The 189847-nt window shown below is 48.5% G+C and carries 159 protein-coding genes, 5 tRNA genes and 1 pseudogene; 53 read left to right on the forward strand and 112 right to left on the reverse strand.

Going from position 1 to position 189847, the window contains the following annotated elements; translation table 11 throughout:
- Positions 1-221 precede the first annotated feature (221 nt).
- Positions 222-1055: an MBL fold metallo-hydrolase gene (locus OEY58_06795; protein MDH5325153.1), complete on the forward strand. Its 834-nt coding sequence runs from the start codon at positions 222-224 to the stop codon at positions 1053-1055.
- A gap of 52 nt (positions 1056-1107) precedes the next feature.
- Here OEY58_06795 and OEY58_06800 read toward each other — a convergent pair whose 3' ends face one another.
- Complete coding sequence (locus tag OEY58_06800; protein MDH5325154.1) at positions 1108-1803, reverse strand: response regulator transcription factor; 696 nt, start codon at positions 1801-1803, stop codon at positions 1108-1110.
- Between the two features lie 364 nt (positions 1804-2167).
- Complete coding sequence (locus OEY58_06805) at positions 2168-2848, reverse strand: rhomboid family intramembrane serine protease (protein MDH5325155.1); 681 nt, start codon at positions 2846-2848, stop codon at positions 2168-2170.
- Between the two features lie 140 nt (positions 2849-2988).
- Here OEY58_06805 and OEY58_06810 point away from each other — a divergent pair, with 140 nt between their 5' ends.
- Positions 2989-4089: a squalene/phytoene synthase family protein gene (locus OEY58_06810; protein ID MDH5325156.1), complete on the forward strand. Its 1101-nt coding sequence runs from the start codon at positions 2989-2991 to the stop codon at positions 4087-4089.
- A 97-nt stretch (positions 4090-4186) separates the two neighbouring features.
- Complete coding sequence (locus OEY58_06815; GenBank protein ID MDH5325157.1) at positions 4187-5962, forward strand: PAS domain S-box protein; 1776 nt, start codon at positions 4187-4189, stop codon at positions 5960-5962.
- A gap of 6 nt (positions 5963-5968) precedes the next feature.
- Here OEY58_06815 and cls read toward each other — a convergent pair whose 3' ends face one another.
- Positions 5969-7387, reverse strand: coding sequence for a cardiolipin synthase (cls, locus tag OEY58_06820; protein MDH5325158.1), 1419 nt, complete (start codon positions 7385-7387; stop codon positions 5969-5971).
- 226 nt (positions 7388-7613) lie between these two features.
- On the opposite strand from cls, the gene OEY58_06825 reads away from it, so the two are divergent.
- Complete coding sequence (locus OEY58_06825) at positions 7614-11444, forward strand: PAS domain S-box protein (protein MDH5325159.1); 3831 nt, start codon at positions 7614-7616, stop codon at positions 11442-11444.
- Positions 11445-11526: 82 nt separating this feature from the next.
- Here the strand turns inward: OEY58_06825 and OEY58_06830 are convergent, their stop codons facing one another.
- Together OEY58_06830 and OEY58_06835 are read right to left on the reverse strand one after the other, a co-directional pair.
- A complete protein-coding gene (locus OEY58_06830) occupies positions 11527-13914 on the reverse strand; it encodes an AAA family ATPase (protein ID MDH5325160.1) in 2388 nt (795 codons plus the stop codon).
- 193 nt (positions 13915-14107) lie between these two features.
- Positions 14108-14926 (reverse strand): YhcB family protein, encoded by an 819-nt coding sequence (locus tag OEY58_06835; protein MDH5325161.1) that lies wholly within the window; start codon positions 14924-14926, stop codon positions 14108-14110.
- Positions 14927-15679: 753 nt separating this feature from the next.
- Here OEY58_06835 and OEY58_06840 point away from each other — a divergent pair.
- Together OEY58_06840 and OEY58_06845 are read left to right on the forward strand one after the other, a co-directional pair.
- Positions 15680-15934 carry a hypothetical protein gene (locus tag OEY58_06840; protein MDH5325162.1) on the forward strand — a complete coding sequence of 85 codons (255 nt, stop codon included), beginning with the start codon at positions 15680-15682 and terminating at the stop codon, positions 15932-15934.
- 42 nt (positions 15935-15976) lie between these two features.
- Positions 15977-16906 carry a hypothetical protein gene (locus OEY58_06845; protein MDH5325163.1) on the forward strand — a complete coding sequence of 310 codons (930 nt, stop codon included), beginning with the start codon at positions 15977-15979 and terminating at the stop codon, positions 16904-16906.
- A 12-nt stretch (positions 16907-16918) separates the two neighbouring features.
- On the opposite strand, the gene OEY58_06850 is transcribed toward OEY58_06845, so the two are convergent.
- The 20 genes from OEY58_06850 to OEY58_06945 all read right to left on the reverse strand — a co-directional run bounded on the left by OEY58_06850 (position 16919) and on the right by OEY58_06945 (position 31904).
- The gene (locus tag OEY58_06850) at positions 16919-17323 is read right to left on the reverse strand and encodes a CBS domain-containing protein (GenBank protein MDH5325164.1); all 405 of its coding nucleotides are present in this window, start codon (positions 17321-17323) and stop codon (positions 16919-16921) included.
- The gene (locus OEY58_06855) at positions 17320-17670 is read right to left on the reverse strand and encodes a P-II family nitrogen regulator (GenBank protein MDH5325165.1); all 351 of its coding nucleotides are present in this window, start codon (positions 17668-17670) and stop codon (positions 17320-17322) included. The genes OEY58_06850 and OEY58_06855 overlap by 4 nt, the downstream gene beginning before the upstream one ends.
- Before the next feature lie 2 nt (positions 17671-17672).
- Positions 17673-18479 (reverse strand): DUF1538 domain-containing protein, encoded by an 807-nt coding sequence (locus OEY58_06860; GenBank protein MDH5325166.1) that lies wholly within the window; start codon positions 18477-18479, stop codon positions 17673-17675.
- Complete coding sequence (locus tag OEY58_06865) at positions 18479-19213, reverse strand: DUF1538 domain-containing protein (protein MDH5325167.1); 735 nt, start codon at positions 19211-19213, stop codon at positions 18479-18481. Before OEY58_06865 ends, OEY58_06860 begins: the two co-directional genes overlap by 1 nt.
- A gap of 169 nt (positions 19214-19382) precedes the next feature.
- Complete coding sequence (locus OEY58_06870; GenBank protein ID MDH5325168.1) at positions 19383-19700, reverse strand: hypothetical protein; 318 nt, start codon at positions 19698-19700, stop codon at positions 19383-19385.
- Positions 19701-20375: 675 nt separating this feature from the next.
- Positions 20376-21308, reverse strand: coding sequence for a cation diffusion facilitator family transporter (locus OEY58_06875; GenBank protein MDH5325169.1), 933 nt, complete (start codon positions 21306-21308; stop codon positions 20376-20378).
- 40 nt (positions 21309-21348) lie between these two features.
- Positions 21349-22062, reverse strand: a complete 714-nt coding sequence (locus tag OEY58_06880; GenBank protein ID MDH5325170.1) for an SDR family oxidoreductase — start codon at positions 22060-22062, stop codon at positions 21349-21351.
- 29 nt (positions 22063-22091) lie between these two features.
- Positions 22092-23096, reverse strand: coding sequence for a DNA photolyase (locus OEY58_06885; protein ID MDH5325171.1), 1005 nt, complete (start codon positions 23094-23096; stop codon positions 22092-22094).
- Entirely contained in the window at positions 23096-23908 is an 813-nt protein-coding gene (locus tag OEY58_06890; GenBank protein MDH5325172.1) for a hypothetical protein, read from the reverse strand. Before OEY58_06890 ends, OEY58_06885 begins: the two co-directional genes overlap by 1 nt.
- A gap of 66 nt (positions 23909-23974) precedes the next feature.
- Positions 23975-24814, reverse strand: a complete 840-nt coding sequence (locus OEY58_06895; protein MDH5325173.1) for a glycosyltransferase family 2 protein — start codon at positions 24812-24814, stop codon at positions 23975-23977.
- Between the two features lie 53 nt (positions 24815-24867).
- A complete protein-coding gene (locus tag OEY58_06900; GenBank protein ID MDH5325174.1) occupies positions 24868-25122 on the reverse strand; it encodes a glutaredoxin in 255 nt (84 codons plus the stop codon).
- A gap of 173 nt (positions 25123-25295) precedes the next feature.
- The gene (locus tag OEY58_06905; GenBank protein ID MDH5325175.1) at positions 25296-26036 is read right to left on the reverse strand and encodes a DsbC family protein; all 741 of its coding nucleotides are present in this window, start codon (positions 26034-26036) and stop codon (positions 25296-25298) included.
- 11 nt (positions 26037-26047) lie between these two features.
- Positions 26048-26530, reverse strand: coding sequence for a YajQ family cyclic di-GMP-binding protein (locus OEY58_06910; protein MDH5325176.1), 483 nt, complete (start codon positions 26528-26530; stop codon positions 26048-26050).
- Between the two features lie 26 nt (positions 26531-26556).
- Entirely contained in the window at positions 26557-27465 is a 909-nt protein-coding gene (gene xerD, locus OEY58_06915) for a site-specific tyrosine recombinase XerD (protein MDH5325177.1), read from the reverse strand.
- Positions 27466-27547: 82 nt separating this feature from the next.
- Positions 27548-27898: a 50S ribosomal protein L19 gene (gene rplS, locus OEY58_06920; protein MDH5325178.1), complete on the reverse strand. Its 351-nt coding sequence runs from the start codon at positions 27896-27898 to the stop codon at positions 27548-27550.
- Positions 27899-27925: 27 nt separating this feature from the next.
- Positions 27926-28687, reverse strand: a complete 762-nt coding sequence (gene trmD, locus OEY58_06925) for a tRNA (guanosine(37)-N1)-methyltransferase TrmD (GenBank protein ID MDH5325179.1) — start codon at positions 28685-28687, stop codon at positions 27926-27928.
- Positions 28688-28725: 38 nt separating this feature from the next.
- Entirely contained in the window at positions 28726-29277 is a 552-nt protein-coding gene (gene rimM, locus OEY58_06930; protein MDH5325180.1) for a ribosome maturation factor RimM, read from the reverse strand.
- A gap of 28 nt (positions 29278-29305) precedes the next feature.
- Complete coding sequence (gene rpsP, locus OEY58_06935; protein ID MDH5325181.1) at positions 29306-29554, reverse strand: 30S ribosomal protein S16; 249 nt, start codon at positions 29552-29554, stop codon at positions 29306-29308.
- A gap of 146 nt (positions 29555-29700) precedes the next feature.
- Positions 29701-31059 carry a signal recognition particle protein gene (gene ffh / locus OEY58_06940; protein ID MDH5325182.1) on the reverse strand — a complete coding sequence of 453 codons (1359 nt, stop codon included), beginning with the start codon at positions 31057-31059 and terminating at the stop codon, positions 29701-29703.
- A gap of 80 nt (positions 31060-31139) precedes the next feature.
- A complete protein-coding gene (locus OEY58_06945; protein ID MDH5325183.1) occupies positions 31140-31904 on the reverse strand; it encodes a 3',5'-cyclic-nucleotide phosphodiesterase in 765 nt (254 codons plus the stop codon).
- Between the two features lie 458 nt (positions 31905-32362).
- Here OEY58_06945 and ccsA point away from each other — a divergent pair, with 458 nt between their 5' ends.
- From ccsA to OEY58_06965, 4 genes are read left to right on the forward strand one after another with little or no spacing between them, the layout of a single operon-like run.
- Complete coding sequence (gene ccsA / locus OEY58_06950; GenBank protein ID MDH5325184.1) at positions 32363-33172, forward strand: cytochrome c biogenesis protein CcsA; 810 nt, start codon at positions 32363-32365, stop codon at positions 33170-33172.
- A gap of 16 nt (positions 33173-33188) precedes the next feature.
- Positions 33189-34481: an HlyC/CorC family transporter gene (locus tag OEY58_06955; protein MDH5325185.1), complete on the forward strand. Its 1293-nt coding sequence runs from the start codon at positions 33189-33191 to the stop codon at positions 34479-34481.
- Positions 34482-34509: 28 nt separating this feature from the next.
- Entirely contained in the window at positions 34510-35568 is a 1059-nt protein-coding gene (locus OEY58_06960; protein ID MDH5325186.1) for an agmatine deiminase family protein, read from the forward strand.
- Positions 35569-35585: 17 nt separating this feature from the next.
- Complete coding sequence (locus tag OEY58_06965) at positions 35586-36476, forward strand: carbon-nitrogen hydrolase (protein ID MDH5325187.1); 891 nt, start codon at positions 35586-35588, stop codon at positions 36474-36476.
- A gap of 28 nt (positions 36477-36504) precedes the next feature.
- On the opposite strand, the gene OEY58_06970 is transcribed toward OEY58_06965, so the two are convergent.
- A complete protein-coding gene (locus OEY58_06970; protein MDH5325188.1) occupies positions 36505-36771 on the reverse strand; it encodes a cold-shock protein in 267 nt (88 codons plus the stop codon).
- A 498-nt stretch (positions 36772-37269) separates the two neighbouring features.
- Between OEY58_06970 and OEY58_06975 the strand changes: the two genes are divergently transcribed.
- A complete protein-coding gene (locus tag OEY58_06975; protein MDH5325189.1) occupies positions 37270-38376 on the forward strand; it encodes a 3-deoxy-7-phosphoheptulonate synthase in 1107 nt (368 codons plus the stop codon).
- A 70-nt stretch (positions 38377-38446) separates the two neighbouring features.
- Here the strand turns inward: OEY58_06975 and OEY58_06980 are convergent, their stop codons facing one another.
- On the reverse strand, positions 38447-38638 hold the full coding sequence (locus tag OEY58_06980; protein ID MDH5325190.1) for a DUF2892 domain-containing protein: 192 nt from the start codon (positions 38636-38638) through the stop codon (positions 38447-38449).
- A gap of 106 nt (positions 38639-38744) precedes the next feature.
- Positions 38745-38969 (reverse strand): RND transporter, encoded by a 225-nt coding sequence (locus OEY58_06985; protein MDH5325191.1) that lies wholly within the window; start codon positions 38967-38969, stop codon positions 38745-38747.
- A gap of 296 nt (positions 38970-39265) precedes the next feature.
- Between OEY58_06985 and ppc the strand changes: the two genes are divergently transcribed.
- Positions 39266-42064: a phosphoenolpyruvate carboxylase gene (ppc, locus tag OEY58_06990; protein MDH5325192.1), complete on the forward strand. Its 2799-nt coding sequence runs from the start codon at positions 39266-39268 to the stop codon at positions 42062-42064.
- A gap of 65 nt (positions 42065-42129) precedes the next feature.
- Here the strand turns inward: ppc and panC are convergent, their stop codons facing one another.
- The 5 genes from panC to pcnB form a co-directional block, all read right to left on the reverse strand.
- Positions 42130-42981, reverse strand: coding sequence for a pantoate--beta-alanine ligase (panC, locus tag OEY58_06995; GenBank protein MDH5325193.1), 852 nt, complete (start codon positions 42979-42981; stop codon positions 42130-42132).
- A gap of 62 nt (positions 42982-43043) precedes the next feature.
- Positions 43044-43868 (reverse strand): 3-methyl-2-oxobutanoate hydroxymethyltransferase, encoded by an 825-nt coding sequence (gene panB, locus OEY58_07000; GenBank protein ID MDH5325194.1) that lies wholly within the window; start codon positions 43866-43868, stop codon positions 43044-43046.
- Positions 43869-43973: 105 nt separating this feature from the next.
- Positions 43974-44627, reverse strand: a complete 654-nt coding sequence (locus tag OEY58_07005) for a deoxynucleoside kinase (GenBank protein MDH5325195.1) — start codon at positions 44625-44627, stop codon at positions 43974-43976.
- Positions 44628-44677: 50 nt separating this feature from the next.
- A complete protein-coding gene (folK, locus tag OEY58_07010; GenBank protein MDH5325196.1) occupies positions 44678-45187 on the reverse strand; it encodes a 2-amino-4-hydroxy-6-hydroxymethyldihydropteridine diphosphokinase in 510 nt (169 codons plus the stop codon).
- A 20-nt stretch (positions 45188-45207) separates the two neighbouring features.
- Positions 45208-46539, reverse strand: a complete 1332-nt coding sequence (gene pcnB, locus OEY58_07015) for a polynucleotide adenylyltransferase PcnB (protein MDH5325197.1) — start codon at positions 46537-46539, stop codon at positions 45208-45210.
- A gap of 375 nt (positions 46540-46914) precedes the next feature.
- On the opposite strand from pcnB, the gene OEY58_07020 reads away from it, so the two are divergent.
- The gene (locus tag OEY58_07020) at positions 46915-47208 is read left to right on the forward strand and encodes a PilZ domain-containing protein (protein MDH5325198.1); all 294 of its coding nucleotides are present in this window, start codon (positions 46915-46917) and stop codon (positions 47206-47208) included.
- Positions 47209-47220: 12 nt separating this feature from the next.
- On the opposite strand, the gene OEY58_07025 is transcribed toward OEY58_07020, so the two are convergent.
- Positions 47221-48534, reverse strand: coding sequence for a flagellar assembly protein T N-terminal domain-containing protein (locus tag OEY58_07025; protein MDH5325199.1), 1314 nt, complete (start codon positions 48532-48534; stop codon positions 47221-47223).
- 21 nt (positions 48535-48555) lie between these two features.
- A complete protein-coding gene (locus OEY58_07030) occupies positions 48556-49461 on the reverse strand; it encodes a hypothetical protein (protein ID MDH5325200.1) in 906 nt (301 codons plus the stop codon).
- Positions 49462-49546: 85 nt separating this feature from the next.
- Here OEY58_07030 and OEY58_07035 point away from each other — a divergent pair, with 85 nt between their 5' ends.
- On the forward strand, positions 49547-50440 hold the full coding sequence (locus tag OEY58_07035; GenBank protein MDH5325201.1) for a hypothetical protein: 894 nt from the start codon (positions 49547-49549) through the stop codon (positions 50438-50440).
- Positions 50441-50624: 184 nt separating this feature from the next.
- Entirely contained in the window at positions 50625-51455 is an 831-nt protein-coding gene (locus OEY58_07040) for a hypothetical protein (GenBank protein ID MDH5325202.1), read from the forward strand.
- Between the two features lie 52 nt (positions 51456-51507).
- On the opposite strand, the gene OEY58_07045 is transcribed toward OEY58_07040, so the two are convergent.
- From OEY58_07045 to OEY58_07055, 3 genes are all read right to left on the reverse strand, one after another.
- Positions 51508-51960 carry a hypothetical protein gene (locus OEY58_07045; GenBank protein MDH5325203.1) on the reverse strand — a complete coding sequence of 151 codons (453 nt, stop codon included), beginning with the start codon at positions 51958-51960 and terminating at the stop codon, positions 51508-51510.
- 145 nt (positions 51961-52105) lie between these two features.
- Positions 52106-52588 carry a single-stranded DNA-binding protein gene (gene ssb / locus OEY58_07050; protein MDH5325204.1) on the reverse strand — a complete coding sequence of 161 codons (483 nt, stop codon included), beginning with the start codon at positions 52586-52588 and terminating at the stop codon, positions 52106-52108.
- Positions 52589-52622: 34 nt separating this feature from the next.
- Positions 52623-54011, reverse strand: coding sequence for an MFS transporter (locus tag OEY58_07055; protein ID MDH5325205.1), 1389 nt, complete (start codon positions 54009-54011; stop codon positions 52623-52625).
- A gap of 112 nt (positions 54012-54123) precedes the next feature.
- Here OEY58_07055 and uvrA point away from each other — a divergent pair, with 112 nt between their 5' ends.
- From uvrA to OEY58_07095, 8 genes are all read left to right on the forward strand, one after another.
- Positions 54124-56949, forward strand: a complete 2826-nt coding sequence (uvrA, locus tag OEY58_07060; GenBank protein ID MDH5325206.1) for an excinuclease ABC subunit UvrA — start codon at positions 54124-54126, stop codon at positions 56947-56949.
- A 46-nt stretch (positions 56950-56995) separates the two neighbouring features.
- On the forward strand, positions 56996-57793 hold the full coding sequence (locus OEY58_07065; GenBank protein MDH5325207.1) for a CPBP family intramembrane metalloprotease: 798 nt from the start codon (positions 56996-56998) through the stop codon (positions 57791-57793).
- Positions 57794-57831: 38 nt separating this feature from the next.
- Entirely contained in the window at positions 57832-58722 is an 891-nt protein-coding gene (locus OEY58_07070; GenBank protein ID MDH5325208.1) for a mechanosensitive ion channel family protein, read from the forward strand.
- Positions 58723-58874: 152 nt separating this feature from the next.
- On the forward strand, positions 58875-59687 hold the full coding sequence (locus tag OEY58_07075; protein ID MDH5325209.1) for a CbbQ/NirQ/NorQ/GpvN family protein: 813 nt from the start codon (positions 58875-58877) through the stop codon (positions 59685-59687).
- 6 nt (positions 59688-59693) lie between these two features.
- Positions 59694-61841: a nitric oxide reductase activation protein gene (locus tag OEY58_07080; protein ID MDH5325210.1), complete on the forward strand. Its 2148-nt coding sequence runs from the start codon at positions 59694-59696 to the stop codon at positions 61839-61841.
- Between the two features lie 69 nt (positions 61842-61910).
- Complete coding sequence (locus OEY58_07085) at positions 61911-62435, forward strand: L,D-transpeptidase family protein (GenBank protein MDH5325211.1); 525 nt, start codon at positions 61911-61913, stop codon at positions 62433-62435.
- A gap of 102 nt (positions 62436-62537) precedes the next feature.
- The gene (locus OEY58_07090) at positions 62538-63344 is read left to right on the forward strand and encodes a rhodanese-like domain-containing protein (protein MDH5325212.1); all 807 of its coding nucleotides are present in this window, start codon (positions 62538-62540) and stop codon (positions 63342-63344) included.
- A gap of 130 nt (positions 63345-63474) precedes the next feature.
- The gene (locus OEY58_07095; protein ID MDH5325213.1) at positions 63475-64026 is read left to right on the forward strand and encodes a DUF924 domain-containing protein; all 552 of its coding nucleotides are present in this window, start codon (positions 63475-63477) and stop codon (positions 64024-64026) included.
- Here OEY58_07095 and OEY58_07100 read toward each other — a convergent pair.
- Complete coding sequence (locus tag OEY58_07100) at positions 64016-65794, reverse strand: DEAD/DEAH box helicase (GenBank protein ID MDH5325214.1); 1779 nt, start codon at positions 65792-65794, stop codon at positions 64016-64018. The two genes, OEY58_07095 and OEY58_07100, sit on opposite strands and share 11 nt — an antisense overlap.
- A 246-nt stretch (positions 65795-66040) precedes the next feature.
- On the opposite strand from OEY58_07100, the gene OEY58_07105 reads away from it, so the two are divergent.
- Positions 66041-67012: a 2Fe-2S iron-sulfur cluster binding domain-containing protein gene (locus tag OEY58_07105; protein MDH5325215.1), complete on the forward strand. Its 972-nt coding sequence runs from the start codon at positions 66041-66043 to the stop codon at positions 67010-67012.
- A 5-nt stretch (positions 67013-67017) separates the two neighbouring features.
- Here the strand turns inward: OEY58_07105 and OEY58_07110 are convergent, their stop codons facing one another.
- Positions 67018-68010 (reverse strand): zinc-dependent alcohol dehydrogenase family protein, encoded by a 993-nt coding sequence (locus OEY58_07110; GenBank protein ID MDH5325216.1) that lies wholly within the window; start codon positions 68008-68010, stop codon positions 67018-67020.
- 211 nt (positions 68011-68221) lie between these two features.
- Between OEY58_07110 and OEY58_07115 the strand changes: the two genes are divergently transcribed.
- Complete coding sequence (locus tag OEY58_07115; protein ID MDH5325217.1) at positions 68222-69439, forward strand: HDOD domain-containing protein; 1218 nt, start codon at positions 68222-68224, stop codon at positions 69437-69439.
- A 60-nt stretch (positions 69440-69499) separates the two neighbouring features.
- On the opposite strand, the gene OEY58_07120 is transcribed toward OEY58_07115, so the two are convergent.
- On the reverse strand, positions 69500-70240 hold the full coding sequence (locus OEY58_07120; protein MDH5325218.1) for a phosphate/phosphite/phosphonate ABC transporter substrate-binding protein: 741 nt from the start codon (positions 70238-70240) through the stop codon (positions 69500-69502).
- A 741-nt stretch (positions 70241-70981) separates the two neighbouring features.
- Between OEY58_07120 and OEY58_07125 the strand changes: the two genes are divergently transcribed.
- Together OEY58_07125 and OEY58_07130 are read left to right on the forward strand one after the other, a co-directional pair.
- Positions 70982-73288 (forward strand): sel1 repeat family protein, encoded by a 2307-nt coding sequence (locus OEY58_07125; protein MDH5325219.1) that lies wholly within the window; start codon positions 70982-70984, stop codon positions 73286-73288.
- 79 nt (positions 73289-73367) lie between these two features.
- Positions 73368-74468, forward strand: a complete 1101-nt coding sequence (locus tag OEY58_07130) for a hypothetical protein (GenBank protein ID MDH5325220.1) — start codon at positions 73368-73370, stop codon at positions 74466-74468.
- A gap of 111 nt (positions 74469-74579) precedes the next feature.
- Here the strand turns inward: OEY58_07130 and OEY58_07135 are convergent, their stop codons facing one another.
- Positions 74580-75371, reverse strand: coding sequence for a DUF1223 domain-containing protein (locus tag OEY58_07135; protein ID MDH5325221.1), 792 nt, complete (start codon positions 75369-75371; stop codon positions 74580-74582).
- 159 nt (positions 75372-75530) lie between these two features.
- Here OEY58_07135 and OEY58_07140 point away from each other — a divergent pair, with 159 nt between their 5' ends.
- A complete protein-coding gene (locus tag OEY58_07140) occupies positions 75531-76847 on the forward strand; it encodes a DUF423 domain-containing protein (GenBank protein ID MDH5325222.1) in 1317 nt (438 codons plus the stop codon).
- Between the two features lie 22 nt (positions 76848-76869).
- Here the strand turns inward: OEY58_07140 and OEY58_07145 are convergent, their stop codons facing one another.
- The 10 genes from OEY58_07145 to OEY58_07190 all read right to left on the reverse strand — a co-directional run bounded on the left by OEY58_07145 (position 76870) and on the right by OEY58_07190 (position 84535).
- A complete protein-coding gene (locus tag OEY58_07145) occupies positions 76870-77100 on the reverse strand; it encodes a hypothetical protein (protein MDH5325223.1) in 231 nt (76 codons plus the stop codon).
- A gap of 97 nt (positions 77101-77197) precedes the next feature.
- On the reverse strand, positions 77198-78151 hold the full coding sequence (locus OEY58_07150) for a ribonuclease Z (protein ID MDH5325224.1): 954 nt from the start codon (positions 78149-78151) through the stop codon (positions 77198-77200).
- Between the two features lie 42 nt (positions 78152-78193).
- Positions 78194-78466: an acylphosphatase gene (locus tag OEY58_07155; GenBank protein ID MDH5325225.1), complete on the reverse strand. Its 273-nt coding sequence runs from the start codon at positions 78464-78466 to the stop codon at positions 78194-78196.
- Positions 78467-78507: 41 nt separating this feature from the next.
- Complete coding sequence (locus OEY58_07160) at positions 78508-79284, reverse strand: efflux RND transporter periplasmic adaptor subunit (protein ID MDH5325226.1); 777 nt, start codon at positions 79282-79284, stop codon at positions 78508-78510.
- The gene (locus OEY58_07165) at positions 79271-80626 is read right to left on the reverse strand and encodes a TolC family protein (GenBank protein ID MDH5325227.1); all 1356 of its coding nucleotides are present in this window, start codon (positions 80624-80626) and stop codon (positions 79271-79273) included. The genes OEY58_07160 and OEY58_07165 overlap by 14 nt, the downstream gene beginning before the upstream one ends.
- A 47-nt stretch (positions 80627-80673) precedes the next feature.
- On the reverse strand, positions 80674-81219 hold the full coding sequence (locus OEY58_07170; protein MDH5325228.1) for a thioredoxin family protein: 546 nt from the start codon (positions 81217-81219) through the stop codon (positions 80674-80676).
- Positions 81220-81274: 55 nt separating this feature from the next.
- Positions 81275-81865, reverse strand: a complete 591-nt coding sequence (locus OEY58_07175; GenBank protein ID MDH5325229.1) for a TlpA family protein disulfide reductase — start codon at positions 81863-81865, stop codon at positions 81275-81277.
- Positions 81866-82024: 159 nt separating this feature from the next.
- Positions 82025-82681: a UvrY/SirA/GacA family response regulator transcription factor gene (gene uvrY / locus OEY58_07180; GenBank protein ID MDH5325230.1), complete on the reverse strand. Its 657-nt coding sequence runs from the start codon at positions 82679-82681 to the stop codon at positions 82025-82027.
- Between the two features lie 194 nt (positions 82682-82875).
- Positions 82876-83559 carry a nucleotidyltransferase family protein gene (locus OEY58_07185; GenBank protein MDH5325231.1) on the reverse strand — a complete coding sequence of 228 codons (684 nt, stop codon included), beginning with the start codon at positions 83557-83559 and terminating at the stop codon, positions 82876-82878.
- A 4-nt stretch (positions 83560-83563) separates the two neighbouring features.
- On the reverse strand, positions 83564-84535 hold the full coding sequence (locus OEY58_07190) for a phosphotransferase (protein MDH5325232.1): 972 nt from the start codon (positions 84533-84535) through the stop codon (positions 83564-83566).
- Between the two features lie 179 nt (positions 84536-84714).
- Here OEY58_07190 and OEY58_07195 point away from each other — a divergent pair, with 179 nt between their 5' ends.
- A complete protein-coding gene (locus OEY58_07195; protein ID MDH5325233.1) occupies positions 84715-85563 on the forward strand; it encodes an SDR family oxidoreductase in 849 nt (282 codons plus the stop codon).
- A gap of 35 nt (positions 85564-85598) precedes the next feature.
- On the opposite strand, the gene OEY58_07200 is transcribed toward OEY58_07195, so the two are convergent.
- The 3 genes from OEY58_07200 to OEY58_07210 are packed head-to-tail and all read right to left on the reverse strand — an operon-like array spanning position 85599 to position 88830.
- A complete protein-coding gene (locus OEY58_07200) occupies positions 85599-86729 on the reverse strand; it encodes a response regulator (GenBank protein ID MDH5325234.1) in 1131 nt (376 codons plus the stop codon).
- On the reverse strand, positions 86726-87904 hold the full coding sequence (locus OEY58_07205) for a hybrid sensor histidine kinase/response regulator (protein MDH5325235.1): 1179 nt from the start codon (positions 87902-87904) through the stop codon (positions 86726-86728). Before OEY58_07205 ends, OEY58_07200 begins: the two co-directional genes overlap by 4 nt.
- Complete coding sequence (locus tag OEY58_07210; protein MDH5325236.1) at positions 87901-88830, reverse strand: response regulator; 930 nt, start codon at positions 88828-88830, stop codon at positions 87901-87903. The genes OEY58_07205 and OEY58_07210 overlap by 4 nt, the downstream gene beginning before the upstream one ends.
- A 187-nt stretch (positions 88831-89017) precedes the next feature.
- Here OEY58_07210 and OEY58_07215 point away from each other — a divergent pair, with 187 nt between their 5' ends.
- A complete protein-coding gene (locus OEY58_07215) occupies positions 89018-89152 on the forward strand; it encodes a hypothetical protein (GenBank protein ID MDH5325237.1) in 135 nt (44 codons plus the stop codon).
- Between the two features lie 37 nt (positions 89153-89189).
- On the opposite strand, the gene OEY58_07220 is transcribed toward OEY58_07215, so the two are convergent.
- The gene (locus OEY58_07220) at positions 89190-90230 is read right to left on the reverse strand and encodes a formylglycine-generating enzyme family protein (protein MDH5325238.1); all 1041 of its coding nucleotides are present in this window, start codon (positions 90228-90230) and stop codon (positions 89190-89192) included.
- Positions 90231-90479: 249 nt separating this feature from the next.
- On the opposite strand from OEY58_07220, the gene glgP reads away from it, so the two are divergent.
- The 3 genes from glgP (at position 90480) to OEY58_07235 (ending at position 95476) form a co-directional block, all read left to right on the forward strand.
- Positions 90480-93026 (forward strand): alpha-glucan family phosphorylase, encoded by a 2547-nt coding sequence (gene glgP, locus OEY58_07225; GenBank protein ID MDH5325239.1) that lies wholly within the window; start codon positions 90480-90482, stop codon positions 93024-93026.
- A gap of 250 nt (positions 93027-93276) precedes the next feature.
- A complete protein-coding gene (locus tag OEY58_07230) occupies positions 93277-94017 on the forward strand; it encodes a transporter substrate-binding domain-containing protein (protein MDH5325240.1) in 741 nt (246 codons plus the stop codon).
- Between the two features lie 13 nt (positions 94018-94030).
- Positions 94031-95476, forward strand: a complete 1446-nt coding sequence (locus tag OEY58_07235) for an ATP-binding protein (GenBank protein MDH5325241.1) — start codon at positions 94031-94033, stop codon at positions 95474-95476.
- A gap of 30 nt (positions 95477-95506) precedes the next feature.
- Here OEY58_07235 and malQ read toward each other — a convergent pair whose 3' ends face one another.
- Genes malQ through glgC form a run of 3 tightly spaced genes read right to left on the reverse strand, consistent with a single transcriptional unit; the run spans position 95507 to position 99975 of the window.
- Positions 95507-97018: a 4-alpha-glucanotransferase gene (gene malQ, locus OEY58_07240; GenBank protein ID MDH5325242.1), complete on the reverse strand. Its 1512-nt coding sequence runs from the start codon at positions 97016-97018 to the stop codon at positions 95507-95509.
- A 7-nt stretch (positions 97019-97025) separates the two neighbouring features.
- Positions 97026-98738 (reverse strand): glycoside hydrolase family 57 protein, encoded by a 1713-nt coding sequence (locus OEY58_07245; protein ID MDH5325243.1) that lies wholly within the window; start codon positions 98736-98738, stop codon positions 97026-97028.
- Positions 98710-99975 carry a glucose-1-phosphate adenylyltransferase gene (glgC, locus tag OEY58_07250; protein MDH5325244.1) on the reverse strand — a complete coding sequence of 422 codons (1266 nt, stop codon included), beginning with the start codon at positions 99973-99975 and terminating at the stop codon, positions 98710-98712. The genes OEY58_07245 and glgC overlap by 29 nt, the downstream gene beginning before the upstream one ends.
- 222 nt (positions 99976-100197) lie before the next feature.
- Between glgC and glgB (OEY58_07255) the strand changes: the two genes are divergently transcribed.
- Both glgB (OEY58_07255) and glgA read left to right on the forward strand, forming a co-directional pair.
- Positions 100198-102561 carry a 1,4-alpha-glucan branching protein GlgB gene (gene glgB / locus OEY58_07255; GenBank protein MDH5325245.1) on the forward strand — a complete coding sequence of 788 codons (2364 nt, stop codon included), beginning with the start codon at positions 100198-100200 and terminating at the stop codon, positions 102559-102561.
- Complete coding sequence (glgA, locus tag OEY58_07260; protein ID MDH5325246.1) at positions 102558-104054, forward strand: glycogen synthase GlgA; 1497 nt, start codon at positions 102558-102560, stop codon at positions 104052-104054. The genes glgB (OEY58_07255) and glgA overlap by 4 nt, the downstream gene beginning before the upstream one ends.
- Before the next feature lie 23 nt (positions 104055-104077).
- On the opposite strand, the gene glk is transcribed toward glgA, so the two are convergent.
- From glk to OEY58_07275, 3 genes are read right to left on the reverse strand one after another with little or no spacing between them, the layout of a single operon-like run.
- Positions 104078-105019 (reverse strand): glucokinase, encoded by a 942-nt coding sequence (gene glk / locus OEY58_07265; GenBank protein ID MDH5325247.1) that lies wholly within the window; start codon positions 105017-105019, stop codon positions 104078-104080.
- Complete coding sequence (gene pgl / locus OEY58_07270; GenBank protein MDH5325248.1) at positions 105016-105777, reverse strand: 6-phosphogluconolactonase; 762 nt, start codon at positions 105775-105777, stop codon at positions 105016-105018. The genes glk and pgl overlap by 4 nt, the downstream gene beginning before the upstream one ends.
- A 55-nt stretch (positions 105778-105832) precedes the next feature.
- Positions 105833-106528, reverse strand: a complete 696-nt coding sequence (locus OEY58_07275; GenBank protein ID MDH5325249.1) for a sel1 repeat family protein — start codon at positions 106526-106528, stop codon at positions 105833-105835.
- Between the two features lie 226 nt (positions 106529-106754).
- On the opposite strand from OEY58_07275, the gene OEY58_07280 reads away from it, so the two are divergent.
- Positions 106755-107423: a hypothetical protein gene (locus OEY58_07280; protein ID MDH5325250.1), complete on the forward strand. Its 669-nt coding sequence runs from the start codon at positions 106755-106757 to the stop codon at positions 107421-107423.
- A 21-nt stretch (positions 107424-107444) separates the two neighbouring features.
- On the opposite strand, the gene OEY58_07285 is transcribed toward OEY58_07280, so the two are convergent.
- The 3 genes from OEY58_07285 to OEY58_07295 all read right to left on the reverse strand — a co-directional run bounded on the left by OEY58_07285 (position 107445) and on the right by OEY58_07295 (position 109416).
- On the reverse strand, positions 107445-108146 hold the full coding sequence (locus OEY58_07285; GenBank protein MDH5325251.1) for a hypothetical protein: 702 nt from the start codon (positions 108144-108146) through the stop codon (positions 107445-107447).
- Between the two features lie 269 nt (positions 108147-108415).
- Positions 108416-108748: an SET domain-containing protein-lysine N-methyltransferase gene (locus tag OEY58_07290; GenBank protein MDH5325252.1), complete on the reverse strand. Its 333-nt coding sequence runs from the start codon at positions 108746-108748 to the stop codon at positions 108416-108418.
- Positions 108749-108882: 134 nt separating this feature from the next.
- A complete protein-coding gene (locus tag OEY58_07295) occupies positions 108883-109416 on the reverse strand; it encodes a porin family protein (GenBank protein ID MDH5325253.1) in 534 nt (177 codons plus the stop codon).
- A 227-nt stretch (positions 109417-109643) separates the two neighbouring features.
- Here OEY58_07295 and OEY58_07300 point away from each other — a divergent pair, with 227 nt between their 5' ends.
- Positions 109644-109940, forward strand: coding sequence for a carboxymuconolactone decarboxylase family protein (locus OEY58_07300; GenBank protein ID MDH5325254.1), 297 nt, complete (start codon positions 109644-109646; stop codon positions 109938-109940).
- A 136-nt stretch (positions 109941-110076) separates the two neighbouring features.
- On the opposite strand, the gene glgX is transcribed toward OEY58_07300, so the two are convergent.
- From glgX to OEY58_07340, 8 genes are all read right to left on the reverse strand, one after another.
- Positions 110077-112233 (reverse strand): glycogen debranching protein GlgX, encoded by a 2157-nt coding sequence (glgX, locus tag OEY58_07305; protein ID MDH5325255.1) that lies wholly within the window; start codon positions 112231-112233, stop codon positions 110077-110079.
- Positions 112234-112248: 15 nt separating this feature from the next.
- On the reverse strand, positions 112249-114423 hold the full coding sequence (glgB, locus tag OEY58_07310) for a 1,4-alpha-glucan branching protein GlgB (protein MDH5325256.1): 2175 nt from the start codon (positions 114421-114423) through the stop codon (positions 112249-112251).
- A gap of 540 nt (positions 114424-114963) precedes the next feature.
- Positions 114964-116109 (reverse strand): glycerate kinase, encoded by a 1146-nt coding sequence (locus OEY58_07315; GenBank protein MDH5325257.1) that lies wholly within the window; start codon positions 116107-116109, stop codon positions 114964-114966.
- 93 nt (positions 116110-116202) lie between these two features.
- Complete coding sequence (locus OEY58_07320) at positions 116203-117540, reverse strand: hypothetical protein (GenBank protein MDH5325258.1); 1338 nt, start codon at positions 117538-117540, stop codon at positions 116203-116205.
- Positions 117541-117802: 262 nt separating this feature from the next.
- The gene (locus OEY58_07325) at positions 117803-118894 is read right to left on the reverse strand and encodes a hypothetical protein (GenBank protein ID MDH5325259.1); all 1092 of its coding nucleotides are present in this window, start codon (positions 118892-118894) and stop codon (positions 117803-117805) included.
- Between the two features lie 9 nt (positions 118895-118903).
- Positions 118904-120274 (reverse strand): B12-binding domain-containing radical SAM protein, encoded by a 1371-nt coding sequence (locus OEY58_07330; GenBank protein MDH5325260.1) that lies wholly within the window; start codon positions 120272-120274, stop codon positions 118904-118906.
- A 1-nt stretch (position 120275) separates the two neighbouring features.
- Positions 120276-121649: a B12-binding domain-containing radical SAM protein gene (locus OEY58_07335; GenBank protein ID MDH5325261.1), complete on the reverse strand. Its 1374-nt coding sequence runs from the start codon at positions 121647-121649 to the stop codon at positions 120276-120278.
- Positions 121646-123274, reverse strand: coding sequence for a GH3 auxin-responsive promoter family protein (locus OEY58_07340; protein ID MDH5325262.1), 1629 nt, complete (start codon positions 123272-123274; stop codon positions 121646-121648). The genes OEY58_07335 and OEY58_07340 overlap by 4 nt, the downstream gene beginning before the upstream one ends.
- 102 nt (positions 123275-123376) lie before the next feature.
- Between OEY58_07340 and OEY58_07345 the strand changes: the two genes are divergently transcribed.
- Positions 123377-124036 (forward strand): nuclear transport factor 2 family protein, encoded by a 660-nt coding sequence (locus tag OEY58_07345; GenBank protein MDH5325263.1) that lies wholly within the window; start codon positions 123377-123379, stop codon positions 124034-124036.
- Here OEY58_07345 and OEY58_07350 read toward each other — a convergent pair.
- Complete coding sequence (locus OEY58_07350; protein MDH5325264.1) at positions 124033-124686, reverse strand: hypothetical protein; 654 nt, start codon at positions 124684-124686, stop codon at positions 124033-124035. The genes OEY58_07345 and OEY58_07350 overlap by 4 nt on opposite strands.
- 190 nt (positions 124687-124876) lie before the next feature.
- On the opposite strand from OEY58_07350, the gene OEY58_07355 reads away from it, so the two are divergent.
- On the forward strand, positions 124877-126199 hold the full coding sequence (locus OEY58_07355; GenBank protein ID MDH5325265.1) for a hypothetical protein: 1323 nt from the start codon (positions 124877-124879) through the stop codon (positions 126197-126199).
- Between the two features lie 43 nt (positions 126200-126242).
- Here OEY58_07355 and OEY58_07360 read toward each other — a convergent pair whose 3' ends face one another.
- Positions 126243-126947 (reverse strand): GNAT family N-acetyltransferase, encoded by a 705-nt coding sequence (locus OEY58_07360; protein MDH5325266.1) that lies wholly within the window; start codon positions 126945-126947, stop codon positions 126243-126245.
- A gap of 195 nt (positions 126948-127142) precedes the next feature.
- Positions 127143-127568 (reverse strand): hypothetical protein, encoded by a 426-nt coding sequence (locus OEY58_07365; GenBank protein MDH5325267.1) that lies wholly within the window; start codon positions 127566-127568, stop codon positions 127143-127145.
- 207 nt (positions 127569-127775) lie between these two features.
- Here OEY58_07365 and OEY58_07370 point away from each other — a divergent pair, with 207 nt between their 5' ends.
- The 6 genes from OEY58_07370 to OEY58_07395 all read left to right on the forward strand — a co-directional run bounded on the left by OEY58_07370 (position 127776) and on the right by OEY58_07395 (position 131309).
- On the forward strand, positions 127776-128519 hold the full coding sequence (locus tag OEY58_07370) for a LuxR C-terminal-related transcriptional regulator (protein ID MDH5325268.1): 744 nt from the start codon (positions 127776-127778) through the stop codon (positions 128517-128519).
- Positions 128520-128603: 84 nt separating this feature from the next.
- The gene (locus OEY58_07375; GenBank protein ID MDH5325269.1) at positions 128604-128999 is read left to right on the forward strand and encodes a heavy metal-responsive transcriptional regulator; all 396 of its coding nucleotides are present in this window, start codon (positions 128604-128606) and stop codon (positions 128997-128999) included.
- Positions 129000-129011: 12 nt separating this feature from the next.
- Positions 129012-129281, forward strand: a complete 270-nt coding sequence (locus OEY58_07380; protein ID MDH5325270.1) for a thioredoxin family protein — start codon at positions 129012-129014, stop codon at positions 129279-129281.
- Positions 129282-129370: 89 nt separating this feature from the next.
- Complete coding sequence (locus OEY58_07385) at positions 129371-129766, forward strand: hypothetical protein (protein MDH5325271.1); 396 nt, start codon at positions 129371-129373, stop codon at positions 129764-129766.
- 24 nt (positions 129767-129790) lie between these two features.
- Positions 129791-130654, forward strand: a complete 864-nt coding sequence (locus tag OEY58_07390; protein ID MDH5325272.1) for a sterol desaturase family protein — start codon at positions 129791-129793, stop codon at positions 130652-130654.
- Positions 130605-131309: a TVP38/TMEM64 family protein gene (locus OEY58_07395; GenBank protein ID MDH5325273.1), complete on the forward strand. Its 705-nt coding sequence runs from the start codon at positions 130605-130607 to the stop codon at positions 131307-131309. Before OEY58_07390 ends, OEY58_07395 begins: the two co-directional genes overlap by 50 nt.
- 12 nt (positions 131310-131321) lie before the next feature.
- Here OEY58_07395 and OEY58_07400 read toward each other — a convergent pair whose 3' ends face one another.
- The gene (locus tag OEY58_07400) at positions 131322-132683 is read right to left on the reverse strand and encodes a dicarboxylate/amino acid:cation symporter (protein ID MDH5325274.1); all 1362 of its coding nucleotides are present in this window, start codon (positions 132681-132683) and stop codon (positions 131322-131324) included.
- A 316-nt stretch (positions 132684-132999) separates the two neighbouring features.
- Positions 133000-133581 (reverse strand): hypothetical protein, encoded by a 582-nt coding sequence (locus OEY58_07405; GenBank protein MDH5325275.1) that lies wholly within the window; start codon positions 133579-133581, stop codon positions 133000-133002.
- A gap of 258 nt (positions 133582-133839) precedes the next feature.
- Here OEY58_07405 and OEY58_07410 point away from each other — a divergent pair, with 258 nt between their 5' ends.
- Positions 133840-134247, forward strand: a complete 408-nt coding sequence (locus OEY58_07410; protein ID MDH5325276.1) for a bacteriohemerythrin — start codon at positions 133840-133842, stop codon at positions 134245-134247.
- 25 nt (positions 134248-134272) lie between these two features.
- Here the strand turns inward: OEY58_07410 and OEY58_07415 are convergent, their stop codons facing one another.
- The 10 genes from OEY58_07415 to OEY58_07460 form a co-directional block, all read right to left on the reverse strand.
- Positions 134273-135625: a cytochrome P450 gene (locus OEY58_07415; protein ID MDH5325277.1), complete on the reverse strand. Its 1353-nt coding sequence runs from the start codon at positions 135623-135625 to the stop codon at positions 134273-134275.
- Positions 135618-138569, reverse strand: a complete 2952-nt coding sequence (locus OEY58_07420) for an AMP-binding protein (protein ID MDH5325278.1) — start codon at positions 138567-138569, stop codon at positions 135618-135620. The genes OEY58_07415 and OEY58_07420 overlap by 8 nt, the downstream gene beginning before the upstream one ends.
- An 11-nt stretch (positions 138570-138580) precedes the next feature.
- A complete protein-coding gene (asnB, locus tag OEY58_07425) occupies positions 138581-140470 on the reverse strand; it encodes an asparagine synthase (glutamine-hydrolyzing) (GenBank protein MDH5325279.1) in 1890 nt (629 codons plus the stop codon).
- 4 nt (positions 140471-140474) lie between these two features.
- Complete coding sequence (locus OEY58_07430; protein ID MDH5325280.1) at positions 140475-141725, reverse strand: peptidogalycan biosysnthesis protein; 1251 nt, start codon at positions 141723-141725, stop codon at positions 140475-140477.
- A complete protein-coding gene (locus OEY58_07435; protein ID MDH5325281.1) occupies positions 141722-142711 on the reverse strand; it encodes a sterol desaturase family protein in 990 nt (329 codons plus the stop codon). The genes OEY58_07430 and OEY58_07435 overlap by 4 nt, the downstream gene beginning before the upstream one ends.
- A gap of 4 nt (positions 142712-142715) precedes the next feature.
- Positions 142716-143681: a sterol desaturase family protein gene (locus tag OEY58_07440; protein ID MDH5325282.1), complete on the reverse strand. Its 966-nt coding sequence runs from the start codon at positions 143679-143681 to the stop codon at positions 142716-142718.
- 264 nt (positions 143682-143945) lie between these two features.
- Positions 143946-144293: an MTH938/NDUFAF3 family protein gene (locus OEY58_07445; protein ID MDH5325283.1), complete on the reverse strand. Its 348-nt coding sequence runs from the start codon at positions 144291-144293 to the stop codon at positions 143946-143948.
- 132 nt (positions 144294-144425) lie between these two features.
- On the reverse strand, positions 144426-145448 hold the full coding sequence (locus tag OEY58_07450; protein MDH5325284.1) for a DnaJ domain-containing protein: 1023 nt from the start codon (positions 145446-145448) through the stop codon (positions 144426-144428).
- A 345-nt stretch (positions 145449-145793) separates the two neighbouring features.
- Positions 145794-146804 carry an RNA 3'-terminal phosphate cyclase gene (gene rtcA / locus OEY58_07455; GenBank protein ID MDH5325285.1) on the reverse strand — a complete coding sequence of 337 codons (1011 nt, stop codon included), beginning with the start codon at positions 146802-146804 and terminating at the stop codon, positions 145794-145796.
- 156 nt (positions 146805-146960) lie between these two features.
- Complete coding sequence (locus OEY58_07460; protein MDH5325286.1) at positions 146961-148196, reverse strand: RtcB family protein; 1236 nt, start codon at positions 148194-148196, stop codon at positions 146961-146963.
- A 201-nt stretch (positions 148197-148397) separates the two neighbouring features.
- Between OEY58_07460 and rtcR the strand changes: the two genes are divergently transcribed.
- From rtcR to OEY58_07475, 3 genes are all read left to right on the forward strand, one after another.
- Positions 148398-149996, forward strand: a complete 1599-nt coding sequence (gene rtcR / locus OEY58_07465; GenBank protein ID MDH5325287.1) for an RNA repair transcriptional activator RtcR — start codon at positions 148398-148400, stop codon at positions 149994-149996.
- 123 nt (positions 149997-150119) lie between these two features.
- Positions 150120-151079, forward strand: coding sequence for an NAD(P)-dependent alcohol dehydrogenase (locus tag OEY58_07470; GenBank protein MDH5325288.1), 960 nt, complete (start codon positions 150120-150122; stop codon positions 151077-151079).
- Positions 151080-151387: 308 nt separating this feature from the next.
- The gene (locus OEY58_07475) at positions 151388-152620 is read left to right on the forward strand and encodes a DUF5666 domain-containing protein (protein MDH5325289.1); all 1233 of its coding nucleotides are present in this window, start codon (positions 151388-151390) and stop codon (positions 152618-152620) included.
- A gap of 201 nt (positions 152621-152821) precedes the next feature.
- Here the strand turns inward: OEY58_07475 and OEY58_07480 are convergent, their stop codons facing one another.
- The 10 genes from OEY58_07480 to OEY58_07525 all read right to left on the reverse strand — a co-directional run bounded on the left by OEY58_07480 (position 152822) and on the right by OEY58_07525 (position 172541).
- The gene (locus tag OEY58_07480; GenBank protein ID MDH5325290.1) at positions 152822-154288 is read right to left on the reverse strand and encodes a hypothetical protein; all 1467 of its coding nucleotides are present in this window, start codon (positions 154286-154288) and stop codon (positions 152822-152824) included.
- A 74-nt stretch (positions 154289-154362) separates the two neighbouring features.
- Positions 154363-163281, reverse strand: coding sequence for a hypothetical protein (locus OEY58_07485; protein MDH5325291.1), 8919 nt, complete (start codon positions 163279-163281; stop codon positions 154363-154365).
- 321 nt (positions 163282-163602) lie between these two features.
- Positions 163603-163893, reverse strand: a complete 291-nt coding sequence (locus OEY58_07490; protein ID MDH5325292.1) for a hypothetical protein — start codon at positions 163891-163893, stop codon at positions 163603-163605.
- A gap of 225 nt (positions 163894-164118) precedes the next feature.
- Complete coding sequence (locus tag OEY58_07495; protein ID MDH5325293.1) at positions 164119-164964, reverse strand: STM4011 family radical SAM protein; 846 nt, start codon at positions 164962-164964, stop codon at positions 164119-164121.
- Positions 164961-166301, reverse strand: a complete 1341-nt coding sequence (locus OEY58_07500; GenBank protein MDH5325294.1) for an STM4012 family radical SAM protein — start codon at positions 166299-166301, stop codon at positions 164961-164963. The genes OEY58_07495 and OEY58_07500 overlap by 4 nt, the downstream gene beginning before the upstream one ends.
- A gap of 16 nt (positions 166302-166317) precedes the next feature.
- On the reverse strand, positions 166318-167130 hold the full coding sequence (locus OEY58_07505; GenBank protein MDH5325295.1) for an STM4013/SEN3800 family hydrolase: 813 nt from the start codon (positions 167128-167130) through the stop codon (positions 166318-166320).
- A gap of 30 nt (positions 167131-167160) precedes the next feature.
- On the reverse strand, positions 167161-168354 hold the full coding sequence (locus tag OEY58_07510) for an STM4014 family protein (protein MDH5325296.1): 1194 nt from the start codon (positions 168352-168354) through the stop codon (positions 167161-167163).
- Between the two features lie 9 nt (positions 168355-168363).
- The gene (locus tag OEY58_07515) at positions 168364-169296 is read right to left on the reverse strand and encodes an STM4015 family protein (GenBank protein ID MDH5325297.1); all 933 of its coding nucleotides are present in this window, start codon (positions 169294-169296) and stop codon (positions 168364-168366) included.
- Positions 169297-169425: 129 nt separating this feature from the next.
- The gene (locus tag OEY58_07520) at positions 169426-170175 is read right to left on the reverse strand and encodes a hypothetical protein (protein ID MDH5325298.1); all 750 of its coding nucleotides are present in this window, start codon (positions 170173-170175) and stop codon (positions 169426-169428) included.
- Positions 170176-170396: 221 nt separating this feature from the next.
- Complete coding sequence (locus tag OEY58_07525; GenBank protein ID MDH5325299.1) at positions 170397-172541, reverse strand: multicopper oxidase domain-containing protein; 2145 nt, start codon at positions 172539-172541, stop codon at positions 170397-170399.
- A 363-nt stretch (positions 172542-172904) separates the two neighbouring features.
- Between OEY58_07525 and OEY58_07530 the strand changes: the two genes are divergently transcribed.
- From OEY58_07530 to OEY58_07540, 3 genes are all read left to right on the forward strand, one after another.
- Complete coding sequence (locus OEY58_07530) at positions 172905-173366, forward strand: response regulator (GenBank protein MDH5325300.1); 462 nt, start codon at positions 172905-172907, stop codon at positions 173364-173366.
- 191 nt (positions 173367-173557) lie between these two features.
- The gene (locus OEY58_07535) at positions 173558-174937 is read left to right on the forward strand and encodes a hypothetical protein (GenBank protein MDH5325301.1); all 1380 of its coding nucleotides are present in this window, start codon (positions 173558-173560) and stop codon (positions 174935-174937) included.
- A gap of 245 nt (positions 174938-175182) precedes the next feature.
- Entirely contained in the window at positions 175183-175821 is a 639-nt protein-coding gene (locus tag OEY58_07540; protein MDH5325302.1) for a hypothetical protein, read from the forward strand.
- Positions 175822-175827: 6 nt separating this feature from the next.
- On the opposite strand, the gene OEY58_07545 is transcribed toward OEY58_07540, so the two are convergent.
- From OEY58_07545 to OEY58_07585, 9 genes are all read right to left on the reverse strand, one after another.
- Entirely contained in the window at positions 175828-176520 is a 693-nt protein-coding gene (locus tag OEY58_07545) for a VTT domain-containing protein (GenBank protein ID MDH5325303.1), read from the reverse strand.
- Between the two features lie 310 nt (positions 176521-176830).
- A complete protein-coding gene (locus tag OEY58_07550) occupies positions 176831-177178 on the reverse strand; it encodes a cytochrome c (protein ID MDH5325304.1) in 348 nt (115 codons plus the stop codon).
- 175 nt (positions 177179-177353) lie between these two features.
- A complete protein-coding gene (locus OEY58_07555) occupies positions 177354-178187 on the reverse strand; it encodes a sulfurtransferase (GenBank protein MDH5325305.1) in 834 nt (277 codons plus the stop codon).
- 117 nt (positions 178188-178304) lie between these two features.
- A complete protein-coding gene (locus tag OEY58_07560; GenBank protein ID MDH5325306.1) occupies positions 178305-178868 on the reverse strand; it encodes an HNH endonuclease in 564 nt (187 codons plus the stop codon).
- 48 nt (positions 178869-178916) lie between these two features.
- Positions 178917-178991: transfer RNA gene (locus OEY58_07565), tRNA-Cys, on the reverse strand.
- A gap of 9 nt (positions 178992-179000) precedes the next feature.
- Positions 179001-179077, reverse strand: a tRNA-Arg gene (locus OEY58_07570).
- Positions 179078-179569: 492 nt separating this feature from the next.
- A tRNA-His gene (locus tag OEY58_07575) sits at positions 179570-179644 on the reverse strand.
- Positions 179645-179647: 3 nt separating this feature from the next.
- Positions 179648-179721 (reverse strand) — tRNA-Gln (locus OEY58_07580).
- A 4-nt stretch (positions 179722-179725) separates the two neighbouring features.
- Positions 179726-179798: transfer RNA gene (locus OEY58_07585), tRNA-Asp, on the reverse strand.
- Positions 179799-180717: 919 nt separating this feature from the next.
- Between OEY58_07585 and OEY58_07590 the strand changes: the two genes are divergently transcribed.
- On the forward strand, positions 180718-181335 hold the full coding sequence (locus OEY58_07590) for a helix-turn-helix domain-containing protein (protein MDH5325307.1): 618 nt from the start codon (positions 180718-180720) through the stop codon (positions 181333-181335).
- Between the two features lie 129 nt (positions 181336-181464).
- Here OEY58_07590 and OEY58_07595 read toward each other — a convergent pair.
- From OEY58_07595 to OEY58_07615, 5 genes and pseudogenes are all read right to left on the reverse strand, one after another.
- Positions 181465-182151, reverse strand: a pseudogene (locus OEY58_07595) (IS3 family transposase).
- Positions 182152-182605: 454 nt separating this feature from the next.
- Positions 182606-183352 carry a hypothetical protein gene (locus OEY58_07600; protein MDH5325308.1) on the reverse strand — a complete coding sequence of 249 codons (747 nt, stop codon included), beginning with the start codon at positions 183350-183352 and terminating at the stop codon, positions 182606-182608.
- A 38-nt stretch (positions 183353-183390) separates the two neighbouring features.
- On the reverse strand, positions 183391-183762 hold the full coding sequence (locus OEY58_07605) for a 2OG-Fe(II) oxygenase (GenBank protein ID MDH5325309.1): 372 nt from the start codon (positions 183760-183762) through the stop codon (positions 183391-183393).
- Positions 183763-184059: 297 nt separating this feature from the next.
- Positions 184060-184908, reverse strand: a complete 849-nt coding sequence (locus OEY58_07610) for a hypothetical protein (GenBank protein ID MDH5325310.1) — start codon at positions 184906-184908, stop codon at positions 184060-184062.
- Between the two features lie 14 nt (positions 184909-184922).
- On the reverse strand, positions 184923-189626 hold the full coding sequence (locus OEY58_07615; protein MDH5325311.1) for a YwqJ-related putative deaminase: 4704 nt from the start codon (positions 189624-189626) through the stop codon (positions 184923-184925).
- Positions 189627-189847: the final 221 nt, after the last annotated feature.

A 189847-nucleotide genomic window follows, 5' to 3' on the forward strand; every position in this document is an offset into this window, starting at 1 on the left:
AATATTCAAATCCAAAAATCCGACGGAACCTCATACGAGGTTCCCGGTTTTTTATCAAGCAGCAAACAATGGCAACACCCAAGAAAACCCGTATTATCACAGCAACGAATCCTGTATTCAGCCAGAACCTCCACCGCTTTTTCCGGCGCCTCACAGTCACCCTTTGCCTAACACTCAGCCTGCTCCAAACCGCGCAAGCATCAAGCTTAAATGCGGTAAAAGTGCTGGATAACGTCTACGCCATCATCGGCCCCTTGGAAAATCGCACGCCGCAAAATTTGGGCAACAATGCCACCTTTGGATTTATTGTCGGTAAAACAGACGTCCTGCTCATTGACCCAGGCGGCACCTACCAAGGAGCAAAAGCCGTTCATGATGCCATCAAGAAAATAACCGGCAACCCCATAAGCATTGTCATCAACACCGGAACACAAGATCATCGTTGGCTGGGCAATTCATATTTCAAGAAATTAGGCGCTAAAATTATCGCCAGCGCAGCAGCGGTTGCCGACCAAAAACACCGGGCAAGAGATCAATTCATACTGTTAGGCAATCTGGTTGGAGACAAAGGCTTGGCGGGTACCGATGCCAGTTACGCCGACCAAACGTTTGAGTCCCAACTGCGCCTCCAATACAATGGCCTGGAGGTGGAAATACACGCCGCACCGGCCCACAGCCCGGGCGATAGTTTTGTATGGATCCCGTCTAAAAAACTGGTGTTCTCCGGAGATATTATCTATGTCGACAGGCTTTTGTCGTTAATGTCTTTCTCTAACCTGAAAAACTGGATACTCGCTTTTCAAGCCATAGAAAAATTTAAACCGAATATTATCATTCCCGGTCACGGCAAGGTCACCGATTTGACTACCGCCAGACAACAAACGCAAGACTATCTGATGTTTCTACGCGATACCGTATCAACCTTCATGGAATCCGGCGGACAAATTGAGGACGTAGGGAAACTCGACCAATCGCGATTTCGTCACCTGAGTAATTTCGACGATTTAAAAGGGAGAAATATTCAGAAAGTTTATGAAGAATTGGAGTTTGAGTAGAAAACCCTAATGAAACATACCGGGTCAAACCGTGTGACCCGGTAAAACCAGGCTAGTGTACGTTTTCCAATTTTTCCAAACGATATCCGTAATTGTATATGGAAGTTAGACGCCATCCGAATTCAGGTGCAAACTGCAGTTTCTTTCTAACCCGGCTGACATGGGTATCCACAGTACGGGTATTGATTTCAGAATTATAACCCCAGATGGTTTTCATTAACTCCTCTCGGGAAATCAATTTACCCACATTTTTCAGCAACAACTCCGTAACTTCAAATTCCTTTTTGGTAAGAACCACTTCGTTACCGTCCATAGTGATACGGTGACTATTGGAATCCAATACGTATTTGCCGATTTCCAATCTCTGGTCATTGTTTAACAACAGCGATTTGCGTCGAAGCTGACCGTTGATCCTGGCTAACCATTCCGCGCGATCCACAGGCTTAACCATGTAGTCATCCGCGCCATGCTCCAATGCTTTTACAACATCTTCCTTGGACTCATGTCCTGTTGCAAATATCACCGGGATATCCCAACCCAAGTGCTCGCGAACCCAAACGATAACCTCGTCTCCATTGGTATCAGGCAACTTCCAATCAAGAACCAACAAATCTGCTGAGTCGCCCTCCACGCCGGATTTAAATTCGGCACCGGTCCCATAGACCTTACTGGTATGTCCAGCATTCTCCAGCCAGATACCCATCATTGCGCTCAAACTCTCATCATCCTCTAATACGACTATATGCACGATTGTCCCCTTTTCTTCCACTAAATCCGGTAACTAAACGTAAATTGTTATTCGCGTCATAACCCAATTGTGACAAACGCGGAATAAACTGTCTCTTGATTGTTATACAGCAAAATTTAAGCCGTACTAATCGCCAATACTGTGAATTATTATGACACAGTCAACATTGGTGAAAATGTTAAATTATAAGACACACTTGCGATTGTTTGGCTACTGCTAATTATAGAAAAGTATTTTACAGTTAACAAAAAAGCCAAGAATTTTATTTCAATAACCCTGACAATACTCCTGAAAATTGAGATATTCTCAACTTTTTCCACATATTCTGTTTAGTAATTAAAATCAGCCTGCGGACAGCTGAGCGCTAGTGTTTCGGGGTAAACAAACGGTGGGATGAATCCTTAAAGAACGGGATCAAAATCATTCCGGCCACGAACCCTCCTATATGCGCCCCCCAAGCCACGCCCGAGTCCGGGCTGCCATTGGCCAATACGGAATTGAAAATTTGCAACACAAACCAAAAAGCCAACACTATCCCTGCGGGTAATCGTAAAGTAATAATGATGACAATGGGCACGGCCACCAGGACTCGCGCGTGCGGGTACAACAACAGATAAGCGCCCAATACCCCGGATATGGCGCCGCTGGCCCCCACCATGGGAACAGTGGACCCCGTATCACCAACCATATGCGCCAGTAACGCAATCAATCCGCAGGTGATATAAAAAACCAAAAACTTCGTGTGCCCCATGGAATCTTCAACGTTGTTGCCAAAAATCCATAAATACAGCATATTTCCAATCAAATGCATCCAACCGCCATGCATGAACATGGACGTTACCACGGTCATCCAGGATGGAACCAAATAGAACTCCGGTGCCAGCTGTTTTTCACCGGTAATCACTGCGGGGATCGCGCCGAGTGAAAGCACCGATGTTTGCAATTGCCCCATAGTCGCCAGCCAAACGAGGATACAGATCACTATGAGAACTATAGTGACAATGGGTTTTATTGTGGTTGGATTATCATCGTGAAGTGGAAACATATTTTTTCTTTAGACTTCATTGTTATCGTTCTACTGCAAGTGTGCAGGTTTTTCCGACAAAAGTCGAATAATGCCATATTATTTTAATGGTTAATATAACGCATTGCCATCACTGAATAAAATGTTGCATCATGGGGCCTATGACCGCAGCCCCTGCTGACAAAGCTTACCTCCTGAGCGAACTACTGAAACAAGTCTCCCGCAGCTTCTATCTCACTTTGCGCGCACTACCCATCGGCCTGCGAGAGCCTGTCTCCGTCGCTTACCTGTTGGCCCGCGCCGCGGATACCGTGGCTGACACTGATTTACTACCCCACCACAAGCGCCTGCGCTACATCGAGCGAATTCAACAAGGCCTGGACCAACCTAAGGATCCGGAATTCTCCAATTCATTGCAGGAGCTAATTAGGGATACGACCGCAGCAGACACGGATCAATCACCGCACAATAATGGCAACTCTGAGGGAGAAACCCAGCTACTGGCCCACCTACAGCAGGTGTACACGCTGTTTGACTCCCTACCGGAGGCAGACCGACAAAAAGTCGCCACCGTGGTACAAACCCTTACCTCAGGAATGGTTTTAGACTTAAATACATTCCAAATCCAAGCACATAACATCAGCTGCTTACAGACCGCTAAAGACCTGGATCGATATACCTATCTGGTTGCTGGCTGCGTGGGCGATTTCTGGACCCGGATCTCCATAGCCCACTATTCCGCACTCAACCGGTGGTCGGAACAACACTACGTTCGTCTGGGAGTTAACTACGGCAAAGCCTTGCAACTCACCAATATATTGCGAGACGTCCCGGAGGATTTGCGTTTAGGTCGCTGTTATTTGCCGCAAGACCAACTAAACACCTACGGCCTGAGTTCGCAACAACTTTTACATACGGAAAATTCAAATTCGGCACAACCTCTTTTGCGGCACTGGTTGAGCATCGCCCTATCCTGGTACCGCGATGGCCAAACCTACTGCCTGGATATACCCAAATCCTGTTTTCGCCTGCGTCTGGCCTCCGTCTTACCCCTATCCATAGGTCTGGCCACCTTGGAAAAACTGGCGCTCAAACAAAACTGGTTGGACTCCACAAGCCCCGTAAAGGTATCGCGTAGGTGGGTTTATATGTTGTTACTATTTGCTCCGTTCTTGGTGAGCTCAAACCGCCTGTTACACTGGTGGTTTACGCTGCTATACCAAAAAGCCGACGCTGCTTGCCGCTGTAAATCAGAAACTTAAACCAATACTTAAGCAATATGGAATCGTACAAACGCATACCCTTTAAACCGGAAGGGGTGTCGGCTATCATACGAGCCTAGCGAAAGAGGTTATAGAGATGCACACGGGAGAAAAGCTAAAATTGCCATCCGACAAATGGCTGTTGGTCGCACAATTTGCCATTATAATTGGCTTGTTCGGCTATACCCGCTCCCATGTGATTAATGAGGTAGTGACCCTAGGGCTTGGGCTGCTTTGGGTGGGCACGGGTATTTTATTACTGCGGCGATTACGTGAGTCAGACCACAATTCCTTACCCGCCTCCACGATTTCCCATGAAACCTTACTGCAAAACATTGTAGATCAATCTCCGGTTTTTATTTACACCGTCGACGCTGATGGACGTTATGTCCTGGTCAACGATAAATTTCAACATTGGGCCGGCAGCGGCGACCGGGAACTAACCGGGAAAGAGCACCGGGAAATTTTTTCTCAACCTATCGCAACGGAATTTGAAAACATTGATCGTGACGTTTTACGATCCTGCGAACCTCTGGAAACCGAACATACCTTCGCCCATAATGGTCGAGAAACCACCTTACTCGGCAGTCGTTTTTGCATCATCGATGAGAACGGCAACGCCAGTGGTGTCTGTTTTATTGCCACCGACATCAGCGTCAGAAAAATGACGGAAACACGATTACAGGAAAGCGAGCAAAATTTTCGTTTGCTCACCGAAAACGCCAATGACGGTATTCTGGTGAATTTGAATGGCCGGCATGTGTTTGCCAACAAACGCATTATCGAAATGCTTGAATACGACAGCATCGAAGATTTTATAGGCACGGGCATCAAAGATGTGGTCCCGCCACGTTTGTATCAAGAAATTGCAACCCGAGCCAAGAACCGGATTTACCATCACCAGCAACCCGATCACTATGAGACCGCATTTATTACCAAGAAAGGAAAGGAAATCCCCTTCGACATGACCGTAGCTGTCACCAGTTGGCAAGGACAGCCGGCCGGTTTCGCCATACTACGAGACATTAGGGAACGGAAGAAAAACGAAGAGGAAATCCGACGGCATAAAGAACATTTGGAGGACCTGGTATCCGAACGCACCGCACGTCTACAAGCTGCCAACAAGGAACTGGAGGCATTCAGTTATTCCGTATCCCATGACTTACGTTCCCCGCTGCGTAGCATAGACGGCTTTAGCCAAATTCTCCTGGAAGACTATAGTGACTCATTGGACGACAATGGTAAGGATTGTTTAAACCGTATTCGCGGTGGCGCCCAACGCATGTCGCGTCTTATTGACGATATTTTGTCACTATCACGCCTGTCCAGTGAAAAACTTCATATCCGCAGCGTGGATCTGTCCGCACTGGCCTCCAGTGTCATTAATGAACTCAAACAAAACTATCCGGACAAACCCTTCCATGCAGTTGTTTCACCAGGAATTCCAGCACAGGGAGATCCGAGACTGCTGCACATTGTGCTGCAAAACCTGATCGATAATGCCTTCAAATACAGTAGTGATAAGCAACAACCCTATATCGAATTCGGTTGTCACCATAACAATGATGAACGTCAGTACTACGTACGCGACAACGGAATTGGATTCGACATGCGTTATGTGAAGAAATTATTCTCTGCATTTGAAAGACTTCACAATTCAAAGGAATACCCCGGTTCCGGGATCGGCCTGGCCTCTGTTGCCCGAATCGTACATCGCCACGGCGGTAAGGTATGGGCCCAAGCGGAACCCAACTGCGGTGCCACTTTCTATTTCACCACGGCACCGGCTTCTGCCCCGGACCTGGTTGCTACAGAATCTGTAGATACAGAATCTGTAGTCTCAGAACAGAGCGTAGATTCCACGGTGCATTAGTGAAGGTCACAAAACCGGCGCCATCAGCCGTGCCGCTTTGGATAAAAATTTAATCAGCGAACTTCGACGTTCCCAATCCTGCTCCTGTTGCAATCGACAATGCTTCAGGTCATCTTGAATCATGTTTTCCACCCGGATTGCAAAGTCTTCTTCAACAACAACAACGTTCAATTCAAAGTTTAAACGAAAAGAACGATTATCCAAATTCGCCGTTCCCACCACCGCCATTTCCTGGTCCACCAATAAGACTTTTTGATGTAAAAAACCCTTGTGGTATCGATAGAACTCAACCCCCGAACGCATAAGTTCCTCCATGTAACTCATGGCGGCAAGATCAACCAGTGGATTATCGGACTTTTCAGGTAACATTATACGCACGTCCACACCCCGCAAGGCGGCGACCTGCAAGGCACCTGTGACTTGTTGGTCCGGGACAAAATACGGACTAATAATCCATAAAGTTTTACGTGCACAGTTAATCACATGTACAAAAAACAACCCGCAAGTATCCAACAGATCTGCGGGTCCGGTAGGCATAATCAAAGCCCGATGATGTTGTCGAGTGGATTCCGCCTGCCAGTTGAACTCAGGTACCGACCCATCGGCCCAATACCAATCTTCCAAAAAGGCCAGTTGCACGCATTGCACGGAAGGACCTTGCAGCATAACCTCCGTATCCCGCCACTGCCCCAGAGTTTTGGATTGTCCCAGGTACTCATCACCTAGATTAAAACCGCCCACAAATGCGACTTTTCCATCCACAATGACCACTTTGCGATGATTTCGGAAATTGATCTGAAACCGCTTACTGGGTCCTTTCAAGGTTTTGAAGGGACGAATTTGCACACCGTGCTGTGTCAGTTGCGACACAAATGCAGAAGATAATCCGTAACTGCCCACGCCATCGAATAAAAAATAAATACGCACACCCGCAGCCGCTTTGCTGATGAGCTTTTGTTTTAAACGCTCTCCCAGTTTGCCGTCCTGAACAATATAAAACTGCAACACGATGTAATCCTTAGCTTTATCCATAGCTGCGAAAATAGCATTAAAGGATTGCTCACCGTCGATCAGTAATTCAACCGAGTTCATGGTGGTGAAAGGCATGGATGCGAGTTTTTCCAATACCTGATATTTGGCGCTTCGGTCCGGTAATGTTGCCTTTCTATTTAAATACTTGAGGGAAAGATCTGCTGCAATTTGATTGATTTTAAGATCGCCGGCGCGACGTGAATACACATAACCGTAGAACTTCCTTTGCCCAAAAATCCAATACAATGGCAAAGAAATAATGGGTAAGGTCACCAAAGATACAGCCCAGGCAATAGCCCCTTGGGCCGTACGTGCTGTCATGATGGCGTTGACGCTGTACCCCAGCCCCAACAGCCAGACGACCACCAACACAGTTGCAAAAAGACTGTTCATAGAAAACTAATAAATAGACCAAGCCGATTGATTATATGATGTTTTTCCTGGCGGTACTAACTTCCTGCATACAGAATAGCTGATTTCATCCAAAATTTTTTTCACCTAATAAGAGCCGTTTATAATAGCGTAGCAATTCCAAAATAGCGCGCTATGCATTTTTGTAATATAGTTAGTCAAGACGTCTATGCAGTCAGCGTATACCGCCATGCTCCGGTAAATCGACATGAGCGCAGCTGAGCAGGAGAAACATAAAGTTCAAGGATGTGGAACGGCGTCCTCACTGTTATCACCGTTTGTTCTTCGTAATCATCCACCTGACCGACAATATCATATGGGCACGATAACGAAAGCACCCGGAAAAAAGAAAACGCGACGAGGAATTGAGCAGGACGGTAATTTGAATTCTTCTGAAAACTATTTCCGGGCCATCTTCAATGCGTCCAATGATGCCATTTTGGTCCACGAAAGTGAAACCGGTGCCGTTTTGGACTGTAACGCACGTTTTAGCGAAATGTTTGGTTACAGCGGCGAAAACCTGGAACAACTCTCATTACGCAAACTGTGCAGCAACCCTCCCTATACTGAAGAGCAGCTACTGCAAAAAATCTTGCTGGCATTTCAATACGGAGCCCAGATATTCGAGTGGTGCTCCAAAACCCAATCCGGCAAAGTCCTCTGGGTTGAAATCAATCTCAAACGTGCAAAACTCGACGGTGAAGATCGTATCCTGGCATTTATTCAGGACATCAGCGACAGGAAGCTGATAGACCGATCATTGCGCGAATCCGAAAAAAAATGGCGTTCATTGGCGGAAAATGTCCCGGACACCATCACTATGCTGGACCGTACAGGCACCATTACATTTACTAACCGGGAACCCGACGGTAACCATGGTGCCATAGGCAGCAGTATCTTTTCCCAATACGACGAGCACTTCCACGCCCCCATTCAACGGGCAATAGACCATACATTTGAGGGTTCCACAAGCTCATTCGAGGCAGATCTCACCCATACTGATCAAACCCGCAGCCATGTTTTACGCTTTACACCCGTTCGGGAAGCCCAAGGCATCACTGCCGCCTTGTTGGTGGGGACCGATATTACAGAACAAAAAACAGCTAAAAGTAAATTATTGCTGTCGCAATCGGATTTGGAACAAAAAAACCGCTCCCTGGCAACAATTATCGACATCGCCGACCATGTATACCGTTGTCTGGACACACAAACAGTTGCCAAAGAAGCCGTGGAAGCCATTTGTGACTACAAGTTTTGCTCTTCCATCGCGTTCTTTATTGTGGACGAACTATCGGAATCCATGGAATTGATATTCTCCAAAGGCATGGGAGAGTTTAACTACAAACCCGGACACCACTTACCCTTACAAGGCAGTATCAGCGGTATTACAGCGATTAATAAAACCATCACCAATATTAGAGATCTGAGCGCTGAAACACGGTTGGACCAGGAGATCAAAAATCATTTGAGCGCGGCCGGATTTCAATCCTGTTATTCGGTTCCCCTGTTGTTTCAGTCCCATATCATTGGCACTATGACCTTGTTGTTCAAAAACAAACAAAGCATTACCGAGCAGGAAAATGTCACCCTGACCCACATTGGCAAGACCGTCGGTCTGGCTTTGGCCAATGCTCGTTACGTTAACCAGATACAACTGGAGATACGCGAACGCCAATACGCCGAAGAATCCTTACGCAATATCGCCGTTGGCATATCATCAGCCACAGGGGACGCTTTCTTTCGTGGCATCGTCGCCAATATTGTGAAAACTTTTGACATAGAATACGCCTTCATCGGCAAGCTCAAGAATGATATGGACGTGGTAAGCATCGCCGCCTATTCCAAAAGCGGGGTACTTCCCAATTTTGAATACCAGTTACCCGGCACACCTTGCGCACAAGTAATGGAAGGAGAGCTCTGTGCATACCATTCCGGAGTTCAGCAACTGTTTCCGCAAGATCTGATCCTGCAACAATGGGGAGTAGATAGCTACGTAGGCATTCCCCTGAGTGATTCCAGCGGAGCCTTATTTGGCATATTTGTGCTCATGGACACCAAGCCCTTGCAGCATGTGGAATTATTGGGTTCAATCTTACGCATCGTCGCTAATCGTGCCGGCTCTGAAATCGAGCGGCTTAAAGCCGAACAGGCCTTAGTATTCAGCGAAGAACATTTGCGTCTGGCATTGAAAGCATCAAACGTAGGCACCTGGGAATGGCAAGCGGCCAGTGACACCATGAAGTGGTCCGGTAACTCTGCGGCATTGTTTGGTGTATCCAGCTTTGACTCTCTAAAATCCTTCGAGGAATATGCGGCACACATCCATGAGGATGATGTACCGGACGTACGCCGAGCCTTTGAAAAATCTTTAAACCTGGGCACCACATTCTCGGTACAACACCGCTTGAAGTCTTCACAAGCTCGACATCGCTGGCTGGCCGGCCAGGGTGAAGTTTATTTCCATGACGATGGTTCACCCAGTCATATGCGAGGCACAGTATCGGATATTACCGAACGCAAACAATTTGAGGTGGAGTTGCAAGAGTCCAGAAATATGCTGCAACTGGTTTTGGACACCATTCCTACGAGGGTATATTGGAAAGACCAAAGTTCGCGTTACCTGGGTTGTAATAAAATTTTTGCTTTGGATACCGGCCTGAAATCGGCAGAGGATATCTTTGGCAAAAACGATTACGACCTGGTCTCTAAAAATGTAGCCAAAAATCTGCAAAAAGAAGATCAGGATGTGATGCAATCCAAACAACCCCGACTGAACGTGGAACATTCCATAAACAATAGGGGCAAAACCATTTGGTTGGACACCAGCAAAATCCCTCTCACGGATATAGACGGCAATATTATTGGGGTATTGGGCACCTATAATGATATCACCGAGCACAAACAGGCGATCGAAGCAAAAAACCAGTCACAACAAAAACTGCAATTACATGTCGCACAAACGCCGTTGGCCGTAATCGAGTGGGATACAAACTTTAGAGTGCTGGATTGGAATCCGGCTGCTGAAAAAATCTTTGGCTATAACAAACAAGAAGCTGTCGGTCGGCACGCAAACAGTCTGATTCTGGATGCGGCCACTATTCCTGCCATTGACGCGGTCTGGCAGGATTTGCTGTCCAGTAGAGGCGGAGAACGCAGCACTAACCGCAATATCACCAAATCCGGTGCTTACATTACTTGCGAATGGTATAACACCCCGCTGGTGGCCGATAACGGCCAAATCATAGGGGTTACCTCCATAGCGCAAGACATCACCGAGCGAATTAACAACGAACAGGAATTGAAAGTTTATCGCCAACACCTGGAGGAACTGGTAGCCAAACGCACCGATGCCCTAACGCATCTGAATAAAGAACTGGAGGCATTTTCCTATTCAGTATCCCACGACTTGCGAGCCCCATTACGCTCCATTGATGGTTTCAGCCAAGCCCTTTTGGAGGACTACAGCCACAGTTTTGATGACACGGCGTCGGACTACCTCAACCGCGTGCGCGCCGCAGCACAACGCATGTCTGCGCTCATAGATGATCTGCTGCAGCTGTCGCGCTTAACACGCAGCAATATGAAAAACACCAGTGTAAACCTGAGTAGAATAGGTGAGGAAATTTGCGCCAAACTCACAGCAGAAGCACCACAACGTCAGGCCGAGGTAAACATCGCGCCAAATATGCTAACCCAGGGCGATGAAGGTTTATTGCGTGTTGTTTTGGACAATCTGCTTAATAATGCTTGGAAATACACCAGCCGCGAACCGATTACCCACATTGAGTTTAACCAGAGCCGGCTGAACGGAGACACAGTATATTTTATCCGCGACAATGGAGCCGGATTTAATATGCAATACGTGGACAAACTGTTTTCAGCATTCCAAAGATTGCACCGCTCCGATGACTTTGAAGGCAATGGAATCGGACTGGCAACGGTAGCCCGCATTGTACATCGACATGGCGGCAAAGTTTGGGCGGAAGGGGAAGTGAACAAGGGCGCGACTTTTTATTTTACCATTCCCGGAAATAATTAGATCCTATCCCAAGTTCCCAGGCACGTATGTATCTCGCGTTCCCATTCGTACGACCTGATAAATAAGGTGCCGCTGATTCGAATTACTTTGAAAGATCCTGCTTTAAACGAGAAAATTCATTGAGCTTATCCTGGATCTTACGATTGGCCGAACCTTTGGTAAACATACCATCTTTCCCCATGACGCCGGCTTTTTGCCCGGATAACAGCGTCAAAGCCTCATCAACGCTCTCCACCGCATACACATGAAACTGCCCGGCTTTGACCGCTGCGATGACGTCTTGCCTTAACATCAAATGGCTTACATTACTTTTGGGTATCAGCACGCCCTGATCACCGGACAATCCGCCCAGTTGGCAAACATCAAAGAATCCTTCAATTTTTTCATTAACACCACCAATGGCCTGCACCTCGCCCTGCTGATTCACCGAGCCGGTAACCGCAAGACTATGTTTCAAAGGTAACTCCGCAATAGCCGACAGCAGGGCACACAATTCCGCCACCGAGGCGCTGTCTCCATCCACCATTCCATAAGATTGTTCGAACGCAATACTGGCAGATAGTGCCAGGGGTTGAGTTCTGGCATAACGCCCGGAAATATACGCACTGAGGATGAGCACCCCTTTGGAGTGGATTGCGCCGCCCAACTCCACTTCGCGTTCAATATCAATGATGTGGCCGTCTCCCATATGTACCGAAGCTGAAATCAGTGCGGGTTGCCCAAATACAAAATCGCCTAAATGGATCACGGACAATCCATTGACGCAACCAATCCTTTCACCTTGCGTTTTAATTTTGATAGTGCCGGATTGGATTTCATCCCAGATGGCTTTTCGATAGCGGTCGGAACGGCGAGTCTTTTGATCGAGCGCCTTTTGTACGTGTACGTCCGAAACCACTTTGGCCTCCTCCTTTCTGGCATAGTAATCCGCTTCGCATAACAAATCGGACATACTTCCCATATGGGTAGACAACTTAGTGGAATCCTCGATATTTCTCGATGCCTGCTCGATCAAACGAGCCACGGCTTTTTTATTAAAGGCCTTGAGCTGCTGTTTCCTAGCTAAATTAGCGATTAATTGTGCGTAGGAAGACAGATTCTCCTCAGTACGCTGAATGCTCACATCAAAATCCACCGCCACTTTAAACAGCTCGTCAAAGTCCGGATCGTAACTTTGCAGCAGGTAGTAATACATCCGATCCCCCAGCAACACCACTTTCACATCCAAGGGTATGGTTTGCGGTTCTACGGATACGGTATTGAGAATGCCGTACATTTCTCCCAGAGCCTGAATTCGAATCTCCTTGGCGCGCAAGGCTCGCTTGAGTCCTTCCCAGGCAAAAGGCTCACTTAATACCTTACGGGCCTCCAAAATCAAATAGCCGCCATTGGCTTTGTGCAATGCACCGGGCTTTATCTGCATAAAATCCGACATTAAGGTGCCAAACTGTGCGTAGTGCTCCACTCGACCAATGAGATTCTGGTATGTCGGATTATCCTCATAAATAATGGGCGCCCCTTCGCCCCCTTGGTTATCCACCAATACATTGATGGCATAACGACGATAGGGTGAAAACATTTCCGTTTGCGGTCGCAACGGATTACGCTCATCATCCTGGCGACTGAAATCTGCCACATTTTCTATTATGTCCTGCTGAACCTGAGTCAGGTATTGAACCACTTGCGGTAACTGGACATATCGTTGAATCAATTCATCAATTAAATGGCTGATGACCGGAGTCACGGTCTTTTTATTCAGTTCACCCAACTCTGCCCGCAATTCCCGTTGTAATCTGGGATCCTGCGCCACCAAATAGGAAATTTTCTCTTGCAGTGTACTGACGCCTTTCTCATATTGCGCCTTCTCCGAATCCGGTAAGAGCTGAAATTCCTCAGGTGAAATAACTTTCTCCCCTTTCACCGGTGCCAACGTAAAACCGGTACGAGTACGCACCAGTTTGATTTTCAAGCGAGTGGCTTCTTTTTCCAAAGAGGAAATGGCACGTTCGCGTTTGCTAATGAATTTCTCTTCGGTCAATTGAACTTGAGAATGATATTCCTCAGTTTCAAATACATTGGGTATGGCATGTTGCAGCTCTTTAACCAGATCGAGCATGTCGCTCTTTAGTTGTATTGCTTGCCCCGCCGGCAAACTAAGGCACGAAGGTTTGTTGGTTTGAGAAAAATTATTGACGTAACACCAATCGGGTGAAGCCGATTGCGATGGGCCATATTGTGCCAAAAACTGATTAACCAGTGTGGCTTTGCCCACCCCGGAAGGCCCATGAACAAACAAATTATAACCATCCTTGTTGATCTCAACCCCAAACTGCATGGCTTCCAAGGCACGACTCTGCCCCAATAAAGCTTCATCCGCGCACAACAACTGGTCCGTGTTGGAAAACTTCAACTGTTTAAGATCACAAGAGGTATACAATAAGCGCGCAGGTAATTCTTTAACTACAGCCATGGCCTTCCTTTATTGATTCTGATTGTCGCTTTAGACCTGTTTTTCACAAGAACCATCATTGCATAAGAACCGGCGATTCATCCTCATGAGCACGGAATCCGCCTCTCTCTTAAAGGATAGTGCAACCGAGACTCGAGGTCAGCATCCTATAGTGACCCCGAACCAGGGGGACCGGTTCGGGGTTGGATTGGGGTTAGTGCACAGTTCGAGTGGGAGGCTCATCGTCCTCCAGGGAAAGGGCTTCAGGTGTAGAAGGCGGCTCCACTATATCCTGAAGTGAGGATGGAGTTTCACCTGAAGGGACTCCTGCAGTACCCTCTGCCTCGGTCAATAAATCCGCTACGGTTTCCTGTGGTTTGACTCCGGTCGGCTCGGGAACCACATCCGGAGGTACAGGAATCTGGTGTAAGCTTGCTTTTTCCACAGCAGGGCTACGCCCATTGTCCACAGAAGCTACTTTGGACTGGGTGGTACGATGGGTCGGCTTCCTGGGAGATTCCTCGCCGGTCCGTTTGGGTTGTTCGCTGACAGAGTCGCCGGTTTCAGGCCCAGAAGTGGTCGTGGCTACATTTTGCACAGCTTCGCTATCCAATTCCGTGTCGCCCGCCCCCCGATTCGCAGAACTGTCCACGGATTGAGCAATTAACGGTTCCGCGTCTTCTGTGACCCGCTGTGCCGTTCTTTCCACCTGCAGTTCGTCCAATTGCCGTTTTGAAGTCACGTTCAGGCGATTCACATTGACCGTACTGTCGCATAAGCGATTCGCACCTTTCGCCAAATGTTCATGAACTGCCTGGTAGCTTTCCGTCATGGAATTTACCAGCGAGGCAGTCACCAAAAAGTGCTCAGTCACTTCCATCTTATAGCGGGACAATTCATTTTCAGCGTTTTCCAGGCGCGCCTTGAGCTCTTCCCGTTGTCGGCGCCTGAATATGTCCATTTGTCCAAAGTAAACACCCGCGGCCATACCCACCAACAAACCCAGACTTAAAAATACCACCCACGTTACCATTACTAAATCTCCCACAGATTTTAACAGTGGAACCGGAAGATCCCGCTTCCGAGTTCCGGTTTACCCTCATGCTTCCCTATTGTGGCACATTCCCCCCCCATTGCGAAACAAGCCACCAAAGTTTATATACTTTTTACATATAATCCATAAGGACCTACATTATATTTACAAACACTATCCTTTCGAACAGTTACGATAGTCTGCCTACAGCGGTTAGACTGCCTTCACAGTGACTCGCCACTTAGATGGATTGATAGCCATTAGTTAGTATCTAAGAAAAAAGGATGAACGAAGAGACGCAAGTGGATTTTTGGATTGCTGCCTCGTGGGGTTCTGCACCGCAACACCTCATTGAGGAAATCCATCACAGAGTGTAGCCCCGCACATTTAACCTACTAATGATCTCAACATATAAAAACCCTAAACTCACAAAACTAGTGTAGGGCCAATAACCCCATAAAAACGATTTCTGTCTGTAGTAAGCCCAGCCCGGAACCACTTTAACTCCGGGCTTTTTTTTGTGGTGCATTTTACTCGAATTCTTTGGCCTCCAATATCCCTTGTTTTCCTACGTCTTTCCCTGTAACAATGGTTGATCCGAACCCAGGTTTTAGCAATAATAGTACATACGGTTATTACGGTATGTCTGTACTTAATTCTGCAACAACTCGTAATAACGAAACAGCAATAACAAAATTGTAAAACAAAGAAACCTAGGGGAACAACGGTCCCCCCCATTCCACAGGGCGACTCATGGCGATATCTGACGGGAAAAAAGTAAAACCGGCTGCGGATAAATTGGTGCGTGAAACATTCTCCATGCCGGTTTCCGATTGCCGTCTGATTGAAAAAATCCGTGACCGCGACCCGGCATTGACTGCACGCAGCACCAAGAGTGAAATTGTCAGGGCAGGCATCCATGTCCTCAGCAGCATGAGTGACCGTGATCTGGAGCAAACCTTAACCCAAATAGAACGCCTGAAAACCGGCCGACGTCGTAAATCCTAAAGTGAGATTTTTCTAATGAACTACAGTGCCACATACCCACACATGTCTACTGTCCGCACACAGGTGACACAAACGGCTGTGTTTCTGGTGGGATTTTGTGCGATGGCCGTGTCCGGGTGGTACCTCATTGAAGGCATGCTGCATTTCGCCGGAGACGACACCTCCAAACGGGTCTTCATCGCCGCCGGTATTATTTTTCAAATCACAGAATCCATCTGCTTTATCGCAGCAGCTGCGCTGAGTTCAAAAAAACTGTACTGGCGCTCCATGTTATTTGCTATGGGTTGCATTTTGTTCCTGTTCAGCATCGGCGTCATGACCCTGGCACAAAAGGCTGCATTACAATCGGGCAACAATCAAGCCACCGCATTGGATACACAAATTGAGTCCATCAAGGCGCAAATCGCCAGTCTGGATAACGTCATTGCCGGTTACCGATTCAACGCCGAAAAACAAAGCAAATCTGTTTACGCCAACAGCCGTGAACTGGGACAGGACTCTCTCAATCGTGCCACGGATTTGGAAATCAAAAAAATTAGCCTAAACGAAAAACTATTCCAACTACAGAACCAACGCAAACAGAGTTCCTCGGATTTTTTCACCCAGTTGGAAAAAGTAACGGGATGGCCCGCACTGCAATCGGAGTTTTATTTTCTGATTACACGCTCCATTCTTTTGGAACTCTGCGGCATTATGTTAATGGCCTTTGCCGCCCATTTACGGGCACCCGGCACACACGCACCGACACGGGAACCCAGCCGTGTTATGGACTCGATTCAACCCAAACTGGAAAATCTCAGTGCCGCTCCTAAAAAAGCGTCAACAAAGAAGGCTCCGAACAAATCGGCTCCTCCCACCGCAGTTCCCGCAGCACCTTCCGCTCCGGCATCGCCTGAAGAAACCGGCGAACATTGGGCCCGATCACATATCCGCCTTCTGAAACAATTGCAAAGCACCAAAGGGGATTCATAAGGTAAATAGCCTTCACATATCTCGGCAAAATCCTTTTAAGATTAAATCGGTAAAACTGACAATTCCGATCACCTTATTGGCCTCGATAACCGGCGCCCGCGACAGCTCAAACCGATCTAAAAATCGAGCGCAGTATTTTATGTCCATATCCGGACAAACAAAGGCAACGGGCTTAGCCATAATCTCATAGACATTAACGCGGTCCGGAGATAAATTGCATGCCAGCACCCTGCGGGCAATATCCGACAATAACAACATTCCATATTCATCATTATCGTGACGCCGGTTAACCATTAAACATTTGGTATCCACGTGCTGCATCTTCTTCAAAGCTTGAGAAATGGTATCCATGCCATCAACCAGATCGAACTGGGTTTTCATAACATCCCGAACACGAATAACTTCTTTTGTGCTCATAGCTCATCCTCCACCGTCTTGCTCAAACTTTGAACCTGATGGGAGACACCAACTGCATCCTCCACATTAATCTGAAAAGCAATCCCGGCACCGGACTGCTCATCAAACCCTCCGACTTTTGCTATATCCTCCAAAATCCGTCGGCTGAGATGCTCCTCCACCAAAAACAACAACATATCCCGCTGAGTCTCCAGTGATAAACCAAAAAACGTCTTTGCCGGAGACAAACCTTCGCCTCGGGCATGGTTGACTATAGTGGCTCCTGTCGCCCCACCCTTTCGGGCTGCCTGCATAACAGCATCCGACTTATCGTCATCAACCAAAGCGATCAACAATTTGAAATGCATGGTCATCCTCCATCAATATCAGTCTTATGAGCATTCTTGGCGGCACTACGCCCACTCCGCCACTCGGAGATCTGCGCATACCCCATCACGGTAATCATGGGAAATAAACTGGCGAACGCAATCAAACCAAATCCATCCAATAAAGGACTTCGCCCCGGAACGGTAGCTGCCAGACCCAGGCCCAATGCGGTTACAATGGGTACAGTCACCGTCGATGTGGTCACACCGCCGGAATCGTAGGCCAGAGCAATAATCAAGCGCGGTGCATAAATTGTTTGTATCAACACAATCACGTAACCCGCGATAATGAAATAATGCAAAGGGGTTCCCGTGACAATCCGGTACGACCCCAATGCAATGCCAATGGCGACGCCGAACCCTACCGCCACCCGCAATCCCCAGACATCAATAGCCCCCCCGGACACCTGGTTAGCTTTGATTGCCACGGCGATCAAGGAAGGTTCGGCAATGGTTGTAGAAAACCCGATAGCGAAAGCAAAAATGTACACCCAAATATAATCCCAGGTGAGCAAATCCTTTGCCTGAGCAGCTAATTTACCGGTGATAAACACCGGATCGGTAAGCTGCTGCGCCATGATTTTACCAATGGGGAACAAGGCCAGCTCCAAGCCCACTAAAAACAACGCCAACCCTATCAACACATAGACAAATCCCAGCAACACCCGGCGCCAGTGGGGGATGGGTTTGCGAATCACGGCAAGCTGCATTCCTAATATGATGAGTGCAATCGGCAGCACATCTTTGACGGTCTGCAACACGGTAGTGACAATGGTGTTTAGTAGATCCACTAAACGACCATCCCATATCCCATCACAAATACCATCGGTAATAGCGATGCGAAGGCAATGAGCCCAAATCCATCCACCATGGGATTTCGGCCTTTAATGCTTGATGCCAAGCCCACGCCTAAAGCGGTAACCAACGGCACCGTGATAGTGGATGTGGTGACGCCACCGGAGTCATAGGCAATGCCGATAATCTCCGGTGGCGCAAACATGGTCATAATGACCACGGCTATATATCCACCAACAATGAGATAATGAATCGGCCAACCCTTGAGAATTCGCAACACACCCAACAAGATCGCCAGACCCACCGATATAGCAACCGTCAAGCGCAAGCCAAAGGCGTAGCTGTTTCGGGATGGCTCATCGTTGTTAATCACTGCCGCTTCTGCGGCAACACTTGCCGCTTCCTTGGCTACAGCAATCAGCGCCGGTTCCGCAACGGTGGTACCAAATCCCAGGGAGAACGCAAACACCAGCAACCAGAACACACTGCCTTTTCGAGCCAGTGCAAACGCCATAGATTCACCAATGGGAAACAAACCCAATTCCAAGCCCTTAATAAACAAGGCCAGCCCCATCGCCACGAGTAGTGTTCCCAGCAATATTTCCGACATATTGGGAATCGGTTGACGCAATACCACTAACTGAAAAAAGCCCACCACCAAAATAATTGGTGCCAGATCCCGAAAACTTCCCAGCAGGGGCACGACAACAGCGGTTAGAATGGATTTCATGTGCCCCGTTAATTGAGAATGGCTGAGGCTTGGCAGAAGTTATCGTTTCCAAGACAAACAATATTCACTGGAGTTTTTGTCCTTATCGCCATTGTATGGCGTGCATTATATACAGAAACCCCAGCGCTGAAAAATGCTCTGGATTCAGTGGATACAATGCAGCGAAGTGTTAGTGCGAATTTCTCGAGAAATGAACCAATTTCTCAACATTGCAGGAGTGACAATTATCAAAGCGTTGAAATCGCAAACCGGCCTGGCATCCATGTACTTCATCCACCACTACGTTCTCCTGACAACGACGGCGGATTCCGGCAATGCTCAGATAAAACACAACTGTGAGTGTAGTGCCTGGAATAAGATTCTGTTCCCCGGCTTCCACCAGCAAGCCTTCCAGGGTCATGGCATTTAACAAGCACTGCTGTGAATGCAACTCGCTATCAAATAGCCAAGCCGGTATCGACAATGGAATCTTCGGCAACTGCTGCACAACCAAGCCCTCAAACTCAACCGGAGTGACGACTGAATTGACGTAACAAAATTATTATAACTCCGGTGGTTTAACCATAGCCCCCGCCAATGAATCAGACATTGAGCCAAGTCAATTTTTGTTACACAAGCTTATCTATCAATTGCGATGGCAAAAATGGGCGCAAAAGCATTGACAATTGTCATAGCAATAATTCCTTAGTCTTAATAAGATAATACGGCATATTACTGTTTTTATTGTATTTATATAGATCGTCGCCACACTAAATAAAGAGTTCTTAAGAATTCATTAAACTTTTATTCAGTTTATAATGATATACTTATGTTGTTAAATTTTTTTCTGGAGTAATTTTTATGAAACACCGTGTTTGTACCTCCTGCGGTTTCGTGGGAGAACCCATCAACCAGTGCGCAGTCAGTTTTATGGTCGACCTTCTGTTTTGGTTATGTACCGCCAGCGTAACGTTTTTTACCGGCTTCTTACCACTTCTATTACTGCCTCTGGCTTGGACCATTTTCCATATCGCCAAATATCGAACCACAAAATGTCCCCAGTGTGAAAACCTGGACATGGTTTCTTTGAACAGCCACAAGGGAAAATCAGCTCTTAAACACTCACACTGATTGCCCTTGACCCTCCTTGGCAACAGGGATGTTGCTTTCGTCTTCCCCTCCCCTAACTACTGCTCACTGATTTATTTGCCGGCTTTTTCTCGGCCTCCACAAATACCCGCTTCACGGTGGGAAAAGCGGTTTTGATCTGCCTATCCAATTCGGCGATCGCTTTTTCCACTTCGTTCGCCCCGGCGGTACCGGTAAAATCCATACTTAAATTCACTAATATGTAATCCGGCCCCATATGCATAGTCAGAACTTCATTGACATGTTTCTGTAAATGACATTTTTCAGCAATGTCCCGTATTCCCTGAACCACATGAACATTGGCACTTTCTCCTATGAGTAAACTCTTGGTTTCGTGTGCCAGCCAAATTGCAGTGGCGGCTAACACCACACCGATGAGAATGGAGGCGATCCCATCAAACACCGGCATCCCCAAATGATTGCCCAGAAAAATCCCCACCAAGGCAATTATTAATCCCAGCATGGCTGCAGAATCTTCAAACAAAACTACAAACATGGTTGGATCCTTACCCTTGCGCACTGCATCAAAATATCCCAAACCGCCTTTGGCTTTTTTAAACTCATTGAGTGCAAAATACCAAGCCCACCCTTCAAACAAAATAGCCAGACCCAAGACAATATAATTGATCATTGGATTTTTCATCGGCTCTGGATGCAACACATGATGCACACCCTCATAAATGGAAATACCGGCTCCCAAGGCAAATATGAGAATGGCCACCACAAAGGACCAAAAATATATTTCTTTACCATGTCCAAAGGGAAACTGTGCATCCGCCGGCTTTTGCGCCTGTTTCATACCATACAACAACAAACCCTGATTACCCGTATCCACTAAGGAATGAATACCTTCAGATACCATCGCAGAGCTGCCGGTGTAGGCAGCAGCAATAAATTTGGTTATCGCTATGAGCGTATTTCCCGCCAAAGCGGCAAATATGACTTTTTTGGATGCTGATGCTGACATGTTGGTTTTTTCCTCGTAATTATCGGTTCTTATTGCTGCATTAAGACTTTTTCTTAACGACTTTTTTAAGGGGACTCATATTAATTTCGTCGACTACCGTATGCTGCCGCATCGATAACACCATAGCAACAGTGTGAGCCACATCCTCAGGTAATATGTAGTTATCCGGGTGATCACCCGGCTCAAAAGCCAGGTTTTCAAAAAACGGGGAACGTACCATTCCCGGATTAATCAAAGTCACGTTGACATTAGCAGCAGAACACTCTGCCCGCAGAGACTGCACCAAGCCCCGTAAGGCGAACTTGCTGGCGCAATAAAGCGCTCCGTTTTTACCGCCGTTTAAGGCGGATTCCGAACCAATCACAACCAAATGCCCTTGTTGACGTCGCTTTAGCACAGGTAACAGATGCTTTAGCAACACGGCGTGCGCCATAAAATTCACGTGCATTATTTCCTGCATTTGCTTTAATGAAAACTCCTCCAACCCTCCAAATCGGCCCACACCGGCACAGCACACCAGAGCACATATTTGCCCGGCACTTTCTGATCGGGCAATGTCCAAAGCACCTTGTTCTACAGCCTCAAGGCGAGAAAAATCCACTGCTACGGCATCAAAGTGCTCCCGGCTTTCGCAATGTCGCCCCAGCCCGATAACGCTATAGCCTTCCTGAATCTGGCGTTGCGCTACCGCCGCACCAATGCCTGAACTGGCTCCGGTTATGACTAATGTTTGTCGCTGTGTTGACGTTTCCATTTCAAGTCCTGATAAATTCGGCTTAGCGGTTAAGAATCCTGCCCCATTGAACAATGATAGAACTTGTCGGCACTCACATAATTCAATAAGCCACTTTTCAGTTGTGACACCATTTGCGTTTCCAGCTCCGGCGGATAGGATATCAAGCCGTTAGTCTGTAAAAAATCCAGAGCAAACAGTTTTTCCTGTGGATACAGCCGTTGCATGTTCTTGAAATAGTCCCGAGGAACGCGAAACATGCCAATACTGACGGAATGGAGTTTGGCAGCATCAATAACACTGAAAATACGTTCATACAACTGCGTATAGACTGCTTGGAGGTTTTCCTGATAAATCACCGGTTCAAACCGCAAGGCCACACGCCAACCCTGCTGCTGCAAACGCAACAAGGCATCAATGCGCTTGTTCAATGCAGGAACTTTATGCTCCAGGGCGTTCCAGATATCTTCCGGTGTAAAACTGTACGCCAGAACACAATTCGCTGAAACCTTTTGAGATAGAATATTTCTTATTTGAGTGCTTTTGGTTCGCACTTCAAACCATGCCTGAGGTCGCTGCGCAAACCAGGGAATAAACTCCGCCGCAAAACCGCTAACCGGCTCCAACGCCAAACTGTCGCAATCATAACCGGAATAGAAATACCGTTGCTCAGACCCCGGTTGTCTCAAAATAGTTTCGATAGCCTCCTGGTAGTCCTCAAAATTGACAAATAACACATAATGAGCAGAGCGATACATACCTTGCAAAAAACAATAACGGCAATCATAGATGCAATTAAGCATATGCGAGAAATAATAACTGTCGCCCTCTCCAAATCCATAACCGGGCGGTGCGGGCAACACAAAGCGCTCATGTTTGCGTGCAAGAATCAACGCGGGTTTATTTTTTTGCAAGCGAAAATTCTGTGCTTTACGGTTAAACACCTCGCCGTAGCGTTGTACGACGACGTGAGGTATGGCCTCAAACCGTTGCAGAATACCCTGTGTCAAGGGATGGTTGGCAAGAGATTGTTCCACATAAATACAAGAGAACATCAGTAAGCACAACCGTAGCGGTGCAAATTATCACGCAAAGCAGAGAAGATCTGTTTGGCACTACGCGTCTCAATTAAAGCCTCTGCGCGGCAACAATCGTCCAAACCCAAAGCATGGCACCGCCGCAGCAAACCCCTTAATTGTGCTTTTTGTGTCACGGTAAAATGAATCCCGGCAGTAACAATACGCGTGTAATCCTGTTGTACCTGAACCGGTTCGCCCACATGCGCCAACATCTCACTCAAATGCCGGATCAACTCATCGACAATACCGAGATGGCCTTGGACCAATGCTTTCACCGTTTGCTTATCCAGAGTTTCGGTACCTGTAGCCGAATTATCGGATACCACCTTATAGCAGTGTACCAACTCAGTACTGCTAAAACGCGAGGCAATTGCGTAAAACCCCGCCGCTTCCATCTCATAAAGGACATCTTGTTCAAAATCGCACTCGGCCCGATCCACACTCAACACCGCTGCCGTTTGCCCGGAAAAATCAAAACTCAATCCTGGAAAAAAACTTGCACCGTCACTGTCGCTGACTTTATGAGCCAGAAAACCTCGACCCACTTCGTATTCGCGGTGACCGGCAATACCCATATTAATCCAAGCGTGTTGCGTATCTGCCCCGCAATAGGCCTGCAAATACGCGGTAGCGGCAGCCGCATGCAACCGACCCACGCCGCTCACCAGCACACTCACCGCTTCACTGGTATATAAGCGAAACGGCCCCGATAGAGAAACGTTGTGCAATCCCAGGTGTTCAACCAAAGGCTGTGCCTCACAGGGCAATGCCACCACGATATTAATCATGAAAAACCCGAATACTCATTGTTTAAAGAGATTAAAGCGACGGAACGCACGCTCGCTTGGCCCTAATTACAGTGCCGGCTCGTAGTCGTAGCTGGACAGAATGGCTTCGTATTTACCAATGTCTTCGATATTTTTATGTTTACGGGCACCTTTGATGAAAATTCGGCATTTTTTCCGTAACATCTCCACGGTCAGCTTAGTGTTTTCAGCATCCAGCCATCCGCTATCCAACATTTTTATCAGCGCAGTAATACGGTAGCGATCCATTCCCCAATACTTTCGGGACAACTGATCCGCATGACCACCGTATTTAAGCAGCAAGGGTTCCTCCAAAAAAGCCACCGGAAACCGGCTGCAGATGCGCAACCATAAGTCATAGTCCTCACAAGCAGGAAGCGTCTCATCGAATCCGCCCACCTGTTCCAATAGAACTCGACGAATTATAACCGATGAGGGAGAGATAACACACAAAGGCAGACAGTGGGAATAAATAAGACCACCGCTTTTACGGTGTTTGTTCATGGGATTCACCCTAACCCCATTACGTATCCAGATTTCCTCAGTGTGACTAAAAACGCAGTCCGGATGATCCTGCATCCATGCCACTTGCCGCTGCAGCTTGTGTGGCAACCAGGCATCGTCCGAATCCAGAAACGCAATGAATTCTGTATCCGCAGCCGCGATTCCCGCGTTTCTGGCGGCACTGACCCCCCGGTTGCTTTGGCTTATCAGCCTGACTTGCGGATACTTATGCCGGATCAACGCTTGAGTACGGTCAGTGGACCCATCATCCACCACAATCACCTGTTGGGGCAAACTGTTCTGCTCAAACACGGAGCACAAAGCCCGCTCTATGCAATGAGCCCGATTATAGCTTGGGATGATGACGCTGACGTCAGCCCGCATGGTTTCCAATTCCGCTGCCGGTTCTGGACGTTTTTCGAAACGTTGGGTAGCGATTAGCCCATCAACGGATCCAAATCACCGTCCATGTGCATTTCGGTCAGTTCGCTGAATCCGCCAATCCAGTTTCCGTCTATGGTGATTTGAGGTACCGTTCGCGCTCCTTTGGTAATCACAGCCATTTCCTTCAAACTGCCGTGATCCTGGTCGATGCGAACCTCTTCGTAGCTGATTTTCCATTTGGAAAGCAGCTGTTTGGTTTTATCACAGATGGGACATATTCCCGTACTGTAAATTTTGACTCTATTCATAACTGTCCCCCGATAATGCTCGGACCTAATTGTATCTTCCAGTCCGGGAAAAACTTTAGCCTCTCTTGGCTCAGCAAAAGCCTATTCTGCAACAGAGATTGGCCATTGCCTTAGTTATCAAATAATTAAACAGTGGTAAAAAGTGTGCAATAGTCTTTAGACTACAAATACTGTCAGCTTTTTCGCAGTTTTCTCAGCTCCTGTAACAGTCGCGCCGGGGGTACATAGCCAGGTAATACGCTACCGTCTTCCATGACAATAGTAGGTGTTCCAGTGACACCCACTTCTCGCGCCACACTCATGTGCTGCTCTATGGATTTTTTACAGGTATCCCCTTCCACCTGGGTCATTTGTTGCAATTGGGCTAACTTGGCGCCGCCTTTAGCGAAATTCATAGCCTTAAGTTTGTCCACCGCACACCAAACGGCCACCGCTTTAAAATAGGATTCTGTTTGCAAACCGGAACGAGGGTAGGCAGCATAGCGGATCTCGATACCCAGATCGTTGTACTCTGCCATTTGATTGTGCAATTTACGGCAATAACCACAATCGATATCAGTAAATACGGTGATGCTGTATTTTTTCTCCTTAGGAGCAAAAATCAACAGGGATTTTTCATCCAAAGCGGAAACGGCTTTAACACGTCCGGTATTCCGTTTTTCTTCGGTAAGATTGACCCGACGTTTAAGATCCCACACATCCCCTTCAATCATATACTTAGCATCAGCGGTGATATAAAACACCTGAGCCCCATACACGACTTCATAGAAACCGGGTACTTTGCTTTTAGTCACGCTATCCGGTTGGGACTTGATATTCAAGCTTTGGAGGCTTTTCCGCACTTTGTCTAATTCGGCATCGGCAAAAACCGGCCCTGTAATTAACAATAAAACAAGCAATAAGGTTTTTTTCATGTACGCCTCAACTAATCTCGAAAATTTGTGGTTTGAATGGGCAGTCCCAGCTTGGACTCTTTAATCATACCAATGATTTGTTGTAAATCGTCTCTCTTCTTGCCGGTGACCCGAACCTGCTCTCCCTGGATCGCCGACTGTACTTTCAGCTTGGAATCCTTAATCAACTTAACGATTTTTCTGGCCAAATCTTTATCGATTCCCTGCCGCACTAAAACCACCTGTTTGGCCCGTTTACCGGTAATCTGAGGGTCTTTCTCCTCCAGACTACCAATATCCAATCCCCGTTGGACCATTTTTTTGTGAAATATATCCATCATTTGCTGAAGTTGAAACTCTGAACCAGACTCCAGCACCACTTCACTTTCAGTCACATGGAATTTGGAATCCGTGCCTTTGAAGTCAAAACGAGTATTCACTTCACGATTGGCCTGATCCACTGCGTTATTCAGTTCGTGCAGGTCCACTTCGGATACAAAGTCAAATGACGGCATACTCACCTCCCCCTCGGTTCAAAGCATCAGCCACGCGGATGATGTTGCGCGTGCAGACTTTTTAAACGCTCTCTGGCCACATGAGTGTAAATCTGAGTTGTGGACAAATCGCTGTGTCCCAATAACATTTGTACGGCTCGTAAATCGGCGCCATGATTGAGCAAATGAGTTGCAAAACAATGCCTTAATGTGTGTGGTGATAATGGTTTGCGAATACCCACGCGCAAGGCATAACGCTTAATCAAGTACCAGAAAGCCTGCCGACTCATCCCCTGACCACGTTTGGTTAAATATAGGGTTTCCGACAACAGACCTTTAGCCAAACCGGGACGAATTTGCTCATAGTAACGGTTTAACCAGGTCATCGCATCCTCTCCCATAGGCACCAAACGCTCTTTGGAACCCTTGCCCAAGGTCCTTACTACACCCTGGTTCATATTCACCGAACTTACGCTCAAGTTAACCAACTCAGAAACCCGTAGCCCGGTAGCATAAAGCAGCTCCAACATGGAACGATCCCTCACTCCCAAGGGCTCACGTAAATCCGGTGCCAAGAGCAAGGATTCCACCTCAGCTTCAGATAATGACTGGGGCAAATCCCGTCCCAGTTTGGGCGGATCAATATGGTCACTGGGATCCTGTTGTAATTGTTTTTCCCGTACCCAATACTGGAAATAGCGTTTCATACTGGAAACCAAACGGGCGGTAGTCCTGGGCTTGGCACCTTGCTGTACCTTTAACGCGAGGAACTCCAACAATTCGCTCTGCTGTGCCTGCAGCAAGGTTTTTTGGTACTTCTCGTCCAGCCAGCGGCTTAAGGCCAGCAGATCCGAACGATATGCGCCCAGAGTATTTTCACTCAAGCCGCGTTCCATCCACAGGGCATCCAGGAACGCATCCACACTGGCATCGCTGTTGCTAACAACATCAGTCATTGAGCAGCCTCAATTACGGAACGCAAAACAAAAACGGAAGCTAGAAGCTTCCGTTTCAGGAATTGCGAACCCACTGAAAAACTTATCTTTTCAGTTTTTCTTTAATTCTTGCGGACTTACCGCTACGATCGCGCAAATAGTACAATTTTGCCCGGCGAACGTCACCGCGACGCTTCACTTTGATTTCATGAACACTGGGGCTATAGGTTTGGAACACACGCTCCACGCCTTCACCGTGAGAAATTTTGCGTACGGTGAACGCAGAATTTAGACCGCGATTGCGCTTGGCGATAACAACGCCTTCAAAAGCCTGCAGTCGTTCCCGGGTGCCTTCTATTACTTTAACTTGCACCACGACAGTGTCGCCCGGGCTGAATTCGGGAATTTCCCGGTTCATTTGCTCGGCTTCCAATTGATCGATGATATTGCTCATGTCTTGCTCCGTTAAATTTGGTGGATATTATAACCCAATTTTTTTACTTTGTTCATATTCTGCTTTGAACTCTTCCAGCAACTGTTGCTGCTCATCGGTCAAATTCAAATCTTGCAATAATTCCGGACGTTTTATCCAGGTATTACCCAGCGCCTGTTTTTGTCGCCAGCGCTCAATCTGTTCATGATTACCGCTAAGCAACACCGGTGGTACTGCCATACCGTCAACGACTTCAGGCCGGGTGTAGTGTGGATAATCCAGCAGACCGTTCATAAACGAATCCTGTTGCGCAGACCCCGCATCCCCCAACACCCCGGGCAACAAGCGAGCCACCCCGTCAATTAACACCATGGCCGCTAACTCACCTCCGCTGAGAACATAGTCGCCGATGGACCATTCCTCGTCGATGTAGGCGGTCAATCGCTCATCCATGCCCTCGTAGCGGCTGCACACCAGCACCAAGTTTGGCGACCGGGCCAGATGTCGTAAACCGTTCTGATCCAGGCGGCGTCCCTGCGGACTCAAGTGAATCACTCGGGGCACCTGCTGTAGCACTTCAGTGGATTGCTCCACTGCCGCCTGTATGGCTGCGCGCATAGGCTCCAACAGCATCACCATGCCCGGCCCGCCACCATATGGGCGATCATCCACAGTCCGATGGCGATCTTGGGTGAAATCGCGAGGATTCCACGTATTCAAATCTAAAATGCGCTTATCGAAGGCCCGGTTAATCACCCCGCCTTCGCCGGCAAACATATTCGGAAACAGCGTAACTACATCAAAACGCATGGTCTAAAACACATGGTCGAACGCATGAGCGTTTCCTATTAAAAATCCGTATCCCAATCTACCCGGATATAACCCTGCTCCAGGTTTACATCTTTTACGACCACTTCGGGTACGTAGGGAATCAGTCGCTCCTGATGGCTCGACTCCTGGCTCGTTTGGCTGCCTGGATCCGTATTTTTGGCGTACACCACCAACACATCATTGGCACCGGTTTCCAGTAAGCGCCGCACCACGCCCAGGGAAACATCATCCAAATTTCGCACTTCCAGGCCGATTAAATCCACCCAATAGTACTCTCCGTCTTCAGGCGGAGGCAGTTGCTCGCGGGTAACACCAATCTCGCTACCTTTCAGTAACTGAGCCTGGTCGCGATCCATGACACCCTCAATGTGTGCCACCACCCATTTGCCCTGCAATTTGGCAGCTTCGAGTTTCAGTTGCTGCCATTGGCCTTCCCGCTTAATCCACCATGGTGAGTAATCGAGAATGCCGTCGGTGAATTCCGTGTAAGAATGCACTTTCACCCAACCCTTGACACCAAAGGGGGCGGAAATTTTTCCGACAACAATGAAGTGATCGTTTTCAGCCATCCAATCGGCTTTAACGGAGAACCTCGAATCAGGCGGCAGAAGCGTTTTGCTTGATCAGGCTGCGAACACGATCAGTTGCTTTGGCGCCCTGGGACAACCAATAATTCACTCTGTCTTGATCCAGTCTCAGGGTTTCTTCCGCACCTTGCGCCACAGGATTGAAAAAACCGAGGCGCTCAATAAAGCGGCCGTCGCGTTTTTTGCGGCTGTCGGCAACCACGATGCTATAAAATGGTCGTTTCTTTGCGCCACCTCGAGATAAACGAATGGTTACCATGTACTATCTTTCCTAATTAAATGAATAAGTTATTCCCAGACACAGAAAAACACTGCAGCCGGGCTGAAAGGGGGGCTATTTTAAGCAAAAGCCGGACAAAATGCCAACAAAAACTGCCGAACACCCCCAAAAATCTATAGGTCGCCCTAAAACGGCATACCGGGTGGCATTTTACCCTTCAAACCCCGCATCATTTTACTCATGCCACCCTTGGACATTTTTTTCATCATTTTCTGCATTTGGGTAAATTGCTTCAGCAAGCGATTCACATCCTGCACCTGGGTGCCCGACCCCGTGGCAATACGACGTTTGCGTGAACCTTTTATCAACTGGGGGAAACGCCTTTCCTGCACAGTCATGGAATTGATGATGGCCTCCAGACGCTTCATTTGCTTATCATTCATCTGGTTTTTAACGGCCTGCGGTACTTGCCCCATACCGGGTAACTTATCCATCAGGGAAGCAATCCCGCCCATATTCTGCATCTGTTGTAATTGGGAACGAAAATCTTCCAGATCAAAAGCCTTGCCGCTTTTGACTTTCTTCGCCAGTCTTTCCGCTTGTTTATGGTCAACGGTTTGCTGGACTTGCTCGATCAGACTGAGGATGTCCCCCATGTCCAATATACGCGAAGCCACGCGATCGGGGTAAAACGGCTCCAGCGCTTCAGTTTTCTCACCAACCCCCAGAAACTTAATCGGCTTACCCGTTATGTGGCGAATGGAAAGCGCCGCTCCCCCACGAGCATCACCGTCCGTTTTGGTTAAAATGACACCCGTCAAAGGCAAGGCATCATCAAAAGCCTTGGCAGTATTTGCCGCATCTTGGCCGGTCATACTGTCCACTACAAACAGGGTTTCTACCGGCTGCAGCTGCTGGTGCAGGCTTTTTATCTCCTGCATCATTTCGTTGTCCACATGCAAGCGTCCAGCCGTGTCCACAATCACCACGTCGGCAGATTGGATCTGCGCCTGCTTCATTACTCCCTGAGCAATTTGTAAGGGCGTCTGGGAAACATCGCTGGGGAAGAAGTCCACCCCCACTTCAGCGGCCAGCGTTTTCAGCTGCTCGATAGCCGCGGGACGATAGATGTCGGCACTGGCGACCAAAACGGATTTCTTCTTTTGTTCTTTGAGCCAGCGCGACAATTTGGCCACGCTGGTGGTCTTACCTGCACCTTGCAAGCCGGCCATGAGAATCACCACCGGCGGACTGGCTTTGAGATTAAGCTCCTCACAGGCTTCACCCATCAAAGTGATCAATTCTGAGTGCACCAATTTGATCAATGTTTGACCAGGCGTCAGGCTTTGCTTTACCTCTTGCCCAACGGCTTTCTCACGAACCTGTTCGACAAACGCTTTAACGACCGGTAGCGCCACATCGGCTTCCAACAATGCCATGCGCACTTCACGCAACGTATCCTTAATATTGTCATCTGACAGACGTGCCTGCCCACGCAGGGTTTTGATGGTTTTGGAAAGTCTTTCGCTTAAACTGTCGAACATAAAACGGTTCCCGGAATCCTGTAGCTATGGGTGACCGATTTCGCTCAGCGAATGTCCCCACCAACTGGAAAAAAGATGGATTATAGCTTAAATCGTTCGCCGCCGTATAAGCGATTCACAGACCTGCCCTGAATCGCTTCCTGGCACTGATTCACGATCAGGTCTTCCTGACCGGGTTTGGTATGAGTAATGTAGATTTCAGGTTGGTGTTTCAATTTGGCCAGATCGGCGGCCAGCAACTTGGGGGTATAATGCCCGGCCTTAATACTCAACTCCTCTTCATGGTTGGCAAATGCCGCCTCTACCACCAATACATCCAGACGCGGACGTTCGTTGAGTTTGAGCCAGAAGTTATCGTGACACGTGGAGTCGCCACTAAACGCAAAAACGCCGTTATCGCAGGCAATCCGGTAACCCACACCCGGTACAATATGATTCACCGCAATCATTTCCAGGGTTCGGTCCCCAAGAGTGTAAGTACTGTCCGGCGTCATGACCTCATAACTCATGACCGGGTTTTCCACCGTGGGCAGTTTGGCAAAATCAGGCCAAATAACCCAATTGAAGATATGTTTTTGCAAGGCTTCCAAAGTGGCGGCTTGGCCGTGGATAATGATGGGTTGTTTGGTTGTGTCAAAAATACTGTCTACCAACAACGGCAGAAAGGCGAAATGGTCCATATGAGAGTGGGTCAGGAAAATATGGCGAATTTTTCTCATTTCATCCAGGGTGAGGTCTCCCACACCACTGCCGGCATCAATGAGCACGTCATCATCTAATAGGAAAGAAGTGGTACGCAATCCTTCGCCGATCCCGCCACTACAGCCCAAGACCCTTATTTCCATAATTCACCAATGTTTTTATAATTTATGAATTTATTATCAACTAAGAATCCACAAGATGATAGACTATTTACGCGGCGTGTACAGAAACTGGACGAAATCAGCATCAGAACCGGGGCACAAAGGCCATAGGCTTTGGGACTAAACCGAAATATTGTAGAAAATAATTTAACCATTGACACGTTATTAAATCGTCGGTAGAAACCTTACTGTATCCGGATCCGCTCACTGAACCCACGGCGCAAAACCATGACAGCTAAATGGCGTAAATGCAAGCCACAAAAACAGTGCAAGTGCAGCAAAAATGTCGAAAAATTGAACCGGGACGTCATATGAAATGCTCCTGTCATACTAACGGCCCACAAACCATAGCAACTAAGGTAAAATTTGACAAATCCAGTCACAAAACGACCAATTGCCAAGACAAATCCTCGAATATTAACTTAAAAAAAACCTAAAATATGCAAAACTCCTTTCTTAGCTTTAGCGCTATTACCCTTTATGTTATCTCGGGCACTTTACTGGCCTGGCGTTTTTTTGGTCAAAAACAGGATTTGCCCGTTTTCGCCAAGCCGGGCTTAATCATTACCGGTCTAGTGGCCACTCTGCTTCATGGCGCCATCCTATACGACACCATGTTGACAGATCAGGGCTTAAACATTGGTATTTTTTATGCCGCATCATTAATCACTTGGCTCATGGCGCTGACCATATTACTGGCCTCACTCACTAATCCGGTGGAAAACCTAGGGGTATTTTTGCTCCCTGCGGCAGCCTTGGCTATTCTACTCAACCAACTGTTCCCCGTTGACCATGTATTGGTGCTAAACCAAGCGAGAGATTTACGCTTACACATTGTACTTTCGGTACTGGCTTACAGTCTCATTAGTATTGCGGCGGTACATGCCATACTGCTGGCAATACAAGAAAGGCACTTGCGTAACCGTCACCCTGGCGGATTCATCCGCGCATTACCACCGTTACAAACCATGGAAACCCTATTGTTCCAAATGATCGGCTTGGGATTTTTTCTTCACAGCCTGTCCTTGATCACCGGCATTATCAATTTGGAAGATATGTTTGCTCAACATGTCGCCCACCATACCGTATTATCCATTGTTGCCTGGTTTGTGTTCGCCATATTACTGTGGGGACGATGGCGCTTTGGCTGGCGTGGCATGACCGCTATCCGTTGGACCCTGGGTGGTTTTGTTACTCTGGGCCTGGCTTATATCGGCAGCAAGTGGGTTTTGGAAGTTTTGTTGAAATAACAGGAGCAAGCACTTTTTGGACGATATTCCTATAGGTCTGTTGACCGGTATTTTGATTTTCCTCATTATTCTCTCGGGGTTTTTTTCCGGATCCGAAACAGGCCTTGTTAGTCTGAACCGCTACCGATTGCGTCATCTGGCCAAAACCGGCCACAAAGGCGCGATACGAGCCAGCCGTTTACTGGAAAGACCGGACCGATTGATAGGCCTTATTTTATTGGGCAACAATTTCGTCAATCTTTTGGCTTCTTCTATTGCTACGATAGTTGCGCTGCGCTTGATGGGTGAAAAAGGCATCCTTGTTTCCACCATTATTTTGACCTTTGTTATTTTAGTGTTTGCGGAAGTAACCCCCAAAACCATGGCCGTGTTGCGCCCGGAGCGGATCGCCTTTCCCGCCACCTATGTCTTGTCACCACTGCTGAAAATCTTCTACCCCATCGTGTGGTTGGTTGGTATTATTGCCAACGGCACCTTGAAATTGTTTGGTGTCTCCCCCGAAAGGGATGAAGCTAACCAACTCACCAAGGAAGAACTTCGCATTGTACTCAACGAAGCCGATGCCTTAATTCCACAGCGTCACCAATCCATGTTGACCAACATCCTGGACCTGGAAAAAGTCACTGTGGATGACATTATGATCCCACGCAATGAAGTGACAGGACTGGACCTGGATGAAAACTGGAGCGACCTGGTAAAACAGCTCACCAACACCCAACATACCCGCCTGCCGGTATATCACTCTGATATAAACAACACGATCGGCTTAATTCACGTGCGCGACACCCTGCACCTGTTGAACGACCAAAACGCCGATAAAAAAGATCTGGAACCCTTAATCAATGATGCCTACTTTATTCCGGAATCTACATCGCTACACACACAATTGTTGCAATTCCAACGACAAAAACGCCGCATTGGCCTGGTGGTTGATGAGTACGGCGATATTCAAGGTTTGGTGACGCTGGAAGATATTCTGGAAGAGATTGTGGGTGAATTCACCTCTGAAGCAATCACCAGTATTAAGGATATTCACCCTCAAGAAGACGGCACTTATTTGGTGGATGGCAGTGCCACCATACGCGAGTTGAACCGCTCTATGGACTGGGATTTACCTACGGACGGCCCCAAAACCTTCAACGGTCTCTTGTTTGAACAATTGGAAACCATACCCGAACCCGGCACCAGCCTGCTGATCAGTGGATTTCCGGTAGAGATTGTGCAAATCAAAGACAATATGGTCAAAACCGCCCGTGTCACTCCTCAACAAATTACCCCACCGGGTGACGTCGATACGGACAAAGACTAAACTCCATCTGTAACCCGGAACATCCACAATGCACTCGTCTAATCACAAACTGGTTTTACCGGCGGAATGGCAGCCCCAATCTGCAGTCATGCTCACTTGGCCCCATGACAGGGGTGCCTGGAGCAAACAACTGGATCTGGTGGATCGAACCTTCTCCCAAATTGCTCATGAGGTTTGCTTACGCCAGAAGCTACTGCTTGTCTGCCGCGATAAAGTGCATCAGGCTCATGTGCAACGCTGTTTAACGCAAGCCAACATTCCAATGCAGCAGGTTATTTTTCATTGCTGCGACAGCAATGATTCCTGGGCCCGAGACCACGGTCCTATTACCGTGCTGCAGGATGAAGAAGCCAAGCTCCTGGATTTTGTCTTCAATGGTTGGGGTAATAAATTTCCCGCGCAACTGGATAATAAGATTAACCGTTGTTTGAACAAGGCAGGGCTGTTTCAGTCCATGCATAGCGTGGAGTTTGTACTGGAAGGGGGTGCTATAGAAACGGACGGTGCGGGCACACTACTGGCAACTGAGTTTAGCGTACTCAACAGTAACCGTAATGCGTGCAGTCGCCAACAGGCGGAACAGACACTGCAACAAGAACTGGGGATACAACGTTTCCTCTGGTTACAGCACGGCCATTTATGCGGTGATGACACGGATGCTCACATAGATACTCTGGCCCGTTTCTGTAATCCGGGTCTCATTGTCTATCAGGGTTGTCAGCGCAAGGACGATGAACACTTCGAATCCTTGAAGCAAATGGCAGAGGAGTTGAGTGGCTTCACTCAGGAAAACGGTGAACCCTACAAGCTGGCGGCACTACCCTTACCAGAACCGGTATTTGATACATCGGGTCAGCGCTTACCGGCAAGTTATGCCAATTTTCTGATCATCAACGGGGCGGTACTGGCGCCCACCTATAATGATCCTAATGACGCAGCGGCACTGCAAGTTTTGCAGCAGTGTTTTCCCCGGCACGACGTAGTCGGCATTGACTGCTGCAGCTTGATATTGCAATACGGCAGTTTGCACTGCGTCACGATGCAATTGCCGCAACAAGTTCAACTGACTTCAACCCATATAGATTAACTATCGGAAATAAACTCATGACCCAAGAGCTGAATGTCGCCTTGATTCAACAAGCCTGCTTAACACCGCAGGACGCCAATATGAAACAAATCGTCACTGCCATACGCGAGGCGGCAGCGGCAAAAGCTCAGTTGGTGGTTTTGCAGGAACTGCACAATACACCGTATTTCTGCCAAACGGAGAACCCGGATTTTTTTGATTTGGCGGAAAGCGTTCCCGGTCCCAGCACCCGGTTACTGGGAGACTTAGCCAAAGAACTGAAACTCGTCATCGTCGCATCCTTATTCGAAAAACGCGCTGCGGGCCTGTATCACAACACCGCTGTCGTTATAGAAACCAACGGAGAAATCGCCGGACGCTATCGCAAAATGCATATACCGGATGACCCCGGCTACTACGAGAAGTACTATTTCACACCCGGCGACTTAGGGTTTGAACCCATACAAACCTCCGTCGCCAAACTGGGAATCTTAGTCTGCTGGGATCAATGGTATCCTGAGGCCGCCCGACTGATGGCGCTGGCCGGCGCGGAACTATTAATCTATCCCACCGCCATTGGTTGGGACAGTGCCGATTCAGAAGAAGAACAGCAAAGACAAAAAGAGGCTTGGATGACAATACAACGCGGTCACGCCATTGCCAATGGTTTACACGTTATTGCGGTTAACCGCACAGGACATGAACCCGACCCATCAAAACAAAGTGACGGCATACAATTCTGGGGTTCCAGTTTTGTTGCCGGACCGCAAGGTGAGCTATTAACACGGTGTTCCGAAGATAAGAGTTGCGTACAGACTTGCACGCTGAATTTAGCGCGAACAGAAACAGTGCGCAGATCCTGGCCATATTTCCGGGACCGGCGCACAGATAGTTATCACGACATCATAAAACGATATCGTGATACGTGATTACAAACCTACAAAATTGGACGTGACGTCAGGAAGCCGGTTCGCCTGCCAATTCCGCAGCGGCTGGTACTTGTTGCTTTGCCGCATCCAGCGGTTCACCGATCACGCGTGTCGTTTGTACTCCACGCGGACTTTCAGATGCTTCGTACTGCACCGTCTGTCCTTCCTTGAGAGTCTTGAAACCCGACCCATCAATTGTTGAGTAGTGAACAAAAACATCTTCACCACCACTTTCTGGTACGATAAAACCATAACCCTTGGCGTTATTGAACCATTTCACTGTGCCTGACTGCATAATCATAAACCCCTATCCTTAGAACAATATCTGCAAAAACAAAAAACACACTCAATGATGTCACTCTTAGATTACACCCCGTAAAAGAACAAACCGCGACTTGTTTTGGCAAATCCCCCTTGGCTACTTTCACGCACGACGGTATAGCTCTAATTAGTGATCAACAAAACTCTAGTCAATAGTTTTGACGTTTGCAAATATTTTACGTCCCTGAACGTAATTTTTATTTTTATAAACAAAGCATCTCAGCTTTCATTTGCTATATATGAAATACACGATAACACCAATACGCCGATACATTGCTTGCAGTAAGGTTAAATAGATTTAGACTGAGACTTAATATTTATAGCAAGCAGTTATGTACTAAAGACTTATTGAAACTTACTTCTATAATTTTAGTTATTCTCAACCGTAAAGACTTTAACAAAATTAAGCCGCCGCTATGCTTTGTGGGTGTTGCTTCGTATACTCAATGGTAACTTTAAACTGGAACGCAAAATGATCGTCATTCTAAAACCTAACACGAAAAAATCTTCGGAAGAATATCAAAATCTTTTGAAAATACTATCGGAGTTTCCCAACATCGAAACTCGCGTTCATGATGTGCAGGGTGCACAACAAACCTTAACGGAAATTTATCTCATCGGCCAAACCGCAACCATCGCTTTGGAGACATTAGAAGAGTTACCCGGTGTCGACCGGGTAATACGCATATCAGAGGAATACCGTATTCTAGGTCGGCATCAGGATGACGCCCGCATGAGTTCATTTGAATACAACGGAATCACATTCAGCCAGGACAATTTAAATATTTTCGCCGGTCTATGCGCAGTTGACACACGCGAACACGTGGAACAGATGTTAAAAGCCTGCCGGGAAAACGGACTACAATGCACCCGCATGGGTGCTTACAAACCTCGCACCAACCCCTACTCCTTCCAGGGACACGGTGCTAAATGTTTACCCTATGTTTTCGAACTCGCTGGCAAATACGGTATCAAAGTAATCGCCATGGAAATCACCCATGAAGGGCATGTGGATGAAATTCGTAATGCACTGGAGCAATCCGGCCATGCGACAGGTGTCATGTTGCAAATTGGCACCCGTAACACACAAAACTTTGAGCTGTTAAAAACCGTAGGACGACAGAAAATGTTTCCCGTGCTGTTAAAACGCGGCTTTGGCATTACTCTGGAGGAATCATTAAACGCCGCGGAATACCTGGCCAGCGAAGGCAATACCAAAATCGTATTTGGTTTACGCGGAATGAAAAACAATGCCGGGGACCCGCACAGAAATCTTGTAGATTTTGCTCATGTGCCGGTGGTAAAACGACTCACGCGCATGCCGGTTTGTATTGACCCATCGCACTCAGCCGGTACCCGGGCGCGAGCACCGGACGGCTTATTGGATATATTTCACATCACCGCCCAAGGGGTGATTGCCGGAGCCAATATGATTTTAGTGGACTTCCACCCCGATCCCGGTAGCGCCCTGGTTGACGGGGCTCAGGCCTTACTGTTGGAAGAACTACCCCACTACGTGGCAGATATCCATATTGCCAGAGAGGCTTACGAAAAACGTTGCACTCGCGCCAAGGTCTGAGAATAGCCTGCGGGAAAAACGCCGGTGGTTGAAAAACCACCGACCAAGCAATTCGGCAATCCAAGAACGGCTATACCGTTTTCTTACGTGAACTGAATCCCACCACTCGATATAGGGGGCAGAAATCAATCAATGCTGTAGCCACCAGAACCACGCCAATCCAACCCCAGGCGGTCTGCGGCCCCACAAACACCAGGCTGATCAGAATTGCACCGACCACGATGCGAAATACTTTATCCAACGTACCAATATTTTTATTCATCTGTTTCACTCCTCATTGATAGCCAAGGCAATCCCGACCCATTCTGGTGTACCCCAATCTAACCGGAGGGATTGTACCGCAAGCCGCCATTGTGGCAACCGGAAATTCAGCCTCTCTTGTTTTGGAATAGGCGTAACAACTTTAAAAATAGTAACACCAACAAACTGCCATGTAGACATAAATCAAATATATCAATGGGTTTTGTCAATGTACCCTGAATTAAAAACTGCAGTTTTTCCCACAAATGGGGCTGGGGTTTTAACGGAGCCAGGCCCAGCAAAACCGCCGCAATCGTTAGCGGTAATAAAGGAATCTTGTCAAGCCAACGCATGAAGCCACCTCTTTTTCATTAATAAACAAAGGATTACAAAATACTCCGCCGCTCTTCACTGATACGGTGAAAATTATCTGAAACAAGGTATAATGGGCGGTTTTCCAATGCTGGGAATGCGAACAATAAAAAAATATAACGTGATGCTCGATTGGCGATTACCGTCATTGACGCACCGCTGTTGTAATAGAAGCATGAATAGCATTACGCATTCTACATCATATTATTAACGCTATTATGACCCCGCGCCGAAATCGGTAGCGAAGGGATCATTATGGGGACAGGATTCTAGTTTCATGATTGATAGTGCACAAGATAAATTTCTTAGAAGCCGCGTTAAATTGTTGGGAACCCTGGTGGGTGACGTGGTTCGCAGCCAGGAAGGCGAAGAAGTCTTTAATGCCATTGAGTCCTTACGTACCGGGTTTATTCAATTACGGTCCGAAGACAACCCTGCGGAACGCAAGCGCTTAAATGAGATCATAGAGAAACTATCACCGCAGCAGCTGAGCCATGTCGTCCGCGCCTTCAGCAGCTACTTCAACCTGTTGAATATTGCCGAAGAAGCCCATTTACACAGCGCCCGCAAAGCCGAATCTATGGAAAGCGGACCCAATTGGGTAGGATCCTATACCCACACCTTACGTCAATTACATCAAGATAATGTCAGTGCCGAACAATTGCAGCTGATCCTGAACAAACTGGCATATATTCCGGTTATGACTGCCCATCCTACCGAATCCAAACGCCGCACCATTCGTGATGCACTGCGCCGGATTTCTGTCGCTAACAACTGCCTGGATGAAAACGCACAGAGTAAAATCGATTATGAAAACTGCTTGAGTGAGTTAAAGGCACAAATTCAAACCTTATGGAAAACCGACGAAGTACGGTCCAGCCGTCCCAGTGTACGCGACGAAATTACTTACGGACTGGATTATTTTGATGAATGCTTGTTCGAAGCGGTCCCGAAAACGTTTCGCAATTTGGAATACGCCATTGGTACCGTTTATGGCGATGCGGCAGCCGCAATCACCGTACCCAGTTTTCTGCGCTTCGGCTCCTGGATTGGCGGCGACCGAGACGGCAACCCCAATGTAAAACCCGAAACCACGGTGATGGCGGTTCGACTGCAATCCCGCGCCGTGTTATCGGAGTACTCCAAACGTCTAAACGACCTCATTGGCACCCTGACCCACTCCAGCAAGCTGTGCACTCCAAGCCAAGAACTGATGGAGAGCCTGGAAGCAGATCGAAAATACTACCAGAGAGCGTTCTCTTCCAAACCGGAACGGTTCGAGAACGAACCGTACCGACGCAAACTGGTCATCATACGAACTCGCATTAAGCACAATTTGCTGGAAATACGAGACTTACTGGATGGCCGCACAGAAACCCGCCCACGGGTGGAAGAATACAAATATCGCAACGAAAACGAGTTTCTCAGCGATCTCAAGCTGATCCATGCATCTCTGCACGGTCACGGCGATGGCGCTACCGCCGACAAAGAATTAAAAGACCTGATCCGCCTGGTGGAATGCTTTGGTTTCTTTTTGCTGCATTTGGACGTGCGTCAGGAGTCCACCCGCCACAGTGACGCCGTCACCGAACTGTATCAACAGCAAGGAATCGACTACAACAGTTTGGACGAAACTCAGCGCTTGAGCCTGCTGGCGCAAACCATTGGGGAACCGGCCAGTCACATTGATAAATCGCAGCTGTCAGAATTGACTCAGGAAACTCTGGCCGTCTTCGATGTCATGGCGCAAATGCGTCGCGAAGTCAGTCCCAATTGTTTCGGCAGTTATGTCATATCCATGACCCACGCTGCCAGCCATGTCATGGAAGTGATGGCGCTGGCGCACCAAGCCGGCATGGTAGGCAAGAATGACAATGGCTGGTTCTGCGACTTAACGGTGGCTCCGCTGTTTGAAACCATAGAAGATCTGGCGCATATTGAACCGGTTATGTCCGACTTACTGGACAACACAACCTATGCGTCCTTATTGCAAAGCGCAGGTAATTTACAGGAAGTGATGCTGGGATACTCAGATTCCTGCAAAGACGGCGGTATAGTAGCTGCAGCCTGGAATTTATATGAGGCACAAAAACGGGTCACTCAATTGACGCTTTCCAAGGGCGTACAATGCCGTTTGTTCCATGGCCGCGGTGGTACCATCGGTCGTGGCGGCGGCCCTACTCACGAATCCATTTTGTCCCAACCCGAAGGCACCGTTAACGGGCAGATCAAGTTCACTGAACAAGGCGAAGTTCTGTCGTTCAAATACAGCACAGTGGACACCTCGGTCTATGAACTGGGCATGGGTATTACCGGCCTGATGAAGGCCAGCTGTAACTTAATAAGACCGACCCGCATCGAAAACCCGGATTTCCTGCGCTATATGAAATCCCTGGCCGATATGGGTGAAAACGCCTATCGCACGCTAACGGACAAAACGCCGGGCTTTTTGGATTACTTTTATGAAGCCACACCGGTAAATGAAATCGGATTGATGAATATCGGTTCACGTCCCTCGCACCGACGCAAAGCGGACCGCTCCAAATCCTCAGTACGTGCTATCGCCTGGGTTTTTGGCTGGGCCCAATCTCGTCATACCTTGCCGGCCTGGTTCGGCATCGGCACCGCATTGGAAACCTGTCGGCAAAAAGATCCGCAGTGCGAACAAAAACTCAAAGACATGTACAACCACTGGCCTTTTTTCCGCTCCATGTTGAGCAACACCCAGATGGCCTTGTTTAAAGCCGAACCCGGCATTGCCAAAGAGTACGCCACACTGTGCGAAGATGAAGCCACCGGCACCAGCGTCTACCAAATCTTTGTCGATGAATACTACCGAACGGTCAAACAGGTATTGGAAATCAGCGGCGCAGACTCTCTTCTGCAAGAAACCCCCACCCTGGCGTTGTCACTGAGTCGACGCGATCCGTATCTGGACCCATTAAACCATATCCAAATCACCTTGCTAAAACGCTTCCGCGATGAATCCCTTAGCGAGGAAGAAAAAGAGAAATGGTTACACCCGCTGCTGCGTTCCATCAACGGAATTGCTGCGGGCATGAGAAATACCGGCTAAGATTTATATATCAAAACACAGAAAATTGCTTGGTAAAACTCCACCGGGTTGGGCAACTAACCCGGTTACAACAAAGATAATTTCACATTATCTATAAGCCGTGCAGGCCCCAACCAAGCGGCGGCCAATACAACCAAATCGGTGGATTGTGTATCGGGGAGACCGAGGTCTTCTTGTTGACGAATACTCACATATTCGGGTTTGAGTCCGGCATCGTTTAAGCGTTGCATGCCTTCTTTTTCCAAGGTTTCATAGTTACGCGAACCTTGCGAGAGTTGCTCTTGAATATGGCTCAGCATTTGGTAAATGACTGCGGCGGTTTGTTTTTGTTGTGGTGACAGATACTGGTTACGGGAACTGAGCGCCAGGCCATTGCTTTCACGCACCGTGGGCACACCATGAATGTCGATAGGAAAACACAAATCCTTAACCATACGCCGAATAATTGTCAGCTGTTGAAAGTCTTTCTCACCGAAATAAGCCACATCCGGCTCCACCAGATGGAACAGCTTGGCCACCACCGTAGTCACACCGGCAAAATGATCCGGGCGAAACTCACCACAAAGAATATCGGACAGATTCGGTACGACGACCTTGGTAACCTGCGCCAAGTCTCCCGGATAGATTTCCCGAACATCCGGTGCAAATAAAAAATTGACATCGTGTTGTGTCAGCAGGTTTTGGTCCTGTTCCAGCGTGCGCGGATAGGATTCAAAATCCGTCCCCGGGGCAAATTGCAATGGATTAACAAAAATACTTACCACCACTTTATGGCCGGCTTTTTTGGCCTGACGCACTAACTCCAAATGCCCTTCATGCAAATTACCCATCGTCGGCACACAAGCTACCGTATGATTGTGGGCTTTCATGTCTCGAACCATGACGTGTAAGGTTTGAACGTCGGTAATTAATTGCATGATGACCGTATACCCTGTAACTGCCCTAAAGTGATTACCTTCTCGAAACTAACATCCGGAACCTATTTAAAACAGTGCTCCGGCGCTGGATACTCGCCACTTTTCACCTGCCGAATGTAGTTTTCCACCGCAGCCTGCACACTGTCGCAACCTTGCAGAAAATTCTTGGCAAAACGCGGGCGCAATCCTTGGGTCAATCCCAGGATATCCTGTAACACCAACACCTGCCCGTCACAATGGGGACCGGCTCCAATGCCAATAGTGGGAATCTCCAGGCATTCCGTTATCTGCTGCCCCAAAGACGCAGGGACACATTCCATTAATAAGATATCCGCCCCGGCATCCTGCAAACGCTGGGCATGTTCCAGTAATTGTGCCGCAGCGGCTTGATCTCGACCCTGCACTCGATAGCCGCCCAGTTTGTATACCGATTGCGGCAACAATCCTATATGGGCACACACGGGAATACCATAACGTGACAAGGCCACTATGCTGTCCAGAATGCGAGCATCGCCCTCCAGTTTCACCATGTGAGCATGACCTTCCTGCATAATGCGTCCGGCGTTTTCCAGGGCCTGCTCCGTCGAGGTATAACTCAAAAAAGGCATATCGGTCATGAGCAAAGCCGTTTGTGAACCCCGTTTCACCGCTTGGGTGTGGTATACCATATGATCCATCGACACGGGCAAAGTACTTTCCTGCCCCTGAATCACCATCCCCAGTGAATCCCCCACCAACAACACTTCAATGCCTGCCGCTTCCAGGACTTGCGCAAACGTGGCATCGTAGGCTGTTAAGCAGGTAAACTTCTCTCCGTTCTGCTTCATGGCGCGTAGCGTAGCCAAAGTGACGGGGGTTACGGGTTTTTTCTGAGATTGTTCTGACACGGTCTTCTCTGTTTGTGGCCTTGGAATATATAGTCTTGGAATTTCGGTTTCTGTATCTACCTTTTGACACTGGAATCAGGATATTGGTTTCGCAACCATGAAACGTCAGGAATCAAACGGTAATGGATTAAAGTACTGACGCCCACTGCGGGTATGCAATATACGCTGTAATAGCAATTCATATTCCGCATCATTGTTCACCAGATCGATATCTGCCGCATTGACAATTAACAAGGGTGTATCGGAATAGTAATGAAAGAATCGCGTATACGTATCCGCTAATCCCTCGAGATACTCCGGATCCATAGACTGTTCAACTCGGCGACCGCGATTCTGCACTCGTGAAATCAATACATTGACCGGTGCTTGTAAATAAATCACCAAATCGGGCTTGGGCGCATCCAAGGTCAGATTGGAATACACTTGATCGTATAGTTGCAACTCGTGATCGTCCAGAGTCAGCTCAGCAAAGAGCCGGTCTTTTTCCATCATAAAATCCGCCACAATGACCGGGGTGAACATATCGGCCTGACGCAGCTCCTGCAGTTGGCGCGCCCGTTGAAACAAAAAAAACAGCTGTGTGGGCAGTGCGCCTTGTTTGGGGTCTTGGTAAAAACGTTCCAAAAATGGATTCTCTTCAGCAGCCTCCAGCAAAGTTTGCGCCTGTAAACTTTCCGCAAGACGTTTGGTGAGACTGGTTTTACCAACCCCGATGGGCCCTTCCACCACAATGTAGCGAGGGGTTTCACTCTGACTCATACTGCAAAACCCTGTTGTCCAAAGAAATACGCTTATGCCTCAAGGTGTTGTTATTGGTCTGAGGCATCCCCGACTTCCCGCAACTTTACCAGATCGCCCTTAGCACAACCAGCGATTAAGCCGGCCAAAGGCCCCAAACCGGGCACTTGTAAACCGGGTGATATCTCCTGCAGGGGATATAGTACGAAATTTCGCTGCCCCAAACCCGGATGGGGTATACATAGATTCTCTGTGTTTATTATTTGATCGCCATAGAGCAAAATATCCAAATCCAGGGTTCTGGCGGTCCAACGTTGACCATCCCGGCGGCGACCGTGTCGCTGCTCCAAATCTTGTAGCTGAACGAGCAAATCGAAAGGACTGAGGCGAGTGCGCAATGCTGCAACTGCGTTCACGTAATCGGGTTGATCTTGTGGCCCCATGGGCGAACTGCCATAGAGACTGGAAACCGTTTCCAGCTTACAATGGGCCAGACTTGCCAGCTCATCCATTGCACTCTGCAACTGTCGGACCGGTTGGTTTAAGTTACTCCCAAGACCAATAAAACAAAGGGCGTTCACAGCTTTCGTGGTTGAGCGATTCAGGGTTTTCTTTTACGCCGCCGCCGCCGCCGCGGGGGTTGAAACTGGCGCGCCATTTCTTCACGACGCGACTCCGGCTCCTGCTGAAACTCGGTCCACCATTGAGCCAACTCCTGCAAATCCGACTCCCCGGATTGATTTCGCAGCAGCAAAAAGTCATAGGCCGCCCGAAAGCGGGATTGTTCCAAAACCCGAAAAGCTCGACGCCCGGCACGATTGGCCAGCTTTAATTGAAAACTCCAAATTTCCCGGGACTGCAAGCTGAACCGCTTGGGAATAAACACATGCTCGCATTGATCCCGTACCACATCAGAACCGGCTACTGTATACGCCTGCATCAAACTCATCCCGCTGGTTTGCAAGCGCAGGGCCATCACCCGCACCGGTTCCCACAATAAAATCGCAAACAAAAACGCCGGAGTGACGGGCTTGCCTTCGGCGATGCGCTTGTCGGTATTGATCAATCCATTACGAATCAGTTGATACACAGAATTGCCTTGATAATCCTGCGATGTAACACCACTGACATCACCCAGCAAAGCAAAGGTCTGCGGAAATAACGGTGCAAATAAACCATAGTGCAAACTCAAATCAAAAGCCCTGGCACCATTACCACTCATAAACAACTTCAAAACCTCTTCAAACAAACGCGGTGGCGCCACGGCATTGAGCTTGGATGCCAACTTTTCAATGGGGGCTTCTGTTGCCGCCGCCAAGGTAAAGTTGAGCTTGGAGGCGAAACGAATTGCACGCAGCATGCGAACGGGATCTTCCACATAGCGCTGTTCCGGATCACCGATGATACGAATCATTTTGGCTTTGAGGTCTTCAAAACCACCGGTGTAATCCACTACCGTGGAATTACGCACGTCAAAATAAAGGGAGTTAATAGTAAAGTCGCGGCGCCAGGCATCCTGCTCCATATTACCAAAGACGTTGTCACGAACAATCATGCCGTTTTCCACCAAGGCGTGATCACCTTCCGGATCGTCAATCTCGGAATGATGCCCCCGAAACGTTGCCACCTCTATAATTTCGCGTCCAAAACGCACGTGCAACAAGCGAAATCGACGACCGATAAGACGGCTGTTCTTGAATTCTCGATGAGCCTGCTCCGGCAAGGCATTTGTGGCAATATCAAAATCCTTGGGCACTTCACCTAATATCAGGTCGCGCACCCCGCCCCCCACAATATAGGCGTCGTAATGGGCTTGATGCAAACGATGCAATACCTTCAATGCGGAGTTACTTATGTGATTCAACACAACCTCATGAGATTCCTGAGGGAGAATCAGCGGCTTGTGGGAAAATTCTTCTGCTTTTGTTTTCAACGGCGTAACAAATATGTCGCAACAAATCGCCTTCTAGTGCACAAGGCAAATTTATCCTTAAATAAATCCAAGCTATGGGCTGGCAGCTTGGCCCTAGGTTCCTTCATTCCCTTATTCCCCAGGTTGGGGTTTGGGCTGTTGAGCGCATTCAGTGTCCAACGACTTCTTTCCTGCAACATCAGCCACTTAGGTTTATTGTTCTTCCAGACCAACTATAGACTATTCTACCGCAAAGTGAATCTCAGAACGACGTCCTTGGACGCAAAATGTGGGCAAAGCGCACAAGAACACACCTGTCTTTTCGCTTTATTCACAATAATCGACTATTTTTAGTAGGGGTCTGTCGATTGACTTCATAACTAAAAAGGAGCATTCATGGTTCAGTACTCTGAAAAGCGAGACTATTTTCGAATCAATACCGATGCAGAGCTCACTTATCGTCAGACCGGCCAATCTGAAACGCACCAAGGTCGCTGTATTAACTTAAGCGGTGCCGGAGTTCTGTTCAGCGCCCACACTGACTACGCACCGGGGACCATCCTGGATATCAACCTCACCCCTGAAAAAATTCTGGTGGCACCGTTTAATGCCATAATCGAGGTATTACGCACCGAAGCCGCAGATGATGAAAGCTACCTTATCGCCGGCCGTTTTACCGAAACCCATTGACAACTGCCCGCCCTAAGGCGACGCATCCTCGTAACGCAATATATCGCCACTGACCAAGCGCTGTCCTTTACCTAATATTTCTCCAACGGCAAAACCCGGTTGCACCGATTTGATCAACACCGTTGCCACCGGTAACTCCTGTGCCCCGAGCCAATGTCCGGCTCGGGCATTGAATACCGCAGCACCTTGCTGATAAGCGGTAAAACGATGTCCGGCTTTAACCCGCGCCGCGGCACCACTGTCAATAAAGACCTGAGCCCCCTGCACCTGCACCACGCGGGTGGAAAACGGCAACTCACGCAGGTTTTGATCCAAACGACTAACCAATTGCAGCAGAATCTTGTTGATTTCCTGACCTACCGGCGCAGCAAAAAATTTATCCGCCATCACCGGTGTACTCAAGGGAAAATCAAAGGGACGATCCACCCATACCGAAGCATTAAAACGATGCCGCTGTAACCGCAATCCGGAAATACCATCCCAAAGCTGTACTTCCAACTCCACATGCCGAACAGTAATGTAGAGCGCATGTGCGGTTTTACCCATGTCCCTTACCGTACCCGTCAGCAGAAACTGCACCCCCAGCTCCCGCGCCAATTGCGACATCATTTCCGTTTCACTCACACCCAAGCCCTCGAAGGCTTGTGCGGATTGCGACAACAGATAGGAAGTTGCATCTACGGTGCGGTACGCCCCGGTACGATCCAAACGCTGCAACAACTCTTTTGCCAGCAAAACCTCCAGATCCGGCATATCATGAATTTGCAGACGATCTGCAATCTGAAACTGCGTCACTGCCAGGGACCGTCTCAAACCATCGTTTACAGCTAAAGCCGTAGAACCGGAAGCAGGCTCTCTATTGTCACCATGCAATCGCAGCGCCGCTGAATTCGCCGTTGCATTGGCCAATAGCGGCGCCGCCATAGTGGCCGTTTTACTGTCCTCAACCTGCGCCCGAATCAACACCGTATAAATCCTGTTCGCTGCATCTATCCATTCATCCAGAACTTGCAGTTTGCGTACAGACGCCATCGCTCGCACACTGACCTTATCACTTACCAGGGAATGGTCTTCCATATCGCTGCGCGACTGCACCACCGCATGTTGCTGTAAGGCGGCCTGGGCCATGGCGTCTTCTATGGCCTGTTTACGTGCGGCCACTTTTCCAGACGGGCCAATCACCGCCTGCCCCTTAACTTCAACAATGGTGACATCAGCAGCAACGGTGACATCGGTGGCGCTCTGTGCATGCACTGACCAAACCGAAACCAAACACAGGTACACCACCCACTGTCCCGGGAAAATCCCTATCCTCTGCAATAACATGCTCTCCCTATTCACTATCGGCTACCTGCTAAAGTAAAAGGAATTGCGTGAGGAAATGGGCGCGTCTTTGGAAGACTTTGAATCCGATGATTTCGTCTGAGCCGATTCATCTTCATCCACGTCATCCTCCGTTAAATGCCTTGCAGTAAATTCACGGCTTAAAAAGTCCGCCCCCATGAAAGACGAAGGCAATGCCTGATCGGCTCGCCCCATCTGCCCCATACAGTGTTTGTGTGCCGGGCGCAAAAAAGGCAGCACCCGATTGAGGAAATTTTGGTTTACTTCCATTTCCAAGGTGGTCTTGTAATTCCCGCTCGTCTGCGGCTCAATACTCACCACGCGTGCACCGCGCACATAACTGTCCACCACAGTGCGATAACGGTCCTGCTCCACCACCATATCGCTCAACGATGTTGCGCCCCAAATGCGTAACCCCCCCACCATTTCCGCCATTACTCGATAGGCATCAATTTTGGATGCCCGCTGAGTTAACAAGGAACGTTGCGCCTCAGGAAAGTAATATCGAGGCTGAGCACCGAAACCCACAGCCGACACTTTAATCCGGTCGACCTTTTCGCCGCTGGGCTTGGACTCAAAGTAAAAGGTATTTTCCAGGTCCGCCAACAACTGATCGCAACTCACAATCCCCTTTAGAGTCCCTGGAGGCAGCGCAAGGTTACCCCCTTGCACTCGGGATTTTGCAGTAACAGAACCGCGCTCACCAACGGCGTTAGTGTTCAAATCCGATACTCGATTGCTGAAAGGAATCGCATCACCAACATAGCCTTCTTCCTGCTGCGGGTTCATGGCAGCGGATGTATGCGGATCCGCGTAGTTATTGCTATTGAAATTGGGAAACAAACGGCAAGCACTCAATGCCAGGAGCGCAAACACCAACAAGTTCCATCTTATCAATCGGGTTCTCATCCAAAATCCTGTCTCATCCTTGACTCAGCAATGATATTGCACAATCGGCACCAATTTTGCTCTGCTATTCAGCAACACCAGGGAAATGCAACAAAGGATTGACAAACCCATGATTGGGCGCGCAAAACTCCAAAAAACACAGTTAAAGCGAAAGGGATTGATCACGCTGGTCCTGCTGTTGTGTTGCCTCAATGGGCAAAGTTTTGCCGGTACATTGTTAGATAAATGTTACAGACAGCCCAGTCTGGTGCCACCACCGTTCAGCCCTACCCGCACGCTGTATGTATTCATCGACCAAACCACAAACTTAAATCAAAACATGAAAGACAGCATCACGAACCTGGTGACCCAATGGGGTTCACAAGGAGAAAACGTGAAAATCACCCGGTTCTCCGCCAACATCAAAGGCCAGTACTCCGAACTGGTCTTTGACGAAGTGGGCAATAACCAACCCAGCGAAGCCTACTTGTTTCATATCCGCCCCGGTCCCAAAAGACGTCTGCTGAAATGCTTGCGCGAACGTGATAAATTATTTGATCAGAAATTAAAAAAAGCCTTAGACAAAACTCTAAAGCTCACCAATGACAAATTGCCCAAAACCAATTTATTACACGCCCTAAAAGACTTTGCTCGGCAAATCGTTAAGGACGACAAGACCAAAGACAAAACCGTACTACTGGTCAGCGATGGCCTGGAAAACAGCAACTTGCTCAGCTTCCATCAAAGAGGCAGAATCCGCATTATCAACTCCAGGCGCGCCTTACAACAAGCACGACGCAACAAACTCATCCCCAAGTGGAACCAAGCTACCGTCTACATGCTCGGCCTGGGCCACATCTCCGACAAAAATTTCTACGCCAGCCCCAGAGTTATCAACCCACTCAAAACCTTTTGGAAAAACTACTTCAAAGAAGGCGACGCCATAGTACACCCATACAGCCTGGGTACGCCGATGATATTGAGGAAGTCGTTGTTATAACCGCGTATGTTGCGATTCAATCCATTCGCCCCCAACGCAATGCGGTTGGGGAATACCCATTCAGGTCGGCCCATCTAACAGTAACCTAAGCATGAAATTGCGATACAGGAGCAAGTTGGTATCCACAGTTGAAACTAAATTGTAGTTACTGCATCTAACCATCAATTAAATGGTGTAAGCAGTGATGAACAAACTACTGATCGCAGGGTTTATTTCTTGTTTTTGGGGAAACGCTGTAGCGGGCCAGGCGCGCCTGGAGCAGGATATTGCTGCGAATAAACCCATCGTTATTCAGCTTTCGGTGGCTTTAGCGGATAATAAAAACCAATGGATTGTCCCGGTGCCCGCTGCCATTGGTAACGGACAGGATGCCAAACACAATCTCTATTGGGGCGCCCGATACGGGGTAAAGACTTACTTACAACGTGATGGTGGTTGGAAAACAGTAGCTTTACCGGATCCCGGTGACAAACGTATCTTGGAACGCCGTGTATTGCACAAACTCTTCAATCGCAACGATAAAATCATCGATGTTTATCTGGTTGCCGATGCTTGGGACGGCCGTTTCATCAGCGACACAATTAAGCAGTTCCTGCGCTATAACGGTGGTCATGACAACATTACTGTCAACGCCAATGGAACGAAGATCAAAGCCGGTGGCAAAGCCCATTTAATCGCTTACATCGGCCACAATGCTTTAATGGACTACGGTGGCGCGAAGGCCTGGCTCAATGAAACACCTGTAGCCTCCCACTCAAACCCGGATAATGATGCCATTGTACTGGCTTGTAAAAGCGGACCCTATTTCTCATCGCAACTGGAAAAGCTAAACGCCAAACCGTTGTTAATGACCACCGGCCTGATGGCCCCGGAAGCCTACTCTCTGGATGCTGCTATCAAACGCTGGATAGCCGGTGACACGGATCAGAATATCCGTAAAGCGGCAGCGGCGAGTTACCACGCTTACCAAAAAACCGGCGTACGTGCCGCACAGCGTTTGTTTGGTTTGCCTTAGCTGTTCCTACATTCGTAACTTACGGTAAGTTATTGCAGTACCGTTTTACTTGTTATGGGTCGCAAAAATGGCTTATGGATTTGCTATTGACCTCTCGCCCAATCCACTCAGGATCTTTTTCCGGCATGGCTTCACTGCTGATCAGCTTCACCTGCGGCATGTTGTTTGATTCTACAAACTTATAGACGTGTCTGACGGATCTTTTGTAATCGCCAAGCTCAAGAAACTCATCCGTTTCAACAACCGCTTCTTTAACGCCGTCTCCGTCACAATCACGATAGTGCAATTTCCCAAAATCCGCACCCACCGTTTCGCCCATAATTATTGAAGGGTCAGAACGCATAACCGGCGTAAATGTCACGTAACGATCATTGGCACCGGGGACATCTTCAATAAATATCACTTGTTTGAACGGGCCTTTGTTGTGCTCCTGAATAGAATAGAGGGCGATCGGCACAAGGATTGGTATAGAAAGTACCCCGGCAACGATATGCAGTTTTCGCATGACTGTATTCCTCTAGGCCGCTGGTGGTTTAAGGTAAGACAGCACAAACGCTTAGTCGCCAAGGAAGGCATGAATTTGCGTTTATCTTACTATACAAAAAAGCCCCTGAGTTCGGGGCTTTTTTGTATCACATGCTGAATTATTTTCAGAACGGAATATCATCATCAAAATCATCAAAACCGGCCGGGGCGCCTTGCGACTGGGCGGCGGGGGCATTGTTTTGAGCGTTGTTTTGAGAGTTGGACTGGGATGCAGGACGATTGTTGTCAAACGGTGCTCCGCCTGCGGCACCGCCGCGGCTGTCCAGCATTTGCATTTCGTTGGCAACAATTTCCGTCGTATAACGGTCCTGACCGCTTTGGTCTTGCCATTTACGCGTTTGCAGTTTGCCTTCTATGTACACCTTGGAACCTTTTTTCAAATACTCTCCGGCAATTTCCGCCAAGCGACGAAAGAACACCACGCGATGCCATTCGGTCCGTTCCACTTGTTCGCCATTTTTGTCTTTCCATGATTCGCTGGTGGCCACACTAATATTCGTTACGGCCTCACCACTGGGCATGTACTTTACTTCCGGGTCGTTGCCTAGATTGCCGATCAGTATGACTTTATTAATACCGCGTGCCATGAATTATCTCCTCATCTTTAGAATGTTTGCCCTGTTACGCCGGAATGGCAGAAAACCGTTTCAAGGCTTCCCGATCCAAAGCGTGCAGATCCACTTTTAAATAGGCAATGCCGTCCTCTACCACCACTACCGCTTCGGCCACACCGGTTACAGCCGTAAGCTCCGTTACCAAATGTCGTGCACTGACTTCATCCACTTCACCCACGTTAATCAGATGACTGCTCAGGTAACGCGGGTTCTGCATGGTGATCGCCAGGGAAAACCAAAGCATAGCCAATATAGTGCAAAAACCAAACACTACGGTCACCCCAAATGCGCCGTAGAGCCAACCACCGGCCATACCGCCAAAAAAAGCGCCGATAAACTGGGAACTGGAAAACGCTCCCATGGCGGTCCCTTTCAGGTCCGGTTGTGACATTTTAGCCACCAATGACGGTAAAGTCGCCTCCAGAACGTTGAAGGCTACAAAAAATACAAATAGGCCGAACACCATACCCGCCAGGGAGTCGGACAGCAACATAAAAACGCACTCAGCCATGGCCAGGGTCAGTATGGCGGCCCCAAAGACTTGGCGCATTTTGCGCTTTTTCTCGGCAATAACTACAAATGGCACCATGATCGTCAATGATAACAGCATAACGGGCAGGTATACCGTCCAGTGAGACTCGGCGGCCAGGTGGACGGAATCGCGCAGCTCCAAAGGCAGGACCACAAATGTGGCCGTCAACATCATATGCAAAAGAAACACGCCCATGTCCAGGCGCAATAATTGGGGGTTTTTCAGTACCACGCCCAGCTGTTGTGGTGCCGTCATGGCATCGCGATGAAAGGTGCTTTTCACAGGAGTCGGCACTACCCATATGACCCCCGCAATGGCCATCACAGACAAGAGCGCTGTCAGCCAGAAGATACCTTGCACGCCAATCCATTGATCCAACACCGGCCCCAGCACCAAAGACGCGGTGAAAGCCAGCCCGATGCTCATACCGATAATGGCCATAGCCGAAAGACGATTCTCCTCGCGGGTCAGGTCTGCGGTCAAGGCCATGACTGTCGCGGCGATGGCCCCGGCCCCCTGTAGCGCGCGTCCAAACACAATTACCAGCAAACTGTCTGCACTGGCTGCCACCACACTGCCTGCCGCAAAAATAAGCAAACCCATGACAATCACCGGTTTGCGCCCGATTCGATCGGACAACATGCCGTAAGGAATTTGAAAAATAGCCTGAGTCAGGCCATAAATACCAATGGCCAGCCCTATTAACCACGGTGTGGCATCCGGTAGATCATGAGCGAACATGGAAAATACCGGCAATATCATAAACAAACCCATCATTCTCAGGGCGTAAATTCCTGCCAAGGAAAAAACCGCTTTGCGCTCAGATGCATTCATACCGGTGGATTGCTGCTGTTTCTTTGTCATGGAGGGTCTTATTTCCGTTTACCGTTGTTTTTTGTAAGTATTCCTTAGTTTTTTTGCCATGCACATGCAAAACGACGTATATTAGCAGGTTACTTTAGCGGCGAAAACGAGCATGGACAAAATTCGGATCCAAGGGGCCAGAACCCACAACTTAAAAAACATTAATGTGGAGTTACCCCGAGATAAACTCATTGTCATCACGGGTTTATCCGGTTCTGGCAAATCCTCCCTGGCTTTTGACACTATTTACGCCGAAGGCCAGCGTCGTTACGTGGAATCACTGTCCAGTTACGCACGGCAGTTTTTGTCTATGATGGAAAAACCGGATGTGGACCATATCGAAGGTCTGTCCCCCGCCATTTCCATTGAACAAAAGTCCACATCCCACAATCCCCGTTCTACGGTTGGGACCATCACCGAGATTTACGATTATTTACGCCTTCTGTTTGCCCGTGCCGGTACACCACGCTGTCCGGAGCACGACGTGGCCTTGGAGGCGCAAACCGTCAGTCAAATGGTTGATCAAGTCCTGAGCCTGCCGGAAGGCAGTAAAGTGATGCTGCTGTCACCCATGATCCGCGACCGCAAAGGTGAGCATTTGGCGATATTCCATGAAATTCGCAGCCAAGGCTTCGTACGGGCGCGAGTAGACGGCATACTCTGTGAAATGGACCAGGTCCCGGAATTGGACCCGCACAAAAAACACAGCATCGAGGTGGTGGTGGACCGGTTTAAGATTCGCCCCGATCTGAAACAGCGTTTGGCCGATTCTTTCGAAACCGCTCTGACCTTAAGCAATGGCATTGCGTATTTGGCGTCCATGGATGAGGATAAAGGCAAAACACAAGACCTGGTGTTTTCTTCCCAGTATGCCTGCCCCCACTGTGGCTATTCCATTGCCGAATTAGAACCGCGTCTGTTCTCCTTTAACAACCCGGCAGGCGCTTGCGGCAGTTGCGATGGTTTGGGTGTAAAACAGTTTTTCGATCCGGCGCGGGTAGTGTTGCACCCGGAACTGAGCCTGCCCGGCGGCGCTGTACGCGGTTGGGACCGGCGCAATGCCTATTATTACTCGCTGATTCAGTCCCTGGCCAAACATTATCAATTTGATGAAGACACCCCCTTTCACGACTTACCCGGGAATATTCAAAACATTGTGTTATACGGCAGCGGTAAAACAAAAATCGAATTTGAATACGGCAGCAGTAATGGCAAGACCAGCCGAAACCACCCCTTTGAGGGCGTTATCCCCAATATGGAACGGCGCTATAAAGAAACCGATTCCAATGTGGTGAGAGAGGAACTGGCCAAATACCTCAACAGCCAGCGTTGTCCCGATTGCAGCGGCACTCGTCTCAATACTGCGGCCCGGCACGTTTTTGTCGCCGAACAAACTCTGCCGCTTATTTCTGCCATGCCCATTGGTGAGGCACAGAACTTTTTTGCGCAGTTGAGCCTGAGCGGCCACAAAGGTGAAGTGGCAAAAAAAATCGTCAACGAAATTTCCCAGCGCATTAACTTTCTGGTCAATGTGGGACTGGATTATTTGACCTTTAATCGTAGCGCTGAAACCCTCTCCGGCGGTGAAGCGCAACGCATTCGCCTCGCCAGCCAGATTGGCGCCGGTCTGGTGGGTGTTATGTATGTGTTGGACGAGCCATCCATCGGCCTGCATCAACGGGATAACCAGCGTTTGCTGGATACCTTGCGTCATCTGCGCGATATGGGCAACACGGTCATTGTGGTGGAACACGACGAAGACGCCATTCACAGCGCTGACCATGTCGTGGATATTGGCCCCGGTGCCGGAGTACACGGAGGTAAAATCGTGGCCCAAGGCACGCCGCAACAGGTTGCCGCCACACCTGAGTCACTCACCGGTCAATACTTGTCCCGCACCCGAAAAATTCAAGTACCCAAGCAACGTACCCCGACAGACCCGGCGCGCATGCTGAGCATCCAAGGGGCCAGTGGCAATAACCTCAAGCAAGTGAGCGTGGATATCCCCATTGGCTTGATGAGCGCTATCACCGGCGTTTCAGGCTCGGGCAAATCCACCCTCATCAACGATACCCTGTATCGCTACGCCGCCAAGGTACTTAACAACAACCCCAACGACCCGGCCCCGTTTGAAGGCATCACCAATATTGACCAATTTGACAAGGTGGTGGATATAGACCAAAGCCCCATCGGCCGTACCCCCCGCTCCAACCCGGCAACCTATGCCGGGCTTTTCACTTCCATTCGCGATTTATTCGCGGGCACCAAAGAAGCACGGGCACGCGGTTACTCCGCCGGACGATTTAGCTTCAATGTCAAAGGCGGGCGCTGCGAAGCCTGTAAAGGTGATGGCCTGATTAAGGTTGAAATGCATTTTCTGCCGGATATTTACGTACCCTGTGACGTTTGTAAGGGTAAGCGTTACAACCGTGAAACCTTGGAGGTCAAATACAAAGGCTGTAATATTTACCAAGTACTGGAAATGACAGTGGAGGATGCGCGCGAGTTTTTTGATGCCATTCCGGCCGTATCCCGCAAGCTGCAAACCTTAATGGAAGTGGGTTTGAGTTATATTAAACTGGGCCAAAGCGCCACTACACTGTCGGGAGGTGAAGCGCAACGCATTAAGTTGGCGCGAGAGCTGTCCAAACGAGACACTGGCGATACCCTGTACATACTTGACGAACCCACCACCGGTCTGCATTTCCATGATATTGAGCTGTTGCTTGATGTCTTACATCGCTTACGTGACCATGGCAACACCATTGTGGTTATTGAACACAATCTGGACGTCATTAAAACGGCAGACTGGATTATTGACCTGGGACCGGAAGGCGGCGACAAAGGCGGCTGCATTGTCACCACCGGTACCCCGGAACAAGTAGCGCAGCATGCTTTGTCCTACACCGGACAGTTCCTAAAGCCGCTACTGGAATAAAATTGCTTATAAACATTGTTGTGACACAATAAAGGACAAACTCGCATTGGACCACAAACAGTCATTCCCCAATCTTCCCGAAGCCTTTGCGATTATTTTTGTATTATTTGTGCTGCAGATTACTCTGGGCGCATTCTTATATGACGCCGGTTATCAGTTTGAAGCGGGTGACCCCTTATACTCCCTGTTTGTACTGCTTATTTCCATGGGTACCGTTCTATCGGTGATCATGCATTATAAAAAACTGAGTTATACCCGCTTGTTTAACCAATCCGGCTCTTCCTGGCAAAGCATTGCCCTGGTACTAAGTCCTCCCCTGTTCCTCATTGCGGCAGGATCTGTTGTATGGATTTCCGATTTAGCGTCTATAGTCATTTACTTTGTACCCATGTCGGAGCAGGACATGGACATGTTCAAACGGGTGTTCACCGGAGGTGTCACATCCTTTCTGCTCATTTGCATCATTGCTCCTCTGATTGAGGAAATGCTGTTTCGAGGCATTATCTTGCGCGGACTGCTGAATGATTACCCCCCAATGCTTGCGGTGGCACTATCCGCCTTGCTGTTTGCTTTGTATCATTTAAATATTTACCAGTTTCCGGTGGCGCTGATTGTGGGCGGAGTCAGCGGCTGGCTGTATGTGATGACTCGCTCTTTATGGCCCAGTGTTATGCTGCACAGCTTTTACAACACCATTTCCTATACTCTATTTTTACTCTCTGGAGCCGACCCTTTACTGGAAACGGGAGAAGTACAATTCCACGGTGTAGCAGAGCTGGGCCTGAGTATTTGCGTCACCTTGACTGGGTTTTACTTATTAAAACGCATATTATTGAAACCTTAACTTAGCAATGCCTGCGTTTGAACTGACGGGATAAAAAGATGAGCTTGGAAAAACTGGCCAATTATTGGGATAGTCTGAATCAATGGGAACAAAGCCTGACGGCAGCTGTTCTCATGTTAGTGGCATTCATTCTGATTCGATTTGTTTTGCTCAATAAAATAGGTCGTCTGGCGGAAAAAACCAACAATGACCTGGATGATCGTCTGATCCATTTTCTCAAACAATTTCTATGGCTCATAGGCTTGTTCGTTGCGACTGCTGTCATTTTAAAAATTAATCATATTGAGATATCACCTCTGCTGGCCGGCGCCGGTATTTTTGGCGTTGCCTTGGGTTTTGCCGCCAAAGAAACCATTGCTGACATTCTCTCGGGCATATTCCTCATTGCAGACCGCCCCATCCGGGTGGGAGACCGGGTAAAAATAGAAAACATCGGCAGACATTGGGGCGCATGGGGCGACATCACCAACATAGGGTTACGCCGCACGCGCATACGCAATACCGATGGCGTCATTGTGAATTATCCCAATTCCCTTCTATCCAATTCTGTCATCAGCAACTTCTCATTTGAAGAACACCCCCTGCGGGTACGGGTGCGTTTTCAAGTGGCTTACCATGCCGATATCGACCAAGTAAGGCAGTTGGTCATCCCCTGCATCCATGCCGTTCCCGGCGTCGTTGCCGATACAGCAGAGATGGTTACACGCTCACTGTGGGATGACAGCCGGGGGCATCTGCTTTCAGGAATATTATTGGAAGCGCGCTATCGCATAGAAAATATTCGTAAACGCACGGCGGTTCGATCTCAAGTGCTGGAAAATATTGTGTCACAGTTACAACAACACAATATTCCCATGGCTGCGCACCCGGTGCAAATCAGTCACAGCACACCCGAATCCACTTCAAACAGCAACACACTGCCGGAGTAGAATATCGCTTACAGATCCAGCTCCTGCACTTTGCCCCTGGCAAGTGCGTTATTTTATGTTATTGGAATAATCCGTATAATGTCCCGGAATGACACTCAACTATCTACACTCCAATACTCAATCCATGTCATCAACCCGTGAAAGGCCTTTGAATGAGCGCAAACGTCCTTAAACCCGAATTGTATTTCATTACCACAGAACCCTACTATGAACCCATAGGCGATGAAGTAAAGATTTTTCAAGCGGCCTATAGACGCCAACTACCGGTGTTACTTAAAGGCCCTACGGGATGTGGCAAAACCCGCTTTATGGAATATATGGCCTGGTTACTGAAAAAACCTCTGATTACCGTGTCCTGCCACGATGATTTAACCGCATCAGACCTGGTGGGCCGGTATCTCATTAAGGGTGGCGAAACCGTCTGGATGGATGGCCCACTGGCCAGCGCCGTGCGCAGCGGTGCTATATGCTATCTGGATGAAATTGTGGAAGCCCGTAAGGACACCATGGTGGTTATTCACCCCCTGGCCGATGATCGTCGGGTTCTGCCTATAGAGAAATTGGGGGAACTGGTAGAAGCCGGTGATGATTTCTGCCTGGCCATCTCCTATAACCCCGGTTATCAAAGCGTGCTGAAAGACCTGAAACAAAGCACCCGACAAAGGTTTGTGGCTTTGGAATTTGATTATCCTAATGAGGCATTGGAGACACAAATTGTCAGCAAGGAAACCGGCGTAGGTCCATCCCAGGCTGCCAAGCTGGTGAAATTCGCAGCTATGACGCGTAATCTCAAGGGCAGTGGTTTGGAAGAAGGCGCCAGTACCCGTTTGTTAGTACACGCAGCAAATTTGATGGTCGAAGGCATAGAGCCGGTGGTAGCCTGCCATAGTGCGATAGCTCAGGCATTGACCGACGATCCTGAAATGCTTGCCGCCATCAATGAATTATCCTCTTCCTTGTTTTAAACCGCTGTGAAAAACACTCCCGGACAAAAAACGCCCTTAACGGCACAACACATTGAAGCCTTGCTGGATCGTTGCCTGGACGTGGAGTTTTCCTTCATCAAGACGGAAACACCGGCACGCATTCTGGCGCAATTGGAACAGGAACAACAAGCTTACATCCTCAGCTGGGTACAGCGAGTGGCGGGTACCAATATTCAACTGGCCTATCAGTTTATCACCCATGCCATCGACGCATTGGAACATCTGAACAAATCCACGGTGGAAACCTGGGCTTTGCACGCCATGGATACCTACGATAAAACCGGACTGCATGCGGCATTGGAAGTGATTCGCAATGTGGACAACTTTGTTGAATTGGACCGTATTCGCAAGACCGGTGTCAGTTTTGAAGATCGTTCAGTGGTATTACAGCATTTCATCCATGGACTGTCCGGGCGCAAGTTGAATTTAAAAACCAGTCTGCATAGCCACACCGACACCGAAACCTTGTATGTACCCGAACTCATCAGCACCATGGATGACAAAGACAGCAATTTTCTGCTGTACAAAGCCAGCGTGGCACTGTTGTGGGCCCAAACCCGTTTTGGCACCTTTGCTGCCCACATGCCCGCCTTGCTGGATCAACACAAGCAGGACAGTCACTGGCTCCAACTGTTTCACTGCATGGAAACCCTGCGTCTGGAGTCCTGCATTCAAAGGGAATTGCCCGGCCTGTATCGTAGCATGACCGACATCAAAAGCCGCATAGGACACCAACTACCACCGCAATGGCTAGCCATTGCCGCCCGGTTGAGCCAAGCGAATACAGGCACGGCTTTGGTATTCCGCCTGAGCCGGGAACATTTAGGTAATCTGTCGCCCTATGAACCCCTACCTTATCAAGGTATTCTGGATCCGGAAAAAGCCATCGCCTGCATTGATGCACGCCTGCAGCGGGAAAAAGCACGCTTGCGTACAGCCTTATTTAAATTGCAGCAGGAACTGGGCAAACCCCAACAACAACCCCAACAACAACCGCAACAAGAACAACAAGCACCGCCTCAGTTTCAAAACAAAACCCACGAAAACAATCCGCAGGACTTGGATGTGGAAATCACTCTGGATGATCAACCGGTGCAACCCCCGGAGTCAGTCAAGGCCCTGCTCAGTTCCATTCAACAGGATCTGGGGGAAATACCGGATGAATACCTGGTGCCCGCCGGTCCGGGTGAATACGATCCCGCCCTGCTTACTGACCGGGAAGCCGATCCCAGTGATGTGTGGAAGGGTACTTATCATGAAGAAGGCGCCTTTCTTTACAATGAATGGGACTACCGTCGGCAACACTACCGCAAAAATTGGTGTGCCGTACGCGAACTGGAACTCACACCCCGCTTTGACCACTTTGCCCGGGACACGCTGAACAAATACAGTGGCCTGATAAAACATTTACGCCGAACCTTTGAGGCCCTGCGTGACGAGCACCGCAATCTCAAGCGTCAAAGCCACGGTGAGAATATTGATTTGGATGCAGTGGTGGAGGCTCTCGCCGACTGTAAAGACGGACGCGAAATGTCTGAGCATTTGTTTAGCCGAATGCACCGGGTGGAACGCAATATCGCCGTTTGTTTTATGGTGGATATGAGCGGCTCCACCAAAGGCTGGATTAACGATGCCGAACGTGAGTCGTTACTGTTGCTGTGTGAAACTCTGGAAACATTGGGCGACCGTTATGCCATATACGGATTTTCCGGCATGGCACGCAAACGCTGCGAGATTTACAAAATCAAGCAATTCCACGAACCCTACAACAATGAAATCAAAGGCCGCATCAGCGCGATCGAACCCAAAGATTACACCCGCATGGGTTTTGCCATTCGCCACCTGGGTCAAGTGCTCAATACCATAGAGGCCCGCACTCGAATCTTAATCGCCTTGTCCGACGGCAAACCGGATGACTACGACAATTATCGTGGAGAATACGGTATTGAGGATACCCGTCGCGCCCTTATGGAAGTCCGTCGCAGCGGCATTCACCCTTACTGTATTACCATAGACAAGGAAGCCAAAGACTATTTACCGCATATGTATGGCCCGGCGGCCTACACAGTGATTGACGAGGTGAGCAAATTACCAATGAAAGTCTCTGATATTTATCGACGTTTGACCACTTAGCAAGGTTGCTACCTGGCAGTTATACTGCCATAAAGGAACTATCACGATTTTAAGCTATCCAATGTTACTATGCGTTCACAGCTTTATATCACTTTGCTTATTCTCGGTTTTGGGGCCGGATTTACCGGCGCTGCGGCTGTGGCCGCAAAAGACGAGAAACCCGCTGCTAAAACCGTGGATAAAGTTCTGGTGCTCAAGGCTGAGCGAAAAATGTTTTTGTTACACAAAAACCAACGCTTGAAAGAATACAGTATCTCGTTGGGTGATGATCCCATTGGACATAAGCAGCAACAAGGCGACGAACGTACCCCCGAAGGCCATTACATCATTGACTACCGCAATCCCCAGAGTCGCTATCATTTGTCCCTGCATATCAACTACCCAAACGCTGCAGATAAACAACGGGCGAGACAAAAAGGCGTCAACCCCGGTGGAGACATCTTTATTCACGGCCTTCCCAATGGCATGGGCCTGTTGAGTTCCGCCTTCAAACACAGCGACTGGACTGACGGCTGTATCGCCGTAACTAACGAAGAAATAGAAGAAATTTGGCGTCTGGTAAAAAACGGTACCCCCATCGAAATTCGCCCCTAATATTCAATTATTAATATTAGGTGATTTAGTTCACATAATCTTTAGCTTTTCGCGGACTATCCGATACAAGGCATGAATCACCACGAAAATGGAGTAGAAGCGATGTATAGACTAGCCCTTTTACTGCTCGTTAGCCTGCTTGCAAGCTCTTTTGTCTATGCAGCGGAAGATTTTCCGGGCAGAACTCACAATAAGTATAAAAATGTGCCCTACATTGAGCTGAATGATTTACATAGCCGTTTGGCCAATGTCACTATTGTGGACGTGCGTTCGGCATTTGAATTCAACACGCTCAAAATCAAGAGCGCCATCAACATCCCGGTAGCATTTGACACTTTTGAAGATGAAGTTAAAAAACTGCATGCCAAGACCAAGAAAACTCTAGTGTTTTACTGTAATGGTCATACCTGTATGAAATCTTACGCCGCTGCCCAACGTGCCAAGGAAGCCGGTTTAGATGATGTGCTCGCCTTTGATGCCGGTATTTTCGACTGGACCAAGGCCCATCCCGATCAGGCCGTTTTATTGGGACAAAGCCCGGTCAATATCGGCGACCTGATACCCAAGAAAAAACTTAAAGCTCGTATGCTGGACCCCGACAAATTCAGCGATATGGCCACCCAAGATCAGTCGAAAACATTGGTAATCGATATACGTGATAAGTTTCAGCGCGCCGGTGTGGGCTTCTTTCCCGGCATGGAGCGTTGGACCAGCCTGAATGATATGGACAAGCTCTATATGCACGTGAAAAAAGCGGCCGCTAAAAACAAAACCATTTACATTTATGACGAAGTCGGTAAGCAGGTTCGCTGGCTGCAATACGCCCTGGAACGCCTGGGGGTGAAAAATTACTACTTCATGAGTGATGGCGCCCGTGGTTATTACAAAATGATCGCCAAAGCACCATAAGCTGATATCTCCACGGAAAAAGCCGGTTTACACCGGCTTTTTTTTGCATTTCCAAAAGCGCGGCTGGAACCGTGGCATTAATTATGCTAATTATCAAAGGATAGGCAACGAACAGAACAAGGGACCATACATGCAAACCACTAACCCCGAAGATATTCTGCAGTTTTGGTACAAGCCGGAAAATGCAACCCAATGGTTCAGCGCCACTTCGGAGTTGGATGTTGAAATCCGTATTCGTTACTTGCACGTTTGGAAACAAGCTTTGGACGGCAAACTGGATAATTGGAAAGACAATGCCAGTGGTTGTCTGGCCCTATGCATCATCCTGGATCAGTTTCCCCTGCACATTTTCCGAGGCAGCGCCAAAAGTTATTCATCGGAAGCAGCAGCCATTGACGTGGCCAAACACGCCATACGCCAAGGATTCAATAAACTCATTCCGGATGAACAAATCGCATTTTTGTATATGCCACTGATGCACAGTGAAAACAAAAATGATCAGGAGCTTTCGGTAAAACTGTTTGAATCCACAGGATTGAAAGAGAGCATCAAGTTCGCCCGTCATCACCGCGATTTAATCCAGCGCTTTGGCCGTTTCCCTCACCGCAATAAAATCCTGGGGCGGGAAAGTACTTTAGAAGAACTGAGTTACCTGGAATCCAAAGAAGCGTTTACCGGCTAGAACGCTCCCGCTTGGCCGGTGCCCGAGGTTTGGCACGACTTCGATCCAATGCTTCCAACAAACTGATATTCAAAGGTTTTTGTTGTACCCGAACCTTTTTTAAATGCTGAAAGATTTCTTTGGGCATACCTTCCGGTAGATCCACGGTGCTGTAATTGTCGTAAATTCGAATCCGGCCAATGTACTGGCTGTCTAAACCGGCTTCATTGGCAATGGCGCCTACAATATCTCGAGCCGTCGCCCCGTGAGTTTCCCCCACTTCCAGACGATACCCCAGCATGCCAGGATCCTTCGATGAAGATTTTTTATCCTTTTTCTTGTCACGCTTGGGCTTGTCCCGACCCGCCGGCGTGAATTCACTGTCTTTTTGTTTAAATTTGGATTTTGGCTTTTCGTCCTGATGCTTTCTGGCAACAGAGTCGCTGTTAGCGCTTTCTGTTTTACCCCGGGCTTGGCTTTTCGCAAATAAGCCACTGCCCCCCGATTGGGCCACCAAGGCAGCCGCTATGGTCTCAGCGCTGAACCCCGATTGTTGCTTTAAGGTTTCCACGACTTGCTCATAGGGCACCAAATCCTCTGTTTGTACGGTGTTAATCACAGATTCCATATATCGCTGCAAGCGCAAACTGGAGACCTCAGCTGAGGTGGGTATTTGCAGCGGAGCAATGCGACTTCCTGTCGCCTTTTCCAAGCCCCGCAACAGACGCATTTCTCTCGGAGCTGCAAACAGGATGGCTTTACCATTGCGTCCGGCTCGGCCGGTGCGACCAATGCGGTGCACATAAGCCTCTGAATCGTATGGAATATCATAATTAAATACATGGGTAATGCGAGATACATCCAAGCCACGGGCGGCAACGTCTGTGGCCACGACAATGTCCAGAGAACCCCGTTTCAGCTGCTCTACGGTTTTCTCCCGTAAGGGTTGGTTCATATCTCCGTTGAGACAAGCACTGGCAAATCCTCGCGCTTCGAGTTTCTGTGACAGTTCGACGGTGCTGTTTTTGGTCCGCACAAAAACGATCGCCGCATCCATTTCCTCTGTTTCCAGTATTCGGGTCAAGGCATCAAGCTTATGAATACCGTCGACTTTCCAGAAACGCTGTTCAATGGTTTCCACCGTTGTGGTATCGGCCTTGATGACCACCTGCTCGGGATTGTGCAAATGTTTCTGTGCCACTTTGCGAATGGCTCCCGGCATAGTTGCCGAAAACAAAGCCATTTGCCTCTCTTGTGGCAGCTGCTGCAAGATCCAATCAATATCGTCGATAAAGCCCATTTTCAGCATTTCATCGGCTTCATCCAGCACCACGCTGCGCAAGGATTCCACATGAATGGTTTTGCGTCGCATGTGGTCCATCACCCGCCCCGGCGTTCCCACAATCACGTGAACACCCCGTTTTAATTGACGCAGCTGTAAACCCATACTTTGACCGCCATATACCGGCAATACATGAAATCCGGGAAGAAAACGGCCATAGCTTTGCAGGGCTTCAGCCACTTGCAAGGCCAGTTCGCGTGTTGGCGTAAGTACCAGCAATTGGGTTTGACGCTGGTTCAAATCCAAACGCTGCAAAAGCGGTAAAGCAAACGCAGCCGTCTTTCCGGTACCGGTCTGAGCCTGGCCTAAGATATCCTTGCCTTCTAACAGTAAGGGAATACAAGACGTCTGGATGGGTGAAGGGGTTTCGTACCCCAATTCATTCAACGCCCGACAAACGGGCGCACTCAAACCAAGGTCACTAAACGGGGAAACCGGAGCAGACATATAAAAAACCTTTTAAATCACAATGTGGTACAAGTGGGTAACTGTGTGGAAATACTGCCTGCAGCGGTCCGTGGTTGGACGGTCCCGGATAGAGGTTCGTAATCGCGAGGATAATTATACCCCAACGGCGCGCTAATAACACCGCTCAAACGCAAATACTACAGGGTTTTTTGTCAAGAAGATAAAGAATCCCGGCTCCTGAACCGACACTGTTTTTACTAAAACAACCCAGGTCGGGCTTACGCTGTGGGAAATACCGTCACTATCCATTATTTGAACCAAACCGTGTGCTGCAACTCCGGTGAGACCGTTTTGGACGCCTTGCTGCGCCAGGGACAAAAACTCAGCTTTTCCTGCCGTAACGGTATCTGTCACACCTGCCTGTTACAGTGCAGTGCCGGTTCGCCGGGAGCGGAAGCGCAAAAGAGCTTGAGCCCGGACTTGGTGACCAAAGGCTACTTTCTGCCGTGCAAATGCCGCCCCGCCGATGATTTGCACATTGCCCCGGCCCAATTGGAAGACTTGTACACTCAGGCGGTAGTCCACAGCAAACAATGGTTGTGTGATTCGGTAATGAAACTTTTATTGCAACCACAATCCAATCTGATGTACCAGGGCGGCCAATTCTTGAACATCCTCCACCCGGGCGGTTGCGTGCGCAGCTATTCCATTGCCGGCAACTTTCTGGAAGATCCCTACCTGGAACTGCATATCAAACACCACCCGCAGGGAACACTAAGTCATTGGCTCTGCAACAGCGTAAAAGTAGGCGACACGCTATCCATACAAGGCCCACAGGGTCGCTGCTGCTACCATAAGCGTCTGAGACCGAAAAACCTCTTATTGATCGCCAATGGAACCGGCTTGGCTCCACTGCAAGGCATTATCCGCGACGCCCTGGCCGAAGGACACCGAGGGAATATCTACTTGTATCACGGTAGTCGCCAAGCCTCCGGCCTGTACCATCGAGACTATTTCAAGCAATTGCAGCAGGAACACAGCAATTTGTTTTATCAGGCCTGCGTATCCGGCAATAACACCTCCGCCCCGGAGCTGCACCAGGGCAGAGCCGATTCAACGGCATTTGCAAACCATCCGGATCTAACAGACTGGGCGGTGTTTATCTGCGGTTTACCCGTCATGGTAAGCAATGCCGCAGTAACAGCGGCTCGCTTAGGAGCGGCGCAAGACGATATATTCTCGGAAGGATTTGATTAAACGCCTCAATCGTTCAGCAACAACACCTTACCCTGAGCGGTTTGGGTCTCGAAATAACGGTGGGCCTTGGCAACCTCGTTAAAGCCAAAACGTTCCTTGTCCAACAAGAGCGTTAACTCACCTTGGTCAACCAGAGAAACCAGTTGGCGCAAAATTTCTCCATGCCCTGCTCTACCCACGTTGTGCAACAAAGGGATCAACATAAACACGACATGCAATGACAGCCCTTTACTATGCATCAAACTCAAGTCTTGCGTAGAGCGTGTGGAAACCGAAACCACGGTGCCATTCAATGCGGCCGCTTGGAAAGATTGTTGTATGTTGTCACCACCCACAGTGTCAAAAACCACATCAAACCCCTTTCCATCGGTTGCCTGTTGCACGTATTCCGCAACGTTCTGTTGCCGATAAAGAAAACACTCGTGGGCACCTAAGCGTTTGGCTATTGCTGCTTTCTCTGCCGAGGAACAGGTCGCATACACCTGAGCACCGCGACTGCGAGCCAATTGAATGCCTATATGACTTACGCCACCGGTAGCCCCGTGAATCAACACACTTTGCCCGGCCTGCAATTTGGCTTTTTCCATCAGAGCCGTCCAGGCGGTTATGCCTACCAAAGGCAAAGCAGCTGACTGAGCCAGATCCATTTTTGCCGGGGCCGGTGCAAGCAGACGAGCATCCACCAGCATTTGATCGGCCAAAGCACCCCCGGTACCTCTTACGCCTCCGCCGCAACTGATCACCTTATCCCCCACGGCGAAACCTTGCACGTCATCCGCCACCGCTGCCACGGAACCGGATACATCACCGTGCAACACGGCGGGAAAGTCCGGCGCAATGGCGGCCAACTTACCTTGACGAATTTTAGTATCCACCGGGTTAATGCTTGTGGCCATGACGTTAATCAACACATGCCCCGGACACAATTGCGGGGCCTGCAATTGCGTTTGCGTAAACACTTCAGGTGCGCCGAACTCCCGAATTACCATCGCCTTCACTGTCATTCCTCCCCAGTACCACAATGTGAACGCACATATTACAGTCCTACGCTATAAAAACAAGCGCTACTTCACGATACTAAATACAACTATATATAAGCTTCGTATTCGCCTCGACATTTAACACACGTTTAATAAATTTCCCTTGCACCAACGCCGATAAAAATTTTGTATCTATTTGTGCAGGTGCCTCATGTTATCAAGAAAAGATATGTCAACAATTAATGGCGGCACACTGGGTTTATTTTTCCCGCTGTGTTACATGAACAAAAACGAGTTGGAGCTTTTGGCTCAGGACGTCATCGTCTTTGTCGGAAAGAAAGGCAAACGCCTGGTAGAACAAGGCTCCACCGATCACAAAGCGCTCTATCTGATCAAAGGCAAAGTCTGCCTGGAAACAGACGATGGCAAAAGGCAATTTATTGAAGAATACACTCGCGCCTCCAAAAGTCCGGTGTCGTTTTCCGATCCGCATAAATACACGGTCACCTGTGACACCACCGTGGAATTTATGCGTATAGACAATCATATTATCGATAACCTATTAGAACGCCATCGTGATGCGCATCAATGCCAGTTCGACTACAGTTGGCTGAACAACCCCCTGTTTTTTGATATCTACCGGGACTTAAGTCAGGATGCGCTGATTATCCCTACATTGCCCAAGCTGGCTCTGAACATTCGCAAAGCCATTGATGATGATGCTGACCTGAGAAAAATCGAAATCCTGATTCAGGCGGACCCCACTTTAGCCACTATATTAATTCGCACAGCCAATAGCGCGCTCTATAAGCGCGACAACCCCGCCGAGACCATTGAAAAAGCCATAATCCGCTTAGGTATGCAAACCATTAAAAGTCTGGTGACCCACTATTCGTTAAAGAGCTTGTTCCGCACCGAATCCACAATTCTCAAAGCCAGAATGCACGACCTGTGGATACACAGCACGGAAGTGGCCGCCATGTCTTTTGTATTGGCCCGCAAACTTATGACATTGGATCCTGAACATGCCCTATTGCTTGGCTTACTCCACAATGTGGGGGCACTGCCCTTATTGAGCTACGCTGACAAGTACTCTGAATTCCGCAACAACCCCGAAAAACTCGATAAAGTTGTCGTTGAATTATCCCATCATATCGGGGCACTGGTATTCGATGAATGGGGTTTTCCAGAAGATTTTGTTCAAGTTGCCAAAGAAAGTAACAACTGGGGGAGAGAATCCGGTGAAAGAGCGGACTACTGCGACTTAATCATAGCGGCCAAATACCATACCCTGCATTCACACGGTAAAACCGCAGCTTTGCCGCCACCGGAATCGGTACCGGCATTGAGAAAGCTCGGACTCATCGAGGAACTGAGCGACAACGAGCGCTTACTTTCTGATGTCAAAAATCAAGTGTGGGAAGTCCGGCGTATGCTGTCGATGTAACACCCGACTATTTGACCCTTAAGTGCTTCGCACTTAAATCCAATCGTGCCCACCACACACTTACCAGCCGAAAATGGAGTTATCCTGCAGTAAGTTGTGATCCTCGTAATCCAAGGTCTGTGCCGGTTCAAATGACGCCGTCTTGCTTTGAAATCTTTGCAATATAGGTAAGGTGGACGTTTCCCCTTTCGTCAGGGAATGAATAATTTTATCCCGTTCGGCAGAAGTGATCCTCGTACTGCTGGTAATTCCCTGGTTGGTTAAGGCCACACTGCGGCGCAATATACGAGTTCTATTGCGCAATTCTTCGTTGGACGATTTACGATAAAAAGCCGATCGAATGATCAGTCCCCGGCACTCTCCCTTCATAAAAGCCACTGCGGCTTCCTTAAACCCACCATCGATAATTTTGTATTTAGGCTGCCGCGCCGGATTGGGAAACATGGCGAATAAGGTCAAAGCCCCAAGATTGGGAGCCGGTAAAGTACAGATCATTTGCCCAAAGAGATCATCGGGCGTTTTGATACGTTCATCATCCTGAGCTGTCAGCAATACAAATTGCAAGGAACCCGACAATTTGACTAATGGCTTTGCGCCCAAGTGCCGAATCCGCCAAGCCGCAAAATGGGGACCGTCAAAAACGATATCATACTCATCGTTTTTCATTTTCTTTTCGTATTCCCGCCAGCTTTGTGGATGCTGGTAAACCACGGACTTACCCAGTAGTTGCGACAAATGTTGTGCTAAGGGCGCGTATACCCGTTCACCTTCCTGTTTACTTTCTCTTGGAGGAGCGCTCATTATCAGATCGGCGTGCACAACTGCCGAACAAATTATCAGCAAACACGATACAACCCTTAACAGCCAAATCCTTGACATGCTTATGGGATCCCGCCCCTATTTATAATCGTCGTTGATATTAAGAATTCTTCTAATTCTAAATAATTATAATTAACGTAATACTTAGATTATGCTTACGCGCCCCGCTAAGAACTACCGTAGCACAGTTTCAGTTACAAAAGTAAGCACCAATTTTATTCAACTCGCACCGCCCACCAAGTCAACCCATGGACAACCCAGAGATAAGATTGGTGTCTTGTCGGCGTTTGTAAAATGATACGGATCAATTTTCCCTGCCCACCCCACAAACAGCACCATTAAGTCTATATTTTTCATACAAAATCCCGAACAAATCAACACCACAGGCGAACCTGGAAACGGCGATATTGGAGAAAGCCACTTGCTTATTTTCGTTAAAAATTGAATACTTTAGTGACTAGCACTGGAAGGATCCGGGTTGTGTGGTTTTTGTGCCCGGATGAACACAATATACACAACCCAATTAAGTGTAAGCGCAACATTTCTAGTTTAAGTGCCGGGAATCCACCATAAAATCTATGGTCTTAGTGCTGGTATTGCGCAAACGATAAGTTTGTAAGGGGGGTACATCCATTGCTGTGTCTATTGTGCAGACAAGGCAACGTTCGTGGCTACCAAAGAGTATTGCCACGCAAGCCTGTGTTAACAACGACTGTATTAATCGTGTCATTTTTTGCTGTGTTTCAGCTCGCTCGTGCCGAAGCTCAGTTTGAAACTCATATTGATTCCACCATTTATAAATTGGCAACGGAACACAACGACCGTTCCGCACAGTATTTGCTGGGTAAGAAATATCTATTGGGAAAATCCGTTGAGCGAAACATGGCCGAGGCCATTAAGTGGCTGGAACTGGCTGCCGCGCAAAATCACAAGAAAGCTCAATATAGCTTGGGCAAGATGTACCTGTACGGCGAAGGCGTTGCTGCCAACTATATCTACGCTTTGGATTACCTATCCAAAGCCGCCAATGCCAACCATGTCGGGGCCCAATTTGAACTGGGCAATTATTACGCCATGGGTGTGGTCGGACCGAAGAACTATCAAAAGGCCGTCAAGTGGTATCGAGAAGCCGTTGATCGTCAATTTGCACCGGCCATGTCGGCGCTGGGTAAAATCCTCTATGAAGGCAGCGGCGATGTACGCCAACAAACGATTGAAGCTCGTAAATTGCTGCAAGCCGCGGCCGATGCCGGAGAAACCGATGCAGTGGAATATCTCCGTAATGCCAAACAAAACGGTAATGTGATCGCCGCCACCGGTTCATCCGCACCCCAACCCACTTTAAGTGATTTGGAAATCAGGGCACAAAAAGGCGACAGCAATGCTCAATTTGAATTAGGCACCGCTTACCTCAACGGTGAACTGCTACGAAAAGACACCCTGGCCGCGGCAAAATGGTTTCGCATGGCCGCCAATGAAAGTCATCCGGATGCCCAATACCAACTGGCTATCATGTATCGCGACGGTGTGGGCGTGGCGCGCGACCCGGGTAAATCCAACTATTGGATGAAAGCTGCAGCAAAGGCGGGACACCTACTGGCCTTACGCCAGAACCTGGACGATTCCAACCCATTCACAGACGCCGGCATTGGCTCACAAGCACAAGCTGACCTGGATCCAGCTCCCAGTCTGACGGCCGGCTCACGTTTAAATCCCGCCGAAATGAACACACCTGACCTGCAAAGCGCAAGTCTCAACCCGGCGCTGGACCCTGAGCCCGTTGACGTAAAAAAAGCAGACAGCGATCCCCGCTTGGATTCCAATCCCGATATCCAGAACCAGTTGGATCGCAGCCTCAACACCCTGAGCACGGACAGCGCCATCGACCGTGATGGACCCAGCCGTCCGGATGCTCAATTTGCCTTAGGCATGAATCACCTCAACGGGATCGGTGTTGATCGCAACCGTAACCTCGCCGTCTCCTGGCTCACCAAGGCTGCCAGCCAAAACTATGCGCGAGCCCAGTTTGCTTTGGGACAGCTGTATTTTTCCGGCGAACATTTTCCCATCAATACAACCAAAGCCAAAGAGTGGCTAATCAAAGCCGCCGACAACGGCCACGTAGAGGCTAACTTGCTATTGCAGGACATGCTCAACGGCGTGGCGACAGCACCGGATTCAAAAACCACTGATGTTGCCCTGACCAAGACCGATAAGCCGGGTGCTGATATAGCCCAACAAAACCCGGCAGTTGCCCCCTTGATTCAAACCGCAACACTGGATCCGGATATTGGTATGGATCCCTCATTGCAGCGCACCAGCACCGATGCCGCCAATTTCGACCGCGCACCAAGTCAACCATCCACGCAGTCCATAGGCCCCGCTACCCTGGAACCGGGCATAGCATTGGACCCGGTCTCCACACCCGTACAAAAGCTGTCGACACAAAGAAGTTCCCGCGAAGCATTCACTCAAACAACGCTGGAAAGCACCAATCGCAGGCCAAGCCCCAGTGTGGCAGCAGCCGCTGCAAACCAAGCGGCCGCTCCAAGTGCGCCTCCCACCCAAGTGGCGTTTAACACCCCACCAAACAATCTACCCCCCATCAGTAATGTGAAACTACCGGACGCAGAACTGCAAAGAGCCGAACGGGGTGATAGCCAATCCCAATTTAAAATTGGTATGATTTATATACTGGGCAAAGGCAAACGCACCTCCCAGGACAAGCAACAAGGTATCAAATGGTTAACCAAAGCCGCTGACAGTGACTACTTGGAGGCTCAACTAAAACTGGCCGAACTGTATTACAATGGCGAAGATATCGGGCAAAACTTTTCCGCGGCAGCCAAATGGTATGAAAAAGCGGCCCTCACCGGAGACAGTGACGCGCAATACACCATAGGCAATATGTATAAAGAAGGTTTGGGTGTGCAGCGGGATAACAGCAAAGCCATTAAATGGCTACGCAAAGCAGCCAACCAAGGGCATCACATGGCAAAGAAAAGTCTGGGCGGCTGTCGCATCTGCTAGGGCTGGCACCAAGCATACTAAAAACGAAACCTGGGCCTGTGTTTACAAGGCTTATAATTAGAAGATTACGAGGGGCGTCATGGGACGAATACTGCTATCCTTACTTACTTTTTCCATTTTGATATTACCACCGTCGGCACGGGCTCTGGAATTCAGCCTGTTCGGCGATGTGTCTTTTACGTCTCACGACGGTGAGCAGTCCTTTGGCATTGGTTCCTTTAACCTCATTGCCGATCAACACGTGAGTGAAACCAGCTCCATCACTACGGACCTTATTTTCCAAACCGGTGAGCACGGCATTGAGGTGGAACTGGAACGCTTTAAAATTACCAAGGAGACTGAACTGGCCAATGTCACCATGGGCCGATTCCATAAAACCCTGGGTTTCTGGAATCACAACTTCAATCACGGCTCTCTATCGCAAGACACCGCTTCGCGGCCTTTCTTTTTGGAATTGGACAACTCCCACGAAGGTATTTTCCCTGCGCACATGGTAGGACTGTTGCTGGGTAAAGAGCGAGAAAACTATAGCTGGCAATTTGCCTATGGTAATAACGCCGGCATGAATACCGAGGAAGCGGCCTTGGCAGCCGGTTCCGGTGGGGAAATGCACGGTGAAATGGAGTCCTTGAACCGTAGCGATCCCAGCGGCGATAAAGCCTATGCGTTTCGCGGCACCTACCGTGTTAATAACGATATGGAAGTGGGCATGTTCCTCATGGCCAACAATATCGTTGAAACCGGCGGCGAAGATGGAGCCACCGCTCTGACCACCCATGGCAATATCCTGTTTACCCAAAATGTGGTGGGCTTCGACGCCAGTTACAATAAAGAAAAATTTTATGTATTCGGTGAATACTATAATGTAAGCTATGAGGATAACCCCTTCATTGCCGGTTTCAATACCGCTTCGTATACCGCTGACGCTTTCTATGTACAGGGAGGCTATCGATATTCCAGCGACATCCGCATTGCCTTGCGGTATGAAAATTTGAGTTTTGGGGACAATGCCACCTTTCTGCAATTTCACGAGTTGGTTCCGCAAACTCGAACCATCGTCGCTGTTAACTACCGCATTGAAGAAAGTAATTCCTTGCGCTTTGAAATGCAGAACATTTCTCCGCAAGGGGGTGGTGGTGAATCCTCCATTACCATTCAGTGGTTCTTCTATTTGCTGTAATCTCTACTTTGACAACACCGGTATCGAGCCGGCGGTTCATCGTTCATAGCGATTAAAAAAATTCTACCTGGTGGAATACACAAGTTTTTCCACCAGGCAGGAGTCATAAACTCACGATTGTATCCAGCCACCTGCCGCCTGAAGCGGTTCAGGGTCATTACCGCGGGTGACCCAAAAGATCAGTGCTTTAAAACCATCGCCGTCACGGAATGTGGGAGCATAGTTTAAACGCCACTCAGGATCCGGTTTGTCGACATTACTTGTACCGACGGTTGTGGCCGGAAACCGGTCCCAGCTTAGCGCCACAAAATCATGGGCCAAGGTTTTACCCTGATTTTCTCCACTGGGCACCTGCGTCTGCAAATCAAAACCCAGAGCCACGACATGCAGCTGATAATCTGCACTTGTTGTGGTGCCATGCGGAGAATACCCGGCTTTGAGGGTATTACCATCCCAATGCACCCGAAGTACGCCGCCCTTTGAAAACTTTGCATTGTTACCGGGCTTTGCCCTCTCCTCTGTCGCAGATGGCAATATGCGCGGCCGAAACCAACCGCGCCACTCCCTGCCATTGAGGAAAAATCCGGGGGTATAGACGCTTCCTGCGTACCCGTGACGAGCATATTGACGTTGTCGTTGGGAAAATCGTGCTTGGGAAAACGGATCCTGCCAACCCAGATAGTTCCAATAATCCACATGAAAAGCCACCGGGACCAGAGTCTGCCATAAAGCCGGGTCCTGCCGCAGTTGGCGCAGCCACCGGTCTGCCGGAGGACAACTGCTGCACCCTTCGGAAGTATACAGCTCCAACAATCGTACCTGCTCTTGCGAACTTTGCAGCTGTAACGAAGCAGCAGAACAAGCTCCTGATAATAAAAACAAAATTAAAAATACGCGGGCCATGGGACACCTCCTATGCACTATTCTAGGACAGGCTCATCACAAATCTTTCACGGCAAGGACCAATCGGCAGGGGACGTGCTATAATTCGAGCAAACATGGTCGCATTCAGGCACATTCTTTTTATAAACAATGGGTTACTGATTTCTCACTTGACTTAAAATGAAATTATCCCCCGATTCTCAACGCACTCCGTCCCTATCCATTACCTACATTTTGATTTTTACAATCGGTCTGGCCTGTATGACCGTAGCCGGCTATTTTTTGATTGAAGGCTTGTCGCAATTTTCCGGCAGTGATGGCGCGCGACGCATGCTCATTGTCGGCGGTGTGTTATTTCAGCTTACGGAATCCATTTGTTTTATCGCCGCATCGGCATTGACATACCACTCGCTGCGCTGGCGCTACATTTTATTAACACTGGGTATAATTTTGTTTAGCTTCTCCATTGCCGTGATGACGCTGGCGCAAAAAACCGCCCTGCAAACCGGCGAGGCCCAGGCCAATGCCATTGATGAAAAACGCGAACACATCCGCCGCCAGATCCAGAGCCTGGAACAAGTCATCGGCAGTTACCGTTTCAATGCGGAAAAACAAAGCAAGTCCATATATAAAGACAGCCGCGCCATGGGACAGGATTCCATCAACCGGGCAGCAGAAATGGAAGAGAAAAAAATTAAATTATCCGAACAACTGTTTCAGCTCAACCTGCAACGACGTCAAACATCGTCCGACTTTTTTAAACGCCTGGAAGAAATCACGGGTTTTACCGCCAAAACCACCGAATTTTATTTCCTGGTGATTCGGTCCCTGTTGCTGGAACTCAGTGGTATTATTTTAATGTCCTTTGGCGCCAATTTACGCGCCTACAACAAATTGGTTGCGGACGCCAAACAAGTGGATATTGAAGCCACCATTGCCAAACGAACCATACCCAAACCCGCCAACCCAAATCCCACAATGGCGACTCTCACAGACACGAAACCGGCGATTGAAAACAGTGAGACCGGGACAAACAAACCTGTTGAACCGGCTCAAGCTTCTTTAGCAGAGGAACCTAAACTGGAACCAAGCGTATCCGTAAAAACAACACCCGAAACAACACCCGAAACAACACCCGTAACAACACCCGTAACAACACCCGTAAAAAAACCGCCCTTAGTGCGACCACGGCAAGTACAAACTCATCCCAATGTCGCTGCGACCAGGCAACCAAGCATCATTGACGGCAGTGACCCCAGTGACGAAGAAACCATCGCTGCCACTGACCCCACTGAAGCAATACCCCACATTCCCAATCAACCCTTGGATTTAATCTGTAATATGGCGGCAGATTTATTCGAACAAAATATTATTGGCAACTTGAAAGCCCAAACCATTCAAGCCGGTTTGGCAAAACATTGCCATAAAAAAGTCAGTGAAGAACAAGCTCGCATAGTTTCAAAAATTCTCACCAGCCGTTTGGAAGAAACTTGTTAGGATGGCCCGAAAAACGGTGGGTTTAACCCAGACTGTCCAGTTCCGGACCCATAATATAGTCCACCGTTGCAAAACCTTTTTCTTCGAGCAACTCCTCCAGTTCCTCATAGGAACCCGACCCCTGTTCCTGATACGCAGCGATTAATCCCGTGGCATTACGAAACGCTTCGTGTTCTTCCATATCCTCCGGAATGCTCAGCAAGCGAATATTACGAAATTCACGACTGGGGAGGATCATTAATTTTATTTTCATGTAAAACTCCGATTCACGCTGGAATCAAAAGTATAACACAGTAAAACCGATGCGCAGTGCAGCCAATCAAGACTCACCCGCGCGGCACAAACAAGCATCAGAGTTTTATCAACTCTCCTTCTTTTAACTGGAAAGTATCCAGATCACTGGCCAAATGCAGATTTCCGGAGAACGCTTGCCGTGCCTCCGTTTCCAACTGTAACAATGCCTCCGCGTTTTCACGACCATGGTAACGCGGACTAAAGTGGGTAAGCACCAGATTCTTCACACCTGCCGCTTGTGTGTAAGCGGCAATACCGGCCGCGCTGCTATGCCCATAATCACGCTTGGAAGCTTTTAGCGTCGCTTCATCGTAGGTCGCCTCATGAATAATCACATCCAATTCCTCTGCCGCACTCAATAATTGCGGCGAATCGTTATCACCACCGACCAGCACCCGTTGTTGTTGCACAAAGGACACAATGTAATCGGCACTCTTGAGCGTGGTGCCATCTTCTAAATCCACGTCCATGCCGCTTTGTAATCGCCCCCACAACGGACCGGCCGGTACTCCTTGTTGTTGTAACTTAAGGGTCAACAAGCGGGTTTTTTTCCGGCCGGCAGTAAAACAATAGGCATAAGAAGGAACCCGATGCGATAACTCTACCCGGCTCACGTCCATACCGGCGGCGCTGATACTATCTTGCAGCGAACTCACATCAATGAAAGATAATTCGTAGTTCAAATTAAGACAGGTAGCACGGAGGGCTGCATCCAAAAAATGTTTTAGCGGTGCCGGTCCGACAACTACCAAAGGAAGCCGGCGAGCATTCATCGCCGCACTGGCCAACAAGCCCGGCAGACCGAAACAATGATCGCCGTGAACGTGGGTGATAAATATCGCTTCTAACTTAGCCAGGGAATACGATGTACGTAACAATTGGTGCTGTGTTGCCTCACCACAATCCACCAGGCACCAGGACTTTTTATCATCACAGCGTATGGCTAGACCGGATACGTTTCGACTGGTAGTGGGTACGCCGGAAGAGGTTCCTAAAAACGTGAACTGCATATCAGCCGGTGTCCGTCATTATCCTTGTTAACCACGTAATTGTTACGCAATATTAAATCCTTTTGGTGGACTGGGTAACTCCACCACTTGACAACTCACGTCTGTTACCTGAGCAAGCTGTGGCCCCTGCCACAACCAGTCTTTGAGTTGCTGAACCGCGTCTGCATCGCCACAGGCCAGCACTTCCACTGTACCATCTGCCAGGTTATGGGCATAACCTGTTATTCCCAGGCCAAGAGCTTTTTCCCGAGTCGATCCCCGAAACCATACCCCTTGTACTTTGCCACTGACACGGCACTTTTGACAACTATCCATCACAACTATCCATCACAATGATCCATCGCCATCATCCACACTCAAGGCAGGACCACGGTCACTTTGCGGCCGGTACGGTAGAATTGGCCTTTACTGGAGAACTTTACTTTCACTGCGTAACGATTGGATTGGGGAAAAGGCTCATATGCCACTTCTGAAACCGTTGCCTTGATTCTGGACTTACCGACAAGAATAGTAACTTTCGTGCCCATTTTCACCTTGGGTAAAGCAGAACCGGTTACAACGAACTCTGCCGCCATGGTGTCGGTCGCCGCCACCTCTAACAAGGTAAGCGCGGTTTGACTGCTGACCACCGTTTGACCCGGTGTCGCTTGAAGCGCCACAACAACGCCATCAAAAGGCGCAGTGATCTTACTGTAGTGTAACTCGTACTCAGCTAATGCCGCTGTCTTTTTAGCATGACTGAATGCAGCCAGGCTTTTTTCATACTGGATGTGCGCGGCTTCCAACTCATGATTGGACAACAAGGTGCGCTCATATAGCTCAATATTACGCTCCAACTCCTGTTTGGCTTCTTTGTTTAAACGCTCCTGGTATTTCAAATTCACCATGGCATATTCGGACTGAGCCTGGAACACCCGAGCATCCAATGACAATAACACATCACCTGCTTTTACCCGATCTCCTGCTTGCACTTTGATTTCAGCCACCACTCCGTTTACAGGAACGCTAAGCGCGGCTTTTTGGTACCAATTAATCCGGGCTTCCACTTCCTCTGCCAGAACCACGTCGCCGAGCCACAACAGGCCAATCAGTATGGCCACCGGCTTAGCCGCTTTTGACTTACTTAGTTTCACTTGGCTTCTCCTTCACGGGAAACACATCCTTACCTAATAAAGCATCCAGTCTGGCCCAGGCAATTGCGGTATCATAGGTCACCTTGGCCAATCGATAGCGGGCATCGGAAACCTGTACCATGGAATCTCCCAGGTCTGTTTTCCATTCCAATTCATACAGCGCCCGGCTTCTGTCCAGATATAACTCTCTGAACTCCGATTCTTTCTGCATATGATCCCGCAATACGCGCAATTCGTCGAGCAACTGCCAGGTTTCCAGGATTTTTTGCCCCACATCCATTTGCACCTGATTATATAAGGCCTGTTGTTTCATCAAGGTGCCTCGAGCTTGAGCCAATGCCGCATCACTCCTTCCCCCCGTCCACAAAGGAACGTTGAGACGTAGCTCCACTTCCCAGCGATTTCGATTGCCAAAAGCACGAGTATATTCTGCCATGCGGGCTTCAGTGTCGATGAAAGGGCGCCCAAACGCACGGGCCGACTCCATGCTATCCTGTGCAGCCTGCAGCTTATAGCGCATAGCTTTAAGTACAGGATTGTGTGCCAAAGCCTGTTGTTGCAAAACCTCAATATCCGGCAACTTGTCAAACAAACCCGTCAGTTTGGGTTCCGCCACTTCGGCCGCCAATTCGCCCGGCCGATTGATACTGTTGGCCAAACGATTTCGACTGCTGCGCTGTAACGATCGGCTGGAATAGAACTTACGTCGACTGTTTTGATAAATCGTTTCCGCTTCCAGGATTTCAATATCGGATTTTTGTCCCAGTTCCTGACGTTTTCGCAACCTATCCAGGCTGACAAAGGCGACTGACATGGCCTCATTGTCGCGTATGAATGACAGGTCCGCTAACAATACATCAAAAAAGTGCCGCATGATTTCTATGCGATGGCGATTTCGAGTCGCCACCAAATCCCACTGACTACCTTGCTCGTTTTGCTGCGCCGCATCTTCGGCATGGGAACTGTGTCCGAAATCATAAAGGCGTTTTTGCAGAGACCACTGTACATAGTGATCTTCCTCAGCTTCCACACCGCCCGGGGGTTCCACATATCGTAGGGCACCTTGCAATGTAGACTGTAACCCGGTGGCGGATTGCGCACCCAGTGTACGTGCCTGGCTGTGCTCAATCTCTGCCAATGCGTGAAGCACGTTGGGGTGAGAATCCGTACCAAGACTAAGAACATAGTCTAATGTCAGCGGGGATGGTAATGGACTGCGTTGATCTGCAGCGGACACCGCATCGGTTGGCGCTTTCATATCTCCCGAACCCGGATCGGCACCCAACAGCCCACAGACTGACAGGAGTGATGCACTTATCAATGCTTGGTTGTATATACGCATTTTTTCTAACTCTTATGGAAAGCCGGCCGTTGTCTAAGACATCGGATTTAAAGCTTCTCCTGCGCTTTTTTTCTTTCCCGTTTGTATTTGGAAAACCGCATTTTTTCGTAACCGCCCTGAACCACAAATTCTCCTAACCAAAGGAACTCCTGTATTCCATTGGTAGCGCCCGTGTAACGAACGATTTGTTTCCCGGACAAATCATAGAAGGCAAACACCGGCGTGGCCCTGACCCGGTTAATCTTAAAAGCGAAGTCTTTTTGCGACATGACCTCCCCGCTAAAACCGGTGATTTCCACATCACCCTCGATATCGACGGCAATGTTAAGAAAGTGCTGCTTGAAATAAGCTTGTACTTCGGGCTGGTTCAACACGGTTTCTTTCATTCGATGACAAAAGGGGCACTCGTCCATTTCAAAGAAAATCAAAATCCCCTTTTTACCCATTTCCCGGGCCCGCTCCACTTCTTCTTGAAAGTTTCCCCAGGTTTCATCAAAAAAATACACATAGGGGTCTTTACCCCCTGCGCCCAAAACCGAACTTGCATATAGGTACAGACATAACAATAAACTCAGCGGGTATCTTGTTAACATAAGCGACTACCTGACTCTTAACTGACTTACCAAACAATTTCCTAAATCGCTGCTCTCAATTGGATTGTGCCGATTCTGATCCGGAACGCGAAACCACTGCTTTGTTGCTTTCCTGAGTGATAAATTCTTCAATCATTTTTTTAGTGATAGGACCGGTCTGTTGAGCCACCAATTCTCCACTGGGAGAAACCAAAAAGGTGGTGGGCAAACCGGTAATGATACCCAGCTCACTGCGTGCAACCGGTTTCATACGTAAAATGGGGTAACTCATAAAATAGTCTTCTACGAATAATTTGAGCTTAGCCAGTTCCACATCTTCAAAATCGATACCCAGGACGACGGCATTCTTGTCCTTATGAGCCTCGTGAAAATCCACCAATTCTGGAATTTCTTCCAAACAGGGGGGGCACCAGGTGGCCCAGTAGTTCACCACAACCCACTTGCCGCGATAATCGGACAACTTATGTTGTTTTCCATGAATATCCATAAGGCTAAAGTCAACCTTGCTCGCGGGAGTCGAATCCGCAGGTTTTGAATGTTCTGGTTTTAAGGGCGCTGGTTGGTCCGGCTTTGGTTTTTGTGCCGCAAGCGCGGGCCCAGCCAGTAAAGCCAGGATCGTGGGGATAATAAAAACCGGTTTAATCATGCTAGACCTCTCAGTGCCTCTCAGTGCCTCTCAGCCGGGACCGTGAGTGATCCCTGGGCAATGGTAATGAATTTGCGCCTTCTACGCCATGATAATTTAGACAAAAAAAAGCCCGGGAGTTCACCGGGCTTTTTCTCATTTTTCATGTACTTAGTCGGGCTATAGAGCTCCAGCTTCGAGTACATCGTCGACCACGCCATAGCGCATGGCCAGACGGGTGAGTGCCACATCACTGCTCACACCCAGTTTATCGTATAAACGATGGCGGTAGGTGCTGACCGTCTTTGGGCTGAGACACAATTTGTCAGAAATTTCTTGTACTTTAGTACCCTGAGTCAGCATGAGCATCACCTGAAGCTCTCTGGGCGATAATGAATCAAAGGGTGATTCATCGCCCCCGGGCATGAGTTTTAATGCCAAGTGCTGTGCCACATCGGCACTGATGTAGCGCCGGCCGGAATACACTTCTTTGATTGCATTAATAATTTCATCTACGGCGCAGCCCTTGGTCAAATACCCCATAGCCCCCGCCTGCAGCATTCGAGATGGGAAAGGATCATCCATATGAATGGTGACCACAATAACTTTCAACTCCGGATACATCTGAATCAGTTTTCGAGTAGCTTCAAAGCCACCGATGCCCGGCATATTCACATCCATTAACACGACATCCGGTTTGTGTTGACGGACCACTTGAACCGCTTCTTCGCCACTGGACGCTTCTGCGACAACTTCGATTTCTGGAACATCACTCAACAGGCGAATAATACCGGTTCGCACCAGTTCGTGATCGTCGACGATAATAACCCTAATCATTGCAATACCCCCGCATTGTGCGTGCATTGGAGCGTCATGCTCGCCATACACACCCTAGATTCCAACATTCTACCGTAAATTACAAGTAAATAGCGAGTAAATTCTAACCAATTGAATACTATGACTCAATGGTGAAAAGTGCAATTTTGTATTTCTAATACCTGATTTAACTGGGGTTATAATCTGGGGAGGGGTTATAAACTGGACTCGGCATTCACCACCAGACGGTAGTCTTCATTGGCTTGTTGCAGGCGTTGCGGGGTACCAATATCCATCCAAAATCCCTGATAATACTCACCGCTGATTTGACCTTGGGCAATTTTCTCTATGAGCAACGGTGCCAAAGCGCGTCTTCCCGGTGTGTATTGGGCAAAAAATTCCGGTTGATACACCGCCAGACCGCTGAAGGTCAACTTCCGTTCCCCAACCGGGTGTAGCATCCCCTGCTGCAGCGCAAAATCCCCTTTGAGATTGTGTTGTGGATTGTCCACCAAAACCAGATGGGCTAAGGCCGCCGGAGCGCGCGGCACCTGAGAAAAAGGATAGTCCAACAAGACATCACCATTTACCACTAAAAAGGGCTTATCTCCCAACAGAGGCAGTGCTTTAATTATCCCTCCGGCGGTTTCCAGCGCCTCCCCCTCGGCAGAATACTGAATTGTTACACCGAAACGGCTACCCGAACCCAGGGCCTGTTCGATTTTCTCTCCCAACCAGGCATGGTTAATCACGATATCCTTAAAACCTGCCTGAGCCAAACGCTCAATGTGATGTTGAATCATAGGCTTACCACAAACCTCCAGGAGCGGTTTGGGTAAATGGTCGGTTAAGGGTCGCATGCGCTCGCCGCGCCCGGCTGCCAGTATCATTGCTTTCATAGGTTTAGACAGGATTGATGCTGCTGATTAAATCGTTGAGTGGATGCAATGCTTTGTAGCGATCGGTTACATCCAAAACATAAGACAAGGTACGGGGTATATCCTTTAAATAACCGGGCTTACCGTCGCGTTGATCCAGGCGCGCGAATATACCGGTAGCCTTTAAGTGACGCTGTACCCCCATCCAGTCGAACCATTGCAACCATTGTTGCTCACTGACCGGTTGCATAATCTCTTTCTGTTGTGCCTGCTGTTGGTAGTCCAAGGCCCAATTTCGCACCTGCTCCGCAGGCCAGGCCACGTAACAGTCTTTTAACAGGCTCACTAAATCGTAGGTGACGGCACCAATCACCGCATCCTGAAAATCCAAAATTCCGGGATTGTTAGCGGTAGTAACCATCAAATTGCGCGAATGATAGTCCCTGTGTACGCAAACTTGAGGTTGTTCCAGCGCGCTTTGCGCCAGCAATTCAAACATATCGTCCAACATGGCCTGCTGTTTGGCAGACAATCGCAGCCCCAGGTGTTTTTGCAAATACCATTCACGGAACAGCTCCATTTCCCGCAGTAACAACTCATGATTGTACAATGGCAATCCCTGTCTCGGTGCACCTGCCTGCAGGTTTAGCAGAGCACGGATGGCATCACCGTATAAACTGTTGGCATTGTCTGCGGTTAACACGCTTAAATACTGTATATCACCCAGATCGCTGAGCAGTAGAAAACCGTCCTCAATATTGGCCTGCTTGACCACGGGGACATTGAGGCCGATATCCGCCATCAGCGCACTGACATGTATAAACGGTCCGGTGTCCTCCTTAAACGGCGGCGCATCCATAACGATATAGGAGTCTTCCGTCGCTAAGGTAATGCGAAAATAGCGCCGAAAACTGGCATCACTGGACGCCGTTTCCCAGCCATAGTCTTCATACCCCAGGCCATGGAGCCAGGATTTTATTTTTTCAATTCGCTGCACTGCTTTCTCCCGACCGCATTGATCGCAAAACGATCAAAAACATTTAAACTACCGACACTGCCGTAAAACTTCAAAATGTCGCCACTTTTGGACCGCAATAATGGTAAAGTAGTTTACCTCGATTTATTGACACATTTAACTATTTCTACCTTATTACTATTTTCTTTAATGGACTGCTTATGGCGAACTCGAAAACCATTTTTATCACCGGCTGTTCCTCAGGTATCGGTTTAACCGTAGCCCTGGGCCTGCAAAAACGCAACTACCGGGTGATTGCCTCAGCACGTAAGGATTCAGATGTACTCAAACTAAAAGAAATGGGCCTGACTTGCCTGCAACTGGATTTGGATGAGCCCCAATCTATCGACACAGCCGTGCAACAATTAAACCAGCTCTGTGATGGAAAACTGGATGCCTTGTTTAACAATGGCGCTTACGGGCAAGCCGGTGCTGTCGAAGATTTGAGCAGAGAGGCCCTGCGAGCGCAATTTGAGACCAATGTATTCGGCACCATAGAATTGACCAACCGCATTCTACCCATGATGCGTCGCCAGGGTCACGGTCGCATCATCCAAAACAGTTCCGTATTGGGTTTGGCGGTTATGCCATTTCGTGGCGCATATAATGCCAGCAAGTTCGCACTGGAAGCCTTGTCGGATACCCTGCGCCTGGAACTGAGATATACCGACATACATGTGATTCTGATCGAGCCCGGCCCCATTGAAAGCCGCTTCAGAGCCAATTCCTATCTGGCGTTTAAGAAGTACATAAAAGCTGAAACCAGCGTACACCATAGCGTTTATGCCGCCATGGAACGGCGACTCACTAAGGAGGGAGCCGCTGTGCCCTTTACCCTGCCAGCGGACGCGGTTCTGAAAAAGGTAATCCACGCCTTGGAAAGTCCGAATCCCAAAATCCGCTATTATGTGACGTTTCCGACTTACCTATTTGCCTATCTAAAACGACTGCTACCCTACCGCCTGATGGATAAAGTTATGCTGGCCGCTTCCGGAGCAGAAGGTAAATAGATTGGAGACAGCCGATGATGTTTTGAAGCAATGGACTAGTGATTAATCACTCGGTGCAATTCTACCAACACCGCATCCACACCTTCATCGTCACGGTTTTCCCGCGGTGGTTCCCATAGACTTAAAACTTCGCGCCGGGTATCGCGAATCAGTGAAAACAAGATTTGCGCCTGATCTTGATTAAGTCCCAATGACTCCACGGTCAGGGCTAAATTGGAGTGTAATTTATCCATCACTATAGGCAGTTGTCGTCGTTGTCGTGCCTGGGATTCTGATAAATGGGTCAGGGTATCCTGTGCATGCTTTATCGCCTGCAACAAACCGGCTTGATTCAACAAATCCGATTGCGCCTTAATTGCGTTAATACGAACTTCTGCGCCTTCGGCCACCACCAGCAGATGTTCTTTAAGTTTCTCGTATTTTTCCTTATCGGTGTGGGAAACGCCTTTGACCAAAATAGAAATACTATCCATATTGAGGATAGTGCGCGGCCCAATATCAATACATCGATCATCACTACTGATACGTTGCATCACGGTCACTTCCAAAGGATTAATGTGGCCTTCGCTACTGTTATTGACTTCTATTTCTCCGGCACGAATCTGCACCGTTGAACGATAACCAAATCCCGCAATGGTATCTATCACCAATTGGGATAAACTCTGATACTCCTGACATTGGAAACTGGCATTGAGAAATTGCAGCACGATGCCGATTTCATTGGTACTGGCGAGGGCATTGTTGGCCAAACGCTTGGCAAACTCCATATCCTGTTTTAAACCGTCCAAGGTAGCGCGATTTTTCAGGGCGACACGGACTTTTTTTAGCAGCTCCTTGGCCTGAAAGGGTTTGGTAATGTAGTCATCACCGCCTGCCTCATAGCCGGCCAGGCGGTCGGCCAAAGTATCCAATGCCGACACAAAGGTCACTTGTATATGTCGGGTGGTATCATCGGCTTTTAATTTTGCGCAAACATCATAACCGCTCATACCCGGCATGCTAACATCCAGTAGGATCAGTTCCGGCTTGAACTGTGGTACCCGCTCCAGGCACTCCTGCCCTGAACCGACCACTTCCAACTCGAAACTCTGTTCAAGTATGTCCTTGAGTATTTCTCTGTTAAACGGCTCATCGTCTACAATGAGAATTCTACCGGTTTCACTCATTTGTGCACCTCATCGTTTTGCATCGAATCTCTTCCTTGTGATTCAAACTTCACCGGAACCATCAATAAAAAGCTCACACCCTTAACCCTGCGGTTTCGAGCCTGTATCCGGCCATGATGTCGCCGAATAATGTCCTGACAGATAGCCAGGCCCAGGCCGGTACCTCCGGCGCCGGTTTTGGTGTTACTGGACTGAACAAAATTGCCAAACACCAGTTCCAATTCATCCTCCGGTATGCCCATGCCTTCGTCTTTGATTTCAAAGGCGATTGCCGGCTTGGCATTGAGAACGTCGTGACGCAATTCCATTCGCACCACACCGCCTGGGGGAGAAAATTTCAAAGCGTTCCCTAGTAAGTTACGGAAAACCTGGGTTATTTTCTCCGCATCCACTTCTGCCTCAAACACGCCGTCAACATACTCTATCTGTATGCCTTGCTTGGCTCGCAAGGCGTCAGTTTCGTCCAAAACTATATCGACCAATTTCCCCAAATCGTTATTGGCAATGTGCATCTCCACCATCCCTGCTTCGAGCTTGGAGAGATCCAGGAGATTATTGAGCAAAGAAAGCAATCGTTGGCCGCTTTCAAACACACGGTTAAAGTAGCGTTGCAGCAACTGGGAATCCGCTTCAGCAACGCGCTCTGCGCCTAGTTCGGCAAAATTCAAAATGGCGTGCATGGGAGTACGTAATTCGTGAGACATATTGGCCAGAAATTCGGACTTGGCCTGATTAGCCTTATCTGCGGCCATTTTGGCCTGCACAATCGCGGTTTCGGCTTCCATGGATTCGCAGATTTTGGCCAGACGGTGGATTAACAAAGGCCAACAAATGGGCTTAGTAATGTATTCCACTGCACCGGCGCTGAAGGCTTGGTCCACCGATTCATCGTCTTCCAGCCCACTGACCATAATCACCGGGGTATTTTGGCCTCGATCCGATTGTTTAATAACCTGCGTTGCGCTAAAACCATCCATGCCCGGCATATTGGCGTCCATGAGCACAATATCCGGCTGCTCCCGCAGAAAACATTGAATTCCCTCTTCGCCCGTTTCCGCTTCCAGGACGTCATAACCCTGCTTAATCAAGCGGCCGCGAATCAAACGTCGCAACATGGCGTCATCATCAACCACCAGAATGCGAGCAGCTGTACGGTTCAGAGGCTCCGCACTCATGGTGACGACACCACGGCTTGCGATACCGCTGTGACACTATTACCGCAGGTGTTGTATTCGAGGTACTGGAAACACTTTCCAGCGAAGGCAATACCACGGCCGTGATTATCCCTGGCCCGCTCGGGTGCAATGTGCAAATAGGCACTGCTATCAAAACCCGGACCTCTATCGTCTATTTGATAGTGGATTTGATTGGACTGTAGCGACACTCGGATAAGAGCTTGATTTTCATTCCGGGCTGACCGACGAACGATTTCGTCCTCCCAGCTACCGGCTTCAATCAAGCGGGTTTTGTCATCGTAGCCCACTCCCAGCAGGCCATGCTCCACCGCATTGCTCAGAAGTTCATACAAACCCACGACAGTTTTTTGCGGTTGCGCAGAGGCCGCCGCCAATTGCACTGCCAAAGTTTTGGCAGCACCCAGGGTGGAGAAAGACCATTCACCGGCTTGTGGAGGTTGGACTGGTTCGGCGCAGACAACATCGCATAGCTCGCGGTGCAGGCGGGTATCGGCAACCGCTGTGGACATGATGGAAAACAAGCCTTCGCGGTTATAGGGTTTGCTGAGGTAGTATAAAATACCGGCCGATAATCCCGATTCTATATCTCCCACTGTCGCGGCTGCGGTTTGCATCACAACGGGGATCCGACATAAGCGCTCATCGGCCTGCATTTGCTCGAACACTTCCAGACCGCTCATATTCGGCATCATGCGATCTAACAGAACAATATGATATGCCTCTGTTGCACTGCGCAAACACTGCAAAGCTTCGGTGCCGTTGTTAACAGAAGTCACCTGGTCACCGCTGCGAGACAAACATTCTTGCAGGATTTCCAGGTTGAATTCGTCATCATCCACCACCAAAACGCGGCGAACCGAATCTCCACGCCTGCGCTCAATTGCTTGTTCATTTGTGTATGTCATTGATTTATCGATAGTTCATTCGTCTGTCCCGGGAAAGGCCCACGAATTGCATTACTTTAGACGCAGACCCGTTTATTGCATCGGCAATAGTGAAACGCGACTTTAATGGCAGTTTTGGGAATAAAACCTAAGGTGAGACGGGACTGTGCCGATGACACCTTAAAGGACAGACTTCGGAGGCACGATTATGATGGGCATGTTGTTGGAATCAGTGGTCATAGCGTTTGTATTCGGTGGAATTTTAGGTGCGGTCACAGCTCTGCATTTAAGCAGTCCTAAAAAATCCCATGCGATGATTAAGGAAAGAACCAAAAAGGAGTAGGTCGCGTCACTCCGGGCGGATAATGAGACGGATGCGATTATCCGTCCCGAGCACAACGAAATCCTACATCGTGGTTAACCGTCTGCGGCGCAGCGTAGGACCGCGCTGAGCCGCGAAAAAACACACTGAGCGAATAGTGCCCGGTACCTCCCCCGCCACCACGAATCACCCGATTTTTCTGACCAAAATCCTTGTGCTCATAAGTGGACCCCGGGTAGGGTTCATACCAGTCCTGAACCCACTCCCACACATTCCCTGCCATATCATACACCCCGTAGATGGATTTGTTTTTTTCGTATACCCCGACAGGAGCCAAGCCACTTTCCCAACGACTGTTGTCGCCGGTATTGGCATAGTCTTCGTGCCAATCATTGCCCCAGGGGTATGTATTGCCCTTATCTCCCCTGGATGCTTTTTCCCATTCCTTTTCAGTAGGCAAGCGTTTACCCATCCATTCACAGTATTTCTGGGCGTCATACCAACTAACACCACTGGCCGGTAACCGGTCCATATTATGTTGCTGCGCTACCATCGCCTTTAATAAATCGGGTTTGCCAGCCACGCGCGTATCCATATCCAGTTTGAAATACTCTGTTGCAATCCAGCGCAGGGTGTCTACTTCTGTTGCCTGCAAGCGTTTGGGCACCAAGTTATAGCCGTTTTGGCTCCATTCAAACGGCTCTTTGTGGCGGGCGGATTGGGTAAAATGCTTGTATTCCAGGTTTGTCACTTCAAAACGATCAATGTAGAAGGCTTCGGTGTGGCTGGTATGTAGCGGATGTTCATCCAAATACAGAGGATTCACCAAACCATATTCCTGCTGCTTACCGCTGTTATCCACCAAATCGCTACCGCGAACAAACTCACCGGCAGGCACAAACACCATATTCTTGTATTTACCGGAACCGATACCGACGTTGGAATTACCGGCGCTGGGGTCGGCAGAGTTCTGAGTCTTGCCCCCCAGTGGTGCACCTCGATCTGAACAAGACGTCCACAAGAGTGCAATGAGGACACATTTTAAAAAAAATACACAATGTCGGAACGGCAACTTTTTAATCAACTGTTTAAGACTCATCTATGGTAATCTTCAGGAGAACTTCTATAATCGTGTACAACATATCGTGTAAAATAAATCGTGGAAAATAAAAGGCTTGTAGCGGCAAATTAGGAAGCCCCTGATTCACCTGCATTTACCCGGCACGAATACCCGACATGAACCACGCAAAGTCCAGAATACAGAATTTTATCATTACCGGGATCTATTTAGTAAGTCAAAAAAAGACAGCCTACGTCAACAAAAGTAAGTCAAATAAGGAATCATAAAATGCCAGGTACGCGCTTTTCGCTGGAAGTTCAACCCAAAATCCCCGCTCAACTTGCCCGCCTGGAAGAGTTGGCCAACGATTTGCTGTACAGTTGGGATCGAAACGTGCGAGCGCTTTTTTTCCGCCTGGATCCCGAATTGTGGTATCCCTGCGGCCACAGCCCCAAGGTCTTTTTACGTCGAGTTTCACAACAACGTCTGGAGCAGGCAGTTCATGACCAGGTGTTTATGGAGGACTACCATCGAGTCTTGTCCATTTATGACAACTACCACCATAATCCTCCAAAAAATCTCACCTGCCTCAACCCCGAGACCGATTTGATTGCTTATTTTTGCGCCGAATTTGGTTTACACGAAAGCCTGCCTATCTACTCCGGAGGTTTGGGGATTCTCGCCGGTGACCACTGTAAAGCCGCCAGCGATATGGCTCTACCGTTTGTCGCCGTGGGTTTGTTGTACCGTCAAGGTTATTTCACTCAAACCATAGACAAGCACGGCAATCAGGTGGCTCATTACGCCACCACCAATTTTTCCGACTTACCCATAACCCCGGCCATCGACAATGAAGGCAAAGAACTCCACGTCAATGTGCACATTCGTGAAACCGAAGTGGAGGTTAAAGTCTGGGAGGCAAAAGCAGGACGAATTCGTATTATCCTTTTGGATACCGACCTGCCGACCAATTCTCCTAAATTACGTTCTATTACCCACCGCTTGTATGGCGGCGATAAAACCACCCGAATCCAACAGGAGATTGTTCTGGGCATCGGTGGGGTCAGAGCATTAAAAACTCTGGGTCTGGCACCCAGCATTTGGCACATTAACGAGGGTCACTCGGCCTTCCAAATTTTGGAACGCTGCCGCCTGCATGTGGAAAACAATCTGGACTTTGATGCCGCGCTGGAATTGGTGGCGGCAGGTACGGTATTCACCACGCATACACCGGTATCCGCCGGGCACGATATATTTGAATACGAAATGGTAGAAAAGTATCTGAACCATTTCGAAAACCAGTTGCGTATCGGTCGTGAACAGTTTCACTCCTTGGGCTCAAGCCCTGGCTCGGAAGGCTTTAATATGACTGCGCTGGCCATTCGAGGCTCCCGCTTTCAAAACGGCGTCAGCCAAATTCACGGCAATGTCGCCTCTAACATGGAAAACTATGTCTGGCCGCAAATTCCTGCAGAAGAAAATCCTATTTCTTATGTTACCAATGGCGTACACGTCCCCACCTTCCTGGCGCGAGAATGGGTAAACCTTTTTGATATGCGCTTTCGAGAATGGCGCAACGAATTCAACAACGAAAAATACTGGCATTGCATTGATGAAATTCCCGATCATCGTTTTTGGAGTTTGCGCCAATCCTTAAAAACGGAAATGCTCGAAAGCGTTTGGAAACGCGTCAATCACCAACTGCACCGCAACGGCTGCAGCGAAGCACTCATTAAAAGATTGACGCGCCACTTGGAACCTAAAGAAACGGACATCTTAACCTTGGGATTTGCCCGACGTTTTGCCACTTACAAACGTGCCACACTGTTGTTCTCCGACCCGGAACGACTGGCCCGCATCATCAATAACCCCAAAAGACCGGTATTATTGTTTTTCGCCGGGAAAGCTCATCCTAATGATGAGCCCGGACAGCATTTGATCCGCGTCATTCACGAGTTTTCCAGACGCCCGGAGTTTGAAGGCCGGATCATTTTATTAGAGGGCTACGACTTATCGCTGGCACGAAAGCTGGTCTCCGGTGTGGACGTGTGGATCAACACACCGGAATATCCTCTGGAAGCCAGCGGTACTTCGGGTGAAAAAGCAGGAATCAACGGCGTATTGAACTTAAGCGTGCTGGACGGTTGGTGGGGCGAAGGTTTTCGTGGTGATAACGGCTGGGGCATCACCCCCCACGGCCCGGAATTCGACCCCGAATATCGTAACCAGGAAGAGGCCAAGGACCTGCTGGATATTATCGAAAATGAAGTGGTTCCGCTGTACTACCAGCGTGATGGCAGGGGTTATTCGGAAGGTTGGGTGCGCATGTCCAAGGCCTCCATGAAAACCATTATTCCCAACTTTAACGCCCAACGGATGGTCACAGATTACGTCAACAAGTTTTATTGCCGAGCCAATGCCCACTGCAAAACACTGGCGCATGAAGAGCGCCAACAGGCAACCCAATTGGCTCGCTGGAAAAAACACATATCGAATATCTGGCCCCAGGTTTCATTCAGACGTATTGACGACTGCAGTCAAAAAATTCTGGCGGGTGAATCCCTGCCCATACGCATTGCAGCGAATTTGGCGGGTTTACAGCCGGATGATGTCACCGTGGAATGTGTGGTGGGTATTGAGCAACGTCACAATGAATTTATCCCTAAGCAACACATCATCATGGAAGCTGTGGGTCAAAATGACAAAGGCGAAACCCTGTTTAACCTGGACCTCGCGCCTACATTATCCGGGCAGCAGTTTTACAAAATCCGCATTTACCCGTCTCACCGTTCACTGGCTAACCGGTTTGAAGTGGGATTGATGATTTGGCTGTAGTTAGTCCGGACTGGGGTGGGTATGATTTCGTACCCACTCAAGCGACGCCGCTGCTTAATCTTGCCAACACCAACCACACCACTGAGCGTAAGCCGGTTCGACTACCCGGCACATGCAGGAAACCGACAAAACCAGAGTGCTTGACAACACAATTGACCGGCCAAATAATGGCAACCGTTTCATTTAAAGTCGGAATAAGCTTTATTTCGGAATTGACCGCTTCCGTGTAAACAACCCATTGGAGAAAGTTGTGTACAAAGGTTTATGCGCATCTTTTATTATTCTCATGTCACTCCCAGGCAATGCTGTTTTGGCAGACGCCGGCAAGACATTGGTGATTAGCAATGGTGCAACCAAGCCTCCCATGCATACAAAAGATTTTACCGGTTTTATTGACATCATACTGGGTACCGCACTGAAAAGAATTGGCTATCAATTGGATACCCGCGCCTTACCCAATGAGCGCTCGCTTATCAATGCGGACCGCGGCATTATCGATGGTGAATCCAATCGAATCGCAGGCTTGGATGAAGTTTACCCCAATTTGATTCGGGTTCCTGAGAAAATCATGGATTGGGAATTTGTCGCGTTTGCAACTCAAGACATTGATATGGCTAATGGGTGGGAAAGTCTAACCCCTCATCTCACCTGCTTTATCACCGGGTGGAAAATTTTCGAATTCAACGTGCCTCGAGAAACGGTTGTTACAAAAATAAAACACCCTGAGCAATTGTTTATTTTATTGGACAAAAACCGTGTCGACATTGCTCTTTATGAACTATGGCAGGGCTTGGGGCTCATCCAAAAATTCAACTACAAAGGTATTAGAGCGCTATCCCCTCCCCTGGCCAAGAAAGAAATGTTCACCTATTTGAACAAAAAGCATGTAAACCTCGTACCTAAATTGGCTCAGTCACTCAAGGAATTAAAAGCTGACGGAACCTATGAGCGCATTTATACACGCATCCTGGCCCCGCTAAAGAATCGCTAGAATACCCAGCACAATGAAAAACAGACTACCACTGGCGCGAAAGGGGATCGGTTTCAAACTCACCACTTCCACCATTTTTTTCAGTTCTATCATTACCTTGGTCATTACTGCGTTTCACTTATACGCAAGATATACTTACGACGTCAATTTAATCGACTTGAAATTCAAGCAAATTCAAGACATACATCTTTCTTCCATAATCAGCAATCTGTGGCTTGTCGATAAAAATGAACTCCAAGTTCATATGAAAGGATTGTTGAAAATTCAGGATATCCAGTACATAGAAGTCTATGATAACGAAAAGTTATGGGCATCCGCAGGAACAAAACACCACAACAAAATAGTGACTCGGGAATACCCGTTAAAATACGCTTATAAAGACAAAATCGTCGACATTGGCATGCTCAAGGTGGGTGCCAGCCTGCATAATGTTTACCAAAACATATATCAAGAGCTTTGGGTAACACTTGCCACTAACGGCGTAAAAACTTTCCTTGTAGCTTTTTTTATGCTGTTTCTTTTTCACAAACTGGTGGTCCGTCACCTAATAAAAATTAGTAACGATTTAACCCTATTGCGAGTAAAAGATAACGACAGAAATATCCAGTTAGACCGCAACCGCGCCCAGCAGGAAACCGATGAAATTGACTTACTGGTTAATGCATTCAATGAACTTCAAAAAGAATTGAGGCTTTCTTTTTTGTCGATTGAAGAAAAGGTCCAGCAGCGCACCCAGGAACTTCTGCAGGCGAGAGAAGAAGCCATTGCCGCCAGCAGCGCTAAAACAGAATTCTTATCCAGAATTAGTCACGAATTCAGAACCCCTCTGAACGCAGTGCTCGGTTTTGCCCAGTTGCTGCACACCGACGACAATCTTACTGAGACTCAAAAAAGCAATATTGACGAGATACTAACAGCAGGCGGCCATTTGCTGGAGTTAATTAGTGAAGTATTGGATTTATCACGAATTGAATCCGGGACTTTGGCCTTAACATTGACTGCGGTAAGAATATCCGATGTCATCGACGAATCGGTATCTTTAGTTCGCCCTCTGGCGGAAAAGAAAAACATAGCGCTGCAGTGGCAGGGAACCAAGCAGCAGAATCTATTGGTACTAGGCGAAAAATTCAGACTCAAAGAAGTCTTGATAAACTTATTATCCAATGCTATCAAATATAACGTAGACAACGGCACCATTATAATTAACACGGAAACCAGTGGATCCCAGTTAAGAATCGATGTCATTGATTCCGGCATGGGACTGACCCCCGAACAACAGCAAGTCATTTTCAACCCCTTTGATCGCGCCGGCCAGGAAATTACAAATATCGAAGGCGCCGGAATTGGGCTCACAATCGCGAAACGTCTCATCGAAATGATGCAAGGAGAAATTGGCGTGGAAAGCAGCCTGGGAAAAGGGAGCTGTTTCTATCTTCTGGTAAAACTGGCAGATGAATAACGCACGCCCCAGACAACTATACTCAGCCATCTAAAGAGCCTCTGGAAAAGCGTCTCTCCCATACATTTGCAACAAGCGCCGAAACCGGGTCGGCATATCCTCGGGGATTTGATTCCAGTTAAACCTCCACTGCCAGTTACCGTCGCTGACACCGGGCCGGTTCATTCGGTGCGAGCCGTTCAGTGCCAATAAATCCTGCATCGGCACCACCACCAAGCGTGATACTGAAGCACAGGCGGCCCGAATCATAGCCCAGGGCATGGGTTCATCGTGATAGCCCAGGTAATTATAAACCGCTCGTTTTTGACCATAGTCCAGTTCCTCATACCAACCCAGGGTAGTATTGTTGTCATGGGTTCCCGTATAAACCACACTATTCGGCACATGGTTATGTGGTAAATAATCATTATTGGCATCGCCGTCAAAGGCAAACTGTAGAATTTTCATTCCCGGAAATCCAAACTTATCTCGCAACGCCGTGACTTCCGGGGTTATGATTCCCAGGTCTTCGGCAACCAAAGGTAAATCATCAAACGATTGTAGCAAGGCACTGAACAATGCTTTGCCCGGGGCTTTCACCCACTTTCCTTCAATAGCGGTTTGCGCTTCAGCCTTAATCTGCCAAAAGGCTTCAAAACCGCGAAAATGGTCCACCCGTATCAAATCAAATTGTTCTAAACCGGCAGCCACCCGTTCCCGCCACCAGGCAAAACCGTCTTGCTTCATCACTTTCCAATCATAGTGAGGGTTACCCCAGCGCTGACCGGTCTCAGAAAAATAATCCGGTGGTACCCCAGCGATAGTGCGCGCTGACCCATCGGCATGTAAATCAAAGCAACCTCGGTTGGCCCATACCTCGGCACTGTCATGAGCAACGAATATAGGCATATCACCGAATATCAACACACCTCGTTCATTCGCATATTTTCTAATTTCATTCCATTGTCTAAAAAACAGGAATTGCTCGAAATACACCTCCTGCACCAGAGTCACCAGTTGTGAACCCGCCTGTTTCAAGGCGTTTGACTCCCGATCCCGGTAACTACCAGGCCATTGAAACCAGGCCGCACCGTTATGTTCTTCACGCAAAGCCATAAATAAGGCAAAATCGTGCAACCAATCCCGGTGATTCTGGATAAAGGTATCGTACGCCTGCCGCTCTTGTGCCGATGCGTTTTTTTCAAAACCGCGTTTGGCCAAGCGGATACAATGCTTGCGATGATGCTTAGGAATACGACCTGCGTGATGACCTAACTCACCCGGAGGCAACCAACCGCATTCCTGCAATAAAAACAAACTGATTAGGTCAGGGTTACCGGCAATAGCGGATAAACCCATATAGGGCGATCCGTCATGGCTGGGAACAAGTGGCAATACCTGCCAAACACTGGCGCCACAGGAAACCAGGAAATCCACAAAATGATAGGCTTCAGGCCCCAGATCGCCGCAACCCGGGAGCGAGCTGGGGTGTAGCAACACGCCTGCACGTCTTCGATCCAGAATCTCTCGAGTGGATTTATTTCTTTTACCAGGCTCAACCATATCTTGATCAGGATCCTCTACGCATCACACCACCGGCATCCAACTCACCGCCACCGCCGTGGGCGAACACATGAGAAAGATACTCTGGGGGTTGTTCACCCAAAATCTGATACAGATTCACCAGTTGCATGCGGTACAGGCGCTCAAAATCGCTGACCGTACTGGCCGGATTGTAGTCACCAAACCACCAGAACCAATCTGACCCCTCACAAACGGCCAATTGTTTCTGCGCTGCCGCAATCCGCTCCTCTGAAATCCTTTGCGATTGAACCACTTGGTCAAAACAGGCTTTGGCTTCGCCTAACATATCCCAGGCGCGATTTTTATCCACATCCCCTATCCATGTGGAAAAAGTGCCATACACCCAGCTCCCGGCAACCCATCGGGCCACACGTACCGGTTCCACGCCCTGATCCAGGCAAGCCCCGAAAGTGGTAAGTTCAAACTCGGGATCGCTTCCCAACTGTTCATACAGAGCACTGAGAAAATAGTAGCCGTTTTCCGGATAGTATTCCCAAGCGTTTTCCCCATCGAGCACAATAGAGACCACGGAATTGTGTAAGTTACTTTGTTGCACTTGAGCGATGTTTTTTAAATGGTGTACTAAGTTGGCCACTGCATCATCGGCGTGCCAGGTGGCATAGGTAAAACCCACCAAATCCGACAAACCATCATCGCGAAAAAAACAACATACACTACTGTCATCCAGGGCAAAGACGCGATGAATGGGCTCTTCCTTCCGTCCTAAGGCACCGAGACTGTTGCGAATCACGTTTTCACCGCCGGCGATCCATCGAAAGCCGGCTTCGGCATAATAGGGCATGGAATCTGTGCTCACCCCTCCTTCGGAGGGCCAACACCCTTGTGGTCTAATTCCAAAAAAATGTTCAAAAGTTTCCAATCCTTTTTGCACATGCCAACGTACACGCTCGGCACCACCTTCATACTGCTTTAGCATCGGCATACGCACCTGTGGCATAGCTTCCTTGGCACAATTCAAGTCCAACAACAAGGGTACAATGGGGTGGGCATAAGGTGTCATGGACAATTCTATGCGTCCTTGGCGGGCTAAATCTCGGTAACGGGATATAACTGTATCCAACTGCTCGCTGATGACCTCGACCAGAACGCGTCTGTCCTGATACAAAAAACCATGACCCTTTTTAATCAAAGCCTGAACCCGCGGTTCACTGCGCCGTACGCTCTCCCCCATCCAGGCCAGATGGTACCAAACCAGCATATCCACTAAAAACTGGTCATTCCAATACACATGGGTATAGGGGTTTTTGATCAACCAGGACGCCATTCTGGCCAAACGCCGATACGGAACGAAACGATTCACTAAACGTTCTTTGTTAGCCCGGAGACAATCTTTTACCAGCCCTATCCGTTGCTCCAAATCCGCCGGTAACACAACAGAGCTGAGTGCACACAATAAAGGATCGCGGATTTGCTCTCCGGTACTGAGAAAAGCTTTTAGCTGACGGGCATAGGCATCGATTTGCTCTAACAAAATGGGCGCAAAATTGACCACGGCCCGCGCTTTGGGATTGGCCTCCAGATGCGCCGCCATATCGGTATAATCTTTAATAGCGTGCAAATACGTCCATGGAAGTTGAAATTCGCCATTGAGCCGGTTGACGTACTGTGGCTGGTGCATATGCCAGCACAGCACAACTTTTAAACGCGGCTTAGCGGACATGGTGCAGCTTTTGCCCAAGCATCTCCGGTGTCACAAGAACCACGTCATTGGGCGTCACATAAAACCGCTCCGCGTCTTTTTTTAGATCAAAGCCAATCTCTGTTTCCGGCGGCACCACACAGCCCTTATCTATCACGGCGTTACGAATTCGACAGTGACGGCCAATTCTCACATCCGGTAACACCACCGTATCCTGTAGCTCACAGTAGGAATTCACCCGTACATTGGAGAACAATAATGAGTGGGTTATTTTGGAGCCTGAAATCACGCAGCCACCTGATACCATGGAATCCACAGCCATGCCACGGCGGTCATCGTCGTCAAATACAAATTTAGCCGGAGGCGACTGCTCCTGATAGGTCCAGATGGGCCATTCTTCATCGTACAAATTCAATTCCGGTACCACACCAGTAAGCTCCAAATTGGCTTTCCAAAACGCATCCACAGTGCCTACATCACGCCAATAGGCGCTCTTACCGTTGACCGGATCCCGAAATGAATAGGCATGGGCTTTGTAGTCACGTATGACGGCGGGGATGATATCATTACCAAAGTCATGACTGCTATCCTGGCTGTCTGCATCTTCGATCAATAGACGATATAACAATTCCACATTAAAGACATAAATACCCATTGAAGCCAGAGCCACATCGGGCTTGCCGGGCATAGTCTCGGGGTTTTCCGGTTTCTCGGAGAACCGGACAATACTGCCCGCTTTATCCACGGCCATGACCCCATAGGATTTAGCCTCCTCCGTGCTTACTTCCACACAACCCACGGTCAAATCGGCCCCACTGTCCACATGAGCGGCTATCATGGGGCCATAATCCATTTTATAAATATGATCTCCAGCCAGAATCAAAACAAACTCCGGCTTGTGATTGCGGATAATGTCCAGGTTTTGATAAATGGCATCCGCCGTTCCCGCATACCAGCTCTCTTCTATGCGCTGTTGTGCCGGCAGTATCTCAATAAACTCCCCGAACTCTCCCCGCAGAAAACTCCACCCTTTTTGCACATGCAATATGAGCGAATGGGATTTGTATTGGGTCAACACGCCCACCTGACGAATACCGGAATTAATGCAGTTGGACAGTGGGAAATCAATGATTCGAAACTTCCCCCCAAAGGGTACAGCCGGTTTGGCTCTCCAATCGGTAATTTGTTTTAACCGAGATCCGCGGCCCCCAGCCATGATTAGTGCCAGGGTTTTCTTGGTCAGCCGACTTACAAATCGCGTTTGTTCCGCTTGCATAGGTTTTCCTTCATGTTACACGGTTGAGTCATCTCTAACTGAGATAGATTCCGTATTTATAGTGTTTTTAACAACAAACAAACTCGTCTCTGCACTTTTTGCAGTTCTACTATAAACATAGTAAAAATTGCATCACATTACAGCCCACTAAATTAATCTTGATCATTGCAAACACGTAAAATTAGTAATAAGTTAAACGCCTACCTATAATTAGTGGATCCCATGAGAAAAAAACCCCCAGTCCCAAAAACCCAGGTTACGCGGAGCGCGCCAGACCGTCAAACACCCGAACCCTCTGCACTATCCTCTGCTATAGAACCTTCCACACGGGAACCGTCACAGGAAGCTCCTTCCAGCGAATCCGCCGCCCGGGAAATTCAACCGGCACAACCCGACCCAGCCCAAATCCTACAGGACAATATTCAGGCGGTCCTTGAAGCCAGGCACCATGACCCACGTTGCGTTCTCGGCAAACACACAGACGCCGCCGGTAATACAATCATCCGTGTATTTCGCCCCCGCACCCGTGAATTACGTCTACATGACTCGGACACGTTGCTGCAGCGACTTGGCCATAGCGATCTGTTTCACTGGCAAGGGGAAACCGATATACAGGAACCGTACCGATTACGCTATGTGGATGACCAAGGCGACACCACAGTGGAATATGACCCTTATTCCTTCGCCCCTCAAATTTCAGATTTTGACCTGCATCTATTTTCGGAGGGTAAACACTGGCATGCCTATCGGATCCTTGGTGCCCACCCCGTCACTGTGAGCCAAATAGCCGGCGTACGTTTCAGCGTCTGGGCACCCAATGCCGGACGTGTCAGTGTGGTAGGTGAATTCAACCACTGGGACGGAAGGGTACATCCCATGGTTAATCGGGGGGGGAGCGGCATTTGGGAGATTTTCATTCCGGGGATTGGTTGCGGCAGCTTGTATAAATTTGAGATTCGTCACCCCTCCGGTCGCATACTCTTAAAAACGGACCCCTATGGACAGGAATTCGAAAACCGTCCCAAAACAGCGTCCATCGTCACCGAGAGCCACTACCAATGGCAAGACGCCACCTGGCTCGAGGCACAACGCCGGCGTGACTGGCTGCACAGCCCCTTGTCCATTTACGAACTGCACCTGGGTTCCTGGAAGCGGGGACATAGCGAAGGATTTCTCAATTACCGTGACATCGCCACAGAACTTATCCCCTACATCAAGTCTCTGGGATTTACCCACATTGAATTATTGCCGGTAACGGAACATCCCCTGGATGGATCCTGGGGCTACCAAACCACGGGATACTTCGCCCCCAGCAGCCGCTTTGGAACACCGGATGACTTACGCGACTTTATTGACCAATGTCACCAAAGCCAAATTGGCGTACTGGTCGACTGGGTTCCGGCTCATTTCCCCAAAGATGACCATGGATTAAGCGTCTTTGATGGCAGCGCCCTGTATGAACACGAAGATCCTCGCCTGGGTGAACACCGTGACTGGGGCACATTGATCTATAACTACGGTCGAGCCGAAGTGAAAAACTTTCTTCTGGCCAGTGCGGTGTACTGGTTGGAAGAGTTTCATATCGACGGCTTGCGGGTGGATGCGGTGGCCTCCATGCTGTATTTGGACTACTCGCGAGAAGCAGGTGACTGGCTTCCCAACAAGTACGGTGGCAATGAAAACCTTGAAGCTATAGATTTCTTGCGCGAACTGAATACGGTGATCCATTCTCAGTTTCCCGGTTGCCTGGTAATGGCCGAGGAATCCACTTCCTGGCCCCAGGTCACACGCCCATGCTATCTGGGCGGACTGGGATTCAGCATGAAATGGAATATGGGTTGGATGCACGACACACTCAATTACATGAACAAAGACCCCATCTATCGCCGCTTTCACCACGACCAGCTCACGTTCGGTATGATGTATGCCTTTAGCGAAAATTTCATTCTGCCCCTCTCCCATGATGAAGTGGTGCACGGAAAAGGCTCCATGATTCGCAAAATGCCCGGTGACGATTGGCAGAAATTTGCCAATTTGCGAGTTTTGTATACGTATATGTTTACTTACCCGGGTAAAAAACTCTTGTTCATGGGGAGCGAATTCGGTCAATGGTCGGAATGGGATTTTGATAAGTCCCTGGATTGGTACTTATTGGAATTGCCGTTCCATCAAGGGTTGAAATCTACGGTGAGCGACTTGAACCGGCTCTACACCCAAAATACCGCTTTGCATGAACTGGATTTTGAAAGCGACGGCTTCCAATGGATTGATTGTCATGACGCAGACCAGTCTATTATTAGTTATATTCGTAACAGCCCCGAACAAACTATGATAATCATCCTGAATTTCACCCCTAAACCCCGTGACCACTATCGTATTGGGGTACCCTCCCCGGGAGATTACGAGGAAGTCTTCAATTCAGACTCCAGCTATTACGGCGGAAGCAATGTGGGTAATCTGGGCCTTATTCCGGCGGAAAATACGCCCTGGATGAATAACCCTTGCTCTCTCTTGCTCACCATTCCACCGTTGGCCGGAATGGTACTGACACACAAGCCTGACGGTAAAACAAAAATAGAACCATGAGCAAAGTCCTGTTCGTCGCCAGTGAAGTGCAACCACTGATCAAAACCGGCGGTCTCGCGGATGTCGCCGGCGCGTTACCTGCCGCTTTGAAACAACTGCGCGACAGCGTTCGAGTTATGCTACCCGCGTACCAGGATATTCTGGAAAGCGGCATAAAGACCAAGAAGTTGGCCAGTTTTTATCTACCCGGTACGCCGGGAGAAGTGCAGTTGCTGGAAGCCTGCATGCCTCAAAATCGGGTAAAACTCATCCTGGTGGACTACGCCCCGGCATTTGCTCGCAGAGGAAACCCTTACTTACAACCGGACGGTAATCCCTGGCCCGATAACGCCGAACGCTTCGCACTGTTATGTCGAGCCGTCGAACGGGTGGCTTTAAACAGTGCCGGCCTGGATTGGCAACCGGACATTGTCCATTGCAATGACTGGCAAACCGGACTCATACCGGCTTTACTCAGTCGTTCACCGATGCGACCGGGCACCGTGTTCACCATTCACAATCTGGCCTATCAGGGCTTGTTCTCGCGGGAAACCTTTATCTCTCTGGGCTTGGATGAGAAATTCTGGCACCCATTTGAACTGGAGTTCCATCATCAACTTTCCTTTATCAAAGGTGGGCTGGTGTACTCCGATCGCTTGACCACCGTAAGCCCAAATTATGCCGAGGAAATTCAAACCAGCCGGTTTGGCTACGGCCTGGAGGGCTTATTGTCTTTCCGCCAGGATGTTCTACATGGCATCATCAATGGCATAGACACCGACACCTGGAATCCACAAACCGACCCATTAATCAGCGCCAACTATGCCCCTGACAATTTAGTCGGCAAGCGTTTAAACAAAGCGGCATTGCAACAAACCATGGGCTTACCACAGGAGCAAGATGCTTTTCTGCTGGGTTCTATTGGTCGGCTGGTGGATCAGAAAGGCGTGGATTTGATTACCGAGATTGTGCCCAAACTACTGGCTTATCCCATCCAGTTGGTGGTCCTGGGAAGTGGCGAAACCAAGTACGAGGCTGCGCTAAAACAGTTAGCTGAAAAATATCCTCAGAAAATGGCCGTTACTTTGGCCTACAACGAATCCCTGGCCCACCAGATAGAAGCCGGAGCGGATGCCTTTCTCATGCCTTCCCGATTTGAACCCTGCGGTTTAAACCAACTGTACAGTTTGCGCTACGGCACCATTCCCATTGTTACTCGAGTGGGCGGACTGGCAGATACCGTCGTAGATACTCCGAAACACAAACGCAGCGGCTTTATAGTCAATGAAGCCACCCCCGCCGCTTTGCTTACCACCACATTAGAAGCACTGGATGTGTTTCGCACGACACAGTGGAAAAAACTGATCAAAACAGCCATGGAGCAGGATTTCAGTTGGGACAACAGTGCAGCACAATACCATAGCTTATACCAAGACATCATTCGTGCACGCAAACCCAAACCCGTGAAAATAAAAAAAACTACGACTCCACAGCACTTACCGGCTAAACGGTGAAACCCCTAACATCGACAGGATGTTTATAGTCGCCGCGCCACTTCCTGGGCCCCCAATAACCCCACTTCCGGGTCCAACACGATCTTTACAGGCACTTGTTGCAGCAGAGCCCCCATTTTGCTTTTATGTCGAAAACTTTCCATAAACGGCCCCACCATCAACTTATCTGCAATTCGGGCCGCAATACCCCCGGCCACATACACACCCCCCAGAGCCAAACCGGTTAACGCCAGATTGCCGGCCTGGGCTCCATAAATTGACATAAACAGGTCCAGCGCCTGCACAGCAACCTCTTCCTGATTGTCCACAGCCTGGGTGATAGCCGCCGCATTCAACTCATCTGACTCACCTCGTTCATGTTGTAAAAACATATAGATCCGCTCTAGCCCGGGACCGGAACATAACAGTTCATAAGATACACAATCGTGAGTTTTGAGCAGAAACCGTAATAAACGAATTTGCAGTTCATTGGTGGGGGCAAAGTCTGCATGCCCCCCCTCTGAAGCCAGTACTTCATAGCCGCCATCGCGCCACACCAGGATCGCCTGTCCCAAACCGGTTCCGGCGCCAATGATGACTTGGTTTGCGTGAGGCTGTACCTGTCCCTTTTGCATGACTTGAAAACCGGAATCCGCCAAGGTGTTCAAGCCATAACCGATGGCTTGGAAGTCATTAATTAAACGTACTTGCTGAAATCCAAACCGTTGTTTCAATGTGACGGCATGGATCTGCCAGGGTAAGTTCGTGACACCGGCTTGTTCACCGGAAACCGGCCCGGCCACACCCACGCAAAAATTTACCACGTCTGTTTCGCCGTCTAAAAAATGTTCGAGTATGGCTTCAAATGAAGTATAAATTCCGCTTTCATAACGTTGTTGTCGTAACACTTCGCAGTCGTCTTTGTCCACCCGGCACAGGCGCAACAAAGTCTTGGTACCCCCCAAGTCGACAGCGACAATCTTCATCGCTTCGTCAACAGTGAATCGGGTAATTCGGCAGCAGCTGATTCATCCAAACGCCATTGCAATTCGTGCTCGGCTCCATGGAGTACTTGCTCTACAGGATATGCAGGCCGCGACGCAGATTCTGCCTGAAACAGTTGACCCAATACCGCGGCCTTAGCTTCCCCGGCAATAAGGAACACAATGTTGTGAGCGGCATTGATTACTGGAAACGTTAAACTGACACGCCAAGCATTGAGTTTTTTCACATACACCGCGCCGGCCCATTGTTGGGTTTCCTGCAACAGCTCGGTTCCGGGAAACAAACTGGCAGTATGGCCATCATCACCCATACCTAAAAGCATTAAATCAAACTGGGGTAAACCTTTGCTGTTTTTGGGTAAGACATCCAATGCCGCCGCATACCCGAGAGCACTGCCTTGCGGGTCTCCTTCCACGATATCCACAGCATGCACGTTCGCCGGAGGTATGGGAACCGAGCCAATAAAGGCGTCTTTGGCCATACGGTAATTGCTATCCGCATGATCCTTAGGTACACAGCGTTCATCGCCAAAAAACAGATGCACTTTTTGCCAATGAATTTCTTCTGCAAAAGGCGGTGTGCTGAGTAAATGGTAGAGTTTTTGGGGGGTACTACCCCCAGCCAAAGAAACATAAAAACCGTCATGATCTGCAACAGCCTGCCGACAAAGTTCCAGCCAATGCCGCGCTACCGCTTCATTAAGCTGATCAACCGATTGGTGAACGAAAACTTTACCCATGGCATTCCCTGCTCCCACCGAATTATTTCAGAGGCTTTCCATAAGTTTAGCCTATTTAATGCTGGTGTTGATCCTGTTGCTCGTGGTTTGCAGGCTGTTTTGTCTCTGCTTCAGGTGGGGGCGGTCGGCGTGCATGACCGATTTTTTGGGTTTGAAACGGCGCCAGGTATTTCCTGTAGTATTCCCGTGAAATCTTGCGAACATTGGTTTTCATTTCCTCTGACATTTCCTTGGAAACTATTTCACGGTTTTCAAACGCTGCTTGCACTCCTTGGGCCGCAGCCAGATTCAACCATACATAGGCCTGAATAATGTCCTGTTTTACCCCCTGCCCGGAAGCGTAAAGAACACCCAGATTGGTTTGGGCCGCCGGCTGTCCCTGCTTAGCCGCTTTTTCGTACCACACCGCCGCATACTGAAAATTTTGATCGACGCCCAATCCAAATTCATACATATTGCCCAAGTGGAATTGGGCATCCGCCAGCCCTTGGTCTGCAGCTTTGCGGAACCATTGTGCTGCTCCCTTATAATCCTGGTCCACACCCTGTCCCTGGCGTAACAACATGGCCAGATTGTACTGTGCCTCAACATCTCCGGATTCAGCCAGCTCGGTAAACAGGCTCGCGGCCTGTTTAAAATCCTTTTTTTCCACCGCGTCCAGGGCAGATTTCATGTCTGCAAAGACCCCTCGACTACTCCCTAGTAACAACAACAATGCAAAAAAGGAAATGACCCCACGCTGAAACTTCATATGAAAAACCTTTTTAATTGGTACTTTTTTACCTGTTAGAGGCCAATCATACCACTGCCGGCAGTAAAACCTAAACCCGTAAAACACCTAAAATTTATAGAGGATTCAACCCCTTAACATATGGTCTAAAATAGATGAAAAAAAGGTCGATGTATTACTAACAAACCCCTCTCTGGTGGGCCAAATCCTCAACAATAGGGGCGAATTCCAGGTAATTGGAGTCTGCATGAGCGTCAACACTGAAACCATATCTTTATCTTCCAATGACTTGCCCAAGTTGAATGCAGAAGCCGCAAAAAAGGTGACCGCCAAAATCACTCAGGTTAAGAAGTGGAAAAAACACGCTAAAGTGGTGCAAATTTTAGACAAAACTTTTTTGCACATCACCCAGTTTGAAGGCAGTAAAAAGACCTACTGGGTGAACATTATCTCTTTAAGCAGTAATTGGAAACGAAAACTGCACATTGAATGGAAATGGTTGATCTTGTCTGTAGCGCTTCTGGCTTTAAGTTATGCGGCTTATACCACTGCGTCAGGTATGCAACTATTCAGCAAATACAAATATCTCGAATCAACCATTATAGCCAGTGTCACAATCGGTCTGATATTTTTCGTGACTTTTATCAATAAAATCCAAAACTCAACGGTATTTTATTCGAGAAAATCCAAAATTCCTCTGTTCGAAATTTATCACAACGCACCTTCCAAAGCGGAATACCGCCGTTTTCTGGAACTACTGAGTGTCGTTAATGCCAAGCTGAAGGAAAGTGTCACCATCCCGGAAGACCGGGTGTTGGCGGGAGAGCTGGAGGATTTGCGCCGTTTAAAAGATGCCCGGGTTTTGTCGGATTCCTTGTACAATAAAGCCAGACAGCGTCTGTTATCGGGTCATTGATGCGACACGTATGAGGTTCGCTCAGTCAAGATCAATAATAAAACGTTGATAAAAATGGTCAGTACCTGATTGGTCGGATTTTTGTTCCGTTTTTCTATCCAAAGAAAACGCCCGTACCAAGTTTCGTCGTTGTTTTTTTTCCTGCTCCGGTCCGATCTTTGGGGATTTTGCCGCAACATTCATTAACACTGTTTTGTCCAAATCGACCGCATCCATTTGCCGAACTGTGTCGTTGCGGGTTGGACGGTTATCTTTATAAAGCACCGTGGCAGCATTGCTGATTTGATTAGACTGCAGTTCCTCTTCCGTCCACAAGGTCAGTGCTTCGCAGTACTTTTCTTTAAGAATGGAAATTTTTCGTTGCGAAGTACCGTTCTTTAATTGTAACTCGTGGACCTGAAACTTGGTAATATGTCCGGACATGGTGGGTTTGGTGAATACAAAAAATTGATTTCGGGCTATTTTCTCGCGTAGAAATTGATAAAAACTTTGCGGTTTACCGTAATGATAAGTGACTGTGGGTGTTTTCCATACCCGGTCATAGCGATCGTAATGACTGGAAACCAAATCGCCTTGGGCGATGGAAACACCTTTGATGTCGTTCTTTAACAAACGCAGGGGTTCGCTTTGGGTGCGACGAAACGTACCATCCTCAGCTTCCGAATATACAATCACGAAATGAGTACCGTTCTCAAAGGTATAAACTGGTGTATTGATTAACATTAAAACAAAACTCCCGGACCCCCGTGTTCTGCTCAGCATTTCATTTTCTGACACAACGGGCCGTGTGATTTTTTTGGTACCAGTTTTTTTGGGGGACCGGTACTAATGTGTCCCGAGACTCTGCCCCCACCCTATTATTTTGGTTATAGCGGCTATCGGTTCCGACATCATAGCCTTAGACTGCAGGCAGCTGCAAGTCGTAAACGCTCACCATATATCAGATCATAATAACAAGCGTAGCACAATTTAAGCTATGTAATAAGAATCCCCTAATCCAGCCAATCGTCGCCGTAATCATGTGTGATTTCCTCACCCGCTTTAATATCTTTAAGCGCAATCACGGTAAAATCGTCGCAATAACAGGCATTGGCGCGCTTGTTGTGATTGATGTATTTGAATAGGCATTTCACTTCAAAACCGTCTTTGGCGTCGTTTATCCACAAAACATAGGGGCCATCCGATTTTGCCGGGACTGCTTCTACTTCACCCAGAACAGCCCCTTCTTTGATATCGGTTTTTGCAAACAAACCGCGTCCGTGAATGGCGCTTTTTTTCACATACACTAAATCGTGTTCTGAGTTATTCTCTATCGCTTTTTTCAACGAACTTCTCCTTTACAAACATCTAACAGGTACTGCTGCTTCAACGGAATTTATTTGAGGCTTTTACATATATAGTGGTAATTAGGGTAAATTGAAGGAGGAAACAATAATTTTACCATTAACTGATGGATGGGTTAAAACCATTGAAACCGAGCACGTATACCCGCGTTGATACCATAAACCAATAGTTCTTTATCGTTTTCGGAGTAATATCGTGTGTACTCTAAAGTAAAACTGAGCGCCGGCAAACTCACCAAACGCTCCTCGGCACCGATACCGTAAGCAAAACCGTGGAATTCTTTGACAAACTTTCCTGACGACGTATCCCTCAGCGCATCCACCATGGCATAACCTGCAATGCCGTATAAGCGCAGTTTGCGATCATCATGAGTTCCGTAACGTAAAAACAAACCACTTAGCGAGGGGATTTGCATTTCTTCATTGTCCACCGTATCGCCATAGGCATGTGTACCCACCAAGGCCTCAACAGCATAGATGCTGCTGATACGGTATCCCAGTTTGGCCCTTGCAATATAAGGCGAATAGACCTTCCCCGCCATTTCCACATTGATTTGCCCAAGGCCGGATTCAGTATAGAAGGACGAAGCCTGTGCTTGGATCGACACCAAGGCCACCAAGCTCAATACGATTACTACAAATTTTTTCATAGTTTATGAGACCTTACTTCAGAACAAACCCCTCGTTCCAACCATCACCTGAGACGGAAACAGAACCCGGACGGCAAACCCCGGCGATTTTACCACGATGCACGCCCGGGAACCAATCCGGTTCCTGAGTTAACTATTCAGTCTTACCGGTGGAATTTTTTCAACTCGCTGCAATCATAGTAGAACGCGAATGGCAACACGGCTCAGCCGGAAAAGGGACCTCAACAATGTTAAACCCAAAACAACAATCCTTGTATGAAGCATTTTATAACGCCACCCATAACAATTCGGTATTGGACTCCAGAACCGAATTGCTGGTGGGCCTTGCGGCAGCTGTCGCCATGAACTGTGAACCCTGTACTGCAAACTACTTATCAAAGCTCAAACAGGATGGCGCTTCCAAAGAGGAAATCCAAGAGGTGACCGCTAAGGTCATGGCCGTGGCAGCCGGGCAGAAAAAACTGCAGACTCAACGGGTGCTGAAAGACTTCGACATTGAGCTGGATGAATTTGGTAAGTCATGACCCATTAGGGTAAGGATGCCGATTAATCTGAAGCACCGACCTTTTGCGCTGGTCGACCCGAGGTGCAAAAACGGAAGTTCTCCCAACTTGTCTTTGCTTATGCCGATAAGATTTTAACCTGCCCCGTGGACTAGAATTACACATCACCGGACAATAACGGTCTTTGTTGTTGAATCAACAACACCAGAGAACGTTTTTGCAGGGGATACACCGCACCGGAATGATAAAAACGGTTATCCATTTCAGCCAGTGTTTCATTCTCGGTATCCACCAGTACCTCCCAACGACTGTTAGGCGGCTCTGCAGGTAAGGTAAACGGTATGGCTTCATGGTCTGAGTTAAACAGCAGGATCATATTATCGTCTTTAACCGGACACCCTCTGTCATCGTGTTCATCGATCACTTCGCCGGCCAGAAACAGCCCCAAACAACGGGCATAGGACTTATTCCATTCCTGGTCTGTCATTTCCGTACCACTGGGCATTAGCCAGGTTATATCCTTAATGGAACTCCCCTTGATGGAGCGCCCCTGAAAAAAATAGCGTCGCCGAAAACCGGGGTGCTCTTTACGCAAGCGAATTAAGTAACGCACGAACTGAAACAATTCCTGCTGTTCCCGCTGTAAATCCCAGTTTACCCAATTGAGTTCGTTGTCCTGGCAATAAGCGTTATTGTTACCTTTTTGGGTGCGACCCAACTCATCACCCGCCAGCAACATGGGTACGCCTTGTGATAAAAACAAAGTCGCGAGAAAATTGCGTTTTTGGCGGTTTCTCAGCCGTAAAACGTGCAGATTATTCGTAGCCCCTTCCTCACCACAGTTCCAACTTTGGTTATGGTTATCACCATCACGATTGTTTTCCAGATTGGCCTCATTGTATTTCCGGTTGTAGCTGACCAAATCCTCTAGAGTGAACCCATCATGGCAGGTGATAAAGTTAATGCTGGCATACGGCCTGCGGCCGCCATGCTCATACAAATCACTGGAACCGGTAATGCGATAAGCCATATCACCAATCAAACCGCCATCTCCTTTCCAGTAAGCGCGGATCAAATCGCGATACTTGCCATTCCATTCGGTCCAGCCCACCGGAAAGTTTCCCACCTGATAACCGCCTTCACCCAAGTCCCAAGGTTCGGCTATTAACTTTACCTGAGACAGGATTGGATCCTGGTGGATAATATCGAAAAACGCACCTAAGCGATCCACGGCATGCAGCTCCCGCGCCAGAGCCGACGCCAAATCAAAGCGAAAACCGTCCACGTGCATTTCCTGCACCCAATAGCGCAAACTGTCCATAATGAGCTGCAGCACCCTTGGATGACGCATATTCAAAGTATTACCACAACCGGTGTAGTCGGTGTATAGCTGCGGGTTATTTTTGTCGAGGCGATAGTATGCGCTGTTATCGATACCGCGGAAACACAGTGTGGGCCCCAAATGACTGCCTTCGGCGGTGTGGTTGTAAACCACATCCAATATGACTTCAATACCGGCAGTATGCAGATGCTTCACCATGGTTTTGAACTCATTGATACTGCCACTGGCAGAATATCTGGCATCTGGAGCAAAAAAACCAATGGAGTTGTAGCCCCAGTAGTTTCTTAGCCCGTTTTCCACCAGACGCCGGTCATCGATAAATGCATGCACCGGCATTAGTTCGACCGCGGTAATACCCAAACGCTTGAAATGCTCTATGGCAGGAGCGGAACTGAGACCCGCATATGTACCGCGAATCTCTTCGGGAATATCGGGATGGTTTTGCGTAAACCCTTTAACATGCAATTCATAAATTATGGTGTCATGCCAGGGTGTCCGTAGCAATTTGTCATCACCCCAGGTGAAGGATTGATCCACCACGCGGCTACGCAACATGGCATTGGCACTGTCCCAATCATTTGCTGCCAAATCCTGCTTTTTATGCCGGGGGTCATAAGCAAACAGGGAATCCTCCCAATGCAATTGTCCTACGACATCCTTGGCGTAGGGATCCAACAGCAGCTTGCTGGCATTGAAGCGATGACCGTTGGCAGGGTCGTAGCGACCATGGACGCGGTAACCGTATAACAAGCCGGGCCGGGCTTCGGGCAAATAGCAGTGCCAGACCTGATCGGTTTTCCACTTCACATTGATGGTATGAACCACCTCATTGGATTTGGAATCGATCAAACATAGCTCGACTGTTTGGGCATTTTCCGAAAAAAGGGCAAAATTCACGCCTTCCCCATCCCAGGTAGAACCCAAAGGATAAGGTTTGCCGGGCCAAACATCCGGTAACCGTCTATACAACATATTAGATCCCGTGTCTTAATCAGACATCCGTTTTAACACAACCCCAGCCAGCGGCGGCAACGTAATATTTATGGACCAAGACCGCCCCATCCATCCGATGTCTTCGCTGTGCAGACCAAGGGAGCCATTACCCATATTACTACCACCGTAGTACTGAGAATCGGAATTGAACAGTTCCTGGTACATTCCCGGCTCCGGAACACCCAAACGATAGGCTTGTCGTACCACCGGCGTAAAATTAATAATCACTATAATACAAGTATTTTGGTCCCGGCGAATATAACTGATAACAGATTGCTCCGAATTCTGGCAATCTATCCATTCAAACCCCTGCCAATCAAATTCATAGGTATGCAAGGGTGCTTGGGCCTGGTACAGATGGTTCAAATCCTTTACCAGGTTTTGCACGCCCTGATGTAGAGGATATTCCAACACATACCAATCCAAAAAACGACCACTGTCCCACTCCAAGCCTTGCCCGAACTCACAACCCATAAAGAGTAACTTTTTGCCGGGGTGGGTAAACATATACGTATACAACAATCGCAAATTGGCAAATTTTTGCCATTCATCACCGGGCATTTTATTCAACAAAGACTGCTTACCGTGAACGACCTCATCATGGGAAAAAGGTAACAGAAAATTCTCCGTGAATGCATACAACATGCTAAACGTCAGTTCATTATGATGATGTTTTCGATGCAGCGGATCGTTTTCCATATAAGCCAAGGTATCGTTCATCCAGCCCATATTCCATTTCAAGTCAAATCCCAAACCTCCGGCAAAAACCGGACGACTGACTTGCGGCCAGGAAGTGGACTCTTCCGCCATCATCAACACACCTTTACAGGCCTGGTGTACCACCGTATTGAGTTGCTGTATAAACTCAATGGCGGCCAGATTTTCCCGACCACCGTACGCATTGGGTAACCAGTCCTCCCGGGAGTAATCCAGATATAACATAGAGGCAACGGCATCCACCCGCAAACCATCCAAGTGAAACTCTTCCAGCCAGAATAAAGCGCTGGATAACAGAAAATTCTTCACTTCATTGCGACTGAAATTGTAGATCAAGGTGGACCAATCCAGGTGTTCTCCCAAACGCGGATCTTCGTGTTCATACAAGGCGCTGCCATCAAAACGTGCCAAGGCAAAATCGTCCTTGGGAAAGTGCGCAGGCACCCAATCCAGGAAAACACCGATGTCATTTTGGTGACAATAGTCAACAAAATAGCGAAATTCATCCGGACTCCCATAGCGCGATGTGGGCGCATAATAGCCGATGGCCTGATAACCCCAGGAAGGATCAAAGGGAAACTCTGTCAGTGGCAATAACTCAATATGGGTAAAACCCAGGGCTTTTACGTGCGCCACCAATTGGTGTGCCAGCTGCCGGTAGTTCATACCCGAACCATCGCTGTTACACTTCCAGGAACCTAAATGAACTTCGTAGATGGAAACCGGACGGTGCTGCCAGTCAAAGCTTTCCCTTTGCTGCAACCAGAGGTCATCCTGCCATGAATAAGCTTGTACCTGCGGTACTATCGCAGCGTTACTCGGTCTTAGCTCAAATTGCTGCGCGTAGGGATCGGTTTTCAGAAATACCGCACCGGTGTGGCGATTTCGAATTTCGTATTTGTATAAGCTCCCCGGCGCCAGATCCGGTACGAACAACTCCCAAACACCGGAACCGCCCCGACAACGCAAAGGGTGACGTCGACCATCCCAGTGATTAAAGTCTCCCACCACACTGACCCGCTCCGCATTGGGAGCCCAAACGGCAAACAATACACCTGCAATACCTTGTGCCTCATGGGCATGTGCCCCAAGAAACCGGTAGGCGTGCCAATGTTTTCCCTGAGCAAACAAATGCAAATCAAAATCGGGGATTTGTGGGGGAAAACTATAAGGATCATGCAGCACATGCCGACTTCTGTTGGCGTCATACCATAGTAGTTGATAAGGCTTGCTGATCGATGCTTGCCCGCGCCATTGGAACAGATCCGAACTATCGATACGACTCATATGCTGTTCATTGTCCAGCAAGGTAACGGAACAGGCACCCGGCAGGTAGGCTCGGATGACGGTTTCACCGTTGATCTGATGCGGTCCCAGAAAAGAGAACGGATCGTGATGTCTGGCGCTGCAAAGTTTTTCCAGATCCGTCAGAGATTCTCGCGTTTCATCCATAACATTCTTCCCTCTCCCATCCATTACATTGGTGACACTACCGTCTCATATAATAGAAGAAATTGGCTTGTACCACACAGACGGGACATGTTGTAGACAGGACTGGCTGAACAAAATCGCAGGCAAAAAAAACACCCCTTAGGTGAAACTCACGGTCGGGGTGCTAGTGCAGCCAAACTGGCTTGTCGGATGACACATCACCCAACGAGAATTCTGTACCACTCTTACAGAGCAATTGCTGTGCCATACTTTTATCCTGTTGTTTTAAATGATAATTATTTGATTTCCCTGAAATGTCAGCACAGTTTTGTAAAGATTGTCGACGATCCGGAAATGCAAACTTTATGTAATCTGGCTAATTTTTTTTCAAAGGAACCGATATACAGGGATAATAGACGGATAAGACGAGAACACGATGTTCCAGAAAACCATAAACGAAGAAAATAATCGACTGGCTCAAACCACCAAAAAGTGGGGAGCACTGGCTTTCCTTTTTTTCCTTATCAAAGGACTGGCCTGGATAATCGTACCCTATGTACTTTATTTACTGGGCTCGGAGTAACCCACAAACTGCTGTAACAGTTCCCGACTTGCCTGTTGCAAGTAAGACGCAGCATCCTGCATGGATTGATGCATATCCACAGTCTGATTACAAATACTGGTAACTTTATCAAATCCCAAGGCTTGAAGCGCTGGGGGATCCAGCGTGACCTTACCGGCTACGACGATACAAGGTACCCCAAAATCAGATGCTCTCTTTGCAACCGCCACAGGCCCCTTGCCACATCCCGACTGGGCGTCCAAACAACCCTCAGCCGTAATCACCAGTTCACAAAGCTGCAACTGTTTATCCAACTCAATAAGATCAAAAATGAGCTCGGTTCCAGACTGTAAAACAGCCTGACAAAAGGCCATTAAACCGGCCCCCAATCCACCTGCGGCACCCGCCCCTTTTGCACACGAAACATCCAAGCCCATCTCTTGGTGGATACGTTCAGCAAAATTCTTCAATCCCTCGTCCAATCTTGACACCTGGGCGGGATCGGCACCTTTTTGCGCTGCAAACATGTGAGCCGCGCCTGTGGGCCCATATAGAGGGTTATCCACATCACACATCACCCGAATATCAGTATGCCTCAAACGTGGATCCATGCCGCTGGTGTCGATATGCCATACCGTTTCCAGAGCAGCGCCACTGCCACTTAACACTATTCCCTGAGCGTTAAGAAATCTGACACCCAGAGCCTCAGCCATCCCCATTCCTGCATCATTGGTCGCGCTGCCGCCCAAGCCGATTAATATTTGCTCAGCCTTTAGGTCCAGCGCTTTGAGAATCAATTGCCCCAAACCATAACTACCGGCTAATAAAGGATTTGCAGGTTCGCCGGAAATAAGCCGCAACCCAATCACATCCGCTGACTCTATGATCGCTGTTCTTTGATCCGCATGGAAATACAATTGTGTTTGTTGCGGCCGCCCCAATGGGCCACGAGCCTCAAGTCGAATCGTTGTTGCGGCAAGAACAGCCGCTAGAATGGCACCACAACCATCGCCACCGTCGGCAATGGGTAACAAAACCGTTTGCGCCTGAGGACAAGCTTGTTTTACTCCCAGCTCAATAGCTTGAGCCGCTTCAGACGCCGTCAAACTACCTTTGAAAGCATTGGGGGCTATTAGGATTTTCAAGGCATAAACAACCTTTAGGGATAACGCGCCCAGCTTACCCAAGCGCGCCGGAAAATCCAACCCGGTTGGATGAATTTGAAGTCCAGCGACGGCTTATTCGACGATTTGTGAGGATAAAAGCTGCGCTTCAACGCAACTGGCGCTGACACCCAGCTTGCAGGCTTTTTCATAGTCTTGAACAGCGCGGCTTAGATTGCCCTTTTTTTGATAGGCGTAGGCACGGTTGTTAAAGGCGATACCGTTGTCCGGTTCAGTGGCAATAACTAAATCACAATCCTGAATGGCCTCCTGATACATACCCATTTCCGTGTAAGCCACCGAGCGGTTAATAAACGCATTGGAAGCGGCCGGATTAGACTTAATAATTTGATTGCTCAAAGTGATCACCGAGGGCCAATCTTTTTGGCCCATACGAATAACACTCTCGTCCAGTGCCACTTGAATTTCCGCTTCGGTGAGCTTTGCCGAACCGGGCTTCTTGAGTTTGGGCTTTGAACCTTCCGGCGACGCTTCACCCGGTAAGCGAGCCTCCACAACGGATGCCAGAGTGCCGGATACGTTTTCTACCGTTTCCGTCGGCTCCAATTCGTTTGCAGCGGCCAAACTGGGATCGGACACCAGCGCTTGGCTTTCCTCTTGAGCTTCCACTTGGGCGTCCATTACGGTTGCCGATGCCGTTTCTTCTTGAGCAATACTGGCTTTAGGTTTAGTCACCTTGGATTGGGACTGGCTTTTTGTTGAATCGCCATATTTGTCCGCTTTGAATTCATATGCTGTCGTCTTAAACAAGGTATCTTTGTTGCCGTATATGTAGCCTCCCCCGAATCCCAGCAAGACAATAATGGCGGTAAAGACCATGGGCATTTTACTGCCGCCTGATATAGCTTTGGACCGTTTTTCGGTAACGGAACTTCTGCTTTGGCTTCGTTCCGATCGTCTCGATCCGGCGCGGCCTGGGGAAGCGCCAAACGGTTCGCTGTCGGCAGCACCGAAGGGTTGACTGCCGGACGCTTTGGATTGCATTAGTTCATTTTGTTTTTTCTGAAGTAATTTTTTGCGTATTTCCTGAGTCTGGCGTGCCTGCTGTTCAAACGCTTGTTGCTTACGTAACTGCTCTTGCTGCCTTTGTTGCGGGGTTTTGGCCTGCTCTTGCTGCCGTAGCTGTTGCAGTCGCTTTTTCTCCTGAAGTAAGCGTTGTTTTTCTTGATTTAATTTTTTTTCAGCTTCCGCAAGACCATCATCCCACACCTCGCGGGCGTCCTCGAAAACCTCATCTTCCATGTCCACGGGCACTTCAAGACTGAAATCGTCTTTCTTCGGCGGCGGTTCCGAGTCCAGCAAATAACCTGTGTCCTCATGATCAGACGATAAGGTGCTGTCCCACATGTCTTCTTCAGAGATCCACTTATTCTTACCCGGTTTATCAGCCATAATCTATGCCATTGAATTTCGGTTAATTATCATTGAATTTTCATTTATCTCTGTGTGAAATAGCCGCCAAAACACAGTCCTTGCGGCGATAGAGAGTCCGTATAAAATATTCGTCAATACACAGCAGAACTTTAGTTTTCGTTAGTTAAATTACTCAATAATCAAATAAAGCTATATTGTTTATCGGCCCTGTTTTCGGTTTGTTGCTGACCGTTACCACACTTTGCGTAACTCCCCTGCCAAAGCACCTGCCAAAGCAGTTCTACAGCAAAGCGATCTCAGGCTGTGCCGGCCCCTGCAACCTTATCAAACTTGAATCCCAAGACACTGTTTCTATACAGGTTTTATAAATCTGCAGCGGAAATTGCTGCAGTATTCCACACAAGGGATTGTGCCTCGACATACCCACAACCAAGGATTCAATACCCTTTTGTGCCGCCCGGCCCAAACCGTCCTGCAATAGGGGCACAGCCAGCCGCGTCACAGTCTCATCCAGCGCCAAAAAACACCAATAGGCCTGCGAAAACAACCGACCTCGGGGCGGTAAAGAGATTCTCCCGGTAAGCCGAGCAAATCCGTTATAAAACGGACGCAGCATATTGACAGGAAAACGATATCCCTGGACGCGGATTTGCTTGAAGGCAGTTTGATCCCAAAACGCCATACAAGCCTTCAATTCGCCGGCCTGCTCGTACACCCAAAAATCCTCTAAGCGCAATCCATGACTTCCATCCAGGGAGTATAACCATGACTCTTCCAATACTGCCGAAAATTGGTAGGCTTGCACAGTGCGGTTATATAATTCTGTGATCGCAGTCACGTCATCGGCTTGGGCGGGACGCAATAATCCGTGAATTTTTCCTTGCCGGGTAGACATTGCTAAACTGAGCAGTTCATCCACCCATTCATAGCGCGGCAAACCTTTGAGACCGGCTTCCAATAATCGCCGTGCCACCCGGTTTTCAGAAGCGATGCTGGTGAAATAAAAAGGGAGACTGCCGTCAAAAGGTAGCAGTTGGCGTATCGATTCAAAACCGTTTTTCAAAATACGAAAGCGCATACGATACCGGGGGTTGACCCGTAACCCCCCTAGATAGACTAAATTCCGGGCTTGGCCATTCACGTGTACGGGTAATCGATTACAGTTATACATGCCTACCACGCACCCATCATGAGTATGAGCAATTACGGTGACGGAATCGCCCATCAAGCCACTGCCTTGAAAATACGCGGGTTCCCGCTCCATAGCCAGTTGCACCCAGGAATCCATGGCATTGGCCTTGAGCAGCTGTCGCAATTCTACATCGTGCTCTGCGCGGGCAATACGATGTTCAATACCTCCCGCCTCAAACACCGTCGCCTCTCATACGGGTAGCAAATTTCCCTGCCAACGTTCATCGCCCAGCGGATAACCGTTGCGTTTATCCACATCGGCACGATGAATAAAATTAATGGGAAAATAGTTTCGGAACATAAATGAGTCACTGCGGTTAGTCTTGTCAAAACCACGCTTAAGAATACTATTGATGGAATAAAACCGCCGCCGTGCCTGCACACACAAGCGAGTGACATCCTGGGGTTGTAATTGGTGCGGTATAAACGGCACATCATTGTAGCGGTAGGCTTCATCCAACCACCATTGTTTATAACGCAAACGTCCTTGCGATTGCAGTTTGTCGTACAAGGGAGTTCCCGGAAACGGTGTCAAATGATTGAAAGCGGCAATGTAGAGTTTTTCATCAATTGCGAACTGCACCGCTTCATCAAAAGAGGAATGTTTGTCATGATCGTAGCCGAATACGAATGTACCATACACACGAATATTATGTCGGCGCAGGTTGGCCAAGGCGCGCGGATAACCCCCTTTCATGGCGTTAAACCCCTTTTGCATCGCCTTTAAATTGGCCTCATCAAGACTTTCAAACCCGATCAACACGCCCTTACACCCGCTGCGTGCCAACAATTGCAGGAAGTCTTCGTCATGAGCCGCGTTGATACTCATTTGCGTTACCCACTTAATATTTAAAGGTTGTAATGCGTGCAGGAATTCCGAGGCCCGTTTAATGTTGCCGGCAAAATTATCATCAACAAAAAAAAACAACCGTGTTCGCGGTTTAAGTTCTATGAGTTCACGAATCACGGCATCAACCGGTCGCGAGCGGTGCGTCCGTTTGAAGACGGTTTGGATAGCGCAAAAGTCGCAAGGAAAGCGACACCCTCTACCGGTTTCCACCAAGGCAATTGGTAGATAGTTCTTATGTGCAAATATAGAACGATCCACCTGAATGTGACTCAAATCCGGAGCCTCTTGGTTTTCATACACCCGCTGCAGTGAGCCGTGTAATAGATCGTCCACTAACTCCGGCCAGACCCGCTCAGCCTCGCCAATCACGATAGCATCAGCGTAGCGCGAAACTTCTTCGGGTTGTAAAGTGGCATGAAAACCGCCCAAAATGACCGGAACACCCCGCCGACGATATTCGCTGGCAATTTGGTAGACACGCTTTGCCGTATAGGTTTCCACCGACATCGCCACGGCATCAGTCGGTTCATCAAAAGGTAGGGTTTCCATGCGGTCGTCATAGAATCGCACTTCAACACTATCCGGTGTCAATCCTGCTATTGCCGCAGCCGGTAAAGGTTCCATCTGCCAGGAACGAATATAGTTTTCACCGATTTTATGACCAATGGCCGGATGAATAATAGTCAACCTGGTTTTGAATACAGAATCCATGCTAATAGTCTCCGGACACGGTGGAGCTCTTTACACTCGGGGTGACCGAATTGGGTAGCACCTGCCATTGCCAATCGCAATTGTAAAAGCGCTGCAGATGATGGGCATAAAACCGGTATCCCATATTGGTACTCAAAGCCAAAGGTTTTAGATTACCCGCCTTCCATAGACGCCGAGCGATAGCGGACCAGGCGTATACTTGTTTCCAGGCTCGCTCATGTCCCTGGAGTAACTGACTCACGGACATGTTTTTCGGTTGAAAGACCACATGTTGGCCGTCATACAACTCCCAATCCCGGGTCAGAATGCGCCCTTCCGCTGCCAGACGTTGGTATAAAGGAGTACCTGGAAAAGGAGTCAACACAGCGAAGCGAGGCAAATCTACACCGGCATCGATAGCAAATTCTACAGTTTCACTAAACACATCCGGGCTATCATGGTCCAAGCCAAACACAAAGCAACCCTGGATGGAGATGCCCAGCGCATGCAAACTATTAATCAGGCTTTTATAGTCTACCGAGGCATTAAAAGGTTTTCGGGTTTTACTCAGGTTGTCGCGAGAGACCGTCTCCAACCCCAACAATAAACCCTTACAACCGCTACGCGCCATCAATTCCATCAATTGAGGATCATGGGCAATTAAGACAGTGGACAATCCGTACCAATGGACATTTAGTGGAATGAGTTGGGTAAACAATTCTTTGGCATAAGCCACATTGGAAATCAGATTCAGATCGACAAATAGGATTTTTTTCTCGCCTACGCGTTTGATATCTTCTATCACCCATTCAACAGGCTTTTGATATTGCTTGCGCCCCCAGGCAGACGGAGCCACGCAAAATTCACAATCGTGGAGACAGGAGCGGGTCGCCTCAAATACGGCCTGGGTAAGAAAGTAGCGCTTGTCCAACAATTCTCTTTTTGCGAAGGGCATGTTTTCCAGCGATAAATCCTCACCTTGACGATAACAGATTTGGAGGGCACCACGGTTGAAATCTCGCAGGAGTTGTGGCCACGCCTGTTCGGCATAACCAATACAGATGGCGTCCGCATGTTGCTGAGCTTCTTCCGGCATCAAGGTAACGTGCGGGCCACCCAAAACTACCGTTTTTCCCTGTTGGCGATATCGCTCAGCCAGTTCATAAGCACGGCCGGCGGTACCGGTAATGACTGTCATTGCCACCAGATCCGCATCGGTTTTTTGCGGAGCATCGCAGATACCTTCATCCACCAATTCCAGCTTCACGTCCAAATCCTCGGGAACTAAAGCGGCCAAGGTGGTCAGCGTGAGGGGTTGGTAACGCAGAGATTTTTTGAATATACCGCCCTTGTTTCGATACAAAGGACCTTTGGGGGACAGCAATAAAATTTTCACTGGTTGCGCTCCCGGCGGGGTTTCCCACTCGCCATATTGTCCACTCTTTCCTTTCTCTCCGTATTCCCTTTCTCCATATCCCACTCCGTTATCTCTTGGGTAAACAAGCTCAATCGGTCAGTATCCAGCAGCAACGCGGGCACTTTAATGTCTCCAAGTCGCTGCGTTTTAGAAGCACAGAATAAATACCTGGACAAAGCTTTTTCCATTACACCCAGACGCAAGGGCCTTAACTGCCCTATCTGCAGGGCATAGGCGTATTGCGGATTGCGCTTTAATTGCCGCTCCACCTGCTGCACACATTGAGAAGGAGACACTTGCCCCCCTGAATCCACTAACAAAATATAACCCGGTTTACTCTCTTTGGATGGTACCAACATTCTGAACCCGGATACACCCTCGATACAATGTGAGACAAACGACTCCGTTAACTTCTCTCCAACCAAATCCGACACTCGACCCATCCTGCCTTCAAAGCGCAACACAGGGTCATCACTTTGGACGGACTCACAGACCACACGGTCACCGGTTCGATAGCGATACAATCCGCCGGATGTCGTCATGATCACTTCATAACTCGAACCGGGCTGAAGTTCCCGGGGCAAGTAAATATCGCCATCATGAAGAAACTCATAAAATCCACAACCGCGCGCCAGACGGCAAAGCCCGGCTGTATCGGGAACGGTCACCACTCCCTCCGTAGACAACAAACCTTTGGCTTCAAACTGAGTATAAGGCAATCTTTGTTGTAATTGGTGGTAGTAAGTTTCTGAGGATGCATGGGTCCAACAACTGACCAAAGATAATTGCGGCCACAATCGTTCACAATCCGCATCCAGCAAAAATGCCTTGAAACGTTGTAAGGCCTGAGCGTCCGCTTCTACCTTCATACCCGGCTCATGACATCCAAACCGCAACAAGGCGAGTAAAGAATCTTGTTGCTGTAGCAAACCATCCAACAAGGTAATGAAAAACGTCGGGCTCCAAATGGAAATAAACTGTAAATCGTAGCTACGTAATAAATAGTACAAGCTGAGCCGTTGCCATTGGTGATACTCCGTAAGTTGCGCCACATCCGATGGTACTGCCGATAACTCCGCCAACAAGGGCAAAACATCCTTACCTAAATAGGCTCCGTCACTCAAACCCAGCGGTATTCCCCCGGTAGTAAACTGTTGCATGCGCATCGCCGGACTGATGGCCCAGTATGCTTTTGCGGTATCGGACAGTTTTTGTGCAACACGTCCAAGCCAGGGCAACAGAGCTAAACGAAAATCCTCTAAGCTCCGAGAAGAGTAAGGGATAAGCTTGGGTCCACCACCACTGCCCCCCGTGATTTCAAATGCCACGGCGCGTCCCTTGAACAATATATCCGGCTCCCCCTGAGCAATACGCTCAATGGAATGATGCGCATCCCCATAACCACACAATGGGACGAACTCTCTATAATCGTCCACTGATTGAATCCGTTCGAACTGGCATTGATGGCCGTAGTCTGTTGCCTGATTTTCCTTTAAGCAACGCCAAAGCCAATCTTCACAGCTGCCGGCTTCCGGCAATTGACACGCCAACAGCGAAAGTTGCCGCCAAAGAGAATTTTGTTCCTCGCGAGAAGAAAAGCTCATGACCGATAAGTATCCAATGGAACAACATGCTACAATAAGCTTACTGTTATTGTGATGTGACGAGGGGTTCCAGTCAACCGGATTTACGCCTGGGAGGCGAATATGAAAAAACTGTTTCTGCTATTGTTGTTTATTTTCAGTACGACTTTTGCTTTTGCTGATAGCACTTCTGACAGTACTTCTGACAGCACTGTCGGCCTTTCCGGCAACGGCTCTGCCTCAACTCAGTCAGTATCGGCTCCCCATGAACAAGACCGGGCAGCGCTTAAACAAATACTCAAGGAAATCGAAGCGGCAATTAATGCTATGGACTTCGAAGGTCTGTTCAAACACTTTGACGAAAATATCAGCGTTAATTTTATGACCAACGATATCGCAGTGGGTAAAGAGGCTATTATTGCCTTTTACAATAAGCTGTTTAAAGATGAGGGCGCCATCTTACAAAGCCATAAAACCACAGCCAGTCTGGGTGCCCCTGCCGTGTTTCACGATAACACCATTACAGCCTATGGCATGGCCAGGGATACGTTTGAATTAAAAGACGGTACTATCCATCACTTTGATACCCGCTGGACCGCCAGCGCTGTGAAGAAAAACGACCAATGGAAAGTCGTATCACTCCATTTTTCAGTCAGCCCCTTCGCCAATCCCATTTTGGAGCAACTTACCGGCAAGCTGGGACTGTTCAGCGTAGTCGCTTTTGCCGTGGGTATCATTATCGCTTTCTTTATCGCCCGGTTTGGCAGGCGCTCTACCACTTAACCCTTGGCCTTGGCCGACAACCGGAGGGTTTCTCCGGTGTCGGCTAAACCGGGCAGAAATACCCAACGATAGCATAAATACGACAAAACCATACCACCCACAATATCCACCATATGGTGCTGGTGCACCAACAACACGGAAATACTCAACAGCAACCACCAGAACATCATTAACAACAAAGGAATTCTGGGAACTGAAAAATAAAAAGCCAAATGCATAACGAAGGTGGTATAAGCGACGTGTAACGATGGAAAGAGATTGTGCGGCATATCCAATGTATATATCAAAGAAAACAACAACCCGGCATCAGTGTTAAAGGACGCCCTGGGAATTGCCAAGGTAGTCGGAAACGTAAAGAAAATTATCCCGGCAACCAGCGTCATAACTGTATAACTCAGAGCCCAGGGCTTCAAAGCCGTCTCGCGCAAATAGAACATCGGTAGCAATAGAAATAAAACCAAGGACAAATAGACATAAACAAAAGTGGGAACAAACGGAAGCGACAGCTCCCACTGGAAATACCAACGATACCAATCAGCTTGCCGTGTTGCCCACCAATTGGTGAAGCCGTACACCAAAAAACATTGCAAGTAGAGAAGCGTACCGACTCCCATATATTTTCTAAACAACGAACCGCCTGGCCACTTCATGATTGCCTACGCCTTACACGATAACGAGTTCTGCAGATTATATCGCAGCTGTCTGTTTTGACAGGTGCGTGTGAATCCCATTCAGCCGAATATAACTGGACTCGCGGCCGATTATAACATTACGAATGGCATGGTAAATGCATTTTTGGAATATAAAACAATTAATAATGAATGAAACAAAGATCACAGTATGTCGTTTTCCATAACAAGCAGAGAGATCAACCCGCAAATTGGTGTTTTCGCTGTGCCGGGCGATACGCTCTCAGCACAGAGTATTCTCATCGCCACTTTGATTAACAGGCACCCGGTCGAGTTATGCAATATGCCGGTAACTGACGGGATATTGAAACTACTGGAGGCGCTGCAACATTCCGGCGCCACCGTACGCCGCCAAAGTGATGTTTTGAGTTTAGACTATGACTCCATGAGTTCCTACAGCGAAACGACGTTAACAAACTTACTGGATGCACTGGACGAACCGTCCCTATTACTGCCTGCCGCCTTAGCACTCAACGGTGAAATCACACTAAACCGGGAACAACTTGCGCGGTGCACAACCACCCCCATGAGTGCAATCTCGCAAGTACTGGAAAGTTTCGGTGTAGCCGTGTCCGTCACAAGTGACAGCGTTTGTGCAAAAACCCATTTTTTTAAACCATCCAACATAAACTTGCAAGACTACCTCCATAGACAATGGCAGGACACAGAAAAGCGACAACAAAATGCCGCCTTAAACTTGTCTATGATTGCCATCATCACCGCCGCCGCCGTGACGCTGGGTGCCAGCACTGTGCAACTTCCTATCAGGCACCCTGTTGTGGACGAGTTACTGACGTTTTTAAAAGCCGGCGGTTACAGAGTAGCCCGCAAAGACCTGAGCGTAGCCATTACTCCGCCTCGAAAAGCCAAAAATATGGTGAGTTTCAACTTACGTCCTAACCCAAGTAACATTTTCGCATACGTAACCGCCGCCACGTTTTTCAATATCCCCCTGGTATTACGTAATGTACCGTTACAAACCGTAAAGCAACACCAGGCCGAAAAACTGTTATTAGAGCGCATGGGATTGAACATCGTCTACGAATGCAACTCCATGTATATTCCGGTAAGAGAGTCCGTCAAGCTATCCCCAATGGAGATCGACCTGGAAAAAACCGGCATACACCCAAACCATCTGGCTTTTTTTGCCTTAATGCTCAATCGCTCCCAAGGGCCCAGTTATATCCGTCCTTGGCCTGCGGAGCTGAATTGTATTATGGAGCTGGCGAAACTTGGCCTGCGACTGGAAATCGCCAATGACGTGTTGCGGATCAACCCAACACCACCCTACATTAAAGACAAAACCATCCATTGCCGCGATGAAAACGCGGCAATGGCGACCATGCTGGCCGGATTGAGAATTTCTGAAGGTACAACAATTATAGACACAACACCCGCTGCCACATCTGCCTGCAAATCATTGCATGCGCAGCTACACAATATTGGTTTTGAATCTGAGTTTTGCACTTTATAAGCGGTGTGTACCCTGTAACAAAACATACATTGCTTGCTTCAGATCAAACCACACTGTGGACAGATACAGACACCTCCGAATCTGTTCGCAGTTGTTTAAACATGTCCATGTAGGCATTCAACATGCGCGGGCTTTTTTGGCTGACTTGCACCATAAAAGTTTGCCAATCCAGACAAGCCGCTACCGCCCAGACCCCATCTGCCATACGCTGAGGAGCCGCAATCCGCTCACAGGGCAAACCCGAAAGACGCAGAGCGCGAAGCACCGACACTGACACCACCATATAAACATAGCGATAATTGTTCAGCATGCAACAACTGAACAGGCCCTGGTATAACACATCAGCTATACTCCAACCGTCGGTAAACCGAGAGGCGCGGTGAATTTTATCCACTGCCAAGCGGGTGACCTCACAACAGTTATTCTGTTTCAGTTTAGTCGCCGCTTCAGGCAACAACATACTGAATTCATTTTGCAGCATCCATGGCTGGTCCGGCCCGATGATTCTTAAAGTTCCTAATAAGTAATCCTTTTCGTATGCAGCAACATATGCAGCAAACTGATCATAGGAATCCCTTTCCCGCTTAGTAGGAGGTACCCAGTTTAGCTCTTCAAAAAACACTCGGGCGCGTAATCGGAATATGTCATCCCAGTGTTCTCGCATCAATCCACATTTAACCGTGTACTCAGAACCCGTGTATGTATAATCCCGAAGTAAGCCAAGTTGAGCATCAATTTGTAATTGCATAAAAATCTCCCAATCTTTTCATCATTGTTAAACCTACATGGATAGTTATGACGCATCGGCATCCGTTGCTGTCCTGTAGGTTTGAACAGGTCAGTTTGGCTTGAGATATGCGTATTGGAGTAACAGCGGGAAAATGAGCCGGATTTACTATAGGGCGCGTAATAGTTGGAACATAAAGAAAAAACGGAAAGGACTTTAATACATATATTTGGCAATTTGCAGAGTCATTTCGTCTGCCAAGGCAAACCGCATGCAGTTTTGCACCCGCAGGGCAATGAGGTCGTCAATGGAACACTGCATACGACCACTGATACAAATGGGGCTATCAATAGAAAAACGACGTTTATTTCGATCCAAAACCAATCCGTAGGACATCCCAACATTCAAATACGTCAGCGCATGGTGACGCAGGTACAAACTCACTTTGGGACTATTGCTGTATAACAACCAACTGGGCCAGTAAACCTGACAGGACTTTTCTCCATCTGTCCAAGCGGTGTCATTTTTAGGGCTAATGTAAAATAGAAGGAATCGTCGCGCACTGAAACACCCTAGAGCCGCCTCCAACATAGGGGGAACCATCATGCCCGGTAAAGGTGTACTGTACTTTGAGTGTGTCACGGAAATATTTCACTGGTTCATTAATTCGCTGGTCAAGTTTCACACAAACCGTTGAGCTTTACTCAAATTTTATTATCATAAAGCTTACGCAACCGGAGTCAATATGTAAACGTGGTGTAAGCAGGTTTGTTGTATCATTGATAAAGTTTTGTCACTCGATTTATACTCATAGGTGAATTATTGATTTTTTACTCAGAGACCTGTTATATGAGTCACTCACCGGCACTGAAGCAACGAGACTATCAACAACTCCTGGAAAATACACGCCAGTGCCTGGAAGACAAGTCTGAAAAATCCATCACTCAAGCTATGTCCACCTTACAAAACCTGGTGGGCTTTGAATATGCTGTTATCAGCCAGTTTGACCAAAAACAAAATATCCGCCGGATTCTGAAAGTTGTTAATCACAGTTACGACCTGCAATGGGTCGATGCCTATGTAAGCGAACAATATATTCAGATAGACCCTGTCATTGAACAGGGCATCAAGACTGTTGGTCCTTTTGAATGGTCCACGAATAAAAAAATCAAACCCAAACGACCGCAACAGTTTTTTAATGCCGCCAGAGATTTTGGATTAAAAACCGGCGTCGCCAATGTATTCACCTCAAAGCAAAAAGCTCCCCTGAGCCATGATTACTACACCGTCATCTCCATGGCCAATGTGGAAGAACCGCGAGTGGAGCTAAGCAAATATCTGTTGCAACTCATGTCACCCGTTTTGAGTGAATCGGTTTCCAAATGCACTACACGACAACCCGTTTGTCTGAGTAAAAGGGAAATAGAAATATTAAAATGGATGATGGCAGGCAAAAGCGCCTGGGAAACCAGCATCATTCTGTCCATCTCCGAACGCACCGTGCGATTTCATCTGGCCAATGTTTACAAAAAACTGGATGTGGTTAACTGCCCTCATGCGATAGGTGAAGCCATCAAACTGGGATTGGTATAGCGACCGTTCGTCAGTGTCTTCACTTCACTCTTGACTCTATAGTACACTACAGACTTTATACTTTGCCCCATGGAGTACACTTATATGTTACGCATCGGCGCTGTGGCAAAACAAACCGGATTAGGCATAGAAACCGTAAGGTTTTATGAGCGAGAAGGCTTAATTTCCAAACCTTCCCGAACCTCATCCGGCTATCGCCAGTACCCGGAGACAGTGGTCAAACAACTGCGCTTCATTCAACACGCCAAAAACTTGGGATTTTCACTCAAGGAAATCGCAGAGTTGATTAGCCTAAAAAACAGCACGGAAAGTAACTGCACAGGTATAAAACTGGCGGCGCAAGCAAGGCTGGACGATATTCAAAATAAAATCGATGCTCTGGAACGTATGAAGCAATCCCTGTTACCTCTGCTACAGCAATGCCAATCCGATAAACCTATTAGTGACTGCCCCATACTCAATAACTTAGATTCCAATTAAACCCGGGAGAACATTATGGGACAACGAAAAGTCGAAATATTCAGCGCAGGCTGCCCCTGCTGCCAAAACACCATTGACCTGGTCAAACAAATATCCTGCTCATCCTGTGACGTCATTGTTTTGGACATGAACCAGAACGACGTTGCGGCAAGAGCCAAGTCTCTGGGGGTTCATCGAGTACCCGCTATTGTTATTGATGGCAAATTGGCAGATTGTTGCTCGGTTTCCGCACCGGATGAAGCGGCGCTGCGCGCCGCCGGTATCGGCCAACCCCTGAGCTAGCACTCGTGGCAACGATGGTAAATTGCTATGTTTAACAACAATATGCATAACAACAGGCCGGTGTTTCCATCACCGGCCGCTTTGGATGTATGATGAAAAATATTTTCGAGAGATTCGGTTCCTTTGGCGCCGTGATTGCCGCCGCCGCGTGTCCGGTTTGTTTTCCCAAACTGGCTCTATTTGGCGCCCTGTTTGGTCTGGGGGCCCTGGCACCCTATGAAACCCTATTCTTTTTTGTAGCACAGGGCATGGTCGTCATGACACTAATAGCTCATGTTTTGTCCTATAAACATCAGCTCCGCGATAACCGAGGCAATAAAACCGTGTTGGTTCTGAGCCTGGGCTCTGGTGCTGTTTTTTTCCTATCATTATATGTATTGGTATGGGAGTATTTGTCCTATCTGGCGCTACTGGGTCTGATAGGCGCTGCCATTTGGCAAATTTTTTGGAACCGGCAGTGCAACCAATGCGAAACAGCCGCCTAGCCTCCTATTGAGAAAGAGAAAGCAATGAACCTGGAAGAATTCCTCCGAAACTACGAGCTGTACATTCGTTTGAGCTTTTTTTTCGGTGTGTTTCTATTAATCGCCTTTTGGGAACGACTGGCACCGAAGCGTGCACTGACCGTCTCCAAAACGACGCGATGGCTCAACAACCTGGGCCTGGTGGCATTGAACACAGTGATTCTACGTTTACTGTTTCCAGCTGCCGCGGTGGGCGTAGCCGCCTTTGCCTCGCAGCAAGGCTGGGGGTTGCTTCACTATTATCAACTGCCTGGCACAGTGGCGATTATCCTTAGCGTCATCGCTCTGGACTTTATTATTTATCTGCAACACGTGTTGGTACATGCCGTACCGGCACTTTGGCGCCTGCACCGGGTACACCATGCCGACCTGGACTATGATGTTACCACCGGGGCTCGATTTCATCCCATCGAAATTATTCTATCCATGTTAATCAAAATGGCCGCTATTGTGGTTTTGGGTGCCCCCGTTATCGCCGTTATTATTTTTGAAATTCTGTTGAACGCCACAGCCATGTTCAACCATGGTAATCTGAACTTGCCTGAGAGCCTGGACAAAGTGCTGCGACTAATCGTCGTCACGCCGGATATGCACCGAATCCACCATTCGGCGGAAGACGATGAAGCCAATAGCAATTTCGGTTTTAACCTACCCTGGTGGGATCGTCTTTTCGGCACCTACCGAACCCAACCCAGAGCCGGACACCAGGGTATGCTCATTGGTATCCACCACTACCGTAACCCGAAAATGGTCAACCGCCTGCCCGGTATGCTAAAACTGCCTTTTATAGGTAAAATTAGTGACTACACCATCAACCGGCGCCAGTGGACACACCCGGGTGAGCACTGACACGGCACCCAAAATCCTGCGTGGCGCGTTGTTTCTGTTACTCCTGGGCGCAATCGCCATCGCCGTACGCTACCGACAATACCTGGACAGTCAATCGTTACAAGCTTGGATCGATTCGGCAGGGATCGCCGGTCCCATACTGTTCATGGCGCTGTATGCATGCGCCACCATTTTATTTCTCCCCGGATCGGTACTCACACTGGCGGGCGGTGCCATGTTTGGGCCCTATTGGGGAACGCTGTACAACTTGACGGGAGCCACACTGGGGGCGACCCTGGCATTTCTCATCTCGCGCTATTTGGCATCGGACTGGGTGGAACACAAAAGCGGCGGCCACCTGCGAAAATTGAAGCAAGGCGTAGAAGATGAGGGCTGGCGCTTTGTTGCTTTTGTTCGCCTGGTCCCCCTGTTTCCCTTCAATTTATTGAATTACGCATTGGGCCTGACTCGTATCAAGCTGAGCCACTATGTACTTGCCAGTTATTTGTGTATGCTGCCGGGCGGTATCGCTTATACCTATGTGGGATATGTTGGACGTGAGGCCATCACGGGCAGCGAAGGCCTAATCCAAAAAGGTCTGCTGGCACTGGGTTTGATGGCATTAATTGTATTCCTACCGCGAATAATTAAAAGACTGCGCAGTAGCAAATATTGAGACGACAAACCCTTACTCTTGCTTTGAATGAGTAGCTTCCACCACGTCTGCCAATTCCTTCTCCACTGCCTCATCAATATGTATGGATTCGGAAATATCAAATACACCGGCATCGGGATCATTGTAAACTGCCAAATCCATCTTCCCTTCCGATTTTGCCACAATGCTGGAAACCACTGCATCTCCGGATACATTTACTGCGGTCCGTATCATATCCATAAGACGGTCCACGCCCAAAATCAAGCCAATACCTTCCACCGGCAAATTGACTTGCGCAAATACCATGGACAACATAACCAAACCCACACCGGGAACACCGGCAGTGCCGATGGACGCCAGTACGGACATCAATATGACCGTCAAATATCCGCCGATCCCTAGATCTACGCCGTAAACATTGGCAATAAATACTGTGGCCACACCTTGCATAATGGCCGTACCGTCCATGTTAATGGTGGCTCCAAAGGGCACTGTAAACGAACCCACGGAATTGTTTACTCCCAACCGCTGGGTTACAGTACGTAAGGTGATGGGTATGGTGGCATTGGAACTGGCGGTACTGAATGCGAATACTTGGGCATTACGAATTTTTCTCAAAAACAGCATGGGGTTCAATCCGGAAAACAGTTTCAGAACCACCATTAAGGTAACGAATAAATGGATCATCAGGGCACTGACCAATACCAGCACATACCCGAGCAACTGCCCCAACAGATCCAACCCTAAATCGGCCATAGACTTGGCAATGAGCGCAAATACCGCATAAGGTGCCGCCGCCATTACCAGCGTTACCATTTTCATCATAATCTCGTTGGCAATCTCCGCCGCTTCGATAAAACCTTTGGCCTTGCGTCCCACCATTAGCATGCTGATACCCAGCAGGATGGAAAAGAAAATAATCGGTAGCATATCCCCTTTGGCCATAGAGTTGATGGGGTTCTTGGGAATAATATCGATAATGACCTGACTCAACGGTGGAGCCTCTTTTCCCTGAAATACTGCGTCTGTCGCCTGATTCATCCCCTCACCAATACCGGCACCAGCCGCGATGGCGATAGCAACCGCAATGGCAATAGCGGTGGTGGCCATGTACAGCAAGAAAGACTTACCGCCGACACGCCCTAACGTTTTTACATTACCAATGCCACACACACCGCAAATCAGTGAGAAAAACACCAGCGGGACCACCAGCATTTTCAGGGCATTTACAAACATAGAGCCCAATGCGTGGAACAAACCGTCCACGATGTAGACGTTGACAAAACTACCCTCGGCATTCAATCCGGTAAGATTAAAAATCAAGCCTAGAACTATTCCCAGCCCCATACCCAGCAAAACCTGCACGGTCAGGCTCATTTTTTTCTTGGCATTCATTTATTTTTCCTTGGATATTGAAAAGCTGCAGTGAGAGCATAAACTCGCATAATCACTATCATATTGCAAATACGCCAACTGCAATTGCTCAATTATCCACCACTTTTCAGAACCATAACCCCGTCGCCGAGTGCTTGTACTTTGTTTCAAATAGGGGGCTTACGTGATTTCAACGCCGGGTACTGTGTCAGGATTTTGTCCGGAGTCGTTTTTTGGGAATGCGCTTTCTGCTGCTTGGAACCCAGCTTAGCGCTGACTGCCTGTGATTGGGTGCGAACTCGCCCGCCGGCGGCAACCGGCAGGCTAAAGCATCGGTTTAACGGCCGCTCTCCGCCTTTAAAATCTGTTTATCGGAATCAGGCTTCGCCTCCCATTTAGGTAAATAGTCGGCTTTTTTCTCAGCAATACTGGCTGCATTGGCTTTTGCCCATGCCAACCCTTCCTGATTCACGCTCACCTGCTCCGAAGCAGACAACCATTGTTGTAACTCATTTTCAGCTACTTGACCGTTCATTGGCCTAAAACTAAAACGTGCTTTCCAAAGTCCCATGCGAGCCACCACTTGCGCATAATACGTTTTCCCTGCCAACAAATCCGCTTTCATAAAATCCGCGCTTTCGCCAACGACCATGAACATATGCTCACCCGGATCTGTTTCGTAAGCAATTTGTTTTTTTGCCGACAGGGTGCCAATATAAGTATCCCCATCGTACAAGGTGGCCTGCACCGCACCACCGTAGTTAGATGGACGCAAAAACACCACCAAGGCTTTATCAGCTGCCGCCTTGTCAACCACATTCGCAGGAGGGACCGGGCTCATATGATGACTGACCGTGGCACACCCACTCATAAATAAAGCAAATACAGCTAAAAGAAAAAAAGATGCCGGTTTATTCATATATGTATCCTTCATTTTATGTATATTTCTAGCAACAAGATTCTACCATGTATATGCGTCTCGTAAAGCTCCAATTTATACCCGACAAAACCCAGCTAATCGCTCTGATTTGCCCAGGTAAAATATTCGTTAAATTTGCGTCACACATATAAACACCGGCCTCCCCCTACACGATATACATAGTGGATAAAGCAGACAAACAAAGGAGCCGCCTCCTCAACCACTAAGTTCGCAGCTCACACGAATAGGAGTACCGTTATGTCAATGCTGGAATGGGATGACAGCTATAGCGTTAAAGTAGAAATGCTGGATGAACACCACAAAACTCTGTTCAAAATAGTTAACCGATTTTACGAGACTGCGAAAAACAATTCAGATATCGCTACCCTGACTGAGATTTTCAAAAAAGTACTGGACTACACCCAGATGCATTTCAAAATTGAAGAGTACTACATGAAAAAACATGAGTACCCCACCTATGATAAACACAAACAAATTCATGAAGACCTGGTACAAAGAGCATCAAGCTTGCACGACGATATTCAAAGCGGAAAAGTAGGCGCCGTAGACAATGCTTGCACGTTCCTCAAAGACTGGCTGGAGAAACATATTAAAGGAGTGGACACCCAATACGGTCCTCACTTAAATCGCGCCGGGATGCATTAAGCCCATACCTTATCAGGCACTAACTTTAATGTAATTGAAGTAAAAGACGACCACCGAATTTTACGGAAATCAAAGTTTCCAGCTTTAATGGCCTCGCCGCTGTTTGATCCGATATAGTGAAGCGAAATTGGGACGCAGCGGTTACCACGGTGGCTAATGCTTCGTTAAAACCAAAGTGACGCCCCAGGCACATACGTGGTCCGGCACTAAAGGGGAGATAGGCGTTTTTGGGAATGTTTTCTTCGTTTAAAAAACGCTCGGGTCGAAACGCCTCTGCATCCTGCCAATAACGAGGATTTCGATGTAAGGTCCAAGGCGAGACCCAGACCACATCGCCTTTTTTAAATTGATGACCGCAAACCGTGTGTGTATGCGTACAGCGTCGCGACATCTGCCACACCGGCGGATACAAACGCATCGCTTCTTTAACAAAACAACGGCTGTACTTCATAGAATCCAACACTTTCTGGTCTAAGCTAAAACCTTTTATTGAAGCGGATTCCTGGTACACTTTCTCACTGCTCTGTCCTCCACGCGCCAAGGCGTAAAAACACCACACCATAAGATTGGTCACTGTGGAACCGGAAAAAATAAAATTCTTTAATTCATGGTACAGTTGCCCCGGTTCAATCCTCTGTTTTAAAGCTTGATACACACAGGGTCGGTTGTGTTGATCGCTTAGTGCCGACAACTGCTGAATCAGCCGATCAAACTGTTGGTGTATAGCACCCATACGGCTATTACGCCCCACAGGTAGCCACGGACAGGCCAGCAATAAACCTTCGACCACGGAAAAACGCATGGATTCCAATTGTTGCGCAAACGCCAATTGCTCATCGTTAACCTCGACACCAAAAATTAAGTAGCAAATGACTCGGTAAGACAATAAATTTACACACGCACCAATATCTAGCGCTTCTCCGCTATGCTTGGCTTGCTTAAAACGGGACATCAAATCGTTTAAAGCATGGTCCAATACGGGTTGCATTAAAGCATACTGCCCGTGATGCAGGCATTGCTTTGCGCCATTGCGGGCGCGCTTCCAGGGCTCGCCGCTGCTGGTAATAATTCCAGGGGCTACGAAAGCATTGAACAAACGATAATCCAGCGTATCTTTGTTAAAACTCAGATCGGTTTGCTTGAGTACGTGTTGTGCTAATTCCGGGTCATTGAATAAGTATACCGGCCAGGGCGTGCGTATTTTCACCCGATCACCCAACTGGGATGCCGTCAACAAAGATTGCAGCGGTTGACCGTACAAACGCCAGGCCGGAATCGATACCGAAGTCAGAGGAATATCTTTAGCTTGCTCTATGCTGCTGTGTGCACCGGAACCATCCGGCCTGGCGCGTAACGCTTCCCGATACAACTTAAGCATAAACCGGCTGTCCCAATTTTTGTTTCATGGCATGTGCTAATTGCTGCACATGAGGCTCTGTCAACAAAGTGAAATGATTGCCGGGAATGGCGCAATAATCCACCGTACGTGAGGTAAACGCCTGCCAGTGCTCGGCGGATTGCTTATTTCCCAGAGAATCGCCGGCGCCAAACAAAATCAAGTCCACATCGCAATCCTGTAGACCATAACGACACACGGACTCCAGGTTATAACGAAAGGCGTTAATAAAATCTCTGGCATTGTCTAAATTAAAATTATGGGGAGACAACTTGAAGCGTTGCATCATGGACAACACCAAATTCAACTGCCGCTCCGGCGCAATACTAAAAAGTAAGGGAGAGGGCAGCCATTGCAACCAATTGAGCCGAGTACCGACGGTGACTTGCAGTATCTGATCCATGATATTAAACACCGACGCATCCAATTGCTGCAGCTCGGCCTTGCTGAATCGCACCCCCATTAACTGAAAAGCCATCAGCCGCAGCAGTTTTGTCAGCAAGTTTTTTGAGTAACGCATCTCAGAGGGTATCTTAACGGAAAAACCTTCACCGATAAATTTGACCAGGGATACAAAGGCGCTTGTTTCCACGTTTCTATACGCTTTTCTATTACCCCTGTTTGAATTGCTCTTTGCATTCCCCTTCGCAACCGTTTTGCTATCTCGAAGTGATACTGTGGCGTGCGCATCTGCATAAGGCATTTCGGAATCAATCAGCAGCACGGACTGAACCACTTCACCCTGCTGCAATAAATGCTTTGCCACGGCCACCGCCATCACCCCGCCCATGGACCAACCGCCCAGCACATACGGCCCTTCGGCTTGCACGGCTTGAATCTGCTGTGCATACAATCGCGCCAACTGATCCAAATCCACAAACTTTTGTCCGTAAGGATATTGCAAACCGTAGACAGCGTAGTGATTATCCAATTCTTTGGCCAAGCGTGCATAGGCCAGCACATTGCCGCCCGGCGCATGCACCAACCACAGAGGTTTGCCCTTGTCACTACGATGTAAGGGCACAACTATGGAATGAAAACCGGAAGTGGACTGGGACTCGGCGCCGGTATTGGACTGCTGTCGCAATCGCTGCGCCAAGGACAAAATATTGGGGTTGGCTAAAAACTCGGCCAGGGTGAGCGTCTGTTGCAACTGGGTTTCGATGGCATTTAATATTTTAAAGATAGTTAGGGAATCCCCCCCCAGATCAAAATAATTATCACTGAGCTTAATGCCTTTGCGTCCCAAAATCGACTCCCAAATTTGAGTCAGATGAAATTCAGTAAGATCATAAGCCTCATCAAACAAGCGCGTAATAAACGCGGATTCCTTATCCTTACCTGAAGAATAGTTCGGTTTGGGTAACTTCTTGTAATTCACTTTACCGTTGGGAAGCCGCGGTAACTGGGTCAATCTCTCGTAATAGGCCGGCCACAAAATGCGTGGCAACCCCGCTTTGACATGACCTGCAACTGTCTGGACAATATCCACACCGGTATCAGCCACTAAATAGCAAATAATTTGTTGTCGCCCTCGGTGTTCCCTGGCATGAACCACACACTCTTTGACTGCAGTTAACGCATTGATGTGGTTTTCCAGCTCTGCCAATTCAACCCTAACCCCGTTGATTTTCACCTGATGATCTTGCCGACCCAGAAACTCCAAATCCCCACTGGGTAAACGCCGACCGTAATCTCCGCTGCGATAAACCTGCCGGGGAGTTGCATGCTGACCATTGCCATCCTTTATCAGATCGCTATAAGGAAAAAATACCTGCGAACTCAGTTCCGCTTGCTTGTAATAGCCCGGCAAATAAAACCCGGGACTAATACAAATCTCCCCTATTTTATCGTCGTCGATACATTGACCGGCGGCATCCAACAAAAAGACTTGCGTATCGTCCATGGCTTGACCAATGGGAATGGTCCCCCGTTCGGCATCCTGCGGGCGGACAAAATAGGCTACTTTGGTCATCACGGTTTCCGTAGGACCGTAACTGTTAATCAACTGCGCCGTTTCACCCGATCCATACCAAGCCGCCACATCGAACGGCAGTAAACGTTCGCCCGCCAGCAAAACATAGCGCAGCGTAGATAATGGCGACGCCTGCCCGCCATTGCTCGGAAACAATAAACGCAGCACGGAGGGAATGGTATGCAACACGCTTATGCTTGATTGCTGCAACCATTGGCGTAATTTATCTCCGCTCAAGAAGGTTTCGGTGCGCGCGGGAATACACACCGTGCCACCGCAACACAAGGGTGTAAATACATCTCGTAAGAACGCATCGTAAAACGGTCGGCTTAGCTGACTGACACGACAACCGGCCGTTAGAAACAGACTTTGTCTTTCCCACTGCACAAAATGCCAAATCCCCGCCCCGGTCCCGGCTATGCTCTTCGGTTGCCCGGTGGAACCGGAGGAATGATAAACATAACTGATGCTATTGGGATCTTTTTCCAGACCCGTTGCTGAGTTTTGCTGCCATGAATCTGAGGAATAGGCGTTTGACAGCAGCGATTCCAGACCCAGCAATTGACAGGAACAATCCCTGCCAAGGTCTTTTGCAAGCGCTTCACTGGCCGTATCAAACAACAGCAGCTTGGCTTGCACATGGTGCAACATGGCTCGCAAACGATCCGACGGATCTTCCGGATTGAGCGGAATAAAAACCCAACCCAAGCGAAACAAAGCCAACATCAAGGGAATCACGGTCCAGCTGTCATTGCACAAAACCACAACCGGTACTTCATTAGCTTCGTCGATTGCGCTTTGTTGCAAATGGTAACAGAGTTGCGCTACTTTCTGCTCCAGCTGCTTGTAAGACAAGCGCCTGTCACCCTGCTCAATGGCCACGGCATCAGCATGTGTCTGTATCATAGCGCTTACTTGTCCCAGCAATGACTCCTGTCGTCGTGACACCATAGTCTGCCCCATTAGTTAGACGCTCCGGAAACGGAAAACACGTCCAGGAATACGTTAAAACTCAACACAATCATTAACCAATCGTCTTCGTACGGCAAATTGAGTCGAAACCCGTCTTGCGTATATTGTTGTCGCAAGTATTCCACGCTGTCGGGATTAAAATAACCCTGGCGCTTGATACGATCATAGGACAAAAGGTCATTAACCCATTCCAGGTTCTGTTGCAGTAAGGCATCGCTGCCGCGCGCATGAAAACCGAACTTTTGCCGCTGTGCGATTCGGGCCGGCAGTTGGGAGTTAGCCAACTGCCGTAATATCACTTTCTCCTGCCCATTTTGTATTTTCAAATGAGCCGGTAAGGTGGCAGAAAACTCCACCAAGTCTTTATCCAAAAACGGATAACGCACTTCCACCGAATGCGCCATACCCATGCGGTCGCCATGATCGGAAATTAAATGCTCGGACAAACGCAACTTAAAATCCAAGTAAGAACGTTGATCCATGGGATTGCGCCCACGCAGCATATCCACATCTACCGGACTATGGTTTATGCAATTGAAATCAGTGAAGTGTTGATTGATTGGGTCGGAGTACAGGGCTTTTTTGCTGTCTTCAAAAGCATGGTATTCGCGTTCGTAGTAACAATATTCATCACCCCACAAGGTGTTGCGGTATTGCCGCTCCAAAGCATGCTGTAAATCATCGGCAACAGTCTCATCCGAGTCCGCCAGAGAATCCAAACGGTAGCCTACGTAGCCGGCGAAAAACTCGTCCGCCCCTTCCCCGGACAACATCACTTTGTAGCCCGCATCACGTACCGCCTGGGACAAAGCCATAGAACACAAATTGTAAGACTCTTTCACGGCACACTCGCTGTGATAAATCATGCGTTCAAAGGCTTGGGGAGAATAATCGTAGCTGAAAGGAATATTGTGCAAACGGGTTCCGCAATGAGCAGCCACCGCCTGTTGATAAGACGATTCATCCTGTTCTTTCTCATTGAACACAATCGAGTAGGCAGGCACCGCATCGGTGCTGATCTGGGAAGCCAGCCCTAGAATCAACGAGGAGTCCAAACCACCGCTCAAATAACACCCCAGCGGTACATCGGATTGCAAACGATAAGCAATGGAACGGGTCATTAACTCTTGTAACTGCTGCAAATATTCCTCATCCGACTTTCTTGCTGTGGCGCTTTCCGAGTAGCTATCTGTTGAACTTAAGGGATAATCCAAATCCCAATAGCGGCGCATTTGAATATCACCGTGTTGCACCAAGGCATAGTGTCCGCTTTTTAAACTGTGAATGCCTTGAAACAAGGTCGTTGGACTCACCAGACCGGGGAACGTCATGATTTGATCCAGACCACGCAGATCCACCGCGGCATTCACTTTGGGATGTTGCAGCAGCGCTTTTATTTCCGAGGCAAAAATCAGCTCTTTCTCTGCCAGCGTATAAAACAGCGGACAAATACCAAAGTGGTCCCTGGCCAGCATTAAGCGCCGCTGGCGCATATCGTACAAAGCAAAGGCAAACTGGCCGTTGAGGCTTTTAACGAAATCCGGGCCTTGCTCCAGGTATAGATATATGAGTACTTCCACATCGGACTGGGTTTTGAATTGAATATTCTGATCTTGCAACGATGCTTTGAGCTCGCGGTGATTAAAGATTTCCCCATTGCAAATCAATACCACCGAGTTATCGTGAGAGAACAAGGGCTGGTCGCCGCCCTCCGGGTCCATAATTTTCAAGCGCCGAAAACTCAAACCCACGGACTCATGCACAAAACAGCCGCTGGAATCGGGACCGCGATGCTGCAAACGTTCACTCATGCGAGCCAGCACCGCCTCTTCCGGTTTACCTTGGCCGCTTAAATGTACCATGCCTGCAATTCCGCACATGCCCCTACCCCAACACACTCTTGCTGCGTTCTAAGGATAAAAAGCTATGCACGGGCGGCAACGGCGCCAGCCAGTCCGGGGCCTCACCCCGAAACGGTTGGCACGCCACCCACGGCTCCGCCTCAGTTAAAGGACCAATCATGGCTGCCAAGATCGAAGACCAACGATTAAGAGGTCGATAACAGGAAAAACACGCCACCGCCTGCGCGCCCAATGCACTTTTCATCCAATAATTGGTACGACCCAAATGCAGTAATACAGCATTGTTGTGGATGGCATATTCCAGATCATCCACCAACATGCACTTGAGCAACTGGTACTCCCGGTTATCCTGCTCGGTCACACCAAAAAAAGCACTTTCCACCACGCCATTGACCTTATAGCGGGTATTGAACGCCATTAAACGTTGTCCGAGAAAATAGCCTTCTATCTGATAACGCTCCAAAGGTAATTGCCGCCGCAAGGAAACAAAATAGTCCACCCCCAGATACGGACCTTTGGCTTTGGCTCTTTGGTAAACCGCGGCGTACAAAGCATCGATTTCCGAATGATAACGTTCCAGATCTGCAAGACTGAGCAAGCGACGCTGCAAAGGTTCTGCGGCACGTCGAATTTGCTTGATGCGGGTGCGATATTTACTTTTGAGGCTGGCCATGTAGTCGTTTAAACTGTTCCACTGCTGTGGTATGGGTAAGACCATGGTGGGCGGCAAACTCAAAGAGGCATAGCCACCAAGCACTTTGGCATGACTCATGTCGTGCTGTAAGTCTTTTAACAGCAACAAACCAAAACCTGCGCGCTTTCGTACTCTCACGCGAACCCGCTCTGCCACTGCTTCAAGTAAGGCAGCCCTGTGCTCAGCGTCTACATGCTCTGCAAACAGCAAACCCTGTACACCCGTACTGACCACATCACCACAAACGATCATGGTCACAATGGGTCTACGACTCAAGCAACGTACGATCGCCACACGCTGCAGCGCTCTAAACCAATTTGCATCCACCAAAAGGTCGTTGAGGCTCAGGCTATACTGCTGAAAAATCAGTAATGCACACGCCCGTCCCTGCTCGGAAACCACCGCGTAGTGAAACTGTAAACCACGTTGACGCAATATACCTTCTTGTGCCGCCAGAAAAGGCGCACCCTGAAACAGACCGGTATCGGCGGTATCCAACTGCTGCCACACCAATGGCGGTATGTCATGCACAGTGCCGTACAATTGGATAGTGGCTTTCATGACTTTCGTAGCTTTCATGGCTTTCGCACCGAGTGCGTCATAGTGGACTTAAGCCGCGTTATAACATCACGACAGATCTTCCCGGTGGATCGAAACGGCTGCTCTCGGTCCGTCAAACCAACCGTAAAAGGTGCACGCATTAAGTCCCAAAACCCCAGCGGATAGTGGTGATTCCTCACACCCACATCTGTAGCGTTACGATGAGGAAACCACCAGGTGCCGAATAGTAAATCCCAAAAGATAAAGGTATTGCCAAAATTGTGATTGGAAACCTGCGGCTCTCTGGCATGATGCCAACGATGCAGCTCCGAAGTACTCATGACATAGTTAAGCAAGCCATAGCGAATATTAATATTGGAATGTTGAAAAAATGCATGGATGTCGAACAACACAAAATACAGCGCCAAGACTTTTGCATCGATGCCAAGAAAATAAAAAGGTAGTATACCGAACACGAACAACATAGCCGTTTCCAGAGGATGATCGCGCCCCACATTGAGCCAGTACAGTTTTTGCGGCGAGTGATGCACGGCGTGAAAACGCCACAACCAGGGCCATTGATGCAAAGCGCGGTGCATCCAATAAATGGCAAAATCCACCATTAACATGATCACCACTGTCTGCAACAACAGCGGCCAATGATGCGGCCAAACCGCTAGGGCTTGTGGTTGTGATAACACCTTGCTGTCCAGCGCCAACAAAAATGCCGTCGCCAAAATCAATTCCGGTAATAGAAACTGCATCAATACCAGAAAACTCAGATCGGTAGGAACATCCTTGCGATTGGGCAACCAGTACCGCTGAAAGGGATAACGCCATTCCAGTAACGCAATACAAACCACCGCCAGCAACACAGGCAGATAAACACTCCAGGCCAATCCCAGTTCCAGGTCCAGTAAGCACCAATGCAGTAACAAGGCACCCAACATAACCGCCAGGTAGCTCATACTGGATAGCGGCGAACCGCTTTCAGATTTAGATACCGCGCTATGGGAATGTGTCACCCAGTCAGCCCTCCGCTTGTTGCGCTCGACGCAAACGCTTAACTCGATGTAACAACCGTTGCGCTAACTCGGCATAAGTGCTAAACGGCAGTTCCCGATCCGCCAACCCCTTAATAAACGGTGTCCGCATTTGATTGAAGAATCCCTGAGGATAATTGTCATTTTTTAATCCAATATCGTGAAATTGCGCATGAGGAAAATACCAGGTACCGAACAGCATATCCCAGATACTTAAGGTGTTACCAAAATTGTGCTCTGAAAGCTGCGTATCACGAGCATGATGCCATCGGTGCAACTCGGAGGTGCTCAGCAAATAATTTAAGAAGCCGTAAGAAATATTAATATTGGAATGCTGGAAAAAAGCATGGGAACCGAAGATCACCACAAAAAAAGCCAATACCGATTCATTGACACCCATGACCATAAAGGGCATTAAGCCAAAGCCAAACAGAAACAAGGCTTCCAGGGCATGATCGTGGTGCACATTGAGCCAATACAATTTTTTCACCGAATGGTGTACAGCATGAAAACGCCACAGCACAGGAATACCATGCAGGCCCCGATGTACCCAATAGGTGGAAAAATCAATGAGCAGTGCCATCAGCACAAACTGGGCTAGCACAGGCCAATCATGGGGCCACCAATGGCTCAGTGTCTCGCTACTGAGAACGCCGGACTGAGCCAGGGCAAACAACACCAACATCAGCGCCAACTGCGGCAGAATCATTTGCAAAAACACCAAAAAGGTGAGGTCTGTGGCTATGTCACTTTTATCAGGACACCAGGGCTTATGGAAGGGGTAGTAACGCTCCAATAAGTTAATCGCCACAATGGAAAATATCACCGGCACATAGGCAGCCACCGCCAAGGGAATGGAGGCCCATAACAGCAAAAAATGTAATCCCAAAGCCGAAGCCATCACCGCCGGATAGGCCAGGCGCAGCCCCCATGTTTCCAGGTTTCTAACCATTGACCACCTGTTTTTATGCTTTCAGCCACCACCACCCAGTGACCTACTTTTCATACTAAGGGTATAACGCAGGAATCAGACAACACCGTCGCATAGAAATCGATGCACGGCCCCAGACTGCTAACATATGCTAACTGCTTTAAAAGAGATATAGTACTAAATCATTAGTTGCGAGGTTAGATTTTTTGATGCACTCGACTTGCGTTACCCTATCAAGGGCTACCCAACCAGGGTATAGCAAACCAGGGTTTAGCAAACCAAGAGCTAGCAACTCAAGTGAAAAGCCGCCACCACCTTGTCCGGATTTTGCTCGGCTAAGCGATTATATAAGTTGACCGCCTCGCCGGTTTTCTCCTGTATTAAGGTAATACCGTGATCTTGTAAATATTGCTTGGTTTCCGCTGCAATTTGCATTCGACCAAAATAGCCGGTACCCACCACCAGGGTTTGCGGTTCTGCGGCCAGAATGAGACTTAAATCCTCGATTTGCAGTTGATGCCCGTCTTTACGCCACCAGGAATCTTCCACACGCTGTGGTGTGATGATTAAATCCGATGTGTAGGCTTGGTCGCCCACATCGAGTTTGCCAAATTCGTAGCTGGAAACGTGCATAAGGTCCTCCGCTGCCTGCGGCTTGCTCACAGGGACTGCAAATCGGTACTGTAAAAATGTACTGCAAAAAGGTACTGTGAATTGGGATAGAGTATCCAGCAATATCGGTGCCAACCCCGACGCTGCTTTGACTCACCCCCCCAAACCTTTGCGGGGATCAAACTGCCCTGCCCTTTGTAATGCTCTATAGGCTTCCTTGGCTTCCTCTGTATCCGCTGGGGGTAACACCACTTTCAAAATCACGAACAAATCACCCGCTGAGGCGCTGCCGTTACCAGCGGGAATCCCTCGTCCTTTCAAACGTAATTTTCTACCGTTGGCCGAACCGGCGGGGATCTTCAGATCTACCTTACCCGCAGGGGTAGGAGCCTGTACCGAAGCCCCCAGCGCCAGTTCCCAAGGCGCCACCGGTAACTCCACCGTGACATCGTGGCCTTCCACTTGGTATAAAGGATGGGGTTTGAAATCAATTTCCAAATACAAATCTCCGGCTTTGCCAGCCCCCATGCCAGGATCACCTTGCCCGCTCAAGCGTATTTTCTTGCCTTTAACCACCCCTTTGGGGATACGCACGTTCAAGGTCTGTTTTTGTTGCCGGGGACGCCCATTAGCTCCCAACACCGTTTTGTCCAGGCTCAGCTGACGCGTAGCGCCTTCATAAGCATCCAACAAATCGATCACAACCGTGGCGTGACGATCTCCGCCGTAAGAAAAAAACGAATCCTGAGATTGACCGCCCCTGGAACGCGCACCCCCGGAAGCACCACTAAATCCCGATATATCATCTCCAAACAAGTTTTCGAAAAAATCACTGAAGGGCGAATCCTTTCCACCACCAAACCCTCTGCCGGAACCTCTCCCGGAACCTCCAAAGCCACTGCGATGAAACTCAAAACCGCTGTCCCACCCCGGCGGCGGATGAAACTCCTGCCCCGCTTTCCATTGACTGCCGAGGCGGTCGTAAGCCTTGCGCTTTTTCGGGTCCTTGAGCACCTCATAGGCTTCCCCCAACTCCTTAAAACGCGCCTCCGCATCAGCCTCCTTGCTCACATCCGGATGGTATTTCCGCGCCAACACCCGGTAAGCCCGTTTCACCTGCTCCGGCGTAGCATCACGCTTCAGCTCCATAATTTTGTAATAGTCTTTATATTCCAAAGCGTTTGCCTTAATTTACTCTGTACGTAAAATAAACAGTTTCTGTGCCATTGCACTGATATTTAAGTATAGGCATTGCTTTGCAATCCAAGCGATCAAGTAAATTATTGCTGCAACACAAAAAAACCGACCCATGGTAACACCATGGGTCGGTTTGGTATGGGTTCCTTGCAATTTTACAGTTTCAAAGTGGACGGGCTTTTCACCAGATCCTTCAACACGCCGTCCAAGCCGGAATACACATCGATGTTGCCAATGTGTTCGGTGTTTTTTGCAACACCTCCAGCTCTTTCAAGCGCATTAAGGTCGGGTTGCCTTCCATCACTTCGGCGGCGTTGTGCGGAATTACAGCTGGACTTCCCAGCAGTCCTTTTCCAATTCCACCAATTCAAACCGTTTCTCCGTAAAGCGGTGAATCACGTCCACATTGGTGAGGGTATGCAAGCTGGGCTTGAGTGTGCGAAACACGCCGCCGCAAGCAATCACCATGGGCAACAACAATTGATCCGCCAAATGTTCTCCCACTGCCGCCGGCGACTGCTGGTAACGCCGCAAAGCTTTCACGGCTCGCTTGGCCACCTGCTCTGCGCTCACACCGATTTTGCCGCAATACTCCACCACCTCGGCGCAATGCTCATGCTGCAAGCGTAAGGACAACACATTGCCACTGCCCAAACACGAAACCCAATCAGCACGTAGGTCTTGCTGCTCCCAGCCACAACATTTGGCGACTTCGGCCAACTCTCGCTCCGCCACATGAGCGGGGATATTGACACTGGTGGCCACGGCTTGTTTGGCTTTCAGTGCGCCTGCTTGGCACAAGTCCAATGCCTTGCTGTGGCTTAAGGGTTTTATAACCGCCTGCCAACGACCGCCCCCTTGCGGATAAAATCCGTGGCGATCCAATTGCAACTCCACGTCAAAACCCATATGGCGTAATACGGGCACAAAAGCCAGTTGCGCAAAGTCAAAGCTGGGGGCAAACATATTGTGCGTGCCGCCTTCAAATTTCACTCGGGACTCACCATCTGCGAGCACTAAAGCAGGCAACACAGTTTGGAAAATCAACAAGGTGCTACCGGCGGTACCCACCACAAATTCATACTCGCCGGCGGTAATGGCTCCGGGCTTGAAAGTGATTTCCGTGGAACCCACCTCGGCACCGCTCACTTGGGCATTGCAGATTTGCTGCGCCGCTTTAACGCAGGCCAAGTGCTGACGCATTAAGCCGGGCTTGGAACGTCCCGCGCGAATGTTTTTTATATGCACATCCGAGCCGGTCACCATGGCCATGCTCAAGCTGCTACGCAAGATCTGGCCGCCGCCTTCGCCTTTTGAACCGTCAATTTGTAACATCGTAAAACCTTCTATTTACTTTTTGTGTCGTACAGCTTATTTCATTAGCGCCCTTCTCACCATTGAGAAGGGCTTTCCATTTCACCCGCTAAGGGCTTTCCCATTTCACCCGCTAAGGGCTTTCCGCTTTCCACCACTTACCTGTTTGGGACCGCTCTACCCTTTAACACACACCACCTGGCGCAGGGTATGAACGATTTCTACCAAATCCTTTTGCGCTGCCATTACCCGGTCTATGGGTTTGTAGGCTGCCGGGGTTTCATCAATGACACCGGCATCTTTACGGCATTCCACGTCTTTGGTGGCTTCCACGTGCTCCGCCAGACTCACCAGCTTCTTAGCCTGGGTACGTGACATTACCCGCCCCGCACCGTGGCTGCAGCTGTGGAAACTTTCCTCGTTACCCAAACCGCGGACGATAAAAGAACGCGCTCCCATGCTGCCCGGAATAATTCCCAGTTCACCCTCGCGAGCCCGCACCGCTCCTTTGCGGGTTACCAATACGTTCTTACCGTAGTGGTGCTCACGTGACACGTAGTTGTGGTGACAGTTCACCGCTTCCACATGAGTTTCAAACGCCAGCGGTATCTGACCACGCAAGGCCGTAACCACTCGAGCCATCATCACTTCGCGATTGATGCGGGCAAATTCCTGCGCCCATTGCACTGCTTCCACATACTGATCGAAGTGTTCCGTGCCTTCCGGTAAATAAGCCAGATCACGATCCGGCAATTGGATTAACCAGCGCTCCATATCCTTACGAGCCAATTCAATAAAGTGCGTACCGATGCGATTACCCACACCGCGAGAACCGCTGTGCAGCATAATCCAAACGGCTTCGTTCTCATCCAAACACACTTCAATAAAGTGATTCCCCGTACCCAAGGTTCCCAGGTGTATCACGTTGTTGGTGTTTTTCAACACGCCGTGTTTTTCACACAGCAGCGCAAACTGCGGTGCCAATGCACTCCAGGCCTGTGCCACGTCCTCAGGCACTTCACCCCAGGAACCCTTATCCCGCTTACCGCGACGACCGTACCCTTCGGAACGACCATGAGGTACGGCTTTCTCAATGGCAGAACGTATACCGGCCAACTGATCCGGTAACTGGGACGCATTCAAGGAAGTTTTCACCGCCATCATCCCGCAACCGATATCCACACCCACTGCCGCAGGTATGACTGCACCCAGAGTCGGTACCACGCTACCGATGGTTGCGCCTTTTCCCAGGTGTACATCCGGCATAGCCGCCACCCACTTATGAATAAAAGGCAGGCCGGCGATATTGCGAAGTTGTTGGCGCGCTTCGTCTTCAAACGCCACCCCTTTGGTCCATGACTTAACCGGAACACCCTTGTGTTCATTCATGACTTCATAGTTTGTTTCGCACATCGTTTGTCTACCTCTACAATTTATTGTGTTTTGCCGTATTGATATTGCAGTCCATGTGCCAACTTTGATTTTCGGGAAAAATAATTTATATCTTATTGTAATAATTATCTATTATTTCTTTTTTCGCCAAAGAGCGACTGATCTTTTCGTTAACCCAATATAGAATTGTATCCTTTTCGATAGTTTGCTATTTTTAGCGATATGAAAACAATCGCCATTAGTTTGCTGGGAACCGTGTTGGATCAACGCGGCCGCGGTAAAAAACGCTGGGAAAAATGGCGCCCCACTCTGTCCCTGTGCCAACAGGAAGACCTGCTCATCGACCGCATGGAACTGGTGTTTCAGGCCCGCTACCAATCCTTGGCAGACCTGGTGACTCAGGACATTAAGCAGGTTTCACCGGAAACGGAAGTGCACCACCATTTAATTGAGCTTGAGAACCCCTGGGATTTCGAGGAAGTGTACGGTGCCTTGCATGACTTCGCGCGGGAATATCCCTTTAAGCGCGATAAAGAAGATTACTTAATTCACATCACCACCGGGACTCATGTGGCGCAAATCTGCCTGTATTTATTAACCGAGGCCCACTATTTGCCGGGTCGATTAGTACAAACCTCCCCACCGGACCGCGGCCTGAGTGCTACCGGCCGTTATCAGATCATCGATTTGGATCTATCCAAATACGATCAAATTGCCTCGCGCTTTTTCCGCGAACACAAAGAAGGTACGGTGTACCTGAAAGGCGGCATTGAAACCAAAAACAAAGAATTCAACCGCGTCATAGCCCAATTGGAAAAAATATCCATCAATTCTCGCGACCCTATTTTGCTGACCGGCCCGACCGGCGCCGGTAAATCACAACTAGCCCAACGCGTGTATCAATTAAAGCAGCAGCGGGACCAGGTCAATGGCCGCTTGGTGGAAGTCAACTGCGCGACCCTGCGTGGTGAAAACGCCATGTCTGCGTTATTTGGACACAAAAAGGGAGCTTTCACCGGCGCCGCCAGTCACAGAGCCGGACTGCTACTGGAAGCCAACGAAGGCGTGTTGTTCTTGGATGAAATCGGCGAACTGGGCGCGGACGAACAAGCCATGTTGTTACGCGCCATTGAAGATAAAAACTTTATTCCCTTTGGGTCCGACACACCGGTGAGCAGTAATTTCCAACTCATTGCCGGCACCAACCGCGATTTGTTTGCCGATAGCCGCAGTGGCCGGTTTCGAGAAGATCTACTGGCACGCATCAACCTCTGGACCTACCGCCTGCCCGCATTAAAAGAGCGCATGGAAGACTTGGAAGTTAACCTGGATTATGAGTTGGAACGCTTTGCCCAAAAAGCCGGGGCCCTGGTGAGCTTTAACAAAGCCGCCCGCAAACGTTATTTGCAATTTGCCCACAGCGACGCCGCCCGTTGGCGCGCCAATTTCCGTGATCTCAACGCCAGCGTCACCCGCATGGCCACCCTGGCCGATGGCGGTCGTATCACCGAAGACGTGGTGCAAGAAGAAATTGTGCGCCTGCGTCACGACTGGTCTGCAGGGGCAACACCCGACGACCCCAAAACGGTGACGGCTGGATTTCTTGATCCGGAATTGCATGCACAACTGGATTTGTTTGAACACATTCAATTGGCCGGTGTTGTACAAGCGGTACGCAAGAGCCGGTCTATGGCGGAAGCCGGACGGCAATTATTCGATCAAAGCCGTAAGCAAAAACGATCCAGTAACGACAGCCATCGCCTCAAGCAGTTTTTAGCCAAGTATAAATTGGAATTTGAACAACTGCACGACGACGCTTAACGACACACTGATCACTTTTTGTAACCTTGAAAACTTTTGAAAATCTTTGACAGCTTTTGACAAGTACAGCGCTTCCTGTTTTAATTGTTAGTGTATTATCCACACTAAACGAAAGGACTCGACATGAAAGCAGCGGTTTATTCGGAATACGGCGAAGTCGACGTCATTAGCATTAAGGAACTGGACACTCCTACGCCCAAGGACAACGAAGTCCTGGTTAAAATCCACGCCACCTCTGTAAACGCTTCCGACTGGGAAATACTGCGGGGTAAACCGCTATACGCTCGAATCTATGGTCTGAGAAAACCGCGCTTTGCTGTGCTGGGTTCGGATATTGCCGGGGAAGTGGTTGCCGTAGGTAAAAAAGTTCGTGGTTTTAAAGACGGCGATGCAGTATTTGGCGATGTATTCGAATCGTTCGGCGGATTTGCCGAATTCGCCTGCGTGCCCCAACAAATGTTGTTACACAAGCCGGATTTTATTAGCTTTGAACAAGCCTGCGCCCTACCGCAAGCGGCAGCCATTGCGATCCAGTGCATACGCGACAAAGGCCAGGTTAAATCCGGTGATAAAGTGCTCATCATTGGCGCCGGCGGTGGCTCCGGTAGCTTTGCCATTCAAATCGCCAAATATTTCGGCGCCCACGTTACCGGAGTAGACAACGGCGAAAAGCAGGATACCATGGGCGCATTAGGCGCGGACCGGGTGGTTGATTACACCCGGGAAGATTTCACCCAAAGCGCGGAGCGTTATGATTTAATCCTGGATCTGGCAGCTCATCGCTCCTTATGGCAATGTCGGCGTGTACTAAAACCCGCTGGCAAATACTATATGGTGGGTGGTGCCATGAAGCAGGTATTACAACTGCTCACTCTGGGCACAGTGGTTTCCCTATTCAGCAAACAATCCATACGCATGCTGGCCTTGAAATCCAATCAAGGACTGGATTTTGTATTGCAACTAATTGAATCCGGACATATTCAAATACCGCTGGACCGCAGCTTTCCCCTTTCGGATACCGCCGCTGCCATCAACCATCTGGGCCAGGGGCACGTTAAAGGTAAAGTGGTCATTACAGTTTAGAAACTGCACAACTCCACCAACAGCGATTGCAGTAAAATTTTTTACATTATCCTCTCTGGCCAGACCTTGGTAGAGCGAAATCGTTTACGTATTCCACCAAGCAGACCTTAAGCAAACCCTCCAACAGCGACGACACCAAACTTATTCGATAACCCCCACCTGTCACAAAGTGGGCAACGATGGATCGCGCAAACTAATCCGAATTTCGATTCGCCTCAGTTACAAAAGATTAACTTGATTTAGTTAATATTTGGGATTATATTCCCAATTTTTGTAGCGGCTGATTCAAAGGAATAAAGGATATTATTATGAATATCAAAAAGTTACTGATTTTATGTGGAGTTTTAGCAACGACTGTGGGGCTGTGGGCTTGCAGTGATTCCGGCAATGCATCCCTGAGTGGCAATTCGCGGACTATTGTTGGTGTGATCACCGGATTTGGCAGTGTGTTTGTCAATGGAACCGAGTACGAAACCTCACATGCCAGCATCACGGTTAATGGCCAAAGTTCCAGCGAATCGGACCTGGCCGTGGGTATGCCGGTAGCTCTCAACAGCTCCGCGGATGGTACCGTCACGGCAATCAACACCGCCAATGAATTGGAAGGGATAGTGTTAAACAATGACATGGCAACTAACAGCACACTCAATATCATGGGCCTGACGGTGGTGGTGGATAACAATACTTTGTTTGAAAGCAAGGTTGCAGGAATTAATAGTGCCGCCGCCATTGCCCCAGGAAATATTGTGGAAGTCTATGGTTTCAATGGCGATAACGACCAAGTATTTGCAACACGCTTAGAGGTATATGCCGCCAATATCATTGATTTCTTAAGCGTTCACCCACAGGGAGTGGAGGTCAAAGCGGCGTTGAGCAACCTGGATTCCACCGCCAAAACCTTTATGATCGGCACACTGCCGGTGAGCTACAACGACAACATCGTAGACAGCGGCCCTTTGGTTAACGGTCAGTTTGTCGAAGTGAAAAGCACGGAAGGGATAGTTAATAATGTGCTTATTGCCGGCAAAGTGGAACCCGCGATCAAAGGTGTACCCGGCACCGACTCAGGTGAATTTGAAACCCGCGCCAAAGTTACCCGCGACTATGATGGCACCAGCTTTGGTATCGCCGGTGTGAATGTGATAATCACATCCGCTACGGAGTATAGAAACGGTGCCTCCGAGGCGGATTTGGTTGGCGGAACCTTGCTCAAAGTAGAAGGTCATTTTGACAGCAACGGTGATGTCGTAGCCAAAAAAGTGGAACTGGAAATCGAAACAGAAGTAAGCATTGAAACGGAAGGTTTTGTAAGCGCCGTAGAAACCAGTGACGTCAACATCGGCACAGTAAGCTTGGAAAGTGGTCGCAGCTTTGAAGTGAACAACCTGACGGTCATGGTGGACAACCGCAGCATCGACCGACAACGCATGTTCAACTTGTCTATGCTTGCCGCAGGAGATTACATCAAAGCCGGCCTGCATCAGAACCCAAGCACTGGCTCAGAGCTGGCACTCAAATTAAAACGGGATGACGCTCCTTAGCCACAAACGATTAACCCCTGGTCATCTTTGTGATTGATGGAAATGGATGCTTCCATCGGTCGTAAGGATGGCCATATTACAAGTCGGCAAAACAAAACCCCCAGCCAAAATCCGGGGGTTTTGTGTTAAGCCACATGTGTTAAGCCACATGTTTTAAGCCGAGTATTCTAAACCAAGAGCAAGTAATATCCTTGGTCGACGTTAAAACATAAACCCGCCCTTCAGCCCCATAATCCACGAAGTTTCCATTTGCGGTCCAAACAGATTTTGATACAAAGGCATGGTAAACTCTGCGGCAATGCTGCTCATGCCGGCATTTTCGTACTTAAGCCCCAAGCCCATGTCCAAACGTTGGCCTCCATAGTTTTGAAAATCGGCGGTAGGTGACATGGTCGTATTCAACTCCGGATCAGCGCCGCTGATTCGACCCGTCTCGCGGAATTTAAGATCCAGGTCCGCTCGCATGGTGCGATTCAGAGTAAAGCGTGCCCAGGCACCCGTGGTATATTTATCTCCCAAGGTGTAGTTGTTATCGTTGGTACCGGTACGAGCGGTATACTCAAAATTGGCACCCAGTTGCACTCCACCCAGTCTCGTCTGGTAACCGGCACCCATTATAAAGTCATAAGTACCCGATCCCAGTTGCATACCATAGGGATACTTGGTGACACTGGCACTGGTGGCGGTATGCTGCATCATGCCCCGTTCATCAATACTGCCGGTAGGCAAACTAATACCCAGCTTCAGGTCGACCCCTTTGACAGGTGCTTCTACAGTAATCACGGTGTCCGCCAGTCCGGCGTTGGACATCGTAGACTCTGTCCCATCATTAGATACCATTCCCATGTTATTACTCATATAATGCCCCATCCCCATGATCATATAATTGCGGGTGTGGTACATAAGCATGACCATGTGCATATCCATCGTCATATCCGTCGGCGCCATGTTGTAGTTATAAGAGGTTCCGTTGACGACCACTTTGGATGAAACACTGTCCGTGGTATCCAACAAACCGTCCATATACATGCGTTCGTATTTATATTCCGCCATGAGCATACCCCCACCCTTGTGACTGTGGCGGGAGTGATCAATACGGGCGCCATGGCGCATTAAAGTTCCATCGGGCATTAAATGGTAACCCTCCGGCGCCACCGCACGACTGGGATCGTTGGCCATTAACACACCACCGGCCATAGTGTGGTAACCGGGCGGAATCGCACCAAAATCATCCACTGTTGCCGCCGAACCGGTTTTTTGAGCTTGTGCCGCTTCCATGCTTCCCGCAACAGCCTCTCCACCGATGGCGCCACTACCAAGAGAATCACTGCCCGTGGATTCACTGTTGATTTCATTACTGAGAGCATCAAGCAAGTCGCCGGCAGCCGATCCTTCTTCTATTTTGCGCAATACACCATCTTCCGACAACCGGTAGCCTTCCGGTGCCACCGCCTTTGAGGGATTATTGGCCATAATGTCACCATTAGGCATGCGGTGAAATCCTGGTGGTATTTCTTCCGTCGCAACAGAATTCGTAGGAATCACAGTTAAACAGGCCAGCATAAGTGCTGCGGGCGCAAAACCAATTGCCCCCTTTTTATGGTTAGTTTTGTGGTTAGCATTCATAGAAACCCCCACTTTATTCAAATTGTTTTTATTTGTATTCATCGGTATCTCCTAATTTCGTCGTCGACCCATCCCCCGCTAACGGGGGATGCGCGTAATCTTTATTGGCCCATACTTTACTGACCAATACTTTCGACGAACCACACATGGTGCATGGCTGTACTGGAAGTGCTCATGTGCTGATCCCAGGCAACACCCACCTTTCCGTTATTATTGATAGCGATACTAACGCTGCCTGCATCGTTGTCTGCGGCCGTGTCGTAGGAAGCCAGCAGCGAAGGCTCCATTCCCCACGCCTGGCCCATCGGTGCAACGTTGAGATACACATTGTCCAGTTCATCGGTACGATTCAAACTGGTCCATGCGGCGTAGGCGTTACCGGCAGCATCCAATACATATTGCAGATTGCTTTCACGCTCCGCGTTAACTCCGCTTACCTGGGATGGTGCTTCCACATGCCACATGGACATACCATTGGTATCGGTCATGTAGTGAATCATCGCCGTCATATAACGGACCGGAGAATTACTGTTTCCGTCTGTCGTGTATTCCCGCCAGGCTGCCATGAAATGATAGGCGTCACCTGCGACGATGACTACATCGCTACGACGGCGTAAACGCACACCATCGCCGGTGGTTTTGTTATTAATATTTCCTCTGGCTGACCATCCGTTACCATCGTAAATATAGGCATTAATCGTGTTATTACCCGTGTCGGTGGATAACACCACGGTGTTACCACCGGCAGTGGCCACATCTGTTTGATTAGTGGTCATACCGCTTGGACCATTGGATTCCGCCGACCATCCCTGCATAGGTACATAAACAGCCATTTTCAGATTAAACCCGCCAATGTTGGTATTGGGATTGTCCACCAGCCAGGATACCTGCACCTCACCATTGGCGTGCACCACATGGGGAGTCAACACGTTGCGGGAAGGTACGGTTAAGGTTTCGGTATTTAACCAACCCCTGCTTTGCATATAGTGTTTGGCATGTATGTCCGTAGAGGTATCGCCGATGTCGCTCCAGACAACCGATACCATGCCCGTTTCATTGGTGGTTAGCTGGCGGGTTCTGCGACTGGTACGGGCATTGATCTCCGGCACAAGTCGTTTACTCCACCCTGCAGCCGGATCAAAGTTAGCCAAATACAAAACTTCACCGTCACTAATCAAACCATACAGCATACCGCTGGCAGGAATGGCCTGCATGGACTCCAATACTGCCGCTACCGACAAATCACTAAACAGGTTGCTATCCGCCAATGCATTAGCCCAAACAGCGTTGTCTTCACTACGAATCACTTGATTGGTAACCGTTGTCACGGAGTTTTCTCCACGACTGATATTGGCCATCCCAATACGTATGGAAGTCACATCCGAATCATCCATAGCCACTTGAGGGCCATACATGCGGAAGCGGCTGGTACTGTGCATCATTTGCGATACCATAACCGGTGTCGTCCAACCGCTAATAGTGGGAATGGCGTTACCACCCGCTGAGGGGTCGGTCGTGCCGGTTCCCGGGTTGGTAGGCTGGCTTGGCGTACCCGTACCTGTGCCAGAATCAGTGGCCGGCGTAAGATTGGTAAGAGACGTAGCCCGGCTATTTCGATGCACGCTCACCATATCATTGTTGCCGTCTGAATGACCGACGACCCAGACGGTGTGCGGTATATCGTTATTGTCCAATGCGGTAGCCAGGGACTGAATGTGACCGCTTCCGTTCAACACGGTTCCAATCAACTCCTTTTGCGACCAAGGCGTACTCATGGCTTCTTTATAGCTGGCGACCACGTTACTGCCGCCGGACGTGGATTCCACCCAGGCCGCCGCCACTTTACCCGCATCATTCATACTCAGTTCAAGCGCAGCGACTTCCGATTGAGTCCAGGCATGCATAACAGTGGCTGCAGTATGCCAACCCATGCTTGGCATGTACTGCGCCGCTTTAAGAACATTCATCATGCCACTGGCATTTTCAGCCGCCATGGCCGAGTCTTTTTCCACCCAAGCCACGCTGATATGACCCGCAGTGTTCTTGGCATACACAGGAGCCAGGGCAATAGTGGATGTTGAAGTGGCGGATTGCCCATCCAAACGTTGCTCTGTTCCCCAAGCCGAACTGCTGTAAGACAGGCTGTAGATTTCGTGCATGGCCATACCATTAGTCATTTGCATTTGGGTATGTAAAACCATTACCAAATCGTCATTGCCTGCACCCCGGTTGAGAACGCCGGAAGCCAATCGGTTCAACATGACACCACCGGTGGTTACTGAAGACACCGTACCCCATACTTTATTGACGGTGTCATAAGTTGCCGTTTGCAGTGATGTCGCCCCATTTTGCTGCTCCAGCCACACAGCCCGAATATTATTGTTGCCATCCACGGCGGCCAAGAGAAAGTGATTTACCAAAGCCGGTGGATTTGCCATATCCATGCGATGCAATTCCATGGAAGCCAGACTTTCCCATTGGTCAGCGGCGGTACGAGTGTGCACCCGCAGACCAAAACCATTGTTCATATGTGTCTGGCCCAGCAAATAATTGGTGTTATTGGAATCGCTAACAATCCTTGCTGCATGAACTTGAGCCGGCAAGGTAGCGCTACCCATAAAGTGCCCCATGGAACTCATGAACTCGCTGCTTAGGCTTTGCGTACCGGCATTCCAGGCCACGATGCCGCTTCCCGTACCCGGATTGGCAACAAACTGCACATCCGTTGCCGCCGTGCTGTAACCGATGGGTTGAAACATATTGCCGCTTGGACCACTCCAGGTATAAGCACCGCCGGCACTACCCACCCCACGCATCAGTGAAAATTCCGCTACGGTGTACTCGCCGGCCTGATCCGGTACGGACTGGGTTACCCAATTGATAAACAAGTTTCCGTTGGCCACCTGCACTTTGGGAGCAACAATAACCGGCATGTCCGTAGTAACGAAACCAGCAGAGGTAATTTCTGTTGCTGTTCCCCAACTGTCGGTCACCAGGGATGGGTCCGTTGTTGGATCCAAGGTACCACCGCCCGGGTTCGTGGGTTGATCCGGGTTGGTAGACGGTTGCGTACCGGGAGCCGTGGTTATACTGATATCCACTGCGCGTTGACTCATTTTACCGGTATACATGACACCGCTTGCGGAGCCGGCACCTTCAGCCCATACAATCCACGGAAGACCATTGCTGTGCAGTACGCCTGTCACCGCACTCACTTCGGTCGGTGCGGCAACGGTGGCAACCAATTCCTTCATTTCCCAATGCAGGGTTGCCGGGCGCAGGGCATCCAGTACTCGAGTGTCTGTGTCCGTCTCAGTCCAGTAAGCCAGGGCGTCACCATTGGAATTCAACGCAACACCCAGATTCGCTATGGCGGCACCGTCAGCCGGTATGGCGATATTCTCAACCACACCCCAGCCTCCTATGGGTTCAAAAAGCAAGGACTTGATGGCTGTCATGCCCATATGGACTTCCACCCAGGATACTAACTGGGTTACTTGGTTCACAGCAAAAGTGGGCTGACTCAAGGTGGTCATATTGCTCATCTCATCTCGCTGAGTAGCAGGCGCCCAGTTGGTACCATCATAGTCTGTGGTATACACCATTTGATCTGTACCTGTATCCACGTACAAGGCCACGTGCGCGGTGTCGCCTCCCTGTACTCCCGAGAGGCTCATGGCAGTAATTGCACCTATATCCACAATATTATTGGCATCTGCAGAACTCAACACTGCAGCTACCGAATTACTTTCCCACGCACCACTGGAGGTGTTGTACACCGCAGTCATGAGACGTGTAGTGGTTCCTTGGGTTTCTCGCCACACAGCGCGAATGTTGTTATTGCCATCAACCGTGGTTTTTAAGGTGCCGTCGCTGTAGACCACCGTTGGCATCGTGCCCATACCCATGCGGTGCAATTCCTGCGCTGCAGACCAGGCACTGGAGCCGGTTCGAGTATATACATTCAAACCAAACCCATTCATTGCCGCAGCGATGTCACCTTTGGCTACCACATAGGCTGAATTACCCTGGGTCAATAGACTGGCATCCTGACCTGTACCGATTTCGGCAGTACCCATAAAGTGAACCATGGTTCCCATATCCATGAACTCGCTGGCCTTTATTAAACCCGCTTCATCCCACAGGGCATAACCCAGCATGTTGGTATGACCCACGTATTGAATCAGTGAGGTATTAGCGGCAACATTGGTGGGCTGCCAAGGGCCGTCCCAGCTGTAACCGGTAATACCGTTCTCAGCCCGTTTCACACTCATCGTTTCGCCGTTATCGGACTTGAAGGTGGAGCTGAAAAACACTGTGTCCGCACCAACGATCTGCAGCTTCTGTTGCACGCTGGGATTGGCAGCCCCTTGAGAATTCACCATGGACAAATCGGTGGTGGCACCAAAATACCCGGACACATAATCAGTCCCGGTTTCCACAACAGGGTTCACCTCGGGTGGTAAAGGTTGCGTGCCCACAGGCTTGATATTGCGTAGGTCGGCCCGACGGGCAAACAGACGTCCTTCCAACATGATAGTGCTGTTCATGGTTCCTGTTTCATTCCACGCGATCCAGGAAGTGCCGTTTTCATGCAGAACAGCTGTCATATGACTAACGTTTGTTCCTAGCAATAATTTAGTCACCAGTTCCTTCATAGCCCAAGGTCCCGCCGCCGGACGTAGAACGTTCAAGACGCGAATTTCTGCACTGTCCGTTTCGGTCCAATAGGCAACCGCGTCACCGCCGTGGTTCAATGCCACACCCAAATTGGCAATGGTGGCACCCATTGCAGGCGTAGCCACATCCTCCGGGGCACCCCAACCGTCTGTCGGGGTAAAACGCAGGGACTTGATGGTCGTCATACCCATGTGCTGTTCCACCCAGGACACAAGTTGAGTGCTATGATAAACCGCAAAGCTCGCTTGGCTCAGGGTCGTCATATCACTCATCTGATCTCTTTGTGTGGGGGCACTCCATACTGCGCCGTCATAGTCCATGGTATAGACCATCTGGTCTGCGCCCGTATCAACAAACATGGCCAAATGAGCATTAACGTTACCGTGTTCGCCGGACAAACTCATACCTGAGATACTTCCCAGATCCACACTATGCGTGGCGTCTCCTGAGCTCAACACAGGCTCTGCCATACCCCAGATCAAGGTGGTAGTATCATATACGGCTGACATTACCCGAAGCGTGGAACCCTGGGTTTCTATCCATAGAGCACGAATATTATTGTCACCGTCGAAGATAGTTTTCAAACTTCCTTCTTGATACACAACCGTTGGCATGCCGTTCATACCCATACGATGCAGCTCTTGATCAACCGCTGTCGACCAGACGTTTGCACCGGTGCGGGTATAAACTTTCAAACCAAAACCGTTCATCATGTCAGATAATGCGATCTTAGCCATCACATATACCGAAGTCCCATAAGACAACAAACGTGCTTCCTGTCCCGTGCCGATATCTGCCGTTCCCATAAAGTGAGCTGAACCGCCCATCTCCATGAACTCGCTGGCCATAATCGATCCGGCATCATCCCACAAGGCATAACCTTCCATACCCGACCGAGCCACGAATTGGGTTAACGTCGCCGTACTAGCTGCTGTGTCTATACCCACCGGCAGCCAGAAAGGTACCGCCGCATTGGGATCGGGCTCCCAGGTATAGCCGGTGCGACTGTTCGCAGCGCGGTGAACTTTCAACACCTCACCGGGGACACCACCCAGTGTTTTACTGATACTCCAACTGTGGAACACCGTATCACCATCCACAATTTGTAAGCGCTGAGATGCCATACTGGGATTGGCGGCTGGGGCAAGATGCTCCATCCCCAAACTCTCACCGGCGCCGAAATAACCGGAAACATAATCGGTATTCACCACTACCTCCGGTGCCACAGTAGGATCGGGTGTGGGTCCCGGAATTGGCGATGTACCGGCAGGCACGGTGTTTTGTTTGTCAGTCATACGCCCAAACAAGCGCCCTTCGAACATAAGGCTGCTGTTCATCGTGCTGGTTTCGTTCCAGACAATCCATGGTGTACCGTTCTCGTGCAACACAGCGGTCAAATGACTTAAATCCGTGTTGGCGTTTAGCTTGGCCACCAATTCTTTCATTGCCCAAGGACCGGCTGCCGGGCGCAAGGCGTCCAATACACGCATTTCACCAGTGTCAGCTTCAGTCCAATAAGCCACTGCATCACCGTCATGATTCAATGCCACACCCAGATTGGCAATCGTGGCACCGGTGGCAGGTGCAGCAACGGTCTCCGGTGTACCCCAGGTATTTGCCGGAGTAAAACGCAGGGATTTGATATTGATCTCACCCATATGTTCTTCCACCCAAGACACCAGATGAGTGCCATGATAAACCGCAAAAGTCGGCTGACTGAGTGTAGTCATATTACTCATTACATCCCGCTGTTCTGCCGGACTCCACGCGGCTCCGTCAAAATCCGTTGTATAGACCATCTGGTCTGTTCCCGAATCGACAAACATAGCCAAATGGGCGTTAACGTTACCGTGTTCGCCGGAAAGACTCATCGCGGTAATACTATCCACAGCCACGCTATTGTTGGTATCGGCTGAACTCAACACCTCCGTCGGACTGCCCCAGATCATAGTCGTGGTGTTATACAGCGCTGTCATGATTCGCGTGGTGGTTCCCTGCGACTCAACCCACACTGCACGAATATTGTTATCACCATCGAAGACCGTTTTTAAGCTGCCTTCCTGATACACCACAGTCGGGTTGCTCATTCCCATGCGGTGCAGTTCCTGATCTGAGCTTGTGGACCAGCTATTGGCTGCCGTACGGGTGAACACCTTAAAGCCAAACCCGTTCATCATTGCGGCGATATCGACCTTAGCCATCACATTAACTGAAGTGCCGCGAATCAAGAGACGTGCTTCCTGTCCCATGCCGATTTCGGCGCTACCCATAAAGTGGGCTGAACCATTCATTTCCATGAACTCACTGGCTTTGATCGCGCCGGCGTCATTCCACAGAGCATAACCTTCCATTCCGGTACGCCCTACGTACTGCGTCATGGTAGCTGTGCTTGCAGCCGTATTGATTCCTACTGGCATCCAGTAGGCCGGGATAGCATTGGGATCCGGCTCTCGAATGTAACCCGCATCGCTATTGGTTGAGCGAATAAGTTTTAAGGTTTCACCACTGACGCTGTTTAACGTTTTGCCGGTGCTCCAGCTGAAGAACACGGTATCCCCATCCACAATTTGTAACCGCTGAGACACCAAACCGGGATTTTGCGATGGGGCAATGTGTTCCATGAACACAGTATTGCCTGCATCAAAATAACCGGACACATAGTCAGTACCCAACTTAACTTCCGGTGCCACATTAGGGTCCGGTGTCGGTCCGGCCGGAGGAACGGGATCTGTGCCAGGATCTGTTCCTGGGTCTGTACCAGGATCTGTTCCAGGGTCTCCGCGGCCTGTGTCATTAACATCAGAAATATCCGCCATGCGTTGAGACACATACAGATTAAAATTGCCTGCTGTTTGCCCTTGCTCCATCCAGGCAATCCACGGCAGGTTGTCATCACGCATAGTCACTTGGGCAGCAGTAACTGTCGCATCCGCCGCAAACTGGTGCACCATCTCCTTCATGGACCACTCGCCCACACCGGTTACGGCTTGTGAGCTGTCAAACACCAAATTTTGTAAACTGGAACCAATACGCAGTGTTGTACCCGACTTCTCCAACCAAACAACAGCTGCAGCACCTGCCGCATTAACGTCCACTGCCAAATAGTCAATCGTGGAACCTGCTGTTGCATCCGCCACTTTAATTTCCTGGCTGGTCCAACCAATACCGGGAACATAGCGGATAGAATCGATAGAATAATCACCCATGTGGTTTTCTACCCAGGTAACAACATGGTGAAACTGATTGACAGCAGAAACCGGCGCCACGCTAATGGAGGCCATGCCCTGCATATCCAGATCTTTGCGTGCTGAAACAGTCCAACCGGAACCGTCGTAATCCAGGGTGTGGATCAGCTGATCCGCTGTGGTGTCCAGATACAGAACCATATGTACATTGCCGTTACCCGATTCACCGGACACACTCATGGATTTGATTGCAGATACATCCAATGAGCCCGTATCTACGGCTTCAACATTGCCCCACGCAGGAGGTGTTAAACTTGTGTTTAACAGGGCAGTTTGTACGCTTTTCACACCTTCCTGGGTTTCGACCCAAATAGCACGAACGTTACCGTTGCCGTCAACAACAGCGGCCAAAGACTCCATGCTGTATGCCAGCGCTGTACTCGATCCCATCCGATGTAAATCATAATGGGTATTCGTCCATTGGGGGGCAGCATCAGAACGCATGAAAGCACTAATACCAAACCCATTCATCATTGACATCTCAGTCAGCAAAAACCCGGCTCCGTTATGCGTCACAAACATAGGCGCAGAACCATTGTCGAGGGTATAGCCATTCATGAAATGTCCCATTCCCCCCATATATTCACTAAGCTTAATATTTGTACCGGAATGCCAAAGAACATAGCCGTCCCCGCTAGCCCTATTGGCGGAGAACAAATAGCCGGAATCACCTGCAGCCACACCGATGGGGATATAAGAGGAATCGCTGGGGCCGTTCCAGCCCCCTAGATTTGAGCTGGGGCCTCGGCGTGCTTTTAATTGAAAAGTCTCAGTGGTAGCGGTAGCTTCAACCCAACTGGCAAATACACGTTCTGAATTGCCGGTTCCAGTCGCAACTAATTGCAGCGACGTGGCATCCGGATTGCTTATGTTTTGCTGAATAGGATTAAAAGACGGACTGCCTGGATTTGGGTCCTCATCTTCCCAATAACCAACAATAAACCCATCAACCAGTCCCGTCTGGCCTTTTTCCGGGCCATTGATAGGCGGATTTCGTTCACTGTATGAAACTGGTGAGTCTGTACACGCTGCTAACAATAAACTCACAAGAACGATAAAGCTGGGTATGCGCATCTTAAACAAAACGCGCAGAGAATCTCTCTTTAACATGATTGCCCCCGCAACTCTAATTTTAAAAGTACCTTCCCACTACGTATCTGCATATTCCCGCCCTCTTCAACAGTTGCGAAGCCCATACAAAATTAGAGCACACCAACCATTGTCCCTGGCAAAACCGCTACTCATTTCGAGTACAACTTTGCGGTCTATATAACAGCGTAGAAGATTTGTTTTTCCGGACGGTTTGCGCAATAGACACCGCCGGGACACTACTTATTTTCAAAGACTACCTGACAGATCCAACTGTCAACTTCCCCTTGCCCATTAAATCCGGACAAACTGTCATCCCTGAAAACTTGCTTATGATGAGATTTACCGAAGGGCAGGAGGTGCCCTGGATAGATATTTTAATTCTAATGTTTGAAATAATTCCGGGAGGGTTTGCTCTACAATGCTGATGTCAGAAAAAGCAGCAATAACGAATTGTGCCGTACTGACAGCAGCACCTTGATAATTCTTGATAGCCACACAGGCGGGACACATGGGCACAGAATGATGTAACACATGGTAGGTGCTCGTATAAAGCACATAAGACTGCATCAGCACAAATGCCAGTGCTAACGATATGACGCCACTACGACAACTGTGATAGATACGAAACATAAAGATAACCGCCCCCGATTACCAACCCCCTGTTTTGGTCAATTAATTATGCCTGGAATTATTTTTGGTGCAAGAAAAAAATGTCGGCATGTCGGTTATCCACCTACACGCTACAGGGCGATTAAGACAAAACTTCCCAAAATGTGTCAAATCGCGTAAGTAAATCTGGAGTCAACTCCCACTTACCTAGGGGATCACCCTAGTACGATTTCCAAATTAGAATTTTCATATATACAATATTCGCTCTAACAATCCTGTTTTATATTTATTTCTTAGATTTAAACGTTTCATATGCACATAACCAATATGGCAATCGCACACGCCCCGGGGGCACGGACGCTCGCCCACTAAGTCCAGCAGATCTTGTTCATAAATATTTCCCAGCTCCTCCGCTGTAAAATGGCAACGACTAACACCACCGTCAGCGCGGACACTGAAAGTATCCTCGCCGGTAAAACACAATTCATTCAGGGACCGATAATTCCGCAAATTGTCTTCAAAGCAAGGATCAATGGAAACAATTTGTTGTATCTGTGCGGCGGAATAGTTAACCGCCGGCGCTTTACAGGCATTCACCCACACATACACCGAATTGGGCAAATGTTTTCTTAGCTGTTGCAGCACAGGGATATGCTCCACTAGACCTACCATGCCCACACTGAAGCGGATCCCTATAGACAGCAGTTGCTCACATTTAACCAGCAAGGAATCTAGAACCATTTCGCTGGGATGATACGACACCCAAAGCGCCGTAGTCTCTGTCTTACATTGACGCAACCAATCCAGTTTGCAACTCAAATTGGTTTGTACGGCTACTTTTCTCACTGAGGCGCAATGGGACAATTCCACTAGGGCTTGTTGATACCATTTTCGGATCAGTGCCTCACCCCAGGGAGTAAACAGCACATTGAGATCATATTGACTCCTCTGTACCCATTGCACAAATCGACGCAATGCGTGCTGATCTTTTTCCCGAGCGGACTTATCATCTTGCTGCTTGGCGAAAGGGCAATAGTCACAACTAAAGTTACAACTGGATAGATAGCCCCGGTACAAAATATTGAAATTCATCGTAAGGCAAAGCTTTGCATTTTTTGCCGAACCTGCGCCGACGCCAACCACGGCCCAATACTATCCGAATGAGCGATACCCTTAGCCGTAAGTGTAACCCGGCCATTTTGCTTTTGTGCCAACGACAGATGCAACAACTCTGACAAGCAGGCAAAATCCTGCCATACGGCGCTTTGAAAACGTCGAAAATAGGCGGAAGTGTTCAAGCCTTCAAGCAAAAGCAACGACTGAATCAGGTAACGGCGTTTTTGTTCTTCCAGGCTCAGCCGGATACCGTAGTCTACCTGCAAAAACTGTTGCTCGCTTTTATCACAATAGCCATCAATGATTTTTTTGATTGGCTCCCGTCCCACCGCATATTCCCCGGAGTAATGTAAAGCTCGCGTATAAGACCGGGCGCCACTGCCCAAGCCCAGCATACCGTCTTCCTGACAACAGTACACCGGCCCATTTCCCGCTACAGTGTGACGCAAGCGAAACATGCGCATGGACAATTGCTCGTAACCGTTTGCCAACAAATAATCCCGGCCTAGCCGATAAAGCTCCTGCCTTTGGTCTTGTATGGTAAGGACTTTGCCCAACTGACTTTCCATTCGATTCAAACCTGTCAAAGGACGCACATATAAAGGATAAAGATAAATCTCCTCCGGTTGAAACTCCAGGGTCTTCTGCAACGAAACCAACCAGCTTTTAGGGGTTTGTCCGGCTATACCATAGATCAAATCCAAATTGACAACAGGAAAGTTCCAGAGACGTATGTTCTCCAACGCCGTAGCCACCTGGGCACGGGATTGTTTACGCACCAACAGACCCACCTCAGCATCATCAAAACTCTGCACTCCCATACTGATACGGTCAATACCGAAATCCCGCAACAATGCCAGTTTTTCCCGGGTAGCGGTTAGAGGTGATACCTCCACAGACACCGGAATCGCCTGTGTATCCATGCCCGGTAAGGCATTAACAACACTTAACACTTGATCCAATTGCTCCACACTTAAATAGGTCGGCGTACCTCCTCCCATGGCAAAACGCGCAAACTGCGCTTTTTCAAAAACCGGAGCAATGCTGCGAATCTGTCGCAACAGCGCGTTCACATACTCCTGCTGCAACACGGCTCTAGGCCGGGATAAAGTAAACAAATTGCAGAAACCACAACGCATCTCACAAAAGGGAATATGCACATAAAGAAACAGCGCCTTGGTATCTTCTTCACTCCACACATGAGGCAAGGACTGCGGTTGCTGAAAAACGCGATAAGCACTTTTATGAGGATAGGAATAGGAATAAGCCTGATAGGGAGATTGTTGTAACCATTGACTTAAAGGTTGCTGCATTGGGCTTTCCCCTGACTTAGGATTGTGTTGTTAATTCAAATTGCGCATATGGCACATCCCAAACACTCGAATGCCCCAAACGGTGCCCATGATAATCGTCATCACCGTATGCCGTACCATGATCCGAGCAAAGCACACAAAAACTGTTACCCTGTGTAGACAAAAACTCAAACAAACTTCCTAATTGCATATCTACATAACGCAAGGCGGCCGCATGAGAATCGAGATTATCTTTGCTTTGCCCTGGAACGTAGTAACAGTTGGGTTGATGCAAGGCGGAGATGTTGAGAAACAAAAACACCCTGCCCTTACTACCCTCTTTCCACCGGGCATAGGATTGACGGATTAACCTCACCTGATATGCCGTGGAATCTTGCGCAGTCACGCCCATGGCTTCTGACCAATGGCTTTCATCAAATAAATCCGGCAACACCCGTCCCAAAGGGGTACGCTTATTAAAAAAGCCAACTCCACCAACGCATACGGTATAGTAGCCCTGCTGCCGGAATCCACTGATGATATCCGGCGCATCAAATACCAACGTCTGCTCACCGGTGGTTTCGCTGCCCGGAAAAGCCAAAGCGAACAACCTCGGGTGCGGTCCGGGTGATACAGGTGTGGGCAAAAACCCGGCGAAAAAAGCATGGTGTGCCGCATAAGTGAAACTGGCCGGTGAGTGGCGTTTCTCCCAACCATGTTCCGGCAAAACGCGACTCAAATTGGGTAAGCGACCTGCTGTATATTCCTGATGAGCAACGTCAAACCGCAAGGTATCCAGGGTAATCATCACAAAGTCATGACTGCCTAACATAGGTTTAACGTTCATCATAGGTTTAACATCTTTATATTTTCCATAGTTTCAAACATAGTGCCCCTGTCGCGTCGACTGCAACACACATTTCATCGCGGCAATTTGTCGTGCGTACACCTGGCCACTCCGAGACAAACTCCCATTGACTTGATCACCAAAGGCATTGACTTCCAACACCACCGGCTTGGACGACCCTCGCGGCAACAACACGTCAATACCCATATAGAGAGCGCTTGGAAAACAAGCGCTGACCTGCGCCACCGTACAATCCAATGCCTGCCGTTGCCAGGATGACAACCTCAAGGCAGACAAAGCTTGCTTGCTGTTCCCCAAATGCATGTTCGTTAACGGCGAATTGCTCAAACGAACCACATAGTGGTCTGCGACAGCGCGCAAACACACAGCGCGAATATCATAGACTTTATTGCCCAGACGCGATTTGGGGATCCATTGTTCGGCATATAATTGATCACGGCATAAATGATTCACAATGTACTCAATTAAAGCCGCATCCGTATAGCGCCGAATCTTCAGAGAATTGTACAATCTCTCCGACTTAGAGCAGACTTCTATGCTGCCACTCAGGCTAAGCCACTTTCCTGAAGGATGGATTTGCAGCGCAGCAACACCACTGGCAGAAGAGCCGTATCGTGGTTTGAGAAACACGCGCCACATGTTATTAGAGCACATTAATTCACGCAAATGCTCCATGTCTCGCACCACCCCCAACAACCGTGGCGTGCGCACACCCGCTAGCTTCAAACGCTGCTGACAGTCCCATTTATCGGCCATGGCGGCAATAAGCCGCGGCGGGTTCATGTAGATAATTTCTACACCATTTTCTTTGCTGAAATCCTTTAATACACCTTCCACTTGCAGTAACAGCCATTGAAACCCGAAAAACTGGAAGTCGATATGCTTGAGCTCGCCATGCTCGAGATATTGAACGGATTTATTCGTGGTTACGCCAATGTCCGGACAAGACTGCCCCAGGCCGATTAAGCCGCTCAAAACGGCAGTATTTTCACCCGGGGCATCCAAGCGAACCATTAATGTATTATGGTTCTTAAATTGGCGTAAAGTTTCCTGCATTACTCGCCGAGGACTTGGCAGCAGCTTTTGGTAGGACACTGCGTTCACCACACAGCCATCCTCACATTGCAATGCCTGCAAAAACCCGGAAACACGCGCACCGGGGATATTGCCAATCAGCAACCAGGCTGTACTGTTGCCATCAACCACAATAGAAATTTACTCTGCAACCGCGATGTAACGATAAATTTCATCCCCATCCACGTCATCTTCCTGTTGATCACTCACATCCACGCTAACACCATCCAGTTTACGTAATTTCTGCTGCAGCTCATCTGAGATATAGTGAAAATGCAAATCCAATGCTTGCAGACCTCTGACCAACGGGGATTCCAATAAAGCGTTTGCGCCTGTGTCCGACATATTGCCGAGCGACATATCCAACACATGCAGCTGTTTCAAAATTCCATTCTGAGCCACTCTCTGCGCTAATTCGTCGGCAATTTCGCAATTGCGCAATCCCAAGTAGCGCAAGTGGGGCATGGGTTTTTCCAGCAAAGATACGATATCATCCACGGAAGCGTCAAAACCGTACTGATCCGAACCCAGCCACAATTCCAAATGGGTTAGCGCCGGTAATTCAGCAGCCTTTATATCCTCCAGCACAGACGCAGGCAACCCTCCGGTTTCAACAACCAGCTTTTCCAAAGACGACAACTGCATACGGCTCAGACGCAATCCCTGACCACCCCGCACACGAAAACACTTAATACGGGGATACGCAGCAAAGAATTCCCGATAATCCGTTTGTTCTATCCAGGATATCTCGCTTTCTTCCCCAATGATGTCCCCGAAAAATATCGCCTCGAGACTCGTGAGCAGCTTACTGTTCTGTGTTAACGACTGAATGATTGCGGTCGGCGGGTTTTCATAGGGCTCCCCCCAACAACCGATCACCAATGAACGAATCTTCCCCGCATTGGCATCTTCAAGAAACTTTTGCAATAGATCCGAAAAAGATTTTCCCGCATCCATGTCGTCCCAGTCCAAAGACAGGCGATAAGCCAATTCCGTATCCCCTATTCCCACACTGGGATCGTAATCGCTCACTTTAGATCCATTAAATATTTCTGCGTGTTCATCTATGGTCATACATCCCCCTGTAGTATCACTCGACTCCCTACAAGTATAAGCAAGGAGAACTATTTGACCAAGATTTTGTTCGCATAAAGAAAAGGCGCCTTTACAGGCGCCGAGAGGTATCGCATTTTTGTCGCCCCGTTACTGCACGGGACTGACAAGGTTGTTTTTCTTCGGTTGATACCGGACAAAATCGTGTCTTGAGTGAAACCAGTAGTTAAACACGTCAAGCATTTTCCCTGCAATATCGTCTACGACATCTTCCAGTAAAGCACAGGTCACATTGTCCAGTTCACTCTTCTTGAAATTTTCATTGGGAAAAATCCGCTCTCCGTTGACCCACGCTCCTCGGGAATGGGCCAGTTCCTTGTCGACATGCAATTTCCCAAAGTACTGTAAGCGATTATACAGACCGGAATGTTGCAGTTGATCTTTCATACTATCAATAAACACACCAAATGCCGCTTCCAGCATCTCAATGGTGACCAGGGAAATGAGAGGATTATTATGGCGTTTCACATGGTAAATTGTGGTGTAAACCAGGTCCCGGACCACAAAACTCTTGCTGCTCCATATATTCTCTATGATACTGAAACTACTCGGTCCCCAGGACTTCTCAGAAAATCCCAAACGCCCAAGATCCTCCAAGTACCACTTCCAGTGATCCATGTCTTCAAGACAATGGGTATTCACTTCCAGCTCCAAATATGTACCGGGCTCACTCACTGACATGGACTCAAGGATATCCTTAAATCCCAAGACGAAAAACAGCATCGACGGAACAAATTTCAATTTGTCTTCTGCATCATCGTCCTCGCGCAGCCAGCCGCACAGTGCGGATTGCTCCAATTGCTTAGAGACCCTTTCCACTCTTGCCAATATACGTTTCATAATCGAATTCCCTGCTGAGTAAAAGTTAACAACCGTGCATTATTATGAAGCAGACCAGGAAACAGCGTTAATACGAAACAAATAAGATTCACAATACTTTAACTATATTTACAAAAGTGAAATCTTTTTTGGTTTCGAATTTCTCATCAACACTTTTACTTTAAAACAAGAAAGGCAGCTTACGCTGCCTTTCCTGCGGTTAACAATATGCTACTCAGGCTTTACATGGATCCGCAATCCTGCCCCGGAACCGGGTTGTATTGGAGGCTTCCGGCATTGATGCCGGTGACACAAAATTGTAAGGTCAAGCCACCTTGTCCTGTACCGGTGGTGGTGACAATAGCTGTGCCGCTTGTATCACTGGTACCGTCGGCGGATTCGGTGATATCACCGGTGAACTCACCGCTAACTACCGCTCCGGCTACCGGGTTACCCTGGTTATCCAGCAACTGTATGGTTGCCTCGCCCACTCTACGACCGCCACCAACATTTACAGATCTTAAGCTGATGGACCCTACTTGTACGTCAGTTGCGGTGCCGGAACCCGCCGCGGTAGTGGCACTGGCCACATTAGAATAAGCGGAAGTGCCGTTGCCATTGGCTGCATTGACACGATACCAGTAGGTAGTGGATGCATTCAGACCCGTGTCAGAGTAGGAGGTGCTATTCGCTGCCACAGGAATCCCCGGACCGAAGTTCACACCGTCAGTGGAACGTTCTACAGAGAAACCGGTTTCATCGGCGCTATTATCCGCCCACGTCAGATCAATCTGCGAACTGGACACAGCGCCGGCACTCAACCCGCTGGGTGCATTTGGCGCAGTACCACCCCCATTGCCACCACCATTGATGGGATATCGCACTTGATAGTTACTGCCTATATCACCATTTTGCGGGAATGTGGGAGGCGCCAAGCCACCGATTACCTGCGCAAAACCCATACCACCCTGGTCTTCATGATCCAGAATATGGCAATGCATGATGGTTTTTCCTTCGAACACAGAAGAAGTTTGTGCATTTAGGTCGAAGCGAATCGCACAGTTACCGGCCAGAGTGTCGTAGTACTCGCCGTCTTCAAAATCACCACCACAATTACCCACCACTTGGAAGTGATACACGTGTAAGTGGAAAGGATGGTTCAGACCGCCTTTAATACTCCACTCCTGCATACCGTCCGCGTTAAGTACAAATGTAGGACTATTCATATCGAACTTAGCGCCATTAATGGTGCGAGCGCCCATATTGACTGTTTCAAAATTGTCAGGGGTTTGTGCACGCAAATCACGCAAGTAGGAAGGACGTTTGGACGCCCAGGTAGAAACACCGTCTGCGGCAAACGGATGCGAGGTGGAATCCGCAGGCAATGCAGCATCTACAAAAATACTAGCTACCGGATTTCCGTTCACGGATATCTGTGAATCTGCGCTACAACGCACGGCGATGTCAGCACGAGAAGCACCGGATAAGCTTATGGAGTTGGTTGCTAAAATTTTTGGTACCTGTGTACGCCATACACCATCGCGAGACATCAATGCCAGCTCACATTGATTACCCACCGACAACGTCTTAGCTCGGCCGTCGCGGTCAGCCAGCAATACGCGCCAGTGTTGCCAAGAGTCGGGCGGAGAACACAAGTTGCCATTGATGGCACCATTCACAGTCCAAGACGGCGCTAGAGTTCCACTGATTAAAGTGTCGCCTCCGGTACCTCTGGCATTGGGATCCAGATAAGCGACAACGACTTTTCTTTCTACCATGGAAGCGACATTAGCCGGGATACCATCAAACTTGTCGTCAATAATCATTAGACCAAAAGCACCGCCGGCCGCCTGCAAATAGGTTGAACCATGGTGATGCGCGTGATACCAATAGGTTCCCCCCATATGATCGGCACTGATGTCGTAAACATAATCCCCGGCATAACCGCCTTCGATGACGCGGGTAACTTCATCAGAAGGGTTTTCCGGCGATATATGTAATCCATGGGTGTGAAGGTTACTGATGTTTGGATCTTTAAAGACGTTGTGATCCGGGCTGGGTGCCTCATAGGGCAACAGGTTACGAAAGGTCACAACGTATTTCTTACCCGGCTCCATAACCACCGTCGGCCCCGGTATACTGTAGTTACCACCGCCCTGCCGATAGGCACGTGTGGTTAATGTTTCACCGTTAATAACAAAGGAAGCCTCACCCATTTCGAGTACACCGCTGTAATACTCTTCCGGATTGCCGGTCGTTGCTGGATGGTGCGTCCACTGGAACAACTCTGGTTCACTAATGACATTGGTGGTGGGGCATTGCGTGGCTTGCGCTATGCTTGCCCCTCCCAATAGTAAAGCACCCACTATACTGGTTATCTTATTCATATTTCCCCCAACAGTAATAAAAGTTCTACGCTGCACTATCAACATAGTGGGGGCTACTTTGACCGCTCAACATTAAACTCAAGTTATAACTATCTTAAGCATGGCTTAAGTGCAGTATATGCAGGGCCGTTCCGGATATAATTATTTAAGCAATACCTAATATTCCACCTGACCCAACTGTGACACTCATCACTAAATTCTTTGCCGCTTCAATTTAACTGATAACTCTATCTCAATTTCCGTGCACCCACACTGCAATTCAGTGCTGATATGTTAAATTTACTTCAATAAAATGACGACATTCTGTCATTAGAGGCAGCTCCAAATTAACCCGCAGCACGAAACATAACACGGTGATGAGACATGAACATTCTCAAAAACATGTTGTCGAAACAAAACAAACCCATAGCAAGCATAGAAGAACCCTGGAACACAGATAGCAATAAGACCGTTCTGGTTATTGACGATTCCAAAACCGCTCTATTTAGTGCCAAGCAAACCGTCAATCTGCTGGGTTTCTCTTGCCTGTTAGCGAATGACGTTGTAGAAGGAATTCAAGCTGCGGATGAGCTTTTACCGGATTTGATATTAATGGATGTGGAAATGCCAAAGATGAACGGCTTTCAAGCAACTCGAATCTTGCGGGCAAAAAGCACAACCTGCGATATCCCCATTATCATCGTCAGCGGGACGGATTCTCCTGCCAATCGTATGTGGTCAGAGAAAATCGGCGCGAACGGTTTTCTACCCAAACCGCTGGATGGCAAAACTTTGAACAAACTGGCCAAAGAATTGATCTTCCTGCGCCTGCCTAAGGTGAGCTAACACCATCCACTGAAACCAATTTAAACATCGACTCCTAAACAACAACGCCCGCCATTGTCGCGGGCGTAGTACTTTGAACCGGTAACGTATCTCATCTATACTCATGGCATCTGTTTCTATAACTTTAATGCTCGACTTTCAATAGTCAGCGTTTGGCGTGCAGTCATCAATAGCTAATGGCAGGAGAAACCATGCAGCATACACTTGGCAGACTCGGTTCGCGAGTCTCATTATGCCTTCTATTCGTTTTTTTCAGCGGTTGCGCCGGTGGTATTAAGTACTATTCCGACACTCAACGCGCAACTCTTTACATCGTCAAAGTCCACAACACAATACTAAACCAGGTTGAGTACAGTGAGACCCAAAGTAATAACAAAATTGCAGCCGCCAGCAATGTTTTTGGAAATTGTGCCAATGCAAACGAAGCATCAGATGCTGATTTATCAGCTCTTTGCCAATTACTGGACAGTATAAAACTCAAAGCCGGACCGGAAGCGACTGCGCAAGTGGAAGTGTTAATTCCCGGTACCGAAGCTTCCAAAAAAGGCGGTTCAACCAAGGAACTCAAACCTAAGGACATTCAAGACGAGTATATAGAATTTACCCGCGAGTACGCCGACCAACAAGGAGCCCGCATCACCCTCATTGGGGCATCAAAAGCCGGGAATATCGTACCCAGACTGGAAAGTGGTATAACTGAGATTTCCTTTATCCGCGGTGAACTTGGCAAAGTAAAACGTCAAGATAAATATTGTTTACGATTAACCGTTATGGGCAAAATGGTCTCCAAGGACGAAGAGATACCCATAGAGATTAATCATAAAGTAAGCTGTAAACCGGTTAAAGATTGGGTGAAAGATGGGGAATTTGTGTTCCGAACAGTGCTGGCCGACAAACTGAGATCCGTTTCTTCTCAGCTCATTGATGAGTTTTCTCTACTTTACCGCCCTGACACTGAATATAAAAGCACGGCTTTTGTTCATCGGGAAGAAGCTTTTTCCAAACACTATCCTGATTATGTACTGGCCGCATTAAAACCGGCTTTACGTATACTAACAGATGAGGAATACCATAAACTCTCCGGGTCTGACAAAGTCAGCACCAATTGGTACTTTGGCATTCCCATCACCGAAAGCACCCAACCCGAATTGAGCTGGGAGGCCTTTCCCTTACAATGGGATGCGAATTTGAAAAAACCGGCTATTCATATAGCCAATATACGTTATGACTTAAACATCTATGAGGCCGATACGGTCCAAAGAAGCGGCATCAATGTAGATTCCGGCGGTCATATACCCGGCAAGTGGGTCTACAAAAAAACCGATCTGGAGAGCAATAGTCATACCCCAACTGAAGCTTTACAGCCATGTAAGAAATACTTTTGGACGGTCCGAGCACTTTTCAGAATGGCCGGTGCTGCCCGCTTTACCGAATGGGGAGGGGTTTATGATTTTCGCAGCTTGCCCTGGAAATATCGACTCAAGGGCAGCGAGTATCAGCGCTTTGTGCATCCATCCCGGTTTTATTACATTTTTCAAACGCCGGCAGAGAGCGGTGGTAGCTGTTCGTAAATCCCCTACCCACGCTTACCATACCCATTGCTGAGCCCAAAACGGCCGGCAATGGGTCAATGTTGAAACTCCCCCGCCCAGGCTGTTACCGGCCTCCAGTCTTCCCCCATATGGACATGCAATTGCAGTAAGTAACCGCTTTAAAAACAATCCTTAATGCCGAATTTTGGGGACCAATCCACAGTTTTGCTATTTGAATTGTATACAATACTAACTATGCTTTTACTGAAGTACTGGAAGTTTTTATGCAACACTATGATTTGTCCAATATTTCGCTCAATAGCGGCCGTAGAATAAGCGTCCAAGTTGGAAAAGATGTTCAGTTGGTTGTCCGCAGTAATAGCGACACGGTCGTGGCGCACACAACGCTGCCTTATCCCTTGGCCGGCCTCGCCGGTGGCTACCTTCTCGCTTCTCCCAGTGAAAGGTATTTACTAATGAGTATATTCTCCGGTCAAAGTGAGGAAGGCTATGAGCTGTTTGATGTATCCAGCGACATACGCCACCTATCGGGGTGCCAGTATTTGAAGGGTGAAGCGGCGACTTACTGTTTTTCACCGGATGAAAGCAGTATCATCATGACATTACCCTACAGCAGCAGTGAATGGTGGCAACCTTGGGATGACGATGACATGGAATTGGATGAGGATGGTCGCCGCTATTTTGATTTCGGGCTGATACAGCAACACCGAATCGGAACCAATAAAATTACCCGGTCAATCATTCGGATTTTTCCCCCGGAACAATGGGTACCCAACAGAAACAGCTACAGCCCCTGTATGAAACCCAAGTTTCTCAACTCCGATAAATTGAGTTTCACCATGCCCTGGGGCACCGAACAAATCTCCTTGCCGCTACCTGAAATTATCGAATTATCCCCGTAGCATAGGTTATTCTTTTTTGTTTTTGATACCGACAACCCATTTAATCAAGAAAATGATCGCCGGAATCCCTAGTAGCAGCACCAGCGTCATACCAATTCTATCGCTTTCTCCGGAAACCAGCTCACTGCCAAAATGAGCCAACAGAAAACTGGCCGGTAATACACCGGCCAAGGTCGCGACAGCAAACCGCCAAAATGTAAGACGGCTCAACCCGGCTGCGTAGCTGACAATATCGAAAGACACGAATGGTAAAAGGCGCGAAACAAACACAATTCCCATTAAGGTATTTTGCGAACCTAACCAACCACCCGAAGCCCCATGGCCCGTTTCATCACTGATGTTCCTACCCAAACAGCGCTGCAGGGTTTCGGCGCCGACCAAACGGGCGATATAAAAAGCAAGAATAGCGCCAAGCTCGGAACCAATGAGAACATATAGAGTACCTTCCGTATGCCCGTACGCCGCACCTGCCGCCAAAGCGATGGGTGCGCTGGGAATGGGGCTCATCACAATCGCCACCATCATCATACCGATTATCACAAAAGGCCCATAAACACCAAAATCGCGAATCCACCGATTCATGTCCCCGGTTTCGATAAACGCAAGCAGCCCTGATCGGGAAAGAAAAACATATACCATGATCAAAAAGACCATGATTCCGACGAACAAAAATAATCGTGTTCCCAACGTAAAAGACATTTTCAGCTACTAACCAGGACCGTCCAGGGTTAAAAGTGTTAAAAAAGGCAAGAGGGAGCAGCGGGGCCTCTGAACGAAACCCAAGTATAGTTGCTATACTTTAATTGCGCCGGATCAATGAACCGGTTAAATAAACACCAGGAAACGGAGCTGCTAATACATGCACGATATGGGAGAAGGCTGGGGGTTTGGCATGGGACACGGATTGTTCGGTATATTGTTTTGGCTCATTATCATTCTGAGCATTGCCGCTCTAATAAAGTACCTGTTTTTCTCCAAAAAGGACTGAGTAGTGATTTTTAAAGCAGGCTCAATGCTCCATACAACTCATATGCTTAGGTCCCTGGCATTGCTCTATAATACGCCGACTCCACAGGCTTTTTAGGTAGGATACTAAATGAGAAGCCTGCTCGGGTTTCAGCACACTTTTAAACGCCGGCATATGATTTGGAATTCCTTCCAGAATCCGTTGTTGTAATTGTTCATCACTGTGATGCCAGGCATGAGAAGTCTCGTCCAGAGGCATGGCAGGAATATAGTCGGGTAACTTGATATTGACCGGAATTGGCGCCTGTCCCACTCCGTCTTTCAAATGACATTTAAGGCAGTGACTCTGATACAGCCGCTTACCTTTTTCCACATCCGCCGGAGCGGGCATTTTATTGGTTTCCGCGAACAAACTGCCGCAATACATCAGTGCAAGAACTATACAAACTCTACTTATCGCGATCACCCAATTCCCCCAAGACCTTCACTGTTCGCATTTTCAGTAAGAGTAAATCTTTTCCTGAAAAGATGGAAGCCTATAAGTACTCAGAATCTCTGCCGCAAATTCACTCCCTGACAATATCTCTACGGCTATCGCGAATCCATTCACTCCAGGAACCCACATACAAACGGGAACCTCTCAACCCTGCCAATTCCATAGCAAACAAATTGTGGCAGGCCGTCACCCCGGATCCGCACATATGGACTACGGCGTCGACTGCCGTATCGCCCACCAAAGCCGCAAATTGTTCCCGCAAGTCTTCGGCCGGTAGAAATCCGCCATCTCCTCCCAGATTTAACTGCATGGGTCGATTAACAGCGCCAGGCACATGCCCCGCCACCGCATCCAGCGGCTCCTCTTTTCCCAGAAACCGCGGTGTTGCCCGGGCATCCACCAGACAAATACGCTGTGCGGCCATATCCTCTTCCACCTGCGCAGTGGTCACCCACGTGGAAGCCTCTGCTTTAGCCAAGTATGTTTGGGGACTATTGGAGCCGGGTTCATTGCTTACCGGTCGCTGCTCCTGTTGCCAGCGATTCCAACCGCCATCCAATAAAGACACCTTTTCATGCCCCAGCCATTTCAACAGCCACCATAATCGTGAAGCCACCGCCCCGCCCATATCATCATAAGCTACCACATGGGAGTCATTGTGAACTCCCCAAGCACCCAAAGTTTCAGAAAACCGCTTGATATCCGGTAAGGGATGACGACCGCTATTTGCAGTAATAGGCGAAGACAGATCCTTATCCAAGTCAGCATACACCGCACCGGGAATATGCCCTTGCAAATAAGCGTTCTGCCCGGCGTTAGCATCGGCCAAGGAAAAACGACAGTCCACAATAACCGATCCTGATTCCTGAATTTGTTGCGTCAGCTGTTCGGTTGAAATTAACATTTTGTTCCATCCAAAGTAATAAGAGGAAAAAAGTTCGCTACTTCATAATAGAACTCACCATAGCATAGTTCAATGAACTCGACTCAGTTCCTTATAAGAACCACAAGACAGAACCAACTACAACCAACGACAATGCTGCGAAAATCCCGACTTTAAGAAGTCCATCTGGTCTACCAATATACGCCCGCTGTTTTGGAGCGCTAAATATTCAGTAAAATTCGGTGTGTAAGGCAATGCTAACAATTCCAACCCACACTCCTTCAACAAGCGGCTTCCTTTGAAATGATTGCAGCGTTTACACGCAGTCACGACATTAGTCCAACTGTCGGCCCCGCCACGGGAGCTGGGTACGATATGGTCGCGAGTCAACTCGCTGACCTTAAACCCACATCCGCAATACATGCATTGATGGTTATCACGACGAAATAACTCGCGATTACTCAAAGGTGGTACAGCACTAAACCGGGAACCCTTAGATCTTCCTTTAACCGCCACAATGGAATGAATATCCAAAAAAGATCGCTCTCCGCTGGCACGGTTGACGCCGCCATACACGCGAAACACATTCTCACCTGCACTCCAGGATACGCGATTTTTACTGTAAACCACGACAGCTTGCTCCCAAGGCATCCACCCTTGAGGTCTACCACTTACATCCAATCGCAAAATCAACGGAATCACATCTTTCTCCTATTAATCGTTATACAAACCGGGAAGCGTTGGTCAAATTGGACATGCCGGCGGGAGTCGAACCCGCATAGGACGGAGTTGCAGTCCGCCGCCTTGCCTTTCAGCCACGACATGTGAGGAAAATGGCGCTCCTTGCAGGACTCGAACCTGCAACCTCCGGCTTCGTAGGCCGGCGCTCTTCTCCATTGAGCTAAAGGAGCGATATATAGCTTTAGTGGTCAAAATTAGTTTCGCACTTACAGACTAATCCTGTCTGTGCGCAGCATAGCGGAAGGCGGAGGACATGCTCCCCAAACTCCATGAGTTCCATTGGTGTTCAAAACCACGCCGGCACGCTGGTCCGGTTCACCTTCCAATGCTGTTTGTTGACAGGGTTATGTTTATAAACTGGCGGTGAGCAGAGGTCTCGATCCCCAAACCCGAAGATTCCAACTGTTTAGCAAACAGCGCCGTTCCCCGAACGGTTTACTCACCCTTTTCCATATGGCGGAAGGCAGTGGACATGCTCCACATGCTGCACCCAGCACCAGCTTGCTTCCAACAAGCGCCATCCCTTGGATGGTTTACCTTCCTACGTTACTTGGCAGAGAGTGGAAGACTTGCACTCCAAACTCATAAGAGTTCCTATGGTATTCGAAGCCACGCCGGTCCGCTTGCCCGGTTCACTCTCTAAATTTGACGCGTATAGTATTTGGGGCGACTCACGAGACTCGAACTCGCATCTTCTTGGGTCACATCCAAGGGCTTTATCATTAAGCTAGAGCCGCCATTGGCTCCCCCTCCACGATTCGAACGTGGACTTTCTGAGTCAAAGTCAGATGCCCTGCCATTAGGCCAAGGGGGAAAAGCGGGACTGAAGAGACTTGAACTCTCACCATCCTGATCGACAATCAGGTGCTCTACCAATTGAGCTACAATCCCATCTTTGGTGGTGGGGCCACCCAGTTAAATTATAAGTATGTTTCATAATACGAGCCGGTTTCCCACACTCCGACTCCCAATTTCCTGACATTGGTTTCACTTTACTTACTTCTGTGTGATCAGGCAGAGACGAATAATCACGCAACCAGCTTGAAACCCAACCAGACGCTGCCACATCTTCGTATTACAAAAAACACTTTCAGCCGATAGCGGCGGGGACTCGGACTCGCACCTTACTGCAACACTCTTTACCCACTTAACACTATCGACTACCAAAAATTGAGTGAGGCGACAACACCGCCTCACTCATTCCCCACTGGAGCATTGCCTTGTGCAATTACACGCCAAGATTCGCCATGACACGTGTGAAGTCCTAAGGTTGTACCTAATGTTTAGAACTAAACAGCTCCGTTAATGCGGTTTGGGCAAACCACACTCATAAACGCTTCCCGAATTGTTAAAAAACATGGCCGCTATGGGCACTTTTCCAAGGGCGTAAAAAACCCCGTTACGCTTTATGCCTAACGGGGTCCTGTTTGGGTTTCCGCGGAAGGCATCTTTTTCGATAAGCCTTCCGCAGTTTTGAGCGAAAGACTAACTCATATCGAGATCACTCGAATAAGCACTATTTTGTTCATGACGTATTGTTGCTATGGGCATACAGTGCACCGCTGCAAACACACAGACCCGGCTTGGTTTATGAAAAGACAAGCCAAGGGCCGCCTTTTCAGACCATCCGGGTTGCGAATTACATGTATGAGTCATGGTAAAAATCATCTTTCTCTCCAAAATACTGTGGCTAAGTATAGCTCCACATTTCAAGATTGCAAGGTATTTTTCAAGTTTCTTGTTTTTTGAATATTTGCTATTATGTCAAGAGATGAAACGATGTTTAATCAACACTTTAAAAGAGACATGCATGTCAGACAAAAAAAATCCCACCGCCGTAAAGGTTGGAAGCAGAATCAAACAAGCACGAAAAATGGCAGGATTCACCACCGCTGCTCAACTGAATGAACATTTCCGGGACTGGTCCGCTTCGCGTCTGGGAAACTACGAAGCAGGCATCTCCATTCCTTCCCCTGACGACATAGAGCGCATAGCGGAAGTGACCGGAAGCTCACCTTGCTGGATCACCTTCGGTATCGGCCCCATCCGTTCCGGCCATCGCGACATTCAAGCCATTCGTCATCAAAACCTCAGCTACCTGGTTTCCCAAACCAAACAAACAAAGGCAAGATATCTCGAGCTATTAAAAACACTGGGATTAGCTCCAAACAAACTTCAGGATCTGTTAGACAATCCCTTTGAACCCATCATAGACCGCTACGCCCGACGTTGCGAAAAATTCTACAGTAAACCCAAAGGCTGGATCGACGAACAACACGTGGAAAGCGATCCTCTGTGCATGAACTTCCCGGAGGATATTCGGGAGCTGATGTCCATATACTCCGAACTTGGGGTAACTGACCGTCAACGCCTATTAAACATAGCCAGAGTGTTCAGCATGGAAGAAAACACCAAACAATCCCTGTGAATTCAAGCAACCACTCGTCAAATTAAACCGCCAAAAACCGCTCATTTGTTGGTTAGCAATAAGCGATCCAGACTTTAATTCAACCATCTGTTTCCGTATACTATTCACTCACGTGGTAGTTTGTTCTGGTCAAGCAAAACCGGACACTTCCCTAAATTTAATTTCATAACCAATTGGAGACAGATCTCCGTTTGAAGTATGTAACCTGTCCAGGTTGTAATACTTCATATATGCTGCTACATCTTTTCGCATATGTGCTCTTGTTGGTTGATGCACCTTCAGGATCCAGTCGTGCTTCAGGCTTCCGAAGAAGCGTTCTACCACGGCATTGTCCCAGCAAGCCCCTACGTCACCCATGCTCGCACGAATCCCGTAGCTGGATAGTAGCTTTCGATATCGCTTGCTGGTGTACTGCGAGCCTCGATCGCTGTGAAATACCAGACCTTCCGGCGGTTGGCGTAGGTTATATGCCTTCATCATCGCCTTGATTACCAGGTCCGTTGTCATACGCTTGTCGATATGCCACCCAACGATTCGTCTGGAAAACAAGTCCATAACTATCGCCAAATACATCCAACCTTCGCCCGTCCTCAAGTAGGTCACATCACCAGCCCATACCTCATTGGGTCCGGTTGGATTGAAGTTCTGGTTCAACAAGTTCTCTGCCACGGCATCGGTATGCTTACGCTGGGTGGTTGTTTTGTAGGCCACCCTTTGCTGCACTACCAATCCCAGTTTAGCCATCAATTTACGGACTCGATACCGTCCAATTTCAAAGCCTTCTTCGCGTAACTTTTTCATCAGCCCCCGGCTACCCCCCAGATTGGCCGATCCGTCGCTGCCTGTTGTTGTCAATGAACCGGTGGATATTCCCAGATTTTCACCCGTAATCACTGCGACCATGATTGCGTTTCCCCTATATAAAGTTTCCGTTTAATACTTTTTTGTGATTTAGCACTAACACCCGGACTACCCCCTGGGCGTTAGTGCTTCGATAATTACTTATCCAAGGATTTCGGAATTTGTTTAGCGAAAAATGAAAAATTTTTTGAAATGGTTATAAACAGATCAGTTCTGGGTTATTTATGTACAACTCGAGTGGATTCGGAAGGAGACTGCAGATCATTGCCTCATATTTATTGAAAACCGTTTTGGATGGTTTTTCAGAAGGCCCAGTTTGTGATCAAATAACGAACAGAAAGCGGAAGTTTCTCAGCTGCAGATTCTTGACAGTTTTAGTTTAAATGGAAAGTTCCGTGCGTCGCTCAAATCAAAACCCCGTTCCCGAGTCTTCGTTTGAGCGTAACAATTTGAATTTCGAGAATCCCATATAGCTTAACCTTGCCACATCAAATTCCACCATACCCAGTTCCTTGCGAGGCAGGAGGGTCTTGGAACAAGCAAAGGCGTTGCTATATAGCTTGTGTGTCTCATCTAAATTAGACTTTGCCATATAGTTGTAGCAAATCTTTGAGGGACAGTTATAGGCACACCCGGCATTGGCGAATAAGCGAATGGACTCTTTGTGGGTAACTTTTTCCAAAAACGAGTAGTCGTTGCTCAATTTTGCCGGTAATACGACGGTGTCATAGATCTCTAAAGCGCGTTCAATTTTTTTGTTGTGTTTTATGTTCTTAATTACGCTCGCCTCTATGTGATAGTCTGGGTATTCCGCACGGATCCACTTCGCCAGGTCATCACTCACAACAATTACGGAGTTACCGGTTCTATGATATTTTTCTAAAAAGGCTCTGTTATCTTCATAGTCGTTTCTTTCAACATATTTATTAGTCAGAGGCAACCGAAGCCCAATCCCTAGCTGGTAGAGCACTTGCACGTCTTTAGGCGATATTTCAGCGCAAACAAACTGGCGCCCACCATACAATGTGGACTTTTCTACGAAACCAAATACGCTGTCGATATTGGCGTGGGGGATCGATCGATAATAATCGGAAATGTATGGTAACAAGGCCTGCTCGCTGAGTTTACCGCGCATGGAGAGTGTGAAGCTGATCATGAAAAATACCTTTACTACATACTTCTGAAAGCTCGCTGCTACTTTAATGGATTAATAAACATGGTCTGACTCAAACGCGCATTTTCTATACTGTCCCCGAAAAAAGGCGGGGTTACCGAGTGAAACAATTGGCCGGGATATACCACCATGCGGTTGAACCGCATTTCGACTCGATGAATTTCTTCCCACGATTCCGCAGTGGTAAAATCCAGATTTTCTTCGCAAGACGCACTATAGCTGTTTGTTGGTATATGCCGAAATATACTGGTGCCGCCCTGACAATGCTCCGGCAATGTTAAATACATTACGGCACTGAACTGGGTATCGTCTACGTGACAAACGGCTCGCTTGGTGAAAGAACCTAAAGTATAGCGAAAATTAAAAATATTGTTCTCGATGGTAATGCCCAATAAATGCTCCAGCTTGGCGCGCCTCCTCCTCAATGTTATCTAGGCACATACACCGACGTGCTGCGCCCCCGATTTGCGGCATACCGGGAACCATGCCTGGTGGTTCTTCATAGTCCGATTGTAGCGCTGTTTGTCGTACTTGCATTGGGTTGTCATAAAAGTTATCGACTATTCCGATCCAGCCCTTGGGCAAATCAATCTTGTTAATAAATTCAAGGTTCTTGTATATCATATATGCTAGAGCTTTATAAATTGGGTCACACTCTACGATATAGCGTAACGTTAACGTGTACTCGGCTAGGAAATTTCTTCTCCATTATATCTAACATAGCAGTCAGGGTGCTTCAATTTGTAAGCACGCAATTCCTCAGGCGATATAACATCAGACTCGATATAAATTTCGGTAAGATTATTTAGTGCCAGAACTCTTTTCAAACTATCTGTAGTGATCTTGGTATTGTAAATTTGGATTTTTTTAGTTAGATCTAACCCACCATCCAAAACCAGTTCATTAAACATGTCACCTGAAACACCAGCCCCAGAAAGATATAAACTTTCCCCCGCACTCATACTTTTTACAAAATCGGAACGATCAAATTTCTTAACTAATACCAAATTTCCGATTGAGTCCAGCTTCCCAAAATAGTCGCCCCATATCGTAAGCAATGTCACCCGCCTTTCGGAATCCAAATGTATTGCTATTTGAACATCATCTAACGTGTTTAAAGAAAAATCTACTATGTTTCCGGCTTGATCCCACACATAGTCTTGCGACAAACTGCCATCAGACTCTACATGTTCCAAGTTTACCAGGACACCATTCTTGTACTTCGCCAGGGAAACCTCTTCACCATTCTCATACTGCTTCACAACTGAATCACGGCCATTATTAAGCGAGTAAGCAACACCGTTAAATTCCTTACCACTAAACAAAAAAGGTTCTTCATCTCCTTCGAGCAAAGCAGCATGCACCTCGAGAGTGCTAGTTACATACAGCGGAAATGGAAGGCTATAGTCACCTTCGATCACTCCCGCACGACACGTCTTTTTCTCAACGACCACCCCATCAACAAGACACAGCACAATACCTGTATAGGGGTTCTCCCTATAACACAGTATAGAATCTTTTGATTCTAAATCACCCATAGAAACTATCATAACTATTTACCAGTTAGTATATCGAAACCATCCAAAATTCCACTACAGTGATTACAAGCAGTAAATGGGGCTCCTTGCCCTGGGCTGTCCTGAAGCTTATAGGTCGAAACTTGAACCCTACCAACATCAAACCCAGGAGTGGCTCTAACTTGATTCAACACATCGTTAGCTGACTGCACTTCTGCATGTAGGCCGGGCAACCCCTTCGCTCCTTTATCGTCCTTGAATGCATAGATGACCCCCCCATCCACATGTTCCCGAATTCTATCTCTCATAATTGGGTTCAGCTCATTTCCTTCTTTAGCGTAGAGCCTTGCAATCTCATCCACGTATTTGTCTGGGTCTGTCACCCTCATAAATTGTTTCTCATCTCCAAACCGTTCTGTACCAGGAAAAGTTTTACCTTTTCTTAGTGAAAACGGAATGTTTTCGAAGGTTTTACTTTTAATGTTTAGTTCAGGTATCCCGCTTTTAGATATAGCCACTCCATCTAAATCATTTATTGCAATTTTTGCTTTAGCTTCTGCGTCCACCTCAGAATTTAGTCGTCTACCAAAACGTTCCCGCATAATGAGATTTAACTTATGCTTGAAACGACTCATCATCCCCGGAAGGTTTTGCCTGAGATACATCCCCCCCATTATCGCCAGGGTTCCTACCGCTATCGTTCCGAGCATTATTTTAGCAGAACTTTCTTTATCCCGCCCGGTTTGCTTGCTGACTAGTTCCGTCCCTTTGTCAAAGGCCCAAGCTTGGAGTTCTTCGATGGATTTTCCGATTGAAGAGTTTTCTATCGCTGTTCTTATCGCAAAGCGAACCGGACCCATAGCAACATCAACAGCCATTAAAGCGTACTTTATGAAGGGGCTATCTAGCATTTCACTAAGTTCAATCACCCCTTCACCCAACATCTCTAATGCATCGGCCGCATCCGAGGCCACGTCCTGAAGTGGGCTTGGTGCATCCGATATCAGCCCACCCGGTGCGCCAGGTATCATAGTTTTTGGCTCTAACACGCTATTGTTGGCCAACATTGAATTTCTACTAGCCCTGATACCGAAATTCGTTTGCGCAGAGGCCACCTTACCCAGTACATCGTCTTTGTTTAGCAAACTTAGGGCACGTTCAACTTCCTCATCTTTGGCTCCATGGGCTTTCAAGGTATCCCTAATTAGATCTTCTCGATCGTTGATTGAACCACCGACTCGATCTAAGTTAGCCCCCCTGTGTACCAAACTACTCGCAGTATCCCTGTCCACACCCGCCAATAGATGTTTCAGATATTGCTGGCGATAATCTCCTTTGAGCTCGATTATATCGTCGGGTACGCTATTCCACATGGCGCTGGCACCCAAAGCATTACCCATGGCCGTACCAAAAGCATCCGCTGCAATCGCGGACATATCCATTTCGCCCTCTTTGTAGACTTTCATGCTGATTTGTTGTCGTATAACTCCTTTGAATACCCCCTTCAAAAAATCACCCGCAAATCCTTCCCAGGAGGCCCCGTTAACAGATCCTGCATTGGTAGCACCGCCATCCATACCATAGCTAATACCGGCCATAACAACAGATATCGCCACTCCCTTCCAGTCGAATTTTTCCTGCAAGCCCATAGCCACACGTAGGCCTTGTGTTACGACGCTACTTAAAGCTGCCTGTGCCATGGTACTCGATAGCGAACTCTCGGCACCGGATGCCATACCCGCGGTAATCCCTGCTGCGATGGTAGACACAGCCAAACTCTTCCAGTCTATTTTGTCTTGAAAACCGTAACGGACATACAACATCTGCCCGACCAATCCGCCCACAAAAGCACCCAGCATGGCGGCCCCTACTTTACTGCCAACAGCCGGAGTCGCGTAAATACTCACTACTATCGTTATTATTATGACGATAATAATGATGGCGTTCCGCTTACACTTATCGATTCCTGGTTGTACAGGTTCGGGTAATGTCGGCGAGGTATCACCAATCACCTCACCAAAGTTAAAGGGGCGATAGGTGTCAGCGGTGTTATGTAGATTGCTTATATTGTTAGGAATTTTTAGGGTTTGCCCCACCACCAGATTGGCATTACTTTGTATACCATTGGCATCGGCAATCAAGTACCACAAACGACTATCGCCGTATACAGCTAATGCGATGGACTGCAAGGAATCCCCTGCATTTACCACGTACTGTCCGGGTGTAGATCGGGGATAAGTTTCAGAAACCGGGGTGTAGTTATAGTCAAAATCCACGTCCAGTTTTCCATCTGAATCCACCCCGATGGATCCTACCGGGGAACTGTTAGCGTAGTAGTAGTATTCCCAGTTTCCGTTTTCGCTTTTCGATAGAATTTGTCCTTGGGTGTTAACTACATAGTTACGTTCGGCAGACTTGTTAAATTCGTCCAAGATACGAATTAAGTTCCCATTAACATCATAGGTGGAAGTCGTACTGCCATTTCGTAGTATGGTGCTTGTACCATTGACCGCTTCTTCTTTATAGGAGTCGAATTTGGCATAGGTCGTCTCGTAGGTGTTGGTATACCTCGTTCCCACATGAACCGCAAACGTATATTTGTAGTTATTTCCGTAAACATCGTAAGCTCCGGGATAGTCATAGCTCACTGTCGTTTGCAAAGCCAAACCAGACCCTGCCACTTTGCCCTCGTAGGTAGAGCCGGTGCCTTTATAAGTTTTTTGCAATTGAATACGGCCGTCTTCGTCGTAGACGGTCTCTCTCATCTCCTCGGATTGATTGGCGGTACTGACCTTGCTGTACAGACGTTGTCGTCCAGCTAAGTCGTATTCGCGTATCCAATTGGGTTGACCGCCACGGAAGGTTCGCTTTATCAGATTATTAGCGGTGTATACATAGGAGTCGGTGACCTGGGTCATGGTACCACTAATATCTTCAAAGGTAGTAGCGATGCTACGGTTACCTTCAGCATCATAGGACAGTTCCACACCCTGGTTTTCTGAGATAACGATCTGCCCGGTAACCGGATCTTTCACCCCTTGACTGACGGTAATACGATTCATGGCATCGTATGAATAGTAAAAATCCGTTTTCCCCTCGCTTGGGCTCACCACCGTTATCAACTTAGAGATGTTTTCCGGGATATCTAAAGAGATGTTGCCAAGGTAGTAGGTACTCGTAGCCCGTTTACGATTACCAGATGCATCGTAAAAATAAGCGGTTTCATGCTTGGTATCACCGATGCGGGAGACTCGACCCAGTTGATCAAACTCAATAGTAACATCCTGGTGGATGGTATTGTTGGTCAGATCCGTGTAGCGTTCTCGGATGCGGTTTCCAGTAATGTCATATTCGTAAAAGGTTTCCGTACGTATGGCATCGTCTACAATTCGTTTTAAGGCCCCGTTTTCGTAGTATTCATAACGTAGAATTTGACCATTACTGTTGGTTTGCAATGCTAATTGCCCTAGGTTGTCATAGGTGTATTCATAGGTTGCACCACCCAAATTCCTATGTTCCAGCGGCCGATTGAAAGCGTCATATTTCCAGGTTTGATAATCTCCGTTACCACCCAATTCACTGATTTTCTTGTTATTCGCATCATAGCTGTAGTAGATGTTTTGCTGTAATCTGGGATTACCGAAGGCAGATGGCAATTGGGTACGAATCAGATTACCGCGACCATCGTAAAAGTTACGAGTTGTTTCGCCTTCACCGTTGGTAACACTGGTACGATTGCCAGCCTCATCATAGGTATATTGTGTGGTGACATACTGGCTGTTGGCACCGCCTTCCAAGACAGTTCGTTCTTTGATGAGCTGGTTGTTGCGATCGTAGGTGTAATCCGTGTTGTGGCCATTGGCATTGGTTCGGGTAACTTTACGACCAAAAGCATCGTAGTTGGTTTTGACGATTCCGCCGTCCAATTTAACTGTATTGTTGACTGTACGCTGTCCACGGTATTCACGGGTCAGCAACCCGGCCATATTGTATTGGCTGGCCGTTATATAGTTGTTGGCATCGACTTTGACAACCTGTTGCCCCTGCTTGTTGTAGTAATAGAACTCCGTAGGACGCTGTTTGTCCGGTAGAGTTTCCAGCGTTCCGTCTTCGCGATAGATATCCGTAGCAGGACCGGTTTTTTCTGTGACTTGGTTGAGATAGTTGTAGCTATAGGCTTGAGTGTATAGCGCCAAAATACTTTGTTTTTGAGCCTCACTGAGCCCGGCCGCGCTCGATGAAAGCCCCATAGCACTACGCTTTCTCGAATAATAGCTGGTATCGTTCTCGATCATGGCATAACCTTCAGCCCCAACGACTGAAACAACATTACCCCAGCGATCCAGAACTTGGCTGGTTTTAGGGGAATTTGGAATCGGCAGAGAATCAATAGAATCTGAAAACAATTCACCGTTTTTACTTAAAGTAACTTCCCCTTTGTAAGTAGCTACACTTGTACTCACGAAATAACCGTAGCCATCATATACCCACACTTGCTTAGTCGCTGAAAATTCGTACCCATACCGACCAGCCGCGAATAAGGTGGCGTCAACCTGGTACCAACCTGGCGCCATCCGAGTTGCCTCTATGGCTTGTTTTGTGGCTGGGTCGTTTTCAGGCCAATACGCAAAATTCAACGTCGTATCAGATATCTCCACAGGCAAAAATATGTTCAGCTTTTCAAAACTTCCATTGCGATTATTATCATAGCCGAAACGATTAGTATCATGCACAAGCACGTCGGCCCCATTAACTTTTTTCCAAACCTGAACCCTTTTCACTGAGCCAATTTTGTTATTCGTCGATGTACTGGTACTTGTGTTCGGCAACCAGCTGAAACTCGCCCCTTCTTTCGCATCTGAATTATTTAACCAGCCGCTGTTCCATACGTAATTTCCTGACTCATAGCCATATGCTTGGGCTCTGCTGTAATCCACCTGAACCTTCACTTGACCATTAC

The organism is Gammaproteobacteria bacterium (genome assembly GCA_029882975.1).
In the GTDB taxonomy this organism is placed as follows: Bacteria; Pseudomonadota; Gammaproteobacteria; order SZUA-152; family SZUA-152; genus JAJDNG01.

What these genes read in the sequence shown, in the direction of transcription:
- OEY58_06805 (MDH5325155.1), bottom strand. Translation starts at nt 2,848, where the DNA reads ATGTTTCCACTTCACGATGATAATCCAACCACAATAAAACCCATTGTC.
- OEY58_06810 (MDH5325156.1), top strand. Translation starts at nt 2,989, where the DNA reads ATGACCGCAGCCCCTGCTGACAAAGCTTACCTCCTGAGCGAACTACTG.
- OEY58_06815 (MDH5325157.1), top strand. Translation starts at nt 4,187, where the DNA reads ATGCACACGGGAGAAAAGCTAAAATTGCCATCCGACAAATGGCTGTTG.
- cls (MDH5325158.1), bottom strand. Translation starts at nt 7,387, where the DNA reads ATGAACAGTCTTTTTGCAACTGTGTTGGTGGTCGTCTGGCTGTTGGGG.
- OEY58_06825 (MDH5325159.1), top strand. Translation starts at nt 7,614, where the DNA reads ATGAGCGCAGCTGAGCAGGAGAAACATAAAGTTCAAGGATGTGGAACG.
- OEY58_06830 (MDH5325160.1), bottom strand. Translation starts at nt 13,914, where the DNA reads ATGGCTGTAGTTAAAGAATTACCTGCGCGCTTATTGTATACCTCTTGT.
- OEY58_06835 (MDH5325161.1), bottom strand. Translation starts at nt 14,926, where the DNA reads ATGGTAACGTGGGTGGTATTTTTAAGTCTGGGTTTGTTGGTGGGTATG.
- OEY58_06840 (MDH5325162.1), top strand. Translation starts at nt 15,680, where the DNA reads ATGGCGATATCTGACGGGAAAAAAGTAAAACCGGCTGCGGATAAATTG.
- OEY58_06845 (MDH5325163.1), top strand. Translation starts at nt 15,977, where the DNA reads ATGTCTACTGTCCGCACACAGGTGACACAAACGGCTGTGTTTCTGGTG.
- OEY58_06850 (MDH5325164.1), bottom strand. Translation starts at nt 17,323, where the DNA reads ATGAGCACAAAAGAAGTTATTCGTGTTCGGGATGTTATGAAAACCCAG.
- OEY58_06855 (MDH5325165.1), bottom strand. Translation starts at nt 17,670, where the DNA reads ATGCATTTCAAATTGTTGATCGCTTTGGTTGATGACGATAAGTCGGAT.
- OEY58_06865 (MDH5325167.1), bottom strand. Translation starts at nt 19,213, where the DNA reads ATGAAATCCATTCTAACCGCTGTTGTCGTGCCCCTGCTGGGAAGTTTT.
- OEY58_06875 (MDH5325169.1), bottom strand. Translation starts at nt 21,308, where the DNA reads ATGTCAGCATCAGCATCCAAAAAAGTCATATTTGCCGCTTTGGCGGGA.
- OEY58_06880 (MDH5325170.1), bottom strand. Translation starts at nt 22,062, where the DNA reads ATGGAAACGTCAACACAGCGACAAACATTAGTCATAACCGGAGCCAGT.
- OEY58_06885 (MDH5325171.1), bottom strand. Translation starts at nt 23,096, where the DNA reads ATGTTCTCTTGTATTTATGTGGAACAATCTCTTGCCAACCATCCCTTG.
- OEY58_06890 (MDH5325172.1), bottom strand. Translation starts at nt 23,908, where the DNA reads ATGATTAATATCGTGGTGGCATTGCCCTGTGAGGCACAGCCTTTGGTT.
- OEY58_06895 (MDH5325173.1), bottom strand. Translation starts at nt 24,814, where the DNA reads ATGCGGGCTGACGTCAGCGTCATCATCCCAAGCTATAATCGGGCTCAT.
- OEY58_06900 (MDH5325174.1), bottom strand. Translation starts at nt 25,122, where the DNA reads ATGAATAGAGTCAAAATTTACAGTACGGGAATATGTCCCATCTGTGAT.
- OEY58_06905 (MDH5325175.1), bottom strand. Translation starts at nt 26,036, where the DNA reads ATGAAAAAAACCTTATTGCTTGTTTTATTGTTAATTACAGGGCCGGTT.
- OEY58_06910 (MDH5325176.1), bottom strand. Translation starts at nt 26,530, where the DNA reads ATGCCGTCATTTGACTTTGTATCCGAAGTGGACCTGCACGAACTGAAT.
- xerD (MDH5325177.1), bottom strand. Translation starts at nt 27,465, where the DNA reads ATGACTGATGTTGTTAGCAACAGCGATGCCAGTGTGGATGCGTTCCTG.
- rplS (MDH5325178.1), bottom strand. Translation starts at nt 27,898, where the DNA reads ATGAGCAATATCATCGATCAATTGGAAGCCGAGCAAATGAACCGGGAA.
- trmD (MDH5325179.1), bottom strand. Translation starts at nt 28,687, where the DNA reads ATGCGTTTTGATGTAGTTACGCTGTTTCCGAATATGTTTGCCGGCGAA.
- rimM (MDH5325180.1), bottom strand. Translation starts at nt 29,277, where the DNA reads ATGGCTGAAAACGATCACTTCATTGTTGTCGGAAAAATTTCCGCCCCC.
- rpsP (MDH5325181.1), bottom strand. Translation starts at nt 29,554, where the DNA reads ATGGTAACCATTCGTTTATCTCGAGGTGGCGCAAAGAAACGACCATTT.
- ffh (MDH5325182.1), bottom strand. Translation starts at nt 31,059, where the DNA reads ATGTTCGACAGTTTAAGCGAAAGACTTTCCAAAACCATCAAAACCCTG.
- OEY58_06945 (MDH5325183.1), bottom strand. Translation starts at nt 31,904, where the DNA reads ATGGAAATAAGGGTCTTGGGCTGTAGTGGCGGGATCGGCGAAGGATTG.
- ccsA (MDH5325184.1), top strand. Translation starts at nt 32,363, where the DNA reads ATGCAAAACTCCTTTCTTAGCTTTAGCGCTATTACCCTTTATGTTATC.
- OEY58_06960 (MDH5325186.1), top strand. Translation starts at nt 34,510, where the DNA reads ATGCACTCGTCTAATCACAAACTGGTTTTACCGGCGGAATGGCAGCCC.
- OEY58_06965 (MDH5325187.1), top strand. Translation starts at nt 35,586, where the DNA reads ATGACCCAAGAGCTGAATGTCGCCTTGATTCAACAAGCCTGCTTAACA.
- OEY58_06970 (MDH5325188.1), bottom strand. Translation starts at nt 36,771, where the DNA reads ATGCAGTCAGGCACAGTGAAATGGTTCAATAACGCCAAGGGTTATGGT.
- OEY58_06975 (MDH5325189.1), top strand. Translation starts at nt 37,270, where the DNA reads ATGATCGTCATTCTAAAACCTAACACGAAAAAATCTTCGGAAGAATAT.
- OEY58_06980 (MDH5325190.1), bottom strand. Translation starts at nt 38,638, where the DNA reads ATGAATAAAAATATTGGTACGTTGGATAAAGTATTTCGCATCGTGGTC.
- OEY58_06985 (MDH5325191.1), bottom strand. Translation starts at nt 38,969, where the DNA reads ATGCGTTGGCTTGACAAGATTCCTTTATTACCGCTAACGATTGCGGCG.
- ppc (MDH5325192.1), top strand. Translation starts at nt 39,266, where the DNA reads ATGATTGATAGTGCACAAGATAAATTTCTTAGAAGCCGCGTTAAATTG.
- panC (MDH5325193.1), bottom strand. Translation starts at nt 42,981, where the DNA reads ATGCAATTAATTACCGACGTTCAAACCTTACACGTCATGGTTCGAGAC.
- OEY58_07005 (MDH5325195.1), bottom strand. Translation starts at nt 44,627, where the DNA reads ATGAGTCAGAGTGAAACCCCTCGCTACATTGTGGTGGAAGGGCCCATC.
- OEY58_07020 (MDH5325198.1), top strand. Translation starts at nt 46,915, where the DNA reads ATGGTTCAGTACTCTGAAAAGCGAGACTATTTTCGAATCAATACCGAT.
- OEY58_07025 (MDH5325199.1), bottom strand. Translation starts at nt 48,534, where the DNA reads ATGTTATTGCAGAGGATAGGGATTTTCCCGGGACAGTGGGTGGTGTAC.
- OEY58_07030 (MDH5325200.1), bottom strand. Translation starts at nt 49,461, where the DNA reads ATGAGAACCCGATTGATAAGATGGAACTTGTTGGTGTTTGCGCTCCTG.
- OEY58_07035 (MDH5325201.1), top strand. Translation starts at nt 49,547, where the DNA reads ATGCAACAAAGGATTGACAAACCCATGATTGGGCGCGCAAAACTCCAA.
- OEY58_07040 (MDH5325202.1), top strand. Translation starts at nt 50,625, where the DNA reads ATGAACAAACTACTGATCGCAGGGTTTATTTCTTGTTTTTGGGGAAAC.
- OEY58_07045 (MDH5325203.1), bottom strand. Translation starts at nt 51,960, where the DNA reads ATGCGAAAACTGCATATCGTTGCCGGGGTACTTTCTATACCAATCCTT.
- ssb (MDH5325204.1), bottom strand. Translation starts at nt 52,588, where the DNA reads ATGGCACGCGGTATTAATAAAGTCATACTGATCGGCAATCTAGGCAAC.
- OEY58_07055 (MDH5325205.1), bottom strand. Translation starts at nt 54,011, where the DNA reads ATGACAAAGAAACAGCAGCAATCCACCGGTATGAATGCATCTGAGCGC.
- uvrA (MDH5325206.1), top strand. Translation starts at nt 54,124, where the DNA reads ATGGACAAAATTCGGATCCAAGGGGCCAGAACCCACAACTTAAAAAAC.
- OEY58_07070 (MDH5325208.1), top strand. Translation starts at nt 57,832, where the DNA reads ATGAGCTTGGAAAAACTGGCCAATTATTGGGATAGTCTGAATCAATGG.
- OEY58_07075 (MDH5325209.1), top strand. Translation starts at nt 58,875, where the DNA reads ATGAGCGCAAACGTCCTTAAACCCGAATTGTATTTCATTACCACAGAA.
- OEY58_07085 (MDH5325211.1), top strand. Translation starts at nt 61,911, where the DNA reads ATGCGTTCACAGCTTTATATCACTTTGCTTATTCTCGGTTTTGGGGCC.
- OEY58_07090 (MDH5325212.1), top strand. Translation starts at nt 62,538, where the DNA reads ATGTATAGACTAGCCCTTTTACTGCTCGTTAGCCTGCTTGCAAGCTCT.
- OEY58_07095 (MDH5325213.1), top strand. Translation starts at nt 63,475, where the DNA reads ATGCAAACCACTAACCCCGAAGATATTCTGCAGTTTTGGTACAAGCCG.
- OEY58_07100 (MDH5325214.1), bottom strand. Translation starts at nt 65,794, where the DNA reads ATGTCTGCTCCGGTTTCCCCGTTTAGTGACCTTGGTTTGAGTGCGCCC.
- OEY58_07115 (MDH5325217.1), top strand. Translation starts at nt 68,222, where the DNA reads ATGTCAACAATTAATGGCGGCACACTGGGTTTATTTTTCCCGCTGTGT.
- OEY58_07120 (MDH5325218.1), bottom strand. Translation starts at nt 70,240, where the DNA reads ATGAGCGCTCCTCCAAGAGAAAGTAAACAGGAAGGTGAACGGGTATAC.
- OEY58_07130 (MDH5325220.1), top strand. Translation starts at nt 73,368, where the DNA reads ATGGGACGAATACTGCTATCCTTACTTACTTTTTCCATTTTGATATTA.
- OEY58_07135 (MDH5325221.1), bottom strand. Translation starts at nt 75,371, where the DNA reads ATGGCCCGCGTATTTTTAATTTTGTTTTTATTATCAGGAGCTTGTTCT.
- OEY58_07140 (MDH5325222.1), top strand. Translation starts at nt 75,531, where the DNA reads ATGAAATTATCCCCCGATTCTCAACGCACTCCGTCCCTATCCATTACC.
- OEY58_07145 (MDH5325223.1), bottom strand. Translation starts at nt 77,100, where the DNA reads ATGAAAATAAAATTAATGATCCTCCCCAGTCGTGAATTTCGTAATATT.
- OEY58_07150 (MDH5325224.1), bottom strand. Translation starts at nt 78,151, where the DNA reads ATGCAGTTCACGTTTTTAGGAACCTCTTCCGGCGTACCCACTACCAGT.
- OEY58_07155 (MDH5325225.1), bottom strand. Translation starts at nt 78,466, where the DNA reads ATGGATAGTTGTCAAAAGTGCCGTGTCAGTGGCAAAGTACAAGGGGTA.
- OEY58_07165 (MDH5325227.1), bottom strand. Translation starts at nt 80,626, where the DNA reads ATGCGTATATACAACCAAGCATTGATAAGTGCATCACTCCTGTCAGTC.
- OEY58_07170 (MDH5325228.1), bottom strand. Translation starts at nt 81,219, where the DNA reads ATGTTAACAAGATACCCGCTGAGTTTATTGTTATGTCTGTACCTATAT.
- OEY58_07175 (MDH5325229.1), bottom strand. Translation starts at nt 81,865, where the DNA reads ATGATTAAACCGGTTTTTATTATCCCCACGATCCTGGCTTTACTGGCT.
- uvrY (MDH5325230.1), bottom strand. Translation starts at nt 82,681, where the DNA reads ATGATTAGGGTTATTATCGTCGACGATCACGAACTGGTGCGAACCGGT.
- OEY58_07185 (MDH5325231.1), bottom strand. Translation starts at nt 83,559, where the DNA reads ATGAAAGCAATGATACTGGCAGCCGGGCGCGGCGAGCGCATGCGACCC.
- OEY58_07195 (MDH5325233.1), top strand. Translation starts at nt 84,715, where the DNA reads ATGGCGAACTCGAAAACCATTTTTATCACCGGCTGTTCCTCAGGTATC.
- OEY58_07200 (MDH5325234.1), bottom strand. Translation starts at nt 86,729, where the DNA reads ATGAGTGAAACCGGTAGAATTCTCATTGTAGACGATGAGCCGTTTAAC.
- OEY58_07205 (MDH5325235.1), bottom strand. Translation starts at nt 87,904, where the DNA reads ATGAGTGCGGAGCCTCTGAACCGTACAGCTGCTCGCATTCTGGTGGTT.
- OEY58_07210 (MDH5325236.1), bottom strand. Translation starts at nt 88,830, where the DNA reads ATGACATACACAAATGAACAAGCAATTGAGCGCAGGCGTGGAGATTCG.
- OEY58_07215 (MDH5325237.1), top strand. Translation starts at nt 89,018, where the DNA reads ATGATGGGCATGTTGTTGGAATCAGTGGTCATAGCGTTTGTATTCGGT.
- OEY58_07220 (MDH5325238.1), bottom strand. Translation starts at nt 90,230, where the DNA reads ATGAGTCTTAAACAGTTGATTAAAAAGTTGCCGTTCCGACATTGTGTA.
- glgP (MDH5325239.1), top strand. Translation starts at nt 90,480, where the DNA reads ATGCCAGGTACGCGCTTTTCGCTGGAAGTTCAACCCAAAATCCCCGCT.
- OEY58_07235 (MDH5325241.1), top strand. Translation starts at nt 94,031, where the DNA reads ATGAAAAACAGACTACCACTGGCGCGAAAGGGGATCGGTTTCAAACTC.
- malQ (MDH5325242.1), bottom strand. Translation starts at nt 97,018, where the DNA reads ATGGTTGAGCCTGGTAAAAGAAATAAATCCACTCGAGAGATTCTGGAT.
- glgC (MDH5325244.1), bottom strand. Translation starts at nt 99,975, where the DNA reads ATGCAAGCGGAACAAACGCGATTTGTAAGTCGGCTGACCAAGAAAACC.
- glgB (MDH5325245.1), top strand. Translation starts at nt 100,198, where the DNA reads ATGAGAAAAAAACCCCCAGTCCCAAAAACCCAGGTTACGCGGAGCGCG.
- glgA (MDH5325246.1), top strand. Translation starts at nt 102,558, where the DNA reads ATGAGCAAAGTCCTGTTCGTCGCCAGTGAAGTGCAACCACTGATCAAA.
- glk (MDH5325247.1), bottom strand. Translation starts at nt 105,019, where the DNA reads ATGAAGATTGTCGCTGTCGACTTGGGGGGTACCAAGACTTTGTTGCGC.
- pgl (MDH5325248.1), bottom strand. Translation starts at nt 105,777, where the DNA reads ATGGGTAAAGTTTTCGTTCACCAATCGGTTGATCAGCTTAATGAAGCG.
- OEY58_07275 (MDH5325249.1), bottom strand. Translation starts at nt 106,528, where the DNA reads ATGAAGTTTCAGCGTGGGGTCATTTCCTTTTTTGCATTGTTGTTGTTA.
- OEY58_07280 (MDH5325250.1), top strand. Translation starts at nt 106,755, where the DNA reads ATGAGCGTCAACACTGAAACCATATCTTTATCTTCCAATGACTTGCCC.
- OEY58_07285 (MDH5325251.1), bottom strand. Translation starts at nt 108,146, where the DNA reads ATGTTAATCAATACACCAGTTTATACCTTTGAGAACGGTACTCATTTC.
- OEY58_07295 (MDH5325253.1), bottom strand. Translation starts at nt 109,416, where the DNA reads ATGAAAAAATTTGTAGTAATCGTATTGAGCTTGGTGGCCTTGGTGTCG.
- OEY58_07300 (MDH5325254.1), top strand. Translation starts at nt 109,644, where the DNA reads ATGTTAAACCCAAAACAACAATCCTTGTATGAAGCATTTTATAACGCC.
- glgX (MDH5325255.1), bottom strand. Translation starts at nt 112,233, where the DNA reads ATGTTGTATAGACGGTTACCGGATGTTTGGCCCGGCAAACCTTATCCT.
- glgB (MDH5325256.1), bottom strand. Translation starts at nt 114,423, where the DNA reads ATGGATGAAACGCGAGAATCTCTGACGGATCTGGAAAAACTTTGCAGC.
- OEY58_07320 (MDH5325258.1), bottom strand. Translation starts at nt 117,540, where the DNA reads ATGGCTGATAAACCGGGTAAGAATAAGTGGATCTCTGAAGAAGACATG.
- OEY58_07330 (MDH5325260.1), bottom strand. Translation starts at nt 120,274, where the DNA reads ATGGATTCTGTATTCAAAACCAGGTTGACTATTATTCATCCGGCCATT.
- OEY58_07340 (MDH5325262.1), bottom strand. Translation starts at nt 123,274, where the DNA reads ATGAGCTTTTCTTCTCGCGAGGAACAAAATTCTCTTTGGCGGCAACTT.
- OEY58_07345 (MDH5325263.1), top strand. Translation starts at nt 123,377, where the DNA reads ATGAAAAAACTGTTTCTGCTATTGTTGTTTATTTTCAGTACGACTTTT.
- OEY58_07350 (MDH5325264.1), bottom strand. Translation starts at nt 124,686, where the DNA reads ATGAAGTGGCCAGGCGGTTCGTTGTTTAGAAAATATATGGGAGTCGGT.
- OEY58_07355 (MDH5325265.1), top strand. Translation starts at nt 124,877, where the DNA reads ATGTCGTTTTCCATAACAAGCAGAGAGATCAACCCGCAAATTGGTGTT.
- OEY58_07360 (MDH5325266.1), bottom strand. Translation starts at nt 126,947, where the DNA reads ATGCAATTACAAATTGATGCTCAACTTGGCTTACTTCGGGATTATACA.
- OEY58_07370 (MDH5325268.1), top strand. Translation starts at nt 127,776, where the DNA reads ATGAGTCACTCACCGGCACTGAAGCAACGAGACTATCAACAACTCCTG.
- OEY58_07375 (MDH5325269.1), top strand. Translation starts at nt 128,604, where the DNA reads ATGTTACGCATCGGCGCTGTGGCAAAACAAACCGGATTAGGCATAGAA.
- OEY58_07385 (MDH5325271.1), top strand. Translation starts at nt 129,371, where the DNA reads ATGATGAAAAATATTTTCGAGAGATTCGGTTCCTTTGGCGCCGTGATT.
- OEY58_07390 (MDH5325272.1), top strand. Translation starts at nt 129,791, where the DNA reads ATGAACCTGGAAGAATTCCTCCGAAACTACGAGCTGTACATTCGTTTG.
- OEY58_07400 (MDH5325274.1), bottom strand. Translation starts at nt 132,683, where the DNA reads ATGAATGCCAAGAAAAAAATGAGCCTGACCGTGCAGGTTTTGCTGGGT.
- OEY58_07405 (MDH5325275.1), bottom strand. Translation starts at nt 133,581, where the DNA reads ATGAATAAACCGGCATCTTTTTTTCTTTTAGCTGTATTTGCTTTATTT.
- OEY58_07410 (MDH5325276.1), top strand. Translation starts at nt 133,840, where the DNA reads ATGTCAATGCTGGAATGGGATGACAGCTATAGCGTTAAAGTAGAAATG.
- OEY58_07415 (MDH5325277.1), bottom strand. Translation starts at nt 135,625, where the DNA reads ATGCTTAAGTTGTATCGGGAAGCGTTACGCGCCAGGCCGGATGGTTCC.
- OEY58_07420 (MDH5325278.1), bottom strand. Translation starts at nt 138,569, where the DNA reads ATGGTGTCACGACGACAGGAGTCATTGCTGGGACAAGTAAGCGCTATG.
- asnB (MDH5325279.1), bottom strand. Translation starts at nt 140,470, where the DNA reads ATGTGCGGAATTGCAGGCATGGTACATTTAAGCGGCCAAGGTAAACCG.
- OEY58_07430 (MDH5325280.1), bottom strand. Translation starts at nt 141,725, where the DNA reads ATGAAAGCTACGAAAGTCATGAAAGCCACTATCCAATTGTACGGCACT.
- OEY58_07440 (MDH5325282.1), bottom strand. Translation starts at nt 143,681, where the DNA reads ATGGTTAGAAACCTGGAAACATGGGGGCTGCGCCTGGCCTATCCGGCG.
- OEY58_07445 (MDH5325283.1), bottom strand. Translation starts at nt 144,293, where the DNA reads ATGCACGTTTCCAGCTACGAATTTGGCAAACTCGATGTGGGCGACCAA.
- rtcA (MDH5325285.1), bottom strand. Translation starts at nt 146,804, where the DNA reads ATGTTACAAATTGACGGTTCAAAAGGCGAAGGCGGCGGCCAGATCTTG.
- OEY58_07460 (MDH5325286.1), bottom strand. Translation starts at nt 148,196, where the DNA reads ATGTGCGAAACAAACTATGAAGTCATGAATGAACACAAGGGTGTTCCG.
- rtcR (MDH5325287.1), top strand. Translation starts at nt 148,398, where the DNA reads ATGAAAACAATCGCCATTAGTTTGCTGGGAACCGTGTTGGATCAACGC.
- OEY58_07470 (MDH5325288.1), top strand. Translation starts at nt 150,120, where the DNA reads ATGAAAGCAGCGGTTTATTCGGAATACGGCGAAGTCGACGTCATTAGC.
- OEY58_07475 (MDH5325289.1), top strand. Translation starts at nt 151,388, where the DNA reads ATGAATATCAAAAAGTTACTGATTTTATGTGGAGTTTTAGCAACGACT.
- OEY58_07480 (MDH5325290.1), bottom strand. Translation starts at nt 154,288, where the DNA reads ATGAATACAAATAAAAACAATTTGAATAAAGTGGGGGTTTCTATGAAT.
- OEY58_07485 (MDH5325291.1), bottom strand. Translation starts at nt 163,281, where the DNA reads ATGTTAAAGAGAGATTCTCTGCGCGTTTTGTTTAAGATGCGCATACCC.
- OEY58_07490 (MDH5325292.1), bottom strand. Translation starts at nt 163,893, where the DNA reads ATGTTTCGTATCTATCACAGTTGTCGTAGTGGCGTCATATCGTTAGCA.
- OEY58_07495 (MDH5325293.1), bottom strand. Translation starts at nt 164,964, where the DNA reads ATGAATTTCAATATTTTGTACCGGGGCTATCTATCCAGTTGTAACTTT.
- OEY58_07500 (MDH5325294.1), bottom strand. Translation starts at nt 166,301, where the DNA reads ATGCAGCAACCTTTAAGTCAATGGTTACAACAATCTCCCTATCAGGCT.
- OEY58_07505 (MDH5325295.1), bottom strand. Translation starts at nt 167,130, where the DNA reads ATGATGAACGTTAAACCTATGTTAGGCAGTCATGACTTTGTGATGATT.
- OEY58_07515 (MDH5325297.1), bottom strand. Translation starts at nt 169,296, where the DNA reads ATGACCATAGATGAACACGCAGAAATATTTAATGGATCTAAAGTGAGC.
- OEY58_07520 (MDH5325298.1), bottom strand. Translation starts at nt 170,175, where the DNA reads ATGAAACGTATATTGGCAAGAGTGGAAAGGGTCTCTAAGCAATTGGAG.
- OEY58_07525 (MDH5325299.1), bottom strand. Translation starts at nt 172,541, where the DNA reads ATGAATAAGATAACCAGTATAGTGGGTGCTTTACTATTGGGAGGGGCA.
- OEY58_07530 (MDH5325300.1), top strand. Translation starts at nt 172,905, where the DNA reads ATGAACATTCTCAAAAACATGTTGTCGAAACAAAACAAACCCATAGCA.
- OEY58_07535 (MDH5325301.1), top strand. Translation starts at nt 173,558, where the DNA reads ATGCAGCATACACTTGGCAGACTCGGTTCGCGAGTCTCATTATGCCTT.
- OEY58_07540 (MDH5325302.1), top strand. Translation starts at nt 175,183, where the DNA reads ATGCAACACTATGATTTGTCCAATATTTCGCTCAATAGCGGCCGTAGA.
- OEY58_07545 (MDH5325303.1), bottom strand. Translation starts at nt 176,520, where the DNA reads ATGTCTTTTACGTTGGGAACACGATTATTTTTGTTCGTCGGAATCATG.
- OEY58_07550 (MDH5325304.1), bottom strand. Translation starts at nt 177,178, where the DNA reads ATGCCCGCTCCGGCGGATGTGGAAAAAGGTAAGCGGCTGTATCAGAGT.
- OEY58_07555 (MDH5325305.1), bottom strand. Translation starts at nt 178,187, where the DNA reads ATGTTAATTTCAACCGAACAGCTGACGCAACAAATTCAGGAATCAGGA.
- OEY58_07590 (MDH5325307.1), top strand. Translation starts at nt 180,718, where the DNA reads ATGTCAGACAAAAAAAATCCCACCGCCGTAAAGGTTGGAAGCAGAATC.
- OEY58_07600 (MDH5325308.1), bottom strand. Translation starts at nt 183,352, where the DNA reads ATGATCAGCTTCACACTCTCCATGCGCGGTAAACTCAGCGAGCAGGCC.
- OEY58_07610 (MDH5325310.1), bottom strand. Translation starts at nt 184,908, where the DNA reads ATGGGTGATTTAGAATCAAAAGATTCTATACTGTGTTATAGGGAGAAC.